Raw genomic sequence first — 223,482 nt, forward strand, 5'->3', positions numbered from 1 at the left:
TGACGACGGCGAGACGATGGTTTCCACCGGCACGCCGATCTCGATGATGATCGAGAACACCGACCAGCGCTCGAAGGATTATTCCGAGATTGCCCAGCGCTACCGTCCCGGCCATGCCGACTACACCTACGACCTGAAATACGGCATCCGCGACTATCGCGGCGGCGGACGTTCCTCGGCGCGCGAGACGGCGGCACGCGTGGCCGCCGGCGGGATCGCGCGAAAGGTCGTGCCCGGCCTGACCGTGCGCGCCGCCCTCGTGCAGATCGGCAAGCACCGGATCAACCGCGCCAACTGGGATTGGAGCGTCGTCGACACCAACCCGTTCTTCGCGCCCGACCCGGAAATCGTGCCGGTGTGGGAAGAGTATCTCGACGGCATCCGCAAGGCCGGCTCCTCGGTGGGCGCGGTCGTCGAAGTGGTTGCCGAAGGTGTCCCGGCGGGCATCGGCGCGCCGATCTACGGCAAGCTCGACCAGGACATCGCCGCCAATCTGATGTCGATCAACGCGGTGAAGGGCGTTGAGATCGGCAACGGCTTCGGTGCCGCCGAGATCACTGGCGAAGAGAACGCCGACGAGATGCGCATCGGTCCCGATGGCAAGCCAATGTTCCTGTCGAACCATGCCGGCGGCATCCTCGGCGGTATCGCGACGGGCCAGCCGGTCATTGCCCGCTTCGCCATCAAGCCCACTTCGTCGATCCTGACCGAGCGCCGTTCGATCGACAGCCACGGTAACGAGGTGGACGTGCGCACCAAGGGTCGGCACGACCCGTGCGTCGGGATCCGGGCCGTGCCGATCGGCGAGGCCATGGTTGCCTGCGCGATCGCCGACCACTATCTGCGGGACCGCGGCCAGACCGGCCGGCTGGCTTAACCGCGACACGACCAGGAGTTACGAAATGTCCTTTGACCAGAAGCGCGTTGTCGATGCGATCCGGGCGTTCGAGGCCGGCGAGATCGTCGTCGTCACCGACGACGACGGGCGCGAGAACGAGGGCGACCTGATCGTCGCCGCGGTTCACTGCACGCCGGAAAAGATGGCCTTCATCGTCCGGCATACCTCCGGCATCGTCTGCACGCCCATGCCGCGCGAGGAGGCCAAGCGCCTGAACCTCAGCGCGATGGTGGCGGACAACGATTCGGCGCACACCACCGCTTTTACGGTTTCGGTCGACTTCAAGCACGGCACGACCACCGGCATTTCCGCCGAGGACCGGACGCTGACCGTCCGCAACCTCGCCAATCCGAATATCGGCCCGGCCGACTTCGTCCGTCCCGGCCACATCTTCCCGCTGGTTGCCCGCGAGGGCGGCGTGCTGATGCGCTCGGGCCATACCGAGGCGGCGGTCGACCTCTGCAAGCTTGCGAGCCTGCCACCGGTCGGCGTCATCTGCGAGCTCGTCAACGACGACGGCACCGTGACGCGCGGACCGCAGGTGGCGCAGTTCGCCGAGACGCACGGCCTCAAGCAGGTTTCGGTGGCCGACCTGATCGCCTACCGCCAGCGCAAGGAAACCCTGATCGAACAGGGCGCGACCTTTGACGTCGACACGCCGTTCGGCAAGGCGAAGGCGACAACCTACTCCCTGCCTTGGGACCCGATGCACCATATGGCCGTCGTCTTCGGCGACATCCGCGACGGGGTCGACATCCCCGTCCGGTTGCACCTGGAAAACGTCGGCGAGGACGTATTCGGCAAAAATCGGCAGCTCGAGGCGATCATGAAGCGCATCGCCGAACACGGCCGCGGCGTGATCGTCTATTTGCGCGAAGGCTCCGTCGGCGTCGGCGTCTCGAAGACGGCGCGCAAGGGCAGCCACGAGCGCGAGGGACACAGCGAGGCGATGGCGCGCGAGAACGAGTGGCTGGAGATCGGCCTCGGCGCACAGATCCTCAAAGACCTTGGCATAACCTCCATCAGGCTCATGGCCTCCCGCGAACGTCACTATGTCGGGCTTGAAGGCTTCGGCATCAACATCGCGGCGACGGACATCTGCTGAAGCATGTCTCCCGAAAGTGGGAACCGGTTTCGGGACAAGGACATGCGAAAGAACAAGGACCTAAAGCGTGGCAAGCGAATCCGAAAGATCGCGACGCGCTTTAGGCGGGACGAAAGCGGCCAGGGAGATCGTGAGCTCCCGTCGTGGAACGTGAAATCTGCATGAAGCAAGACAAACCCCTGCGCCTGGTAATGCATATTGGTCCGCACAAGACCGCGACCACCTATATGCAGGCCAATTTCCATCACAACGCCGATCGGCTGCGGGAGCGGGGCTGGCTTTACCCGGTGATCGGCGAACGTGTCGGCATCGCCCATCACGACCTCTCCGACCATGAGGACCAGTTTCTGCAGCGCGAAGGCGCGGCCTATTCCGATTTTCTCAAGGTGCTCCAGAAGGCCGACCGGGAAGGTCTCGACATCCTTCTCTCGTCCGAGGGTTTCAGGCGCTGGAAAAAGCAGCATTTCCAGGCTGTTGCGGAGATCATCGGCAACCGCTCCCTGCAGCTCGTCTATACCCTGCGTGATCCGCTCGACACGATCTATTCGCTGTGGGCGCAGAAAGCCGGCATGGGGTCTGCGCCAAGCCTGCCCCAGTGGATGGAAAGACCGCTGCGAAACCCGTTGCGGGCAATCTACCTGAACCCGCTCAGGGAGATCCGGCCGGTGCTGGCGCTGCCGGGCGTGGATTACAGGGTGCTGCTCTACGAGGAGATCCGCAGGCAGAAGCTCGACATCTTCACCTACTTCCTTGAAACGATGCTCGATATCCATGACCTCAAGGCGACGAAGCCTTCGGTCAACGAGCGGCTGCCGATCGAGATGACGGAGTTCATCCGATTGCTGGCCAAGGAGAGCAGGTTTCCAACCGGAAAACCGAACAGCCGCAAGGCACTCCACATCGGCCAGGTCATGCGCTACCTGTTCACGCCCGAGGAAAAGGCGCGGATCGTCGATACAATGGCAAGCGAAGGTGCTTCCGCGCGCCGCACGCTCGCTGTGCCGCGTCAATCCGAGGATTTCCGCACCGTCGAAACGCGCCTGCTGAACACGTTGCGAAAGCATATGCATCCGCAACCGGCCGGCGATCGGATCTTTGGCGACCATACGGCGGAGTTCGTCCATTACGACGACGAAGAACTGCGCAGGATTCCGGCCGTGCAGGAACTGCTGCAAACCGCCCTCAAAAAGACCCGCAAGACCTATCCACCCCTTACCGCCATGAATATCGGCAAGCGTGCGCTGGTCGAATGGCGCAAGCTTCGGAAACGGGTTCGCTTCTGAGTGCGGTGCCCATCGCGTGAAGGATGACGCGGAGGGTGTGACGCAACGTCAGCCCTGCCGCCATCCGTCGAGGTAGCGGACCTCCTCGACGCCGGTGAAGCGGGCCAACCGGGCCAATTCCGCATCGAGGCGCTCCATTCGCCCCGCCGAGGATCTTACACCGGGTTCGAGCCAGAGCTTTCTGACCACGAGCTCGCCAGCCTTGCGGTCCGCCTTCATGTCGATGCGCCCGATCAGGCGATCGCCCTCAAGCAGCGGGAAGACGTAGTAGCCGTATTGCCGCTTCGGCTCCGGCACGAAGACCTCGATGCGATAGAAGAAGCCGAACAGCCGCTCCGTGCGGTTGCGATCACGGATGAGCGGGTCGAACGGCGAGAGCACCCGCAGCCGGGCCGGCGGTTCCGGCACGTCGCCGAGTGCTTCGGGGAAGTCGGCGAAGGCGTGGCAGGCGCGCGGTTTGCTGCCGTCGGCCAGCTCGACGCGGACTGGCCGAAGTTCGTCACGGTGAGCTTCGACCCAGCACCGCGCTTCGTCCGGTGAAACCAGGTCCCAGAACGCGGCAATCTCGCCATGGGTGGCAAAGCCGAGCCGCGACAGCGCGCTCCGGCACGCCCAGTCGACAAATGCATCATGATCGACCTCTGGTTCATGATGGTGCTGCGGCACCACCCGTTCGGCGAGATCGTAGACTTTCTGGAAGTTCTCCCGCCTGGCGATCGCGATCTTGCCCGTGCGCCAGAGGTATTCCAGCGCGGTCTTGTTCGGATGCCAGTTCCACCAGCCGCCGGATTCGTGGTCGGCAGACTTCAGTTCGCGCGACAGCACCGCACCATTCTCTTCGATCCTGCCGTAGGTCTCCTCGAAGCTCGTATCGAACCCCTCCCCCTGCCAGCGGCGCCAGCGTTCGAGAATGGCGCCATTCTCCCGCCGGAACTTGTGCTTCCAGTAGCGGTAGAAGGCGCTCGGAATGATCGAGGCGTCGTGCGTCCAGTTCTCGAACAGGTCGCCGTCCTTCTCCAGAAGGTCGGCCAGGTGCTCGCGGCGATAGGTCTGGTTGCGGGAAAAGAGAATCTGGTGGTGGGCGCGCTCGACCGTGGAGATGCTGTCGACCTGCACGAAACCGATGTCATGGATCAGCCGCAGCAGGCCATCCTTGCCGAGCAGGCGACCGGGCGGCGTGCAAAGCCCCTGCCTTGCCAGGAAGACGCGGCGGGCGTCAGCGTTTGTGACCAGATTCGTCATGTGTCATGATAGGCATATATTCCCACCTCTTCCAACCCGAATTCCTTTGCATGACGACCGGACAAGCGTTTCGGGTAACGCGTTCAGCCGGAGCAGGATTGGATCAGGCCCGATCCCCACGAAAGCATGCCCGGCCGAACGCTTCAAATCGACCCGGAAAGGCACTATAGCTCGCGCCACGTCACCGGCCCGGGAGTTCCCATTGGACATCGTTTTCAGCGACGCTTCGGCCAGCTTCGCCGGACAGACCGCGCTGCATTCCCTCTCGCTGAAGCTCAGCGAGCGCCGCATCGGCATCATCGGTCTGAACGGCTCCGGCAAGACGACCTTTGCGCGCTTGATCAACGGGCTGATCCGCCCGGCGTCCGGACGGGTGACGATCGGTGGCCTGGACACGGTGAAGGACGAGGAAGCGGCGCGCGGACGGGTGGGCTTCATTTTCCAGAACCCGCAGCATCAGATGATCCTGCCGGTTCTGGCCGAGGATATCGCCTTTGGCCTGAAGAACCGCGGACTGGCAAAGGACGAAATTTCCAGGCGCACGGAGGCCGTGCTGGAGCGCTTCGGCATCGCGCATCTGGCGAAGCGGCGCGTGCATGAGCTTTCCGGTGGAGAGAACCAGCTTGCCGCAATCGCCAGCGTTCTGGTGACGGGACCGGACGTGCTGATCCTCGACGAGCCGACGAACCAGTTGGACCTGAAGAACCGCGACATGATCGAACGCACCATCGCCACGCTCCCCGAACAGGCGATCGTGATCACCCACGACCTGCCGCTGCTCGACGGCTTCGACCGTGTGCTGCTCTTCCATCGGGGCCGGCTTGCGGCCGACACGACGCCAGCCGAAGCTGTCCGCACCTATCGGGAAATCGCCGCATGCTGACCGGCCTCGACATCGAGGGCGATACGCCGCTTCACCGTCTGTCTGGTCGGGCCAAGCTGATCCTGCTGTTCGCCGCGGCAATCGGATTGTTTCTTCTGGACGGCCCTTGGGTGTTGGCGGGCGGCGCCATTGTCGCTGCCGGATTATACGGCTCGACCGGCATTCCTCCTCGCGAGGCCTTTCGCCGGGTTCGCTTCGTGCTGTTCACCGTGATGCTCGTGGCATTGGCAAACTACCTCTTCCATTCGCTCGCAGACGCGCTTTCCGTGTTGTTCCGGCTCACCGCCCTGGTGCTGCTCGCCGCTGCGGTCACCGCCACCACGACGATCTCTGCGTTCATGGACGAGATCACGCGGCTGTTGCGCCCGCTCGAGCGCTTCGGCTTCGTTCGCGCCGCCGACGTCAGCCTGGCTGTCGGGCTGGTGCTGCGGTTTACGCCGGAAATCCTGGCGCGCTACACCGACATCCGCGACGCGCACCGGGCGCGTGGCCTGCGCGTGCGTCCGCTGGGAATTCTGCTGCCGCTGATCATCCTGACGCTGAAGGACGCGGATACGGTCGCCATGGCGATTGACGCCCGCGGGTTTCGCCGTCAATAACCCATATTAGCGGCTTGCAATTCTCGACATGCTGCCGAATTCGAAGCCCACGCCCTGCCGAACCGATCTTCGGCACGCCGCGCCTTTAGCCGGGAAGCCCTGCATGACCACCAGAGACATCGTCCTCGTCGCCCTCTTTGCTGCCATCATCGTCGTGCTCGGCATGCTGCCACCGATCACGCTCGGCTTCATTCCAGTTCCCATCACCGCACAATCGCTCGGCGTCATGCTGGCCGGCTGCATCCTTGGTGCCAAGCGTGGTGCGGCCGCCGTTCTGCTGGTCGTGCTTCTGGTGGCGATCGGCCTGCCGGTGCTGTCGGGCGGGCGCGGCGGACTTGCCGTCTTCGCCGGCCCCACTGCCGGCTATCTCGTCGGCTGGGTTGCGGGGGCCTATGTGACCGGACTGATCGCCGAGCGGCTTGTGCGCGAGGGACAGCCCGAGTTCCAGCAGTTCCTCGGCTTCCTCGTCGCTGCGGTCGTTGGCGGCATCGGCATCGTCTATCTGTTCGGCATCGCCTGGCTCTCCTACATGAGCGGCAAGGCATTCGTCGCAACGACGCTCGCCTCGCTCGTCTTCATCCCCGGCGATCTGATCAAGGCCTTCGTGGCGATGCTGGCCGGCCGTGCCGTGCTGGCCGGTTATCCGCTGCTGCCGGTCCGCACCTGATCCGCACTAATGGCGGGTGCCATTGGGGCCCGCCTACTGCAATTTGCACGGCTGTTGAAAAGCACGCCGCGTGCCCCCATTTCCCGTGGACCATATTCTACGCAGCGGATAGCCTCGGATCATGACGACGCTCCTCTTCGAAAGCCCGATTTTTCTCGAGCACAAGACACCCGAGGGGCATCCCGAGCGGCCCGACCGGCTGCGGGCGCTGAACCTTGCCCTTGAGCACGAGCGCTTCCAGTCGCTCGTTCGCAAGACGGCCGAGCAGGCAAACGAGGACTTCGTCCTCCTTGCCCATCCCGAGGCCCACCTGCGCGCCGTGATGAAGGAGATCCCCGAAGAGGGTATCAACCAGTTCGAGTCCGACACCTATGCCAGCCCTGCCAGTCTCCAGGCGGCGCTGACCGCGATCGGCGGCGCGATCTCGGCTGTCGACGCGGTGTTCTCCGGCGAGGCGGACAACGCCTTCATTGCCGCCCGGCCACCCGGCCATCACGCCGAGAAATCCAAGGCGATGGGCTTCTGCTTGTTCAACTCCGCGGCCATCGCTGCGCGTCACGCCCAAAGAGCGCATGGCGCCGAGCGCATCGCCATAGTCGACTGGGACGTTCACCACGGCAACGGCACGCAGGACATCTTCTGGGACGATCCGTCGGTGCTCTTCTGCTCCACCCATCAGATGCCGCTCTACCCCGGCACCGGTGCAAAGGACGAAATCGGCGCCGGCAACGTCGTCAACGCGCCGCTTTCGCCCGAGACCGGCAGCGACCATTTTCGCGAAGCCTTCAAGAGCCGCGTGCTGCCGCGGGTCGCCGAGTTCCGGCCCGACCTGATCGTCATCTCCGCAGGCTTCGACGCCCACCACCGCGACCCGCTGGCGCAACTCCACCTCGTCGCCGACGACTTCGACTGGGCGACGGCGAAGTTGATGGACGTTGCCGAACGGTCCGCATCGCACAGGGTGGTCAGCCTGCTTGAAGGCGGCTACGACCTCCAGGGGCTGGCCGAATCGGCCGCCTTGCATATCCACCGGCTGATGAGAGGCTGATCATGACCACATCGACCCCCATTGCGGACGTCTCTGCGCTTTCCTTCGAGCAGGCCGTGGAAGAGCTCGAGAGGATCGTGGCCGCGCTGGAACGCGGCGACGTCGCCCTCGACAAGTCGATCGAGATCTATGAACGCGGCGAAGCGCTCAAGAAGCACTGCGAGAAACTCCTCAACGCTGCCGAGAATCGAATCGAGAAGATCAGGCTCGACCGCGCTGGTAACCCACAGGGTGTCGAACCGCTCGATAACGGCTAACACCCCAAATGCCATCGGGTCACACAATCGTGACCCTGTGTCATCGCTTACCCCAGATACCTGGCCTGCATCCAACCCCGGCTGTCCGCAACAGCTGGGGTTTGACGTTTTGGCGTCTTTTCACACTTGTGATCAGAGCTCCCCGCTGGCCAATTTTGCCTCGGCGTTTTTGCATAGCCCAACATTTGGGGGTTGCCAAAATTGATGAGACAGACCAAGTAGGACCCACATAAGGAGCCACCTCATTAAATGGGGTCGCCTTATGCGCGTGCCGACGAAATGCTCGACGCACGCTCCAATAGAAATGCGACAGGCGAGACGTGACGAAGGGAAATGACGAGCATTATCAAGCGTTCATGGGTCTCCTCCCAACCCTGACATAGCGCGAAACACAGTTCTCTCCCTTCAAGCACTTGCCCCAATTCATTGCAGGCCTCTCATGCTGAACTATCCCTCCCCATCCGAACGCCGCCACACCGCTCGTGGCGGGAGCCGCGAAATCCTTGACCGGGTCGGCGACAAGTGGTCGCTGTCAGTCATCGAGACCCTCTGCGACGGCCCCTTGCGCTTCAACGAACTCAAGAAGCAGGTCGAGGGAATCTCCCAGCGCATGCTGACGCTGACGCTCCGGCACCTTGAGCGTGACGGCCTGGTGACGCGCACGATGTTCGCGACGATCCCGCCGCGCGTCGACTATGAGCTGACCCCTCTCGGCTTCAAGCTCCTCAAGCCGGTGACGGAACTGGTCGACTGGCTGCGGGAAAACAACGAGGAAATCGAGGCAGCGCAAAAATCCTTCGACCGGCAGACGGTCGCCGCCCCCCTGCCCTGAACACTGTGTTCACGCGGCAATCCCGCGTGACCACTTGCCACGACCGGCCGCCTCTTGTTCACTGTTCCCACATGTTTTGAAACGGAGTGCGCGACATGAGCTTCTTCCCCGGACCGGACCCTGTCGCAGGTGACGCTGCCGCCTGCGACGCCTTGGAACACCTGATCATTCCGCGCACCAGCGACCTCGGCGGCTTTGAAGTGCGCCGGGCGCTGCCAACGGCAAAACGCCGCCTTGTCGGACCCTTCATCTTTTTCGACCGGATGGGACCGGCCCTGTTCAGGGCCGGACAGGCGATCGACGTGCGGCCGCATCCGCATATCGGCCTTTCGACCGTCACCTATCTGTTCGACGGCGAAATCAAGCACCGCGATAGCTTGGGGACCGAAATGGTCATCCGCCCCGGCGACCTCAACCTGATGACGGCGGGCCGCGGCATCGTCCATTCGGAGCGCTCGCCAGAAAACGTCCGCGGCCATCCGCACAGCCTTTCGGGCCTCCAGACCTGGCTCGCCCTTCCCGACGGTCAAGAGGAAATCGACCCGGCCTTCATCCACACGACGCATGAGGAACTGCCGGTCTTTGCGTCCGACGGCGTTCAGGGCCGCGTGATCATCGGCCACTACGAAGGCCATCGTTCGCCGGTCAAGGCTCCCACCGACACGCTCTACACCGACCTGATGCTGGCGCCCGGTGCCAGCGCGCCACTGGCCGCCGACTGGGAAGAGCGCGCTATCTATGTGCTGTCCGGCGAACTCGACGTGGCCGGCGATCGGTTCGAGGCCGACCGGCTGCTGGTGTTTCGTCCCGGTGATGCCATCACGCTGAAGGCCGGCGCCGAAGGCTGTCACGTGGCACTGTTCGGCGGTGCGGCGCTCGGCTCGAAACGCCACATCTGGTGGAATTTCGTCTCCTCCTCGAAGGAACGAATCGAACAGGCCAAGCAGGAGTGGCGGACGGGGCGCTTCGATATCGTGCCGGGCGATGAGGAGGAATTCATCCCATTGCCAGAAGGCTGACGCTATGCGTGCCCCGACAAAGCCTTCTTGTCGTTCCACAAGCGCGTAATCCGGCGCTCGGCCGGTTTCCTTGTCGGCAAATAGCGCATAAGTTGGCGTGAAGGTTGCAAAGCGCCGCCGCATCGGCAATGACAGGCAGAACAGGACCATCGGCGCGGCCCGGCGAAGGCTCGGCCAGCCGGCGGTCGGCAAAAGGGCATCAAGAGTGAGACAATTGCCAGCGACCCCCCTGCTCGATCAGGTGAACACCCCGGCAGATCTGAAGAAGGTGGACGATCGCGACCTGCCGCAACTCGCCGCCGAACTGCGCGACGAGATGATCGATGCCGTATCCGTGACCGGCGGCCATCTCGGCGCTGGCCTCGGCGTGGTCGAGCTCACCATCGCCATCCATAAGGTTTTCGACACCCCGAAGGACCGGCTGATCTTCGACGTCGGCCATCAGTGCTACCCACACAAGATCCTGACTGGCCGGCGCGACCGGATCCGCACGCTGCGGCAGGAAGACGGCCTTTCCGGCTTCACCCGCCGCGCGGAGAGCGAGTACGACCCCTTCGGCGCAGCGCATTCTTCCACCTCGATCTCGGCCGGTCTCGGCATGGCGGTGGCGTCCGAGCTTTCGGGCGCAGACCGCAACGTGATCGCCATCATCGGCGACGGCGCCATGTCGGCCGGCATGGCCTATGAGGCGATGAACAATGCCGGGGCGCTCGACGCGCGCCTCATCGTCATCCTCAACGACAACGACATGTCGATCGCCCCGCCGACCGGCGCGATGAGCGCCTATCTGGCACGCCTGGCTTCCGGCCGCACCTACATGGGCATGCGCGAGCTCGGCAAGAAGATGACTGCCTATCTCGGCAAGTCGGTCGACCGCGCGATCACCCGCGCCGTGGAACACGCACGCGGCTACGTCACAGGCGGCACGTTGTTCGAGGAGATGGGCTTCTACCATATCGGCCCGATCGACGGCCATTCGTTCGAGCACCTGCTGCCGGTCCTGCGCAACGTCCGCGACAACGGCAAGGGCCCGGTGCTCATCCATGTGGTGACGCAGAAGGGCAAGGGCTATCCGCCGGCGGAAGCCGCCGCCGACAAGTACCACGGCGTCAACAAGTTTGACGTCATCACCGGCGCGCAGGCCAAGACCAAGCCGAACGCCCCCTCCTATACTTCCGTCTTTGCCGACGCGCTGATCCAGGAGGCCGGTTTCGACGACAAGATCGTCGGCATCACCGCCGCCATGCCGAACGGCACGGGTCTCGACAAGTTCGGCGGGATCTATCCGGCTCGCCTCTTCGACGTCGGGATCGCCGAGCAGCACGCGGTGACGTTCGCCGCCGGCCTTGCCGCTGAAGGCTACAAGCCGTTCGCGGCCCTCTATTCGACGTTCCTGCAGCGCGCCTACGACCAGGTCGTTCACGACGTAGCGATCCAGGGCCTGCCGGTTCGCTTCCCGATCGACCGCGCCGGCTTCGTCGGCGCCGACGGCCCGACCCACGCGGGATCGTTCGACACCACCTATCTCTCTTCGCTTCCAGGCTTCGTGGTCATGGCAGCCGCCGACGAGGCGGAACTGAAACACATGGTGCGAACAGCCGCCGCCTATGACGAGGGTCCGATCTCGTTCCGCTATCCGCGCGGCGAGGGCGTGGGCGTAGAAATGCCGGAGCGCGGCGAAATCCTGGAGATCGGCAAGGGCCGTCTCATCAAGCAGGGAACGAAGGTTGCGCTGCTTTCCTTCGGCACCCGCCTTGCGGACTGTCTGCTTGCGGCCGAAGACCTCGATGCCGCAGGCCTTTCCACCACCGTGGCCGACGCGCGTTTCGCAAAGCCGCTCGATCACGACCTGATCCGCCAGCTTGCCCGCCATCACGAGGTACTGGTGACGATCGAGGAAGGCGCGGTCGGCGGTTTCGGCAGCCATGTTCTGCAGTTCCTTGCCGTCGAAGGCCTGCTGGAAACCGGGCTGAAGGTGCGGCCGCTGGTGCTGCCCGACATCTGGATGGAGCAGGCGAAGCCGGAAAGCATGTATGCGAAGGCGGGGCTTGACCGCGCCGGCATCGTCACCACCGTCTTCAAGGCGCTCGGCCAGAAGGATATCGGCGTCGGCGTCGCCGGCTGATTTTCCTCTTCCGCTAGCCTCCACCGACTCAACGGACTTGCCTCCATGGCCGCAACACGCCATGAGAGGCGATGACCGACAAACCCGCCACATCCCAACGCCTCGACCAGCTTCTGGTGGCGCGCGGCCTGTTCGACAGCCGCTCGCGCGCCCGTGACGCGATCGACCGCGGCACCGTCCGTGTCGACGGCAAGGTCGCGACCAAGGCGGGCGCGACCGTCGGCCCTGATGCCTCGATCGAACTCGATGATCCGGCGCGCGCCTATGTATCGCGCGCAGCACTCAAGCTTGCTGCTGCCCTCGACCAATTCGGGCTCGATCCGACGGGGCTCGACTGTCTCGACATCGGCGCCTCCACCGGCGGCTTCACGGAAGTGCTGTTGCAACGGGGTGCGCATCATGTCGTGGCCGTCGATGTCGGCCACGGTCAGATGCATCCCCGCATCGCGCAGGACACGCGCGTGACCAACCTCGAGGGGCTGAACGCTCGCGTGCTGTCGGCAGCGGAGGTCGGCGAACGCGTGATCGGCTGCGTCGTCTCGGACGTCTCCTTCATCTCGCTGAAACTGGCGCTGCCGCCGGCGCTTTCGCTGGCACGGCCCGGCGCCTTCTGCGTGCTGCTCGTCAAGCCGCAATTCGAGGCAGGACGCGAGGCGATCGGCAAGGGCGGCCTTCTCAAGGATCCCGCAACGGGGCCGGAGGTTGCCGCAACGCTCGAGCGTTGGCTTATTGAGGAGATGGGCTGGAGCAGCCTTGGCATCATCCCCTCCCCGATTGCCGGCGGCGACGGCAACCAGGAATATCTTCTCGCAGGACGCAAACCATGAGCACCGAAACGGTCACGATCAACAGGCTCGGCAGCGGCGGCGACGGCATTACCGCCGGTCCGGATGGCCCCGTCTACGTCCCCTTCACGCTTCCCGGTGAAACCGTGGCGATCGCCCGGGTAAAGAACCACGGGACGGTTATGTCGACCTCCGTCGCCTCGCCCGACCGGATCGCCCCGGCCTGCCACCATTTCGGCCCTGACGGCAAGAACGGCGCCTGCGGCGGCTGTTCGCTGCAGCACGCCGGCGACGGGCTCTATCACGCCTACAAGCGCGGCCTCGTGGTGGACGCGCTCAAGTCCAAGGGACTGACGCCCGACGTGGCGCCGCTCGTCATCGCCCGCCCCGGTGAGCGGAGGCGGATGGTCTTCACCACCCGCAAGACCGAGAAAGGCATGCTGCTCGGCTTCAACCAGGCATCCAGCCACCACATCGTCGACATCGACGAGTGCCCGATCAGCAGCCCGGGCATTGTTTCGAGGCTGGATGCGATCCGCACGGTCGCCGACGCATTGGCGACCGACAGCCAGGGCTTCCGGCTGACCGTGCTCGAAACGCTCAGCGGTCTCGATCTCGCCTTCGAGGGGATCCGCAAGATCGGCGACAAGCAGCGCCGCGCCGTCACCGAATGCGTGCTCGCCCTGCGTGGCATCGCCCGCGTGTCCAACGACGGTGAGATCCTGATCGAGCCGCAGAAGCCACAGATCGACTTTAATGGGGTGCCAGTCATCCCACCGGCCGGTGGCTTCACCCAGGCAACAATCCAGGCCGAAGAGGCAATGGCCGCCCTCGTGCTTGACCACATCGGCAAGGCAAAGCGCGTCGCCGACCTCTTCTCCGGGTCAGGAACCTTTGCCCTTCGGATCGCCCGGACGGCTCGCGTTCACGCCGTCGAAGGCGACGAGAAGGCCTTGAAGGCGCTGGATCATGCCGCTCGCCACGCGCAGGGGCTGAAACCGGTGACGATCGAGAAGCGCGACCTGTTCCGCCGTCCGCTGATGGCCTCGGAACTGAAGGTGTTCGACGCCGTCGTCTTCGATCCGCCACGGGCGGGTGCCGAAGACCAATGTCGGGAACTTGCCCGTTCGGGCGTGAAGAAGGTCGCCGCTGTCTCCTGCAATCCGGTGACGCTCGCCCGCGATCTCTCCATCCTCGTTGCCGCCGGCTACCGGATCACCGGCGTGACGCCGATCGACCAGTTCCTCTGGTCGTCGCATGTGGAGGCGGTAGCGACGCTGGAGAAGTAGGCGGGAGAGGATTGCCGCCGGGTATTGCGAGGCGGTGACGAGATCGCCTTCCACGCGATGGCGGAGCATCGAATGCAGGTTCCTTTCGGCCCCGGGGATGATATGGATTCGCGACACCTGAACGGAGCCTGCGAATGCGTGTCCTTGCCCTATGCTCGCTCCTGCTGCTGTCGTCCTGCATGACCCGGATCCCGGAGGAAGTCCTTGACGCCGACTGGTGCCGGGAGATGGCTGCGGCAAAGGCCCAGGCGACCGGTACCGGGCGAGAGAACCTGGCCGCGGCAATGATCAAGCATGATTGCAAGGAAAAGCTCGCCGCCGGGTGACAGGCCGGGGACGCGCTTCTGATGCCAAATCAACACGGATGGTTGGACGCCTTACGCGATGGCGGTGATCTCGAGTTCTTGCTCGCCGACGCTGGCGGCATCGCCGATCGCCTTGCCGATGAGAACCCTGGCCACGGGAGACACATAGGAGATCGAACCGGCTTTCGGATCGGCTTCGTCCTCGCCGACGATCCGGTACGTCTGGACGCGGCCGTCGTCACGGGCAAACGTCACCGTGCTCCCGAACGCGACGATCTCGGACGACGTCGGGTCGGGAACGAGTTCAGCCGTCCGGACCCTTTCGGTGAAGTAGCGCAGATCGCGCAATGGGCCGGCCGTTTGCCGGCGCCGTTCGTTCACGTCTTCGATCGTGTTGGCCGCATGGTAGGCTTCGCGTGCCTGTTGAAGCTGCAATTCCAGGGCTTTCAGCCCCGCTTCCGTGACGAGATTCGGGTGCGGCGAAACCGGGCGGTCGGGCAACAGGGTTTCCGCAGCCGTTTCGGCACTCTCTTCCTTGACGAAGGCAACGCTCAATTTCTCGAACTCCATTTCAACGCGATGCACTTTGCAGCGCGCGTGACCACCGATCCGACGTTTGTCTGAACCGTGGATCGGATGACAATAGACGAACTGGCCAACTTGTTCCAACGGGCGGTGAACGCCCAGCCTGCTACTTCTTCGCCATGAAGGCCTCGAAGGCAGCGCGGGCCTCGGCGCTGCGCAGCCGCACCGCGAAATGATGCGCCTCCTCGTCGATCCGGCCGGCGATCTCCTCGCGATTGCCGCGAAGCAGTTCGCGTGCGGCCCGCAAGGCCTCCGGCGGCTTGGCTGTCAGGCGCCTCGCAATCTCCATCGCTTCGGCTTCGACCGCGTCCATGACTTTCCAGATCAAGCCGGCGGCATGGGCCTCCTCGGCGGAAAAACTCTCACCGGCGACGAGCAGGGCGAAGGCACGCTGGTGGCCCATCAGCCGCGGCGCGATCAGGCTGGAGGCGGCCTCCGGCACGAGCGCGAGATCGACGAACGGGGCCTTGAACAGCGACCGCGGCGAGGCAACGGTCATGTCGCAATGCAGGTGGATAGTCGTGCCGATGCCGATCGCAAGACCGTCCACACCGGAGATCAGCGGCTTGGTGTGGGCGGCAAGCGCGTGCAGGAAATCGACGACCTCCCGCCCCATCGTGCCCCCCACGGCAAAGGCCAGGAATTCGGCCATGTCGTTGCCGGCGGAAAAGCAGCCCTCCGACCCGAGCAGCAGCGTGACCCGGATCGACGGGTCGACGTCGGCGGCGCGCAACGCATCCGTCATCGTGTGGTACATCGCGCGGGTGATCGCGTTCTTCTTCTCCGGGCGGTTCAGGCGGATCACCTGTACGCCGGGCAGCGTCTCGGGACGATCGATCAGGATGTGGTCGCTCATCTCTCTTCTCTCCTCAGCCGAAAACCGCGCGCGCCGCCGCAAGGCTTGCAGCGCCGTTCACCACCCGATCCCTCAACGCCGCGGTCTCGGCAATGAGATTCTCCGCAGCGAAGCGGCACAGCGCGGTGCGCTCCTTCCCGCGGCCGTCGCCGGCGTCGGCCAACGCCCCCTTGGCCAGGTAGACACCTGTCAGGACAAGGCCGAAGAGACGCTGATAAGGCGTTGCGCCCGCGAGTGCCTCCGCCTGGCGGCCATCCGCCAGCGCCTCGCCGAGCCAGGCGGTAGCGGCCTCGAGATCGGTGAGACTCGACGCAAGCCGGGAGGCGGTTTCGCCGAAGGCCGGGTCGTCGGAAGCGGCCACGGCGCGCGCGATCGCCTTCAGTTCCTCGATGAAACCCTTGATCTGTGTGCCGTCCGAGAGCGGCAGCTTGCGGGTGACGAGGTCGATCGCCTGGATGCCGTTCGTGCCCTCGTAGATCGGCGCGATGCGGGCATCGCGATAAAGACGGGCAGCCCCCGTCTCCTCGATGAAGCCCATCCCGCCGTGAACCTGGATGCCGAGGGAGGCGACGTCGACGCCGGCATCGGTGGCGCAGCTCTTGGCGATCGGCGTCAGCAGGCTCGCCCGCTCGGCCCAGTGCCGCGCCTCCTCGCCTGAAGTGACATGCGACATGTCGACCGCGTAGGCGCAGGCATAGGCGATGGCGCGCGCTCCCTGCGTCAGCGCCTTCATGGTCAAAAGCATGCGGGCGACGTCCGGGTGCTCGATGATCGGGCTCATCCCCTCTCCCTGCCAGCCCGGCGCCCTGCCCTGGGTGCGCTCCCTGGCATAGGCGATCGCCTTTTGCGTCGCGGCTTCGGCGATCGCCACCCCCTGCATGCCGACGGCAAGGCGCGCATTGTTCATCATGGTGAACATGCAGGCGAGGCCCTTGTTCTCCTCGCCGACGAGCCAGCCGATCGCCCCAGGCTCCTCGCTGAACCGGCCGTCGCCATAGATCATCGTGCAGGTCGGCGAGGCGTGGATGCCGAGCTTGTGCTCGATCGAGTGGCAGAACACGTCGTTGCGGCCGCCAAGCGATCCATCGGCATTGACCAGGAATTTCGGAACGAGGAACAGCGAGATGCCGCGCGTTCCCGCCGGCGCATCCGGCAGGCGCGCCAGCACGAGATGGACGATGTTGTCGGTGAAATCGTGCTCGCCGTAGGTGATGAAGATCTTCTGGCCGAAGATGCGGTAGGTGCCGTCGTCACGCCGCTCGGCGCGCGTCTTCATCACGCCGAGATCCGAGCCGGCCTGCGGCTCGGTGAGGTTCATCGATCCCATCCATTCGCCGGAAACCATTTTGGGCAGATAGGTCTGCTTCAACGCGTCCGATCCATGTGCGGAGAGGGCTTCGATTGCGCCGATCGTCAGCGTCGGGCCGATGGCAAAGGCCATCGAGCCGCTGTTCCACATCTCCATCGTCGCGACATGAAGCATGTGCGGCAGTCCCTGCCCACCGAACTCGCGCTGTGCCGTCAGGGAGTTCCAGCCACCTTCCGCCCAGGCCCGGTAGAGCGCGGGCCAGCCTTCTGGCGTGGCGACGTGGCCATCCCGCAGGACGGCACCTTGGCGATCACCGGTTTCAGCCCGCGGCGCGATCTCGTCGCTGGCGAAACGCGCCGCTTCCAGGAGGATCGCGTCGACCAGGTCGCCAGACAATTCGCCGAACCGGCCTTCGTCCAATGCGGCCTCGAGGCCGGCCACGTGGCGAAGCGTGAACGCGATCTGATCGACCGGTGCCTTGTACATGGTGACCTCCACTAATTCGTCATGCGGACGCTTCGACCGGAAACATGGCGGTCGAACGGGGCCGGCGCAATGCGCGGCAGAGTATTTCTTTTTACGTAAACGTCAACGCAAAGCCCCGCTCAATGGCCGTGTCGATCTCGCCCTCTAGCAGAAAAGACCCATTCGCACTTTTCAACGGATCTCACGTGTGTAGATTAGAAACACCTTTCGGAAATGTAAGGCAGGGGGAATTTTTCATCTCGCGCACAACAAGGACCGGCATGGACGCCGCGGCTCCCGTCGTTCCGGGAATCAACCGCAGCACCGGGCGGTAAAGCCAGGCCCTGTTAACGTCTTGCTAACCATGTCGACGGCACCATCCGGGGCGGAGGGGCAGAAGCGGGGATCGAAGCATGACGACGATGAAGAGACTGGCCGCCGCCGGTGCGCTCCTCTTGGCCATGCCCGGCGCACTCTCAGCGACCGACCTGGAGCCCTGGAGAAAGCCGGAAAACGCTATCGTCGTCGATGCCTACGAGCTGAACGAGATCGATTGGCCGCTGATGCTGACCGACAAACGCATCGTCGGCTTCATCTCCAAGGCATCCGACGGTCTGCCGGAGAGCTTTAATTGCAAGGGCGATCACGACGGCGACACGGTCGCGCACTGCAAGACGATGTGGCGCAAGTACGCGGTCAGCCGGGAACTCTACGAGACGCGGAGACTGCTGGCCAAGGCCCAGGGCCTTTTGTGGGGCGCCTATCATCTCGCGCGTCCCGGAAATCCCGTCGACCAGGCCAACCACTTCCTCGACTACGCCAAGCCTCAACCGGGCGAGATGATGGTGCTCGATATCGAAGGCGTCGACCCGGAGCAGTACATGTCGCTCGCCGACGCGCAGGTCTTCGCCGGCCACATCCGCGCGCGCACCGGACGTTACCCCGTTCTCTACACCAACCACTCGACGGCAAGATACATCGCCGCGAACCGCGACAAGTACCGCATCCTTTCGCGTCTGCCGCTGTGGTACGCGCGTTACAAACCAGGCATCCAAGCCGTCTTCCCACTCGGCAACTGGGACAATTATGCGCTCTGGCAGTTTTCCGCCGCCGCCAACTGCAACAAGCGGCGCTGTCCCTATCGCGTGAAGGGCACGCTGAACGACATCGACGTCAATGTTGCGCCGGTGAGCCGTTCGGAGTTGGTGAAGATCTGGGCCTTTGGCGATCTTTTGCCGGAAAAGCCGTTCGATGCTACCGACGAAATCCGGGTCGACGAGATCGTGACGGCCTCGATCAACCGCGGCGCGGCAGACGAAGAGCCCAAATCGATGCCGGTAAAAATTGCGGCAGAAACGATTGCGGGCGTTGTTGCGGCTGCCAGCGCGAGTGTGCAGAACAAGGATGGCGACGCCATCTCCGGAACGATTGCATCATCGGCGAACGGCGAACCCACGGCCGCGGAAGGCGCGGTTACACCCGCCGCGGCGCATCCAGGCACGGATCCGGTAACGCCGCTGAACTATCAGAACTATTAAGCAAATTCCGATCAGAAACGACGGCAAGGTTGTCGCGGCCCGCCCGGGCGGTCGAGCACACGGCCTGACCGGCCTTGCGCAGTCCGTCCGTCGATTGTGTTCCGCGTAAGGGTGGTGTTAACCATAACAACGCATGATCCTCCTCCAAAAGCGTCGCCTCCCGGAGTACCCTCGTGCAGCCTACGCCGAAATTTAAGTATTACGACGCCACCGCCCTCAAGCGCGCGCAAGGCAGGCAGTCACTCGCCCATACCGAGTTTCTTCGAACCGGAAAGCTGGAAACGCGTGGCGACTGGAAGCGGACCGACAAGCGGTACATGAGCTACCCGGAGGTTGCCGAGCAGACCGGCCGGAAACTGGAGAAGGCAGGCACCCTCACCCATGAGCGCATCAATGGCTTCCACCGAGCGATCCGCTTTCCAAAGCTGATCTTCCACCGCACTCTCGCCTCGATGCCTCATCTCGGCTATTGCCACGTCACTGTTTCCAAGACGAGGCTTGCCAAGCAAGAAGACGTCCAGTGGTCGTTCTACATGGCCAACTTCTATGCGGAGATTGGCGACGGCGAACGGTTCTTCGAGGCGATCAGCCCAAAATTCTCGCGCATGTACTTCGCCGTGGCGACATGCCCGGCGAAGAGCGGCGACCGGCTGGAGATCAACCGAACGGTCGGCGACGACGGAGTGCTGTTCCACACCCATGACGCGAAGCTGGCGATGAAGAGCGTGCTGATGCTCGGTGCCCGCAACGAGGAACTGCGCAAGGTCATCCGCGCGATCTGAGCGTCGGCCTGCGCAACCATCTGAAGACGCGCTAGCGGACGACCGGACCGTTTGCCTTCTTCCAGGCGGCCATCCCGCCCTCGATGTGGCAGGCGTTGGTCAGCCCGGCATCCTGGGCGGCCTCGACCGCCATGGCCGAGCGTTCGCCGAAGGCGCAGTAAAAGACGATTCGCCGACCGGTCGTGGCGGCGAGTTCATGCAGCATCCCGCCAGCGCCGACGTTCTCCTGCAGATCCGGATAAGGCGCGTGGAGCGAGCCAGGGATGGTTCCGTGCTTTTGACGCTCGGCCGTCTCGCGCAGGTCGACGATCACGACTTCCCTGCTGTTGCGCAACGCCAATGCCTCTGCCGCCGTTACCGCCCAGCCCTTCCGGGCGATCTCTTCCTGATGGAGGCCGACCCGCATGTTGGCCGGAACGGCCACGTCCATCATCTTCGGATTGGGCAGGTGCAAATTGTTCATCACGTCGACGTATTCGTCGACGGAGCCGACCCTCAGCCTGGGATTGAACCGCTTCTCCTCACCGATGGTCGAGACCGTGTCGCCCTTGTAGTCGTGCGCCGGATAGACCAGCGTTTCCTCCGGCAGCTTGAGCAGCTTGTTGAAGATGGAGTCGTATTGCTGCCGCGGATCGCCGTTCTGGAAATCGGTCCGCCCGGTGCCGCGGATCAGCAGCGTGTCGCCGGTGAACACACGCCCGCCCATCAGGAAGGAGTAGGAATCGTCGGTGTGGCCGGGCGTGTAGAGTACGTCGAGGCTCAGGCCCTCGATAGCGATCCGGTCGCCTTCGGAAACACGCATGGAGACGACATCGGCTGCCGTCTGCTCGCCCATCACCGTTATGCAATGGGTGCGGTCGCGCAACGCGCCGAGGCCGGTCACGTGATCGGCATGGAGGTGAGTGTCAACCGCCTTGACGAGCTTGAGATCCAGTTCCTCCACCAGAAGCAGGTATCGTTCGACCTTTTCAAGCACCGGGTCGATGATAAGCGCCTCGCCTCCCGACCGGCTGGCGATGAGATAGGTGTAGGTGCCGGAGACACTGTCGAAGAGTTGGCGGAAAATCATCGGCACCCTCCATCAACCGTTCACCGTACCGGGACGCCGGGACGGCGCCTGCCTCACGTCCCCGGCTGCGGCACGATCCGGATGTACGGCTTGGGCGCACGCCAGCCATCGGGATATTGTTTCCGCGCGTCATCGTCGGATACGGAGCCGGCAATGATCACGTCCTCGCCCTGCTTCCAGTTGACCGGGGTCGCAACCTTGTGCTGCGCCGTCAGTTGCAACGAGTCGATCACCCGCAGCACCTCGTCGAAATTGCGACCCGTGGTCATCGGATAGACCAGGATCAGCTTGACCTTCTTGTCGGGGCCGATGACGAAGACGTTGCGCACGGTCTGGTTGTCGGCAGGTGTCCGTGTGGTGGGGTCGCCCGACACCGAGGCCGGCAACATGCCATAGAGCTTCGAGACGCTGAAATCGACGTCGGCGATCATCGGGAAATTGGGCGCATGCCCCTGCGTTTCCTCGATATCGCTCGCCCACCCGGCGTGACGATCGAGCGGATCGACGGAAAGGCCGATGATCTTGACCCCGCGCCGGTCGAATTCCGGCTTTATCTTCGCCATGTAGCCGAGTTCCGTGGTGCAAACCGGTGTGAAGTCCTTCGGGTGCGAGAACAGCACAGCCCAGGAATCACCGAGCCAGTCATGGAACCGGATCTCGCCTTCGGTCGTCTGCGCCTGGAAGTCCGGCGCCACATCGTTGATAGCAAGCGTCACCACACACCTCCCCGTCTTTCAAAGACGATGATCAGGGAACGAAGGCGCACAAGTTTGCACCAATCGCCACATTAGGCAACGCTAATGTTGGTTATCCGATACTACCAGAGCAAGAAGGCAATCAACGCGATCGATCGCGCAAAAGATGCACAAGGATCCGGAAGCGACCTAGCCGTTCTTGTATAGCATCCAATCCTTGCCGTCGGGCCCGCCGTCGTTGCCGCCGCGATGGACGACGAGGCGATTGCCGCCCGCCGCCTGTGCCTGCTGCAGCGCCTTATCGGCGAAGGTGACCAGATCGAAGGCATTTCCAATCCCGTCCACCATGCAGACACCGGCCGAGAATGTGAGGCAGCCGAGGTTGCGCGTCGTCTCGGGGTGTCGCAGTGGTGCTGCCGCAAAGGCCGAACGCAGCATCGCCAATAACCGGACGATCTCGTTTTCGTCGGACGTATAGAACAGGAAGCCGAAACGCAGCCCGTCGAAACGGCTGACGACGTCGGTCGCCGGCGTCGCTCGCTTCACCAGGGCGCCATAGTGGCGGATGAGGTAGTCGTTCAGCGCCTCGGCCTGAGCGGGCGAAAAGCGCTTTGAGACATCAACGTCGACGATGGCCAGGCCGCAGGACACCGGCAGTTCGGGATGGGCGTAGACCTTGGCGACCGCCTTGTTGAAGGCGCGGCGATTGCCCAGACCCGTCGCCGCATCGGCGAACTTGGTTGCCTCGAACGAAGCCAGGTCGCGCTGGATCGCGTCCATGTTTTCCGATTGCGCCGCGACGCTCGCCGCCATCGCGGCATTGCGGGTGGCCTGTTGTTCGGTCGCCTGGCGCAGCCGCTCGATTGACAGGCCAAGCGCGGAGGACGACTCCGGGCTATCGGCGGAGATCGCCTGCGATGCCTCTCCGATCAAACGGCCATAGTCGCTGAGCGAGATCTCCTCCTGCTGCAGCAACGCCATGAAGTTGGCCATCTCGTCGCGGACGGCGCCAGCCGAGCGTTGCAGCACGCCTTCTTCGTGATGGTGGGGGAGATACTTGCGGCCAAGCTCGTCCAGAGACGCTTGCGTCTTGAATTTGCCAAGAGCGACAAACTCGCGGACCAGATCAGGATTGGCGCCCGCATAGGCCTCGTAGACCAGTTCATAATTTCGCGGCAGCGCGTCGATGCCCATCTGGTGCATCGCTGTGGCGATACGCAAGGCAATGTCGTTCGTCGAGGATTTCCTCTGGTTCATGTTCATGCACCCACTCCCCTGTTCTGTCTGCATTACCAGCGATCGGTTACGAAGCATCTAACGCCGCGACGCCATTGGATGCGATTTTCCGCAAGCTCGTTCACCGTGTCCTTAAAACTTGGCATCCGGCCGTCAAAGGCTGTAAAGCGAGTGCCATCAAACGCAAAGAAGGGGCGAGATGGCAAAGGTCATCGACACGAGGACGGATCCCGAAGCAACCCTTGAGGAAGCAGTCGCGGTACTTGCGAGAGGCTTGCCGATCGCGATACCGACGGAAACGGTCTACGGCCTGGCGGCGGACGCGACCAATCCTGAGGCCATCGCCCGCATCTACGAAACCAAGGGACGGCCACGCTTCAATCCGCTGATATGCCACATGGCCGATCTTGAGATGGCCGAACGGTATGCCTGTTTTGATCCGCTGTCCCGCCAGATCGCCGAAGCGTTCTGGCCGGGTCCGCTGACGCTGGTCCTGCCGGTAAGGGCGAATACGTCCATTCATCCGCTCGTCTGTGCCGGGCTCGACACGGTGGGCATCCGCGTGCCCTCCGGCTTTGCCAATCGGTTGATTGCCGCGTTCGGACGGCCGCTCGCGGCACCGAGTGCGAACACGTCGGGGCGGATCAGCCCGACGAGCGCCGGGCACGTCAATGCCGATCTCGGCGACAGGATCGAACTGATCCTCGACGGCGGCGCGGCCAAAGTGGGACTGGAATCCACCATCCTGAAGGTGGTCGACGGTGCCGTCCACCTTCTTCGGCCCGGAGGGCTCGACGTCTCCGACGTCGAAAGGCTGACCGGCAGCAAGGTGATCCGGCAGAAGAGCGCCGGAGCGACGATCGAGGCGCCGGGCATGCTTGCCTCACACTATGCGCCGGCGGCGGGCGTGCGACTTAATGCCAGCCGCGTCGCTCCGGGCGAAGCGCTGATCCGCTTTGGAGGAACGGCACTGCCGGGCGAGGAAAGTGCGGCCATCGTGCTCGACCTGAGCCCGACCGGCGACCTGCGCGAGGCGGCCGCCAACCTTTTCGGCCATATGCAGAAGGCGGACGCGACCGGCGCCCGCTCGATCGCATTCTCGCCAATTCCCGCCACGGGCCTGGGTGAGGCAATCAATGACCGGCTCGAACGCGCAGCCGCCCCCAGGAGTTGAACGAGGACCGCCATGACTGCACTCCCGGCTGATCTGATTTCCCGCTTTTCCGCCATCACCGGCGAGAAATTTGCACTCACCGATGCGAGCGCAGTCGCCCCCTATCTGGTCGAGACGCGGGGAATCTTCCGCGGAACGACCCCGCTGGTGTTGCGACCGGGGAGCGTCGGCGAGATCTCCGAGATCCTCAAGCTCGCATCCGCGACCGGCACCGCAATCGTGCCGCAGGGCGGCAACACCGGACACGTGGCGGGGCAGATCCCGCGGGAGGGTGCTGCCGATGTCGTGCTCTCGCTTTCCCGCCTGAACCGCATCCGCGATGTCGACCCCGTCGGCAATGTCATCGTCGTCGACGCCGGATGCGTGCTGGCCGACATCCAGAAGGCGGCCGAGGCGGCCGGCCGGCTCTTTCCTCTCTCGCTGGGATCGGAAGGCACGTGCCAGATCGGCGGCAATCTCTCGAGCAATGCGGGCGGCACCGCGGTGCTCGCCTACGGCAACGCCCGCCAGCTCTGCCTCGGGCTGGAGGTGGTGCTGCCGACCGGCGAAGTATGGGACGGGCTGCGGCGCCTGAAGAAGGACAATACCGGCTACGACCTGCGCGACCTCTTCATCGGCGCCGAAGGCACGCTCGGCGTCATCACGGGAGCGGTCATGAAGCTTGTTCCCCGTCCCGCTGGGCACGAGGTGGCCTTTGCCGGATTGCGCTCCGTGGCCGATACGCTGGCGCTGTTCGAATTGGCTTCGCAGCGCTGCGGTGAGGCGCTGACCGGCTTCGAACTGATGCCCCGGATCGGAATCGACTTCGCGTCGCGGCACATCCCCGGCGTCCGCGACCCGCTGCAAACGCGCCACGACTGGTATGCCCTGATCGACGTCTCGACCTCGGTCTCGGGCGAGGCCGCTCGCGAGATGATCGAGGCGCTGCTCGCAGACGCCATTGAGAAGGAACTGGTCCAGGATGCCGTCATCGCTGCAAGCGGCGAGCAGCGGCGCGCGCTGTGGCACATGCGTGAAAGCCTGTCGCTGGCGCAACGGCCCGAAGGCGGATCGATCAAGCACGACGTCTCCGTCCCCGTCTCCAGCATTCCGGCCTTCATGGCGGAAGCGGACGATGCCGTAACTGCGATGATCCCGGGAGCGCGCATCTGCGCCTTCGGCCACATGGGCGACGGCAACATCCACTACAACATTTCCCAACCCGTCGGCGCAGACAAGCAGGCCTTTCTCGACCGGTGGAAGGACGTCAGCGCGGTCGTGCACGGCATCGTGCTGAAGCTTGGCGGCTCGATTTCCGCCGAGCACGGCATCGGCCAGTTGAAGCGCGACGAACTGGCCGAGATCCGCGCACCGATCGAAATCGACCTGATGCGCCGCATCAAGCACGCCTTCGATCCGGCCGGAATCATGAACCCGGACAAGGTGCTGCGGACAGGCCTCTGACCGGACGCAAGCCGTGGCGCCCAGTCGGCCTGGCTACCTCCCGCCGCTTCGCAATTGGGCCACACTCCACAGCGTGTCGGCGCTGATGTTTCCGCCACCACTGAGAACGGCAACGGCACCGGACGTCTCGCTGTAGTTCTCCAGGTCGTAGAGGACGGCGAACTTGGTGATCATCTTCGACACCTTTTCCGGATCTTGCAGATCCTTCAGGTCCATATAGCGCTTGATCAGTTCGGCCTGAGCATCGATGTCGGCGCCGCCGATCTCGTCGGGGAGACCATGGAGGGTCTTGAAGACCTGATACAGGGCGTCATCGGCGAGAATGTCGTAGGCGCTGGAGATCGAATTCACGCTGCGCTCGAAATAGAGTGCCAGACGAACACCCGCATTGTCTTCGCCCGCCTCGACCTCCATGGCCTGGCGGACGTAATAGTCGAGGGTCTGATAGATGCCGCGACGTGTCTGGATCGCTGTGTCATGCGGACGCTCCACCTGACCCGACGCACCGAAATTGAACGAGGCGGCGATGGTGCGGTAGCTGCGGTTGGGCTGCTGGTTGGCGAAGCTGTCCGGATCGTCGAGGTCGGAGGCAAAGATCTGCGCCATGAACCCTTCCGGGACAGTCTTCGGATCGATGTTGTTTGCCTCCAGGACGAAGTCGACGAGCCGCGAATTGGCAAGAAACTCCTTGAGCGATCCGATTGTCTGGATCTGCTCGGCGTAATATTTCGCCTCAGACTCCGCCTTCTTCTTGTCGTCTGCCGTGCCGAACCGGGACTTTTCGATCACATAGGCCTTGGAGACGATCTGGATCTCCGCCCCGGTCTGGGCCATGACGGGCACGTCGATGGCGCCCTTGTCGTCAAAATTGAAGGCCTTGGCCAATTCGAGATAGCGGCTGTCCTTCAGGCGGTACACATAACTCTTGGGATCGTTGAGGTCGCTCAACATGACCTGCTTGATCTTGTAGGCACTCTCGCTGCTCGGATTGAGACCGAAGGCATTGAGCGCGAGCTTGTAGATGCTCGGCGTCGTGAGGAATTCGTCGACGTTGGTGAGGAGCCCGGCCTTCACCTTGTATTCCCTGATGAGTTTCTCGTCGGCTGCATCGTCCGCGTCGTTGTAGCGGGTCATGTAGAGACGACCGGCCTCGGCGGTCTTTTCGGCGCTCTGCGCCTGATCGCCGGCCGCGAGCGTGCCGTCCGGCTGGAAGTTGAATGCCTTGGCCAGGGCGACATATCTCTCGTCGCCTTTGCCGACCGTATGGACATAGCTGCCCGGATCGTCCGGATCGCTGGTCAGGATGTTCTTGATCGTCGACGGCATGATGGTGACGCCGTTCAGATCGTAGGCAACCTTGATGTAATTCAGGACACGGGTGTCCTTAAGAAGCTCATCGACCGTGGTGGCGGTGGCAACGGCCTCCTCGAAGTGCGCCTTGGTCAAGAGGGCCGCGGCGGAGGTCACGCGCGGGGTGGAGAGCACATAGGCCTTGTTGGTGGCTGTCTTCTGCACCTCCGTCTGCGCCAGCGTGCCGGCCGGCAGGGTTCCGTCAATATTGAAATTGTAGGCAGCCGCCAGCGCCAGAAATTTCTCCGCCGAGGAGATCTGGGCATTCCAACCGGATATTTTCGACTTCAGCGCCGCCTTTGTCTGGGCGGACAGGTCGGGATCGGCAAGCTGCGCATTCGCAGCGGCGATCTTCGCCGTGTAGTCGACAATCGCTGCACCGAACGTCTGGTTCACATAGCTGTCGGGATCGTCGAGATCGCTCGTCAGCGCCCCGCGCACGGCCTGGTAGGAAAACGTGGCCGGGTCGATGCCGAAGGCCGTGAAGACGTAGGCCCTCATCCGCTCGTTCTGAAGCAACTGGTCGACCGTCGTGACCTTGTCGACGACGATGTTGTAGTAGCGCGTCTCTTCCTGCTGCACCTTGCCGGCGTTGTTTACCGTCGCCGTATAGAGCCCGATCACCTCATCCAACTGGGCATCCGACTGGGCAATCGCGGTTTCGCTCTGAAACGAAAAGGACTGCGCAAAGGTACGGTATTTGGTATCGGTCAGACGATTGACGAAGCTGTTGGAGTCGGCCAGATCGCTTTCCAGGACCTTGCGCATGAAAGCCTTGGCATAGGCCATCTCCTCCAGCCCATACGCCTTCACCGCATAATTGTAGAGCCGGTAATCATCCAGGAATTCGTCGATCGAGCCGACCTTGCCGATGTTCGCCTTATAGTACTCGGCCTCGCGCGCATTGATTGTCTGCTGCGAAACACGGTTCAGCGACGTCAGCAGATCCTTGGCGAAGAGATTATAGCTCGTATAGGTCGAAAGCATTGCAAGACTATCCCTTTTGCACCTTGCTGCAGCAGGCGGCGCACGCGTGCACCATTGCTTTTCCGAGCCTAGCCGGATTGCCTTGTCCGTGGCTGTCGAACCGACGCATTGACGAAACGGAAACCCTGACCAAGCGGCATTTTGCTAACCATCTGCCCGGGCAAAGTTTTCTTAACCGCGATTTTTAAGCGGAGCGGAAGATACGGCGCCTAATCTTCCCGTCACACACAGAGGGACGAAAAAGTCCCCGGAGAAGACCGGTCACCGGCTCTCAAGGAAGACAAGGGCGAAAGACATGTTGAACACCGTTTCCAAGCCGGCCTGGGCCGGAAGCACACTTCGGCTCGACCCCAAGCGGTTCCCCCAGCAGATCACCTATGCCCTGCGCAGCGATATGAGCGACGTGACGATCACGCTCGACGAGCGCGGCGCCGTACTGCGCAAGATCCTGCCCTCCAGCGGCCTGCCGCTTTCGTTTGCCCTGCCCGCCCGCGCCTTCAAGGGCGTGGCCGCTCGCGCGATCGACCACGGCAATGGCGAAGTCACGGTGACGCTCGAATTGCACCACGACGATCCGGACCTGTGCATTCCGCTGCTCGTCGCGCACGACCTCTGCGATATCGCCGCGGACTGGCGCAGTTGGGCCGACGCCTATCGCATCCCGATGCTGATGGTTGAGGCCGACGGGGTCGCCCGGCCGCTGGAGATGCACCTCGGCTCGCTTCCCGCCCGCCCGGCACGCAAGCGTCGCCACCACACCTACTTCGCCGATCGCCGGCCGCGCTTTCTCGTCCGCCGCTCGACCGGCGATCTCGGCCTGAAGATGATGATCGACGGCCGCGAGATCATCGCGCGCCGTTGAACATGCAATGACGACATGACCCCATAGGGCGTTTGCGCTTCCTCCAGTCGCGACGACGACCTATCCTTTTGGCAAATCCGCTCGCGATCGCGCGCCGGAATTGCCCCAGCCGGCCGCCCCCTGCGGTCGGCTTTTTCGTTCGCTGCTCTCCCAGAACCACTTCTGACACCCCGGCGAGGGAACCGCGCGGCGAACGCTTATCAGCAAAGCTCTCCCCCTCGTCGTGCATATCCGGAAAGCCGATGCGGCGCTCCTCCAGCCGATCGCCCGGCGCGCCACCGTTTCGAACCACCCTGACGCACCAGACTCCCCCGTCGGCGCGCACTTGCTGCGTTACGGCAAGGCAATCAGAGGTTGACAACCGGCCATGAAGCCGCACATTGCAGTGCGTTTTTCTTCAACGTCAGGAAGTCACTATATGTCGCGTGAACTTGGTACTGATCGTGAATTGCAAGCAGCCAAAGCCGTCATCGGCGAATTGGCGAAACATCTCGACGTCAATATCTGCCTGGAGCTTTGGGACGGCACGATCATCCCGCTCGGTGAAGGCGCCCAGGAAGAGATCCGCTTCGTCATCGCTTCCGCCAACGTGCTGCGCCGCCTGCTGCGCCAGCCGTCGCTGATCAGCGTTGCCGAACTCTACGCGACGGGCGACCTCGACGTCGTCGGCGCCAACCCGATCGATGCGATGCGCCAGGTCGACCACTTGCAGTTCCTCTCACTGCCGCGCAAGGTCAACAAGGCGCGCATGCTGAAGATGGCCCTGCCCATCCTTCTGAAGAGCTATTCCGTCTCCTCCTTCGTCAAGCGCTTCACGAAAAAGGCCGGCGTCACGCCGACCAGCGGCCGGAACGACAAGGAGATGATCGGCTTCCACTACGACCTCTCCAACGCGTTCTACGAACTCTTCCTCGACAAGGAGATGGTGTATTCTTCCGCTTACTTCCCGACACCGGACTCCTCGCTCGACGAAGCACAGCTGAACAAGCTCGACCTCATCTGCCGCAAGCTCCGCCTGGCACCTGGCGACAAGCTGTTCGACCCCGGCTGCGGCTGGGGTGGCCTGCTGTGCTATGCCGCTCGGCACTATGGCGTTGAGGCCTATGGCACGACGCTGTCGGAGGAGCAGTTCGCCCACGTGAAGACCAAGGTCGCGAACATGGGCCTCGGCGACCGGGTCAAGGTGGAACTGCGTGACTGCCGCAGCCTCGCAGACGACCAGATCTTCGACAAGATCGCCCAGGTCGAGATGATCGAGCATGTCGGCATCGCCAACCACCAGGACTTCTACAAGTACCTGCGCAAGCACATGCGCCCGCGCGGCGTCTATTTCGGTCAGGCCAGCTTCCGCCGCAACACGGCGCGGCTGGAAGACTTCCCGCGGCTGACGCCCTACATGCAGTTCATCATCAAGTACATTTTCCCGGGCGGCGAGCTGGATCATATCGGCATGACCACCGGCGCGCTGGAGCAGGCCGGCTTCGAAGTGCACGAAGTCGAGGCCGTGCGCGAACATTTCGGCTACACGACGGAACACTGGGTACGCCGTCTCTACGACCGCAAGGAAGAGGGCGCTGCCCTCGTCGGCATGCCGCAGACGCGCATCTGGCTGCTCTATCTCTCGCTCTGCGCCCTCTCGTTCCACCGTGGCGCGCTCAACGCATTCCAGGTCGTCGCCACCAACCGCCGTTCCGGCGCTTCAGGCATCGGCTTCGATCGCACGACGATCTATGGCGGCGCACGCCGGGTGGATCCGGACGACGCGCGGGCGAATATCCTGAAATCCGCCTGAAAACCTCAGGCGAAAGGCAATGCGGCGAGAAGGCCGATAAACACGATCAGACCGACGACCCCGTTGAACTTGAACAGTGCCAGGCACTGTTCGGGGTCGTCGATATCGATCGTGACGATCTGCCAGACCAGCATCCCGGTGGCTACGGCGAGCCCGAGATAGGCGAGGACGCCGACACCGGCGAGAGCGAACGACGCGAGGATCAGCAGCACAGACAGTCCATAAAGGGTGACGAGCCACTGGCGGGTTCGCTCCGCAAACAGCCGCGCGGTCGAACGAACGCCGATCAAGGCATCATCTTCCTTGTCCTGGTGGGCGTAGATCGTGTCGTAGCCGATCGTCCAGACAACGGCGCCTCCATAGAGCGCGATGGCGGCGAGCGACAGCGTGCCGAACTGCGCCGACCAGCCCATCAGCGCGCCCCAGGAGAAGGCCAGCCCGAGAAAGAACTGCGGCCAGTCGGTGAAGCGCTTGGCGAAGGGATAGATCGCCACGATCGCAAGCGAAGCTACGCCGAGCATGACCGAGAAGAGGTTGAACTGCAGGAGAACCAGCAATCCGACCAGCGCCTGCAGGGCGATGAACAGCTTCGCCTGGCCACGCGTGACGCGGCCCGACGGCAACGGCCGCGAGCGCGTGCGCGCCACCGCCTTGTCGATCTCGTGGTCGACCAGATCGTTATAGGTGCAGCCGGCACCGCGCATGGCGATCGAGCCGATGACGAACAGCAGCAGGTGCCAGACAAACTGCGACAGTGAGTAGGAGGAAGCTGCCCGCGCCACGTTGGCGGCGAGTGCGGCCGACCACAGGCAGGGCCACATCAGCAGTTGCCAGCCGATCGGCCGGTCCCAGCGGGCGAGTTGCGCATAGGGCCAGAGCGAGCGGGGAAGAACGCGATAGACCCAGTTGTCGGAGGGCGCGTCGGCAACGCGTCCGGAATCGGGATTGATGCTCATGCACCTAGTTCGCAGTCCGGCTGGCTCGGGTCAAGGTCGATGTGCGGGATTGCCGATCCGGGCAACAGGACGCCGAACCTGGCGTGCAGAGGCGTGTCATCGCAAAGTGAACCGCACCTTCCATTGTCACACCGCGATTCCCGCAAACGCAGCACTTGACGTTTAGCCCCCACCCGCTTAACCGGCGGGCACACTCAGATTGCAGGGGATTGGCCATGAAGGTTTTGTTGATCGGTTCGGGCGGGCGCGAGCACGCACTGGCCTGGAAGATTGCCCAGTCGCCACGCCTGACCACGCTCTTTGCCGCTCCCGGCAATCCCGGCATGGCCGAATACGCGACGCTTGCAGCGCTCGACGTCGACAACCATGCGGCCGTCTCTGCCTTCTGCCGCGACAATAGCATCACCTTCGTCGTCGTCGGCCCCGAGGCGCCGCTGGTGGCGGGCTTGGCCGACCGGCTGCGCGCCGATGGCATCGACGTCTTCGGCCCCTCGGCCGCGGCCGCGCAACTGGAGGGCTCCAAGGGCTTCACGAAGGATCTCTGCGCCAAGTACGCGATCCCAACCGGCGCCTACGAGCGCTTCTCGGATGCAGCTTCGGCAAAGGCCTATGTGATGGAACAGGGCGCTCCAATCGTCATCAAGGCGGACGGGCTTGCCGCCGGCAAGGGTGTGACGGTGGCGATGACAGTCGACGAGGCGCTTTCGGCCATCGCCGACTGCTTCGACGGCGCTTTCGGTGCGGCGGGAGCGGAAGTGGTGGTCGAGGCCTTCCTCGACGGCGAGGAGGCGAGCTTCTTCTGCCTCTGCGACGGCAAGAACGCCCTGCCGCTCGCCTCGGCCCAGGACCACAAGCGCGTCGGCGACGGCGATACCGGCCCGAACACGGGCGGCATGGGCGCCTACTCGCCTGCTCCCGTAATGACGGCGGAAATGGTCGAGCGGACGATGCAGGAGATCATCGAGCCCACCATTCGCGGCATGGCGGCGGACGGCCATCCCTTCACCGGCGTGCTCTTCGCCGGCCTGATGATCACGAAGAACGGGCCGGAACTGATCGAGTACAACGTCCGCTTCGGCGATCCGGAGTGCCAGGTGCTGATGATGCGGCTTGAGAGCGACCTGCTCGAGCTGCTTCACGCTGCGGCAACCGGTTCGCTCGACAAGGTCTCCGCCACCTGGCGTGATGAGACGGCGCTGACCGTCGTGCTCGCGTCGAAGGGCTATCCGGGCGCTTACGACAAGAGCACGCCGATCGGATTCATTCCGGCGGACGGCGACACGACCAAGGTGTTTCATGCCGGCACAGCGCTGAAGGACGGCGAACTGGTCGCGACCGGCGGCCGGGTGCTGAACGCAACCGCGGTGGCGCCCACCGTCGCCGAGGCGCAGGCCCGCGCCTACGCCCTGGCAGATCAGGTGAAATGGCAAAACGGCTTTTGCCGCCGGGATATCGGCTGGCGCGCGGTGGAACGCGAAAAGGCCTGAAGCGGCCGACTTCGGCAAGCGGCACAAAACGACGCATCATTCAATGTTTACCAATTCTCCTGACCGGAATGTAACGGAAAACGCATAGTCTTTCCGTCGACCTTACGGGAGAACCAGTGATGCGTAGCCTCTTGCCAACCGTTGCATTTGCGCTTCTTGGCGCCCCTGCCCTTGCCTCTTCGATCGAACCGATCGCCTCCGGCGGCAAGGGCCAAGGTAGCATCCAGACGATTTCCTGCGCCGACTGCCCGGCACTGAAGGAAACGAAGCGGAGCAAGACCTACATCGTGCCCGACATCGAACCCGGCACGCAAAAGGTCGAGATCCGCGAAGTCGGCGGTGAAAGAAAGGTCTTCCGCAGCGAGGCCTGGCTCGGCGGCTCGCCGGTGATTTTCGTCAGCAAGGCACCCGAAGAGGGCACGGGGAACACCGAGGCCACAAATTCGGCCGAAACCGGCAACATCATCGACCCCGAAGCCAAGACGGGCGCACTCGAAACCGGTTCGGCCGCAGTTTCCGCTACTGCCGCGGCGGGCTCTCAAGAGGCCGGTTCACGAGAGCTTGATCCGTCAGGATTTGAACTTCGGGTCAATTGACCCCATAGTAATAGGGTTCCCTGCCCCATCGGCCCCTCCAGGCTGATAGGGTATCTGCCGGCAAAGGCAGATATCTTGCGCCCCTGAAGAGAAGCAGGGGCGCAAGCTTTATCAGCCGTCGGCATCGTCTTCCGCCAGGCGCGCGATGAGACCGTCGATCTCGGTATCGGCATAGACGGCAATGCCGTGCCGCTTGAGACAGGCCGCCGTGACACCCGCGCCGGCCAGGCGCTTTCCAGAAAAACTACCGTCATAGACGAAGCCAGAGCCGCAGGACGGACTGCCGTCGATCAGAAGCGCATATCGACAATCGTTCTCACGCGCGATCTCAAGCGCGCGCAAGGCGCCCTCGACAAAACCCTCCGTCACGTCGCCACCGGTCGACTCCAGGACACGCGCGATACCGTCGAGGACTTCGTTTCCGGTCATCGCCGCTTCGATCTCGGCCGGCGGTCGCGGAACGGCAAAGCCGCCCGCCAGCTCGGGACAGACCGTTACCAGCCGCCCCTCTACCTGCCAGCGCGCTATCGCCTCGTGCAGCAACGGCTTGGACGCGCCGTTATAGCGAACCGGCAGGCCCATGAGACAGGCGCTGATGAGGATTTTTCCGGGCATCAGCACCGCTCCTTTTACCGGGAACAACTTCCCGACTCGCGGTTCAGCGTTATCCCGCGATCTTCGAGAAATCCGCAACCGTGCCGGTGGCCGAGCGGATCGCGGCGAGCAGCGCCAGGCGGTTGGCCCGGATCGCCGCATCCTCGTCGTTGACGAGTACGTCATCGAAGAACGTGTCTACCGGGGCGCGCAGCTTCGACAGCGCCGTCATGGCGGACTGGAAGTCCTCCTTGGCGACGGCGTCGGCTGCCTCGCCCGTGGCAACGACGATGGCATCGTGCAGGTCCTTCTCCGCGGCAATCCGGAACAGGTCGGAGGCAATGCCGTCGGCGACCACGGTGCCCTTCTTCTCCTCGGCGGCGAGAAGCTGCGTGGCGCGCTTGGTGCCAGCGAGCAGGTTCTGGCCGTCCTCGGAGGTGATGAAGGCCGTCAACGCCTCGACGCGGCGGGCGACCATCAACAGGTCGTCGGCATCCGGCGTCAGCACCGCGTCGATCAGGTCGTGGCGGGCGCCGAGATCGCGCAAATAGACCTTCAGGCGGTCGTGGAAGAAGGAGAGCAGGTCGCGCTCGTGGCTTAATCCGTCACCAACGATCGCGCGAGCGTGCATGAAGTCTCCACCCTGTTGCCGCTTCTTGGCAATTTCGAGTTCATCAATCGCGTTGTCTGCAAGCTTAAAGTGGGAATTGAGGGAGTTAAACAAACCCAGCCTTGTCCCCTTCTCCAGCAGGATGCGGATGACGCCGAGCGCCGCCCTTCGCAGCGCGTAAGGATCCTTCGAGCCGGTCGGCTTTTCGTCGATCGCCCAGAAGCCGATCAGCGTATCGAGCTTGTCGGCCAGCGCGACAGTGATGGCGACGGGATCGGAGGGCACGCGGTCGGACGGGCCTTGCGGCTTGTAGTGATCCTCGATGGCGTCGGCGACGGCCTGGGACTCGCCCTGCAGCAGCGCGTACTTGTGGCCCATGATGCCCTGGAGTTCCGGGAATTCGCCGACGGCCTCGGTGCGCAGATCCGCCTTGGCGAGCACGACGGCCCGATCGACGAGCTTCGGATCTGCACCGGTGACCTTCGCCAGTTCGGCGGCGAGATGACGGATGCGCTGCACGCGCTCACCCTGCGTGCCGAGCTTGGCGTGGAAGGTGACGTTCAGGGCGTCGAGCTTGGCCATGCGCTGGTCGAGCGGCTTTTTCAGGTCGAGGCCGAACTTTTCCGCCGACGCGGCAAGCGTTTCGAGATCCGGCAGGTCGTGCTGGTCGCGGGTCCAGAAGTGGCGGGCGTCGGACAGGCGGGCGCGCACGACCTTGCCGTTGCCGTGGACGATCTCCTTGCCACCGTCCTTCGCCTCGATGTTGGCGACGAGAATGAAATGGTTGGACAGCCCCTCCCCGCCGGCCGGGCGGGTGACGAAGCATTTCTGGTTCGTCTTGATCGTCAGGCGGATGATTTCCGCCGGGATTGTCAAAAATTCCTCCTCGAAGGTGCCCATCAGCACCTGCGGCCATTCGACGAGGCCGGAGACCTCTTCGAGCAGCCCTTCGTCCTCGACCAGTTCAAGGCCGTTGGCAAAGGCGACATTGGCGGCATCCGCCGCGATGATCTGCTTGCGGCGTTCAGCGTCGAGGATGACGTTGGCCTTTTCCAGGCCGACAACATAATCGGCGAAGCGGCGGACCGTGAAGGCCTCCGGGGCATGGAAGCGGTGGCCGTAGGTGACGTTGGACGCGACGATGCCGTCGATCTCGAACGGAATGACCCGCGTCTCCTCGGTTTCCGAGCCGAACACGCAGACGATCGACTGCAGCGGGCGGACCCAGCGCATCGCGCCCGGCCTGGCAGATGCCGCACCCGAACGCATCGACTTCGGCCAGGGGAAATTGCGGATGATGCCGGGCATCACCTCGGCGATGATCTCGTCGGCTGGCCGGCCCGGCTTGACGATGTGAGCGACGTAGAAATCGCCCTTCTTCGGATCCGAATGAACATGGGCTTCGGAGATCGAGGCCAGGCCTGCCTTGCGCAGAAAGCCCTGGATCGCCTGCTCGGGAGCCGACGTGGCCGGTCCCTTGATATCCTCGCGCACGTCGCTCGAGCGCGTATTGAGGCCGCGGATGTCGAGTGTCAGCCGCCGCGGTGTCCAGTATTCCCGGGCACCCTCGTAGGTGAGACCGGCATCGACCAGCGCGTCGGTGACGAGCTTCTTCAGGTCGCCAGCCGCCTTGCGCTGCATGCGGGCGGGAATTTCCTCGGAACGGAGCTCAAGCAGAAGATCGGGCATTGTGGTGCTTTTCGTGGAGATCGTTGGACTGCGGCGGACTTAGCAAGCCCGGCGGCAAATGTCATCCGTTCGATGGCGGAAAAGTCTCAGGCCACGCCACTGCGCTCACCATCCGCCGCCGCCACCGCCGCCGCCACCGCCGCCGGAGAAGCCGCCGCCGGAACTGCCCGAAAAGCCGGACGACGAACTCTTGGGCGGGGGCGGTAGTGAGGCGGTGATGGTGTCGGCCATCGAGCCGGCGAAGCCGCCCATGCGATCGGCGAAATTGCCGGAGCCGAAGCCGTCGCCGCTGTACCAGCTCGGATGGTACGCCGCTGCTGCTGCTGCCCCGGCTGCGGCAGCGGCAAGCCAGCGCTGGAAGGTCGCCGACCACGGCTTTTCGACGCCGAGCGCCACCGCATAGGGCAACAGCGTCTCGTAGTGCTGCGGCGACATCTCCGGCACGCCCGCGAGATTCATCCGCTCCTTTTCGGCAAGCGTCAGGTACTGCCGCAGCCCGTCGATGCCGTCCATCATCTTTCGGCCGATCGGCGTCGGCGCACCCATCAGGAAATAGAACAGCAGGTTCAGCAGGATGATGCCGCCGACGGCGGCAAGGATCGCGAGGTTGCCGCTTTCGACGCCGCTTGCGACAAGACCGGCAAGAACGGCACCGAAGATGCTCAGGAACACGAAACCGAAGAAGGCGACGATCACGACCGACATGATGCGCTGGCCGAGGCTTCTGGCGCCCCTTAGCGACTTGCCGAAGGATACAGCGAAGACGGAGAGAAAGAAGGCCGCCGCCGCCGGGAAGACGACCAGCGCGATTCCGTCCTCGGACAGGTTGCCGAAAACGAGCAGCGCCAGCAGGCAGAGCGCCGACAGCACGACGCCACCGACGATATAGCCCCAGTTGGCGTGGTAGTACTTGCCGCGATGCTCCGCTTCCATCGACTGGCGGAAGCGGGAACCGAGCGTCTGGACGCGGGTTCCGTTGGCCTTGTCGATGGTCAGACTGTCGCCTTCGCCGTTCACCGATTTCAGCAGGACGCCCTCGCCGGTCGGAAGCTTGCCGTCCACCGGCTTTGCCGTGCGCATGACGACGATCGATTGCTTCAGGTCGTTGAGCGTGACGTACCCCTTCACGGCGAGGTTCAGCAGGGCGGCCGACAGCGCCGTCCAGCCCTCGCCGCCGAAGCCCCGGTTGTCGATGTAGTTCACGAGCCCCGGCGAGGTGCCGTCCGGCGGATGCCACTGCGGGACGATGACGCCGCCGGCCGGGTCGCGTCCGGCGATGGTCCAGGCGCGCAGATAGTAGAGCGCGACCAGCGCCAGCCCGCCGATGCCGATCAGCGCTCCGGCATTGTCCTTGAGGAACCACAGCCGCTCCTGAGCAGCGCTCGGCCGGTCGATGCTGCCGGCTGGAAGCTTGACGCCGATCGTCAGCCCCTCGTGCGCGCCGAGCCCACGGGTCGTGACGAATTCGGCCTGGCTGCCGGCGGAACTCGCCCGGGCGTCGTTGCCAGTATCGCCATAGGCGCCGGTGAAAAACGTCAGGTCCTGCGGCTCGACATCGTCGGGCAGCGTGACCGTCGCCGAGGCCTGCCGGATCGGAAACGCCCATTCCGTTCCCGTGACGTTCCAGAACAGTTCGTCGTGGGTGTCGAAGTAGCGAATCTGGCGATCGGTCCGGTATGTCAGCTCATAGGTGTGCGGCCCCGGATCGAGCAGCACGTCGGAGGCGCCGAAATAGATGCGGATCGCCCCGCTCTCCTGTTCGGTGTGATAGGGTTCGGTATCGCCGTCCCGCAGCACGTCCAGGATCTCGAAGCCGACCTGCCGCCGCCGTCCCTGATCATCGACGAAGGTCAGCGGAAAGTCACGGTAGATGCCGCGGCGAATGAGATTGCCCTCGGCATTGACCTTGATGGTCTCGGTGACGGTCAACTCCCCATCCTTGGCCACGTCGATATCGGCATGGAAGGAGGAGATGAACTCCGCCGCCTGACCGACACCGGCCGTTAGAAGCGCAAACAGGAACAGGAGGCAGGTTGCGATCCGCGACATGGCCCGCTCCGGTTCCTAGAATTTCACCGTAGGGACGGCGCGGTCGGCGGCGTTCTCGATCTCGAAGAAGGGCGCCTTGACGAAGGAAAACGCGGTCGCCAGCAGATTGGACGGAAAACTCTCGACCTTGACGTTCAGGTCGCGGGCGGCGCCGTTGTAGTAGCGGCGCGACATCTGGATCTCGTTCTCAATGGTTTCGAGCGATTGCTGCAACTCGCTGAAGTTCTGGTTGGCCTTCAGGTCGGGATAGGCCTCGGCGAGCGCCAACAGCTTGCCGAGCGCCTGGCCGAGCATACCTTCGGCGACCGCGCGCCCGGCAACATCGCCCGAAGGCACCGCCTGCGCCTTGTTGCGCAGTTCCACCACCTGCTCCAGCGTTTCCCGCTCGTGTTTCGCATAGCCCTTCACCGTCTCGATCAGGTTCGGGATCAGATCGGCGCGGCGCTTCAATTGTACGTCGATGCCCGACCAGGCCTCTTCCTTGACCTGCCGGGCCTTCACCAGGCCGTTGTAAAGAAGGATCGCGTAGAACGCGACCACCGCTGCGATTGCCAGACCGATCATGGTGTCCTCCGTTGAAAGGGCGAAGCGTCGCGAAGGTATCATTCACGCAGACAGAGGGAAGCCCTTCAAGCGACTTCATCCGGCAGTTGCGACAAGAAAATGCAAATCTTGCGAGCGGTAAGCCGACGCCGCCCTTGCGGCATCGGTTTCGCGCAGCCCGTCCATGTCAGCGAAGATAAATCCAGCCTGTTCCCCCGGGAACCGCGAGGCTGGGCAGTCGGCGTCATAGTAGGCCATCAGATCGCATCAACCCCGCAAGGCCAACGGCGATGAAAACGCTCGCAACCGCCCTCAATATCCTCGGCTTCACCGCTCTCTTCATCGCCTATACGGAAGGCATGCCAGCGGAACGGCCGACCGGCGTGCGCCGGGCGCTGCAGACCTACGACTGCCAGTCGCAACCCATCGCCTCTCCTGCACCGAAGGCGCAAGAGATGGGCGTGAAAATTCGTGCAGAAGCGTGAGCGGAGAGAGGCGTCCATGAACCCCACCCATTCGATGTGCGAACGGTCGACCGTCTACTACGCCGCCTTCTCGACCCAGTTCACGCCGCCAGCGTCGATCAGCAGGAAGGCTTCGCCTACGTGCCGTTTATGTACTTTGCCGCCGTCGCCCTCAATCGCTCAGAGTGATCGTATATCTGGTCCAGCGAATTGATGATGATGCGATCTTCGCTTTCACCGTCGAACAGTCCGATATATTTTACGGAGCGATTGAACCAAAGCCGCGACAGTGGCTTTCGATTGTTGTCATCAATCAATATGCCACAGTATGTCTTCTGGTCGCGCATCGTCACGCGCCTGGGACTGATGGTATCTCGCACGATCGCCTTCACGATCATGTAGCCCTCGCGCTCTTCGTCCGTGGTGATGATTTCTGGTTCATCCGCCGCCGGGTCATCGATCTTCTCGATTACTTCCTGTGTGTCCGCAAGCGCGCTCGACAGCCGACTTTTCACGGAGTCCATGATGACTTCCCTGAATGCGGCTCGCACAACCCCTGTCAACATCTCGCGCGCTGAAGCGGTCAAGCGCCCCTCGTACACGTCCCCCGCCACCATGCGCACAAAATCGTCAGTTGGATCCTCGATCAGCTTGGAGATAACCTGTTTGATCCCGGACGTGTATTTGAGCCTTTCAGCCGTTGCCAAAATGGCCGAAACATCAAACGTCGCCTTCTCGAACTTACGCAGCTCCGCGACCGTGCCTGCATTGAAGTCTGCCACATCGAACACAAAAAACGGCCTGGCGTCGAGTTTATTCGGCGCTTCGAGATCGGTATAGAAATTGAAAGTTCGTCCGTTGGTCAGGATTGCAAACTTCGCATTCGTGACGCTGAAGTACCGGTACAACTGATCAAGATGTTTCTTATCCAACGCGACGGATATCGGTTTGCATTCGGCTAGTATTCGAATGTCGCCATCAATTTTTATCGCGTAGTCGACCTTTTCGCCCTTCTTTCCCATTACATCGGCGGTGAATTCAGGGATGACCTCAGAGGGGTCAAAGACGTCGTAACCCAACGTCCTCAGAAATGGCAAAACGACGGCAGTCTTAACTGCCTCCTCGGTTGCCATCGTACTAGAATGCGATTTCACGCGTTCGGAGATCGCACGCAAACTCTCATCGATTGTGCTCATAGTTTCCCCCACCCGTTATTCGAGCAAGGTTACCTACGCCTGCAGCATCGTCAAGTTGCACGCGACAATTGGCTGAAAGCGTCTACTACGCCGCCTTCTCGACCCAGTTCACGCCGCCGGCGTCGGTCAGCAGGAAGGCTTCGCCGCAGGCTTTCGCCAGAGTGCGCACCCGCAAAATGTAGCTCTGGCGCTCGGTGACGGAGATGACGCCGCGGGCGTCGAGCAGGTTGAAGACGTGGCTGGCCTTGATGCACTGGTCGTAGGCCGGCAGCACGCACTTGTGGTAGCCGTTGGCCGTGTCGCCGGGGGCACCGGCGGCGAGCAGCGCCAGGCATTCCTTTTCCGCATCGATGAAATGGCGGTGCAGCATCGCCGTGTCGGCGAATTCGAAGTTGTGGCGGGAATACTCCTGCTCGGCCTGCAGGAAGACGTCGCCATAGGTGATCTTGTCCTCGCCTTCGCGACCGTTGAAGTTGAGGTCATAGACGTTGTCGACGCCCTGCACGTACATGGCGAGGCGCTCGAGGCCGTAGGTGAGCTCACCGGCGACGGGCGCGCACTCGATGCCGCAGACCTGCTGGAAATAGGTGAACTGCGAGACTTCCATGCCGTCGCACCAGCATTCCCAGCCGAGGCCCCAGGCGCCGAGCGTCGGGCTTTCCCAGTCGTCTTCGACGAAGCGGACGTCGTGCAGCAGCGGATCGAGGCCGATCGCGGCGAGCGAGCCGAGGTAGAGCTCCTGCAGGTTCGACGGGTTCGGCTTCAGGATCACCTGGTACTGGTAGTAGTGCTGCAGGCGGTTCGGATTCTCGCCGTAGCGGCCGTCGGAGGGGCGGCGGGACGGCTGGACGTAGGCGGCCTTCCACGGACGGGGGCCGAGGGCGCGCAGCGTCGTTGCCGGATGGAACGTGCCGGCACCGACCTCCATGTCATAGGGTTGCAGGACCGCACACCCCTTGTCCGCCCAGTAATTGTGGAGCGTCAGGATCAGCCCCTGGAAGGAGCGCGTCGGGTGCATGTGGTCAGGCAGGGCGGCAGAGGTCATCGGTCCGGTCCGGATGGGTCTTTGGGATGCGCGGACAGGTGCCACGGCACGCAGGCAGGGTCAAGGGTGCAGCGGCCGCTTTCGCCCCCCGCCGCGTCAATGCCGCTCGAGCGAACGGAAGAGACCGGAGCCGGCCGGCTGCGTCGCGACCGTCGAGTCGCCGGGTGCCAGATCGGGAGCGTTGCGGAAGACCGTGCGCGACAGCGGCGTCAACCTTGAGCGATACCAACCGGCGAGCGCCTTCAGTTCCCCGCGCAGCGAAGCCTCTGCGCGCCAGCCGAGACCGGCGATGGCCTCCGTCAAGACCGGCGCACGGCTGTAGTCGGCGGGACGGCCGTTGTTGAAGGTCAAGCCGGAAACCGGGTCAGGAGCCGATTCCAGCACCATGCGGGCAACTTCCAGCACCGAGTAGGTCTCCGGTCCGGACATGTTGTAGACGCCGTTCCTTTCACCCCGATTGGCGACGGCGCGCAAGCCTGAGCAAAAGTCGGAGATCGCAAGGAACGAACGGCGCTGGCCGCCGTCGCCATGGATCGTCAGCGGCTTGCCGACGGCGGCAAGCTCGAGAAACCGCGGCAACAGTTTCTCTGCGTTCTGGCGGGAACCGACGATATTGACCGGGCGCAACACGCGGATGTCGAGATCGTAGACCACGGACAGGCCGGAAAGCAGCATTTCGGCTGCGGCCTTCGAGGCGCCGAGCGGGTTGTCCGGTTGCATGGCCGCCGTTTCGGCTAGCGGCGCACTCGACGAACCATAGACCTCCGCCGTGCTCACATGGATCATCAGCGGCACTTGGCGCCTGGCCATTGCCTCGGCGAGGATCTGGGTGCCGATGGCATTGGAGACGCTGAAGCGCTCGGGCGAAAGGAAGGATCGGTCGACATGGCTTTCGCCGGCCGCGTGCACGACCAGGTCGGCGCCGCGAAGCAGTTCGGTGACGAGATCGAGATTGCCGACATCGCCCTGGCGCAGGGTCACCCGGCCGGAGCGCATGGCGCGGTCGAGGTTGGTCATGTTGGCGGCATAGGTGAAGGCATCAAGGACACGGATCTGCGCGACCGGGCAGGTCTCAAGGAGATCGTCAACCACATGCGAGCCGATAAAGCCGGCGCCACCGGTGACGACGATGGTGCGGATGCTGGCGAGGTCGAGCGAAGCCATGGTGTCTGCCTTCCCGTTCAATGCAATCTGGAATGGCAGGTTTTCATAATTTTCACGGGCCAACGCAATGCGCGCCGGCGGATCGGCAGGCCTTTATACGGCGTTAACCTTACGCGATCTGGTTAACGATCCGAACCGGCACGGAAGGTGGTGGCAACGTCCCGAAACGGTACAAGCGTCAGCTGGGGGCTCGCCTATTCGTCGTCCCTGCGGAGCCGGTATTCGCCGGTCTCGGGGTCCTTCACGAGCGTGCCGATTGCCCCGGTTTCGTGCTCTTTCTCTGCGGCACGGCGCTTGCGCGAAAGCCGTTCGGCATCGGCAACGAACTTGCGATAGCCGAGCCAGGCCACCGCCACGACGATCAGCAGGAATATGAGTTGCGGCATCTCCCCTCCCCGACCTATCGGCCGTAGCGCGACCAGAGCGCCTTCTCTTCGGCGATCTCGGCGAGCGCACTGATTCCGGCAACCACGACCTGCTCGGCGGATCCCGCCAGCAGTTCGGCACCCACTCCTGGTATCTTGCGGCCGAAAAGTCCGCGCGCCGGCGAAATCAACTGGAGCCTTGCATCGTCGCCATACCGACGGCGAATTTCGGCGCGCATGTCGGCAATGCCATCGATCAACCCCAGCGCCAGACCGCGCTGCCCGGTCCAGAACAAACCGGAAAAGAGGTCCGGATCACTGGACAGACGCGGGCCGCGCCGCTCCTTGACCATGCCGATGAAAACGTCGTGAATCTCCACCTGCAGCGACTTGAGGTAGTCGATGTCGGATTCCCGCTCCGGCTTGAACGGGTCGAGGATCACCTTGTTCTCGCCGGCGGTATAGACGCGCCGCTCGACGCCGATCTTCTTCAGGAGATCGGGAAAACCGAAGCCGCCGGAAACCACGCCGATCGAACCGACGATCGAGGTCGGATCGGCAAAGATCTCGTCGCCGGCAAGCGCGATCATGTAACCGCCCGACGCGGCGACATCCTCGACGAAGACGAGAACGCGCTTGTTCTTTTCGCTGGAAAGATCGCGGATGCGCTGGAAGATCAGGCGCGACTGCACCGGGGAGCCGCCAGGTGAATTGATCGCGATGGCAACGGCGGGCGCATCCTTTATCGCGAAGGCCTTTTCAAGGATGGGGGCAACAGCCGCCAGATTGAGCGTGGTACGGAACGGGCCTCCGCCTGCCATGATCGCGCCATGCAGTCGCACGACCGGGATTGTGACGCCTTCCTTGCGGAACCGCTTCGGCATCAACTTCCTGAAAAAGCCGGCCATGTCGTTATCGTGTCTCCAATGCGCGTTTCATCGCCAGATGTATGCACGCAGCGGAAAAACGCAATGGTTTTGCAACAAAATCCGGCCGATTGCGCCAGCGCGCCGCACGTCAGACGCGTGCAACCGTCATCGCGCCCGCTGCCGGCCGGTCGTCAGCCGCGCATAACCCGTCCGTCCGTTGTTGAGATCGTCGACAACGGCTGAGAAACGGTGACTGTCGTCCTCGTGCATGACGAGCGGCGCACGCAGGGTCAGGCGCGCCCGCGAGCCCTTGATCGCCGTCACGAGAATGCGCACGGCGCTTTCGCCGGGACGCGGATGCAAGGCGGTGATTTCGATGCCACCGAACCGCCTGCCGCAGGCATCGATGATCGCCGCAACCGATTCCGGCCGGGCGATCAGGGAGAGCTGGCCACCCGGCTTCATGATGGCGCCGGCGGTGCGGATCCATTGTTCGAACAGGCCGTCCTGCATCGCATGCGCCTCGGCCTTGAGCGCGTCCGGCGTGGGGCGGTCGCTGGCATCGTTGAACGGAGGGTTCATGACGACGTGGTCCTGCACCTCGTCCTCCAACCCCGCGGCAAGCCGCGCTCGGCCCGTCAGAGTCACGTCCGCCTCGACAACCTCGATACGACCGGCAATCCGGCGGTTTTCCGGTAGTGCAAGGCTTTTGCGGGCGTAGTCGGCCATGATCGGCGAGCGCTCGACCAAGAGCACATGCGCGCCCTCGATCCGCGACGCGACGGCAAGGCCCGCCGCCCCGGCTCCGGCACCGAGATCGGCGACACGCATCGCCCCCTCCCCAACCACGAGCGAGGCGAGCAGCATTGCGTCCATGCCGGACCGATGCCCGCCACCCTTCGGCTGCACGATGTGAAACCGGCCGCGATGAAAGGCATCGATGGTCTGGGCGACAGCAACCTCGTCTTGCAGCCTCGTCACGGCCGCAACTCCGCGCCGAGCCCGGCATCCCGCAGGATCCGCCATGCCTCGTCCTCGCGCTCCGCATCCACCAGCAGCCGTCGCGGCAGCATGCCGAGCGAGCCCTCAAGGATACTCATGCCCTGGTCTGCGATCAGACAATGGATGCCGGCATCCCGCAACAGGCTGTCGGCAAAGGAGAGCAGGACTGCATCGTTGGCGCGGATCAGTTCAATCATTCGTTTTTCCAGCTATATTTGAGCTTCCGGGACAATTCGCCTCTTGCTCAGACAGCCCCCCCTTTCTATTGTCCCGCAACGGAATTGAACAGGAGTCCAGGCATTTGGGCGTCGTGATACCGCTTGACGAGGGCAAAAACAAACTGGCGTCGGTCAAACCCCTGGTGGACCTGACGAAAGCCGACATGGAGCGGGTCAACCAACTGATCCTGTCGAAGGCCGGTTCCGACGTCCAGATGATACCGGAAGTGGCCAACCACCTGATATCTTCCGGTGGCAAGCGCCTGCGGCCGATGCTGACGCTCGCGGCAGCCTCGATGTTCGGCTATGAGGGCGACCATCACATCAAGCTCGCGACCAGCGTCGAGTTCATGCACACGGCAACGCTCCTGCACGACGACGTCGTGGACGAAAGCAACCTGCGCCGCGGAAAATCGACGGCCCGGATGATCTGGGGCAACCAGGCGAGCGTCCTCGTCGGCGACTTCCTGCTCGGCCAGGCCTTCAAGATGATGGTCGAGGTCGGCTCGCTGGAGGCGCTCGATGTACTGTCCTCCGCGGCGACCGTGATCGCCGAGGGCGAGGTGATGCAGCTCTCCGTCGCCAAGAACATGGAGACGACCGAGGACGATTATCTCGAAGTGATCCGCGCCAAGACGGCGGCCCTTTTTGCCGCCGCCGCCGAAGTCGGTCCGATCGTCGCGAACACCAGCCGGGCCGAACGCAATGCACTCCGGTCCTACGGCATGAACCTCGGGCTTGCCTTCCAGCTCGTCGACGATGCGCTCGACTATGGCGGCAAGGCCGCCGATCTGGGCAAGAATGTCGGCGATGACTTTCGCGAAGGAAAGATCACCCTTCCGGTCATCCTTTCCTGGCGGCGTGGAACCGCCGAGGACCGCGCGTTCTGGCGCAAGGCGATCGAGGGCGGCGAGAGCAACGACGCCAACCTTGAGCATGCCCTCGGGCTGATCACCCGCTACGGCGGCCTGTCGGACACCATCGCTCGGGCGCAGCACTATGGCACGATCGCCCGGGACGCTCTGGCACCGCTGCCGGCAAGTCCATGGAAATCCGCGCTCCTGGAAGTGATCGATTTCTGCATTTCCCGCGTCAGCTGATCGCAAAGACTTGCTTTCCGCTGTGCAGGAAATTCTTGCCGCACCGCGCCAAAAAAGCCATTCTCTCAAGCCATGAGTCCAGTTGATTTGGACAGGATCGCGATGTGCCGGCGGCCGCAGCTGCCGGCACCGCAGTTGTGAAAGGCATCTTTATGCGGCACTCCCTGATTATCAGGCTTCTTTCGGGCGTTGCCATCGTGGCCGGCGTTGCCTTTGCGGGCCTCCCGGCCGCCACGGCCCAAGATGCTCCTGCCGCCGCCACCGAGGAGACCCCCTTCGATCCGCAGAGCGTCAACAGCTTCTCCGGCGCTTTCCTTGCCGCCCGCACCGCCGATGTCGACAAGGACTTCGATAACGCCATCGCGCTCTATCGGATTGCGCTGCAATACGACCCGACCAACGTCGAGGTCAAAGAGCGCCTGATGATCACGCTCCTGATGGACGGTCAGTTCGACGAGGGTGTGAAGTTTGCCGAGGCGCTGAAGGGTGATGCAGCCGTCGAGCGGATCACGACCATCGTGCGCGGCATGGACGCAATCCGCAAGCGCGAGTACCGCACCGCGGATAAGATCCTGCGCTACAGCGGCCCGAACGATCTGGACCGCATGATGAACGGCCTGCTGGCCGCCTGGGCGAAGTTCGGCGACGGCAAGACGAAGGAAGCGCTTGCCACCATTTCGGACATGAAGGGTCCCGATTGGTTCGCGATCTTCAAGAACTACCATGCGGGCGCCATTGCCGCCGCTGCCGGTGACAAGGCCACGGCCCGCAAGCGGCTGAACGACGCCATACTCGATCGCGACGGCGGCAGTGCGGCACCCGACACCTTCATGCGGGCCGTGATGACGCTTGCCCGGCTTGAGGCGCGCGAGGGCAACACACAGAAGGCGCTTGACGCGATCTCGGTGGGTGACAACCTGATCTCCAACTACGCGCCGCTGAAGGCCCTGCGCGAGGGGGTCACAAAGGGCGAGAAGCAGGAACAGCAGGTTCGCACGGCAGCCCAGGGCGCTTCCGCCGTGCTCTTTTCGATCGGCGGCGCGCTGAACCGCGAAGGCGCGGAAGACATCGTGTCGCTCTATCTGCAGATCGCGCGCGCGCTCGATCCCGACAGCCCCGACACGCTGGTTCTGCTCGGTGGCATTGCGGAAAACCAGAAGAAGCCGGAACTGGCGATCGAGTACTACCAGAAGGTACCGAAGGATTCGCCGATGCGCCGCATCTCCGAGCTACAGCTCGGTCTGCAGCTCGCCGACCTCGGCAAGGTGGACGACGCCAAGAAGCACCTGAAGGCGTTGATCGAAGCGGATCCGCAGGACCTGCGCAGCTATCTCGCCTATGGCAGCGTCCTTTCCGATGCCAAGGAATACAAGGAGATGGGCGAGGTCTACGACCGCGCGGTCGAGGTGATCGGCAACGTACCCAACCGCTCGCACTGGACGATCTTCTTCCAGCGCGGCATCGCCTACGAACGCCAGAAGAAATGGGAACTCGCCGAGCCGAACTTCCGCAAGGCGCTGGAGCTGAACCCGGACCAGCCGCAGGTGCTGAACTATCTCGGCTATTCCTGGGTGGATATGAACATCAATCTGGCGGAAGGGCTGGAGATGATCCGCAAGGCCGTCAGCGTCAAGCCCGACGACGGCTATATCGTCGATTCGCTCGGCTGGGCCTACTTCCGCCTCGGCCAGTTCGACGACGCGGTGGCGGAACTGGAGCGCGCCGCCGAATTGCGGGCGGGCGATGCGACGATCAACGACCATCTCGGCGACGCCTACTGGCGCGTTGGCCGCAAGCTGGAGGCGACCTTCCAGTGGAACCGCGCACTCGGTCTCAAGCCCGAAGAAGCCGAGATCCCCAAGATCAAGGCGAAAATCGAATCCGGACTGCCTGAGCCCACCGATGCACCGCCGGCCGCTGCCCAGGCGACCGACGGCAAGGAGCCGATCAAGACCCCATCGCTGAAGGTCACGGAAAGCGACAAGAAATCCTGATCCGGCAATGGCTTTCGATGAAGGCATGACGGGTTTCGTGCTGGCAGAGGCGGCACCAGCCAAGATCAATCTGGCGCTGCATGTCGTCGGCCGACGGGCCGATGGCTACCACCTCCTCGACATGCTCGTCACCTTCACCCGGTTCGGCGACCGCGTCGGCGTGGCGCCAGCGGAGGCGGACCGGTTCAGGCTATCGGGTCGGTTTGCGCCCCAGCTGCGGGACGCACCGGCGACCAGCAATCTCGTGCTCGCGGCACGCGACCTGCTCCGGGCGGCGCTGCAGCACAGGGGCAAGGCCGCCCCGCCCGTTCACTTGCACCTGGAAAAGAACCTGCCTGTCGCCTCCGGCATCGGCGGCGGCTCTGCCGACGCGGCCGCTACCCTACGCGCGCTCTTGCGGCACTGGGGCGCCTCGTTTACGGCAGCCGATCTGGCGGACCTGGCGCTGCAACTGGGCGCCGACGTCCCGATGTGCCTTTCTTCGCGGCCGCTCGTCGCCCGTGGCATTGGCGAACAGCTGACCATGCTTGACGCACTGCCCTCTTTTCCGATCGTTCTCGTCAATCCCCTTGTCGGCGTTTCGACGCCGGACATCTTCCGGCGGCTTGCCACGAAGGAAAACCCGCGCCTCGCTCCACCGGCGGCCCTCACCGACGCGGCGGCATGGCTTGCAGCGATGCAATCAATGCGCAACGATCTGGAAGAACCGGCGCGCGCCATCTGTCCGGAAATCGACGCGGTACGAACAGAGTTGATCAGAACTGGCGCCCGTCTGATACGCATGTCCGGCTCTGGTGCCACCTGCTTTGGCCTGTACGATACCGCGGATGCGGCGCACCGGGCCGCCGCCGTGCTGGAATCGGCGCGGCCAGACTGGTTCGTTGTTGCGACCGAAAGTTATGACGGAGGGGAACCACATGGCACGGCTTGACGAGACGAGACCCTTCATTCCTCTTTCGATCGCCATTCTGACCGTGTCCGACACGCGCACGCCCGCAGACGACCGCTCGGGCGACACGCTGGTGGAGCGGCTGGAGAAGGCCGGGCACCGGCTCGCCGCGCGCGCGATCGTTGCGGACGACAAGGCGGCGATCCGCGCGCAGGTCGAAGGTTGGACGAAGGATGCCGGCGTCGACGTCGTGATCACCACCGGTGGGACCGGTTTCACCGGCCGCGACGTGACGCCCGAAGCGCTGGAGCCGTTGTTCGAGAAGAAGATGGACGGGTTTTCGGAGGTGTTCCACCGCATCTCCTACGACAAGATCGGCACCTCGACCATACAGTCCCGCGCCACCGGCGGCGTCGCAAACGCGACCTTCATCTTCGTGCTGCCCGGCTCGCCCGGCGCCTGCCGCGATGCCTGGGACGGCATCCTTGCCGCGCAACTGGACTACCGCCACCTGCCCTGCAACTTCGTCGAGATCATGCCGCGCCTCGACGAGCACCTTAAGCGCAAATAAGCAGCCGGCCACCTTCTCTTGGGCTATGCCCCGACTTTCTGCCGCATCGCGCGAACCGCCCAGGCGGGTACGATCTCGGCGACCAGTTGCCGGGCCGCGACGCCGGTTGCAATCCCCGCGAGGCTGGCGTTTGGCGCGGCAAGCGCGATTGCCTGTCGTTTCGAAAGGAGCAGTCCTTGCTCCAGCGCGGTTCGCCGACCGAGCAGCCGCCGAAGAAACGGCCGGCGATGATTGTGCGAGCCGACAAAGCGCGCGGGCGCCTGGCTCGTGCCAATATATTCGCCGACGGCATCGGTCCAACCGCTTAATGGCCGGGCTCCCGGCTCCAGCAGCAGCAGCCACTCGCCCCGTGCGGAGCTTACCACCTCATGCAGGTCCCAATGCGTCAGAAAAATGCAGCCCGCAGCGTCTGCCACCTTGGCCGAGCCATCGGACGAACCATGATCGAGCACGATGACATCCCGCACCAATCCCTCGACGGCGCCGGGAACAAGCGCGGACAGGGTCTGCGCCAGCTCGGGCTCGTCATTGTGGCATTCCATCAAGACCGTCAGCATTTGCGACCAATACCGCATTGCAGCAAACAAAGCCACTGAAGGCATTGGCGAATCCGCCTGGAGCTTCTGATGCCCGCACGGACGGCGCCAACCGGTCGGGCGGAGCTTTGGGGCAATTGCGCGGAAAACAAGATTTGTTCTTGTCTTGTTCTCTTTTCACTGTTAGGAATAAAGTCATTGGAGGGGAGAGATCCCCTCAATGGAGAACCCCGATGACCGAACTGCAAAGCCTCAGGGAGGGCGCGCTCGCGCCCGCCAATACGGTCGATATTGCCGATGCGCTGATGGCGCAGACGGGTCTGCGCATCGATATTGATCGGCGTCGCGGACGCGGGGCCGGCTTGAACTTTTCCGGCCGCTTCGAGCCGCAGACACGAGAGAGCTTTGATGACGGTTGGGAATCCTTGGAGGACCTGCCGCCGTTCAAGACCGAAGTGCAGGTGGAGAAGCCGCGCAGCATTATCACCCGCAACGAGTCACCCGACATCCCGTTCGATCGCTCGGTCAACCCCTATCGCGGCTGTGAGCACGGCTGCATCTATTGCTTTGCCCGCCCGTCACACGCCTTCATGGGGCTTTCCGCCGGGCTGGACTTCGAAGCGAAGCTGTTTGCCAAGCCCGACGCACCGCGACTGCTGGAACGCGAACTTTCCAAGCCCGGTTACCGGCCTCGGGTGATCGCGATCGGCACGAACACGGATCCCTATCAGCCGATCGAAAAGGAGTGGCGCATCATGCGCCAGATTCTCGAAGTCCTGGAAGCCGCCGACCATCCCGTCTCGATCGTCACCAAGTCGGCCCTCGTCATGCGCGATATCGATATCCTTTCGCGCATGGCTGCAAAAGGGCTTGCCTGGGTCGGCCTGTCGGTGACGACGCTCGACCGCAAGCTGGCCCGCACGATGGAGCCGCGCGCGGCAACGCCTACGCGGCGGCTCGAAGCAATGCGTGCATTGTCGGAGGCCGGCGTTCCGGTCAGCGTGATGGCGGCGCCGCTTATCCCCGGCCTGAACGACCACGAGTTGGAACGGATCCTTGAGTCCGGCAAGGCTGCCGGTGCCCAGGAGGCGAGCTATGTGCTCCTGCGTCTGCCGCTCGAAGTCAGCCCGTTGTTTCGGGACTGGCTGCTGCGGGAATATCCGGATCGCTATCGACACGTGATGTCGCTGGTGCGCTCGATGCGGGGCGGCAAGGACTATGACGCCGAGTTCGGCAAGCGGATGAAGGGCGCCGGCCCATACGCCTGGCAGATCGCGCGGCGGTTCGAGCTGGCGGCCAAGCGGCTCAAGCTGAACCGGATCCGACGGAGCCTTTCAACCGATCTGTTCGTTCCACCGTCCGGCAGCGGCGTCCAGCTCTCGTTGCTCTGACATCACTCCTGGCGGTTGAGACCGGTCGCAAGCCAAAGGCTTGCAAGGACAACGGCCACATGATCCGACTGCCAAACGAAATCGACATTGCACCGTCCCCAGCAATGTCGTGGTTCCCTCGGTGCCGCCTCGCCGAGGGACTTGCAGGGAATCGGTCGGTCGTGCGAGGGTCGCCGCATGCCACGCCGCGCGACCACCGATTCCCCCCTCCTCTTCGACCTTCCCGAAGGCCCGGACTTCCTGATGGAACTGGCCGCCCGCAAGGCCGGCCAATGGCCGGTCGCCGGTGCGGACGAGGCCGGGCGCGGGCCGCTCGCCGGGCCGGTGGTGGCGGCGGCCGTCATCCTCGACCCGGAGAGAATTCCGGATGGCCTGCACGACTCCAAGCAATTGACGGCGGCAAAGCGCGAGGCGCTGTTTACCGAGATCCTGGCGACCGCGATGGTATCAGTCGCCTCTTCGAGCGCGCGCCGGATCGACCGCACGGATATTCGCAAAGCCAGTCTGGACGCGATGCGCAGAGCGGTGTTCGGCCTTCCCGCGCGGCCCGGCCTGGTCCTGACCGACGGACTGGACGTCCCGCCCGGACTTGCCTGCGCGGGCAAGGCGGTCGTCAAAGGGGACGCCCGCGTGCTTTCAATTGCCGCGGCGTCCATCATTGCCAAGGTCGTTCGCGACCGGATGATGACCTGTGCCGAAAGCACCTATCCGGGCTATGGCTTCGACGCCCATGCCGGCTATGCGACAGAGCGCCATCGCGCGGCGATCGGTGAGTTCGGCCCCTGTACTCTGCATCGCATGAGTTTTCGACCATTCAGGGTGGACGCCCAAGACTGACGCTGTCCGACCCGTACGCCGGTTGATGTCCGCGTCGAAGGAGATGGCTTCGGTTTAGGAAATGGACGAGGACAGTGCCCCTTCCCGACGAAGATAGACCCATTGCAACGCTTGCCGAAAAGCATGCAAGCCAAGTGTTTTTCGGCGCGTGAACCGTTTCTGCCGCTGCTCAGCCCGTCACCCATCAAACGATCAGCCAGCGTCCCGAAACTCAAGGGCCCTTGCCAAACTCCGGCTTACCTACGCAGGAGAAGTCGCCGCACGACCTCAAACGACAAAAGGCCGGATCGCTCCGGCCTTTCAATTCTCTTGGGAATGTCACCGACCCTTAGTTCAAGCGGGTCTTCACTTCCGCGACGGCCTTGTCGAACAGCGACTTGCTGGTGGCAGCATCGGACTTGCTCGAAAGCACGTTCTCGGCGGCGCTGATGGCGAGATCGACGGCGGCCGAACGAACGGCGTTGATCGCGTCGGCCTCGGCCTGCTTGATCTTCTGCTCCGACAGTGCGGTGCGACGGGTTACATACTCTTCCGTCTTCTGCTTGGCTTCAGCCGTCAGCGCCTCTGCCTCGCGCTGCGCGGTCGCCACGATGGCGGCTGCCTCTGCCTCGGCTTCCTTGCGCTTGCGCTGGTATTCGGCCAGCAGGCTCTGGGCCTCTTCGCGCAGGCGCTTGGCCTCCATGAGCTCGTTCGAGATCTTGTCGGCCCGCTGGTCGAGGGCCTTGCCCATCGCGCCGGGGACCTTCAGGTAAACGATCAGCGCCAGAAAGAGGACGAGACCAACGAAGGCGTAGAAAGTTGCGTCAAATGCCATGGTCCGCTTCCTTACTTCGCTGCCGCCGACTTCACCGCGGCCGCGATCTCGGTCTTGGTGGTCTTGCCGCCGATGAGCTGCTCGATCACAGCCGCAGCGGTTTCTTCGGCGATTGCGCCGACGTCGGCGAGGGCCTTGTCCTTGATCCCGGCGATGCGGGTCTCGGCGGCGGCGATCTTGCCGTTGAGGCTTTCTTCGATCTTCAGGCGCTCGGCGTCAGCCTTGGCCTTGGCGGCATCGCGAGCCTCGGCGGCGATGGCGTGGCCCTTGGTGCGGGCATCGGCCAGTTCCTGCTCATAGGTCGAAATTGCGGTGTCCGCTTCGGTCTTCAGGCGAGCGGCCTCGTCAAGATCCTGGGCGATGCGGTCGTGGCGCGTCTCGAGGATCGAGCCGACGCGCGGCACGATGATCTTGGACATGATCAGGTAGAAAATGCCGAAGGTGATCGCCAGCCACAGGACCTGGGAGGGAAAGGTGGATGCGTCGAACGGCGGGAATATACCGCTCTCTTCGCCGTGGGCGACACCCGTCTCGGTGTGCAGTTCGCCAGTGGGAGCGGCAGCGCCTTGGGCATCGGTCGCCGGAGCAGCCTGATGCGCGTCGCCCGCCGGAGCAGCGTCGTGCGTTTCCGTCGTGGTCTCGGCCTGAGCGATCGTGAATGGGATGGACTCGGCCTTGGCCGCGGTCGCAGACATGCTCACCTCCAGGTGCACTCAAACAGTAAGCGGACCACGGCCGCAGCCGGCCGTGGTCCGGTCTTCCAGCCGTTATTAGACGGCGAAGAGCAGCAGCAGGGCGACGAGCAGCGAGAAGATGCCCAGAGCTTCCGTAACGGCGAAGCCGAATACGAGGCGGCCGAACTGGCCGTCAGCAGCAGACGGGTTGCGCAGAGCGCCGGACAGGTAGCTGCCGAAGATGTTGCCGAGGCCGAGAGCCGTGCCGGCCATGCCAAAGCAAGCGAGACCTGCGCCGATGAACTTTGCTGCTTCCGCTTCCATGATGAACTCCTTCGAATGGGTTGTTGCGGCTTAGATAGCGCTTCCGGCGGCAAAACCGGCCGGAAGCAAACGACTGTTATTCCTTAGTGCCCACCCGGATGCACAGCGTCGTTGAGGTACATGCAGGTCAGTACCGCAAAGACATAGGCCTGGAGGAAGCAGACGAGGAATTCAAGACCGGTGATTGCGACGGTCATGATGAGCGGCAGGATCGCACCACCGATGCCGAGCGCGCCGAGCGCGCTCAACGACGTAACGAAGCCTGCGAAAACCTTCAGCGTGATGTGGCCGGCCAGCATGTTTGCAAACAGACGAACCGAGAGGCTGATGGGACGGGAAAGGAACGAAATGATTTCGATCGCGACGACCAAGGGCAAAAGCACGCCGGGAACGCCCTGCGGCACGAAAATCTTCAGGAAGCTGAAACCGTGCTTGAAGAAGCCGTAGAAAATCACGGTACCGATGACCAGAAGGGCAAGGGCAAGGGTGACGATGATCTGGCTGGTGACCGTGAAGAAGTACGGCATCATGCCGAGAAGGTTCGCGGTCAGGATGAACATGAACAGCGAGAACACCATCGGGAAAAACTTCATGCCGCTGCTGCCGGCGCCTTCGCGCAGCATCGAGGCGATGAACTCATAGGACATTTCCGAGACGGACTGCATGCGGCTCGGAATGATGCCGCGCTGTGACGTCGTCATGTAGAGGAAGCCCGCGGCGACGGCGGCGGACGCCACCATGAACAGCGAAGCGTTGGTGAAGGAGAAATCGATTCCGCCAATTTCGATCGGAACAATCTTGTTGACCAGAAACTGATGGGTCGGATCGTTGGACACCGCTAATCTCTCTCGTTTGCCGCCCGCCGGACGGTTATTCCTCTAACCCAGACAGCGCTCAGGCGCCGTCCCCGTTCTTCTTGTGCCCGGCATCTCTGCCGGCCATCCTGTCGACCGGATGCGGCGAAGCCACCATTCCCGCCGACCGCATCACGTTCAATACGCCCGCACCGAAACCGAGCAACAGGAGCACGATCATGCCCCACGGCGCAGTCCCGGCAAAGCGATCCACCAGGTAGCCAAGAAGCGCGCCCACAATGACCGCGGCGACGAACTCGCTGGAGAGCTTCATCGCAACCGCATAGCCCTTTCGGCTTTCGGCTGCCTTCTCCTCGGCTGCGTCGACTGCGCTATCATCCTTACGCCTTTGTGCGAGTTCCGCGTCAAGGCGCTGCCTGCGTTCTTCCAGACTTTCCTTCCGGCCGTCGCTCATGGCGTTTCCTTCCGTTTCCGCGGCGCGCTGCGCCCTATTGCGGACATATTCACGGTTAGGTTTTAAGCCAGCTTCAGGCCCGTTTGAAGTCGGGCGCAACATAGTTTTAGGGACTTGCATAGTCAAGGCGGGGCGGAGCTTTGACGGGCCCTAAATTTAATCAGCAAAATCAAAATATTAGAACGGAATCTGGGAATCACCCCCGGTTGAGCGACAGGGAATCGCCGGCGGCGCGGCCACTTGCCACGCCACCGGCAGCAGACTCAGATCCAGCCTCCACCATAGGTGCGGTAAAAGATGTGCTTGCCGATCTTGGCGACCCGCTGCATCGTCGGGCCCCAGTTCGGCTTGACATAGGTGGCGTGGTAATGGGTGGCCGAGCCCACTTCCGGCAGCCAGATCTTGCCGGCGGTGACCGCCAGGGCGATCTCCTGGGCTGTCTTCCAGTGCCAGGGCGCCAGCACGAGGTCTGGGATTCGGTCGCAGGTGAAGGAGAACTGGCAGCCGGTGCGCAGTTCCTGCCCCTGGTAGACCACACTGCAGATCGTTTTCGGATAGGCCGGGTTGCGGACGCGGTTCAGGATCACCTGGGCCACGGCCGCCTGGCCCTTCAGCGTTTCCCCGCGCGCCTCGAAGTAGATCCCGTTCGTCAGGCACTTCTGCTCGGCCGCGGAAAAAACGGTCGCGGGAAGCACGGTGGCGGCCCAGGCATGGTCTTCCGGCGCAATCTCCGGGATGAACCGGCCGCCGGCCGTATCCTTCTTCGTCAGGATCGAATCGAACGGCGAGACGCGGGCATAGTCAGCCTCAGGCGGGGCATAGGCGGTGGCAAGAACGTCGGCGCTGTCATTGGTAACCAGATCCGCCAGCATGGCCGGCACGCCGGGATCCTTCACCACCGGCTTCTTCCGGTAGAAGGCCGTGGCAATCTCGATTTCTTTGCCCTTGATCTTCGGCGCTATGAAGCGCATGCGCTCCGCATTGTCGAAATCGGGTCTCATCAGCGATGCCTGCCGGTCGAGCACCGACCCGGCGGAAAAGGCCTTCGGCGGCGCCACCGGCGTCACGGCGACGATGCGCTTCTTCTTTTCACGGCGATTGACGCGGTCCTCATCCGGCACTCCGCCCTGCCCTTTGCGGGCGGCGATCATCGAAGCCTCCGCCCCGCCGGGCAGTTCCAGCCCGGCGCCGCTGGAAAGCGCACTCGTCGTGATCGGGTCGTTGAAGGCGACATCGACCATGTGAATTGAACCGGCGGGCGAAGGTGTCATGACCACCTGCTGGCTCCCGCCCTTCCGGTTGACGCCGGAGATGAAGGTCGCCAGGTCGGAATGGCCGGCTTCGGCGGGCAACGCTGCGTAGAGGGAAAGTCCCAAGGCCACCGGGGCAAGCCAATCGCGCCGCCACAGGGCCGACCCCTTCACACGAACGATACGCATACGCACCGGCACACTCCGACAACACACGGCCAAGCGGCATCGCCACCCGACAAGCCGGGAGGTGAACCTGCTGGCGATCACTCTTGCTGAAGCCGACCCCGAGAAAGCGGGGCGAACCGGCTCGTTTCATTGACGGAGAATGAAGAATTAACCTTGATGGACGGTTAACGCCGGCAGCTCCAGAATGTCCGAAGCTGATTGGACGGCGATCGCCGCAATGGCACCGGCGTTCGCCTTGGCGGTGCGCCTCAGATGATGACCTGGGAGCCGAGCTCGACGACGCGGTTCGTCGGCAGGCGGAAGTAGTCCGAGGGGTCGACCGCCGCATTTGCCATGGCGATGTAGAGGCGATCCTGCCAGTAAGGCATGCCCGAATGGCGATCGGGCACCAGCTTGCGCCGGCCGAGGTAGAAGGAGGTCGACATGATGTCGAACTTCACGCCCGACTTGCGGAAAAGCCCGAGCGCCTGTGACACGTTCTGTGTCTCCATGAAGCCGAAGCGGATCTGGATGCGGGCGAAGCGGTCTGAGATGCGCTCCATGCTGCAGCGGTCGGCCGGCAAGACCTTCGGCGTGTTGGTCGAGGTTACCGTCAGGATGAAGTTCTGCTCGTGCAGCACGTGATTGTGCTTGATGTTGTGCAGCAGGGCTGCGGGCGTGAAATCCGGATCGCTCGTCAGGAAGATCGCAGTCCCGCTGACAGAGACGGGAGCATGGGCGCTCTTCTTTTCGATCGACTTGACAAAGACATCCAGCGGCACCTCGATATGCCGTGTCTTGTCGCGAAGGAGCGCCGTTCCGCGGACCCAGGTCCACATGAGCAGCGTGCAAGCGGCCGCGATCAGGATCGGCACATAGCCACCGTCGTGGACCTTCAGCAGATTGGCGCCGAGGAAGACCAGTTCCAGCAGGAACAGCGGCAGCAGCACGAGCACGGCCACGGCGGGCCTCCAGCGCCAGCGCATGCGCAGGAACTCGAAGGCGAGTGCGGTCGTGACCACCATCGCCCCGGTGACGGAGATGCCGTACGCGGTTGCCAACCCCTCGGAGGAGCCGAACATGAACACAAGGGACATCACCCCGAAAAGCAGGACGGCATTGACGGCCGGCAGGTAAATCTGCCCGGTCTGGGTTGCCGAGGTATGGAAGATTTCCATGCGCGGCAGAAAGCCCAGGTGGATTGCCTGGCGTGCGATCGAGAAGGCGCCGGTGATGACGGACTGGCTGGCGATGATCGTGGCCGCGGTGGCCAGGATCACGGCGGGAAGCAGCGCCCATTTCGGGAATAGCAGGAAGAAGGGGTTCTCGATCGCCTCAGGGTGCTTCAGGACAAGGGCCCCCTGCCCCAGGTAGTTCAGCGTCAGCGCCGGAAAGACCAGGCAGAACCAGGCCCACTGGATCGGCTTGCGACCGAAATGTCCGAGGTCTGCATAGAGCGCTTCCGCCCCGGTTACCGTCAGGAAGACCGCGCCGAGCACGACCAAGCCGAGATAGCCGTGATTGTAGAGGAAGGTCACGGCGTAGACGGGGTTGAAGGCCGCAAGGATGCCTGGGTCGTCGCCCAGGTGCGCAGCGCCGGCAGCAGCCATGACGATGAACCAGAGCGACATGATCGGGCCGAAAAACCGCGAGACGGCATCCGTACCCCAGGATTGCACCGCAAAGAGAACGACGAGGATCAAGACCGAGATCGGCACGATATAGTCGGAAAGGTCGGGGGTGACGAGCTTCACGCCTTCGACAGCGGAAAGCACGGAAAGCGCCGGCGTGATCATGGCGTCGCCGATGAAGAGCGCTGCACCGGCGAGCCCCATGAAGAAGAGAACGGCCTTGTGCCCGTTCGCCGTCTTCCGCAACAGGGCAAGGAGCGACAGCGTGCCGCCCTCGCCACCATTGTCGGCGCGCAGCAGGAAGAGCACGTATTTCAGGGTCACGATGATGGTCAGCGTCCAGATCACCAGCGAGATCAGCCCCACGACTTCATCCCGGGTGACGCCATCGTAGGAAATCGGGCGCAGCGCCTCGCGGAAGGCATAGAGTGGGCTGGTGCCGATGTCCCCATAGACGACGCCGATCGAGCCGAGCGCGAGGAGAAACAGCGTGCGCGCCCGGCCACCGCCGGTTGCTGCGTGTGCTTCGGTGTGCGACATCGTTTTTGAACAGGCCCTAGAGCCAGCCTTTCCAGCGAAAGAAGAAAAAAGGTACCACAGCTGAAACAACCATCGCAGTCAGCGACAGCGGATAGGCGTAGTCAACGTGCAGTTCCGGCATGAATTCGAAATTCATGCCGTAGATCGAAGCGATCAGTGTCGGCGGTAGCAACACGACCGATGCGATGGAAAAAATCTTGATGATCTGGTTCTGCTCGAGATTGATCAAGCCCAGCGAGGCGTCGAGCAGGAACGAGATGTTGCTCGCGATGAAGTTCGCGTGCTCGGAAAGCGACTGGATGTCGCGCGAAACGGTGCGGCACAGTTCCCGACTGTCCAGGTCCGCCTGCAGCGGAGGCACCGTGTAGAGGAATATCGTTAGCCGCGAAAGCGACATCAGGCTGTCACGTGTCTTCGCCACGAGCCGATGCAAGGCGGAGACCGCCACCAGCCGCTCCTCGAGATAGCGCGGCGCCCTTCGATGGATGTGGCGCTTGTCGCCGAACACTTCGAGCGAGAGCTGGTCTGCCCTTGCCACGGACAGTTCGAGGATCTCGGCCGTCCGATCGACAATCGTCTCCAAGAGACGCGTGATTATTGCCGTGCCTGTGCCGCAGCCCCCGGCCAAACGCGGCATGGCCGCCCGGAAGAGCTCAAACGAGCGAGGTTCGGCATAGCGGATCGTCAGGAGGCAGCGATCCGTCAGGATGAAGGCGATGTCGGTCAGTTCCGGCTGATCGCTATCGGCCTTCCAGACAACCGAGGCCGTCATGTAGACGGTGCCGTTCTCAGTGTAGAGCCGGCTCGACGGCTCGATATCCTTCAGCTCGTCGCGTGTCGGCACGTCGATATCGAGGATCTTCTCGACGAAAGCATCTTCTTCATGGGTTGGCGAGAGGAGGTCGACCCAAACGACATCCGCCGGAACCGAAACGGAATCCGCTAGCATTTCGGGCGACAGAAGCACTGCTTCCCCGCTGGAACGATAGACCGTTATCACCTGCGGGCGGCTCCGAAGAAGACCAAACGCGCACCTTTACGCTATTTTCCGCCAAGCGGGTCGGCGAGGCGGATGCGCATATTGCGCAGCGCCGCTCCGAAATCAAGCCCCGCCCTAACGCTCACCGCCGGGACTGCCCGGCGTCAGTCGAAAACGATGCTCGGCGCGGCGTGGGCGCCAGTCGCCTGCTTTGCCTTCAGTTCGCTCCACACGCGCGCGGCGATGTCGCGATAGGTCTTCGCCGCCGCCCCTTCCGGGTTGGAGACCACGACCGGAGTCCCGGCGTCGGAGGTCTCGCGGATATCCATCGTCAACGGCACCTCGCCAAGGAAGGGAACGCCGATCTTCTCGGCCTCCCGGCGCGCGCCGCCGTGGCCGAAGATGTCGTAGCGGTTGCCGGTGTCCGGCGCGATGAAGTAGCTCATGTTCTCGACCAGTCCGAGCACCGGCACTTCGACCTTGTTGAACATGTTCAGACCCTTGCGGGCATCGATGAGCGCCAGATCCTGCGGCGTCGAGACGATGACAGCGCCGGCAAGCGGTACCTGTTGCGCCATCGTCAGCTGGGCGTCGCCCGTGCCCGGCGGCATATCGACGACCAGCACGTCGAGTTCGCCCCATGCCACCTCCCGCAGCATCTGCATCAGCGCCGACTGGATCATCGGGCCGCGCCAGATCATTGCCACGTCCTCGTCGACGAGGAAGCCCATCGACATCACCTTGATGCCGTAGTTTTCCATCGGCTTGATGATGCGGTTTTCGATCTGTTGCGGACGGCCGGAAATCCCGAGGAGGCGTGGCATGGATGGACCGTAGATGTCGGCGTCGAGAATACCGACGCGAAGACCGTTCGCCTTAAGCGCCAGCGCCAGGTTGACCGAGGTGGTCGACTTGCCGACGCCGCCCTTGCCCGAGGCAACCGCGATGATGGCTCCCACGCCAGGAACGCCGCTCTTGGCTCGTTGCGGCTGCTGGCCGTGTGCACCGTGCGCATGTCCTGCCTGCGCCTGCGGTGCCGGTCGCGACACCGGCGCCGAACCCGCGCCCGCCTTCTTGTCGGCGGTCAACGCCACCATCGCGGCCTTCACGCCAGGGATGTCGCGCACCACACGTTCCGCCGCGGCGCGCATGGGATCAAGCTCCTTGGCCCGCTCTGCCGGAACCGTGATCGAAAAATAGACCTTGCCGTCGGAAATGAACACGTCGGAGACCATGCCGAGGTCGACGATATTGCCATCCATGTCCGGTCCGCGAACCGACTTGAGCTTTTCCAGTACCTGGTCTTTCGAAACGTCCGTCATGCCAACCTCGCCGATATTCGTTGGCGCTTTGATAGCGCATTCCCGGTCGAAGCGGAACGGTATTCAGCACGGCTCCCCTCTCCATGCCCGCCGGTGCGGCAAGATGCCCGGGTCATTGCCGGCGTCGCATGGATAGCACCGCACTGCAGCACTTCAGGTGATGAACCCGCGACGGATCGCCTTCACCACGGCCTGGGTGCGGTTCACCGCCTCGAGCTTGCGCGTCACCTGATTGAGGTAGTGATTGATCGTGTGTTCGGAGAGGCCGAGGATCTCGGCGATCTCCAGGCTCGTCTTGCCGGCGGCGGTCCAGCTCAGGCACTCGATCTCGCGCTCCGTCAACACCACCTGCCCGGTCTTCCAGGCGGCCCCGATCTCCGCCAGGCGGTTGAACACCTGTATCGAGATCATCTGCAGCAACAGCCGCTGCTCAAAGCTCAGCGTACGCTTCTCGCCAGTCCAGACGATCGCGCCACGATTGCCGAGCGCGTCATGGACCGGGAAGACATGCGCCGCCTGCATGCCATGACCCTGCAGGAACTCTGCCAGGTTGGCCAGATCATCTTCTTGCGAGGCGCCTTCGACCCAACCCGCCAAGTCGAGGGAGAAAGGGATCGTCGTCGCCCGCAGCTTGCGGATGCCAGGGCTGCGGCGAACCATCTTGAGGGCATCGTATTTTGCGATGACCTCCGCGGGCCAATTGCTGACGATGGAATGAGCGCCCAGCTTCTCCGCCTCGAACCCGGGCAGCAGGAAGGCGATGAAGTGCTTCAAGGAAAAGGATTCACCCGTTCGCCGCAGAAAACGAACCACGTCGAACTGCGTCTCAAGGCTCGCAATCTCGGCGCTGGCATCAGACCCGTTCGGTTCCTCGCGACCTATTTCTTCCGCCGTCATGTCGTTCTGCATCCATGCTCTGCGCGATCTGCAAGCTTCCGCTTGGATCTGCGTAAGTCGCGACCGACCTGTGCCTCGACCACGGTCAATTCAGGAGCCCGGCGCGAATTGCCTTGGCGACCGCCTGAACGCGATTGACGGCGTCCAGTTTGCGCGTTGCCCGGTTCAGGTAGTGATTGACCGTGTATTCGGACAGGCCAAGGATCTCCGACATCTCGGCGCTCGTCTTGCCGGCGGACGCCCAGGACAGGCATTCGATTTCGCGGCGGGACAACGATGCACGCACCCGCGCCCCACTCCGAAACTCGAGTACCCTGGTAAAGGCGAGGTTGGCGATGGCGTTCAGTTCCGCCATCTCCATGTGCGTCAGCACGGAGCGATTGCCGCCAAATGCGAGGGCGCCACGCTGCCCGAGGGGATTGTGGGCCGGGAAATAAGCACCGCGCGGCAGACCGTATTGCGCAAACAGGCGAATGGCGATCTGCGCCTTGCCATCATGCCGGTCGCTGTTGGTGCTGATCATGTCATAGGTGAATGGATTCGTGCTGCGCCGCAGGTGGTGAATGACCGGACTACCCAGGATCAATTCTGCCTGGTCGTAGCCCCGCAGCATCTCGGCAGGCCAGGTCGTCATCAGGACATGGGGGGAAATTTCGGTCGATGCGCTGTCGGGAACGTTGATCAGGAGGTAGCGGGACAGGCCATACCCCTTCGTCACTTCGGACAGCAGCGTCGAGACCTCGCGTTCCGAACCGACCTCGGCAAAGCGACGCGCCCAGTGAGGCGGTGTCTGTGGTGCCATCCCAACAAGCTGTTCGGTCATTCCAAGTCTTTCTGGAGCCAACCGCGGCTTGCGAGCGTTAGCACGCCCATCCCGGCATCCTCCCCATTCTCTCCCCGAAAACATGCCTTGGCGCGCCATCTTCCTCGCAAGGCTACGACGAAGCACCCAGAAATGTTCACTCAGAAGTGGAAGCTAAACACGCCCCCCAAGTCCGTCCAGCGCATTTTGCTAATTTACCGTAAAATGGCTTCGGATTTTTGCCTCCGCACGTTCCCGGACTCGGTTCAGGATCAGCGCGATGGGCCAAGCCGGGCGGCGACTTCCTCCGTGATCGCTGCCGCCACCCTCTGCACCAGCGGCGCCCAGGCCTGCAGCACCTCTTCGCCGACCCGGTATGCAGGTCCAGTCACCGACACGCCTCCCACAAAGCTCAGTCCTGAATCGGATATTGCGGCGGCAACGCAGCGAATTCCCGGCTCGTGCTCCTCCCGATCGAAGGCGTAGCCCGCCATGCGGATCGCCTCGAGTTCCACCCTCAGCGCCCCGAAGCTGGTGATCGTCTGCGCCGTGAAGCGCCGAAACGGGACATCACGCAGGAGATCGAGCAGATGCGGCTCCGGCAAGACTGAAAGGGCGGCCTTGCCTACCCCGGTACAGTAAGCGGGCGAGGCCTTGCCGATCTGCGAGGCCATGCGCACGGCCTGGCGGCTTTCGACCTTGTCGAGATAGATGATCTCCGAGCCTTTCAGTACGCCAAGGTGGACCGTCTCGCCGGTCAGTTCGTGCAGCGTCTGCAAATGCGGGGCTGCCAATCGGCGCAGGTCACTGCGCGTCCAGGCGCTGGAGGCAAGCTTCAGCAGGCGAAGGCCGGGCTCGTAGCAATGGTCGGCGTTCAGGTCGAGCAGCCCCTCCTCGAGCAGATGGCTCAATTGGCGGTGCAGCGTGCCGCGCGGCTGCCCCGCCAGTTCCAGGATCTCCGTAAAGCGCATCGGCCGGTCCGAAAGCGCGACGAGTTCGAGAACGGCGACCGCCTTGCCGAGTGTCCCCGTGCTCGAAGCCCCCGATTCCACCCCGTTCCGCCTAACCATGTTCCTCTCCGCGCGACTGCTTGACAACCTCGAACCGGTGAACATAATTCCATATATTCAAACTGAATTCCATATATTGGAACTCAAATCGCGTTCATTCCGAAGTCGGCAAGGAGACGTCATGTCCGCGACCGCCGCAAGCTATCCGGAGCTACGAGGTCGCGGTGTGCTGATCTCTGGCGGCGGTTCCGGCATCGGCGCAGCCCTGGTCGAAGCGTTCGCCCGCCAGGGCGCCCGCGTCGCCTTCGTCGATATCGCAGAAGACGAAAGCATGGCGCTCGTCGACCGCCTCGCCGCGGCGGTGCCGCACCGGCCCTTGTTCCTCAAGGCGGACATTCGCGACATCGAAGCCTACCGGTCGGCAATTGCAGCTGCCAGCGCGGCGATCGGTCCGGTTCGCGTGCTGGTCAACAACGCGGCACGCGACAGCCGGCATGACCTTGCCGAGGTCACGCCAGACTATTGGGACGAGAACCAGGCGGTCAACCTGCGCCACGTGTTCTTCGCGATCCAGGCGGTGGCACCGGCGATGCGCCAGGCCGGCGGCGGCTCTATCATCAACGTCTCCTCGATCGCGTTCATGCTGAACATGGGCGAGGTGCCGGCCTACGCCGCGGCGAAAGCCGGCATCATCGGCCTGACGAAATCGCTCGCCGGCAAGCTCGGCCCGGACAATATCCGGGTCAACGCCATCCTGCCCGGCATGGTACTGACCGACCGGCAGCTGCGCCTGTGGCTCGACGAAGAGGCGATTGCAGCCATGCTGAAGGAGCAATGCCTGAAACGGTCGCTGACGCCCGACGACATCAGTGGCCCTTGCCTGTTTCTCGCATCCGACGCATCGAGCGCGATGACTGCGCAATCCATGATCATCGACGGAGGAGTATTTTGATGGTGAAGCCAGCCTACGTCGCAGTCGACTGGGGCACCTCCAGTTTTCGGCTGTGGTTGATCGGCAACGACGGCAGCGTCCTTGATGAACGGCGCAGCAACGAAGGCATGGTGGCGGCGGCGACGGCCGGCTTCGGCGCGGTGCTGGCGAACCATCGCGACGCCGTCTTGGCCCCGGCAGATCTGCCCGTTATCATCTGCGGCATGGCCGGCGCCCGGCAGGGCTGGGTCGAGGCCGGCTACATCGATGTTCCAGCAGCGCTTTCCACCATCCCCTTCGCCGCCGCGCGCGTGCCCGATGCCACCGCCGACATCCGCATCCTGCCGGGACTTGCGCAGCGCGAGAGGGCGCATCCCGACGTCATACGCGGAGAAGAGACGCAGCTTCTCGGCGCGCTCGCCGATCTCCCCGACGGGCATAGCCTCGTCTGCATGCCCGGCACGCACAGCAAATGGGTGCATGTTTCGGACGGGATGGTGACCCGGTTCCACACCTTCATGACGGGGGAGCTTTTCGACGCCGTTGCAAGCCACACCATCCTGAAGCACTCGATCGCCGATGCAGACGCGGTCGACGGTGGCAGCGACGCCTTCCGGCGGGCGGTGGAGGAGGTCATACGCAACCCGGCCGCCGCAACCAGTCTTCTCTTCGCTGCCCGGTCGGGGACGCTCCTTCACGGTTTTGCCCCGGCGGACGCGAAAGCGTTGATTTCCGGCACCCTGATCGGCCTCGAAATCGCCGGCGCGCTTGACGCTGCGGAGCCGGGGGCGCCCGTGGTGCTCGTTGCCTCCGGCGCGCTTGGCGCGCTTTATGAAAGCGCACTGGATTGCGCCGGGGTCGAGCCTGTGATCGTCGACGCGGATATTGCCGTGCGCGCCGGGCTTGCCGTGGCGGCCCGCAGCCTCTGGGCTCTTTGAATAGTCTTGCGAAGGAAGGTCACCCTATGAGCCGCATTCCCTTTCCCGCGATGAAGCGGCCGCTCATCGCCATCCTGCGCGGGTTGAAGCCCGCCGAGACCGAAGGCGTCGTCGGCGCCCTGATCGAAGCCGGCTTCACGGCGATCGAGATCCCGCTCAACTCGCCCGATCCGTTCTGTTCGATCGAGACCGCCGCGAAAATGGCACCAAACGACTGCCTGATCGGGGCCGGGACCGTATTGACGACGGATCAGGTCGAACAACTCGACGCCGTCGGCGGACGCCTGATGGTGAGCCCGAACGTCGAACCGGCGGTGATCTCGCTCGCTGCGGCCAAAGGCATGGTGACGATGCCGGGTGTCTTCACACCCACCGAAGCGCTCGCCGCGGCCCGTGCCGGTGCGACCGGGCTGAAATTCTTCCCGGCCAGCGTGCTCGGACCCTCCGGCATAAACGCGATCCGCGCCGTTCTACCCGCCGATCTCGAGATTGCAGCGGTGGGCGGCGTTTCCGAGGCGAACTTCGCCGACTATGCAAAGGCCGGCATCAGGAGCTTCGGCCTCGGATCGAGCCTCTACAAGCCGGACATGGCCGCTGCGGACGTTGCCGCGCGCGCCCGTACGACGATCGCAGCCTATGACCGCGTCTATGGAGCCTGACATGACGGACATTGTACCCTTCACCGGCCGGACCTTGTGCCAGGTTAAGAGCGAGCTCGGCGAAGGGCCGAGCTACGATCCCGCGACCGATACCGCCTGGTGGTTCGACATCACGGGTCGCAAGCTGCACGAACTGCACCTGTCATCCTCGACGAAGCGAGTCCATGACCTGCCCTTCATGGGCAGCGCCATCGCGACAATCGATCCGTCGCGCCAGCTGATCGCCTCCGACGACGGACTTTTTGTTCGTGACACAAATTCGGGAAAGCTCGAACACTTTGCTGCGATCGAGGACAAACCCGGCAACCGGTCCAACGACGGTCGCGTACACGCGAGCGGGGCGCTCTGGATCGGAACGATGGGATATGACGCCGAGAAGGATGCCGGTGCCATCTACCATGTCGCCGGCAGCACTGTGACGCCGCTCTTTTCCAACATCACCATTCCGAACGGCATCTGCTTTTCGCCGGACGGCGCCACCGCCTATTTCACCGATACCACCGTCAACGATCTGATGCGCGTCGCGGTCGATCCCGCTACCGGTCTGCCAACCGGTGCGCCCGAGGTGCTGAGCAAGCAGAAAGGGCACCCCGGCGGTATCGATGGTTCGGTCTGCGATGCGGACGGGCTGATCTGGAACGCGCGCTGGGGTGCCGGGACCATCGACGTGTACCAGCCGGATGGCATGAAGGTCCGGCGCTACGCCGTGCCGGCGACACAGGCGAGCTGCCCGGCCTTTATTGGCGCAAAAGCGGACCGGCTGCTTGTCACCTCGGCCTGGCAGGGGATGGACGAAAAGGCGCGTGCATCGGACCCGGGAGCAGGCCGGACGTTCGAACTCGGCATCGCCGTAAGGGGACGGTTCGAGCCGGCCTTCCGGCTCTGAACCCGGCACAATCGCCGCTTTTCGTTGCAGCTTCGGCTTGGCATCCGAAGCTGTTTTCATTTGGGAAACGGCCTGGAGATACCAATTTCCGCGGGAACCATTCCTCAGCAAGCGAGTTTTTCAAACATCAGCTGGTGCGGACGGAGGCAGCAAGCGTCCTCCGCCCTTGATACCCAACGCAGAAGAAAGGCAGGCTCACAATGACCAAGAAGCTTCTTACTTCCGTTGCTGCTGGTGCGATTTTCCTCGGAGCGGCCGTCGCCCCGGCAGCGTTCGCGCAGGATACGACGCAACCAGCGCAGCCTGAGACACAGACGCAGACGATGGGTCAGCCCGCCACGCCTGACGCCAGTGCGGATCCCGCCAAACCGATGGACAATGCAGCTACCACGACCGCTCCATCCGCCGATCCGGCGATGACCACTGTGATGGACAAAACCTATCTGACCGAGCAGTCGGCGGATCAGGTCAGCGCCAATACCTATATCGGCCAGTCCGTCTATAACGCAGCGGACGAGAGCATCGGTTCGATCAACGACCTGATCATGGAGAAGGACGGCGGCATCACCGCTGCAGTCATCGGTGTCGGCGGTTTCCTGGGGATCGGCGAGAAGTGGGTCGCCGTGCCGTTCGGCAACATTGCCATCAGTCAGGCGCCCGATAGCGGCGACGTCAAGCTGACCACGACCGAAACGGCGGAAAGCCTGCAGGCAGCGCCGGAATTCAAGACGCTGTCGCAGAAGGTTGCCGAGCGCTCCACGGTCGATACGACCGCAACGGGCTCCACGACGATGACGCCGGCTCCGGCGACATCAGCACCAGCTCCGACGACGGAACCCGCAAAGTAAGCGGGCAACAGGAGTGAAAAGCCCGGCAACACGATGTGTTGCCGGGCTTTTCTTTTGGATTGGCCGACTGTTCGCAGGGTGCGATCAGTACCACGCATCGGCCATGTCGGCCTTGCGCCGCTCGACATAATCGCAGAGCGCCTCGTCGACGGCTACATCCAGGGGCGGTGCTTCATACTCCGCAAGCGTCTTCTTCCACTGGCGATTGGCGCGCGTGGCGATATCCGTGGAACCACCTTCCTCGCTCCACTTCTCGAAGGGCTCATTGTCCGACAGCGCCGAATCCCAGAAGGCGGTCTGGTAGTTGCGCATCGTGTGATCGCAGCCAAGGAAATGACTGCCGGGCCCCACCTGCAGGAAGGCGTCCATCGCGAGCGTGTTGTCGTCGACGGTGACACCGGCGAGATAGGAATGCAGCGCCCCGCACAGGTCCGCGTCCATCACGAACTTCTCGTAGGACATGGCGAGCAGACCGTCGAGGAAGCCGGCGGAATGCAGGATGAAGTTGGCCCCGCAATGGATCGCCGACAGCATCGACATCAGGCCTTCCTGCATCGCCTGGCCGTCCGGCAGCTTCGAGTTGGAGAAGTTGCCGGCGCATCGCAACGGCAGCTTCAGCCGGCGGGCGAGCTGGCCGATCACCATCGAGCCGATCGCCGGTTCGGGCGTTCCGAAGGTCGGCGAGCCCGATCGGAGCGACATGGAAGAGAGGAAGTTTCCGAAGATCACCGGGGCGCCCTTGCGCTCCAGCTGCGTCAGCGCACATCCGGCAAGCGTCTCGGCGAAGGACTGCGCGATCGCGCCAGCATTCGTCACCGGCCCCATGGCGCCGCCGAGGATGAAGGGGACGATCACCGCGGCCTGGTTCGCACGGGCATAGGCCCGTAGCGACCGCGTCATCGTGCCGTCCCAGACGAGCGGCGAGTTTACGTTGACGTTGCCGAGAATGACGCAGTTCTGGTCGACGAAATCGGCGCCGAACAGGATGCGCGCCATGTCGATGGAATCCTCGGCCCGCTCCTCCGCCGTGATCGACCCCATGAAGGCACGGTCGGAGTACTTGATATGGCTGTAGACCATGTCGAGATGGCGCTTGTTGACCGGTACGTCGACCGGCTCGCAGATCGTGCCGCCGGAATGGTGCAGCCACGGGCTGGACTGGGCCAGCTTGATGAAGTTGCGGAAATCCTCGATCGTGCCGTAGCGCCGCCCCTTGTCGAGATCCATGACGAAGGGTGAACCGTAAGCCGGAGAAAAGACGACGTTCTTGCCGCCGATCTCGACATTGTTGGCCGGATTGCGTGCAAACTGGGTGAATTGCGCGGGCGCGGTGGAGACGATCTCGTTGAGCATGCCCGGCTCGAAGCGCACCAGCAAGCCATCGACCTTCGCACCCGCCCGCTTCCAGTGGTCGATCGCAGCCGGATCGTCGCGGAACTCGATCCCGACCTCGGCGAGGATGCGGTCGGCAGTTCGCTCGATCTTCTGCAGATTCTCCTCGGACAGGATGTCGTAGGTCGGGATGTTGCGCTGAATGTAGGGAACACCCTTCACATTTGCGGAACCCTCCCGGCGCTGCGGCCGTCCCCCCCTTCCGCGCCGTGTCGCGTTTTCAACTGTCGCCGTCGCCACCATGTCTTCCTCCATAACTGCAAAAGAGGCTAGACGGGAAAAAGGCCCATGTAACGCTGGAAAAAACTTGGGGCAGATATAAGCTGGATTTATGGAAACACTTCGTCGCCTTCTGCCCTCGGCCGCCAGCCTGATCGTCTTCGAGGCTGCCGGGCGGCACCAGAACTTCACCCATGCGGCCAAGGAACTCGGCATGACCCAGGCCGCGGTCTCCTACGCAATCCGCGGGCTGGAGGAGCAGCTCGGCGTGCCGCTTTTCCATCGCGTCCATCGTGCCGTTGCACTGACCGACGCGGGCGAACGCTTCCACACGGAGGTCTCGGTCGGTCTCTGGCGTATCCAGAAGTCGGCTGAGGACATCCGCGCAAAGGGGCGCGAGGTCAATGTGACGCTCGCCGCCTCCACGGCCTTTGCTTCCATGTGGATGTTGCCACGGCTGGCAAAGCTGCGCGAGGACCTGCCGGAAATCGATCTCAGGATCCAGACGAGCGTGCGCGACCTCGATCTGGAGGAGGAGCCGATTCCGCTCGGCATCCGCGGTGGCGATCCCGCCAAATGGCCGCGCTACCATGCCGCCCTGCTCGCACCGGAGGTCATCACCGCCGTCGCCAGTTCCGCCTTTATCGACGCGCATGGCATGCCGAGGACGCCGCAGGACCTGTTGCGCCAACCACTGATTCATCTGGAGGAACCGGTGCGGCAGGCCTGCGACTGGCCGGAGTGGTTCGCAAGCGCGGGGTTGCGCTATCCTGCACAGTCCCGGCGCCTCGCCATCAACGACTATGTGCTCGTGATCCAGGCCGTGCTGGCGGGCGAAGGTATCGCGCTCGGCTGGCAGCACCTGATCGCGCAGCAGATCGGATCCGGCGCGCTGGTGCCAGTCGGCGGCCACGTATTGGAGACAGGGCTGGCCTTCTATGTCGTCTGGCCGCGTTCGCGGGAACTCAACAGCCAGGCGCGGCGCGTGCGCGACTGGCTGCTGGAGGAAGGCAGGCGTTAGCGTTTGCCGGCAGAAGCCGCCTTCAGCGGCTCATGACGGGTTTCACTTCCTCGTGGAAGAAGCGGAAATAGGAGGAGATCTGCGCCAGCGCGTTGGTGTTGAGCTTGTATTGAAGACCGAGCCGGCCGTTGTTGTACCAGCGAACCGTCCCCGTCAACTGGCCCAGTTCCTCGCTTTCGATGGTGACGATCTGACCTGGCATGATCCGGATCGGCTTCTCGATGTCGAGTGCCATGCCGGTCGGGGAAAGGTCGACGACCCTTGCACGGCTTTTCTCGTGCATCACCTTGACCGTCACGAAAATGCGGACCTTAGAGCGGTCGTTGGTCCTGACCGGCATATCCTTGATGTTCTGCAGCATCCCGTTACCCCGTTTTCTTATTTGGATGCCGTTACGTTAGGTCAGGCGAATTTATTTCCGGCTAAGGGGAATGGCAAACAAATGATTAAGCGCTCCCCCCGGAACGGGGCCTCAGCCGTGGGCCACTTCGGGCTCGACGCGCATGTAGCGTTCGGCCAGGAATCGCATTGTCGCGACCGCATCGGCAGGTTTGCCGTAGAAATAGCCCTGCCCCATGCCGCAGCCGAGTGCCTTCAGTTTCAGCGCCTCGGAAAAATCCTCGATTCCTTCCGCCACGACCTCCAGGTCGAGCCCCTCGCACATGGCGACGATCGCCTTGATGATGTGTTCGGACACCCGGTCGTCGGAAATGCGTGAAACGAAGGCGCGGTCGATCTTCACCTTGTCGAAGGTGAAATCGCGCAGGCGGCCGAGACTGGACTGACCGGTGCCGAAATCATCGAGCGAGACTCGCACGCCGGCACCGCGCAGCTCCGCAACGATCTTCTGCGCGGTCGCGGCATCCGTCATGACCGCCGTCTCGGTGATTTCGAGCTCCAGCCGCCGCGGGTCGAGCCCGACTCGGTTGAGTATCGCCAGCGTCGTCAGGCTCGTCTTCGGGTCCATCAGTTGCGCCGAGGAGAGGTTGAACGACAGGAACAGTTCCTTCGGCCAGGACAGGGCCGCTTCCGCCGCCTTGCGAAGCAGCGTTTCGGACAGTGAATCGATGAAGCCGCGCTCTTCCGCAAGCGGCACGAAAACGGCCGGGGAAACGTAGCCGAGATCGGCATCACACCAGCGCGCAAGCGCCTCGAAGCCGACCACCATGTCGTTGCGGAGGCTGACGATCGGCTGGAAATGCACATCGACCTCGTTGGCCATGATCGCGTTGCGCAGCGCCTGCTCCAGATGGGTCGCGCGCTTCATCTCCTGGGCAATTTCCTGCGAATAGACCGTCACTTGCCCACGGCCACGACGCTTCGAACGATAGAGGGCGGTGTCGGCGCTCTTCAGGAGGTCCGTGAATTCCTCGCCGGCAAACGGGTAGATGGCAAGTCCGAAGGACGCGGACAGCCGGACATTGCGGTCGCCGAGGTCGAACGGCGCCGAAAGCACTTCACGCAGCATGTGGGCCAGCTTTTCAGCGCCCTTGCGCTCGAACACGAGCGGGAACAGGAAGGCGAACTCGTCGCCGCCATGGCGGGTAACCGTCGCTCCGTCCGGAATGCAGGCTTTCAGGCGATGGGCGACCTGGCACAGGATCTCGTCGCCGGCCTCGGGTCCGAACAGATCATTGATCGGCTTGAACCCGTCGAGATTGGCAATCCCCACGGCAAAGGGGGCAGGATCTTCCGCGCGTTCCGCGGCCAGCTGGCGCACCTTGTCGCGCAGGCGGTAGGTATTGCCCAGACCCGTCAGCGGGTCTGTGTAGGCCATGGCATGCAGATCGCTTGGAGAAACGTCCGTATCCGAATACTCACCCGATTTCATTTACCGACTTCCCGACACGTACTGTCTCCGAAAGACAGAATGAGGCACGAGAATTAACAAAGGCATAGCAAGCGGTTACACTATCGCCCCACGTCACCCCCTGAAAAATGGGGGTTGACAGGGATACGCGCCCTCAGGCGGCATTCTGGGCGCGTTTCTGCGTCACGAACCGTTTGTAGATGCTTTCGATCATGTCTGGGCTGACCGGTTTGGTGATGTAGTCGTCCATGCCGGCATCGAGGCAGTTCTGCATGTCCACGTTCAACGCCTGGGCGGTGACCGCAACGATGGGCGTACGGGTCTGGAGCGGCTTTTCCGCCTCGCGGATCTCGAGGGTTGCATCCAGCCCGTTCATGACAGGCATGGCAATGTCCATGAGCACCAGTCGGGGCTGGTGCTTGCGCCACAGGGCGACCGCCTCCTCGCCGTTCTCGGCGATCCGGTGCGATACGCCCATGCCCTCCAGGATCTGCGAAAAGACGAACTGATTGATCTGGTTGTCCTCGGCGACCAGCACCTCGATATCTCCCTCCACGATCGGGGACATCGAGTCGGCGTCTGTCGCAATATACCAGTCATCGAACAGCGCCGAGGGGGCGAGGACATCGATCGGCATGGCCTCCGCCACCACCGCATGCGGTTCCACCAGCGCCCGAAAGAAGTCGACCCCGATCCGGTCTGGCGTGATAACCCGCACCGGCACGCCGCCGGCCTCGGCGATGGCCTCGAACCCATCCATGGTGTCGTCGAGCAGTATGAGGTCCAGGCCGACGCCACAACTGTTTGCGACGTCGAGAAAGGTGTTGAACTCTGCAAGCGAGCGGACCGCACAGCTGTCGGCACCGCGCGCCTGCAACTCGCCGATCAGCAACTCTTCGGTCCGGCGCGTCGGCGTCACCAGCAGGATCCGTTTGCCGGCAATATCTGCCTCGTCATCCTGACACCACTGCTGCAGCAACAGCCGCGTTTCTGCCTCACGAGCCGGATCGAAGCAGTTTTCGGCTTTCACGAATTGGGTCGTCACCCGCAAGGTGAAGCGATGTGCCGCCAACTCTTCCTTCGGATCGACGATATGGGTGACGTCGTCCATAAGCGTGACGAGGAAGGAGTTGTCCGGCGTGCCGATCCTGTACTTGCGCGTGACCACGTAGAGGTGGCTGCCGTCCGTTCCGACGATATGCTCTTCGCTTCGGGACGGTATGCCGGTTTCGAGAACGCCGCGGTCGCTTGCGTCGATGCGCATCGCATTTTCGGCATCGACAAGATCCCAAGCCGTGTGGCCGAGGATTGCCTCACTCTCCACTCCGTGGATGGCGCAGAACGCCTTGTTGACGGCGAGATAGACGAGGTTTCGGTCCTTGATGATGAGCGGATGCGGCAGCGTGTCGAGAACGTGCTCGGTCAGCGCGACCCGTTTCAGATCGGCGCGCCATTGCTCTTCCTGTTTGCGCTGTTCCGAGACATCCGTCAGGGTCGAGATATTGTAGCCGTTCGGCAGACGGCGTTTGCGAAAACGTACCCAGCGGTCCTTGCCGAGCCGCTCCACCATCTCGTGCTGTTCGCGCCAATGGGCGGAAATGCGCGCCGAGATCCATTCCTCGCGATTGACCACCCTGTGTCGCTGTTCGGCGGGAATACCGTAGCGGATGCCCGCGTCGAAGACGGCGCCCAGCACATCGCGCAGGCGCGCGCCGGGCCGCAGGACATCGAGGCCGATCGGCAGGAAGCGGTGGATCTGACGGCTGGCGAAGACGAGGCAGTCGTTCCTGTCATAGATGAACGCACCGACGCCCAGGAGGTCGCAGGCCGCGTCGAACATTCCGGATTGGATGTCTGCGTCGATGGACGTACCATCGTTCATTCTCTGCAGTCCCCGCCGTCCATGCGATTATTCAACCATGCTGATCAGGCAGAATGCCCTTGGACGCGAGGAAATTCAGCGGCCAGCAGCGCTGAAATGGTCCGCCGGTCGATCCGGCCGGCTTGTGCTCATACAAGCGAGAGCGACAGATTCGCAGCATTTTATTAAAGTCGACTTAAGCGACGCAACGACAGGACTATCGGCTGTCAGCTGAAAAGCCGGGAGAAGCAGGGCCCGGGAACTTTGGCCCTTTTCACACGAGCGCGAATCCCGGAAAATACGACCATGACGATACGCCAGCTCTCCGAAACCCTGATCAACCAGATTGCCGCCGGCGAGGTCATCGAGCGGCCGGCGAGCGCGACCAAGGAACTGATCGAAAATGCCATCGACGCAGGCGCGTCCCGCATCGAAATCGCCACGGCCGGCGGCGGCAAGACGCTCCTGCGGGTCAGCGACAACGGCTCGGGGATGTCGCCCGGCGATCTGGCGCTTGCCGTCCGGCGCCATTGCACCTCGAAGATCGACCACAGTCTCGACGACGTGCGCACGCTCGGCTTTCGCGGCGAGGCGCTGCCCTCGATCGGCTCGGTGGCGAAGCTGTCGATCCAGAGCCGGACGGCCGATGCCCCGGAAGGCTCGGAGATTGCGGTGGTCGGCGGCCGCGTGGAGCCGGTGCGGCCGACGCCGGCCAACCGCGGGACGGTGGTCGAGGTGCGCGACCTGTTCTTCGCCACACCCGCGCGGCTGAAATTCATGAAGAGCGAGAAGGCGGAGGCCGCCGCCATCACCGAGGTGGTGCGCCGCATGGCGATCGCCTTCCCGGCGGTCCGCTTCGTGCTCTCCGGACCGGACCGCTCGACGCTGGAACTGCCGGCCACCGGAAGCGACCGGCTGGCCCGCATTGCCCAGGTGCTGGGCAAGGATTTTCGCGACAATGCGATCGAGATCGACGCCGAACGCGAAGGCGTGCGGCTGACCGGCTTTGCCGGCGTGCCGACCTTCAACCGCGGCAACAGCCTGCAGCAATTTGCCTTCGTCAACGGGCGGCCGGTGCAGGACAAGCTGATCTGGTCGGCGCTGCGCGGTGCCTATGCCGAGACGGTGCCGAGCGGCCGCTATCCCGTCGCCGTCCTCGAAATCGCCATCGACCCGGAACTGGTCGACGTCAACGTGCATCCGGCGAAATCGGACGTTCGCTTCCGCGATCCCGGACTGGTGCGTGGTCTGATCATCGGCGCGATCCGCCAGGCGTTGACGCGCGAGGGCGACCGCGCCGCGACGTCGGGCGCCGCCGGATTGATGCGGGCGTTCCGGCCGGAGACAGCTCGCCCTTCCCAGCCCTGGAGCCCGTCGACGTCCCCCTATCGGCCGCTCGCGGAACAGCCTGCCTTGAACGGTTTCTCGGAGATCCGGCAAGCCGGCTTCGACCAGGCCGGCTTCGACATGGGTATCCAGCCCTCCGCGCGCGCCGAGCCAATCCCGACCATGGTCCCGACCGCCGCTGAGACGGAACCGCAGCGCCATCCGCTCGGCGCAGCGCGGGCGCAACTGCACGAGAACTATATCGTCGCGCAAACCGAGGACGGTCTCGTCATCGTCGACCAGCACGCCGCGCATGAGAGGCTTGTCTTCGAGGCGATGCGCACCGCGCTGCACGCACGCCCCATCCCGGCGCAGGCGCTTCTCATTCCGGAAATCGTCGATCTGCCGGAGGACGACTGCGACCGCCTCGTCGCCCATGCGGAGGCTTTCGCGCGACTGGGGCTCGGCATCGAGCGTTTCGGGCCCGGTGCAGTCGCCGTGCGGGAGACGCCGGCGATGCTCGGCGAGATGGATGCGGCCGGCCTTGTCCGGCAGCTCGCCGACGAGCTTGCGGAATGGGACACGGCGAACGGGCTTGCCAGCCGGCTTGACTATCTTGCCGCGACCATGGCCTGCCACGGTTCGGTGCGCTCGGGGCGGCGGATGCGGCCGGAGGAGATGAACGCTCTTTTGCGACAGATGGAAACAACCCCAGGCTCCGGCCAATGCAACCATGGCCGGCCGACCTACATCGAACTCAAGCTTGCCGATATCGAGCGACTGTTCGGCAGAAGCTGAAACTGCTGGCGTTCGGCGACCCGCCGCGATATGGCACTGGAATGACGGCCATGCCCGAGCACGGGGCGAGACGGCAACCAGGAACCTGCCACCATGAGCGCCTCGCGACGCCCCTTCCCGGCCAGCAGGCGCAGGCAACAGGAGACGCGGACGATGAACCGAATTGAAGGAAGCCGTGAGGCCAAGATCCGTTACCTCGACGGCGATTTCCAGATCCTCATGCCCGGCGCTTACGTCGTCTGCGCCGTGACCGGAGAACAGATCCCCATCGATGAGCTGCGCTATTGGAGCGTCGCCCGCCAGGAGGCCTATGTCGATGCGACCGCCTCCCTCGAAGCGGAAAAGCGAGCCGGCGCGCTGCCAAATCAGCCCCACTGATCCCGGTCAGCCTGCTGCGTGCCGCGCCAACGTGCAGCGTCACGGGCTTCGTGGAGTCCCGAGCCTGCGCTTGCGGGCGGACACCAGGGCCGCCTCGATGATCTTGTCCGGTGCGCGCGGGTCGTCGAAGCGGATCTCCACCTCGATCACGCGGCTCTTGAGCCTCAGTTCCTCCGATCGCCCGTGCCCACCCGCCAGGCGTACGCTGTCCTTGGCCGTCGTCACGATGCCGTAGCCGTGCGCCTCGGCATGGTCGAGGATGTCGGCGACCTCGTCGTCGGAGAGGTGGTGGTGATCCGGAAAGCTGCGGGTGACGTAGAGCGACGCGCCGGTGCTCTCGGCGGTGCGAAAGAACTTCTCGTTATCCGCAAGCCCCGACCATGCAAGCACCGGCCTGTCGACGAGGTCCGCCACGTCGACGGTCGCAAGCGTTGCCGTATGGACCGCCTTGCCGGCCCGCGCCCCCTGCCGGATCAGCGCGTCCGCTGCATTTCCATCGCCGATGACCAGAAGGGCCGATGCCTGGTGCATCTGTTCGGACAGCGGCGCCCGCACGGGGCCGCTCGGTATCATGTAGCCGTTGCCGATGCCGCGCCGCGAGTCGACGACGAGCAGCGCGTGGTCGAAGACAAGCCGGGCACTCTGGAACCCGTCGTCCATGATGATTAGGTCGACGCCCTCATCCACCAGCCGCCGCGCCCCGCCGACGCGGCGACGCGAGATCACCGTCAGTGCCTCACGCGCCAGGAGCAGCGGCTCGTCGCCGACGTCGCGAGCCCGGTGGCGACCCGGATCGACCACGGTGATGACATCCAGCGATCCGCCGTATCCGCGGCTGAGAAATCCGGGCCGCAGGCCGCGCGCCTTGGCGGCCCGGGCAAGCGCAATCGACGTCGGCGTCTTGCCGGCGCCGCCGACGGTGAAATTGCCGACGCAGATGACCGGAACGGGGATGGCAGTGCGGCGCGCACGCCGCATGCGGGCCCCGGCAATCAAGCCGTAGAGCCGCGACACCGGCCACAGCGCGTAGGCGCGCCAATCCGGCTTCGTCCACCAGAACGGCGGAGCCTCAGAAACCATTCCACCCCCCGATCCGATCGCTTTGCGACGGCAAGCCCCAGAAGTCATGGCTGCGTAAGTCTCGCTTGCGGCGCATTTCGGTGCGCATGCCCGCCGCAATCGCACTAACAATGCCCGGAAAATGAAGGAATGCAATGGTTTCAGGCGACTGCCCGGCGCGGTGCACCGTCATCGGGCAACAGGGCGGGAAGCTCGGTGATGTCGTTGAGGCAATAATCAGAAGCCGCCGACAGGGATTCCCGCGAACCGGTCCCGGTGAGGACCGCGACCGTCAAGCCGGCACCGGCACTGCGTCCCATGTGCAGGTCGTGATTGTTGTCGCCGACGACGGCGACCTCATGCGGGTCCAGACCGGTCGCGGCACAGAACCCCATCACCATGCCCGGCTCGGGCTTGATTCCAAAGCCGCTGTCGTAGCCGGCGACGTAGTGGAGATACTGGTCGAACCCGAAGCGGCGCGCCGTCTGCCGGATGGACTGCTCGTTGTCACTCGAGGCAACGCCGAGGCGATAGCCCTTGGCGTGCAGCGCGGCGAAGAACCCGGCAAGATCGGTGACGGCCACGGCCATCGATGCCGATTGCGCGAAAAGGCCGTCGAACAGTGTCGAAAGCTCCGCCACCGTCATCGGCGAACCGGCGGCAACCATGCCTTCGGCAATCTCGACCGTATTGCCCGCGGCAAGCAGCGTATCGGGGGCGACATGACCGGTATCCGGGTTCATGCCTCCGGCCACCAGCAATCGGCGGGCCAGATCCTCGTCGCCTTTGGCCGCGAGGCGCGCAAGCTCGTAGTTCACCGGAACCCAGCTCTTCGCGTAATCGAGCAGCGTCCCGTCCTTGTCGAACAGGATACCGGAAATCGTGTGTGTCTTTTCCATGGAGTTGCCGCTCATCAGGCCTCGCGCGGATGAAGCCGCGCCTTTACCGTCAAGGGGTTGAGATAGGGTTCGAGGCCACGGACGGTTTCCGTCAGCGCCCCACGCATTTCCTGTAGTGAATCCTGCCCGGCTGCGATCATCTTGTGGCGCATGTCATCGTTGACGAGGAGATAGCCGACGCCCTTAGCCAGCATCTCGACATCACGCACCATCCTGGCGCAGCCACTTTTGGCAAGCTGTTGATAGCTGTCGCGGAAATTCTGAACATTCGGGCCGGAAAGAACGGCGCAGCCAAGCATCGCCGGCTCGAGCGGGTTCTGCCCTCCCTCGCCGAAGAGCGAGCGGCCGACGAAAGCGATTTCCGTCATGCGCAGGTAGAGTCCCATTTCGCCGATCGTGTCCCCCAGGAAGATATCGGTGTCCGCCGTCAGCGGATCATTGCGCGTCCGACGCGCCACCTTCAGCCCCTTGGCGACAAGCGCTTCCTCAATTGCGTCGGCACGCTCAGGATGGCGCGGCACGATGATGGTGAGAAGCTCGATGTGCTGCTTGAGCGCGGCGTGAACATTTCCGGCCGCCAGTTCCTCGCCCTCGAAGGTGGAGATCGCCGCCCAGGTCTTCCTGGTGCCTAGCTGGCTGCGGTAGGCGGCGAGAACGGCGGGATCATGCGGCGGTGCGTCCGTATCGACCTTCAGATTGCCGGACACGAGCACCGGCAGGGCGCCGAGCGTGCGGAAACGTTCCGCGTCCGCGTCCGACTGGGCGATGACAAGGGCGAACTTCTCGAACAACGCGTCCGCGATCGCCGGGCGCTTCTGCCACCGCGCAAAGGAGCGGTCGGACATCCGCCCGTTGACGAGCACCTGCGGGATGTGCCGCGCGCCAAGCTCGAGAATGGTCATCGGCCAGATCTCCGACTCCACCATGATCGCGAGATCCGGGCGCCAATGGTCGAGAAAGCGATTCAGGACGGGTTTCAGGTCGAGCGGCACATACTGATGAATGACGCTGTCGCCCAGCCGCTCGCGGGCCACACGCGCCGAAGTCACGGTGCCGGTGGTCAGGACCACGCTGATCCCCCGCCGGCGCACTTCCCGGATCAGCGGCGACACCGCGTTGGTCTCGCCGACGCTTGCCGCGTGGATCCAGACAAGCGGTCCGGCCGGTCGCTCGACGCTTGCGCGACCGAAGCGCTCGCCCCGGCGGCCTCGCTCCTCCTTGCCCTTCGCGGCCCGGAAGGCCAGGTAGGGGCGCATGACCGGGTAGAGGCCAAGGCCGACCCAGCGATAGGCGGACAGAGCCAGGCGCGCGAGAGCATTGCTCATCGGCACCTGCCGGCTGCGTTGATCCGTCCGAAAGCGTTCATGGGGGTCTCGGTCATTGGTTGCCCCGCGGCATCAAGAGCAGCCGCGAGGCAAAATGAAGGCGTCAAGCGTTCTCTGGGTCGAGCAGCTTGTGCATGTGCACGATAAAATACCGCATGTGCGCGTTGTCGACGGTTTGCTGCGCCTTCGACTTCCACGCCACCAGGGCGCTCGCATAGTCGGGATAGATCCCGACAATATCCAGGTTTTCGAGGTCGCGGAACTGCACGTCCGTCAGCGTCGTCAATTCGCCGCCGAAAACGAGATGCAGGCGCTGCTTGTTGTCGCCGGTCTCTGTCATGATGTTCTCTTCAATTGTGATATAATTTCACATCGGATTTGGGCTATCCGCGCAAAAAGGTCAATGGTCGGCAAGGTCGCATGAGGCGCTTATCAACCTTCCGAGCCACGCATTTCCGGCCGCGCACAGGACGTCGTGGCGGACTTCGGGCCGGTTGTAGGTGAGCGCGGCACCATCGAGCGTTACCAGTCCACCGCCCGCGTTGGCAAGAATGAGGTCGGCGGCGGCAAGGTCCCAGTCGTGTGAATTGACCTTGACCAGCGTGCCATCGATCCTACCGTCCGCCACCATCGCCAGACGATAGGCAAGCGAGGGCACGTGCGCAATGCGCTGGATCGTGCCGAGGGCGCCGAGCACGCCGCGATCCAACCGCGACACCATGTCCTCCCCCCCCGCCAGTCGCAAGGGGCGCTCTCCATTCGGTTCGGACACGCGAACCGGCGATCCGTTTCTCAGGGATGGTCCGCCGATCCGTGACGCAAAGACCTCGTTTAGCGCCGGCGCCACCAGCACGCCGGCAACGGGCCGGCCGCGATGCACCACAGCAGCGCTGACACACCACTGATCCTTGCCGGCGATGAAGGCGCGCGTGCCGTCGATCGGATCGACGACGAAGAGCGTGTCGCGGGACAGACGCTCGGGATCATCGTCCGTTTCCTCCGACAGCCAGCCATAGTCTGGTCGCGCCGAAAGCAGGGCTGACTTGAGGATATCGTTGGCGGCGATGTCGGCGGCACTGACGGGCGAACGCCCCTCATTCTTCCACCAGACGTCCGGCTTGTTGCAAAAATATTCCATTGCGCGGGCGCCGGCAGCCCGCGCCGCTTCGAGCAGCAGCGCCAGATCGTCTTCCCACCGGGCGTGATCTTCGCCGTCCGGCATGTGTGCTCCAGTTTCCATTCGACCCCGGCTAGCTAGCGGCCATGTTCACTTGCCTGCGAGAGTCATGCCCTCGATGGCAAGCGTCGGCGCGGCCACGCCGAACTTCCTGTCGATGTCGTTGGCCGGCGTCATGCGCATGAACATGTCCGTCAGGGTGGATGCGATCGTTACTTCCGAGACCGGGTAGGCCAGTTCACCGTTCTCGATCCAGAAGCCGGAGGCGCCGCGGCTGTATTCGCCTGTCACCATGTTCACGCCGTGCCCAATGAGCTCCGTCACGTAAAAGCCCGTGCCGATCGAGCGGATGAGATCCTCGGGCAGGATATCGCCCGGTTCAAGCGCGAAGTTGGTGGAGGCCGGGCTGACGGCGGTGCCGCCGCGCACGCCGCGGCCGTTGGTGTGCAGGCCCAGTTCGTGCGCCGTCGAGGTCGACAGGAACCAGTGGTTCAACACGCCATCCTCGATCATGACCAGGCGCTCGCCTGTGACGCCCTCGCCGTCGAACGGGCGCGAGGACGAGCCGCGGACGACCAGCGGATCATCGGTCACCGAAAGCCCGGCCTTCAGCACCTGCTTGCCCATCTTGTCGCGCAGGAAACTCGTCTTGCGCGCGACCGAGGCGCCATTGATGGCGCTGGCGATGTGACCGGCCATGCCGCGCGCCATGCGCGGGTCGAACACGACGGTAACATCCTTGGCCGTCGGCACCTGCCGGGGATTGAGACGCTTGACCACGCGCTCGCCCGCCATACGGCCAATGTCGTCGGCGTCGCGCAGATCGGCAAAATAGAGCCGGCTGTCGAAATCGTAGTCGCGCTCCATCTTGGTGCCCTCGCCCGCGATCACACTGACGGAGCGGCCGAAGCGGCTGGCGGAATAGGCGCCGGAAAACCCGTGCGAGGTGGCCAGCACCAGCCCGCCCATGCCGGCTGAGGCGCCTGCGCCGCTGGAGTTCGTCACGCCGGCAACCGCCAGCGCGGCTTCCTCCATGGCAAGGGCTGCTCCCGCCAGATCGTCGGAAGAGACCTCGGCCGGGTCGAACAATTCGAGGTCCGGCCAGGTCTTCGCCAGATCCGCCGGGTCGGCCAAGGCGGCGAAGGGATCCTCAGGTGACGCCTTGGCCATCGCAACGGCACGCTCCGCCAGAAGCTTAAGGTCGAAACCGGGATTAGCCGAAACGCTCGCCACACGCTTGCCGATGAAGACGCGAAGCGAGAAGTCGTCGCTCTCGGAAGCTTCCGTTCCCTCCACCTTGCCGAGGCGGACCGTGACGGAGCGGGAGCGGCCGCGGACGACGACCGCGTCGGCCGCTTCGGCGCCCGCTCTGACCGCATGGTCGATGAGTTCTCCGGCGCGGGCGAGAAGGCTTTCGGAATCGATGGTCTCGGACATGATTTGGCCTTTCATTCCTGCCCCATTTATTGTGCACTGGCAGAGGCATCAAGGGTCGAACCCGTGATTCTTGGCCTCACCGATCTAACATACCGAAGGACGCGCACCCGCATGGCAAATACGCATGCCCTGTTTGCCGAAGCATTGCTCCTGCTCGGAGGCGCGGTTCTGGCTGCGCCCATCTTCAAGAAGCTCGGGCTCGGCACCATTCTCGGCTACCTCGCGGCGGGCGTCGTGATCGGTCCGATCCTGCACTATATCCATGACGGTGAGGAGATCCTGGGAGTAGCCGAACTCGGCATCGTCTTCCTGCTCTTCCTTATCGGGCTGGAGTTGCAACCCTCGCGGCTGTGGCAGATGCGCAGGGAGATCTTCGGCCTCGGCACCGCACAGGTCGTGGCGACCGGAGTGGTGTTGACCGGCCTCGTTCTCTTGATGGGCGTGGAGGAGTGGCAGGCGGCGCTGATCATCGGCTTTGGCCTTGCCCTTTCCTCAACCGCGTTCGCGCTGCAGATCCTGGACGAAAAAGGTGACACGAACACGCGCTACGGGCAGCGGTCCTTTTCGCTGCTGCTGTTTCAGGATCTTGCCATCGTTCCGCTGCTGGCGCTAATCCCGCTGCTGGCAAAGCAGACACCCGAGGACACGACCACCGCATTGCAAGACTTCATCGTCGCCATCACGGCCATCGCCGCGATGCTGATGATCGGGCGCTATGTGCTCAATCCATTGTTCCAGGTCATCGCCCGCACCGGCGCGCGCGAGGCGATGATAGCAGCGGCCCTGTTCGTGGTCCTCGGCTCTGCCACGCTGTTGCAGTTCGCTGGGCTGTCGATGGCCATGGGCGCCTTTCTCGCCGGCGTGCTGCTTTCGGAATCATCCTACCGACACGAGCTCGAGGCCGACATCGAACCGTTCCGCGGGATTCTGCTCGCGCTCTTCTTCATGGCCGTCGGGCTTTCACTCGACATCGACGTGGTGTTCCGGAACTACCAGGTCATCCTCATCGCCGTGCCGGTGCTGATGCTGGCCAAGGCCGTCGTGATCTATCTGATCTGCCGCATGGGACGCTCGCCGCACAACGATGCGGTGCGGGTCGCGCTGCTCTTGTTGCAGGGCGGGGAATTCGGCTTCGTGCTGTTCACCGCCGCTGCGGCTGCCGGCGTCTTCTCGTCAGCCGTCGCTTCGCTGCTGGTGGTGATCGTCACCGTCTCGATGGCGCTTACTCCGATCGCCTCGCTTCTGGTCGGCGTGCTCATCCGCGAGGACGGCCGCGAGGAGATCGAGGAGGACTTCGAAGGCGCCGGGTCGGACGTGCTGATGATCGGTTTCTCCCGCTTCGGCCAGATCGCCTCGCAGATCCTTCTGGCAGGTGGGCGCGACGTCACCGTCATCGATTTCTCCGCCGACCGCGTCCGGCAGGCGGCGAGCTTCGGCTTTCGCATCTACTTCGGCGACGGGACCCGCAAGGAGGTGCTGCGGGCTGCCGGCATCGAGAAGGCAAAGATCGTCGCCGTCTGCACCCACAAGGCCGACATCACCGACCGGATCGTCGATCTGGTGCAATCCGACTACCCGAACGCGCGGGTCTACGTCCGCTCCTACGACCGCATCCACACGTTGTCCCTCCGGGCCCGCGGCGTGGACGTCGAGGTGCGTGAAACCTTCGAGTCGGGTCTGCTGTTCGGTCGCAAAACCCTGGAGGCACTTGGTGTCCACGACGACGAGGCGCTGGCGATCAGCGACGATATCCGCCACCGCGACGAAGAGCGCCTCATCCTGCAGGCGGCGGAAGGCCTGACGGCGGGCAGGCACATGCTTCATTCGCGCCCCGTACGGCCGGAGCCGCTGATCAAGCCGAAGCACACCGAGCAGGTGGCAGACGACGACGAGGAAGACGAAGACATCGCCGTCATGGCACGGACGGCCGCCGACTGACGCTGCCTGCTACTCCTGACCGCTGACTTTTGAGGAAAGCCGCATTTCAAGCGCCCGTTTGAGATCGTCGCGCACGCCGGCGGACTGAACGAGGATGTCCTTCGCGCGCATGAAATCGAGAACCCTGAACCGGCCGACCTCGGGCTGGAGGAAAATGTCGGGCCGGCATTGCTTCAGCTTGAGCGCGATCATCGAGCGCATCGTCAACTGGCTTGCTCCGTAGAGACTGTCGATGCTGTTGGGGATTGCGCCTTCGTCGCCGGTCGGCCTGCCGACAACATCGACACCAATGGTAACGTCCGCCGCTCCCATGAGATGATCGAACGGTATCGGGTTCCACAAGCCGCCATCGATGAGAATGCGCCCGCCGATGCGCACGGGAAGAAATACCGCCGGAAGCGAGGCGGAGGCCGCAAGCGCCGGGTACAGGGGGCCGCGCTCCAAGACACGCTCGCACTGCTCGTAGAAATCGGCCGTGATGACCTTCAGTGGAATCTGCAGGTCCTCGAACCGATCGGGTATTTGCGGGTGCAGGAAGGCCCGCAGGACACGCTCCAGATTGAACTGACCGATGCGAAACTTGCTTGTCCAGGCTTCGGCGAGAGTGGCTGGCCGCAAGCCCCAGATACGGCCAAGCGCTTCGCTGGGGCGACCGACGGCTGCAAGCGTATGCTCGCGGATTTCCTTGCCGCTGAGGCCCGCCGCCATTGCCGCTCCCATGATTGCGCCGATCGACGACCCGGCGATGAGTTTCGGCCGAATGCCGAGTTCGTCCAGGACCTCGATCACATGGATATGCGCAAGCCCGCGCGCACCACCGCCACCAAGGGCGATGGCAACCGTCGGCGTCGCTTGCCGCGCATTGCTTCTTGAGGCGTCCGGTTTGGGGGCATCGTTCAGCATCGAACCTCCTCCGCCCGTAAGTCGTCAGGCGGGCGTATACCGGTAGAAATGCATCCGCGTGTCGCCGAACGTGCGGACCTCCAGCGGCTCATAGCCGTCGACGGCGGCGGGCGTCACATCCGCCCGCTCTTCCAGGATGGCAAGCGCACCGGGCACAAGCCAACCGCCTTTTGCCGCGACGTCAAGGGCCTTCTCGCCCAGACCGAGAGCGTAGGGCGGATCGGCGAACAGAAAGTCGAAAGGCTCCATCGTCCCGACCCCACCCAGTGACGTCGCATCGCGCCGGAAGATCTTGGCCTTGCCCTGCAGGCCAAATGCCTCGATGTTGGTATGGATCAGGCCGCGCCCCTCGACGCCCTGCTCGACGAACAGCACGGCGCGAGCGCCGCGCGAGATCGCCTCGAGACCGACGGCGCCGGTTCCGGCAAACAGGTCGAGGACGCGGGCGCCGTCGACATGCTCGGGATAGGCGTGCGCAAGGATGTTGAAGAGGCTCTCGCGCGTGCGGTCCGCGGTCGGCCGGATGTCAGCACCCTTCGGCGTGGCGAGCGCGCGGCCGCGCAATGTTCCACCGACAATCCGCACGACGCGTCAGTTCCCCCGGCCGCGCGGTTTGCCGCCGGTCGGGCGACCGCCACCAGGCTTGCCTGCCGGTCTGCCACCACCGGGCTTGCCGCCCGGACGGCCACCCGCCGGCTTGCCGAAGGACGGTTTGCCGCCAAAGGATTTGCCACCCGGCTTGCCGCCGAACGACCGCTCACCGCCGCGACCGCCGGAAGGCTTGTCGCCGAAGGAACGCTCGCCGCCTCGGTTGCCGGAAGGCCTGTCGCCGAAGGAACGCTCGCCGCCTCGGCCACCGGAAGGCCTGTCGCCGAAGGAGCGTTCACCCCTGTCGTTTTCACGCCCGCGGAAGGGCCTGTCCTCGCGCTTGCCGAACGGCTTGTCCCCACCGCGATCGCCGAAGGGTTTGCCGCGTGGCTTGCGGTCGTCGCGTCCAGCGCGATCACCAAAATCACGCGGAGCACGCGCGTCGCCGGCCCCGGAGCGCGGGCGGCCGAATCCACCGCCGCGATCGTCACGCGACTGCGCTTCCGGTTCGCTGGCGCGGATCCATTCGCCGCCTTCATCCCCGGCGCCGAGAACACGCGGACCGCGCCCGCCACTGTCGCGGTTGCGGTCCCGATCGCCGCGTTCCTCGAAACGGCCGCCGGGCTTTTTCCGGTCAGGATCGAATTTGTGCTTCGTCTTCGTCGCCTCGCCATCACGGGTCCGGCCGTAGCGCTTGGTCTTTGGAGCGCCTTCCGGCCGGTCACGCGGCGTGCGCTTGACGGCTTCCTCGCCCTCGGCCGCCTGCGGCTTCTTCTCCGCTACGGGACGGGCGCCGGGTGCCATCCAGACGTTCGACTTGCGGGCACGATTGCCCGGTTCGTGCTTGGGCCGGGTGGAAAAGCGATCATCGTCGCGGTCGCGATGGTGCTTATCGTCCCGCTTGTCGCCAAACCGGTCGTCTCGCTTCGTGTCCAGGCGCGCCCGCGCCTTCTCCCGACGGTCGCCGTCCTTTTCGCGGAACGGCTGACGCTCCTCGCGGTCACCCTTCTGGGCGTGCGCGGGGGCTTCTTCCCTGTCGTCGTGCTGGTGCTCGAAGAGCGGCGCCTCGAAATTCGCCTTCGCGTCCTCGATCAACCGCGGGCCGAGCTGATCACGCAGCGTGCGGCCGCGAACTTCCAGCGCCTGGCCCTCCGGCAAGTCGCCAAGTTGGAACGGTCCGAAGGAAATGCGGATCAGGCGGTTCACCTCCAGGCCGAGCGCGCCGAGCACGTTCTTGACCTCTCGGTTCTTGCCCTCGCGAAGCCCCATCGTGATCCAGACGTTCGAGCCCTGAACCTTGTCCAGCGTCGCCTCGATGCCGCCGTAGAGCACGCCGTCGACGGCGATGCCGTCCTTCAACCGGTCCAGCGCTTCCTGGTCGATCTTGCCGTGGGCGCGCACGCGGTAGCGGCGCAGCCAACCCGTGGTCGGCAGTTCCAGGACGCGTGCGAGGCCGCCGTCATTGGTCAGAAGAAGCAGGCCTTCGGTGTTGATATCGAGACGGCCGACCGACATCACGCGCGGCAGGTCCTCCGGCAGGTGCTCGAACACGGTCGGGCGCCCTTCGGGATCGGCATTGGTCGTCACCAGCCCCCCGGGCTTGTGATAGAGCCACAGGCGCGTCCGCTCGATGCCGCGGATGGGAACGCCATCCACCTCGATTTGATCTGAGAAGGTGACATTGACGACCGGCGTGTCGAGCACGACACCGTTCACGCTAACCCGTCCGTCCATGATCATGCGCTCGATGTCGCGGCGCGAAGCCACGCCTGCGCGCGCGAGCAGCTTGGAGATGCGTTCGGGTTCCTGCCCGGTGGACGGGCTGGCGGCAGCAGCCGGCGCGCTCTTTCCGGCTTTCTTGCCGAAGTCGCGCTTTTCGTCCTTCCACGATCCCTGCGGCTTGGAAGAACCACGTTCGGACTTGGCGAAGCCGGCCGCCTTTGCGCCCGCGCCGAACGGCTTCCTGCCATCGGGCTTGCCGGCGCCGTCACGCGGCTTGCGATCGCGGTCGAAGGGCTTTGCGCCCGGCCGTTTTGGCTTGTCTCTGGATGTCATATGTTGTTTGCCTACCGTTTCGGCGTGTCGTATCAGGTCAGGCGACCGGGGTTAAGAGAAATTGTGAGCGGGCATGACGAATAGCTTCATGGACCAGGCATTGGCAGAGGCGCGTCGGGCTGCCGAACGCGGCGAAGTGCCGATCGGCGCCGTTCTCGTCCACGAAGGAAAGGTCGTCGCGCGCGCCGGTAACCGCACGCGCGCGGATCACGACGTCACCGCGCATGCGGAAATCCTGGTCATCCGCGCCGCGGCCGAAATCCTCGGCAACGAACGCCTCAACGAGGCGGACCTCTATGTCACGCTTGAACCCTGCACCATGTGCGCCGCCGCCATCTCCTTTGCCCGGCTGCGGCGGCTGTATTATGGCGCCGAGGACCCCAAGGGCGGCGGCGTCGACAGTGGCGTGCGCTTTTATCACCAACCCACCTGCCACCATGCGCCCGAAGTCTATTCAGGCCTGCAGGAGATCGAGGCGGCAGAGATACTCAGGCAGTTTTTCCGGGAGCGTCGCGAGGGCGACTGATCTCAAGCAGCCATGCTGGATGCGGATACCTCGCATCCGTCCATCACGATGCAATTTCTACCCGCGGATTTCGCGCGATAAAGGTCTGCATCCGCCTGACGAAACAACTCCGTTGGATCGAACGGGCCGTCGCCGCACACAATTCCGATGCTGACACTCAACGGGACCGGCTGCCCGTCGGCCGAGAGGCCGCTTGCCAGAACGGAGCGGCGGATGCGCTCGGCCACCTGAATGGCGCGCGTGCGATCCGCCCCCTGCAGGAAGGCGACGAATTCTTCCCCACCAATCCTGGCCCACGGAACGCCTTCTCCGACGGTTCGGGCCATGACGGCACCGATCATTCGCAACGCCTCGTCACCGACGAGATGACCGAAGGCATCGTTAACCTTCTTGAAGTGATCCGCGTCGGCGATCAACAGCGCAACAGGCCCCGCGTTGCTGGCCCCTTCCGCTTCAAAGCCGGCGAAGAACGCCTCACGGTTGAGGCCGCCAGTCAGAGAATCGGTTCTGGCCCTGCGCTCAAGGTCAGCATGAAGTTTTTTCAACGCCAGATGTGCGTCTTCCAACTCGACATGCATACGCGCCAGGGCGTCGCGTTGACGTGCGGTTATTTCTTTCTGGTGGAATTGGTAGGTGCTGGCCGGGCCGCCGATAAGCAACGGACAAAGGACACTCATCCAAAAGCCCGGACCATCCGGGTGGCCGCCCAGCATCGGCACCAGCAACAGAACGATGCAAACGGAAACAACGACGGAGGCTCCCGTCGTAACCGCAGCCTTCATGGCCGTTTTTCTGCTGATACCCAACATGCGGCGGAAGCTAACCCTGCCGGGTTAAGAAGATATGAGATGTGAAATGAAATTTGCGGCTTTCACCACACGGACTCAATCAACCGGCTGCAAATGCCTTCAGCTTGTCGCCCGCCAGGCGGTAGCGAATCCATTCGGTCTGCGGTTCGGCGTCGATCGCGTCGTAGGCGCGGATCGCCGGCTCGTTCCAGTCGAGCACGCTCCATTCGAAGCGACCGCAGCCTTCGGCCACGGCGACCTGCGCGAGATGCCGCAGGAGCTTGCGTCCCACGCCCGCACCGCGATGCTCTGGCGTCACGTAGAGGTCTTCGAGATAGAGCCCGTTGCGGGCCTGCCAGGTGGAATAGTTGTAGAACCACACGGCGAATCCGACCGGTTCGCCCGTTTCGGTTTCGCAGATCACCGCGCGTGTCACCGCCCCGGGGCCGAACAACGAAGCCGTCAGCGTTTCGACGGTCGCCTCGACCTCATGACCCGCCTTTTCGTAGACGGCCAGTTCGGTGATGAAACGCAGGATGATCGCCGCATCGGCGGCGGTCGCGTTGCGAATGCGGTAGCTCATCGGATCAGAAAGGCCACCAGGTCGAGCCGCCGCTGGCCATCTTGGCCTCCTTCAGGCGCCGGCGCTCCTTCTTCTTCTCCGGCTCGCCGAGGTCGGCGGCAGCCTCTTCGGGCATCTTGCGGTAGTCGAGCGGCGGATCACTGAGGTAGCGGCGCTTGTCGGAATAGATGCCCTGCTGCACCCGGCGCGCCTCGCGATACTGCTCCGTCTGTTCCTTCGTCGAGAGCTGGCGCATCGTGTTGTGCTGCGTCTGCAGCGGCGAATTGTAGCCGATCTTGCGCTCGTTCTCGGTCGCCTCGGCCTTGAGGCGATCGCGCATGTCTTCGGGGTTTTCCACCCATTGCGGATTGTCGGTGGTGGAGGCGAGCGACTTCTGCGGCGCCACGAGCTGGCCCTGATCCTTGGGGACCACGAGGCCGCCGCGCGGCTGATAGGCGATCTTCTTGTCGCCGCTGTTCGGCGTCCTGAGCATCACGGAATTGCCGAGGTCGTCCATCAGCTGCTCGCCGCTTGTCTTGTCGGTTCCGTAGGTCGGGCCGCCGATGCAGCCGGAAAGAATGGCGCATGCGCCAAGCAGTGCCGCCACGCTGGCGCCCAGTCGAATTCCTCGCGTCATTCTCATGCAAACCCTTCCCAGCAAAGCCGGTGAATCGCTTCGATCACGTCCGTCGAATGCCGTGCGTTGGCGTAAAAATCCGACGATTTTCAGGCAGCAATACCGGATGAAGCGCAAAAGCGCAATTCATCCGGTATCTTGCGTGTCTTGTGCACAACCTTTCGTCGGGTTGAGCCCTCAGGCCGCAGCGCGGAAGCCGATCTCGCGCAGCGCCGCCGCGTCCCGCGCGGAGACGTCCGGATAGTCCGCATCCGAGCCGACATCGGTGGTGATGCGCCAGGACCGCGCGCACTTCTTGCCCTCGGCCAGCTTCGGCTCGACGGCAACGCCCGCAACCTCCGGCAGACGGAAGGCTTCGGCTGGCCCCTCGCCGGCAACGAGCGTGATCGCCGAGGTGATGCAGATCTCGGCGAAGTCTTCGCCCTCAAGCGCCGCCAGCAAAGCCGGGTCGGCGATGTGGACCGTTGGAGCGGCCTCCAGCGACGAGCCGATGCGCTTCTCGCGGCGCTCGATCTCGAGCGCGCCGGTGACGACGGTGCGGACAGTGCGGATCTTCTCCCACTTCTCTTCCAGCGCGTCGTTCTTCCACTCGGCCGGAATTTCCGGGAACTGTTCGAGGTGAACCGAGACGGCATCGGCCTTGCGCGAAAGCCAGGCCTCTTCCGTCGTGAACGGCAGCATCGGCGCCAGCCACAGCACCAGGCAATCGAACACCTTGCGGATCACCGCCAGCGCCGAACGGCGACGCAGGCTCGATGGCGCGTCGCAGTAGAGCGCATCCTTGCGGACGTCGAAGTAAAAGGCCGAAAGCTCGACGTTGGAAAAGTCGATCAGCGCGCGGGCGATCTTCTTGAAGTCGAAGGCGTCGTAACCCTCGCGCACGAGCTTATCCAGTTCGGCAAGCCGGTGCAGCATCAGCTTTTCCAGCTCCGGCATGTCGGCATAGGCGATCTCCTCGCCCTTGTCGTGCGCGAGCGTGCCGAGCATCCAGCGGATGGTGTTGCGGAGCTTGCGGTAGGCGTCGATGTTGGTCTGGATGATCGTCTTGCCGAGGCGCTGGTCTTCCCAGTAGTCGGTGGTCATCACCCACAGGCGCAGAATGTCGGCGCCGGCGTCCTTCATGACATCCTGCGGCGAGACGACGTTGCCCTTCGACTTCGACATCTTCTCGCCCTTCTCGTCCATCGTGAACCCGTGGGTGACGACGGCGTCATAGGGCGCGCGGCCGCGCGTGGCGCAGCTTTCGAGCAGCGACGAGTGGAACCAGCCGCGATGCTGGTCGGAGCCTTCCAGGTAGACGTCGGCCGGCCACTTCAGGTCGGGGCGGTCTTCGAGCGTGAAGGTGTGGGTCGACCCTGAGTCGAACCAGACGTCGAGAATGTCCATGACCTGCGTCCAGCGGACGTGGTCGTGGTCGTTGCCGAGGAAGCGCTCCTTGGCGCCGTCGGCGAACCAGGCGTCGGCGCCCTCCTTCTCGAAGGCTTCGAGAATGCGGGCGTTGACGGCCTCATCGACGAGGATTTCACCCTGCTCGTCGGCGAAGATTGCGATCGGCACGCCCCAGGCGCGCTGGCGGGAAAGCACCCAATCCGGACGGCCTTCGATCATCGCGCGCAGGCGGTTCTGACCGGCCGCAGGGACGAAGCGGGTGTCGTCGATCGCCGACAGCGAGCGCGAGCGCAGCGTCGTGCCGTCGCCGAGTTCCTTGTCCATGTAGACGAACCATTGCGGCGTGTTGCGGAAGATCACCGGCTTCTTCGAGCGCCAGGAATGCGGGTAGGAATGCTTCAGGCGGCCGCGCGCGAACAGCGCATGACGGGCGATCAGCGCCTTGATGACACGCTCGTTGGCATCGCCCTTCTTGCCCTTGTCGTCGATGACGCGGCCGGCACCGCCTTCCGCATCCGGACCGAAGCCGGGCGCGTCGGACGTGAAGTAGCCTGCGTCGTCGACGGTGAACGGGATCGCCGACGAGATGCCGCGGGCTTCCAGCGCACGCGCGCTATCCATCCAGGCGTCGAAGTCCTCGCGGCCGTGGCCGGGGGCGGTGTGGACAAAGCCGGTGCCGGCGTCGTCGGTGACGTGGTCGCCGTCGAGCAGCGGTACCTTGAAGTCGTAGCCGCCGCCGAGACCGTGCAGCGGATGGGCGCAGGTGATCCCACCCAGTTCATCGGCCTCGATGTCGCGGACGAAGTTGAAGGTCAGCTTCGCCTTGGCGGCGGATTCGTCGGCCAGGCGCTTGGCGAAGATCAGCTTCTCGCCCGGCTGCGGACCGAAATCGTTCTCGGCGGTCGCGACCTCATAAAGGCCGTAGGCGTAGCGCGAGGAAAACGCGATGGCGCGGTTGCCGGGGATCGTCCAGGGCGTCGTGGTCCAGATGACGACGAAGGTTCCCGCCAGTGCGTCCGGGCCTTCCTTGACCGGGAATTTTACCCAGATCATGTCGCTCTCGACATCGGCGTACTCGACCTCGGCCTCGGCGAGCGCGGTGCGCTCGACCACCGACCACATGATCGGCTTGGAGCCGCGATAGAGCTGGCCACTCCTGGCGATCTTCATCAGTTCGCCGGCGATGCGGGCTTCCGCGTGGAAGTTCATCGTCGTGTAGGGGGTTTCGAAGTCGCCCTCGATGCCGAGGCGCTTGAACTCCTCGGTCTGCACCTTGATCCAGCCGGTGGCGAAGTCACGGCATTCCTGGCGGAATTCGTTGACCGGAACCTCGTCCTTGTTCTGGCCCTTCTCGCGGTACTTCTCCTCGATCTTCCACTCGATCGGAAGACCGTGGCAGTCCCAGCCGGGAACGTAGTTGGCGTCATAGCCGCGCATCTGGAACGAGCGGTTGATGACGTCCTTGAGGATCTTGTTCAGCGCGTGGCCGATGTGGATGTTGCCATTGGCATAGGGCGGTCCGTCGTGCAGGACGAACTTCTCGCGGCCGGCGGCGGAAGCGCGCAGCTTCTTGTAAAGGTCCATCTTCTGCCAGCGGGCCACCGTTTCCGGCTCCTTCTGCGGCAGGCCGGCGCGCATCGGAAAATCCGTCTGCGGCAGGTAGAGGGTGGAGGAATAGTCGATCTTCTCGGGCGTGTCGGTCATGGCTTGGCTATCGCTTCATCGCGCGAATTGTCGCGCTGCAAGAGGGGATCTGTCTGTCGGTGACGGCGGGGGCGTGGTTCGCAACGCCCGAAATCCCGGACCTTCCGGCCTCGCTCAGAGCGCGCGGAAGGCCGGGCCACTAATTCGCAGGTCGATGGTCAGCCGGTAGAACATCATGACGCGCGGTATTACGGCGTTTTCGGCCAGTTGAAAAGGTGCGGTGGCGCGGCCGCGCGCGTTTTCTTCTTTAGCAACAGAGCAGCCGGTCGATTTCGCCGAGGGGGCGCACGCCGGAAAGGAGCGCCCTTGCCTCCTCCTCGTCGCGCTTCATCTGCACGACCAGCGCGTCGAGACCGTCGAACTTCAGCTCGTCGCGCAGGTGTTCGAAGAAGGAAACCGTACAGGTCTCGCCATAGAGGTCGCCGGAAAACTCGAAGACGAAGGTCTCGAGCAGCGGCGCGCCGTTGCTGTCCACGGTCGGGCGGCGGCCGAAGCTGGCAACGCCGTCGAACAGCGTGCCATCGCCGCGGCGAAAACGAACCGCATAGATGCCGGTGCGCAGTTCCACCTCGGGGGGAAGCTGCATGTTGGCGGTCGGAAAGCCGAGCGTCCGGCCGAGTTGCTTACCACCAATCACCTCGGTTTCGACGGTGTAGTGGTAGCCGAACAGGCCCGCCGCCTCGGCCACGTCGCCCTTGGCAAGCAGTTCGCGGATACGGCTCGACGAAATCACCTCGGCATTTTCGTCGCGATAAGCGTCCACCAGGGTCACGCCGAAGCCGTTTTCCTCACCGGCCGCCATCAGGAAGGCCGGACCGCCCTCCCGGCCCCTGCCGAAATGGAAGTCGAAGCCGGTGACGATATGGCTGGCGTGCAGCCACTCCATCAGCACCTGGCGGACGAAGTCTGCTGCCGCTGTCTGCGAAAACTGTCGATTGAAGGGATATTCGATCACTGCCGAGAACCCCATCCCCTCCAGGATCCGCGCCTTCAGGTGCGCCGGCGTCAGGCGGAAGACGGGCTGATCGGGGCGAAAGACCGTGCGCGGGTGCGGCTCGAAGGTGAGGACCAGCGCCGGCACGCCACGCGCGTTCGCAATGTCCAGCGCCCGCTGCAAGACGGACTGATGACCGCGATGAACGCCATCGAAGTTGCCGATTGCAATCACACCCGCGCGCAGATGCTCGGGCAGCGGCTCCCTGGTTTCGTTGCGATGAAATACGGTCATGCGGCCTCGCCGTCCAATCACTGCAATCGTGGCATCCACCATTTCGGCGCCGCCTTTTCGCGCGCCAGGAACGCGTTCAGCCTCGCTTCGTCGGTCACGCCGTCCTTGACGTATTCCTTGGCGTGGATGCCGCCGGAAATATAGAGCACATCGAGGCCGAAGGCTTCAGCGCCGCGCACGTCGGTCGGCATGCCGTCGCCGATCGCAATCACGCGGGAAAGGTCGAACCCGTCCCGCACGTCACGCGCCTCCTCCAGCGACTTCTCGTAAATCGGTCGATGCGGCTTGCCGGCGATCAGCGTGCTTCCACCCATCTCTTCATAGAGCTTGGCGAGCGCACCGGCGCAGGGGATCAGCCGATGACCGCGCTCCACGACCAGATCGGGGTTGGCGCAGATGAAGGGCAGATGACGGGTGGCGAGCTTCTCCAGCTCTCCGCGATAATCGTCCGCCGTTTCCTTCTCGTCGTTACGCAGGCCCGCGCAGACGACAATGCCCGCCTCTTCTGCCGAGACGGCCTGCACACCAAGCCCCTCGAGCAGCGCCTCGTCCTTGCGCGCACCGATGAAATAGATCTTTTCCGGGCCGGCGGTGATCAGCGACCGGGTCACGTCGCCGGAGGTGACGATGCGGTCATAGGCCTGGTCCAGGACGCCAAGGCCGCGGATCTGCACTTGCACGCCGGGCCGGGGGCGCGGCGAGTTGGTGATCAGCACGACGGTCAGTCCGGCCGCGCGGGCCTCCACCAATGCCTCAGAGGCCTGAGCGAAGGCTTCCACGCCGTTGTGCAGCACGCCCCAGACGTCACAGAGGACGACGTCGTACTGACCCGTGATCTCGCGGAAGGACTGAATGCGCTTGGCCATGCTGTTTCCCGATCCTGATAAGCCCGGCTGACATCGCAAAGCCGGATCGAGAAAACAAGGGCCTGCCGACAATTTTGCCGCTGCCGCGGCTAAATGAGCGCGTTGAGCGCAAACCCCGCGACTGCGCAGACGAGCAGCGTGTAGACGATGCCGAGGCGCAGGCGGAACAGCATCACGGCTGCTGCGATCGTCAACAGGAGCGAGAGCACATCGATCGAGGCCGGTTCCGGCAGAGCCATCGAGATCGGGCCAAGCCGCAATGCGCCGACTTCGCGGAAGAGCACGTGCAGGCCGAACCAGACGGCAAGATTGAGGATGACACCGACGACGGCGGCCGAGATCGCCGCCAGCGCGCCGGACAGGGCAGCGTTGGCACGCAGGCGCTCGACATAGGGCGCGCCAAGGAAGATCCAGAGAAAGCAGGGAACGAAGGTGACCCAGGTGGTGAGGAATGCGCCCAGCAGGCCGGCTGCGAGCGGATCGAGCCCCGCCGTATCCCGGAAGGCGGCGAGAAAGCCGACAAAGGAGAGAACGAGAACCAGCGGCCCCGGCGTCGTCTCCGCCAGCGCCAATCCATCCAGCATCTCGCCCGGCTTCAGCCAGTGATAGGTCTCGACCGCCTGCTGCGCGACATATGCGAGCACCGCATAGGCGCCGCCGAAGGTGACGACCGCCATCTTGGAGAAGAAGACACCGATGGTGGCAAACGCACCCGGCCCAGCGGGAAGCAGCGGCAGAAGAGCAAAGGGTGCGGCCCAAAGAACGGCGCCGGCAACGACGATACCGAGCGTTGCGCCGATGCCGCGCTGCCGGTCGGGGAACGCATCGCCAATCACGGAAGGCTTGTCGACGGCGTGCGCCTTATGACCGGCCGGCGGCTGCAGGAGACCCGGCGCGGTTCGCGCGACAAGGTAGCCGCAAATGCCTGCCGCAGCGATGACCAGCGGAAAGGGCAGCGCAAGGACGAACAGGCAGATGAAGGCAAGCGCTGCCAGCAGGCGCATGAACGGGGTTTTCAGTGCGCGGCTCGCGACCCGCACCAGCGCCTCGAGCACGATCGCCAGCACCGCTGCCTTAAGGCCGAAGAAAAGGTTCTGCAGCCAGTCGGTTCGCTGAAAGACCGCATAGGCGGCCGACAGCGCGCAGATGACGAGAAAGCCCGGCAGCACGAACAGCGTTCCCGCCACGATACCGCCGCGCGTGCCGTGCAGCAGCCAGCCGACATAGGTGGCAAGCTGCTGCGCCTCCGGACCCGGCAGCAGCATGCAGTAGTTCAGGGCATGCAGGAACCGGCTTTCCGAGATCCAGCGGCGCTCGTCGACCAGTTCCTTGTGCATCAGCGCGATCTGGCCGGCCGGACCGCCGAAACTCAGCAGACCGATCTTCGTCCAGACGCCGAGCGCTTCGCGGAAGGAGGGATGCGGCGGCGGCGACAGATCGGCACCGCCAGACAGAATGGGCTTATTCACGGCCGTCCCTCTTGCGGGGCGTGTGCGAGACCCAGTCATGCATCTCGTCGGCGGCATCGCGCGCCCACCGATAGAGCGCGTCATAGATCAGCATGCCGGCTTCCAACTGTTCGAGATCGTCGGCATACATGCGCGACAGGCCGAGCGAAATCGCAAGCAGGCCCGATGCCTGCGGCTCGAGATCCGGTCGGTTGGTATCGGCGCCCCGCACGATCCGCGCCACGTGTTTCAGGGCGGGGAAGGCAAGCCCGAACTCCTCCACAAACACGTCGAAACTGCAAAGCTCGCCGCGATGGCTCCAGAACACACCCTCGATATCGAAGGGCGTTGCCCCGAAGCGCGCGGCCACCGCCTCCACCTCCGACGGCGAGACGAAAAGGAATTTTGCCGCGGGGTCGACGAACCGCCGGATCAGCCAAGGGCAAGCGATCCGGTCGATCTTCGGGCGGGATCGCGTGACCCAGAGCGTGCCGCCGGCCGTCCTGTCCTGTGGCAGGCTCCTGACCGGAACAAGCGGCAGGGCAGCCGCTTGCCATGCGGCGAAACCGCCTTCGAGGATTTCCGCCTGCGCGCCGGCAAGGCGCAGCAAGGCGGCAACGCCTTCGCTGAGCTTCAGCCCCTTCTGGCAGGCAACGACCACCCCGCGGTCGCGGTAGGCCGGCGTCGCGGCCCAGGCCTCGGCATCGGAATGGCCCTGGCGTATCGCCGTCGGCAGCAGGTAGGGAGCGGCGGCGAAATCGTCGTCATCGCGAACATCAATGATGACCGGCGCTTTCGGCGTGCCGATCAGCCTGACGAGTTTTTCGGGAGAGATTGCATTGTAGGAAGCCATGATACGTCCCTCGATAGTGCTATAAAGGACGCGAAATTTGGCATGGCGCCTCGTGGGGCATTCGCAAACCCCATGGCACCGTTAAACATAATCCCGGCAATTAAGTCAATCGAATCCACGGGGGCCAACTTTTTTGGTGGCCAATTCTTGACTCGATCCGGACCCGAGCCTATCTCGGTCAGGCTAGCACTCATCTATGGCGAGTGCTAACACAAATCCACCGGATCGGTTCCCGATCCGGGACATGTCATTTGATCGAGGGATTAGACAATGGCAAGCACCAACTTCCGTCCGCTCCACGACCGCGTCGTCGTACGTCGCGTCGAGTCCGAGGAAAAGACCAAGGGCGGCATCATCATTCCGGATACCGCCAAGGAAAAGCCGCAGGAAGGCGAAATCGTCGCCGTCGGCTCGGGCGCCCGTGACGAAAGCGGCAAGATCGTCGCTCTTGACGTCAAGGTCGGCGACCGCGTCCTGTTCGGCAAGTGGTCGGGCACCGAAGTCAAGCTCAACGGCGAAGACCTTCTGATCATGAAGGAAGCCGACATCATGGGCATCATCGGCTGATCGCCGGTTCCCCACGAACGTTTCTGTAAATTCAAGCCGGGACCACCGGCATTTCGAAACCAGGAGTTTTGAAAATGGCAGCCAAAGAAATCAAGTTCGGCCGCACCGCGCGCGAAAAGATGCTGCGTGGCGTCGACATTCTCGCTGACGCAGTGAAGGTCACGCTCGGCCCGAAGGGTCGCAACGTCATCATCGACAAGTCGTTCGGCGCTCCGCGCATCACCAAGGACGGCGTTTCCGTTGCCAAGGAAATCGAACTGGAAGACAAGTTCGAGAACATGGGCGCCCAGATGGTCCGCGAAGTCGCTTCGAAGACCAACGACATCGCCGGTGACGGCACCACCACCGCAACCGTTCTGGCCCAGGCCATCGTCCGCGAAGGCGCCAAGGCCGTTGCTGCCGGCATGAACCCGATGGACCTGAAGCGCGGCATCGACCTCGCAGTCAAGGAAGTCGTCAAGGACCTCCAGGCCAAGGCCAAGAAGATCAACACTTCGGAAGAAGTTGCACAGGTCGGCACGATCTCGGCAAACGGCGAAAAGCAGATCGGTCTCGATATCGCTGAAGCCATGCAGAAGGTCGGCAACGAAGGCGTCATCACGGTTGAAGAAGCCAAGACCGCCGAAACCGAACTCGAAGTCGTCGAAGGCATGCAGTTCGACCGCGGCTACCTGTCGCCCTACTTCGTCACCAACCCGGAAAAGATGGTCGCCGACCTGGAAGACGCCTACGTTCTCCTGCACGAGAAGAAGCTGTCGAACCTGCAGGCGATGCTCCCGGTTCTCGAAGCCGTCGTCCAGACCGGCAAGCCGCTCGTCATCATCGCTGAAGACGTCGAAGGCGAAGCTCTTGCGACGCTCGTCGTCAACAAGCTGCGTGGCGGCCTGAAGATCGCTGCCGTCAAGGCTCCTGGCTTCGGCGACCGCCGCAAGGCCATGCTCGAAGACATCGCCATCCTCACGGGCGGCACGGTGATCTCCGAAGACCTCGGCATCAAGCTCGAAAACGTCACGCTCGAAATGCTCGGCCGTGCGAAGAAGGTCTCGATCTCCAAGGAAAACACCACGATCGTCGACGGTGCCGGCCAGAAGGCTGAAATCGAAGGCCGCGTCGCTCAGATCAAGGCCCAGATCGAAGAAACCACTTCGGACTACGACCGCGAGAAGCTGCAGGAACGCCTTGCAAAGCTCGCCGGCGGCGTTGCCGTGATCCGCGTCGGCGGTTCGACGGAAATCGAAGTGAAGGAAAAGAAGGACCGCATCGACGACGCGCTCAACGCGACCCGCGCTGCCGTTCAGGAAGGCATCGTACCGGGCGGCGGCGTCGCTCTGCTGCGCGCCTCCGCCCAGCTGAAGGTCAAGGGCGAGAACGCCGACCAGGAAGCCGGTGTCAACATCGTTCGCCGCGCCCTGCAGGCTCCGGCCCGTCAGATCGCCGAGAACGCTGGTGACGAAGCTTCGATCGTCGTCGGCAAGATCCTCGACGAAAAGAGCGACAACTTCGGCTACAACGCCCAGACCGGCGAGTTCGGCGACATGATCGCCATGGGCATCGTCGACCCGGTCAAGGTCGTCCGCACCGCTCTGCAGGACGCAGCTTCGGTTGCCGGCCTGCTCGTCACCACCGAAGCCATGATCGCCGAGCTCCCGAAGAAGGAAGCTGCCGGCGGCATGCCGGGCGGCATGGGCGGCATGGGCATGGACGGAATGATGTAATTAGACGAAAGTCTAATGACATACAGGAGGGCGGTCTGCGGGCCGCCCTTTTTGTTGACATTTGTCAGTCACGAACCGAATTAACTTGCGGATACTGGACTATTTGAGTTTCCAGTTCTTGCCGATTGCAAAATTAGCAGTATAGACGCACCTGAAGCGAGCGATAGACTGGCGAGGGGGCAATCGGCACAATGACACGGAACCATGGCACGTTAACCGTGCAACCAAACTGCCCGTTGAAATCATAGAACGACCAATCATAGTGGAATTGCCGGCCGGATCGTGGTCCACCGGCGGCCAACCGTTCACAGGCCTCTTTCCGCGAACCGGAAAGGCGTCGCGGAGTATATTTCAATCGGCTGAAGCCCGTACCTTCACCGAGACAATCAGTTTGCTTGCGCCGCAGCTAACAGGCGGCATCGTGGTCGAGCCGGGCCTGCCGGCTGGGGTTAGATGTGTTCAAGATTGCCAAGTCCGCCTTCGTCTCGCCATTCGTGCCCGGCTCCGTCTCTTTCGATGCCTCGGACAATGAGCTCCTGACACAATACTGTATCACCGAGCGCTGGACGGGCGACCTGTCGAATGGCCTCTTTCGCCTGGGTGACAAAGCTGCGCGCATGCACGGGCTGGATCAACGCAATTGCGGCCTTCTCAACCTCGTGCGCTGCTATGAGCCGCAGGATCGCAACCGCGTTCTCGAACTGTTCGAGCAAGCGGCGACGGCATCCTCGAGCTTCTGTTTTTCAACGACGATCAACACGACGGGCGCGCCACGCCAGCCGGTCTTCTGCATCGGCGAATCGACTGGCCTCGAGCAGCGCTATGCGGGCACGATCATCGGCGTCTTCTTTTTTCCCCGCTTCCAGCTCGATCGCACCGGCCACTGCTTCATGTCGCAGTGAAAGAAGACAGCCTAGCAACCCGTGGCCTGAGACCGCAGGGTCGCCGCGGTCTCAGGCGGCCCTTGTTTCACTCGTGCCGGTCATCGGCTGCGGCCGACCGAGATAGTACCCTTGCGCTTCCGCGCATCCTTCGGAGCGGAGGATATCGAGTTGGTCCCTGGTCTCGACGCCTTCGGCGAGCACAGGCACCTCCAAGGTCTGCCCGAGCGCCACGATCGCGCGGAGGATCGCCTTTGCCTGCGGGCTTTCCTCCACCTCGTTCATGAAGCTGCGGTCCAGCTTGATCTTGTCGAACGGAAAAGAACGGAGCGTTTCCAGGGACGAATAGCCGGTTCCGAAATCGTCGATCGCGATGGTGACGCCGAGCGCCTTGATCTGGCGCAGCGTGTGGAGGGCGCGCTGCTTGTCGCCGATGATGGTCGATTCCGTGATTTCCAGCTCGAGCCGCTGGGGTGAAAGACCCGTCTCGATCAGAACGCGATGCACCAGAGCTGCCACGTCGGCATGGCCGAGCTGAACGGGGGAAAGGTTGACGGCGATCTTGTGCGGCTTCTCCCAGCTCGCGGCCTCCTTGCAAGCCTCGCGTAGCACCCACTCGCCGAGTGGGATGATCGCTCCACACTCTTCGGCAATTGGAATGAAATCCGATGGCGCAATCGTGCCTCTCTCGGCGCTGTGCCAACGCAGCAGCACTTCGTAACCGGTGATGGATCCGGAATCGACCGCCTTCTGGACCTGATAGTGCAGTTGAAGCTCGTTGCGCTCGATCGCAAGCCAGAGATCCTTGGCGATAAGGCGGCGGCTTCGCGCGGCCTCGTCCATGGAGACCTCATAGAAGCAAACGGTCTCCATCAGCGCGTCCTTGGCCCGGTACATGGCCAGGTCTGCGTTGTTGAGAAGCGCTTCAAGGTCGCTGGCGTCCTGCGGATAAATGGCAACGCCGAGGCTCGCGGCCGGCTTGATTTCGTACCCGTCGATAACGATGTCCTCCTGGAAGCAAACCTCCAGGCGCGCAATGAAGTCGTTGAGATCGGCAATGTCGTCGAAGCGTTTGGAGGCGGCGAACTCGTCACCACCGAAGCGGGCGATCGTTTCGTCGGGCTCGAGGCAGGCCTGCATGCGCTGCGACAGCGTGATCAGCACCTGATCGCCTGCGGAATGGCCGCGAGTGTCGTTGATTTCCTTGAACTTGTCGAGGTCGATGCCGATTGCGGCGACCTTGCCGGAGTAGCGGTCGGCGTGGTCGACGGCAGCGGCGAGACTGTCGTTGAAATTCGCGCGGTTCGGCAACCCCGTCAGGCCGTCATGCCGCGCCATGAAGGCGATCTGTTCCTCGTTGCGCAAGCGCTCTGAAATGTCCTCATAGGTCACCACCCAGCCACCATCGGGAAGGACCCGGTATCGGATCTGGACGGACACGCCATTCGGAAGCTTCTCCACGACGGCGCCGCTCTGCTGGATGATTGCACGATGCCGCGCATAGAGTTCCGAGGCCTTCGGCAGCCAGATTTCCGGCATCCGATAGGTGTCCGCCAGCGCACGGTCGATCAGTTCCCGGAAGGTGAGACCGGCTCTTACGCGCTCGCCGGGAAAATCGAACAGCTCGGCGAAACGCTTGTTGGAGAACACGAGCCGCTCGTCGCGATCGTAAAGGCACAGGCCCTGTGACATGTTTTCCAGAGCCAGGTCGAGGTTCTTGCTGACCTCGGCGATGCGGTCGGCATCCGCCTTTTCCTTGGTAACGTCCTTGGTGATCTTGGCGTAGCCGATAAGCGTGCCGTCATTGTCGTGGATCGCATCGATGACGATATGTGCCCAGAAATGGGTTCCATCCTTTCGATAACGGCGTCCCTCGGCTTCGTGCTTGCCTTCCGCGCGAGCGATCCTCAGCGCCTCTTCCGGAAGGCCTGCCTCGCGATCGGCCTCGTCATAGAAGCGCGAAAAATGCTGACCGACGATTTCGTGGGCCTTGTATCCCTTGTTGCGTTCCGCACCCGCGTTCCAATTGGTGACGACGCCCTTCGGATCGAGCATGTAGATCGCATAGTCGGAAACGCCCTGAACCAGCAGCGCGAACTGGCGCAGACCATCGTTGAGCGCCGTCTCGGTCTGTCGTGCGAAGATCGCAGCCGTCAAGCCGGTGAAAAGCAAGGAGAATGCAACGACCGCGATCAAAGGCGCCATCAGTGCAGGAGACAGCACCGCGCTGTCGTTGACATGCATCGGCCCGGGCATCACGGTGACGGCCGCCATCGCGACGAAATGCAGCGACACGACGCCAAGCGCCATGAAGAGGGTCGCGCCAAGGCGCGATGCCGTCGCCCCTCCGCGGCGCATGCAGAGCACCAGGGACAACCCGCAGAACAAGGCACCGCCGGCAAGAGATGCGGCAACCAGCGCGTGGTCCCAGACGATCTCTCCGGGCAGTTCGAGCGCTGACATGCCGAGATAGTGCATGCTGGCGACGCCGGCGGCAACGATGAGCCCGCCAGAGGCTGCGGCGACCGGGCCGGCGACATAGGTCGCAAGAGCGGCGCCGATCGTCGTCACGGCGATGGCGACGATCAGCGAGGCGAGCGTCAGCTCCAGACCGTAGCCGATGACGACGCCGGGATCGTAGGCAAGCATGGCGATGAAGTGCGTTGCCCAGATGCCGAACCCGCTCGCGACACCCGCCGCGCCGAGCCACAGCAGCCGTGCCTTTGCCGAGGCGGATCTCGCCCGCTGGATCAGCGACACCGCGACATAGCAGGACAAGAAGCAAATCAAGGCAGCGAGTAGAACCAACCGCAGATCGTGCTCTACGGTGAGGCAGGTGAGGATGCGGAGCATGACAAATCCGGTAGAATGGGCACGGAGCCGCACTCAGCCGCAGAATGCTGAAGATTGGATGAACCCGGCCGCGAAGGGCGGATCTGTGCAGCCCTATGCCGCGTGATGCTTAACGAACGCAAAACGGTACGCCCGGCCAGGGCTGCTTTATCTTCAGATGCAAGCCCGCCGGCCGGTCAAAGTGTCAGTGTCTTCAGATCCAAGGCGGGATCTTCGAGCTGCGCCCGATCCGGGCTGCGTCCGAGTTCAAGAAGCTTCTTGCCGACCACATAGGCCTTGGCGTCGTTGACCGCATCGACGGCGATGAACCGGCCTTCGCGGAAATACCAGACGGACACGCTGCCCTCGCGCTGGCCCAGCCGGACGAGCGTGTCGTCATAGCCCATGCAAAAGCCGGCAATCTGCAGCTTCACGTCGTACTGATCCGACCAGAACCAGGGCCTCGGCAGGTAGGGTTCATCGCCACCGGCGATGACGGCGGCGGCGGCCTCGGCCTGATCGACAGCGTTCTGCACGGATTCCAACCGTACCATCCTGTCCTCGAAGGGTAGGACCGCGCAGTCGCCCATCGCGAAGATCGCCGGGTCGGAGGTGCGGGCAAACGCGTCGACGACAATGCCGTTCGAGACCTCCAGGCCAGCGTCGCGCGCCAGTCGGTCGTTCGGCGTGATGCCGATCCCGACGACGACGATGTCGGCGGGAAGAACCGTCCCATCCGAGAGTTCCGCCCCGGTGACGCGGCCGTCCTCGCCAAGGAGCCGGGCAAGACCCGTCTTCTCGCGGACATCGACGCCGCGGGCGGTGTGGATTGCCTTGAGGATCGTCGCGGTCGCCGGCGAGGCGACGCGCTGGAGGATGCGGTCGGCCATCTCGATGACGGTGACGTCGAGCCCCCTGCCCCGGGCGACCGCGGCCGCCTCCAGCCCGATATAGCCGCCGCCGACGACCAGCGCCTTGCGCCCCTCGGTCATCTCCAGCCCGAGCCGGTCGGCATCGAGATAATCGCGCACCGTGTAGACGCCCTTCAGGTCGCCGCCGATCTCAGCAGGAAGACGGCGGGGGGTCGCACCCGTCGCAAGGGCCAGGTACTCGTAATCGAGCCTGGATCCGTCGGAAAGCGTGACGGTTTTTGCGGCCCGGTCGATCGAGATCGCTTCCGTCGAAAGCCTGATCTCGACATCGTTTTCAGGGTACCAGGCTTCGGGGCGGAACTGCAGGCGACTGAGGTCGGCCTCGCCGAGGAGGTATTTCTTCGAAAGCGGCGGGCGCTGGTAAGGCAGGCTTGCTTCGGCGCCGACGATCGTGATCGGGCGCATGTCCTTCAGCGCGCGCAGTTTTGCGACCAAGGCAAACGCGGCCTGACCGCCGCCCACGACTACCAATCTTCCGGTCACGATGCTGTTCCTGCGTCCTTGCGTTTCGTCAGAGGTAGCGCGCAGAGACCGGCGGCGTCAACGCGTGGCCGCGCCGCCCGGTCGCGCCTTTGCGTCACTCCTTGGTGGGGACGTCGATGCCCCTGCCCGACGCCGGACGGGCAAGGCAGCGCTCCAACCAGTCCATCACGGCGGGAAAATCGTCGTAGCCGATCACGTTTCGGCCGCCGTAGAACACATCCGCGCCACGCACCCACGGGAACAGCGCGATGTCGGCGATCGTGTAGGTGTCGCCCATGATCCACTGCCGGTTCTTCAACCGGCCTTCCATGACGCCGAGCAGGCGCTTGGCCTCATCGCGATAGCGCTCCATCGGATAGGAATTGTTGGCGACCTTCTCGGCGGCGAATTTGTAGAAATGGCCGAACTGGCCGAACATCGGCCCGACGCCGCCCATCTGGAACATCACCCAGCACAGCGTCTCGTAACGGCCCGCTGCGTCGGCGGGGACCAGTTTGCCGGTCTTTTCGGCGAGGTAGTAGAGAATCGCTCCGGACTCGAAGAGACCGATCGGCTTGCCGTCGGGACCGTTCGGATCGATCAGCGCAGGAATGCGGCCGTTCGGATTGAGGGACTCGAACTCCGGAGATTTCTGCTCGTTGGCGCCGAAATCGACGCGATGTGCCTCATAGGGCAGGCCAAGCTCCTCCAGCGCAATCGAAACCTTCACGCCGTTCGGTGTCGGCAGCGAATAGAGCTGGATGATGTCGGGGTTCTTTGCAGGCCACTTCTTGGTGATCGGGAAGGCGGATAGGTCGGCCACGGACAACTCCTCGTTTTAGTCGGAGCACCCTACATAGGATGGCCGACTTGCCGCCACCAGCCCTTCCAATCAAAGGACCTTGCCGACTGCCTGGATGATCTCCGCCACCACCGGATTTGTCTCATGCTCCTGCTTGCGGGCGCGCACGAGACACGCCTCGGACTTCAGGATCACGCCATCGGACAGGATCTTCAGGTGGTTGGCCGTGAGCGTTGAGCCGGTGGATGTGATGTCGACGATGATGTCGGCCGAGCCGGAGGCCGGCGCGCCTTCAGTGGCGCCGAGGCTCTCGACGATGCGATAGAGCTGGATGCCGTGGTTGCCGGAAAAGAACTGCTGCGTGAGCCGCCAGTATTTCGTCGCGATCGTCAGGCGGCGGCCATGACGGGCGCGGAAATCAGCGGCCACATCGCCGAGATCAGCCATGGTGTCGACGTCGAGCCAGATTTCCGGCACCGCGACGACGACGTCCGCATGGCCGAAGCCGAGGCGGGAACAGAACTCGACGCGGGCGTCCGCCTCAGCCAGCCCCTCGCGCACCAGATCCTCGCCGGTGACGCCGAAATCGATCGAGCCGTTGCCGATCTCGCGGGAGATTTCCGAGGCCGAGAGGAAGGCGATCTCGATGTCGTCGCGGCCCTCGACGCGCCCGCGATACGAGCGGTCGTTGCCGACCGAGGCGATCGTGAAGCCCGCCCTGGCAAATATCTCCGAGGCATCCTCCTTCATCCGGCCCTTGGAAGGCAGCGCGATGGTGATGGTCATGCGGAGACACCTTCCGAAATCGCCTGTTCGATGCGGTCGAGCCAAAGCGAAAAGCCGACGGCCGGGATGCGCGTCGTCGCCCCGAGCAGCGTCATCAGCCGGTCGAAACGCCCCCCGCCGGCCAGCACTGCCGGGTTGCCGTTGGCGGTGATCTCAAAGACGAGGCCGGTGTAGTAATCAAGCGGACGGCCGAACGCGCTGCGGTAGGTGATCGAAGCGGGATCGACGCCCGCGTCCACCAGCGCCTTTGCACGAGCGTCAAAACGCGACAGCGCCTCGTCGATGGCAAGGCCGGCCGTACGGGCAAAATCGAAAAGGGCCTTGGGCGCGTCCGCAAACGGTGTCTCGATGGCGAGAAATGCACGCAGGGTGTCCAGCGTGCCGGCGTCGAGACGGGTGCTTGCCAGCGTCATCTTCTCGCGAAGCCGCCGGGCAATATCGACCGGGCTGCGGCTGGCGTTGGTCGAGTAGCCGGTCGCCTGCATCGTCTCGTCGATGTGGCGGGCGAGCGTCGCCTCCTCCTCCAGCAGGCCAAGGCTCGCCAGACGTTCCACCTCCGGGCCGAACACTCCCTTGGCGGCGGGCTGTGACAGCTCCGCCAAGAGCTTGCGCAACCGATCCTGATTGCCGAAGGCATGGATCAGGCGCTTCTGCCAGCCGGACGGCAGCCCGCACGCGGCCACGACCCCCTCGAAGACGCTCTGGTCGCCGAGCACGATTTTGAGCGTGCGGCCAGGTAGCCGGTTGCCGAGCACGATCAGCGCGTCATGGACGGCACGCGCGTCGGCGCGGGCAACGTCGCCCTCGCCGAGATCCTCAATGCCGGCCTGATAAAACTCGTTCGCACCCTCGCGCCGCTGGCGGAACACCTCGCCGAGATAGGCATAACGTCTCGGCGTCCCGGTCGCGGTCTCGATATGGCGCAGACAGACGGGGATCGTGAATTCCGGTCGCAGGCAAAGGCTCTGCCCGGTCTCGCTCTCGGTCATGAAGATGCGCCGGCGCAAATCCTCGCCGGCCATGTCGAGAAACGGTTCGGCCGGCTGGATCACCGGCGTGTCGACGCGCTCCGTGCCAAGGCTTGCGAATTCGGCGAGCAGGTCGGGGGCGAAGGCAGGAAGATTGATCAGCGGCATAGCACGCCTTCCCTCAGCCCCTGCCCGCCCGGCTCCGATCGTCGGCCTGATGGGCCAGGATCTCGCGCACGCGCTGGATCATGTCTTCTTCCGAAACCACGACCTGCGCCACGCGCGCCTCGCGCCAGGTGACGTTGTCCTCGATATCGCCGGCAAGCCGCTTGCCTTCGATCAAGTCCTTGATCTGCACGACGCCGAGCGCGCGCTCGTCACCGCCCTGGATGATGGCGATCGGGCAGCCGCGGCGGTCGGCATACTTCAGCTGGTTGCCGAACTTCTTCCAGTTGCCCTGGTACATCTCGGCGCGGATGCCGGCAGCCCGCAGCGCCTGGGTGAAGCGCTGGTAGCGGCCCATGCTCTCGGTGTCGCCGTCCATGACGGTGACGAGCACCGGCGCCACCACCTCGTCGGTGCCGAGCTTGCCGAGGTTCTTCAGCGCCGTCATCAGGCGCGAGACGCCGATCGAAAAGCCCGTCGCCGGCACCGGCTGGCCCATGAAGCGCGAGACGAGCCCGTCATAGCGGCCACCGCCGCCGACCGAGCCGAACACGACCTTCTCGCCCTTGTCGTTGGTGACCGCGAACTGCAGTTCTGCCTCGAAGACCGGGCCGGTGTAGTACTCAAGGCCGCGCACGACCGAGGGATCGATCTTGATGCGGTCAGGCTCGTAGCCGGCGGACGTCACCAGGTGGCCGATCTGATTGAGTTCTTCGACACCTTCCGGCCCCTTGGCGGTTCCAGCGACGATTGCAGCCAGATCGTCCGCACTCTCGGCATAGTCCTTGATGCCGACGAAGAAGAGAACCTTCTCGATCTGCTCGGCACCGAGCCCGGCACCCTTGGTGAAATCGCCGCTCTCGTCCTTGCGCCCCTCGCCGAGCAGCAGGCGCACGCCCTCGGGGCCGAACTTGTCGAGCTTGTCGATGGCGCGCAGCACGGTCAGGCGGGCATTGGCCTTGTCGTCGCCACCGAGGCCGATCGCTTCCATCACCCCATCGAGGACCTTGCGGTTGTTGACGCGGATGACGTAGTCGCCGCGCTTGATGCCGAGCGCCTCCATCGTGTCGGCCATCATCATGCACATCTCGGCGTCGGCCTGGACGCCGGCGGTGCCGACGGTATCGGCATCGAACTGCATGAACTGGCGGAAACGCCCCGGTCCCGGCTTCTCGTTGCGGAAAACGTAGCCGGCGCGGTAGGTGCGATAGGGCAGCTGGATCTCGTTGAAATTCTCCGCCACATGACGGGCGAGCGGCGCGGTCAGGTCATAACGCAGCGACATCCACTGGTCGTCATCGTCCTGCAGCGAGAACACGCCCTCGTTCGGGCGGTCGCTGTCGGGCAAAAACTTGCCGAGCGCATCGGTGTACTCGAACAGAGGCGTCTCGACCGGGTCGAAGCCGTAGCGCTCGTAGACCTCGCGGATCTTCGCCGTCATCTCTTCGACGGCGCGAATATCGGCGGCGGAACGGTCGACGAAGCCGCGCGGCAGGCGCGCCTTCAGTTTCTGCGGTTTCTTCTGCTTTTCGCTCATCGGGGCGCCCAAAAATGCTGATATCGCTTTTGGAGGCTTCCCTAGCGGATTGGGCCGGGTGCGGCAAGGGCGACCGCAGTTGCGGGAGCCCCAAACGGCGTGATGAAAGTGGCCGGTGGCCGCACGCGAAACCTGCAGAAGCAAAAAAGGCCGATCGGGGACTTTTCACGTCCAGATTGCCGTCCTACATCAGCGACGTGAGAAGATTGTTCGTGATCCTGACCTTTGTTGCCGCCCTCCTGGCCGGCTGGACGCCCGCGATGGCTGCGTCGCTGCATGCGGCCGCGGTGGCAACCGAACACGCCGATCATCGGACCGGCTCCAAGCACGAGCATCAAGGTGACCAGAAGCACCAGGCGGTCCACCCGCTGCTGTGCTCGGCCTGTTTCGCCGTTGTGGCCGAGGCGGAGCAGATCGCGCCGCCGCTCACTCCCCACGCCCGCCCCGTCGCGATCAGCGACACGCTGGCTGGCGGATACGTCCTGCCACTGGAACCGCCACCCCGAAGCCGAGCCTTCTGAAGACCTTGCCACACGGGCCGCTGCCCCGCAGACATACAATTCAGATAGGACACTTTCAAAATGAACATCAGACACTTCGCGTCGGGCGTCGCCCTGGCGCTGCTTCTCGCGTCCCCCGCTGTTGCGCAGGACCATTCCACCCATCAGATGATGGACGGCAGCACCATGCAGATGGGCGAGCCGAAGGGGGACAACGGGCCCTCAAGCCAAGCCTTCGCCGAGGCCAATGCCAAGATGCACGCCGGAATGGATATCGAGTTCAGCGGCAATGCCGACGTCGACTTCGCCCGCGGCATGATCGCCCACCACCAGGGCGCAATCGACATGGCCAGGATCGAGCTCGAATACGGCAAGGATCCGGCCATGCGTCAATTGGCCGAAGAGGTGATCAAGGCCCAGGAAGGCGAAATCGCAATGATGAAGGCCTGGCTGGAAAAGAACGCCAAGTAACCGTTAGGCGACGGGCCCGGCGCGACTACCGCCGGGCTCGATCCCAGCGCAGCCGGCTATTCACCCGCGGACGTATACTGCTTTTCGGTCGCAGCCGAAGCTTCGAGCAGCGAAGCGGCGATTGCCTTGGCCAGCGTCAGGCTGTGCTGCCGGATTTCAATGCTGCTGCCGGTTCTTGCCGAGCGGATCAGGTCGAACCCCTCGCGCAGAACGATTTCCTGGGCCTTGTTACAGGCCCAAACTTCAAGTGTGTTTCCGTTTTGCGCCATGACTTCCCCGCTGGCCAAATCATTCAGCCCTGAACGGTGCACCCAGGCTGGAAACGCAAAAACTTCCCGGTTGATCTGATCGCCCCGCAACCGGAACGATACATGATTCGCCAGAAAATACACGTGATCCGACAAACTCGGTTGAATCGACAACATTCTCCCCACAGGATTATCCGGAACTGCCATCGGCCGCGCGGTTTCCTAGCTCAAGGCAGCGGCCCCGGCTGGCCTGTTCATTTCCTGGCGGAGGCGCTCGACCTCCGGTTGGCAGAAGCAACCCGGGAGATGATCGTTGACCAGCCCCATCGCCTGCATGAATGCATACACGGTGGTCGGTCCGACGAAGGTCCAGCCGCGCTTCTTCAGATCCTTCGAGATCCTCACGGAGGTCGGCGTGCTCGGATTGGCGATCAGCGTCTCATAGTCCATGACGGCCGGGCGTTCCCCCGCCGGAGGCTCGTGGCTCCAGAAATAGCCCGCCAGCGAGCCGAATTCCGCACGCATGTCCTGCGCCCGGCGGGCGTTGTTGATGGTGGAGACGATCTTGCCGCGGTGGCGCACGATGCCCGTATCGGCAAGGCAGCGGGCGACGTCCTCGTCATCGAAGGCGGCCACCCGGTCGAAGTCGAAGCCGGCGAAGGCGGCACGGAAATTCTCGCGCTTGCGCAGGATCGTCAGCCAGGAGAGGCCGGACTGGAAGCCTTCGAGACAGATCTTCTCGAACAGGCGGACGTCATCGGTGACGGGACGCCCCCATTCCGCATCGTGATAGCGGCGGTAGTCGTCCAGGTTGCCGTGCCAGGCGCAACGCTGCCGGCCATCCTCGCCCGTGACAATCCCCTTCTCGGTCATATTCGCTCTCCGCGTTTCTGCTTTGTTCCGCTTTACCATTCATCAACCAGATTCGGAAAGGCGGCAATAACCCTACCCGAAGGTTTCATGGTTCCGGTGCCATTTAACGAACGGGAATTTACCTTTCGCTTCCAGCCCGGTGCGACCATCGCGGACGATGCGCCAAGACGGCGCCCATTTGCGTTCGACATGCCGCCGCCCATTCGGGTGACGGCACCATCATGTCCGGCGAAAGGTTGAGAGTACGCCCGATGTTGAAAAAATCCCTTCTGCTTTCCGCAAGCCTTCTTTGCGCCATTCCGGTGGCTGAGGCGAGCGACCGCTACGCCACCCGGCCGCCGGTGGTCGTCAGCCCCGACCTGACCGCTCCCTGGGTGATGCAACTGACCGGACAGGGTATCCGGCCGGCCGTAACGACGCGCAGGACCGACACGCGCCCGTCGGCACAGCAGAAACGGTTCGTGCATCCGAACACAGCCGGCGTGCAGCTTGCCGCGGTGAACGGCGGGCAGCCGGCCACGCGCCAGATCGATCCGATGTACCTGCCGCAGATCGTCGACTACGAAAGCACCCACAAGGCCGGTACGATCGTCATCGACACCAACAATCGCTTCCTCTACCTGGTTCTCGATGGCGGCAAGGCCCGGCGCTACGGCGTCGGCGTCGGCAAGCCCGGCTTCGAATGGGCCGGCACGCACAAGGTTACCTCCAAGAGGGAATGGCCGAGCTGGACGCCGCCAAAGGAAATGATCGCGCGCGAGGCCGCCAAGGGCCACTACCTGCCCGACTTCATGGAGGGTGGCCCTGCCAACCCGCTCGGTTCGCGCGCCATGTATCTCGGCTCGACGCTCTACCGCATCCACGGAACCAATGCCCCCTGGACGATCGGCTACGGGGTCTCCTCCGGCTGCATCCGCATGCGCAACGAGGACGTGGTCGACCTCTACGAGCGCGTCAATGTCGGCACCAAGGTCATCGTGATCTGAGCGCATCCGCGCAAGCATCAAGGGTTGAAAGCTCGGCGGCGGCAGCAATCATGCCGCCGTTTTGCTGTGTGCCGTGCGCAACAGTGACGGCGTTACTGACACCCCATTGGCTTAACAGGCTCTTTACCATACGCTTGACCGCTTGAAATGCGACGAAACTTCGCTAGCTTCCGCGGCACTTCGGGAGCGAGAGGGAATCCACATGACGAAACTCGTGCACATGCTGCTGGCGGCGGGCGTCGCGCTCGCATCCGTCCTGCCGGCCGCATCCGCGAACGCCTTCACCGCTGGATCGGCCGGTATGCCGAATGTGGCGTCCACCGACATCGTCAGGGTGGCGCAACAAAAACCGGTCGCGCAAAAGTACCATCGACGCATGGTGCGCCTGGTGACGGACGAACCCCCGGGCACGATCATCGTCGATACCAACAACAAGTTCCTCTATCTCGTCGAAAGCAAGAACCGGGCGATCCGCTACGGCATCGGCGTCGGCCGCGAGGGATTCGGCTGGTCGGGCGTCGTCAAGGTCGGCCGCAAGGCCGAGTGGCCGGGCTGGACGCCGCCGCCGGAGATGGTCATCCGCGAGCGCAAGAAGGGCCGGATCCTGCCCCCCTACATGGAGGGCGGCATCAACAACCCGCTCGGCGCCCGCGCGCTCTATCTCTACAGCAAGGCCGGCAACGACACGGCGTTCCGCATCCATGGCACCAACGAGCCCTGGTCGATCGGCCTCAACATGTCGTCCGGCTGCATCCGCATGATGAACAAGGACGTCGAGCATCTTTACGAGCGCGCTAACCTGGGCGCAAAGGTGGTCGTCGTCGGCCCCGGCAACAAGCAGGGCAAGGTCAGCTACGACGACCGCGGCGTCGACGTGCTGCGGACGATCTTCGGCACCTTCGGCGGGTAAGCAAACTCCTCCGTCATGCCGGCCCCTGAGCCGGCATCCAGCGCGCTCAAGTCCTTGAGCGCCAAAAGAGTCTTTGGCGCCGCAGACGCGGCGCTGCTGGACCCCGGATCAAGTCCGGGGAGACGGGAAGAGAGTTGAGCCGAGAAGCGAAACCGCCCGTCAAACTGACGACGCGTGACCTGACGATCCCGCGCCCCCTTCATTCGGACTTTGCGACGCCCCTGGCGGGGCGCCTCCTTACGCCAGCATCGCCGGCTTTACCCCGCCATAGGCCCAGTCCAGCAGCTCGACCGTGTGCAGGATCGGCACGTCGGTGCCCGTGGCGATCTGGGTGATGCAGCCGATGTTGCCGGTGGCGATCACGTCCGGCTTCGTCGCCTCCAGGTTCTTCACCTTGCGCGCCTTCAATTTCTCGGAGATTTCCGGCTGCAGGATGTTGTAGGTGCCGGCGGAGCCGCAGCACAGGTGCCCTTCGGCCGGTTCGCGCACGGTGAAGCCCGCGTTCTTCAGGAGCGTCTTCGGCAGCGTGGTGATCTTCTGGCCGTGCTGCATCGAACAGGCGGAGTGATAGGTCACGGTGACACGCTTCGTCTCCTGATGCGGCAGGTCGAGGGTGGCGAGATACTCCGTCACGTCCTTGGCGAGCGCGGAGACATGCGCAGCCTTCTCCGCGTAAGCCGGGTCGAGCCTGAGCATGAAGCCGTAGTCCTTGATGGTCGTGCCGCAGCCGGACGCGGTGATGACGATCGCGTCGAGCCCACCGCGTTCGATCTCGCGAAGCCAGATGTCGACGTTGCGGCGTGCCGCCTCGAGCGCCTGCTCCTCGCGGCCCATGTGGTGAACGAGCGAGCCGCAGCAAACCTCGCCGGCCGGCGCCACGACCTCGACGCCGAGGCGGGTCAGGAGCCGGATCGTCGCTTCGTTGATCTCCGGCTTCAGCACCGGCTGCGCGCAGCCGGACAGGATCGCGATCCGACCGCGTTTCGTTCCTGTGGCCGGATGCGTGCCGGGCCGGGCGCTCGGCGACGGCTTCGGCACATGCCGGGGCGCCAGGGCCAGCATGGCAGCGAAGGGCTCCAGCCCCTTCACCCGCTTGAAGACGCCGGCGAACGGTCGGCCGAGAGCGGCGGCGCGCAGCGCCAGCCGAAAGCGCCGCGGATAGGGCAGCACGGCCGCGAGCAGGTTGCGGGTCACCCGATCCCAGAACGGGCGCCGATAGGTGTTTTCGATGTGCATGCGGGCGTGGTCGACCAGATGCATGTAGTCGACGCCGGAGGGGCAGGTGGTCATGCAGGAGAGACACGACAGGCAGCGGTCGATGTGGGTCACGACCTGCTCGTCAGCCGGCCGGCCGTTCTCCAGCATGTCCTTGATCAGGTAAATGCGACCGCGCGGGCTGTCGAGCTCGTTGCCGAGCGTCACGTAGGTCGGACAGGTGGCGGTGCAGAATCCGCAATGGACGCACTTGCGCAAGATCGTCTCGGATGCCGCGACATGCGGATCGGCAAGCTGCTCGGCGGTGAAATTGGTCTGCATCGTCTACGCCTCGCCTGCAGATGCGCCGGAGAATATCCCCGCCGGATCGAACTTTTCCTTGATCCGCGCGCTCAAGAGCTCGATCGCTTCGGCTTGCGGCTGCAAGACAGGCGTCGCTGCCAGCACGGTCGGCGCGGCGCGCATCAGCGTGGCGTGCCCGCCGCCGAGCGCCTTGATGTAGCGGCGCACCAGTTCCGCCTCGGGATCGGCCTCCATGCGCAACCACACCAAGCCGCCCTGCCAGTCGAAATAGGCATCGACGCCCGTCTCGAGGCGAAGCGCTGCGACAAGCTGGTGGCCTGCCGTCGGCGCGACGGAGACGCGCCACAGCGGGCGGGCGGTGCCGTCGGCATAGGGGTGGACGTCACGGATCTCACGCCAGAGCAGAGCTGTGTCTTCGGCGCTAAGGGACGAGATCGCGCCGAACGACGCCAACGCCGCCTGCAGCTTTTCGGCGCGCACCGCGACGGAGGCGGCCAGGCCCTCGAGCCGCAGCACCGTCGCCGCCCCGTCCGGCAGACGGCCGCCAACGAACCGTCCGCAGACGCTTTCGGGAAGGTGTGCCGCGCCGGAGACTTCCACCGACATCGACATCGCCGTTGCCATTGCGGCTGCGGCCTCCGCGTCGTTCAGGCCGGAGACGACGATCGTGGCCGCCGTTTCCGGAACAGGCAGCAGCCGGAACGTCACCTCCGTCAGGAAGGCGAGCGTGCCACGCGAGCCCGCGAGCAGCTTCGTCAGGTCCAGGCCGGTGACGTTCTTCATCACACGCCCGCCCGCCTTGACGACCTCGCCGGTGCCATTGACGAAGCGGACGCCGAGAAGGCTGTCGCGCGCCGCACCGGCGACGAAGCGGCGCGGACCGGAGGCATTGGTCGCAAAAACCCCGCCGATCGTCGGAATTCCACCCGTGCCGAGCACCGGCCGCAGGTCGAGCGGCTCGAAGGACAGCATCTGCCGCCTTTCGGCAAGGGCCGCGGCGACCTCGTCGAGCGGCGTGCCGGATTTCGCGGTCATGGTCATCTCGGCCGGATTGTAGGCGACGATGCCGGAGAGACCGGCCGACGACAGCACGTCCCGGCCCGCCGGGCCGGGCAAAAGCGTGCGAGTGCCGCCACCACGGATTTCGAGTGTCGAGGACGAAGCCTTGGCAGCGCGGATGATCCGGGAGGCGGCCTCCTCGGACAGGGGATCATGAATCATGGTCATGCGGCCGGTCGCCCCTCCAGCGGGAAGACTTTCGAGGGATTGAGGATCCACTGCGGATCGAAGGCTGCACGCACGCCCATCTGCTGGACCAGGTCGGCCTCGCTGTACTGGTGGCGCATCAGGTCGCGCTTCTCGATGCCGACACCGTGCTCGCCGGTGAGGCAGCCGCCGGCGTCGACGCAAAGCTTGAGGATCTCGTTGCCGGCTGCCTCCGCGCGGGCCGCATCCTCGGGGTCGTTGGCATTGAAAAGGATGAGCGGATGCATGTTGCCGTCGCCGGCGTGGAAGACGTTGGCGACGCGCAGCCCGTGGTGGGCGACGATCTCGGCGGTGCCGCGCAGGACGTTCGACAACTGGCTGAGCGGCACGGTTCCGTCCATGCAGATGTAGTCGGCGATCCGCCCCGTCGCGCCGAATGCGGACTTGCGGCCTTTCCAGATCAGTGCCGCCTGCGTGGCCGACTGGCTTTCCTTGACGACCTTGACGCCATGGCGGCGGGCGATCGTGATGATGCTCTCCAGCATGCCGTCCATCTCGGCCTCGGAGCCCTCGACCTCGACGATCAAAAGCGCCTCGACGTCCATCGGATATCCGGCCTGGGCAAAGGCCTCGCAGATCTCGATCGCCGGCTTGTCCATGAATTCGATTGCGACCGGGATGATGCCCGCGCCGATAATGTCGGCGACACAGGCACCGGCCTCCTCGGAACTGTCGAAGCCGAACAGGACCGGCCGGGCCCCCTCGGGCTTGGCGATCAGCCGCACCGTCGCCTCGGTGACGACGCCAAGCTGGCCCTCGGAGCCGCAGACGAGGCCGAGCAGGTCAAGGCCCGGCGCGTCCAGCGCCTTGCCGCCGAGCTCGATCACCGTGCCGTCGACCAGCACCATCTTCACGCCGAGCAGATTGTTGGTCGTGACGCCGTATTTCAGGCAATGCGCGCCGCCGGAGTTCATGCCGATGTTGCCGCCAATCGTGCAGGCGAGTTGCGAGCTCGGGTCAGGGGCATAGAAATAGCCGTCGGCGGAGACGGCGTCGGAAATGGCAAGGTTGGTCACCCCGGCCTGGACGGTGGCGGTGCGGTTCGCATAGTCGACCTCCAGGATGCGCGACATCTTGGAAAGCCCCAGGACGACGGCGTCCTCCTGCGGGATCGCGCCGCCCGACAACGATGTCCCCGCGCCGCGCGGAACGACGGGAATGCCGTAGCGATGGCAGTATTTCAGGACGGCGGCGACCTGAGCGGTCGTCTCCGGCAGCGCCACGGCCAGCGGCACGCGACGATAGGAGACGAAGGCGTCGGTCTCGAAGGGCACGAGCGCACGCGGCTCATGCACCAGGCACCCCTCCGGCAACAGATCCAGAAGGTCTTCGACGATCTCGCTCCGCCGCGACAACACCGCGGGCTTCGGCGGCAGAAAGCCGATCTGCTCCATATTTGAGATCTCCAAATCGGGCAAAATGGTATTTTTTGTTTACCACTTTGCCGGAGGGCAGGCAAATGCTAAGCATTTTTTCCGCTAGGACGAAAATGGATAACATTTATGACGAACCTGGGCGATCTGGAAATTTTCTCGCGCGTGGTCACGACCGGCAGCATGTCCGCCGCCGGCCGGGCGCTCGGGCTCTCGCCCGCCGTCGTTTCAAAGCGTATCAAGCGCCTGGAGGAACGGCTCGGCACGCGGCTCTTGCAGCGCACGACCCGGCAGATCTCGCTGACGGAAGCCGGGCAAGGCTTCCACGCGCGCATCCTCGGCATCCTCGCCGGCATCGAGGAGGCGGAAGCCTTTGTGTCCGGCCGCGCCGGTGCCATGCGCGGCGTCTTGCGGATCTCCGCCCCGACCTCCTTCGGGCGGCTGCACATCGCGCCGCATCTGATGCCCTTCATGGAGGCCAATCCGGAACTGACCGTCAATCTCGTGCTGACGGATGACTTCTCCGACATCGTCGGCGAGGCGTTCGACCTAGCGATCCGCATCGGCGAATTGGAGGACTCTTCGCTGGTGGCCCGCCGTCTCGCCCCGGTGCGGCGCGTGCTCACCGCTTCGCCTGGCTATCTCAAACGCCGCGGCGCGCCAGTTACAATCGCCGACCTGGCGCAACACACCTGCCTGCCGCCGCACAACCAGGATGTCTGGCGGCTAGAGGGTCCGGAGGGTGCAGTGGCCTATCGGCCGCAGGGCACGCTGATCACCAACTCGAGTGAGGTCGTGCGTGAGGCGGTGATCGCCGGCATGGGAATCGCGCTGCGCTCGACCTGGGACATCGGCCCGGAACTACGGGACGGCCGGCTGGTACAGGTGCTGTCGCAGTACGAAGGTTCGCGCAACGTCGTGCTTTCGGCGATCTACGCCAGTCGCCAGTTCCTTCCGGCCAAGGTCCGCGTCTTCATCGACTACCTCGCCGACCTCTATGGACCGACACCGTACTGGGAGCATGACCAGGCACCCGGCTGATGCTCAGTGCGCGTCCTCTTCGGCGTGCCGACGCCGGATCGCCCGCACCAGCAGCCACATGCCAAGGACGACGACCGGTACGGAGAGGCCCGTCAGTGTTTCCGGCTTGACCGGCAGCCCGAGGCCGTTCGCGGCCTTGGCGAGATAGCCGAACAGGCCGACAACATAGTAGGAGATCGCCGCGACCGACAATCCTTCAACGGTCTGCTGCAGGCGGAGTTGCAGCTTGGCGCGCCGGTCCATCGAATTGAGCAGGCCGCTGTTCAATTGCTCCAGTTCCACGTCGATCCAGCTGCGCAGGAGCGCTGTCGCGCGCGCGAGCTTGCGTGACAGGTTCGCCTGCCGCTCCTCGACGGACTGGCAGGTGCGCATGGCCGGCGCCAGCCGCCGTTCCAGGAAGAAACCGAGCGTCTCGTAGCCGGGAATCGCCGTTTCCGCCAGCGTCCGGATGCGCTCCTGCACGATGCCGTAGTAGGCACGGCTGGCGCCGAAGCGATAGAGGCTAAGCGCGGCGTTGGCCTCGAGTTCGGCGGCAAGGCGCGTGATCTCGGACAGCATCTGATCGGCCTCGTCGCGGGCATGCTGTTTCATGCGCTGCGTCACAGCCGTCAAACCGTCCTCGATGCGGCGGATCTCCGGCGACAATGACTGGGCGAGCGGCAGCCCCATCATCGCCAGCGTCCGGTAGGTCTCGATATCGAGCAGGCGCTGCACCAGTGCGCCGCGCCCGGCTTCGGTCATGCCGCGGTCGATCACGAGGATCTGCGTCAGCCCGTCGCCGTTCTGTCGGAAGTCGGTGAGGATGACCGCCTGCCCGTCCTTGACCTCGCTGTAGCAAAGGCTTGTCGGGTCGAAATTGCCGATCGCGTCCCGCGTCTGCGGCGTGTCCGGGCGGATCTCCAGGCGGACGCCGGAGATCAGCGTACCCGGCGGCGAAAAACTATCGCCGAACGGGTGGACGGGAACGACGTCGCCAAACTTCTCCGGCACCGGGCAGTCCCAGAAATAGGTCGAGAACTCGGTATGACGCTCCCAACGCAGCGTCCCCTGCCCCCAACTCATCGCATGGTGGCTGGCGTCGCGCGCCGGCGGCGAAACCCCGCGCGTACGGGAGAGGTCGGAAAGCACCGCGTGATCGACGCCGGTGCCACCCTCGGTCAGGAACGCGAGCTGAAAAATGACGCGCGGCGACGGCACCAGCGCGTAGGGCCTGGCGTGTATCTCCCCGAGCGCCTGCGCCCGGGCCGCAGCGGTCGGAAAGGCAAAGCTTCCATTGGTCATGCCTGCATCGTCCCCCTCGTGATGCATTTATCTTGGCTTGTTTAGCAAAAGACAATTGCCGGAAAAAACGGCGCATTGACGCAGGCAGTTGAAAATCTGCCCCATCCACAAGTCTCTATCGGTCGCGCCCCGTCCTTGCTCGCAATCGCATCGATCATCGGGCAGGGTCGCCCGCCCGCCTACCCTCGTGGACAAGTTTATTGACCAGTGATGGCGGACTGTTATCCTTCGGCCATGGAAAGCCTGCCTGCCGACACGCCCTTCGACCTGTTCGCCCGCGTCAGCCACAGCCGTACGGCAGACGAGGTCGTCCGCCAGATCGAACTGCTTCTGCTCGAAGGAGTCCTGCGCGACGGCGACCGGCTGCCGGGCGAGCGAGAGCTTTCGAAGCGGCTCGACGTGTCGCGACCGATCCTGCGCGAGGCCCTGAAGGAACTGGAGGCCCGCGGCCTTCTCGTCAGCCATCATGGCGGCGGCACCTATGTCGCCGATATCATCGGCCAGGTCTTCTCCAGGCCGGTGGTCGACCTGATCGCCCGCCACCGGCGCGCCACGATCGATTTTCTCGAATACCGCCGCGCGCTCGAGGGGATCACCGCCGAACTCGCCGCCCAGCGGGCAACGGCCTATGACAGGCAGGCGTTGAAAACCATTCTGGAGGACATGCGGAAAGCCCACGCAAGTGGTCGCTTCGAGGACGAGCTTGCCGCCGACGTGAACCTGCACAACGCGATCGGCGAGGCTGCACACAACATCATCCTGCTGCATACGCTGCGGGCCTGCTACCGGTTGCTCGAGCAGGGGATTTTCTTCCACCGGCATCTGGTGTTCGCTTCGGACAAAGCCCGTGGCGACCTGCTCGATCAGCATGAGGCGATCTGCGTCGCCATCCTTAACGCCGATCCCGTCATGGCAAAAGCGGCTGCACAGGCCCATATAGACTATATCGACAGCGCCATCCGCGAGGCGGAACGCACAGGCGAGTGGCAGCGCATTTCACAACTGCGGATGCAGCACCGCTCCGCTGTCAAGAGCGATTAGGGTCCAGGTTCCACCGCGTAATTGCCGCTTTTCACGGCTATCGGCAGGATCAGCGATGGCGCAGCCGTTTACAGTGGTACAAATGCGCCCATACTCCACAGACACCTGTCCAAAACGAATCAGCCTCGGAACCGGCTGGAAGGAATGAAGAAGAGATTGAATATCCTCACCCGAATTGCCAGCGACGTGCGACTGATGCTCCGGCGGCCGGCCCGGATTCAGTACGCCGCGCTGTGCTTCCGATTCAGGAAGAAGCGGGGCGAGATTGAGGTCCTCCTCATCACCAGCCGTGATACCGGACGCTGGGTTATACCGAAAGGCTGGCCGATGGAGGGGCGGCCGTCCTATGCCGTCGCCGAGCGCGAGGCCTATGAGGAGGCCGGCGTCAAGGGCAAGGTGCACAAGGAACCGATCGGCCACTATATGTATCAGAAAGGCCTTCCCCAGGGGCTGAAGGTTCGTTGCAAGGTCCAGGTCTATTCGCTGGAAGTGCACGAACTTTCCAAGAACTTTCCCGAAAAGGGAGAACGCCGCCTGGAATGGGTCAGTTGCTCCGAGGCCGCCGCACGCGTTGCCGAACCCGGCTTGAGGAAACTGTTCCTGGCCTTCGAACAAAGCTGGCTAGCCCCGCACCAGCCTGTTCAGGCAAAAAATGCGCACGCCTGAAGATCCCGCCATATTGCTCTCGTTGTGCTGAGGCAGTAGTGCCACGGTAACCCCTGGAGCAACCGGATGGACAATACCCCCACGCGGCTGGGCAAGCCGACGCTTGACAAGGATCTCGACAAGCTGACACGCCTCGAGGAGGCGACGAATTTCATTTCCCGAGGCCTGCTCGCCCCCGGCATCGGTCTGATCTTCCTCGCGCTTGCCATGATCGTCGCCGGCGCCTTCGTGATCGACCGTCCTGGTGCTGCCGTCATCGTCGCCGCCGCAGCACTTGCCGCCTACATGGCCATGAACATCGGCGCCAACGACGTCACCAACAACGTCAGCCCGGCGGTCGGCTCGCGCGCCCTGTCGATGGCCGCGGCCCTCGCCATCGCTGCCGTCTTCGAGACGCTGGGCGCCATGCTTGCGGGCGGCGACGTGGTCTCGACGATTTCGGAGGGAATTGTCGCTCCGTCGTCGATGCCGCCGGATACGCTGATCCGCGCCATGCTGGCCGCGCTGCTTTCCGCCGCGGTGTGGATCAACGCCGCCACCTGGCTCGGCGCGCCGGTCTCGACGACACATGCGATCGTCGGCGCTGTGATGGGCGCCGGTATCGCCGCCGCCGGCACAGATTCGGTCGACTGGAAACTCATGTCGGGTATCGCCACGAGCTGGGTCGCCTCCCCCCTGCTCGGCGGCATGATTGCGGCCCTGCTCCTCTTCTTCATCAAGGAGACGATCGTCTATCGCGACGACAAGATCGCCGCGGCGCGCCGCTGGGTGCCGGTGTTGATCGGGCTGATGAGCGGCAGCTTCACGGCCTATCTCCTGATCAGCCCGCTGGAACATCTGCTCGATATCGGCTTCGGCACGAGCGTCCTGCTCGGCTTGATAGCAGGCGCCTTGACCTATGCGGCAAGCCTTCCCTTCATCGCGCGGCAATCGATCGGCCTTGAAAACCGCAACCAGTCGCTGCGCAGGCTCTTCCGGATTCCGCTGATCATTTCGGCAGCCCTGCTCTCCTTCGCCCATGGTGCGAACGACGTGGCCAACGCAGTCGGCCCACTTGCCGCGATCGTCCATGCGGCGCAGACGGCACAGGGCGGCTTTGATGCCATCGTGCCGCAGTGGGTGATGCTGATCGGTGCGCTTGGCATCTCGATCGGGCTGCTGCTGTTCGGGCCGAAGCTCATCGAGCTCGTCGGCAAGGACATCACCAAGCTCAACCCGATGCGGGCCTATTGCGTAGCGCTGTCGGCGGCGGTGACGGTCCTCGTCGCCTCGGCGTTCGGCATGCCGGTCAGCTCGACCCACATTGCCGTCGGCTCCGTCTTCGGCGTCGGGTTCTTCCGCGAATGGTACACGCGCAATTCGAGACGCCGCCTGGAGTACATCCGCAAGCGTGGCGGCATCATCGACCTTGAGGAACTGGAGGATCGCAACCCCGACGAGATTCGCCGGCGCCGCCTGGTGCGACGCTCGCATTTCATGACCATCGTCGCGGCGTGGATCATCACCGTACCGCTCACCGCGATGGCCGCCGCCATCCTCTTCAGTCTTCTCAACGGCTTGTTCGGCTGACAGGGATCACAATGCGCGCCAACTACCGCATGCAACGCCTCTTCGTCGAAGCTGACCTGTCCGCAGGGGCGGCGTTCGAGGCCGCGAAAGATCAGTTTCACTATCTTGCCAACGTGCTGCGGGCGGAAGATGGCTCGGAGGTCCTCGCCTTCAACGGTCGCGACGGCGAGTGGCGGGCCCAGCTCTCCTACCCGACCCGCAAGCGTCTGCTTCTTACCCCGGTGGAACAGACGCGGCCGCAGCCCGCACCGAGCGATCTGCACTATCTCTTCGCGCCGTTGAAGGTCGGCCGTCTTGACTATCTCGTGCAGAAGGCCGTGGAGATGGGCGCGGGCCTGCTGCAGCCGGTCATGACGCAGCACGTGCAAGGCAAGATTTCCAGCCTGGACCGGATCGAGGCGAACGTGATCGAGGCCGCGGAGCAGTGCGGCATTCTCGCCATCCCGCAGGTCTCGGCACCCCGGCGGCTGGATGAACTGCTGCAGGACTGGCCGCAGGATAGACGCATCCTATTTTGCGATGAGGGACATGGCAGCCAAAATCCGCTGCCCGCGCTCAATGCGGTACGGGAGAACAAGCTGGCGCTTCTGGTCGGTCCGGAAGGCGGCTTTTCCGACGGCGAGCGGACAATCTTGCGCAACCTGCCATTCGTAACGCCGATCCCGCTCGGCCCCCGCATCCTCAGGGCGGACACCGCTGCGGTCGCGGCCCTGGCCATCATCCAGGCCACGATTGGTGACTGGAAATAGCCAGTTCGAGCTGCTGCGACATTGCCTGCGCCAAGGACGACCTTTCCGTTTTTTTGATGGCATCTTGAAAGAAATTCGCTTGCGCCGCACATAAATACGGTCCAAGCACCCTCCACTTGCCCGGCCACTCGGCCGGTGCCCACCTGACAAGAAGATGCCCATGGCCCGTGATACCACCGACCAGACGCCGGTCCGCTCGACAGCGGACATGACCGAATACCTCGCCTCCGGCTGCAAGCCGAAGGACGCGTTTCGCATCGGCACGGAGCATGAGAAGTTTGCATTCTTCACCGCCGACAACGGCCCGGTTCCCTATTTCGGCGAGCGCAGCATCTCCGCGCTGCTGACCGGCATGCAGGCCAAGAGCGGCTGGGACCCGATCATGGACGGCGACAACATCATCGGGCTTGCCGGCCCGGCCGGCGCCGGCGCGATCTCCCTGGAACCGGGCGGCCAGTTCGAGCTGTCCGGCGCGCCGCTGGAGAACATCCACGAGACCTGCAAGGAATCGAACCAGCATCTTTCGACGTTGCGCGAAGTCGCCGAACCGCTCGGTATCCGGTTCCTCGGCATGGGCGGCAGCCCAAAGTGGTCGCTCGCCGAGACCCCCCGCATGCCGAAGTCGCGCTATGAGATTATGACGCGCTACATGCCAAAAGTCGGTTCGCACGGCCTCGACATGATGTACCGCACCTGCACGATCCAGGTGAACCTCGACTTCTCCTCCGAAGCCGACATGCGCCGCAAGATGCAGGTGTCGCTGAAGCTCCAGTCGCTCGCGACCGCCTTCTTCGCCTCCTCCCCCTTCACCGAGGGCAAGCCGAACGGCCTTCTTTCGTGGCGCGGCGATATCTGGCGCGATACGGACAACAATCGTGCCGGTCTGATCCCCTTTGCCTTCGACGCCGACTTCGGTTTCGAGCGCTATGTCGAATGGGCACTGGACGTGCCAATGTACTTCGTCGTGCGCGACGGCAAGTACCACGACTGTACGCACATCACCTTCCGCCAGTTCATGGCCGGGGCGCTCAGGGGCGAGATCGCTGACTGGGAGCCCAACATCGGCGACTGGACCAACCATCTTTCGACGCTCTTCCCGGACGTGCGCCTCAAGCGCTTCCTGGAGATGCGCGGCGCCGACGGCGGCCCCTGGCGCCGCATCTGCGCGCTGCCGGCCTTCTGGGTGGGGCTGCTCTACGATGACACAGCCCTTTCGGCCGCCGAAGACCTGACGCGCGACTGGACGGTCGAGGAGGTCGCCACTCTCCGCGACGCAGTCCCCTCGCAGGGCCTCGATGCAAGACACCGCGGCGCGACGCTCTGGGACGTCGGCCGCGAGGTGCTGTCGATCGCTCGTTCCGGACTTGTCGCGCGCGGCAGGGTCAACGGCGATGGTGTGGACGAGTCGGTGTTCCTTGCACCGCTGGAAGAGGTCCTGGCCAAGAAGTCGACGCTCGCAGAGGACATGCTGGCGCTCTACAATGGCCGCTGGAACCGGTCCGTCGAACCGGTCTTCACCGACTACCAGTACTGATCGCCCGCAGCCGTCTCGGCAAGAAAGCGGTTTTCGTCCCGCATATTCCCGTTATAGTGCGAGAGACATGCTCCCGCGCAAGCCACGGTGCACAACGCCGGGTGGGTGCGTGCCGCATGGGAATGCCCGCACCAATGACGAAAGGACCGGCGATGATCCCGCTTTACGACTTGATGCTGCAGGCACAGAACGGCGGCGCGCTGGATGTGATGGCAAAGCAGTTCGGACTGGCGCAGAAACAGGCGAACGACGCCATCACGGCGCTGATGCCGGCCTTCTCGGAAGGGCTGAAGCGCAGCGCCGCCAATCCCTATGATTTCGGTTCGTTTCTCAAGGCCCTCTATTCGGGTGACTATGCCAAATATTTCGATGACATGACCAAGGCCTTCACGCCGAGCGGCATCGCGGAAGGCAACGACCTGCTCGGCCAGTTTTTCGGCTCGAAGGATGTGTCGCGCGCAGTCGCCGCGCAAGCGGCGCAAATGACCGGTATCGGCCAGGAGATCTACAAGCAGATGTTGCCGGTGGTCGCCAGCACGCTGATGGGTGGCTTGTTCAAGCAGTCGGTCGCGCCCTTCTTCGCTGCCACCCAACAGGACTCGGACAACCCCTTCGCCGCTGCCACGCGGCAGTGGATGGAGGCGACCGGCATGGCAAAGAAGCCGGAGCCGCAGACCAATCCCTTCAACAATCCCTTCACCCAGGCCTTCTTCGGCACCGGTTCCGACAAGAAGCCGGCCGAAAATCCCTTCCTCGACAATCCTTTCGCCAAAGCCTTTACCGACATGATGACGGGCATGAGCGGAACATCGGCCGAAGCGCCCGCCGCGGACAAGGCGGGGACACCGGCCGCTTCGCTGACGCAACTGGTGACGACCATGTTCGACGCCGGGATCGAGATGCAGAAGGATTACCAGAAGAGCATCGAAAGCATCTTCGACACGATGAGCAAGGCATCGTCGATGGGGTCGCCAGCGGAACCGGGCAAAAAGCCGGATTGACTTGCTGAGCACATCGCAAAGAAAAAGCCCGGCGGGACCTGGGAGGGTCGCGCGCCGGGCAAGCGGCAGGGTTATTGGCTCTCACCCTGCGGGGAAGCTGGGAGCGCCCTAGTCGGGACGGCCGCTCCGCAAATGTCTACGGGCGCGGTCACGCGCCGTGATCGTCAGGTGCATGTCGGGATCGGCCCAGTAATAGGAGGAGATAAGCGCATTGCGCACGTCCTCCCGCCGCAGCCCGATATCGAGCAACATGTGATCGTCGAGATCATGAAGTCGATTGAGCGCCGAACGGTTTCGCCAGGTGCGCACGATCCGGGTCGCGGACATACGAAGGCCGGCAAGAACGGACGCAACGGGCGAGCGATAGCTGGCAACCCCGTGACCAAATTGGCTTTCAATCATGCGCATGGCATTTCTCCTTTCCGGCAAGGCGCATCGCCTCACTCGGCGGAAAACTGCGCGCACAGCCATATTCGTTTCGCCAATCGGGACGACTGGCGGTCAAAATCTCTTCAGTACTTCAAAATAATCTCGCCGCCCCACAGGACTACGTGAGACAGAAGGTCAAAATGAAAGGCCGGCAGCGCGACAATTCACTTTGTGGCTCTTTGTCGCAGATAGACATTGATCAGTCCAACGAATGTTTTTAATAGTATCAATCAAACCCTCTTATGGAATGTCGCCATGTCCGCCCCGCTAGACATCGATCAGCTCCAGACTTTCGTCGCAATCGCCGACACCGGCTCCTTCACCAGGGCTGCTGAGAGGGTTTTCAAGACCCAGTCCGCGGTTTCGATGCAGATGCGACGCCTCGAAGAACGCATCGGCAAGCAGTTGTTCATGAAGGACGGGCGCGGCAACCGGCTGACGGCGGAAGGCGAGCGGCTCTTGAACTTCGCCCGGCGGATGATCCGCCTGAACAACGAGGCGATCGCCGCCTTCGACGACAACCGCCTCGAGGGCACGCTGCGGATCGGAACACCCGACGACTATGCCGACCGCTACATGCCCGAGATCATCATGCGGTTCGCCAAGACGCATCCGAACGTGGAGCTCTATATCGTCTGCGAACCCTCGGTCGATCTCGCCGAGAAGATGGGCAAGGGCGAGCTCGACATCGCGCTCGTCACCCACAACCCGCGCCAGCGCCAGTCCGACGTCGTCCGGACCGAGCCGCTCTGCTGGGTCATGTCGGCCAACCATCCGCTGCCGGAAAACGCGCCGGTGCCGCTTGCGGTCGGCCGGCGGGACTGCCAGTGGCGGCAGGTCGCCTGTGCCGCGCTCGACTCCGTCGGCCGGGACTACCAGGTGCTGTTCACGAGTTGGTCCTCGACCGTCGTCGCCGCCGCCGTGATGGCCGGCATGGCGGTTTCGGTCCTGCCGGAGTCGGCGCTGAGACCGGGCATGAAGGTACTGACCCAGGCGGACGGCTTCCCGCCGCTCGCGCCCGTACAGATCGGCATCATGAAACGGCCGGGACTGTCGCCGTCACTGATGAATGCGATCACCAGCCACATCACCGCCTGCCTCGACAACATCTCGCCGCTCGCCGTCAACGACGACCTGCCGGAGGCCGACGTCAAGCAGTTCCCGCGGCTGCAGCGGCTGCGGCCCGGGCACCTGATGCCGGGGTGGTGAGGACGGGGCCAGTAATGCGTCTGCCCCCTGCCGCCAAGAAAGACCTGTCCAACTTGTCCTCGGCTGCGCAGAAAAGCGCGGTACGTCTGCTCGTCAGGCCAGGTTCTTCTTGAGAAATTCGACCGTCCGCTTCCATGCAAGCTCCGCGGCCGCCTTATCGTAGCGGGCGGCGGAGGTATCGTTGTTGAAGGCATGGTTGACGCCGTCGTAGATGAAGATCTCGAAGGTCTTGCCGTTGTCCTCGAGCGCCTTCCTGTAGGCATCGAGACCGGCATTGATCCGCTGGTCAAGCCCGGCGTAGTGCAGCATTACTGCCGCCTTGATGTTCGGCACGGCTTCGGCCGGCGGTTGCGCGCCGTAGTAGGCGACGACGGCGTTCAAGTTCGGGTCGGCGACCGCCAGCTGGTTGACCAGTCCGCCGCCCCAGCAGAAGCCGACGGAGCCGACCTTGCCATTCACCCGGTCGAGCTTGGAAAGATAGGAGACCGTCGCCACGGCATTGTCGACGGTAGCCTCGCGATCGAGATTGCCGATCATCTCGCGCGCCTTGTCCTCGTCGGCCGGCGTGCCGCCATCGGGCGACAGGAAATCGGGGGCCAGCGCCACGAACCCCTCCAGCGCCATGCGGCGCGCCACGTCGCGGATATGCGGGTTGAGGCCGCGGTTCTCGTGGATGACGACGACACCGCCAAGCTGACCCTGCGCGTCCTTCGGCCAGGCGATATACCCCTTCATCTGGCCCTTCGGCGCGGCGAAGGACACCTCCTCCGTCGTCAGCCGGCGGTCGCCTTCCGCGACCATCTGGGCGCTGGCACTGTTGGCGGCAAGCAGCGGCGCGATGGCGGCAGCTCCCGCGGCAGACCCGGCAAGCGCCGTCAGCCGCGCCATGAAGCGGCGGCGGTCAAGAGACAGGTGGGTGTACTCGTCATAGGCGTCGATCATCGCCTGCGTAATCTTCGGCGTCCGCTCCATGATGTCTTCTCCCGCGTTTCCTTGCGCCCCTCGGTTGGGCGCTCGCGCGAAAGAATATGCCAACGCGGAACAATGTCCGAGCAACACCTCCTCACGGTGGCGTGATCCACGGCGCGCGCCGGCCCCACCGGCGCGGTCAACCGTTCAAATCGAGCACGATGCGGCCGTCGATCTTGCCGGCTTCCATGCGCTTGAAGATGTCGTTGATGTTTTCGATCTTGTCCCAGGAGAAATGCGCGGCGACCTTGCCGTCGCCGGCAAATTCAAGCGATTCCTCCAAATCCTGCCGGGTGCCGACGATGGAGCCGCGCACGGTGATGCGCTTCAAGACGGTGTCGAACACGGGAAGCGAGATGAAGCCCGGCGGCAGACCGACGAGCGACATCGTCCCCTTGGAGCGCAGGAAGCCGTAGGCCTGTTCCATGGCCTTAGGCGACACCGCCGTGACCAGTGCACCGTGCGCGCCGCCGATCTCTTTCTGGACCTTCTCGATCGCATCTGCCTTGCGCGCATCGACAATCATGTCGGCACCGAGCTTTTCGGCCAGCGCCAGCTTGTCCTCGAAGATGTCGGAGGCCACGACATTCATGCCCATGGCCTTTGCATACTGCACGGCCATGTGACCGAGCCCGCCGATCCCGGAGACGACCACCCACTCTCCGGGCTTGACCTCGGTTTCCTTCAGTCCCTTGTACACGGTGACGCCGGCGCAGAGGACGGGGGCAGCAGGACCGAATTCGAGATTGTCAGGCAAGCGGCCGACAAAGGCCGGGTCGGCGAGCCCGTACTGCGCAAAGGTGCCATTGACGGAATAGCCGGTGTTCTGCTGCTCGGCGCACAGCGTCTCCCAGCCGGTGTTGCAATAGCTACAGCTGCGGCAGGCCGTATGCAGCCAGGGCACGCCGACGCGGTCGCCTTCCTTGATGCGCTTGACCTTTGAGCCGAGCTTGGCGACGAAACCCACGCCCTCGTGACCGGGTATGAACGGCGGCTTCGGCTTGACGGGCCAATCGCCGTTGGCCGCATGCAGGTCGGTGTGGCAAACGCCGGTCGCCTCATACTTGACGAGGATCTGATCGGGACCCGGTTCGGGAATGTCCGTCTCTTCGATCGTCAGCGGCTTGCCGAACTCCCGCACGATCGCGGCCTTCATCGTCTTTGCCATTGCAGGTCTCCTTGGGCTTGCACGCTTGTCCCGGCAATCGGTAGAAGCGCAGGCAGGTTCCAATAGTGACGACGTGTTTCTGGTGCGGGCGGGTGGCATGAGCCGCCACACCGGGCGCGCGTGAAAGATTATGAGCAATGCGGACGAATTGGAAGTTGACCGAGGTCAACCGACTTACGCCGGTCGCACAAATTGATACGGCGGCCGCCGATGTGATCGACGACCGCCGCTTTGCGTTTAAATCAACCGTGTAGCCGCTCAGCCCATGGCGCCCGGATAGTTCGGGCTTTCGCGGGTGATCGTGACGTCGTGGGCGTGGCTTTCGCGCAGGCCCGCCCCGGAAATGCGCACGAACGTCGCCTTCTCCTGGAAGTCCTTGATGTCGCGGCCGCCGACATAGCCCATCGACGCCTTCAGGCCGCCGGCGAGCTGGTGCAGGACGCCCGAGACCGGGCCCTTGTAGGGCACCTGGCCTTCGACGCCTTCCGGCACGAGCTTCAGCGTGTCGCGAACCTCGGCCTGGAAGTAGCGGTCGGCCGAGCCGCGCGCCATCGCGCCGACCGAACCCATGCCGCGATAGGCCTTGAAGGAGCGGCCCTGGTAGAGGAACACCTCGCCCGGGCTTTCATCCGTGCCGGCGAGAAGCGAGCCGACCATGCAGGCCGAGGCGCCGGCGGCGATCGCCTTGGCAAGGTCGCCGGAAAACTTGATGCCGCCGTCGGCGATGACCGGAACATCGGCATCGCGCGCGGCAGCGACCGCCGCCATGATCGCGGCGAGCTGCGGAACGCCGACGCCGGCGACAATGCGGGTCGTGCAGATCGAGCCCGGGCCGATGCCGACCTTGACCGCGTCCGCCCCCGCGTCGATCAGCGCCTTCGTGCCGTCGACGGTCGCGACGTTGCCGGCCATGATGCGGACGGCGTTGGAGAGCTTCTTCACCTGCGCCACGGCATCGAGAACACGCTGCGAATGGCCGTGCGCCGTATCGACCACCAAAAGGTCGACGCCGGCGTCGATCAGGCGCTCTGCCCGTTCGAGGCCATCGTCGCCGACCGAGATCGCCGCGGCGGCGCGAAGGCGGCCCTGCGCGTCCTTCGAGGCGTTCGGATTGAGCTGCGACTTCTCCATGTCCTTGACCGTGATCAGGCCGACGCAGCGCCCGTCGGCATCGACGACAAGAAGCTTTTCAATGCGATGCTTGTGGAGGAGACGCTTGGCTTCCTGCTGCTCGACATTCTCCTTGACCGTGACGAGGTTCTCCCGCGTCATCAGTTCGTAGATCTTCTGCTTCTGATCCGAGGCGAAGCGGACATCGCGGTTCGTCAGGATGCCGACGAGGCGGCCGGCGACACCCTTAGTGCCGTTCTCGACCACCGGGATGCCGGAAATGCCGTGCGCCTTCATCAGCGACAGCGCATCGGCGAGCGTGGCGTCCGGACCGATCGTCACGGGATTGACCACCATGCCGCTTTCGAACTTCTTGACCTGCCGGACCTCCTCCGCCTGCTCGATCGGAGTGAGATTGCGGTGGATCACGCCGAGGCCGCCCGCCTGGGCCATGGCGATCGCCAGCCGCGCCTCGGTGACCGTGTCCATCGCCGACGAGAGGATCGGCAGGTTGAGGTCGAAATCCCTGGCGATGCGGGTGGCGATGTTCGTCTGACCCGGCATGACCTCCGAGTGACCCGGCTGCAGCAGCACGTCGTCGAAGGTGAGTGCTTCCAGTCCCGTTGCGGTTTCTACGATGCGTGCCATGGCCAATCCCTTCGGTGTAATAGGCTGCGGGCCAAGGGAACGCTTGGGAACGGTCCACCTGGTCGCTTGCAAGATAAGTCTTGGAAGTTGGCGAGGGCTCGTAACACGTTCATGACGGATTGGAAATAGCAAAATGGCCGGATTGAGTTTGACAGAGGCTCGAAGCAGGCGCAAAAGGCTGACGACTGACGGGCGGCGATGTACCGAGGCCCTTTTGACCGCACCTTCTCCCCATATCGATCCGCGGCGTATCGCATGAACCGTATCGTCCCTCTCATCCTTGCCGTCGCGCTTTTCATGGAGCAGATGGATTCGACGGTCATCGCCACCTCGCTTCCGGCAATTGCGCATGATCTCGGTGTCGGGCCGATCACGCTTAAGCTGGCGTTGACGGCCTACATGGTGTCGCTGGCGATCTTCATCCCCCTTTCCGGCTGGATGGCGGATCGCTTCGGCGCCAAACGCATCTTCCGGCTGGCGATTCTCGTCTTTATTTTCGGTTCCATCCTCTGCGCGGTGTCGAACAGCCTGGTGGCCTTTGTCGTCTCGCGCTTCATCCAGGGCATGGGCGGGGCAATGATGACGCCGGTGGCGCGGCTGGTGCTCGTGCGCAGCACATCGCGCAGCGAACTCGTCTCGGCCATGGCGATGCTGACGATCCCGGCCCTCGTCGGCCCGCTCGCCGGACCGCCGCTCGGTGGCTTCATCACCACCTATTTCGCCTGGCACTGGATCTTTCTCATCAACGTGCCGGTCGGCATCGTCGGATACGTGTTGTCCGGCATTTACCTGCCGGACATCCAGTCAGCCCCGCCTGCGCCACTGGACATCAAGGGCTTTTTGCTTGGCGCCGTCGCCGCGGGCGGGACGATGTTCGGTCTCTCGGTCATCAGCCTGCCGGCGCTTCCGCCGGAGATCGGTCTCGCCGCGACGACAGTCGGGCTCCTCTCCGGCTGGCTCTATGTGCGCCATGCCAGGCGTCACCCGGCGCCGCTCCTGGATTTGGCCCTCTTCCGGGACGGCGCGTTTCGGGCTGCTGCGATCGGCGGGACGCTGTTTCGGCTCTCGGTCGGCGCGATCCCCTTCCTGATGCCGCTGATGCTGCAGGTCGGTTTCGGCCTTTCGCCATTCCAGTCCGGGCTTATCACCTTCACCGGCGCGGTCGGCGCCATTACGACGAAATTCCTCGCCAAGCGGGTGCTGACCTTCGCCGGTTTCCGCACGACGCTGATCGTCGCCACCGTCGCCGGCGCCGTGCTCACCGCCGTCAACAGCCTCTTTACGCCGGACACATCGGTGGCGCTGATCTCCTTCGTGCTGCTCCTGGCCGGCTTCGCGCGCTCGTTCTTCTTCACCAGCGTCAACGCCCTGTCGTTTGCAGACATTGCCGACAAGGACGCCAGCAAGGCGACCTCGATGAGCGCGGTGCTGCAGCAGATGAGCCTGGCGCTCGGTGTTGCGATCGCCGGTACGATCCTGGAGGTCGAGACGATGCTGACGGGCACGCAGCTCCAACTGCGCGACTTCCATATCGCTTTCATGATCATCGCAGTGCTGACACTCATCGCCCTCGTGCCGTTCCTGACCATGGCACGCAATGCCGGCGCCTCGGTCTCGGGCCACCGGATCGCGACGAAGGAAGAGACCGTGGCGATTAAGTAGACGACATTACTCGGGGCGCTCGCAAACGATCGACAGCTTGTTTCCGTCGAGATCGCGCACGAAGGCGGCATAAAAATCGGCATGGTACGGCCGGATGCCCGGCGCACCCTCGTCCGTTCCACCGTTTGCCAGTGCGGCGGCGTGGAATGCGTCCACCGCAGCCCGGCTTGGCGCGTCGAGGGCGACCGTCACCCCATTGCCGAACGTCGCCGGTTCGCGGTTGAACGGCTCGACCACCCAGAAACGGCAGCGCACGTCCTCGTCCGCACCGTAGCCGATCTCGCCCCCGGCCTGTTTCTGGCGTCGATAGCCGAGCAGCGGCAGGATCGCGTCATAGAACCTGCCGGCCCGTTCGAGGTCGTTCGTGCCGACGGTCACATAGAGCAGCATCAGGCTTCCTCGTCCGCCTCGGCTTCCGCCCCCGCCCCCGATTTGCCGCGTCCCTTGAAGCCCTTGGCAAGCAGGAACATCTCGACCGATTCGGCGCGCGAGGCCGCCGGCTTGACATGAATGACCTGCCGGAAATTCTGCTTGAGCATGTTCAGCAGGTCGCGCTCGGTGCCGCCCTGGAACGTCTTCGCCAGGAAGTGGCCGCCCTCGGCCAGCACCTCGACGGCGAAGTACGCGGCGACCTCGCACAGGTGCATGGTGCGCAGATGGTCGGTCTGGCGATGGCCGGTGGTCGGTGCTGCCATGTCGGAGAGGACGAGGTCGGGCGTGCCGCCGATCGCCTCCATCAGCTTCTCGGGCGCCTCCGGATCAAGGAAATCCATCTGCAGGATCTTCACGCCCGGCAGCGGGTCCACCTCGAGAAAATCGATGGCCGCGACGCGGGGATCCGCGTCGGTCGAGTTCGTCACCTTGGCGGCGATCTGCGACCAGCTTCCCGGCGCGGCCCCCAGGTCGATGATGCGCCTGGCGCCTTCGAGGATCTTGTGTTTCTCGTCGATCTCCAGAAGCTTGAAGGCGGCGCGCGCGCGATAGCCCTCGAGCCGCGCGCGCTGTACGTACGGGTCGTTGATGTGACGCTCGATCCAGCGCCGCGACGACGCCTTGAGCTTGCCCTTCTTCACCTTCTGGCCGAGCTTGCGGCCGGAGCGATTGCCGCCGACAGGGGGCTTGGTCATTTTTCTCGTCCTTCCGATCGGCCGGATTGGCTGCGGTTCGGCCGGCGGTGGCGGCCGCGTCGCCAGACCCCGTCATCGGCCATCATGTCGGTCAAAAGGCCCTCGCGCAGGCCGCGGTCGGCGACGCGCATGCGGGTCGAGGGCCAGCGGTTGCGGATGGCCTCGAGAATGGCGCAGCCGGCCAGAACCAGATCGGCCCGGTCCGGACCGATGCACGGATTGGCGGCCCGCGCGGAGAAATCCCACGACAGCAGCCGCGCCTGCATGGCGGTCACCTCCGCATCGGAGAGCCACACGCCGTCCACCTGGCGCCGGTCGTAGCGCGGTAGGTCGAGATGCACGCCTGCGAGCGTGGTGACGGTCCCGGACGTTCCGATCAGATGGAAGTCCTCAGGTGCATGGGCGCCGTGCGCCGCGCAGTCGAAATCGGCAAGCATCGCCTCGACTTCCCTGACCATGGCCGCGAAGCTCTCGGGCGTGACGTCGCGGCCGCCATGGCGTTCCGACAGCGTCACGACGCCGACCGGAAGCGATGTCCAGTGGGTGATGTGATTGGCAAGCCGGCTGGAACGATTTTCGCCTATGCGGATCACGGCGATTTCTGACGAGCCGCCGCCGATATCGAACAGGACGACCGATTTCGCCTCACGCCCGACCAGCGAGGAGCAGCCGGAAACGGCAAGCCGCGCTTCCGTCTCCCGGTTGATGATCTCGAGCTCCAGGCCGGTTTCCGACCGGACGCGATTGAGAAAGGCCTCGCCGTTCTCCGCCCGCCGGCAGGCCTCGGTGGCGATCAACCGGCTGCGGCGGATGTTGCGGCTCTTCAGCTTGCCCGCGCAGATCTTCAGCGCCTCGACCGATCGGTCCATCGCCTCGTCCGACAGCCGGCCACTTGCGGCGAGCCCCTCGCCGAGCCGCACGATTCGCGAGAAGGCGTCGACGACGCGGAACTGCCCGGGACGGGTGGGCTGCGCGATCAGCAGCCGGCAATTGTTCGTGCCGAGATCAAGCGCGGCATAGAGCGACGTGTCGTTCGGCTCACCGCGCGTTCCGCTGACCGTCGAAGGCTGGCCTCCGTTGCGACCGGCTGTTGGCGGCACCGGCTGGCGCGCAATCGACGTCGGTACGGACTTCAGCGACGACCCGACAACCTCGGGCGGCCGTTCCGAACTCTTCAACGGGCGGCCCTGCAGGCCGCGCTGGTGATGGGGCTGGCGGCTCGAATGGCCCTGCCCGGACCGCTCCGAAACGGCTTGCGCGGGAGACCCGGCCTCGGCCGCTGCCGGCGTGTTGGCTTGGCCGCCACCCTTGCCGCGGCGCCGACGTTTGCGCCTGCGGACGGCATCGCCGTCTTTGGTGACGGATTGGGGGCGAGTTTCCAGGCCGCTGTGGCTGGAATCGTGGCCCGGGGAAAGGGAACCGCCAGACGGACCTTGGGCCCGTTTTGCCTTTCCCTTGCGGCGGCGCGACCGCTTCGGTCTTGCCGGTCCACCCGTGGCCTGCCCCCCGGAAACGGACGGCCGTTGGCCGTGGTCGGGGTCGTTCACGTGTCTGCCTATCGCGCCGCGCAAAGCCCTGTCGAGCTGCAGCAGGCGCTCTCTCGATTTTTCGTTGCCGTGACCTTACCAGCGCGGACCGTTTTGGACAATTGCTTTTGTGCGCCGGCAAAATCCCATGCTTTCGTGGCCACAACGGCCGATCCATCGAGCGCGGTGGAACCAATCGCACGCAGGTCAAGAATGACGGGCTTGGATGTCCCACAAAAAAAATCGAGAACCCTATTTGCATCTTCGAGGCTTTTGGTTATAAGCCCGCCTCACAGGCGCCGGCCACCTTGGTCGAAGCCAGCTGGTGGGGAATAGGTTAACGGTAGACCCACGGACTCTGACTCCGTTAGTCCTGGTTCGAATCCAGGTTCCCCAGCCAATCTCCTCCTAACTCACTGAAATCGTTCAAATGCCTCACGCCAACGTCGGCGGATGCAGGCTTTTTGCTACAATCCGCTGCTACAAAACCACCATACGGTGGCTGGCGGCATCCATGGCAATATCGAACGTCGTCCGCCGTGGCGGAACCTATCATTTCCGGCGAGCCGTTCCTGTCGAGCTTCGGGAGCGTATCGGCAGGCGCGAACTGGTCCGCAGCCTCGGAAGCTGCAACGCGAAGACTGCACGGCTGCTTTCTAATCGGCTATACGGAGAGTCGGAAAACCTCTTCGAACTGGCCCGCCAAAACCCGATGCTCTCAGACGATCAGCTCGCCCGCCTCGTGCAGGACTTCTATACCCTCGTGCTTCGACAGGAAAAATCCCATCGAGCCAAAGGCCGATTTGTTTCCGAAGAGCAACGCGTCGCCCGCGCCGAATATTGGCATAGAATGGCGGAAGAAATTCGCAAGGCCCTTGGTGCGAACAGGCTGCACGATGGAAGCTGGACCGCCATCGGAGCCGCCAAACTCCAAGGTTTGAAGTGGGCCGACCTCGATATCGAGGAAAGGCACCAATGCGCCGAGGCCGTCCATCGCGCCGGTATCGACCTCGCGAAAGCCTTGGCGGCACGGTACGAAGGCGACTTCAATTTCGAGCCGAAAGACAAGCTGCTGACCCGCGCTCTTCGCGAAGATGTCGCCGCTTCGCCCGTACCGACATCGGTATCACCATCGCCCAGAACCGAACCGCCAACGCCGTCGGGGCCGATATTTTCCAAGGTCTATCCAGATTTCGCTCAAACGCAGGTGGCCCGTGGCGACTGGCGTCAGCAAATGGCCAGCCAGGCGGACGCCACCTATCGACTGTTCATGGCCATCTGCGGCGACCGCCCTCTTTCCGACTACAGCCGCGCCGATGCCCTGACGTTCCGCAAGACTGCCGAAAGGATGCCCTTCGACTACGGTAAGGCGGCGATCTATCGCGATCTTGGCCCCGCCGAGATCGTTGCGCGATACGAAGCCCTGCCGCAGGAAAAACGCTCGCCGTTGCTGACGCAAAAAACGATCAAGCGTCATTTCTCGGCATTGTCCAAGCTCTGGTCGGAAGCGATTTCCGGCGGCGAAGTGACCGCCAACATCTTTTCCGGCTTCAAGTTCGCGAATGCGAAGCGGGCCAGCGACCAACGCGATATGTGGGAGGCGGACGATCTCAAAGCGCTGTTTTCCTCGCCCATCTGGACCGGCTGCACAAGCGAACGCCAACGCAGCACGAAAGGCGGCCAAATCATTCGGGATGAGAAATTCTGGGTTCCGCTCATCACACTGTTCAGCGGAATGCGGCTTGAAGAAATCTGCCAGCTCCAGACCGACGACATTCGCGAGGAAGACGGCATTGCCTATTTCGACCTGAACGACCGCCCGCCTCGCCAACTGAAAAACAAGAACGCGGTGCGAAAGGTACCGATCCACTCCGAATTGATCCGTCTGGGATTCCTCCGTTATGCCGAGAGCTTCGGCAAGCGCTCTTACGCACTGTTTCCACAACTCAAGCCGGGCGGCGCGGACAACAAGTTCGGTCATGCGTTCTCGAAATGGTTCACTCGCTATCGCCAGCAGATCGGCGTCTACCGAAAGAGCCTCGATTTCCATTCTCTCCGGCATACGGCGACGACACTCATGCACCAAGCGGGCGTGAATCCGATGGTTATCGATCACCTCACCGGCCATAGCACAGCGGGCGAAACCGCTCGTTACACGAAAGGATCGGCCTTGAGCCAGTTGACGGCGGCCGTCGAAACGATACGGCCACCGCTGGATTTGCGCCATCTGCATTGCTAACGGAACAGAGCTTCGTTGGCCCTAGAAACCCGAATTCAGGAGCCAGGTTGACGCGGTGGCGCCCCTCTGAAAATCCAGAGCCCAAGCGCAAGCATAACCGCTTGGGCTCATTCACTATTTTCGGGTCAACCGTTCACTCTTCATGCCTTAACGTTCCAAAATCAAATCTGGAGCGTTTCCAGCAGCGTATCATGTCGCCTCCGCGCCTCCCGCCGCTCGCACTCTCCAATCTCCCAACCGCTATACATTTCCTCGAAACGACCGTCGTCACACCGTGACATAAAGCCGGCAAGCTCCTGCTCAGCTTCGCTTAGACGGTGCGTGATCCTGCAAAGTTGTCCGGCCTCGATTTGTACCGGTGTGCAGTCATTGGGATAGGGTTTAAAAATTTCACGTGCCGTATAGATCGGTTCTTTCTGGCCACGCACAATCGCGTTTTCATCCGTAGTTTTGACGATGTACCGGAAAAGCTCGACCTGCCGCTCATACCGTCTTTCGGCAATCGCAGGATGCCTGGTTCGAAATGCAATTCCATTCGCTTGAACCATACCGGGCGACTTCATTCGCCACCATGACCAAGTTTTCTCCTCGAATGCCTTCACCGCATATCCCGGGACAACGCAGAGAACATGCACATGGACGCCTTGATCACGAGCATATTCCACAACCCCCATCCAATAGTGCGGATGGTCCACCCTCACCAAATCACGGCGGCTGACACGGCGTGCTCTCCCATCGTGCCGGTCTCGCCCGGCTGCCTTGTGAGAACCGTCAAAGAGGCATCGGTTCATTTCCTTATGCCAATGCGGCATAAGTACCAGAAACCTTCTGTAGTCAGCAAAACCGAGGCTAGAAGCGGTTAACGTCACATGCACATTGAAGTAAAGGCCGGTCTGCCAAGTCAGAAAGGACATGGCGTTGTAAAGCCGTCGCGGTTCGTCCACGAGCAAAGTCCAACGATATCTGGGATGCTTCTCCGTCGCGTCCAGCGTATTGCAATAGGGTTCCAGTGCGAAGCCAGGCTCGAAAGAATCGAAGTCCACCTCGATAACGGAGCCATAATCTGCACTTGAAACTGATGGGAAATCCTGCGAGCGATCTTGATATGCCATCGGACATATATCTCCATATTGATCGCAATCACACTTGGAGCGTTTTCGCTGCAAGCGATTGCTTGCAGATATAGTTTCCAGGCATCGTTTCACGCATGAGTGCAGCCGAAAATGTGACGCTGTTGCCGGGACGCAACACCTCGGGAGGCCGACATCCCGGAGAGATCTTCCGAGTTTCCGGCTATCTGAAACAAATTTCCTATGCGCGCCCTCTGGGATCGAAACGCTATGCCAGATGCCCTTCGACGCCCTGTGAACATGCTGTTCGGCCAGCGATATTCACTTATACCCTCTCCGAGAATAGGGATAGAACTCCCGGAGTGCGCTCCTGCACTCCTCTTCCCCCTTCCCCCTTCCTTCTCTCTTCTCTCTTCTCTCTTCACTCCGCACTCACAGCCTCTTCACTCCGGCCCCTTCACGCTGGCAACTTCTCGCACTCATCCGGGAAGCTATCCGGGACCGCACTCCGGCGGTCGCCAACCGGAACACTTGGATGACATTGACAGCACATTCCCCCATCACCGACGCCCGCACCTCGCAGGGCTCCACCCTCGACCCCTCCGGCCTGGGCTCCATTCCCGCCTTGCCCTTCGTCCCGGAAACGATCCTGCGCCAGAACCGGGCCTTCATTTCGACCGATAACCGTTTCCGCGCCGCCGCCCGGCTCCTCCAAGCCCTCTGGCGCGAAGATCGCAACCTGCCCATCGGCGTTCATCCCGGCAGGGAAGGCAAGACCCGCCGCCTTGGGTCCTCCATCGCCGTCTCGGCAGGCATGACCGGGGCGAACTTCATTCATCCCGCCATCGCCCGGCTCGCCAAACGTGAAATGATCTATCGCGAGGCAGGCGCGGCCTATGACGACGTTCGTCTTCTGACCAACCTGCTTTCGTCCCAGCCGCTGGTCTTCAACCTCTTCGGCCCCCTGAAACTCGACCTCGCCACGGCAACGGCGGTTTTCGACGCGCTCGCGCCGGGCTTCATGCCGGAAGTCACCGAAATCCTCTTTGAACACTCGCCCGGCCGGGGCGACCTTCGTTTCAGCGGTGACGGAACGGCCTTCGATCTTCTCGTTGGGGGCTTTGGCCCGGCCGGGCAGCGACGCTTCATTGCCATTGAAGTGAAATATAGCGAGAGCGGGCACGAGCCCCTACCGCGCTTCTCCGGCCGTTATGACGAGATCGCGCCCGGTTCCGGCCTTTTCATCGACGCCGCGAACCCCGCCCTTCGAGCAAATCCGGCACAGCAGCTTTTCCGGCAAATGTGCCTTGCCCATACGATGATCGAAGCCGGGCTCTATGACGAGGGCTTGCACCTCTTCATCGCTCCAGCCCTCAATACGCCCGCACAGAACGTCGCGACGAGCTTCGTCCGGCACCTCGCATCACCGCAGGGCGGAAAGCTACCGTTCATGGCCGTGACGCTGGAACGGTTCATCGAAATCCTCGCGGATGTCGGTCCGGCGGGCCATGCGCGGGCGCTTCATCGCCGCTATTGCGACTGGTGGCTGATTGACGGGGAGCTGCAACTGGAAGAACCCTCCGGCTGCGATGGCGAGGGTTTCATGAAACCGGAAATCCCGAAGGCTGTAGAGGCTGGGCCGATGGTCGGACAGGCGGCATAGGGCACCCCTGCCGCGCAGTACCGTTTCCATATCGTAAGCCATTGTATAAGCTTACGATATGGCCCTTACCTTACCAAATTGGAGGCTTCCGCTTCCAATATTCATTCGTTCCATCATCAAACAAGTCCTTCACGCATACATTTTCTTTGCGGACCGAGGCCTGCGCTGGCAGGATGTTCCAAAGGACTCATACCGAATGGGTGAGCGTGATGTGACTAATCACACACAGGGGAGCCATGCTGAATTATTTTCCACTCGTATCGGGATCGGGTTGACCCACGACTCCAGCGAATCCTATAGAACCACCTCTACACGGGTGGCTGCTAGGCCACCCGTGTAGCCGCGCACCTGTACGTTTCGGACAAGGAACCGCCGCTATTCTCAGAAATGACGTTCCCAAGGCGAGTCGAGTAATAAAATGAATTTTATGGAAAATGAGAGCGCGCAAAAGCTTCGGGGTGGGTACTATACGCCCTCGGACCTCGCTGCGTTCATTGCTCGATGGGTCAAGGAAATCTCTCCGAAACGAGTCCTTGAGCCGAGCTGCGGTGACGGCGCTTTCCTTGGCGCGCTTGCCGCGGTGGAAGGATTCGAGAAGGCCAAGATCACGGCATTCGAGCTGGACGAAGATGAGGCGAGGAAAGCCAAGGCCCGTGCCTCCGACGTAGGGATTCATGCCGATATCCACGCCGAAGATTTCCTTGGCTGGGCTATCGACCACAGAAAAAACGCCCTCGACAAGTTCGATGCCGTCGTCGGAAATCCGCCGTTCGTTCGCTACCAGTATCTACCTGAAATCTTCCAGCACCGGTCTGAGCAGATTTTCCGTGAACTGGACTTGCCGTTCACGAAGCATACCAACGCGTGGGTCCCCTTCATCCTCGCATCGATGTCGATGCTACGCGCCGGTGGCCGTCTGGCGATGGTGGTGCCGGCTGAAATCATCCACGTAACCCATGCGCAGTCGCTCCGGTCGTACCTCGGCCGCGAATGCCGCCGCCTTGTTATCATTGACCCCGAAGAGCTATGGTTTGCCAACACGTTGCAGGGTGCCGTCATCCTGCTGGCGGAAAAGCGTGCCAGCGAGGCGGAAAAGGCCGAAGGGCTGGGCATGTACGCTGTCAAGGGCCGTGAGTTCATCGAACTCAACCCGACGGACGTATTCGAGGCTCCCAAGGCCATCAACGGCAAGACCGTCCAGGGCAAGTGGACGCGCGCGCTCCTCGGCGTCGAAACGCGTTCCCTGTTCGACCAGTTGGGCGAGCATGAAGACGTGCACCGCTTCAAGGATATCGCCAAGGTCGATGTCGGTATCGTCACCGGCGCCAACAAATTCTTTCTCGTGCCTGACCAGACCGTGAAGGATTACAAGCTCGGCAAGTGGGCGCACCCCATGTTCGGTCGTAGCGAGCATTGCCCGGGCGTCATTTATGACGAGCGGCAGCACCGCGCGAACTCAGCCAAAGGAAATCCTACCAATTTCCTTTGGCTTAATGACCAGCAGGAAGCCCTGCACGCCACCGCAAGGAGTTACATCGCGAAGGGTGAGGCGGAAAACCTTCACACCCGCTACAAATGCCGCATCAGAAAACCTTGGTATACGGTGCCTTCGGTCTATTCGACCGAGATTGGCATGCTCAAGCGCTCGCATGACACACCAAGGCTTATCCTCAACACCATCGGCGCCTACACCACCGATACCGCCTACCGCATCCGCACCAGCAAGGTTGTCGCTGAAAAGCTTGTCAGCTCGTTCATCAACCCACTGACTGCCCTGAGCGCAGAGCTGGAAGGTCGCCACTACGGCGGTGGCGTGCTTGAGCTGATTCCGTCTGAGATTGAGAAGCTGATCATTCCGCTTACAGAACAGGCTGACATCGACCTTGCGGATTTGGATAAGGCTATCCGGACTTACTCCACCCATCGAGTGCTTGAGCGGCAGGGCCGTATCATTCTCGGCGCCCTAGGGCTGTCGCGTGACGACCAGCATCGAGTATTGGAAGGGTGGCGGAGCCTTCGTGACCGCCGCCACCGTACTTCAAGCGAGCCGCTGGCCAAAGAGGGTTAGTCGATCTCGATTGCGAAGTGGTTAGGGTCGCCAAGGTCGATAAGTAGAGTCATCGTGCGCTCAAGCAAGTCGGTTCTAGCGATGAAGGGCAGTGCATCGTTCCAGCTCAACTCGGTCGGGAGGTTGTGGTCATCAGCTGCGGCCGCCGCCCGTGTAAAGCTATGCCGGAGAGTTAGGGTGAACCGTCCGACGTTCGTGCCCTTGATGAACAGGTCGAATTCCGCATCCACTGATTCCGCATCGTTGCCGGCGCGGTTGGTGTAGATTGTCCAGTTGAGATGGCCGAAGATATCGTCGCGGAAATAAGTCACGGGGTCGATATCGACCATGACGCCCTTACCCAACGTGGTTGAGCCGGTGGGATTCGTCTTCGAAAGCGGGTTTTTCTTGAGATTCAGTGACCGGTGGGAGAGCGGCTTGCTCTGCCAGACGGACTTATATGAGATACCGCCTGCAACCGGTGCTGCTATGGCCGGAACGATGATAGGTGCCACAGCAGCGGGCGCCGCTGGCACAGGAATGGCGACGGCAGCAGGTTTCGCCGCAGGTGCCGGCTTCTTCTTTGTGGGTTTGCGTAACGGCGGAAGCCGGAGCTGAATATGGGGTACAGTGTCCGTTGCAGAGGCTGGGCCAGTACCACGTGCCGGAGGCCTCGGCGGTCGCACCACATCCTCATCCACAAGCCGGTTCTGCCGTAGCATCTCCTCTAGCATCGGCTGGCCGGTTATCTCAATAACGTGGTCGGGGAACCCAATAATCGAATCGGTGAATGTCTGCTCGATAGAGTTGACGGCCTGCAGGTCGTTGGGGTCGCCAAGGTCAAAACGGAAGGACATGCCGCCTTCGATGTTATTGTTGATGCCCCCGAGCGTCAGGTTTGCGCTGCCGATCACGGCGCGAGCGTGGGTAGCACCCTTCACCATGTAGATTTTCGGGTGGAACAGGACGCCACGCGATCCTGTATCGACCGCATAGATAGTAGCATTCGGCAGGCTCTTGAGCTTGAGCATGCCCTGGTAGCTTGTGATGTCATTTCGGATACCGGCAAAGACCAAGACGTGGGCAGAATTGGCCAGCAGGAGGTCTTCAATATGCTTCACGCCGTATTCGGTAACAAACGCAGCGCTGACCAGCACGCGGTTGACGCCCGCGACCCCGAAGAGCGAGCGTATGACATCCTTATGCGAGCGGTTGGTAAAGCCCTGTAATATAAATTCCTTGGTCGCCATCTTCGCCCCGAATCGCGTTGAAATCCGTTTATAATCGGCGATTCGAAGTAGTGGGGAAATGCATGGCATAGATTGCGCACCGGATTCTTCGCACTGGATAGAAAGCAGAGCGCGCGCCCGATACTCCTGTCTCTTGGCGAACAGCGGGCGAAGCTATGTGAGCGATTGCCTTTTTGGAAACGATGGTTAGACCACCTTCCGCCCGCTTTTCAGCGGCTTCGGCGGTAGCGCCCCTTCGTCAGGCACGACGAACAATTCCGACACGCTGAGTGACAACGCATCCGCGATCTTATCGAGGAGATCGACGGTGGGATTTTCCGTCTGTCGTTCTAGACCGCCGAGGTAGGCACGGTCAACGCTAGCGTCGGCGGCCAGCTTCTCTTGCGAGATGCCCCGCTCCACCCTCAACCGGCGTAAATTCCACGCGACAAGCGCTCGACCCTTCATAGGTCGAGGTCAACAGTTCCGCCGCCTTAAAAACCACTGGCTATAGCCACAGGAAAGTGTCTATGCTGCCCGTCAAGGTTGATGCTTCGGCATCCATGGAGGGGCGATGCGGGTCAGAATACACCGAGGAACCAAGGAGATCGGCGGAAGCTGCATCGAATTGGAGGCACAGGGCGCGCGCATCCTGCTCGATCTTGGCTTGCCGCTCGATGGCGATCCTGATGATGCCGCAATTCATCCGTCGGTCGAAGGCTTACAAGGCGGACGCGAGCTCTTGGCCTTGGTTCTCTCCCACGGCCATCTTGATCATTGGGGGTTGGCGCATCTGGCAGGCCCGGATTTGCCGGTCGCACTCGGGGCGGCGACCCACCGGATCCTGAAGGCCGCGCAGCCTTTCCTGCCGAGACCCTACGTTCCTCATCAGGTAATAGAGTTTTCCAGCAGAACGCCGCTGACCTTCGGCCCCTTCACCGTGACGCCTCATCTGGTGGACCATTCCGCCTATGACGCATATGCACTGGAAGTCGAGGCGGAGGGAAAGCGGCTGTTCTATTCCGGCGATTTCCGTGCTCACGGACGCAAGGGCGCACTATTTGAGCGTCTTGTTGCCAACCCGCCCCGCAATATCGACGTGTTGCTGATGGAAGGATCGACGCTGGGACGGCTCGATGCGGACCGGCAGTTCCCGACCGAACCCGAGATCGAAGCCAAGTTGCTTGATATTTTCCAGCGCACGGGCGGCATCGCGCTGGTCGCAGCATCGGCGCAGAACATCGACAGGATGGTCAGCCTCTATCGGGCGAGCAAGCGCAGCGGGCGAACCATGGTTATCGACCTCTACGCCGCCGAAATCCTGCGTGCGACCGGCAATGCCAACATCCCGCAATCGGACTGGCCGCATGTCGCCGTCTATGTGCCGCATTACCAGCGCGTTCGTATCAAGCAGGATGAGCGCTTCGACCTCTTGGAACCACACAAGGCGAACCGCATCTTCCCCGAAGACCTGAAAGCCTTGGCGGGCAAAGCCGCGCTGCTTTTCCGGCCCGCCATGCTTGCCGACCTCGACCGGGCCGAATGCCTAGAAGGCGCGGTGGCCGTCTGGTCGCAATGGGAAGGCTATCTGCAGCAGGACAAGGGCAGCAAGGTCGCTGAGGCATTCGCCGCGCGCGGTATTCCGCTGGAACACGCCCACACTTCAGGACACGCCAGCATCGGAGATTTGAAGCGACTGGCGGATGCCATCGCCCCGAAGATGCTGGTTCCCATTCACACATTCGAACCTGGCCGTTTCCCGGACTATTTCGGGCCTTCTGTTACCCGGAAGGAAGACGGCGACTGGTGGGAGATCGCCGCATGATGGATGCCGTCACCGCTCATCGAAAGCTCGACGCCAACTTTCTCGACGCCCTGGCGGTGCTGGCCGCATCGCCAGCCCCGAATTGGTGGCGGGACGTCCTGTCACAGGACGACCTTTTCATTGCCGTCCGCCGAAACTCGCTCAACGTCTATTATCGTGGCGCGTCTATCTTCAAGGTCGATTGGAACGGCGGACGCATTATACCTTCCACTCACGCCAGCTATCTCGTTCGGCAGGCCCAGACCTATGTGCCGCTGATCGACGGTCGGTTTCAGCAGCCGGCTACGGCATTGACGTGGGAGCTCTATGAAGGAGGCGAAACCCTTCGCCAAATGATGCGGGCAGCAACCCTCTTCGCCGGCGCTGAGAAAACCGGGCTTCATCCGCTCCTCGTGGGCGATCCGGCCATCATCGACGCCGAAATCGCGCTAACCAGAACGGCGCCGGAAGAAGCGGTTACGCAGCAGCAGGACCGGCTTGACGCCGCCGTTATCCGCAACACCTCGGCTGGGCCGGAAGTCGCCTTCTGCGAGGCTAAGCACTTTGACAATGCCGCGCTTCGCGCCAGTGGCGACAACCTGCCCGCCGTCGTAGGCCAGATCGAGGACTACGAGAAGGCATTGATGAAATATGCGCCGTCGCTAGCGGAAGGCTATGTCGAGGTCGCCAAGGCCCTCGTTCGCATCAACGCGATGAAGGGAGTCGTCCGCAACGGTGACGCTCCCGCGCTTCATCAGGCCATTCGCCAGATCGCCGAGAACGATGTCCGCCCCATCATCGACACCAAACCCCATCTTCTCATTTTCGGCTTCGACAAGGCCCAGCGCGACGACTTCGCATGGAGAAAACACCTCGAAAAGTTGGAAAGCCGGCTTGGCGGGCGGGTCCGCGCCATCGGCAACCCCACGCGCCAATCCGTGGCACTCCGGTAACAGGGCAGATTTCTTCGCGGAAAACCGCAATTTTCGAGGAGCTGAAATGAATACAAGGGGCGACCGGCTTTTAGCGAAGGCCGCAGTCTGACACAGCAAGATGGAAGCCCATGAAAGCCAACGTGCAACTACGCAAACAGCAAGACACATCGAAGCGTTCGTCGCAATCGGACGGACCAGTGCTACAACCGAGCTCGCGAAACCGGCAGATCGAAAAATATGGATGGCCGGAAACGATCACTCTAGATGCTCCACCAGCTGACGTTGCGCTCTTCTTCGGAGCGCAACAGACCGACGGAGCGATTCCGATTTATCTGACTAATGCGACAGGAACTCCGTTGAGTACCGCTTTCGCATCGGATGCCGGTTTCATTGAATTCGACGAGACCCACAAAGACACACTGCCGCATGTTCGGGCACTAGGCACTGTGGAGAATGGCACGGGTATTTTTCTGGACTCCTACATTCTCGAACTCGCCGAAGATTTCCTCATTTCCTACACCGTGCTCGCTACGACGGAACAGGGCACCCGATATTGCGGGTCAGCACCTATTTTAAGTCCGCCTCGCGATGGCTGGATCCCGATCGAAGACTGGGCACCAATCACCGCCTGAATCTCAGTCTACTCTTTTCCCCGGCAACTACTCGCAGCGGCGAGGGATGTCGTATGGAGCTTTCAATATGGACGCTGAATATTTCAAATCGTGGAAGTTTGCCTTCACTTTCGCCGCCGGCTTTACCGTTCTTATGATCGGATACAAGATTGCGACCCGGCCAGACCTGCCGACGCAGATCGCGGAACGCCTAGCAGCATCGGCTTTTCCGGACGGCCAGCCCTCCCAAGCGCTGCGAAGTAAAGTGCTGACCGAGGGCATGACATCGCTCAATCTTCACTTCACCCTTGACGAATTTGAGCGCTACATGCGGACCAACAACAACGACATAGTATGGGAACCCGAGAACGATCGGTCCTTCGTCGTCCGGACGACGCGTCGCGATCCAATGACCAACATGACAAACGAAGTCGCTTTCCAGATGAAAGTGCGCGAGCCGGCCGAATTGCCGCCGAATGACAGTGCTTTTGCGTCGGGCGCGATTGCAGTCACGGCAGTCGCCTTCAATTCGCAATTGGTCGATCCGCGTGTCACGCAGAACTTCCTGTTTCAGATAGAAACGGACATCAACCTGAGACGCCAAAACGGGGCGCTGTAAGCGCTTCAACGCATACAAAACGCTGCTACAATTCTCAGCACAATTTCAATAGTGAGGCATTGATTTCATTGCGTTATCGGCTGCGGAACTTGGATCGTGCAGGGTCCAGGTTCCCCAGCCAATTCTCTTTCCACCTCATTGAATCGTCGAAATGCCCCACGCCAACGTCGGCGGATGAAGGCATTTTGCTGCAATCCGCCGCTACAAGACCACCGTCCGGTGGCTGGCGGAAACCTTGGCAATCTCGAGCGTGTCGCGACGGTTGAGCTTCGAGAGCGGATCGGCAGGCACTGGTTTGCAACCTCACAAGCTGCAACGATGACTGCGCGGCCGCTTTCCGGATCGGCTAAACGGGATGAAACAGCTCTTCTAGCTGGACCGCCGAGCCCGATGCTCTTGGACGATCAAGTCGCCGACGCAGGCAGAGTTTTACCGTCCTGCGGCAGCAGACCGGTTGCTGTCGACAAGGCTCGGCGATGACGATGGCATCCGCCTGCGGCAGGTTATGGCCGCGGAGGTGCGGTTCCGGCGGCGCCGCCGCCCGATGGCATCGCAGAGCGAGCCTTTTCCAACAGCGTCGCGGTCAGGTCCACACAGTCTCTCATCGTTTCCCGCGGGTCGCAGCGGACCGCCACCGTCGCATCGCCGCTGCGAAGCACAAAGGCGGCGCCGCGCCGCGGGCCGCCCCCGCCGGAAACCTCGTCCGTGATGCTGCGCAAGAGGTCTTCGATTTCACGATCCTGGCTCGCGCCTCGGTCGCCGGAGCTGGACCCAGACGCGGTCTGCCCCAAGGCTGGGAACGACAACAGCAGGAGGCCTGCCGCTATGAGAAGAATCCTGTTCATGTCACCTCTCCTGGCTTCGTGTTCTCCTGGCTTCGTGTTCGGTTGGCGGGCAGGGATACCCCAGCCGGCCTCGTGCATCCCGGTGTGCATCCGTTGCGAAGGCGAAGTGGAACCAAAAAGACCTTCATTTGCGGGCACGTTCGCCGGCGGGAATCGCATGCTAGCCGTGCTCATCCCTAAGCTTGATCATACACGCAGTCGAAGCGGCATCCGGCCTTGTCTCCCGAACGTGGGAACCGGTCTCGGGACAAAGACATGCGCAAGGACCTACGGCGTGCCAGCGAAAAGTCGCGACGCGCTTTAGTCCCGGCAGACCCGCCTGCGAACGAAGGCCAGCCAGTCGCCGTTTTCGGCCCGCAAGCTGCGCGAAATGAAGACGCAGTTTTCGTCGTCGCCTGCCGCAAGACGCTCCAGCAGGCGTTGCCGCAGATCGCCGCGGTCTCCTCCAAGCCGGCCGCGCTGTCCGATCATATCCATGAGCTCATCCCGGCGGTCCTGCCGTGCGGAGATGAGGTCCATGAGCCGTTCGCGCCGGTCGCCACGGTCCCCCATCAGATCCATCAGATCATCCCGGCGGTCCCGTCGGTCGGCGAGGAGATCGCGAAGCCGCTCACGTTGATCGCCGCGGTCTCCCATCATGTCGCCGCCGTCTCCCATCAGGTCCATGAGCTCATCACGACGGTCACGCCGTTCGGCGAGCAAATCTCGGAGCACGTCGCGCCGATCCTGGCGGGCGCGAAGCGCATCCCTCAAAAACTCACGTACGTCGCTGGCGCTGATATCGCCGCCGTCGTCGCCCCCGCTCAATGATTGTGCGGCGGCTGGGGCAGTCGTTGCGCAGATAAGGGGAAGTGAAGTGGCAAGCGAAAGCGCTGCCACTGCTATGAGACCTAGCCGTGCCATGAGATTCTCCCATCAGCTAGACCGGAGCGCATAGGTCCGCTGTCGCCGCTGAATCGTTAACATCGGCAACACTGACCGAAAGAACTCCGATCTATCCATGCGTTACTCAACAGGAGGAAACAGTATCTACCCGATACCGGATTTATACTGGCCGTTTTTTTAGGCGAATATGTGGCGACCGTGGCTGCTGACCGTCCTTGTGACACGTAGGAGGACGTTCCCCAAATCGGGCCCGGCCAATGTGCTAACGCCCTCCCGCGTTTGTCGCCGAGCAGCGAGGAACATTCGATCGAAAGCACAGTTCGTGCCGGCAGGAGGAACGGCAATGGACACCTTGGCCTTCAAAGTGGCAGTCCGAATGGCAATCGGCTTCGCAATCGGCGCGGCCACACAACTCGCCCTGATATATCTTGACCCAGTTGGCTTCGGTCACGGTCGCGGCATCAATACCGTCGGTCTCTGCCTGCAACTGCGGAGTTTCGGGATACCCTTTGCGATCGGGTATCTGACCACGAGCATCACACTCGAAAGAAGCGACCACCTGTTTTGACGCACTAGAAGCAAACACTCGGCAGGCGTGTCGCGCCGGTGCTAGAATGCGTCATGGACAAGTCCGGCCTTTCCTTCGTGGTCCTGTTGTGCGTCTTGGCCGCCATCGTGCTCAGCGTGGTACTGTTCCATAACCGTCGACCGGAAATGTCGCCGGGCGATGAAACGCTGGTACCGCCCCATAGACAGGAGCAACCACAATAGTATGCTCGTAAATTAGATCTGGACGGCCTGCGCTGGCTTCGAGCGGTCTTCCGGGGACTGTGCCTGCAATCCCCGACGCTTGGATAGCATGGAACACTGCTCGTCCTGGCCCGTTTCTTTCCCCAGGAGGGATCGGAGGAGTGCCACAATGGATCCAATGTACTGGACAAAATCCGTGGAATTGGAGTTGAACGGTCCCGGTCGGCTCCAAAAGGTGCGAAGCACTCTTGAAGCGTCGGAATGCCTGAAGCTGTGGCCCAACAAACAAGGGTCTGCCTACGGCGAAGCCAAGCGGGTCTTCCGCGCCGTGCTGAGGAGCGGGGCTCCGAGGCAGATAGCCCGAGCAGCCTTCATCAGGGCGGCCGAGGAAGCGGGTATTTACGTCAAGAAGCGGTAGCCGCGCCTGAGGTCATGCCGCTCGGATCTGCCGGCGCGTGCGTGCCAGCATCGGACCGTATTCGATAAGAAACAGCCCGAACGCCATCAACCACAGGCCACCGGACAGGCCGTAGACCGCCGATGCATGATCGGGAAGAAAGCCTGCCACCGGGCGCGCCAGCGCGCACAGCACGATCGCCGCATAGGAAAGCGTCGTCATGCGCGAGGCCGCGGGGTTCCGGCCGGTATGACTGCGGGTCGCGCGCGTCGTTACGGCGAGCATCATCAAGGCGACCGTGCCGATCGTCACCACATGCAGAGCGGACTTCGGGTCGATGATGCCGATCGCCGCAATGCTGATCGCGATGAAGCCGAGCGGCACGAACAAATAGGCGACGTGCAGGATCGCGACCAGCATTTCCGAGAATGTCGTCCAGCCACGCCAGCGATAAAGCCGGACAAAGTGGAAGGCGGCCGCTATCACAGCGCCCGCCGCAGTCAGGGTGCTTTCGGGCAGCGCCACCCACAAACCCAGCCCGACGACGCCGGCGATGATCGCAGCGGTGTCGAAGCTACTGTAGGGCGCCGGGAAATCCTTCCGGCCGAGCCGATTGATCCAGTTGCGCGTAAAACTCGGGACGATCCGTCCGCCGACGATCATGATCAGACTGACATAAGCCGCGATCGCAAGCCGATAGGCCCGCTCAGGCTGACCGCCGGCGAGCACCTCATAGTGAAAACCGGCATTGGCGAGAGAGAGCGCCAGCAGCACGGCAATCACCTTCAGATCGTTCCACTTGCGGCCTGCGACAACTTCGCGCAGGCAGATGAGAAGCATGGCGGGCAGGAAGAGCAGGTCGGCTGCGACCGCGACGCGGACGCCGATCGTGTCCGAGGCAACAAGCGCCAGCCGCCCCGCCAACCAGAGCAGAAACAGCAACAACAGCGGCCACCCCGAAACCGGCAGGCGGCCCGTCCAGTTCGGCACGGACGTCAGCAGAAATCCGGTGAGGATGGCCGAGGCGTAGCCGAACAACATTTCGTGCGCGTGCCAGTGAGAAACGCCGTATTTCCAGGCAAAATCGAGCCCGGAAAGGGCCGCGATCCAAAGCGCCATCGCAGCGAAGGCCCACAGCGCCCCGCCGAGAAAGAACGGCCGGAAGCCATAGGAAAAAAGCACCGGGCCCGTTTGCGAGAGCCCCCGGGGAATGCCTCCGGCCCTCTTCGATTGCGACGTCACCGTCATTGGATCGCTCCTCTTGTTCGGCCCAAACTTAAGCAAAGGGTTTCGCGGCTCGTTGACAACTCGCAAGGAAAGGAACTGCGAAAGTTTGTGATGGATCAAAGACCACCATGGCGAGTGGCGTAAATTCCTCTCCAACAGATCGGGGATAGCTCCGGTCTTGTCCAAGGAGAAGACAAATGACCGACCAATTCCAGGTAACCAGACGCACAATGCTGGCTGGAGCCGCGATTGCAAGCGCTGTGGCACCGATTGTGACCGCGACTTTCGCGCAGGCCGAAGAGGCGCCCGCCAAGATGAACCCGACCGATCTCTCGCACCTCCCACGCGTAAAGGTTGAACTCGTCAAGCCTCCGTTTGTCCACGAGCACACCCAGAAGGCCGAGGGTGGTCCGAAGATCGTCGAGTTCACCATGACGATCGAAGAGAAGAAGTTGATCCTCGACGACGCCGGCACCGAAGTGCATGCGATGACCTTCGACGGATCGGTACCCGGTCCGATGATGGTCGTGCACCAGAACGACTATGTCGAACTGACGCTGATCAATCCGGAGACCAACACTCTGCAGCACAACATCGACTTCCACTCGGCAACGGGTGCCCTTGGCGGTGGTGCGCTGACGATCGTCAACCCAGGCGAGAAGGCCATCCTGCGCTTCAAGGCCACTAAGGCCGGCGTCTTCGTCTACCACTGCGCACCTCCCGGCATGGTTCCCTGGCACGTTACCTCGGGCATGAACGGCGCGATCATGGTCCTGCCGCGCGAAGGCCTGACCGACGGCCACGGCAAGGAACTGGTCTACGACAAGGTCTACTATGTCGGCGAACAGGACTTCTACGTGCCGAAGGACGAGAAGGGTAACTACAAGAAGTACGAAACCGCTGGCGACGCATATGCCGACACGCTCGCAGTGATGCGCACGCTGACCCCGAGCCACGTGGTCTTCAACGGTGCCGTCGGTGCCTTGACGGGCGAGAATGCGCTCAAGGCGGCAGTGGGCGAGAAGGTCCTGATCGTCCATTCGCAGGCCAACCGCGACACCCGCCCGCACCTGATCGGCGGACACGGTGACTACGTCTGGCAGACCGGCAAGTTCAACAACGTGCCGGACCGCGACCAGGAAACCTGGTTCATCCCCGGCGGGACTGCAGGCGCTGCCTTCTACACCTTCGAGCAGCCCGGCATCTACGCCTACGTGAACCACAACCTGATCGAGGCGTTCGAGCTCGGCGCGGCCGGCCACTTCGCCGTCACCGGGGACTGGAACGACGACCTGATGACCGCCGTCCTGGCACCGTCGCAGGTATAACGACGACAACAGATACAGGCCCGCCAAGCGGGCCTGTATCGCCATTGCCGACAGTCCGGCCGACCGCGGCCGGCTCTCGCCTCTGGGGGGCGACGATGTCAACATTCCACGCAGCATTATCGAACCCGTTTCTTCAAACGCTTGTTCCCGTTGCCATCTTGGCCGGCCTGACCGCCGGCATCGCGCACCAGACGGGCTTTTTGACACCCCAACCGTCGACTGCCGCCCTGTTCGCGCCGCAGACGGTCACTATTCCACCGCGCACGTTCACCTACCGCAGCGACGGCGAATTTATCCGCGGCACCTATGCGACCGATGCGCCGATGCAGACCGTCATCGAAAGCCGGCCGCTGACCATCATGAAGCACCAGGTCTCGCTGGCCGAGTACGGCGTCTGCGTTGCCGACGGTGTCTGCAAATCGCCGGAAGCCGTCTCCTACTCGCTCGGCAACGTGCCGGTGACGGGCGTCAACTACGACGACGCGCAGACCTATGCGAAGTGGCTGTCGGAGAGGACCGGCGAACTCTGGAGCCTGCCGACCGACCAGCAGCTGGCGTTTGCGGCGGGAACTGGCTTTCCCGACGATGCCTTCGGGCTCGAGGACGATGGCACCAACCCCGCCATCCGCTGGCTTGCGGACTACCGCCGCGAGGCGGCCGAACGCTCGAAACGGGATCCCGTGCCGCGCATCCTCGGCAGCTACGGCGAGAACGAATACGGCCTGTCCGACTTCGGCGGCAACGTCTGGGAATGGACCAACACCTGCCATCGCCGCGTCCAGCTCGACAAGGCCGGCTCGGTCATCCGCAGCGAGGACATCTGCGGCGTCTATGTCACGGTGGGCAACCATCGCGCCCCGATGACTTCGTTCGTCCGCGATCCGAAGGGTGGTGGCTGCGCCGTCGGTACGCCGCCGGACAACCTCGGCTTTCGGCTGGTCAAATCGACCGAATGGTATGCGCCGCTGCTGGGAGCACTGCGCAACAGGGGCATCAACCTGTAATGCCCCAGGTCGACGGGCTGACCCGACCGGAAATCGGGGCAGCCCCCTCTCCATCTGATCCAGATCAATGCGGGGCCAATCCAACTGCTATTGCCCTTGCAAGGTAGTCCGTTCTGACCGTAGAACGGTACGGGTCAGCGATGGAGTGGAAACCGTGAAGATCGATAAGAGCCTGGTCAGATCCATTGCGCTGTTCGACAGGATGAGCGACGCGGATCTGGACAAGTTCCTGGGTCACGCAGTGCCCCGCCGAGTCCCCACGGGCGAGGCGGTGTTCGAGCAGGGTGCTGCGGCAACGCATTTCTTCCTTCTCCTGCACGGCCGGCTCAAAGTTACCCAGGTGACCGAGGACGGCCAGCAGATCATCGTGCGCGTCGTCCATCCCGGAGACCTGTTCGGCTTCGCAAAGGCGCTGCAGCGATCGGACTACCCCGGAACGGCGCTGGCGGTTTCTGAAAGCATCGCGCTTTGCTGGCCAACCGAATTGTGGCCGCAGTTCATCGACCGAAATCCGCGCCTTGCCGTCACGGCCATGCAGACGATCGGGCAGCGACTGGAGGAAGCACACACGCGCATCCGCGAAATGTCGACCCAGGAAGTCGAGCGCCGCGTCGCTCACGCCGTCCTGCGCCTTGCCGAACAGGCGGGCAAGAAGGAGGGCCCGGGCGTCAGGATCGACTTTCCCATTTCCCGGCAGGATATCGCCGAGATGACCGGGACCACGCTTCACACCGTGTCGCGCATCCTCAGCGCCTGGGAAGGCAAGGGGCTTGTGGAAGGCGGCCGCCAGAAGCTGATCGTCCTCGACATCAACGGCCTGACGGCCCTGGCTGACCATGCGAAGGATTGACGCAGCCTTTCCTGCGGTTGTGCGCGTTAATGTTTGCGCTATGTCAAAGATTACCTTTCGCACTGCGGTAATCTGCTCCTGACGAAGCCGGTTGGGCTTCCGACCCAGGAGTATAAAAAATGCGCATGATCCTTCGTTCTTTGGCGGGCGCTGCTTTTTTGACCGCTGCCCTCGGTGGCTATGCTGTCGCCGCAGACCATGAGATCCACATGTTGAACAAGGGCACGGATGGGGCAATGGTCTTCGAACCGGCCTCCATCAAGATTGCCAAGGGAGACACGGTCACCTTCATTCCGACCGACAAGTCCCACAACGCCGAATCCATCAAGGACATGATCCCGGAGGGTGCGACGCCGTTCAAGGGCAAGGTCAATGAAGCCATCAAGGTGACGTTCGACACGTCCGGCGCCTATGCGGTCAAGTGCACGCCGCACGTCGGCATGGGCATGGTGGCGCTCGTCGTCGTCGATGACGCTCCGGCAAATATCGACGCGGTCAAGACCGGCAAGCTTCCGAAGAAGGCTCGCGAGCGCCTCGACGCTGCCATTGCTGCTGCCGGCCTCTGAGGCAAGGGATGCAAGAACGGATTGCCCATCTCGATGGGCAATCCGGCAAGAGAATGCAGACCATCGATGCATCCGCCCCGGGGGCAGGCATGAAGGAACCGCAACTTACGCTGCATGCCGGAGAGGGTGACGGAGCTCGCCCGCGCGACGATGTTCTGGGCGCCATAAGACGGGTGCGGACGGTTGTTTTGGACAGTGCCCTGGATTGCCGCTGCCGCGATCGGGTGGCCGACGCCATCCGGGGATTTGAGCACTTCGAGCAGCGCCGGGAGAAGAAGCGTCTTTCCGAAGCCGTACGGGCCCAGAAGCGCAAGGTCACAGCGCTGCTCGATCTGCTTGGCGATTTCGACCCTGCAGCCGCCGACGAAGGCGAGCTCTCCGAAGCCAGCCTGCTGCTCCACGACATCGCATCCGAAGCCGCACTCGGCTCGACCCTGCTCCGGGAGATGCTGCGCCTCGAAGGCGACACGGAAAATGAAAGCGCCGGCTGAACAGACCGCAGGCGCAAAGCCTACGAAGAGGACCGCCCGATGAGACAGCAGCCGCGATGCACCGATAGGGACAGCTTGCTGGACATCTTGATGGCGCCGACAACCGCCTCCGGCGAAATGGGTCATTTCATCGACCTGCTGGAACGCGAAATCCGCGCCGATGAGTGGGCGGGGAACGGATCCGACGCGTCAGGTCGGCCGGTTGAGGGTGGCGCTGGCTCTGAGCCGCACTGACCGCCGCGGTTGGACGAGCAAACGCATCACCATAATCTGACGAGCATCGCAGTCCGATGCGCCGCGTTTCCCAGAAAGCGGTTCGCAAGTCATTTCAGGCGACGTGCGTGCCGCGAGCGTCGACGTTCAGCCGTGCCCCAGTGCGGCGTCACGGCCTCTTGCCACCCATGCTGCCCCTTCCCGCTGGTGATAGAAACCGTTGGAGAAGTCTGCACCTGGATAGACCTCCATCAGCCTGGCGATCGCTTCCTCGCCATCCATGCTTCCGTCGAGCACGGCGTGGTAAAGCCGGGCCACCGCGACCATGTCGCAGTCCTGTGGTGAAAGACGCACCCGCGCGATCCCCGCCGCCGCAAGGGCCGGCAGCTCGTCGAGCAGGACCACGCAGGTGTTCGACATGGTCTGCACGCCGTTGAGCACCAGGAACGACTGGCGGTCCAGGGTCCGCAGCGGCAGGCCGTCCGGCTCCTCGCCGCAGATGAACTGGCAGTTGTCTTTTGTCAGCCCTTTGGAACGGGCGTGCGCGCAGCGCGCGGAAATCGCGAGCGGCATCCGCCCGAAGGCGAAGATCTCGAAGGAAAAGCCGGGCATGGACTGCAATATGTTCTCGATCGAGCTCATCGGCAGTTCCGGCGGCAGGCAGATGTTGTCGGCACCGCGAGCGGCGAGCACCCTCGCTGTCGCCGCGCTGTAGACGTTCACCAGCGGGCCGATCGAATGCGGCCTTCCCTTGATGAGGCCAAGGGCTGCGAGGTCGTTGGCCTCGATGGCATGAACGCTGTCGCGGATCAGGTCGCGCACATGCCGGCTCTCACGCTCCAGCGTGACCATGGCAAGTGTCGAGAGCGTGACCGTCTTGCCGGCGGCCTCGAGCCGCTCGACAACCTCAGAAATATGCGGCTCGGTGAAATGCTGGCGCTTTGAACAGACGGTCTCGCCGAGGATCACGTGCTCCACGGGCGCCTCGTCGGCGATCCGGAAATAGAAGTCGCGCCACTTCGGGCCGTCCCAAAGATAGTAGACCGGCCCCAGGCTCAATGCCGGCTTCAACGCAGTCATTATGATGTCCCCTATCGCCAACGTTTTTCGTAGGCACCCGAGGTGGTGCGCTGGCCCTCGCTCATCGTGCGAAGACGCGAAACAAGCGCGGATCGCTCCGCCGGCTGCGCCGTCAGGGCGCGCTTCAGGCTCGAGACCACTTCGGCGACATAGGCCTTGCCGCGCTGGCGTCCCTCGATCTTCAGAGCAGCCACCCCGGCATCCTTCAGCGCGTCGATATGGTCCACGACATCCAGCGAAACCGGATCCTCGAAGGCATAGCCGTGCGTGTCCCCGATCTCGAAGCGCCCCTTGCAGAGCGTCGGATAGCCGGAGGCCTCGTTGGGAGCGAAGCGGTTGATCGTATATTCGCCGAGCTCGGAGACCAGCGTCTTGCCGTCCTGCCGGTATTTCACATGGCTGGCGGGCGAGCAGACGCCGTTCATGTTCGGCGACTTGCCAGTAGCATAGGACGAGAGCGAACAGCGCCCTTCCGCCATGACGCACAGCCCGCCGAAGGCGAAGACTTCCACCTCACAGTTGATCTGCCGCGTCAGTCGGGCGATGTCCTGGACCGTCAAAACGCGCGGCAACACCACGCGCTTGGCGCCGAAGGCGTCAATGAGAAATTGAATGGCGTCCCGGTTCGAGGCGGAAGCCTGTACGGAGACATGCAGGCGCTGCTCGGGGTATTTTTCCGCCACATAGGCCATCAGCCCGAAGTCGGCGAGGATCAGCGCGTCGACGCCCATTGCGGCGGCATCGTCGGCCGCCCGGTACCAGAGCGCCTCGTCGCCGGCCCGCATGAAGGTGTTGAGGGCGACGAAGGTCTGGACGTTCTTCTTTCGCGCATAGCCGATCGACTCGCGCAGTTCCTGACGGCTGAAGTTCAGTCCGGGGAAGTTGCGGGCATTGGTCTCATCACGGAAGCCGCAATAGACGGCATCGGCGCCGGCATCGACGGCTTCGCGGAAGGCCGACGGCGTGCCTGCGGGACAGATCAGTTCCATGACGCGGCCTTTCCTTCGAGCGCCTGCTTGCGGATGTAACGGGCCGTGCCCGTTACGAACGGCGCCAATGGTCCGGCCAGCGCACCGAGTTCGTCCGGCAGGTCGATAGCGCTGTCGTCGAGCGCGTTGCGAAGCGCCAGCATCGCCTCCATGTCACCGGTGACGGAAAGGTCACGCGAGAAGAACAGGGCGTCGGCATCGCATCGCCCCTCGAGCAGGCCCAGCAGCAACACGAGCGGCCCTTCGATGCAGGCGTCCGAAGCCGGCTTCTGCGACTTGCGCGAAACGTTGAGCGTCCTCGTCGCCGGAACGACGAGAAAATTCCACGGCAGGTCGGAAGGCGAAAAGCAGTAGCGCATCTGCCGATAGTCGCCGAGGCGCTCGAACAGGTCGGGGTGAGCCCTGAGGACCCCGGCAAAGATGGTCCTTGCGACACGCTCGACCAGCCACAGCGGGGCGACGGCGATCGGCGTGACCAAGGCGGGCGGAAGTGTCATGCGGCGAACCTTCGGCAATGAACGTACGGCGCCGAACCTACGGAACGGCACGCCGATCCAGTTTGCGCAAACGCAAAGACGGTCGAATATTTCCCCGGCAAGACTTCAATGATGAAAGCCGATGTCCCGATCCCGCGCAGCTTTTCCGGCCTCCAGGAGTTCGTCGCCATGCTCGAAAGCCGAGCACGGTTGAAGCGCATCTCCCGTCCCGTCTCGCTGGTGCATGAAATTACCGAGATCCATCGGCGCGTTCTCGCCGACGAGGGCCCGGCGCTCCTGTTTGAAAAGCCGGTCGACGCCGCCGGCAACGTGCAGCCGATCCCGCTGCTCGCCAATCTTTTCGGCACCCGGGAGCGGATCGAGTGGGGACTTGGCCTGGACAGCGGCGGCCTGCCGCAACTGGCCGCCCTCCTCGCCGACCTGCGCGATCCGAAGCCGCCGCGTTCGATGCGCGACGCCTGGCAGAAGCTGCCGCACCTGAAGGCGGCGTTGTCGATGCACCCGCGTTCCGTAGCGCGCGCGCCCTGCCAGCAGGTGATCTGGCGCGACGGCGAACTCGATCTCGACCGCCTGCCGATCCAGAGCTGCTGGCCCGGCGAACCCGCGCCGCTCGTCACGTGGCCGCTGGTGATCACCCAGGCGCCGGATGACCCGAGCGACGTCAATGTCGGCATCTACCGCATGCAGAAGCTCGGACGGAACCGCCTGATCATGCGCTGGCTCGCCCACCGCGGCGGCGCGCGCCACCATCGCCTCTGGCAGGCGCTCGGCCGCGACATGCCGGTGGCGGTCGCGATCGGCGCGGACCCGGCAACCATCCTTTCGGCCGTCATGCCCCTGCCGGACGGGATGAGCGAACTGAATTTTGCCGGACTGCTCAAGGGCAAGCGGCAGGAGATCGCACAAGGGGCTACGGTTCCGCTGCCGGTGCCTGCAAACGCTGAAATCGTGCTGGAAGGCACCGTTTCGGCGAGCGAGACGGCCGACGAAGGTCCCTACGGTGATCACACCGGCTACTACAATTCCGTCGAGAGCTTTCCGGTGATGACGCTTTCGGCGATAACCATGCGCAAGAACCCGATCTATCTGTCCACCTACACCGGCCGCCCGCCGGACGAGCCTTCCCGATTGGGCGAGGCGATGACGGAACTGTTCGTACCGCTGGTCAAGCGGCAGTTTCCCGAGATCCGCGACCTGTGGCTGCCGCCGGAAGGCTGCTCCTACCGCGTGATGGTGGTCTCGATCGACAAGCGCTATCCGGGGCAGGCCCGGCGGATCATGATGGGCCTGTGGTCGATCCTGCCGCAGTTCAACTACACCAAGCTGATCATCGCGGTGGATAGCGACATCGACGTAAAGAACTGGCAGGACGTGATCTGGGCGCTTTCCACCCGCTTCGATGCAAGCCGTGATCTGATGGTCGTCGAGAACACGCCGATCGACTATCTCGATTTCGCCTCCCCGCGGTCGGGGCTCGGCGGCAAGCTTGGCCTCGACGCCACCACCAAGATCGGCACAGAAACCGACCGCGAGTGGGGCCAGGTCTTGAAGATGTCACCGGACGTCGCCTCGAAGGTTGACCAGATCTGGTCTTCGCTCGGGCTTGGAGATGTCGCACCGTGAGCATCGAACGCGTCGTCGTCGGCATTTCCGGCGCCTCGGGTGCGGCGATTGCGGTGCGCATCGTCGAACGGCTGGCCGAGATCGCCAATGTCGAGACCCACCTCGTCGTCTCCGATGCCGCCAGACGTACGCTGGATCTCGAACACGGGCCGGGTGCACTGGACTATCTCCTGCCGCGCGTTCATCGCCATCATCCCATTGCCGACGTCGGGGCCTCGATCGCCAGCGGCTCCTTTCCGGTCCGCGGCATGATCGTCGCTCCCTGCTCGATGCAGACCCTGTCGGCGATCGCCACGGGGCGGGCCGACACGCTGCTGACCCGCGCAGCCGACGTGCAGTTGAAGGAACGGCGCCGGCTGGTGCTGCTGGCCCGCGAAACGCCGCTGCATCTCGGCCATCTGCGCAGCATGTGCGCGGTGACGGAAATGGGCGCGATCGTCATGCCGCCGGTGCCGGCCTTCTACCACCTCCCCAAGACGGTCGAGGAGATCGTCGATCACCTTGCCGCCCGCGCCATCGATCTCCTGGCATTGCCCTCGGGGCCGATCGCCCTGCCCTGGCAAGGCTGATCCAACGATGAAGGTGCCGGCCATGGAAACCGAAAAGACCGTCAGAATTGCCATCGTCACCGTTTCCGATCGCGCAAGCCGCGGCGAATACCCCGATCTGGGCGGTCCGGAGATCGAGGCGTGGCTGCGCGCCGTCATCACCACGCCCTTCGAGACCGTTTCGCGGCTCATTCCGGATGGCCGCGACAGTGTGAGTGCGACGCTTGCCGCGCTTTGCGACGAGGAGGATGTCGACCTGGTACTGACGACCGGCGGCACCGGCCCCTCGCCGCGCGACGAGACGCCAGAGGGAACCGTTGCGATCCTCCACAAGGAGTTGCCGGGCTTTGGCGAGCAACTGCGCCGCGCCAGCCTCCAGCAGACGCCGACGGCCATCCTGTCGCGGCAGACCGCCGGGATCAGAGGCAAAACCCTGATCGTCAATCTTCCCGGCAATCCTGCCTCGATCCGGCTCAGCCTCAATACCGTGTTCGCCGCAATTCCCTATTGCCTGGACCTGATCGGCGCCGGCCGCATCGAAACCGATCCGACCCGGATCACGAGCTTCCGCCCCGCCCGCTGACCGCGGGTTCAAGGGCACCGACAACAGCCAAATCACTCTGTGAAGGAGACAACCCGATGATCGACATTTCCCTGGACAAGACCGTGAGCGCCATCGCAGCGGAACTGCCCGGTGCAGCCGAACTGTTTCGCCGCGCCGGCATCAATTTCTGTTGCGGCGGCAATGTCTCGCTCGCCGATGCCGCAAGCAAAGCCGGGCTCGTGCCCGAAGCGCTGGTGGCCGAGCTTGAAGCTCTGGCGACAGCGGCGGGCCGGGATGCGCCGGAGGAAACCGGAGCGCTAATCGACCACCTCATCAGCCGCTACCACCAGGTCCACCGGGAGGAGCTCGAATGGCTGATCCCGCTGGCGCAGAAGGTGGAGCGCGTGCATGGCGATCATCCGAACGCGCCGCTGGGTCTCGCCGACGCCTTGATCGCGATGCGCGAGGATCTCGATGGCCATATGCACCGGGAGGAACAATTGCTGTTTCCGATGATGCGGCGCGGCGGCAGCCCGATGATCGATCACCCACTGGCCCAGATGCGCGACGAGCATGACGATACGGCAAAATTGCTGGCCGAAATCGAACATGCCACGCACGGGCTGGCACTGCCGGCGGGCGCATGCGGGTCCTGGACCGCGCTCTACACCGGCGTGCGCAAGTTCTGCGACGATCTCGTGACCCACATGCATCTGGAAGACGGCGTGCTGTTCCCGCGCTTCGAGCGCAGCGGCATTCCAGCCTGACAGCATCCTTGACGCGCTGGGCGGCCTATCCGTTCTGGCAGGCGCCGCATCGCTCATTGTTCCTGTTTGCAGGACTGTGGGCGCTGGCGGCACCGTCTGTCTGGCTGCTTCCTGGCGGGATCGGAGGTGATCCCGTCCTCTGGCATCTGCACGAGCTGCTGTTCGGCATGGGCGGCGCGGCGGTCGGCGGCTATCTGCTGACGGCTCTGCCGGCCTGGACTGGACGGAAGGTCTCCTGCAGGACAACGATGGCGCTCACGGCGCTGTGGCTGCTTTCCCGCCTGGGTTTCGCTGCAGCGGGATCGCTGCCCTTTGGCCTGCAGATAATCGCCGTCCTCGCCTACTTCCTCTTCCTCGCGGCGTTTCTCGCCTGCACACTGCTCTCTGCCCGTCTCTGGTCAAAGGCATGGCTTCTCGTACCGGTCATCGGCCTCACCGCGACTGATTGCGCATTGCTGGTCGAACCGAATCGCTTGCGCACCGGGGAAACTGCGCTCGTGGCCGTCTTGGTCTTTGCGTTTCTGATCAGTGGCGTCGGCGGGCGCGCCGTGCCTGCCTTCACCCGCCACTGGCTGGAACGCACGCAAATCCGGGCGCGTGTACGAGACAGCCAGGGGCTGTCGGCGGCTGCAATCGGGGCACTTTTGGCGGGCGCTTGCCTAGCACTTTTGGAAACGGACATTGTCGCCGGCATCTGTCTTATCGCTTCGGCCGTCCTGCAACTCGTCCGGATGACCAGATGGCGGTTCATGGCCACGATCCGCTATCCGGCGCTCCTCGTGCTGCACCTCGCCTGGTTCTGGCTCCCGGCGGGACTGCTGCTGGTCGGGCTTGCCCTGCTCCGGCCCGACATCATCGGTGTCGCCACGGCCTTGCACGGCCTGACCATGGGCGCGATGGGCACGATGATGTTTGCGATCATGGGGCGTGCAGCGATGCAGCGACGGGGCGAGTATCTCGTTCTTTCACCCACCCTTGCCTTCGCCTTCATGCTCGTGTGGCTGTCAGCTCCTGCGCGGATCGCAGCCGGTTTGTTTCCAGCAGAAGCGATTGATCTCATGCCCGTTGCCGCGCTGCTCTGGATGGCCGGCTGGGCGCTATTCCTCAAGGCCCACCTGGCGTCCCTGCTCCGCCCGATCCCGCGCCCGGTGCTAAGCGCCCGGACACGAACCTGATCTGCAGACGCCTGCACGGCCAAACTGCGTCCTACCACAGCCAGAAGAACAACACCCAGCCCGAGACCGCAATTGTCCACGCGCTCGAGAGGCACAGCATGGCGCCGAAACGGGCGACGGACGACCGGGTGTAGAGCCCGCCCACGCGCCAGCCGAGGTAGGCGCTCCACGCCGCAGCGAGGCAGAGGAGAAGCGCGCGGAGTTGCGCAACGAACGGAATGACGACGCCGTCTGACCGCAGTTGGGTCACCGTCATCGCCGAAAGCCCGAGAAACAGACCGGCTCCGGCCAGCGGAATCAGTGTCTGGGCCAGATGATGAAAGCGGCGGACATCCCACTGGCCGAGGCAACGGACAGCAAGTGCCAGCGCGGCGGAAAGCAGGACAGCCGCCGCGGCGGCCGTGCCCAGGACATAGCCGACAAGCAAGCCGCCATCGGCGAGCGTCAGCACGTCGTTGCGCTCCGGATAGTTCGTCAGGATCCACCAAGGCAGGGTGATCTCCAGCGGTGCGCCCCATCCCGCTTCGATGAGGAATTCCGCCAGTCTCTGATTGGCGGCGATGAACCAGGGGCTGGCGCTCCAGTGGAACGCGCCAACCGCAAGCCCCATCAACCCGGCGAGGATGAGGACGGTCTCGGCCGGCTTCGGCGTCACGCCGGCCACATGGATAATTTCATGGCTGGGCGAGCGGCGCGCCAGCGTGATGGCACCACGAAAGCCGCTGCAACGACCGCACATGTGGCAATCGCTGGCGCCGCGCATCGTCTTGATGGCCACCAGCGGCGCGCAGTCGATCGCACCCGGCTTCTCCCCCCGCTCCTGCGACAGGCGCCATAAGACGGGTTCGACACGGAAATGCAGCGGGGCCAGCTTGGAAAGCAGAGCGAAAACGCCGCCGACCGGGCAGAGATAGCGGCACCAGACGCGCTTGTTGCGACCATAGGCATAGCCGACCGCAATCGCCGCCGCCGTCGAACCGCCAAGGATGAGCGCGGCCGGCTTCGGATACTGGTAGACGCTCGTCATCTGCCCATACAGCGTGGTGAGCGCGAAAGCCGCCGTCGGCCAGCCGGACCACTGGATCCACTTGGGGATCGCTCCACCGCGGCCATGGCGGCTGGCAAATTCAGAGAGCGACCCTTCCGGGCACAACAGCCCGCACCACATGCGCCCCACAAGGGCCGTGCCGAGGATGACGAACGGCCACCAGATGCCCCAGAACATGAACTGGGCGAAGCGGATGGTATTGTTCCAAATAGTGGCCGTGCGATCGGGAAGCGGCAAAAGGAGCGGCACGATCAACAGTGCCAGGTAGAATCCCACCACGATCCATTGCAAAACCTGGATGTGCGTGCGGTGGCGAAACAGCCAGTCGCCGACCCGCTGCCACGGATCGGCCTTTTTGGGGACGGCATAGGTCGCGGGAACGGCATTGAAGATGTTCATGACGCAGCCGCCGCTCTCCACCGTTTCCCGCCACCGAGCAGGATGACCGCGGCCAGCCAATAGCTTGCGAAGACCAGCAGGGGCAGCAGCTCCGGCCGGGCGCGATAACCGGTCAGCGACGCAATCAGGCCGCCGATCCCTTGTCCGTCATCGATGAGCCAGGACGTATCCCACAAGGGTGCGGAGAGCGGCGACACGAGATCCAGCGAGATCAGCCTGTCCAGCCCGCTCATCAACAGCGAACCGGCAAGGATCAGCAGCATCGCTTCGCTCACCCGAAAGAAGACGCGCCAGGTCACGGCACGGGCACCGGCCTGCAGGATCAGGTAGCAGCTGAGCGCGGCGCCGAAGCCCAGTGCAATGGCCACGATCGCGTCGAAGTCCAGGCTGCCACCGGAGGATGCCAGGATCCCATAGAGAAAGATCGCCGTCTCGCTGCCCTCACGGGCAATCGCGAGTGCCGCAAGCAGCAGCAGCCCCCAGCCATTCGCGGCCGCCAAGGCGCTGCCCGCGCTGGTTTCGAGCGCCTGTTGCATCTGCCGCCCGTGACTGCGCATCCAGAACACCATCTGAACGATCAGTGCGACAGCGACAAACACCATCGTCGCCTGAAAATAGTCCTGGCGATCGCCGTCCAGCCATTCGCCGACGAAGAGGATGATGCCGGCGATCACCATCGCGAGCAGCAGGCCCGCGACGATACCGGCGCGAAGATAGGCCTGGCCCTTTCGACGCGCCGCTTCCGGCTGCCTCATCAGGAAGGCACTGAGAATCCCCACCACCAGCAGCGCCTCGATGCTCTCGCGCCACACGACGAGGACGATCTGGATCATATTCCCGGACATGCGCCTGGGCTCCTATCTTGCAATCAGCCTGGCTGGCGGCATGTCGAGGTGAAAATCGTCGAAGAATTCATATTCACCCGGATCGAGCCGCCGGATGACGATGAAGCTGGAGGCGCCCGGTCCGAGCACCTTCTCCTTGCGCAGCACCAGGCTCTCGAACTCGACCGGGCTGGCGCCGGTGTTGTGAAGCTCCAGCTTGAAGCGCACACCTGTGGGCACGACCAGTTCGGCTGGTTCGATTGCGCCGTCCTTGAACTCGATGACGAAGACCGGATCGCCGTCTGCATGGGCAACGCCGGTCGACGTCAAAAGCGAAGCTGCGAAGAGAAGCGCCGCTACCGGCCGCATTCTAGTAGCCGCCCTTCTTGCCTGTCCCGGCGAAGACGAACTCGTAGGATACCGTGACCGGCTGCGGCCATGGTGCCACGCCCGTTTCCTTGTCGACGTGGCGCCCAAAATGGCCATGGCCTTCGCCGCCCGTGTTGACCACGAATTCAAGCCGGTACTTGCCCGGTCCCATCAGCTTGACGTTGTCGCCGTAGTGCGGGCCGTCGCTTGCCACCATCGGCATGAGAACACCGTTGGCTTGCCGCCCGTCGTCCAGCCTGGTCAACCGGTAATCGACTGCGAGGTTCGGCAGCCAGTCGCCCTCGGCGAATCCGTTCGTATTGTCGGCGGTCGCATGAATATCGGCCTCGAGATGGATATCGGTCTCGCTCGCGGGCGCCATCATGCCCGCCGGTTCCATTTCGATCGGCTGGAGATAGACCGCGGCAATCTCCATGCCGCTGACGAGCTGCGGCTCGCCGATCGGATACTCCGCGCCGTAGGCGGGAAGATGGAAAAAGGCCAGAAGACCAACGCCTGCGATGGCCAGGGAGCGAGATGCGTGCATGTGATTGTCCACCCTTTAACATGACTATTTAAGTCATGTTTATGCACGCGCCGGTTGGGTCATCTTTGCGCTGGAACAAACAACGGCGGAATTTTCCGGATCCAGCAGTCCAGTTTTTACTGCTGCAGAAACAGCACCGCGGCAATCGCGACGGAAAACAGAACCGCCGCGACAGCACTGTAACGCTGCAGCACACCCATCCGGTGAAGGGCGATCGCGAAGGCGACGATGACGGGGGTGGCCACGAGCAGGCCGGCCTGGGCGTCGGACATATCAGGAACCTCTTGATTTTTGCCAATGCTAACGCCCTGCCTGCTTCCGTCTTTGCGAAAAGGCAAAGAGCGGGCCGTCGGAATGCGTCAAGCAAGGCGCAAACAGAGCGGGAGATTCACATGACGATGGTGCCGTTGTCACAGGCCGACTCCACCGACGAAGGCGGCGATCTGCTGCTCTGGGTGCTCGTCTGGAGCGAACTGGCCGCCTTCGGCATCCTCCTGTTCGGCTACCTCGTCATGTCGATCCTTCATGCCGAGACCTTCGATGCGGCGCAGTTGCACCTGTCGTCACGCATTGCCAGCATCAACACGATCGTCCTGCTCACAAGCGGATGGCAGGCAGCGCTTGCGGCGCGGAAAGGCGCGAGCCTGTTGCAACAGCGCGTCTGCCTGCTGTTGGCCGCTGCACTGGGCTTTCTGTTCGTCGCCCTCAAATTCGTCGAATACAGCTCGGAATGGAAATATGCCGGCGACGAAACCTTCAGCACCTTCTTCGAGCTGTACTTCATGATCACGGGCTTCCATCTGGCGCACGTTGCCTTCGTCGCCGGCCTGTTCGTGCTTGTCGCCCGGAGGCCCGAGCGCGGCAACGTCCTGATTCTGACGACCGTCTGGCATGTCATCGATCTTGTCTGGCTCGTCATGTTTCCTCTGATCTACTTCGGGTGATGACGATGAAAGCCAGATCCTCCGCTTCGCTGTTTGCCAGCACCAACTGGATCCTGATGATGGGCATCGTTTCCGGGCTGATCGCCGCGCAATGGAAACACGAGGCGATGCCGTTTGCCGCCGTCGTTACTGTCCTAGTCTTGACCGTCTTCAAGGCGCGTCTGATCATCCTCGACTTCATGCACCTACGCGAACGCCCAAGGCTCGCCGTGGCACTTCTTGCCTGGCCGGTGTTTTTCACGGTCGCAATCCTGGCGAAGTCACTGGCGGCAGGCCTTCTCGACACGCTTTGAGCGATCACTTTGCATGAATACGGCGGCCCCCTCTGAAAGGCCGCGCCACACTCCACGGCATACCCGCAAGTCGCGTTTCGGCCTCTCGCCGGAGCGCGAAACACGTCTCCAACTCTCCTGTAGACACGCCTCCCCCCACTGCTTTCTTGTTTGCCAAATCGCAAAGAAGCGACTTGGGAAAAATCCGAAGGAACTGATGGTCGTTTGCGTCCGGTCGTACCCGGGGTTGCGGCGGGCATGACTGCTCGACGCATCGGGGCGATGCGGCCGCTCAAATCAAGGGGACCTCGGAATGGCGGAACGCCTTACAAAGACAGGAGCCCGAAACGTCTTCTACGGCGGCTCGGCCTTCTTTTTCGCAATATTCATCGGGCTCACTGCCCATAGCCACTACTACGTGCGCACGACCTCCACCGATGAGTCGACGCTCACCGACTCGGTCGCACGCGGCAAACATATCTGGGAGAAGAACTCCTGCATCAACTGCCATACGCTGCTTGGCGAAGGCGCCTATTACGCGCCCGAAATCGGCAACGTCTGGAAGCGCTGGGGCGGCGACACCGACCCGGAGGCCGCCCGCGAAACCCTGAAGGGCTGGATGGCAGCACAGCCGTCTGGCATCGAAGGCCGTCGCCAGATGCCGCAATTCAATCTCACCGAGCAGGAACTGAACGATCTGGCGGACTTCCTGGAATGGACGAGCCGCATCAACACGCAGAAGTGGCCGCCGAACGACGCCGGCTGACCGGGAAAGGAACCTTCACATGAAATATCAAACCCAGAAGGTCGCGATGCTGTATTTCTACGGCGCGCTCGGCCTGTTTCTCGCCCAGGTCCTGTTCGGGGTGCTCGCCGGTACGATATACGTACTGCCGAACACGCTCGCCGAGCTCCTGCCGTTCAACATCGTCCGCATGGTCCACACCAACGCCCTGATCGTCTGGCTCCTGATGGGCTTCATGGGCGCGACCTACTACCTGCTTCCCGAGGAAGCGGAGACCGAGCTCTACAGCACCAAGATCGCCATCGTGCAGTTCTGGCTCTTCCTGGTCGCCGCTGCGATTGCCGTCGTCGGCTATCTTTTCCACATTCACGAGGGACGCGAGTTTCTCGAACAGCCCTTTGCCATCAAGATCGGCATTGTCGTCGTCTGCCTGATGTTCCTCTACAACATCACGCTGACCGTCCTGAAGGGTCGCAAGACGGTGGTCACCAACATCCTGATCTTCGGGCTGTGGGGCGTGGCGATCTTCTTCCTGTTCGCCTTCTACAACCCGATCAATCTCGCCCTCGACAAGCTTTACTGGTGGTACGTCGTGCATCTCTGGGTCGAAGGCGTGTGGGAGCTGATCATGGCCTCGGTCCTGGCCTTCCTGATGATCAAGCTCACCGGCGTCGACCGCGAGGTCGTCGAGAAGTGGCTCTACGTCATCGTCGGCCTGGCGCTCTTCTCGGGTATCCTCGGTACCGGCCACCACTACTACTGGATCGGCGCTCCGGGTTACTGGCAGTGGATCGGTTCGCTCTTCTCCACCCTTGAAGTCGCACCGTTCTTCACCATGGTCATGTTCACCTTCGTCATGACCTGGAAGGCAGGCCGCAAACACCCGAACCGTGCCGCCCTCCTCTGGTCGATCGGCTGCTCGGTCATGGCCTTCTTCGGTGCCGGCGTCTGGGGCTTCCTGCACACACTGTCGTCGGTGAACTACTACACCCACGGCACGCAGCTCACCGCGGCTCACGGCCACCTCGCCTTCTTCGGCGCCTACGTGATGCTCAACCTCGCCATCATGGCCTATGCGATTCCCGAGATCCGGGGCCGCGCGCCGTATAACCAGTGGCTGTCGATGGCAAGCTTCTGGATCATGTGCACCGCCATGTCGGTGATGACCTTCGCGCTGACCTTTGCCGGCGTGATCCAGGTCCACCTGCAGCGTGTCCTCGGCGAAAGCTACATGGACGTGCAGGACCAGCTCGCCGTGTTCTACTGGATCCGGCTCGGCTCGGGGGTTGTCGTCCTGATCTCCGCGCTGATGTTCCTCTGGGCCTTGTTCGTGCCGGGCAAGGAGCGCAATCCCCGCGTCTCCTCGGCAATCCAGCCGGCCGAATGAGGGAATGCGGCTCCGTACCCGACGGAGCCGCATTCACCCCCCTCTCTTTCAAGGAAATCCGCCATGAACCTTCTGAAGACTCCCCAATCGCTTTCGCAGGAAAACATCCCGCACTACGTACCCAAGGGCAACGAATGCGCCCTGTTCGAGACTGCGCTGGTGCGGCAGCTGCCGCTGCTGCTGAAGGGGCCGACGGGATGCGGCAAGACCCGCTTCGTCAGCCATATGGCCGCCCGCCTCGGCCTGTCGCTGACGACCGTTTCCTGCCATGACGACCTCGCCGCAGCCGACCTGACCGGCCGCTACCTGTTGAAGGGCGGCGACACGGTCTGGGTCGACGGTCCGCTGACGACCGCCGTGCGCCATGGCGGCGTCTGCTACCTCGACGAGATCGTCGAAGCGCGCAAGGACGTCGCCGTCGTTCTGCATCCCCTCACCGACGACCGCCGGATCCTGCCGCTGGAGCGCACCGGCGAGACGCTCGAGGCGCCGAGCAGCTTCATGCTCGTCGTGTCCTACAATCCCGGCTACCAGAACATCCTGAAGGCGCTGAAGCCCTCGACGAAGCAGCGCTTCGTCGCCATCGAGTTCGACTTCCTGCCGCGCGAACAGGAGATTGCCGTCGTTGCGATCGAAAGCGGGCTGGATGCCGCCAAGGTCGCGCCGCTTGTCGATCTTGCCCATCGGCTGCGTGCAATGAAGGGCCATGATCTCGAGGAGGGCGTCTCGACGCGCCTGCTCGTCTACTGCGCAGCCCTCATCGACAGCGGGATGCCGGTGAAAGAAGCGGTCCTGGCCGCACTGATCGAACCGCTCACCGACGAACCGGACATCCGCTCCGCGTTGGTCGAAGTCGCCAACGCCGTCATCAACTGAGGGCTTGGCTATGCTCGATTTTCTCGAACTGGAGGAAACGGTCGGCAAGTTCTGGCATCGGCTCGTCGGAACGACGGCGAGCATGCCACGCTATCCCGAGCATGCGGTTTCCTTCGACGAGTTGAAGCCGATTCTCCCGACCTGCTTCAGAGGCTTCGGCGGAGAGTCGGCGGTACAGCTGACGCCGGCGCATGGGCGAACCTCGCGCCACCGCCTGCGGATAAGACAACTGGTGGGGCTCGGCGAGGAGAAGGTCGCCGGCGCCACCCGCGACCGCTCCACGGCCATGCTGCCGCCGGTGATCGACCACTTTCCCGACAAACAACTGAACCGGGATCTCTACATCTGGCTCGCCGCGGCGATGGCGGCGATGGAACTGGACGAACCCGACGGCACGGATCCACTGCGCCGCGACCTGCAACGCATCGAAGCAGCGCAGCGGATGGTCGCAAACATTCTCGACGCCTTGCCCGGACTGCGCCAAACCTATGCGCGGCTGTGCAGCGCGATCCTGAAGGAACGAACCCGCGGCATTCTTCCCGCCGTGGAGCAACTGGTGGAAAACCGCATCCTCGGCCTGCTGCGGAAAGGCGCCGGGATTGCCGATGCCACCCCGCCGGCGATCTTTCCCCATCACGCGCCGGCCGGCTACCAGCCGATGATGGGCGTGCCGCTGTGGCCTGAGTTCCACGTCCGCGCGGAAACGGCAACGAAGACCGAAGACACCGGCCGGAACGGTCCGGAAGGGCCGGCAATGGCCGGAAACGCGCGCTATCTGGCGACGCGACAGAGCGACGAAGAGCGAAATTCCGACCGCAGCCCCTTCATCCTCAACCGCTTCGAGAAGATCCTGGCGATGGCCGAGATGGTCAATGTCGATCGCCCGACGGACGACAGCGAGGAGAACGACAGCAAGGCGGCCGACGACCTCGACGAGATGAAGCTCGGCCAGCGCAAGGAACGGCCGTCGTCGAAGTTCCGCTTCGATCTCGATCTGCCGCCAGAGATGGTCGATCTATCCACCATCGCCGCCGAGATCAGCTATCCGGAGTGGGACTACCGCAAGGGCCGCTACCTCGACAATTACACGAACGTTCTTGCCGTGCCGGCGACGACCCTTGGGGAGAGAAGCGCCCCCAACGATGAGACGCGGGCACTTATGCGCAAGGTCCGGCGGCAATTCGAGGTGCTGCGTCCCCGCCATGAACTCCTCAAGGCGCAACTGGACGGAGCCGAGCTGGATCTCGATGCCGTGATCCGTTCGCGCGCTGACCTTGCCGCGGGCGGCCAGGGCAGCGACCGCATCCACCTGGCGAGCCGGCCGGTAGCGCCGGACCTGGCGACGACGATCCTTGTGGACGTCTCGCTGTCGACGGACGCATGGGTGGACGACCGCCGCGTGCTCGACGTGGAAAAGGAAGCCCTGCTCGTGCTGGCGCATGGGCTTGCCGCTTGCGGCAGCACGCACTCCATCCTCACCTTCACGTCGCGGCGCCGCTCCTGGGTGCGCATCGAGACGATCAAGGGGTTCGGGGAGACGATCAACGGCACGATCGAGGACCGCATCGCCGGTCTGAAGCCGGGTTACTACACCCGCATGGGAACGGCGATCCGGCATGCCACCGCAGAACTGCAAAAGCAGCCGAGCCGGAAGAAGCTGCTGCTCGTGCTGACCGACGGCAAGCCGAACGACATCGACCACTATGAGGGTCGTTTCGCGCTGGAGGACACTCGTCGAGCCGTGCAGGAGGCGCGTCGCGCCGGCACCAGCGTGTTCGCGGTCACCGTCGACCGCGATGCCAACAACTACCTTCCGACCCTCTTCGGCCGGAACGGCTTTGCGCTCGTCAGCGACATCTCGAAGCTGCCGGTGGCGTTGCCCACGATCTATCGCGGACTGACGGTTTAGGGGGACCAAGGATCCGCGATGTGAGCGCGAGGAAGTCCAGAATGGCTCCACTTGGACTTCCTCGCACTGAAGGCCCAGCATCGGCGGATTGCTGGGCCTTCTTCTTTTCGGTTCGTAATGGGATGAAAGCGGATCAGGCGGCCTTGCTGAAGGTGCGCGCGCTCTTGCCGAGGTAGGCGTCGAAGGCAGATGCAACCGAGCGAACGATGAAGCGATAGCGCTCCTCCACCCGAACGACATCGTTGTCGATCGCGATCAGGCCGTCCTGCTTGAGTTCATCGAGCACGGCGTTGCCTTCGAGCACGGCCTGCGGTTCGAAACCGTGCCTAGAGGCGATCGCCGCGATGTCGACGGAAAAATCACACATCACCCGTTCGATCAGCTCGGCCCGGAACCGGTCCTCAGCCGTCAGGCTGTACCCCTTGGCCGCGGCGAGCTCGCCGCTGGCGACGCGACCGGCGTAGAGGCCGGGCGGCACTTCATTCTGAATGTAGCCCTGCGCATACTTGCCGATCGACGAGGCGCCAAGACCGATCAGGGTCGAGCAATCGTCGGTGGTGTAACCCTGGAAATTGCGGTGGAGGCGGCCATCCCTCTGGGCGAGCGCGAGTTCGTCACCCGGCAGGGCAAAGTGATCCAGGCCGATGCGCTCATAGCCTGCGGCAACCAGGGCGTCGGCGATCGCTTCGGCCTGCGCGCTTCGCTGGGCGGCATCGGGAAGCGCTGCCTCGTCGATCATGCGCTGGTGCTTCTTGAACGTCGGGATATGCGCATAACCGAAGACGGCAAGGCGATCCGGGCGCAGGCCGACCGCAGCCTCGACGGTCGCCACGCAGGACTCGACTGTCTGGAACGGCAGGCCGTAGATCAGGTCGAAGTTCAGGGCCGAAACGCCGGCTTTTCTCAGGTTGTCGACCGCGAGGCTGGTCGTCTCGACGCTCTGGATCCGGTTGATCGCCTTCTGCACGACCGGATCGAAGCTCTGTACGCCGAGACTTGCGCGCGTCACGCCGGATTGGCCGAGTGCTGCGGCCATGTCTTCGGTCAGGGTACGCGGATCGATCTCCACGGCCGTGTTCACCTGATCGGCAAAGCCGAGCCGGCTTCGCAGCGCATCCATCAGCGAGACGAACTCCCCCGGCTTGATGATGGTCGGCGTACCGCCACCGAAGTGGATCTCGCCGACCGAGAAGGACCTGCCCCTCGTCTTCGCCACCAGTTCGATCTCCTGGTGCAGCACGTCGAGATAGTCCAGGATCGGACGATCGCGTTCGGTAATCGTCGTATGGCAGCCGCAGTACCAGCACATCGACCGGCAGAAGGGAATGTGCAGATAGACCGAGGTCCGCTCGCCGCCCGGAATGGCGCAGAGCCAGTCGGAATAGACCGATTTGTCCTCCAGCGGGGCAAAATGCGGGGCGGTCGGATAGCTCGTGTAGCGGGGCAATCTCGCCTCGCCGTATTTTTCCATGATGGCTTGGGACATCGGATTTCTCTACTCGTTGGCTCTGCGGGCGACCCTAGGGGCGCGACCACCCTCCGTCTTTGATGAATCGCAAATGCCGCGAGGCGGTTTTTGACTATTGTTTGCCCGGCGACAAATTGAAGCGGGCAGCGCATCGCTAGGTTTTCGAGGTGGGGTGATGCTGGTCCAGTCGCCCAACGAACGCGACAGGGGCCAATGGAAAGCAACATGTCAAATTCCGAAAACATACCGCTGATCGATGTCCGGACGATCGCCCCGCCGGATCGCCACCCGACGATCTTCGGTGTGCTGACCGCCCTCGCGCCGGGCGGCATCATGCATGTCACGAGCGATCACGACCCCCGTCCGTTGCACTACCTGATCGAGACGCGTTATCCTGAACAGTTCCAGTGGGAATATCTCGAGCAGGGTCCGCAGGTCTGGCGGGTAGAAATCCAGCGCAACCACAGCGCGGGTTGCGGCTGTAGTTGCGGACACTGAGCCAATAACCGACCTTGTGTCGACGAGGTGACGAAATGCCCGGTGCCACGCTGTCCCGATGGACGATGTCCTATTTCGCTGTCGCACTGGTCTTCCTGCTCGCCGGGGAGGTCATGCTGACAGCAGGCTTCGGTTATCCCGTGCTGCCTGTCGAGGCGCCGGAGACGCTGGTTATCGTTCATACCATCGCGATTGGCTGGCTGGGACTGCTGTTTTCCGGCGCTCTTTTGCAGTTCGTTCCGGTGCTCGTTGCCAAACCGCTGAAGGCGCCTTCTCTGGCGCTGCCCGCGCTGGTGCTGATCGTTGCCGGCCTGCTGACATTGCTTGTAGGGTTTCTCGGCCTGAACGGCCGCGTGTCAGTCGACCCGCTTGTCCTGCCGGCCGGCGGCGTCCTACTGGCCTCCGGTTTTTCGGCACTCGCGGCAAGTCTCGTTGCGACGATCTGGTCGGCGCGGCCGTTGGAGCTTCCTGCACGCTTCGTCGTCATCGGGCTAGTTGCCATGGGTGTGACGGTGTTGCTGGGCCTGTGCTTCACCGCCGGCCTGTCCGGACTTGTCGATGATGCGCACGTGCTCAACCTTCTCATAGGGGGCATCGGGTTGCACGCGACCTTCGGGCTGGTGGGGTGGATGACGATCATGGCCATGGGTGTATCCTATCGCCTGCTCTCCATGTTCCTGCTCTCTCCGGAACGTGACCGCAGGACGACCCACCTGGTCTTTGCCGCCGGCGTCATTTCACTGCTGCTCGCCACGATCGCGACTGTGCTGACGGGAATCGAGTCGCCAAGGCCCTTGGCGCTCTATGCAGCAGCAGCCGTCTCCTTTATCGGGCTTGGCTTTTACGTGTACGATATCGTCAGCATCTTCCGGCAACGGCGGCGCAAGACGGCAGAGCTCAACACGCTGATAAGCTTGGCCGCCGTGGCCCTTCTCCTGTTGTCGGCCATGCTCTTTGCGGCCTTCGCCCTTGACGGCACACTCGCCGAGAACGCCTCCGTGCTGGTCTACGTCCTGGCCATGGGCTGGCTCACCACCCTCGGTCTCGGGCAGCTCTACAAGATCGTTCCCTTCCTGACCTGGATGGAATGCTACGGTCCTGTTCTCGGCAAGACGGCGGTGCCGCGGGTCCAGGATCTCGTCAACGAGAAAAGAGCGGCATGGTGGTTCGGCCTCTACATCATCACGGTGGGCGTCGCGGCGCTGGCGCTGTTCGTCCAGGAACTTCAGGTTTTCATGGCCGCGGGGGTGCTGCAGATCCTTGCAACCCTCGGCCTTATCGTCGAATTTATGCGCGCGCGTCGGCTCTCCTGCGCGCCGCCCGAAATACGCCTGCCGCCGGGCGTGCCGCGGCCCCGCCTCTTTCTTCCTATTGGAGATGACAATGACCGAAAACTTCGCGGAACTTGACGTCAGGCCCATCCTGCAGAATGGCGGCGAGCCGTTTCAGGCGATCATGAGCGCCGTCAGCGCTCTCCAACCAGGACAGGGGTTGAGGCTTCTGGCCCCCTTCCGACCTCAGCCGCTTTACGCCGTCATGGACGGTCGCGGTTTCGACCATGAGGTGAACGAGATCGAAGGCGGCTTCGAGATCCGTTTCGTTCCCAGGGCGTTGCCCGACGTGCAGCTATCCCAGGAGGCCGACGCGCCGGAACTCTGGCCCGATCCTGTCGTCGAGCTGGACCTGACCGACCTGCCGCCGCCCGAACCGTTGGTGCAGATCCTGTCCGAAGCGGAATCCCGGCAGGCCGGCGAGGTCATCTTCGCGCTGCTGTCGCGCGAGCCACTGCTGCTTTATCCGGAACTTGCCAAGCGCGGGCACCAGTGGTTCGGCAATTTCGACGAAAATGGCGATACCTATCGCATCATGATCCGCTTGGGAAAGGCGTCATAGATGTCACAGATCGAACGGGTAGACCTGGACCAGCGCATTCGCGAAGCCCTGACGATCGTCATGGATCCCGAACTGGGGAAAAACGTCGTTGACCTCGGCCTGATCTACGACGTTTCCAGCGACCGGGACGGCAACGTGTCAATCTCGATGACGACGACGACGCCGGGCTGTCCGGCCGCGGCCTTCCTGCAGGAGGCGGTGCGCACCTGTGCTGCCGGCGTCGACGGCGTGCGCGATGTGGCCGTCACCCTCACCTACGATCCGCGATGGTCGCCGGACAGAATATTAAACTGACCCCCGCCCTCGTCCGCTTACAGGTCGGCTGCATGTCGTCAGCCGGACCGGACACGTGGCATTGTCGATCGCCATCGCTTTCGCGGCACTCTTTCCCCTTGCCTCCCGGGGCGGGAGCGATGTCGCGCGTTACCAAAAAGGTCTCGCGATACAGCAACTTGCCGTGGCGCGACGCCGAGTCCCAACGCCGCATTGCGACCATGCTGTCACCGCTTGAGCCTCGATTTGCGGTGCTCCGGCTGGATTTTGAGCTTTGATGGTGGCATATTGTGCCCTGTTCTGCCCACCATGAAGCGCTGCGGACAGCCCGAGCAACGTGGGAGTGAAGGCAGGAGACAACTCAAACCTCATCCAGACCTGCTTGTCCCAATAGGGATAGGGATGCATTCGTTTGCGAGCGGCCGAGCGCCGCCGAACTACGTTGACCAGCGTGCTCCGCACGTCGCGGTGGGTTTATCTCGGGCTATGCGGAACGAAGCGGGAGAATGACGACAGTGAAAATCGACACCGGCCGGTCGCGCACGGTGTCCCGCTGAACTGAGGTCTTTTGTGCGCTTCGGCTCGGGACGAGCCGAACAGAAAGGAGCCTGTCATGAGAAGCGAGATCATCGTGGGAATGGCCCTGGCCTTCTCGGCCCTGGCTGCAACGGGGGCAATCGCCCAGAAGAAATACGGTTCGGAAGCCGGCTGGGAGATCCTCGTGAAAGACGAGATGGGCCCCGGATGCCTGATCAAGAAGGCCAACGCCGACGGGACGCAGATCCAGATGGGCATCGACGCGAAGGGTAAGATGCGCGGCTACATGGCGCTCTACACAAAGGCCGATGCCAATGTCGCCTCCGGCAAGAAAATTCCGGTTCTCTTTGACGTCGACGGGCAAAAATTCAGCGGTGAAGCCGAAGGCCAGGTGATCGGAGGCTATCGGGGAGCATACGTGTGGGTGAACAATGCTGACTTCATATACGACCTTGCCAAGAAGAACGCCGTCACGATTACCCCGGAAGGGGGCAAGGCGATTGTCGTCAAGCTTGCCGGAACCGATGCAGCCTTCAAGGCGCTGAAGGCCTGTCAGCAAGCCCAGTAGGCCTCCCAAGGATGGGGTGAACAGGGGCGGATGCCCGCCCTGCGTCGCCCTCGCGCTGTAGTGCTGCAGGCGGGCCCCACAAGACCGGGGCCCACCCTGGCTGTCAGAATGCCTCGGCGTGAAGTTCGGCCATCGCACGGCTCAGATCGCCGATCGGCGTCGCATTGGCCGCGCTCTTCCCCTCCACTTCAGGCGGCATCCTCCAGCCGGGATCGATACCTTCCATGTTGGGCAGTTCATGGGCGATACCCTTGTGGCAGTCGATGCAAGTGGCCTTGCCGGGGAGTAGATAGCGCGTGTGAATCTCCGCGGCCCGTTCCGTCTGCTTCTGCAGGTCCATTGCCGTCGAGGAATGGCAGTTGCGGCATTCGAGGCTGTCGTTCGCCTTCAGGCGCGCCCACTCGTGCTGGGCAAGTTCGAGGCGTTTTTCAAGAAACTTCGGCCGCGTGTTGATGGTGCCGAAAATCTTGCCCCACACCTCCTTCGAGGCCTGCATCTTGCGGGCGATCTTGTCCGTCCATTGATGCGGTACGTGGCAGTCCGGGCAGGAAGCCCGCACACCGGATCGGTTCGAGAAGTGAATGGTGTGGGTCAGTTCCTGATAGACGTTGTCGCGCATTTCGTGACAGGAGGTGCAGAACTGCTCGGTGTTGGTCAATTCCAGCGCGGTGTTGAAGGCGCCCCAGAACATCACGCCGCCAACGAAGCCGCCGAGCGTCAGGAAGCCGAGGCCGAGCGTGCCCGCCGGCGTCGCGATGATATTCCAAGCCCAGAGAACGACCTTCTTGATCCATGTGATCATGGCGTCACTCGCTCCCAGCGGGCTTGACGCCCATTTCGCTCATGTCCTTGAAGACGTTGTTCACCAGCGGCTGAGTGTCGGCCTGCGGCACGTGGCAGGCCGTGCAGAAGTAGCGCCGCGGCGAGACGTCGGCGAGCATCTGGCCGTCGCGTGTCATGTAGTGCGTGACGCTGATCATCGGCGCACCGGAGTTCTGGGTGAACTCTCGCTTGTGGCAGGACAGGCACCGGTTCGCGTTGACCGACAGCTCGTAGCCCTCGATCGAATGCGGGATGACCGGCGGCTGGTCGGGATAGGCGCGCATCCGGCGTTTATCGTCGATGATCCATTTCGGCAACGGCGCCGCAGGGCCGGTCTCCATTGAGGGCGTGCGCCCTACCAGCTGCGGTGCCGTTTGCGGCACCACCTGGGCGATTGCGGCCGTCGCGACAAACAGCAGGACACCTGCCGCGACCACCATCCAATCAGGCCGCCTCAGGCGATGGGGACAATTTTGACCGCGCATTTTTTGAAATCCGTCTGTTTGGAGATGGGATCGGTGGCGTCGAGCGTGACCTTGTTGATCAGCTGGCTGGCATCGAACCACGGGACGAAGATGACGCCGGGCGGCATCCGGTTGCGGCCGCGCGTCTCGACGCGCGAGCGGATTTCGCCGCGCCGCGAAACGATGCGCACCTCCGCACCCTGATTGATGCCGCGCTTGCGCGCGTCGTCGGCGTTCATGAACACGCGCGCACCGGGGAACGCCTTGAAGAGCTCGGGCACGCGCATCGTCATCGATCCCGAGTGCCAATGTTCCAGGACGCGGCCGGTCACGAGCCAGACGTCATACTCTTCGTCCGGAGATTCCGCCGGCGGCTCGTAAGGCACGGCCAGGATCACCGCCTTGCCGTCCGGCTGGCCGTAGAAGTTCACGCCTTCGCCGGGCTTCACGAAGGGATCGAAGCCCTCGCGGTAGCGCCACAGCGTCTCCTTGCCGTCGACCACCGGCCAGCGCAGCCCGCGCACCTCGTGCAGCATGTCGAAGGGTGCCAGATCATGGCCGTGTCCACGCCCGAAGGTGGCATACTCCTCGAACAAGCCCTTCTGGATGTAGAAGCCGAAGTCCTTGGCCTCCTGGTTGTCGTAGTCGGCATCGAGGTCGCTGAGCGGAAAGCGGTCAACCTCGCCGTTACGGAAGATCACGTCGTACAGGGTCTTGCCGCGATATTGCGGGTTGGCGTCGAGAATGTCGGCGGGCCAGACCTCGTCGGTCGTGAAACGCTTGGAGAACTCCACGAGCTGCCAAAGGTCCGACCGGCCCTCGCCGGGGGCCTGGACAAGCTGGCGCCAGACCTGGGTGCGGCGCTCGGCATTGCCGTAGGCGCCCTCCTTCTCCACCCACATGGCGGCCGGCAGGATCAGGTCGGCGCTCATGGCGGTGATCGTCGGATAGGCGTCGGAGACGACGATGAAGTTGTCCGGGTTGCGATAGCCCTGCCAGGTCTCGTTGCTGGTGTTGGGGGCGGCCTGGACGTTGTTGTTGACCTGCACCCAGTAGAAGTTGAGCTTGCCGTCCTTGAGCATGCGGTCCTGCAGCACGGCATGGTAGCCCGGCTTGTCGGGGATGATGCCGTCGGGGATGCGCCAGATCTCCTCCGCCCGCTTGCGATGCTCGGCATTGGTGACGGTCATGTCAGCCGGAAGGCGATGGGCGAAGGTGCCAACCTCGCGGGCGGTCCCACAGGCGGACGGCTGCCCGGTCAGCGAGAACGGACTGTTGCCGGGCTCGGAGATCTTACCCGTCAGCAAGTGGATGTTATAGACCATCTGGTTGGCCCAGACGCCGCGCACATGCTGGTTGAAGCCCATCGTCCAGAGCGACATGACCTTGGTCTTCGGATCGGCGTAGAGCTCGGCCAATTGCTCCAGGAACTCCGGATCGACGCCGCTCAGCTCGGCCGCCTTTTCCAGCGTGTATTCGGATACGAGCTCCTTGAAGGCCTCGAAGTCGATCGGCTCCATCTTCCCAGGTTCGGCGGCATTGGCAGCGGCTTTCTCCAGCGGGTCGTCCGGACGCAGGCCGTAGCCGATGTCGGTAACGCCGCGCGCAAACCGCGTGTGCCGCTGGACGAAGTCCTGGTTCACACGCCCGGTCTGGATGATGTGGTTGGCGATATAGTTGAGGATCGCCAGATCCGTTCCCGGCTTGAAGACGATGGGAATGTCGGCGAGATCCATGCTGCGGTGGGTGAAAGTCGAGAGTACCGACACTCGGACATGCGGCTGGCCGAGGCGACGGTCGGCGACCCGCGTCCACAGGATCGGGTGCATCTCCGCCATGTTGGAGCCCCACAGCACGAAGGCGTCCGCATGCTCGAAATCGTCGTAGACCCCCATCGGCTCATCCATGCCGAAGGTGCGCATGAAGGCGTAAGCTGCCGACGCCATGCAATGGCGGGCATTCGGATCGAGATTGTTGGAGCGGAACCCGGCGCGCATCAGCTTGGTTGCGGCATAGCCCTCGAAGATGGTCCACTGGCCGGAGCCGAACATGCCGATGGCCGTCGGGCCCTTCTCCTTCAGCACCTTCTTGCACTGCTCGGCCATCACGTCGAAGGCCTCGTCCCAACTCACCGGCTCAAACTCGCCGTCCTTGGCATAGACACCGCCGCGCTTGCGCAGCAGCGGGGTGGTCAGCCGGTCCTCGCCGTACATGATCTTGGAGAGGAAATAGCCCTTGATGCAGTTGAGGCCGCGGTTGACCTCAGCCTGGCTGTCACCGTGGGTGGCGACGACCTGGCCGTTCTTGACGCCGACCATCACGCCGCAACCGGTGCCGCAAAAGCGGCAGGGCGCCTTCGACCACTTGATCTGAAGCGCCTCGACGCCGCCCGGGACGGGCTGGGCGGCGGCAGGAAGCGCGACACCGGCCGTGGCCGCGGCGATGCCGGCGGCATGGGCCTTCAAAATGTCACGCCGTGTCAGTGTTCCGGTCATCGCTTTCACTCTCCCTCTGTCTCGACATGCTCGAAGACCATGTTCGCGGCGATCACTCCGTCCAGGAGCGACATGCGCGTCAGACATTCGCCAAGCATGCCCGTGCTCGTACCTTCGATCACGACGACGATCTTGCCGCCGCCGTGTCCGTGGATTTCGACATTTTCCATCTTCGCGATTTCCGCCAGGACGGCCTCGGTGTGCGCCGGCATCGTCGCAACCACGGCGCTGGAAATATGGTAGCGCTGCGCCCGCTCAGACATCGGCCGTCTCCATGTCGCGCGCCTGCAATTCGATCGCGCCGACCGGGCAGATAGTCAGACAGGCGCCGCAGCCGCTGCAAATCGCTTCATTCAACTCGGGAAGGAAAGGTCCGCCGATGCGCGGGCGAAAACGGATCGCCTGTTCGGGACAGCATTCACCGCAGGACTGGCAGGCAACGTCGTTTCGCGCCAGGCAGGCATCGCCGACCACTGCCACATGTGCAAACCGCGTGACATTGTTCAAAACGAAGACCGGCTCGGGACAGGCGGCGCTGCATTCGCCGCAAAACGTGCATTCGCCCCGCGCAAAATCGATGGATGGCACCCCGTCACTGAGACGGATGATGCCGCTGGGACATCGCTCGGCACAGCGGCCGCAACCGGTACAGGCGTCAAGGCTTTCCAGGGTTGCCCCGGGGGGACAAATGCCCGGCGTTCTGGCGACCGAACGGCCAACGAAAAGCTCTCGGCGTGATATCGGTTCTGTCCGCATCACACCCTCAATGCCCCGGGGGGCCGGGCGGGCCGTAAATGATCTGGAACATCCACACAAGGAAGCCATATCCGCCCACCACGCCAACGGCGACCAACGGCCATATTCCGAAAGCCAGCACGAAGAAGGCGATCAGTTCGACACGCCGCTTGGCACGTCTTTCCTGCGAAGCGGGCTGGCTGGAAGATAGCTGAGACAATTCGACACCTCACCTTGTCAGGGACATAGTAGCGTCGGTTCGTTGGAAATAAAGACCCAATCGCAATATTTAGTTGGCGCTATATTTAACAATCGTCATATAAATCAGCAGCTTCTGCAGCAATCGCTGACAGCATGCGATGTGGAGGAGGCTGCCAGGACGTGCCCCGGCAGCCTCCCATCGACCTGCCCCGCAGAGACAAAGCTGCGGGCAGTCTCGTCTACCGCCGCCTCAAATCAGGATGAAGTCCGTCGCGGAGAGCGACGTCACCTTGTCGAGGGTGGCCATCAGAACCGCGTCGTGCTCGTTGCCGCTGCCATCGCGGTCGTACCACAGACGCCCGTTGTCCTTTTCGAAGAAGAACTGGGCGGCCTTGCCCGTTGCCTTCAGATCGTTGCCTGAATAGAGCACGAGCTTGGAAAAACCGAAGACACCCTTGTCGATGACGAGCTTGTCCTCGCCGCGCTTGAAGTCGGTGATCCGGTCGCCGGAGCCGATCGCATTTCCCGAGGCATAGATGAACTGGTCGGCACCGGACCCGCCGGTCAACGTATCGCCTTCGCCACCCCCTTCGAGCTTGTCGTTTCCGGCGCGTCCATCGAGCTTGTCGTCACCGAAGCTGCCCTTCAGCGTGTTGGCGGACGCGTTGCCAAGGATGGTGTCATCCCCGTTCCCGCCGATCACGTTCTCGATGCTGACCAAGCTCAGGCCGGAGGCAACGCCGCCGTTCTTCGCGTTGTTTTCAAGATCTATGATGACGGAACGGTCTGAGACGACGTTGATTTCAAGCGTGTCGATGCCGGATCCACCGTTGAAATAGTCGGTGCCGTCTTCATCGGCGTAGCGGATGAACTTGTCGTTGCCCGCATCACCGTAGAGCTTGTCATTACCCTTGCCGTCGATAAGGACGTCGTTGCCACTGCCGCCCCTGAGCGTGTCGTTGCCGGCACCACCTTCGAGGAAGTCGCTGTTCACACTACCGGTGACCGTATCCCGGCCGGACCCGCCGGTGTATTCCATCACTTCCATGCCGGCGAAGGAGGTGTTGGCATTCACCTTGACCGTGCCGGTGCTGAAGACAAAGGAGACGTCGGACGAAACTTCGCTGCAATTGATGATGACGCGGTCGGTGCCGCTGCCTCCCGATGCATAGTCGCCGGCGTCCATGTGGAGGATATCGTTGCCGTTTTCGCCGTAGAGCTTGTCAGCGCCGGTATCCGGAAGACCGCCGGAACCCCAGAGGATGTCGTTGCCATCGCCGCCGTAAAGCTTGTCGGCGCCGATCCAACCCGTCAGGTAGTCGTTGCCGGCGAGCCCCTTGAGCGTGTCGTTGCCGGCCATGCCATTCAGGTCGTCGTCCAGCTTGCCGCCTGTCAGCGAATCGTGGCCCTGGCCCGCAGAGAGGTTGACACGCTCGAAGTTCTTCGCCGTGACGCCGCCGTTGACGAGCGTTGCGTTGGCGGACAGCACGAAGGACAGGTTCGCCTTGCTGTCGTAGCGATTGATCCAGAGCGTGTCGGTGTTCGCTCCCCCATCAACGGTGAAGCGTCCGGCCGTCGAGCCACTGGCGTTGTTGACCGTTATCGTGTCGTTGCCGGCGCCACCGAGCATCGTCGTCAGCGCGGTGCCCGCCTGCGTATCGGCAGACAGATAGTCATTGCCATTGCCGCCATCCATCAGGTTGGTACCGCCGCCATAATCGATGATCCGGTCGTTCCCGTCGCCGCCCCTGACGGTGTCGCTGCCACTCGTGCTGTAGAAATTGTCGTTCCCTTTGCCACCCGTCATTCTGTTGTTGCCGCTGCCGGCATCGAAATCGACGAAGCTGGCGGTCCCGGCGGAAAGCACGTCGTTGCCGCTGCCCGTTGTGACCGTGAAACTCTCGCCATCTGTCACGACGGTGCCGTCGGAAAGCGTGGCCTTTGCTCCCGAGACGCTGAAGGTCAGGTTGCTCTTGCTGTCGTATCGTTCGATCCAGACGCTGTCGTAGCCCTTGCCGGCCTTAATGGTGTCCTTGCCGCCGCTCCCGGCGATCAGTAGGTCGTTGCCGTCGCCGCCATCGAGAACATCGACGCCGAGGCCGCTACTGAGGTGATCGTTTCCGCCGAGGCCGATAAGCGTATCGTTTCCCGAGTTGCCGATAAGGGTGTCAGCGCCGGACCAGCCGGTGAGCTTGTCTGCGCCTTCCGAGCCATAGATGTCGTAAGTCTCGAAATTGACGATGGTCGTGCCGTTGTATAGCGTCTGCTTCACAGTCGACGCCTTGGCGGTGAAGGTGCCGGAAAATCCGTGCAGGACGAGGGTGTCGACGTCTGCGCCGCCGTCCAATATGTCCTTACCGTCGCTGGCCCAGTCTTCCATGTTGTGGCGGATCGAGTCGTTGCCCGCGCCGCCGAGGACCGTGTCGTTGTCGGCGTCGCCGGCGAGCGTGTCGTTGCCGGTGCCGCCTTCGATATAGTCGCGTCCAGAGCCGCCAGAAATCGTGTCGTTGCCGCTGTCACCCTTGATGGTGTCGTTGCCGGAGTGACCGTACATGTAGTCGTAGCCGGCACCGCCCGACATGGTGTCGTTGCCCTCGTCGCCGGCAACGTAGTCCTCGCCGTAGCCGCCGAAAATGGAGTCGTCGCCGTCGCCGCCCATCAGTGAATCGTCGCCGTTGCCGCCGGAAATCTTGTCGTTGTCGTCACCGCCGTCGAGCCAGTCCCGGCCGATCCCTCCACTGAGGATGTCGTTGCCAGAACGGCCGGCGAACCAGTCGTCCCACCGGCCACCGGTGAAACTGTCGGCATAGCTGCTGCCGTAGAGTTCGAACTGCTCAACATTGACGATGCTGGCGCCGAAGACGGTCTTCGCAATGATTGGATCGAATGCGGCAAAGGTAACGCCCGTGGCCGAATTGCTGAAATCGACTTCGAGTTCATCGAAGCCCAGTCCACCGTCGATCTTGTCGCCGGAAAGCTCTGCCGGCGAGGCGTATTTGATTTCGTCGTCTCCCGTGCCGGCGATGACCGTATCGGCGCCGAGGCCCGCGCTGATCCGGTCACGGCCGGAACCAGTGTTGATTACATTGTTGCCGTCGTCACCATACTCGCTCTGATCGCCGACGCCGGGGATGGTGTAGCCGACTGCCAGCGGATCTAGCGCAAGCGACGCCCGGAGCGCCGCGATAGAATTCACTTTCTTGCTCATGGCTTCCTCGAGAATTAGAGTTGCAACGCCGGTCTGGCGTGAGCCGATTGCTAATTGGCGCGGAAGCCGGGTGTTGTTCCTTCGGTAACAAGCTTACAACTGCAAGGCGATTGCGGCCGGTGTCGCCACGTGCCGCCGTCCACCATCTCGGGCACTTCAGCGATACGGCGCCTCCAGTTCTCTTCCGCTGACGTAAAGAGTTGGCGAATCTTATCAAGAAGATCGATACTGACGGCCGGCGGCGGCGTAAGACCGATCGAGATCGACGCACAACTGCCGCGGCAGAGGCTCATGGAGCGGAGGATGTAAGGCATGACGAAGGAGGTTGCGTCGGTGCCTGCGAAAAGGCCCTGGCATGGGTCGCTTCGCACCCTGCTCGGCGTCGTGATGGTGGCGCTTCTGCTCGCCGTGTCGGGGTTGCTGATCGCACTCGATTACTATCGTGCCCGTAATGCCGCGATCGAAGCGGCTGAAATCCATATGGACAACTTTGAGGACCGGCTGATCTCACGGATGCAGGTCCTCTCCGGCGACACGTCGGCCGTGGTCAACCTGATCGTTTCCATCGCCAATTCCTTCCTTGCGCCGCCAACGGAGCGCATCGGCGACAAGGTCACGATCCTGCGGGCCGCACTCTCGCGATCGCCGCAGATCGACGGGGTCTATGCCGGCTATCCGGATGGCAGCTTCTTTCATGCCGTCAATCTGTCATCGACGGACTGGCGCAAAGCCCTCAATCCCCCCGCCTTTGCGACGATGGCCGTCCGCATTTTGGAGCCCGGCGCGGAAGAGCCGCGTGCGCGGGTCATCTTCTACGACAGCACCGGAAAACAACTCTCGGAGCGTCCGATCAGCGGCTGGAAATATGATCCCCGGCAGCGCCCCTGGTATCGCGCCGCGGTTGGAGGAACGGGACCGATCGCGACCGGTCCCTACAGCATGGCGACGACCAGGTCGCTCGGCATGACCATCTCCCAGGCCCATAAAGGCAACCCCGACATCGTCGTCGGTGCCGATGTCGTGCTTGATCGGGTTACCCATTTCATTGCCAGCGAAAGACTGACACCCAGCGCTGTCGCCTTCGTCGTTGATCCCGACAAGAAGCTGTTGATGCATTCCGACCCCGCAATCATGCGGGCAATCGCCGCCTCGAAAGACGAACGCGATTTCGATCCGGCGAACCTGCACGATCCGCTGCTGGCAGCAATCAAGGAGAACCCGCCGGGTCTGAACAAGATGGGCACCGTCGACGTCGCCGGTCGCAAGTGGGTGGTCATGGGGTCAGAGGTCGACTCGGCGATCCTCTTTGCCGGGCACATCGCCGTCGTTGCCGCACCTATCGACGAACTGATGGCCCCCGCACGCAGAGGCCTCTACCAGGGCCTGACCTTGTCCGCCGGGATCGTCGTTCTCTCCGTGCTCGGTGCGCTTCTTCTGGCCCATCTGGTCACCAAGTCGCTGAACCAACTGACCAACAGCGCAAATCGGCTGCAGGATCTGGACTTCAGTACCCCAATCGAAGTGCCAACGCGCGTAAACGAGATCGCAACGCTCGGCAGTGCGATGAACAAGGCGCGGGACGCAATCTTCACCTTCGGCCTCTATGTGCCAAAGGAACTGGTACGCAAGGGGATGGAATCGGGTGAGTTTTCCGGACGGAACGCGCGCCGTCAGGAGGTGACGGCCATCTTCACCGATATTTACGACTTCACCACGATCAGCGAGCAGCATTCGCCCGAGAAAGTCGTCAGCATGCTGTCGGAGTATTTCGACATTCTCAACGACACCGTGAACGAACACGGCGGCACGATCATCCAGTTCCTGGGCGATTCCATTTTCGCCATGTGGAACGCCCCGGCACCCGATCCAAACCACGCCGAGAATGCCTGCCGGGCCGCGCTGGCGATGAAGGATCGACTCGAAGTCTTCAACGACAGGCAGCGCAGCCGCGGGTTGCCGGAATTCCGCACACGCTTTGGCATTCATTCCGGTACCGCAGTTGTCGGCAGCGTCGGCGCAAACGACCGCCTGCAGTACACTGCCATGGGCGACAGCATCAATGTCGCTTCGCGGCTGGAGGGCATGAACAAGACCTACAGCACCTGGATCCTGGCGAGCGGCGCGGTCGTTTCTCAATGTGAAGACGCGATCCAGTTCCGGCCTCTCGGCCAGGCACAGGCCAAGGGTCGGTCCACCGCGCTTGACGTCTTTGAAGTGATCGGTGTGCGCCGACCGGCCGCGGTGGCGGCGAAAAATGGCGCTGCCGCTCCGGCAGCGCAGTCTTGACCGAGCGGCAAATGGCTCAGAAGGTCGGCGGCGTGCACGCGCTGATCAACTCGCACGGTACCGGTCCGACACAGCGGAAACGATGCGGCCGGCGGCTCTCGAAGTAATAGGCGTCGCCGGGCCCGAGGATTCGTCGCTCGTCATCGACCGTCACTTCGAGACGTCCGGAGAGGATGATGCCGCCCTCCTCGCCATCATGCACCAGCGGCACTTTGCCCGTGTCGGCACCGGGTTGGTAGCACTCCTTCAGGATCTGCAGGCTGCGACCGAACAGGTTTTCGCCGATCTGGCGGTAGGAAATCGGCCCCTTGCCGATCTCGACCAGTTCGTCGGCACGGTAGAAGGCCTTGCGCGATCGCTCCGGCTCGAAGGCGAAGAACTCGGCGAGCCCGATCGGAATGCCGTCCAAGATCCGCTTGAGGGCGCCGACCGAAGGATTTGACGCGTTCGACTCGATCAGCGAGATGGTGGAATTGGTGACGCCTGCACGTTTGGCCAGTTCCCGTTGCGACAGATTGTGGGCCATGCGCAGGCTGCGCAATCTGCTCCCGATATCGACCGACATGCCGCCCCTCCCGATGCTGCACCGCGCGCCTGTTTCCATTGTTCGATATATCGAAACATCTGCGAGCAGGCCTAATAAATATCAATAACTTCATATCAGGCAGAAAAGGACTTGTTCAATCTGCCAATTCATGGCGTCAATGCCTCGACCAGAGGAGACTCCCATGAACGTTCACAACAAGCCCAACGCTCCGGTGCTCGACAGCTACTGGATGCCGTTTACCGCCAACCGGCAGTTCAAGGCGGCGCCGCGCCTGCTCGCGTCGGCCGAAGGCATGCACTACACGAGCCAGGACGGCCGCACCATTCTGGACGGCACGGCCGGCCTCTGGTGCTGCAATGCCGGCCACGGCCGCCGCCAGATCGCCGCCGCCGTCGAGCGCCAACTGACCACCATGGACTTTGCGCCGTCCTTCCAGATGGGCCATCCGATCGCGTTCGACTTCGCCGAGCGGCTGGCCGAGATCGCCCCCGGTCCGGAAGGCGCGAAACTCGACCGCATCTTCTACACCGGCTCCGGCTCGGAATCGGTCGACACCGCGCTGAAGATGGCGATCGCCTACCAGCGCGCGATCGGCCAGGGCACCCGCACGCGCCTGATCGGCCGCGAGCGCGGCTACCACGGCGTCGGCTTCGGTGGCATCTCCGTTGGCGGCATCCTCAACAACCGCCGCGTCTTCCCGCAGCTCCCCGGCTCCGACCACCTGCGCCACACGCACGACCTTGCCAAGAACGCCTACGTGAAGGGCCAGCCGGAACATGGCGCGGAGTTGGCCGACGACCTCGAGCGTCTGGTCGCGCTGCACGGCGCCGAGACGATCGCCGCCTGCATCGTCGAGCCGGTCGCCGGCTCCACCGGCGTGCTGATCCCACCGAAGGGCTATCTCGAACGCCTGCGCGCCATCTGCGACAAGCACGGCATCCTGCTGATCTTCGACGAGGTCATCACCGGCTTCGGCCGCCTGGGTGCTGCCTTTGCGACGGACTATTTCGGCGTGACGCCGGACCTTGTGACGACCGCCAAGGGACTGACCAACGGCGCGATCCCGATGGGTGCGGTCTTCGCCAGCCGCAAGGTGCATGACGCACTGATGCACGGACCGGAAGGTGCGATCGAACTGTTCCATGGCTACACCTATTCCGGCCACCCGGCTGCCTGCGCCGCCGGTATCGCCACGCTCGACATCTACCGCGACGAGGGCCTTTTCACCCGCGGCGCCGAGCTGCAGGACGACTGGCACGAAGCGATGCACTCGCTGAAGGGCCTGCCGCACGTCATCGACGTCCGCACGATCGGCCTGATCGCCGGCATCGAGCTTGCCTCGCGCGACGGCGCTGTCGGCGCGCGCGCCTATGACGTCTTCGTCGACTGCTTCGAGAAGGGCCTGCTGATCCGCGTCACCGGCGACATCATTGCCTTCTCCCCGCCGCTGATCGCCGAGAAGAAGCATTTCGAGGAGATCGTTTCGGTGCTCGGCGATGCCCTGAAGCGCGCGAAGTAAGCAGCACTGCATGAAATACAGAAGGGCCGGTCAGCGATGACCGGCCTTTCTGCATAGTGCCTCAAGGTTATGTTTGGTGCGCGATGCTTAGAACTTGATCGCGAGGCCGATGATGGGGCCCTGCTCGACGACGTCGAACTTGAAGCCGTCATTGCTGTAGTCGACGCCCAGTGCGCGGTAGCCGGCCACTGCCGAGAACGTCTCGTTGAACTTGTAGCCCGCCGTCGCGGCGACATCCCAGTCGATGTCTGCGCCGCCACCGCCGACCAGGCCCCAGCCGGTGAGGAAGAAGTTCGGTGTAAGGAAGTAAGTCCCTTTCAGACCGCCGATCGCATCGACCCAAGTGTCGCCATCGCTTCGCGACACGGTCCGGTCGCGGAAGGTGATCGAGATCGTATTGTCGACCGACCACACCCGGACGCCGCCGACGATATCGAGGTTACCGGTGCTGTCCTGGAGCAGCGAGTAGCCGACGCCCGCAAAGCCCGCGAAAGTCTCGGAATCGACTTCACCGGAGATGAAGCCTCTGGGGGTCGCCGCGCTGCCGGAAATCTTTGAGTACATGAGATCGGTGACGACGCTGTAGCGTCCGTAACGGGCCTCGCCGATCGCCATCGCCCCGAAGTCGAGATGGTCCCAGATTTCGCTGAAGGACGTGTTCACATGGATAGTGCGCAGGCCGAAGTTCTGCAGGTCACCGGAAAGGCCCGTCGCCCAGAAATAAGGCGCGAACGTGAAGGTCCAGCCGCTTTCGGTTTGCACCTGCTGCGCCTCCGGGGTCATCGCGGTCGGCGTGAGGTCAGCGGCCAAGGCATTGTGGCCCAGCATGGTGGTCGCGACAAAGATAACACTGAATGCGATGCGCTGCGTCATGTGTCCCCTCCAAGGGCTTGACCCTGACAACTTTCGCCGCAGTTGTTTAGCGAGCCCCTCAATCCCCCAGGAGCACGCTTTCAGTCGATGCTGCCGAATCGACACTGCCGCCAATTTGACAATAACAACAAGAGATCGCGCGCTTTGACAAGCGCTTCTGTTTCCGCAAACCTTTTGCGGGCGCGTGCTCATGTGCTGCCTTGCATCGCCCGATGGCCTGCAGGGCCGCATGGCACCATTGCTGCGCCATTGGTCGCCGGGTCCGAATTTTTGTCGGCGTTTGCCCACGCCAAACGTCCCTTGTCTACCTGCCAGGAAATAGGAGAGCGAAAATGCGCAAGATCATCGTTGGAGCATTCGTCAGTCTCGACGGCGTCATGCAGGCACCGGGCGGCCCACAGGAAGACCCTATCGGCGGCTTCAGGTACGGCGGCTGGGCGGCCCCCTATTTCGACGAAGCGATGGGGACGGCCGTTGACGAGATGTTCGCGAAGCCCTTTGACCTGCTGCTCGGCCGCAAGACCTACGACATCTTCGCGGCGCATTGGCCCTACGCCGGCCCGGATGATCCGATCGGCTCCCTGTTCGATCGCATCACCAAGTTCGTGGCGACGCGCAATCCGGACCTGAAGCTGACGTGGCAGAACAGTCAAACGCTGGGGTCGGACGCGGTCGCCGCGCTCACGAAGCTGAAAGCCGAAGATGGGCCCGATCTCCTGACGCAAGGCTCGACGGATTTCCTGCAGACGCTGTTCCGGCATGACCTGGTCGACGAGCTCTACATCTCGTTGTTCCCGGTCGTGCTCGGCGGCGGAAAGAAGCTGTTCAGCGAAGGCGCGGCACCGCATGCGCTGAAGCTCGTCAGCTCCAAGGTGACGCCAGCCGGTGTCACCGTCAACAAATACAGCCGTGCGGGCGAAGTCCAGACAGGCTCGTTCGAATTCGATCAGCCGACGGACGCCGAACTGGAGCGGCGGAAGAATTTGACCTGACCTTCAAGGCAGAGCGCCAGTCGGGGAATAGCGGGCGAGCCCCGACCGCGCCGTCCTCCGCGTCGGCGCACACTGGTTGCGGAATGCAATCAGAGACGCTAGGCTATGTGTACACGCGGTGATCGGCACGGGAGGACGATATGAAACCGATCCTTTATGCGCATCCGTTTTCGTCATACTGCCAGAAGGCGCTGACTGCGCTCTACGAGAACGAAACCTCTTTCGAGTTTCGGATGCTCAGCCCGGAACATCCCGAGATCCTCCAGGAATTCGAAGCACTTTGGCCGATCAAGCGCTTCCCGGTTCTCGTCGACGGTGGCCGGACGTTGCTGGAGGCGACGGTGGTCATCGAATACCTGGCGCTCGCCCATCCCGGTCCGTTCAAGCCGCTTCCGGACGATCCGCAGGCGGCGATCGATGTGCGGATGCTCGACCGGATCTTCGACAATTACATCAGTTCCCCGCAGCAGAAGATTGTCTTCAATGCCATCCGGTCGGAGGCGGATCGCGATCCTTATGGCGTCGGCGAAGCGCGAACGATGCTGGAGCGGACTTACCAATGGCTGGATCGCCACATGGCGGGGCGGGAATGGGCGGCGGGCGACGCTTTCAGCCTGGCCGACTGCGCCGCCGCTCCTGCGCTGTTCTACGCCGACTGGACGCATGCGATCGACCCGGCGCTCACCAACCTCAAAGCCTATCGCGGCCGGCTGCTTGCCCGCCCCTCCTTCGCCCGCGCGGTGGACGAGGCGCGGCCTTATCGCAAGTTTTTCCCGCTCGGCGCGCCGGACCGGGATTGAGCGGGCGCAACGGGCTCAGATCAGGCCGCGGCCGGCGAGGTTGCGCATCAGCGCGGCAACGCCAAAAGTCCAGGGCGGGCACTCGGTCGAGAGGCGAACGGTGTTCGAGAGCGCCCCGAGTTCGGCATTCGAGATCGTCACCCGATCACCGATCCTGTGGGTGAAGCCTTCGCCTTTGACATCGCGATCCTTGACCGGGGCAAACAGCGTGCCCATGAACAGCATGAGGCCGTCCGGATATTGGTGGTGGAGGCCGATCGTCTGGGCGACGAGATCGAGCGGGTCGCGGCTGATCTCGCGCATCGTGCTCGTGCCCTGGAGTTCGAAACCGTCCTCGCCTTCAATCAGGAGGTCGAGGTCCGCCTTGCGGACATCGTCGATGGAATAGGTCTCGTCGAAGAGCCGGATGAAGGGGCCGATGGCGGCGGACGCATTGTTGTCCTTGGCCTTACCGAGGAGAAGCGCCGAACGGCCCTCGACGTCGCGGAGGTTGACATCGTTGCCGAGGCTCGCGCCTTTCACCTCGCCCCGGCTGTTCACGGCCAACACGATTTCCGGCTCGGGATTGTTCCACCGCGAGATCGGATGCAGGCCGACCGAGGCGCCCCAGCCGACGGCCGACAGCACCGGCGCCTTGGTGAAGACTTCCGCGTCCGGCCCGATGCCGACCTCGAGATACTGCGACCAGATGCCCTCTTCGATCAGCGCCGCCTTGACCTTCGCCGCCGCCTCGGAACCGGCCTTGAGGTTGCGCAGGCTGTCGCCGATGATGGCGGTGACGCGTGCACGGACCGTCTGCGCGAGCGCCGGGTTGCCGGCCGCCTTTTCCTCGATCACCCGCTCGATCATCGAGCGCGCAAAGGTGACGCCACAGGCCTTGACCGCCTGCAGGTCGCAAGGGGCAAGGAGATGTGGGCGCGAAAGGTCGCCCTCGCCTTCAATCGAATGGTCGAGCACGGTTGCAAGCGGCGCCACCGGATCGCCGGCCTGTGCGCGCACAAAGCCGACCGGGTCACCCATTTCGAGAAGGTCCCGCATTGTCGGCGCCGCCTTGCTGGAGATGTCGACCACGGCGCCGTTGTGCACAACCACCAGCGATGGTCCGCTGCGCTCGGGACGCCAGATGCGCCCGACGAACGTGCCGCGATCAAAGTTGCCAGCCTGCGATGTCATGCTGTTTTCCTCCGTCTTGCGCTGTCCTTTGTGCCCGAAAACGCGCCTATCGGACAGGGGGAATGCGGCTTGCCGCCGTTCCTGGCGTGCGCCAATATTCCCGCGCACTGGCACCCGGCTGGGGCAAGGCCCGAGCCTCCTTCGGCGGCGAAGAACCCGATTGCATTCCGACGAGGTCATCGCTAGTCAAAAACGCAGACGTTGCGGCGCATACAGGAAGCCACCATGACCATCATCGAAGAGTTGAAGCGTGCCCTTGGTTCGGAGGCTGTCCTTACTGGCACCGAGATAGGCGATCGCTACGTCAGCGACGCCAGCCAGACGGGGCGCATTCCGCCGATGGCAGTCATCCGTCCGCGAAGCGTGGACGCCGTTTCCGCCGCCCTCCGCATCTGCAACGAGCACGGCCAGCCCGTGATCCCCCAGGGCGGCATGACCGGTCTGGCCGGCGGCGCAAACCCGCGTGGCGGCGAGGTGGCGATTTCGCTGGAGCAACTGGCAGGGGTGGAGGAGATCGACCCGGCGGCGGCCACGATCACGCTCAAGGCCGGAACGATCCTGGAAACGGCGCAGGCGGCGGCGGCAGATGCGGGCTTCCTGCTGCCGATCGACCTCGGGGCACGCGGCAGTTGCCAGATCGGCGGCAACCTTTCGACAAATGCCGGCGGCATCCGGGTCATCCGCCACGGGGTCACGCGTGACAACGTGCTGGGGCTGGAAGTGGTGCTTGCCGACGGCACGGTGCTGTCGATGCTGAACAAGATGACGAAGAACAACACCGGCTATGACCTGCGCCAGTTCTTCATCGGCGCCGAAGGAACGCTCGGCATCATCACCCGCGCCGTCCTGAAGCTGAAGCCGCTGCCGACTGGGCGCAGCACGGCGCTTGTAGCTCTGGAAAGCTACGAGGCCGTGATCGCCTTTCTTCAGAAAGCCCAGCGCGAGTTGCTCGCGCTCTCCGCCTACGAGGCGATGTGGCAGAGTTTTGTCCGCTTCAGCAGCAAGGCCGAGGGTATCAAGCTATTCGAAGCCGAATATCCCTTTCTCGTGATTATCGAAGAAGACAACGACGGTTCGGACGTTGCGCGCGAGCGGTTTGAAGGTTTCCTCGGCGGCGCGCTGGAAGAGGGCCTCATCGTCGATGCGCTCATCGCCCAATCCGAGAAGGACGCCCGCCATTTCTGGACCGTGCGCGAGGCCGTTACGATGGATCGGTTGCTGCCGTCTCTGGTAAACCTCGACGTCAGCATGCCGAGCGGCGAAATCGGTCGTTTCACCGAGGCCTGCGAGGCGGATCTGCTGTCGCGCTTCCCCGACGCCCATGTCTCCTTCTACGGCCATATCGGCGACAGCAACCTGCATATTGCGTTTTCCGTGGCCAACGCATCCGACAGCGAACTGCATGCCGTGGACGAAATCGTCTATGCGCTCGTGCAACAATTCAAGGGCTCCGTCTCGGCAGAACATGGGATCGGCACGTTGAAACGTCCCTATCTCGGCTGCTCCCGGAGCCCCGAGGAACTGGAAGCCATGCGCCGGATCAAGCACACGCTCGATCCGAAAGGCATCCTGAACCCCGGCAAGGTTATCTGAGGACAGGCCGACGCCACGCCAAGGATTGAGCTGCGAGGATGCAGATGACCGACAGCAAACGACGCGTGCTCGTTACCGGTGCAACCCGCGGACTGGGCCTCGAGATCGCCAAGGCATTTGCCCACGAAGGGGCTCGGGTCGCACTCAACGGTCGCGACGCTTCCGCGCTGGAGGCTCATTGCGCTTCATTGCGCCAGCAGGGCTTCCTGGCCGAAGCGCTGCCGGCTGACCTTGCGGACAGTCCGGAGACGATTGCACATCGGGCCGCCGAACGACTTGGCGGGCTGGACGTGGTCGTCCACGCGGCCGGCATCCGTGACCGTCGGACGACCGAGCACCTCGATGGTGCGGCCTTTGCCGCGCTTCTTGACGTCAACCTGACCGCAGCCTATCGGCTGGCGCGCGCGGCCATTCCGCTTCTTCAGACATCCAGTGCCGGGCGGCTGATCTTCGTGACGTCGATCGCTGCGCGGATCGCCCGCAAGCCCGACCCCGCCTACACGGCCTCGAAGGGCGGACTGGAAGCATTGACGCGGTCGCTTGCGGTCGAGTTCGGCGCCGACAACCTCACCGTGAATGCGATCGCGCCCGGCTGGTTCGTCACCGAACCGAACAAGGCGCTGTCGGAGGATGCCGGCGTGCAAGCCTTCGTCGACGCGCGCATTCCCTTGCGGCGCTGGGGCCGACCGCAGGAACTGGCTCCAGCGGCCCTGTTCCTGGCCTCGCCGGCCGCAAGCTTCGTCAACGGCATCACGCTCACCGTCGACGGCGGAATGTCCGCGCAGATGTAGCCAAGCCGCGGCTCAGGCTTTCTGGCAGTTCGGCGCTGTTTCCGTCGCACCGGTCTCGAAATCTCCGGGCTGGGGCGGCGCGATCGGCTTGAACAGCGAACGGTCCGGTTTCAGGTCGAGCAGCGGCGTGCCGTTCAGGCAGTCGAGCCCGCGCACGTACAGGGCGTTGCCCTCGACCCGATCCAGCATAACGATCGATGTCCCGATCGGGTTCGGCCGCACCGGCGAGCGTAGCGAAAAGGTGCCGTGCACCTTGCCGCTGCTGGCCGGGCTCTGCAGGATGAGATCGCGCCGGGACCTGTCGAGCCAATAGAGGACCTCTAGCCGCTCGAACGCTTCGATGCCTTCCAGCGCCGGGATCCACGGGTCAAAGATCTCGATCCGGCACACCGGCCCATCCGGGCGACCTTGCCGCGGGCAGAGCAGGCGCGATTCCCACGGTGTGTGGATGCGTCCGATGAAGACGAGCCCCGCATCGGTCGGCTCGGGCGGCGCGACGGCGACCTCGTTCTCGCGGATTTCGTTTTCCCGAACCATGCGTTTCCTCCTTCGGTCATGCGTTCATGCGTAGCGTTCAAGCGATGCGCTCGTCGGCGACCGAAAACTGCGTCCCCTCGCCTGCGAGACTTTGACGCGATCGCGAAATCCTGCAAGCGATATATTTCACAAAATATAGCACTAGCCATTTGGTGCGCGCCGTTATATCCAAGGAAATATCTCGCACAGCATGGAGGGGACTATGAAATTCAACCGTCGTCATTGGATGAGGTTTACCGCGGCCTCGGTTGCCGCGACCTGGCTCGGAGTCGCGGCCATTGCCGCGCCGGCGTCAGCCGACGACAAGATCACGGTCTTTGCGGCGGCCAGCCTTAAGAACGCGCTCGACGCGGCCAACGCGGCCTGGACGAAGGAAACGTCCAAGGAAACGACGGTCTCCTATGCCGCCTCCTCGGCGCTCGCAAAGCAGATCGAGGCTGGCGCGCCGGCCGACATCTTCATCTCCGCCGACCTTGCCTGGATGGACTATGTGGCGGAGAAGAAGCTGATCAAGGAGGATTCGCGCTCCAACCTGCTCGGCAACCGCATCGTGCTCGTGGCGCCGAAGGATGCAGCCAAGCCGGTCGAGATCAAGGACAGCTTCGACCTTGCCGGCCTCGTGGGCGACGGCAAGCTCGCCATGGGTGCGGTCGACTCCGTCCCCGCCGGCAAATACGGCAAGGCCGCACTGGAGAAACTCGGCGTCTGGCCATCTGTCGAGGCCAAGGTCGCAGGGGTCGAAAGCGTCCGCGCGGCGCTCGCGCTCGTTTCCCGCGGCGAGACGCCCTACGGCATCGTCTACGAGACGGATGCCGCCGCCGACCCGGGCGTCGCAGTCGTCGGAACGTTCCCCGAAGATAGCCATCCGCCGATCATCTATCCGATCGCCGTCCTGTCGGAATCCAGGAGTGCCGACGCCAAAGCCTATCTCGACTTCCTGAAGTCCGACGTGGCATCACGGTTCTTCACCGAGCAGGGCTTCACCATCCTGAAGTGAGTTCCTCCCCGCGCGCCCGCGCCGCGAATGGCGCGGGGCGTTGTATTCCTTTGAAACGTTGCACTAATTTGATTGCATATGAATTCGACCGACGGGTGTCGGCCTTCGCCGGATGGCATGCGCCGACGGACCAATCGTGGAAATGTGAGCTCTGACTTGGACTGGTTGACCCTCAGCGACGCGGAATGGACGGCAATTCGGTTGAGCCTGCTGGTCTCGACGGTGGCGGTGGCGGCAAGCCTCCCCTTCGGCGTCCTGGCTGCGCTGGCACTGTCGCGCGGCAGCTTCTGGGGCAAGTCGCTGCTGAACGGCATCGTGCACCTGCCGCTGATCCTGCCGCCGGTCGTCACCGGCTTCCTGCTGCTCATCCTGTTTGGACGAAAGGGTCCGATCGGCTCGTTTCTCGATGAGTATCTCGGCATTGTCCTCGCCTTCCGCTGGACGGGTGCGGCACTCGCCTGCGCGGTCATGGGCTTTCCACTGCTGGTGCGCTCCATCCGCCTGTCGCTCGACGCGGTGGATCGCAAGCTCGAGGATGCGGCGGGTACATTGGGTGCCAACCGGGCCTGGGTGTTTGTCACGGTCACGCTTCCGCTGATCCTGCCGGGCGTCATCGCCGGCATGATCCTCTCCTTTGCCAAGGCGATGGGCGAGTTCGGCGCGACGATCACCTTCGTCTCCAACATCCCCGGCGAAACACAGACGCTGTCAGCGGCGATCTACACGTTCACCCAGGTCCCCGGCGGCGATGCGGGCGCAATGCGCCTGACGATCGTCGCGATCATCATCTCGATGGCGGCGCTGCTTGCATCGGAATACATGGCAAGCGCGGTCGGAAAGCGGGTGCATTTCGAATGACGCTGTCGGTCGAAATCCGCCACCAGCTCGGCAATTTCCGCCTCGACGCAAGCTTTATGTCCGAAGGCGGCGTCACCGCCCTCTTCGGTCGGTCCGGGTCGGGCAAGACGTCGCTGCTGGGCGCGATCGCCGGCCTCGTCCGCCCTGACGAAGGCCGGATCGTGCTCGGCGGAGACATCCTGGTCGACACGAAGCGCAAGATCTTCGTGCCCAAGCACAAGCGGCGCTTCGGCTACGTCTTTCAGGAGGCGCGACTTTTTCCGCATCTTTCCGTTAGGGGCAACCTGACCTATGGCCGCTGGTTCGCGCCGCGCGGCATCGAGCCGGCAAGCTTTGAGCATGTCGTCGGCCTCCTCGGCATCGGCGCCCTGCTCGACCGGCGGCCGGCGAACCTTTCCGGCGGGGAAAAGCAGCGCGTGGCGATCGGCCGTGCGCTGCTGTCGGCGCCACGGATGCTGCTCATGGATGAGCCGCTTGCGGCGCTCGACGACGAGCGCAAGGCGGAGATACTGCCCTATCTGGAGCGGCTGCGCGACGAAACGAAGATCCCGATCGTCTATGTCAGCCACGCCGTGCACGAGGTGGCGCGGCTGGCTGACCGCGTCGTCCTGCTGAATGACGGCAGGGTGGAAGCCATCGGCACCGTATCGGAGGTGCTGAGCAGCCCATTGCTCGCCGCAACGGTGGACCGCCGGGAGGCCGGAAGCGTGCTGACGGGTACCGTCGCCGCCGTCGATCGGCCGCATCGTATCGCGACGGTGCGGCTGAATGCGCGGGAACTCCACGTGCCCAATACCGATATCGAAGCCGGCAAGTCGGTGCGCGTCCATATTCCCGCCCGCGACGTCATCCTTTCGACCGGCAAGCCCGAAGGCCTGAGCGCGCTCAACATCCTCGAGGGCACGATCGCGGCGATCACTCCCGATGGCGAGGGAATGATCACGGTGGAGGTCGATTGCGGCGGCGATGCCGTCCATGCCCGGATCACCGCACTGTCCGGCGAACGGCTGCAGTTGCACCCCGGCAAGACGGTCTTTGCCATCATCAAGACGGTGGCGCTCGACACGCGGTAAGATCAGCGACCGTCTTCCGGCGCACTCTTCGCGCGGTTGGCCTCCAGCCAGTCCAGATCCCCGGACAGCGCCGCTCTTGCTTTCTCCTCCATCCCCCGGAAGCGTGCCAGGAGTTCCTCGCCGAACGGGGTCACGGCCGCGCCGCCGCCCTGCTTGCCGCCACGCTGCGATTCCACCACCTGCGAAGAAAACATGCGGTTCATCGCATCGACCAGCAGCCAGGCACGCCGGTAGGACATGTCCATCGCGCGGCCTGCCGCCGAGATCGATCCGGTCTCGCGAATCTTTTCCAGCAGCAGCATCTTGCCACGCCCGAGCCGTTCGGCATGCGGAAAATCGATCCGGAGGATCACGCGCAAATCACCGGACGCGTCGTTCTTCATCGGGCCCCAGTCCTTCTTGATTGTCCGGTTAACCTACCGAATGTCGAACGCCAGTGCCAATGCAACGGACACCTGTCAACAACGCCGCACCGGTCAGGTATCCCTTGCGCTCTGCCGCCGTCCGCGCAAAAGGTGCGGCGAACGAATTGAGGGACGGGCCGACGGATGCAGCGGGACGAGATAGCGATCATTGGCGGCGGCCCGGCAGGGCTGATGGCCGCCGAGGTGCTGACCGGCGCCGGACGGGCAGTAACGGTGTACGAGGCGATGCCGACGGTGGCCCGAAAGTTCCTGCTTGCCGGCAAATCCGGTCTCAACATCACCCACTCCGAGCCCTACGCCCGCTTTGCCGGGCGCTTCGGCACGGCATCGGAGCGACTGCGCCCGGCGCTCGACGCGTTTTCCCCGGATGCCGTGCGCGCATGGGCAACCGGGCTTGGAATCGAGACGTTTGTCGGCAGTTCCGGCCGCGTGTTTCCGACGGCGATGAAGGCTTCGCCGCTGCTGCGGGCATGGTTGCGTCGGCTGGAGGCACAAGGGGCAACGATCAGGACCCGTCATCGCTGGATCGGCTTCGCCGACGATGGCCTCGTCTTCGAGACGCCGGAGGGGCCAACGACGATCAAGAGCAAGGCGACGCTGCTTGCGCTCGGCGGCGCCAGCTGGCCGCGGCTCGGTTCCGACGCATCCTGGGTCGGCCCGCTTCGGGAGAAAGGCGTGACCGTCGCCGCGCTGCGGCCGGCAAACTGCGGCTTCGACGTTGCCTGGAACGAAACTTTCCTGACACGTTTTGCTGGCGAACCGATCAAGTCGGTGACGGCGACGTCGGATGCCGGCGCCATTCCCGGCGAATTCGTCATCTCCCGGCACGGCATCGAAGGCAGCCTCATCTATGCGCACGCGGCCGCCCTGCGCGATGGGCTGGAACGCGACGGCGAGGCGGTCCTTGTCCTCGATCTTGTGCCGGGTCGAGCCACCGAGCGCCTCGCACGCGACCTCGGCCGCCAGAGCGACAAGGCGAGCCTTAGCAATCGCTTGCGCAAAGGTGCCGGCCTGGCGGGCGTGAAGACGGCCTTGCTGCGCGAGCTCGCACCGGACCTCGCGCAGTATTCTGCGGAGCGCCTTGCAACGACGATCAAGGCACTACCGCTGCGCGTCCAGCGACCGCGCCCCATCGCCGAAGCGATCTCCTCGGCCGGCGGCATCCGGTGGAGTGGCATCGATGCCGGCTACATGCTGGAGGCCCTACCCGGCGTTTTCGTCGCCGGCGAAATGCTTGACTGGGAGGCGCCAACCGGCGGGTATCTGCTGACTGCCTGCATGGCGACCGGCCGGGCGGCCGCTCACGGGCTCGATAGCTGGCTTCGACGATAGCCGCTGTGATCAGTCGGCACGCGCAGCGAGGTACGTCGGCAGCGCGTCGCGGGCAAGGGGTTCGGAGATGAGGAAGCCCTGACCGAAATCGCAGTTCATGCCCTGCAGAATCTCCAGCTGTTCTTCGGTTTCGATTCCCTCGGCGACGACCTGCATCCCCAGGCTGTGGGCCAAGCCGACGGTGGCTCGCACGATACGGAAAGCATCCGCACTCGTAGACATGTCACGAACGAACGACCGGTCGATCTTGATCCGGTTGACCGGGAAGCGCCGCAAATGTGCCAGCGAGGCATATCCCGTGCCGAAGTCGTCGAGCGCAATCGAAAAGCCCAGTCCGTCCAATTCGGTCAGTGTCTGCGCAATCTGGTCATGGGCGGCATCGAGAAGGATGTTTTCGGTCAGCTCCACCTCCACGCATTGCGGCTCCAGCCCGCTTTCTGCGACCATCGCCCGCAACATCGACGGAAAGTCCGGGCGACGGATCTGCGCCGCGGCAACGTTGATTGCCACCTGCCCGATGTCCAGCCCCTGGGATCGCAAAGTGCGCATGGCGTTGAAGGTCTTGCGCAAGATCTGATGACCCAATTCCACGATCAGGCCGTGCGTCTCGGCGACCGCAATGAACTCGGCGGGGCAGACCGGCTGGCCGGCGCGGTTCCAGCGCGCCAGCACCTCAAATCCGGCATGCGATCCATCGCTGACGCGGAACTGCGGCTGCAACGCGATGTCGATCTGGTTCGTGGACACGGCAGCCGCCAACGCGTTTGCCATCCTGTGCCTGCGCTCACTCTCCACAGACATAGCCCGCGAATATAGCTTGTGCCGACCGCGGCCTTCGGCCTTTGCCTCATAGAGGGCGAGATCGGCTTTCTTGAGCAGACTTTCCGGCCGCCGTCCGTCACGAGGAAACAGACAGCCTCCGATGCTCATGCGCGGCGTGATCTGATGCCTCTGGAAAGGAACCGGCTGTTGAACCTTCGTAAGCAGCCTCTCGAGGGTTTTGTCGATGTTCGCTCGTGTCGCATTCGACAGAATGATCGCGAATTCGTCTCCCCCGAGCCGCACGATGGTATCGGTCTTTCGGATTGCTTCCTGCATCCGTTTTGCCACCGCAATGAGCAGCGCATCGCCGGCGGCATGGCCGAGAGTGTCATTCGTCTGCTTGAAGCCATCAAGGTCCGCCACGACCAGGGCGCCGCTCACCCCAGTCTTGCGACTGTTTGCAATGGCCTGCTCCAGCCGTCTCTCCAGCACAGACCGGTTGAACAATTTCGTCAGCGGATCGTGCTCCGCGTGAAACTTGATCGCCGCTTCGGATCGTTTCAGCTCCGTGATGTCGGTTCGCGTTCCGACGATATGACCGGAGGCGGATCGCTGCTCTTGCACCTGCAGCCAACGTCCCCCGGCGATCGCCACGACCGCCTTGCGCCCCGGATTTGCGTGTTCGCGCAAGCGCGCCTGGAGCCAGGCTTCGCGCCCCTCCGGCGTGTTGCGCGGCAGAAGGTATTGCCCATTCTCCAATCCGCATTGCACGATCGCGGCGTAGGTGCTGCCGGGCACTATCGCCTCACGCGCCTTGCTGTAAATTTCCTCGAAGGCACGGTTGTGAAGGACGAGACGGTCTTCGGCGTCAAAGGCTGCGATGCCGTCCGGGATCGTTTCGATGACGTCCACAAGCAACGCCTCTGCCTTGCGGCGCCTGGCGACCTCTTCTTTCAGCGTCCGCTCGGCGAGCTTCCGATCGGTGATGTCATACCGGATCGACACATAGGCATTCGTCCGACCCGCGCGGTCCGGCACCGGGACGATCGTTGTGTCGACCCAGTAGAGGGTGCCGCACTTGGCCCGGTTGCACACTTCACCATGCCAGATTTCACCACCGGCGATCTTGCGCCACATCTCCTCGAAAAAATCCTTCGAGTGATGTCCCGAGTTGACGAGACGATGGTTCTGTCCGATCAGTTCGTCCGACCCATAGCCGCTGATGGTGCAGAACTTGCCGTTGACAAAGACGATCTTTCCACGCCGGTCGGTCACCGCAACGATCGCGTGCTGGTCCAACGCCGCCTGGTAGGCCCTGAACAGCCCCTGTAAACCGCCATTTTCCTCATCGACCTCGTCCCGGTCTGCGGATTTGCTCGTTGCTCGCTTCGAATTCGCCAGGATTCGAACAATCGCGGTTCGCCGCGAGCGTTTGCGGGAACGAAGTCGGCCGGCGTCTTCTTCGACAACCGGCGCAGCCTCTTCAGTAATTTGTAATCCATTCATTCTAAAATAGACTCCGTCCGGAATGGATAAACTGTTGTGCAGTATAACAAATTTAACAAGTTGTTACTGTCGATTTGACATTTCACAATTTCTGTTATGAATTGGCACCAAAATGATGCGGAGCGCGCCTTGGCTGAAAGTGGCAATTCCACAACATTTCTGAGCAACCACGTCCTCGCCGCGCTGAAAGCGGATGCCCGTGATTTCATCGTTGACCGCGCCGAGATGCGCGAGATGAACACCGGCGATGTCATCTTCACGAATGGCGCCCAGGTCACGCATCTTGTGTTTCCGTTGGAGGGCGTCGTGTCCTTCATCGCCGAACTTGCAGGCGATAAGAGCGTCGAAAAAGTGTCCATCGGGCGTGAAGGGTTTCTCGGTTTTGCTCTTGTTATGGAGAGCGAGACGTCGTTGGGGACGTCCGTCGTTCAGGTGCCGGGTCGCGCGCTGTGGCTTCCCACGACCGATTTCGACCAGGCTCTCACGCGCTTCAGGGGCGTGCGCGCGGCCATGTTGCGCTATGCCAAATCGCTGATGATGCAACTGATGGAGTCGGTCGCCTGCAGCAGCCTGCATACAGCCGAACAGCGGGTTTCCCGCTGGCTGCTGCAGGCGCATGACCGCGTCTCGGGCGACGAGTTCCACGTCACTCAGGAGGCGATATCGCGACTGCTGGCGCTTCGGAGGGCAACCGTCAATGCCGCCTGCAGCGACCTGATGAACGCTGGCGCGATCACCTACGTTCGCGGCCGGGTAACCGTGCAGAATCGCGCGGCCCTGCATGCGCGCTCCTGCCCCTGCTATGATCGGATCCGGTCGGCCTCGGTTTGCTGATATCGGTGCGGTGCGCAGCCGATCATATCCATGGATGTCCGAACCGCTCCGATCACGCTGCATGACGCGACCTGTTTGCGTTGCCGCCTGCCCTGCTTTCTGCTCCGGGTCGTCGTAGCGAGTCCTCGGTGCCGTCCCGAAACCCGGCGATGGCACGCGAGAGCGCCTCTGCTTCGGCGGCAAGCGACCGGCTAGCCGCCGCATTTTCCTCAATCGCGGCAGCGTTGCGTTGCGTTGCGTCGTCAATCTGACCGGTTGCTGCGGAAATTTCAGCGATGCTTGCCGCTTGCGTGCGGGCCGACTGGGCGATGCCATGAACGAGATTACCCGTGTGTCGGATCGCCTCGGCAATGCTCGACAGTTGGGACTGCGTTTCACCAACCAGGCCGACACCGGTCGAGATGCTGTTCGAGTTTGCTTGAATCAGGCCGGCGATTTCCCTCGCCGCATCCGCCGATCGTTGCGCCAGCGACCGAATTTCACTTGCGACCACCGCGAAGCCCTTCCCGGCGTCACCGGCGCGTGCGGCTTCCACGCTTGCGTTGAGCGCAAGCAGATTGGTCTGGGAGGCAATCTTGTCGATGACGGAAATGATGTTCGTGACCTTTGCGGACGAGGCATCGACCTCGCGGATGGCATCCGCCGTCCTTTGTGCAATCACGACACCCTGTTCGGCCGCATTCATCACGCCTGATACCGTGCGGCTTGCATCCTGCGCCGTATCCGCCGTGCTCTCGATTGCGCCAGCCAATTCCCGGATCGCCGTGACGGTCTCCTCAAGAGCCGTGGCCTGCCGCTCGCACTGGCGGTTGGCGTTCTCCGCCGCACTGGCGATCTCCACCGAGCCGGCGCGCACATTTCCCGCTGCGTCCCGCACCGAAGCAATCACTCGCGACAGGCTCGCGACCGCCTCGTTGAAGCCTTGTGCCAGCCGCTCCGATTTCTCCGACACATTGGGATCGACGGAAACTCCTAGGTCGCCATCGGCGAGCCGCAACAATGCCGCGGCGACTTGATCCAGAGACTCGATCTGCTGCAGTTCCGCCTTCCGGCGCCGCTCCTCCAGATTGTCGAGATAGACGGAGATCGCCAGCTCCATGTCGAGCATCGCCGCCTTGACGAGAACGACCACCTCCTTCGCCAGATTGTCTTGCGGTGGCTGCGTCCTGTTCCTGGCGATCGCAAAGCTTGATTTTGGCTTTTGCGGCTGGCGGGCCGCAAACAGCCCCTCCAGCAACCGCTCCATCACGAGAGCATAGCCGCCAATGTACCAGCGGGGTTCCAGCCCGATCCTGGCGTGCACGGAACCGACGGTGCGGACGGCCTCCATGTAGTCGCGGCCGTATTGTCCGCTGAGGATCATCGCCCAATGCTGCTTCTGCCTGCCTCCGGCACGCGCCACCGCGGCATCGCCGTCAAAAAACCCGCGCGTCTGGGGCGTGGCGCGGATCGTCTGGTAGAATGTGGCGAGCGCCGCATCCATGTTCGCCATGACCACCGCTGCAGTTTGCCGCAGGATATCGCTTTCGTCGGGCCCCAGCCCGACAAAAGTCAATCGTTCACTGATCTCGTCCTCGTCCCTACGCGCATCCATATATTCACCCCTCAAGCATATATGCACGCTACCGTTCCGAACGATAACGTGCATATAAGTATATTAAGGTTCTGTTACCGATGTACGACGAAAGGACTATTTACAAAGAAACTTATTCAAAAACAGCGCCATGAGATCCGTTCGACCAAGTATGCGGGTCAGAGCTGCCAACTCGACAAACCCGGCTCCGCCCTCAGTACCCGGTGATCAGCTCGATCTTCGAGCCGTCCGTAAAACGGGAAAGGCGAAAATCCTTCGAGTCGACCACCGGAGTTCGACCGGTGACGATATCGGCCATGAGCCGGCCGGCGCCCGGACCGATGCCGAACCCATGCCCCGAAAAGCCGGTGGCGATATGGAAGCCGGGAATGCGATCGACGGCGGAGATCACCGGGATCGCGTCCGGCGTCACGTCCATATATCCGCCCCAGCGTTGCGCGATCTGCGCCCTCTCGAAAATCGGAAAGGCGCGCCGCAGATTGGCAAGGGCGTTGTCCGACATCCTCGTCGAAGGCTTGGGATCGAGGACGCGGCAATATTCGAACGGGCTCGGCTCGTCCAGGGTCCAACGATCGGGAATGCGCACTTCGTCCCAGAAGCGCCATCCGGCACGGAATTTCAGTGCGCGCCACTCCTTGCGCAGCGCCGGCATGAAATCCAGCGCGAAGCGGAAGGACTTGGGCACTATATCGACGACGTTTTCGCTGCCCGATGCGATCGTATAACCGCCGTCCTGCCGCTTGCGGAAGGCGAAATCGCTGGCCCACATCGCCTGTTCCGGTCCGCCCTCCAGCGGTTTAGTGCGCAGGACCGAGTTCAGGACCTTCAACTGCGGAAGGTGGATGCCGAGCGTGCCGGCGAAAAGGCTGGACCAGGCCCCGCCGGCGAGAACGACCGCCTTGCAGGCAATCGACCCGCGCTCCGTGACGACGCCGGACACGGCACCGGCGGCCGTCTCGATGCCACGCACGGCGCATTCGGTCAGGATCGCCGCGCCATTGGCGCGGGCCGCTTCGGCGATCGCAGGAGCAGCCTTCTGCGGTTCGGCGCGCGCATCGGCCGGTGTAAAGAGCGCGCCCTTCAGGTTCATCGTCGTCCCAGGATACATGGACCGGAATTCCTGCCCGCTCAGCATCCGCGCCTCGATCTCATAGTCCTCGAGGTTCTTGATCCAATTTCTGTGGTGGGAGAATTCCTGGTCGGTCGAGGAGGTGAAGATGATGCCGGCGCGCTTGAAGCCGGTGTCGCGGCCGGTGCGCTGGTCGAGCGTGTCCCAGATCCGCAGCGATTCCGCCATCAGCGGCACTTCACGCGGGTCGCGGCAGGCAATCCGCACCCATCCCCAGTTCCGACTCGACTGCTCCTGGCCGATGCCGCCCTTTTCGCACAGCGCCACCCGCAGACCGCGCTCCGCGAGCTCCAGCGCCGTCGAGGCGCCGATGATGCCGCCGCCGATGACCACGACATCGACTTCCTTGGGCAATTCGACATCGCCATGAACGGGAACGACATAGGGACCGGGCATGCGGCGAAATCCTTCAACGGTGGATGAAAACGTCAGCACTTTTCGTCCGGCACCGCGCGCGCGATGTCAAGCCTGCACTTGCGGCGCGGAATTGGCAGGAACCGTTGCGTCCCGTCGAGGTTGCGTTCTCAGCGCCTCCGCGTACCCGGTCTCTCCGGCACCAGTGACGTGGAACACAACGACACGCTGCCCCAGCGTTAGATGCGGCTGGGACGCGAACCCACCCACGCGGGGGAACCATGGCGTCGGGATGACGTTTCTGATCCAGAGTTCATGGAAGGAGCAAGACCATGCAAGTTGTCGGAGTACAGGTTCACCCGGAGATGGGTGGAAAGGCCGGCTTCACCGTCGAATTCGTCGGCGAAGCCGGCGAGGTGGTCAGCGTCCTCCTGCGGGCTGGCGACGACAGTGACCTCAATCGTCTCAACGCCACGGACCGAGCCAAGGCTGTGTTGCTGGAGGTTGCCACGTTCGATGGCAGTCTGTTGACCGGCGATGATGAGGTGAATTGCCTGCGTAGCGCCCGTGCCACGGGCGACACGCAAACCATGGAAGAGGAGTTGGACGAAGGGCTGGAGGCATCGTTTCCCGCAAGCGACCCCGTGTCGATCACGGTGAGCACCATTCCAGCCGGCAGGACCGATCATCCGGACGCGAAAAAGTCCGAGTAGCGCCAACGAGCCCGCGTGACAGGGCCGCCAAGGCCCTGTCAGCCAACGCCACTGGCTGATGGTCCATTAACCGGCCTGCTACCACCAATTTTCCAGCATCGATGATGGAACTACTTTCGCGCGCAGCGGGCTCAAATCGCCTCGAAGCGTCCGCCAGACCCTTGATGCCCGCGGCCAGTCATCGATCACGTAAATTGCAAACAATGCCGATTATGTGAAGGGAACATTGGTCCAAGGATTCCGTTTTCCTGTATAATGATTCTACAGGCAGCGATTCCGATCCGACTTCAACGGCTTGTCGTGGGAGACGACCATGCAAAGGGGTGAATCCGACGTCTTCAATCTTTTCTCGGAGATCTACTCCAGCACCGCGCGGGAGGAGATGAGTCTTCAAGAATACCTGCTCGCGTGCCGTGATGATAAAAGCATGTACGCCACCGCGCAGGAGCGCATGGTTGATGCGATCGGCGAACCCACCCTTGTCGATACGAGCACCGACGAACGGCTCGGGCGCATCTACTCGAACCGCACAATCAAGATCTACCCGACCTTCTCCGATTTCTACGGCATGGAAGACACGATCGAGCGGATCGTGGGCTATTTCCGCTATGCCGCTCAGGGTCTCGAAGAACGCAAGCAGATCCTCTATCTCCTCGGTCCGGTCGGCGGCGGCAAGTCCTCTTTGGCCGAGCGTCTGAAGAAACTGATGGAACTGCGGCCGATCTATACACTGATGGTCAACGGCAAGGTGAGCCCGATCTTTGAATCGCCGCTGGGCCTGTTCCATCCCGAACGGATGGCCGACCTGCTCGAGGACAAGTACGGCATCGCCCGCCGCCGCCTCACCGGATTGATCTCCCCATGGGCCGCCAAGCGGCTGGACGAGGTTGGCGGCGACATCTCCAAGTTCAGCGTCGTCAAGATGATGCCGTCGCGACTGCGGCAGATCGCCATCGCCAAGACCGAGCCTGGCGACGAGAACAACCAGGATGTCTCCGCGCTGGTCGGCAAGGTCGACATCCGCCAGCTCGAAAACTACAGCCAGGCCGACCCGGACGCCTATTCCTACAGCGGCGGCCTCAACCGGACGACCCAAGGGCTGCTGGAATTCGTCGAGATGTTCAAGGCGCCGATCAAGGTGCTGCATCCGCTGCTGACGGCAACCCAGGAAGGCAACTACAACGGCACCGAGAACTTTGGCGGCTTCCCCTTCCAGGGCATGGTGCTCGCCCACTCGAACGAATCCGAGTGGTTGCAGTTCAAGAACAACCGGAACAACGAGGCCTTCCTCGACCGCATCCTCGTGGTGAAGGTTCCCTATTGCCTACGGGTCACAGAGGAACGGCAAATCTACGAAAAACTCTTGCGGGAGAGCGAACTCGCCAACAATCCCTGCGCGCCGGAAGTGCTGGAAAACCTCAGCCGCTTCACCGTCTCGACCCGATTGGCACCCCACGAGAACTCACCGCTCTACACCAAGATGCGGGTCTATGACGGCGAGAACCTGAAGGATATCGACCCCAAGGCGAAATCCGTCCAGGAATACCGGGACGTGGCCGGTGTCGACGAAGGCATGACCGGTGTCAGCACCCGCTTCGCTTTCAAGGTGCTGTCGGAAACCTTCAACTACGATACCAAGGAAGTAGCGGCCGACCCCGTACATCTGATGTACATCCTGGAACAGGCGATCAAGCGCGAGCAGTTCCCCAAGGAAACCGAAGCCGCCTATCTCGACTTCATCCGCTCGGAACTGGCCACCCGCTACGCCGAGTTCATCGGCCACGAGATCCAGAAGGCGTATCTGGAATCCTACAGCGAATACGGACAGAACCTGTTCGACCGCTACATCGCCTATGCCGATGCCTGGCTCGAGGACCAGGACTTCAAGGATCCCGATACGGGCCAGATCCTCAACCGGCAGATCCTCGACAGCGAGCTGTCGCAGATCGAAAAGCCGGCCGGCATCGCCAATCCGAAGGACTTCCGCAACGAGGTGGTGAAGTTCACCCTGCGCGCCCGCGCCAAGAACCACGGACGCAATCCCTCCTGGACCAGTTACGAAAAGCTGCGCGAGGTGATCGAAAAGAGGATGTTCGGCCAGGTCGAGGATCTTCTTCCGGTGATCAGCTTCGGCTCCAAGAAGGACAGTTCGACCGAAAAGCAGCACGCCGAGTTCATCCAGCGCATGATCGAACGCGGCTACACCAAGCGCCAGGTCCGGCGTCTGGTCGACTGGTACATGCGGGTCAACAAAGCGGGCTGATGCCCACCGAGGGGTCGTGGGCATGCCGAATTTCATCGACCGGCGTCTGAACCCGAAGGACAAGAGCATCGGCAACCGGCAACGCTTCTTGCGGCGGGCCCGCGAAGAACTCAAGCGTGCCGTCAAGGAGCAGATAAAGTCGATCGGCATCGCCGATGTCGGTACCACCCACAGTGTATCCATGCCCACGCGCGGTGTCGGCGAGCCGACGTTCCAGCCCGCCGGAGACACCGGCGATCGGGAACGCGTGTTGCCGGGCAACAAGGAATTTTCTCCCGGCGATCGCTTGCGCAAGCAACAAAGCGGCGGAGGCGGCAAGGGCGGTGCCGGCACCGGGGAGGACGAAGACGACTTCCAGTTCGTCCTTTCACGCAACGAGGTGCTCGACCTGTTCTTCGAGGACCTCGAACTGCCGGACATGGTCAAGCTGTCGCTGAAGGAAACCCCCACCTTCAAGCCCCGACGCGCCGGTTTCTCGGTGACCGGCAATCCCACCAACATCAATGTCGGGCGAACGATGCGAAACAGCTTCGGCCGGCGCATTGCGTTGCGACGGCCCAAGCAGGCGGAGATCGATGCGCTGCTGGTGGAGATCGCCGAACTGGAAACAAAGGGCGGCCGTCAAGCGCATGAACGGCTGGCCATGCTGCAAGCCGAACTGGACTGGCTGGAGCGGCGGCGCCGGCGCGTTCCGTTCATCGATACGGTCGACATCCGCTTCAACCGCTTCGAGCAGCAGCCGTTGCCGAATGCCAGCGCGGTGATGTTCTGCCTGATGGACGTATCGGCCTCGATGGGCGAGCGGGAGAAGGACCTCGCCAAGCGGTTTTTCGTGCTGCTGCACCTCTTCCTCAAGCGCCGCTACGAGCGCATCGAGATCGTCTTCATCCGACACACGGACGAGGCGCGGGAGGTTGACGAGGAGACGTTCTTCTACAGCACGCAGAGCGGTGGCACGATGGTTTCCACCGCTCTCGCGGAAATGCTGCGCGTCATCGAGGCACGCTATCCCGCCAGCGAGTGGAACATCTACGCCGCCCAGGCCTCGGACGGCGACAATATCTCCGGCGATTCCGACCGCTGCATCACGCTGCTCAGCGCGGTCATGCGGCTCTGCCAATACTACGCCTATGTCGAGATCATCGACGAACGCGAAAGCGAGATTTTTGCCCGCACCGACAACGGCACGTCGCTGTGGCGGGCCTACAGGACCATCGACGGCGAGTTTCCCAATTTCCAGATGACCCGGATTTCCAAGCCGGCCGACATCTATCCGGTCTTCCGCAAGCTCTTTGCCAGGCAGCCCGCCACCCGCAAGCCGCGCAAATGAAAAGGCATCGTGATGATGAAAAGCGCCGGAAAGCTGCTGTTTCACAGCTCCGACTGGAATTTCGATACGCTTGCGCGCACGTATGAGGCGATCGAGACGATCGCGCTCGACGAACTCAAGCTCGACGTCTATCCCAATCAGATGGAGATCATCTCCTCCGAGCAGATGCTGGACGCCTATTCCTCGGTCGGCATGCCGCTGATGTATCAGCACTGGTCGTTCGGAAAGCGCTTCGTCTTCGAGGACCATCTCTACCGCAAGGGGCGTCGCGGCCTCGCCTACGAGCTGGTGATCAACTCCAATCCCTGCATCGTCTACCTGATGGAAGAAAACACGATGGCGATGCAGGCGCTCGTCACCGCGCACGCCGCCTTCGGCCACAATCACTTCTTCAAGAACAACTATCTCTTCCGGCAATGGACCGAAGCCAGCGCGATCCTGAGCTACATGGAATTCGCCAAGAAATACGTCATCAAGTGCGAGGAGCGGTACGGAACGGTCGCGGTGGAAGCCATTCTCGATTCGGCCCATGCGATCATGGACCAGGGCGTCTTCCGCTATCGCCGCCCGCCAAGGCTGTCATCGGAAAAGGAGCGCGAGCGCGCGCGGGAACGGCTGGAATACGAGGAGCAGACCTTCAACGATCTCTGGCGGACCTTGCCGCCTTCGGCCGCCACCCACGACCGGGCCGCCGCCGAGCGCGACGCATCGGAACGAAAGAAGGCGCTGAACCTCCCGGAGGAGAACCTGCTCTACTTCCTGGAAAAGACGAGCCTGATCCTGGAGCCCTGGCAGCGGGAGCTGTTGCGGATCGTTCGTGTGATCGCCCAGTATTTCTACCCGCAGCGGCAGACGAAGGTGATGAACGAGGGGTGCGCCACGTTCGTGCACTACACGATCGTGAACCGGCTGTTCGAAAAGGACCAGATCTCGGAAGGAGCGATGCTGGAAATCCTGCAAAGCCATTCCAACGTCGTCTTCCAGCCGGGTTTTGACGACCCCCGCCATTCCGGGATGAACCCCTATGCGCTCGGCTTTGCCATGATGCAGGACATCCAGCGCATCTGCATCGAACCCACCGAGGAGGATCGCGACTGGTTCCCGGAGATCGCGGGAAACGGAGACTGGCGCTCGACGCTGCTCGACGCCTGGGCGAACCACCGCGACGAGTCCTTCATCCTGCAATATCTGAGCCCGGCCTTGATCCGAAAGTTCAGGCTGTTCCTGCTGACCGACAGCGCGAGCGACAACTATCTCGAAGTCGCTTCCATCCACAACGAGCGCGGCTACCAGGCCATCCGCGCTGCGCTCGCCCGAAGCTACGACATCGGCGTCAACCAGCAGGACATCCAGGTGGTGGACGTCGATCTTCTGGGCGACCGCCAGCTGCGGCTGCAGCACAATGTCAAGAACGGCATCCTGCTCGAGGAGGACAGCCGCGACGCCACCCTGCGCCACATCCGCCACCTCTGGGGCTACGACGTCAGCCTTGTGGGGGTCGACGCCGACACGGGCGAAGAACTCTATGAATGCTCGACCGATGAGGACAGCCTGTAGGGCATGTCCGAATTGCAGCATCTTGCAACGGTTCTATCGCGGACAGTTTACTCTGCAGCGCTGCGGGTCTCGGTCTCGATCTCGACCTCGTACGAGTAACCGTCGAGCATGCCGTAGGCCTGTTCGATGTCCTTGATCTGCGCCTCCGCCTTTTCGATCGCCTCGGCAATCGCCTCGCTGCGGGCGCGCAGCATGCTGCCGAACACATCCGTATTCGGCCGCTTGCCGACGCGATCCATATGGTTGCGGATGCGGGCGCGGTGCCGCTCCATCTCCATGATGTGGAAGCGCGCATTGACGATCTCGTTCGTCAGCTTGCGGCGGATCGTCGCGATCGGATCGAAACTGCCGGGTTCGCGTTCGTCGAGGATGACCTCGTTGATCAGCTTTTCGAGCACCATGAGGCCCTTGAGGTCCTTGGTATCCGCAAGCTCCGGATCATAGCCGGTGTCGTCGTAAACCTTCCGCCGCACGGGATCGAGCAGCAGTTCGTAGGCTACCTTGAGCCGGCCGAATGTATCGACGTCGCCGCCGGAATCCGGATGGGCCGTCTTGGCGCGGCGCCGATACGCGGCCTTGATCGCCGCGGTGTTGGCATCGCGCGGGACGCCGATGATGTCATAGGGATCGATCACAGTTTCACCCGTCTCCGGCAAAGTTCGACTTTGGCCCCGTCTCCTCCTAATGGCTGAGGCGGTCCGCCTCAACCCCGGAGCACACGTCGTGCCCAATTCCTTGCCCTGCCTTGTTTTGGTCGGCGAGAATCACCGCTCAAATCCGGCATTCCTATGTTCTCATGTCCCACGCACGGCGACAACTCGGGCGAAATCCACGAGATTCTGCATGCCCACGCGATGTACTGACCGCCGATCGCCAACTGTACTTTCTGTACTCGGCAACCGGAGAGAGAGACTGCGCAGACTCAAAATTGCTGCCTCTTACGCTTGATTGATAGATGCCGGTTGCAGGATCAGCGCGCCGATGAACTCTGGGCGTGCCCTTTCCCTCGGGTCCCTTCGGTCAAGTGTGTCAAAACCGCCGTCAGGATTTCGGCCGCCGCGAGCGTCGCAATCACCGCCGGGCGCTTGTCCTTTACCGCCGCGCCACCGATCGGGCAGGCAAGGCGCTCACAGAGTTCGGGACGACCGACCTCGCGCGACAACCAGTTCCTGAACGTCGTCCGCTTCGTCTTCGAGCCGATCATGCCGACATAGGCCGCATCGCCGCGGGACAGCGCCTCGGCGGCGATCAGAAAGTCAAGCGCATGATCGTGCGTGAGGATGACGAAAGCGCTGCCGGCCGGGGCATCACGCACCATGGCCTCCGGCACCGGGGTCAGGCAGGTTTCGACACCGGCGATCCGACAGTCGCGGAGTTCCTGTTCGCGGGTGTCGATCAGGACGGTGCGGACCGGCACAGGCGCCAGCGCCATGGCCAGTGCACGGCCGACATGGCCGGCACCGAAAATGCAGACATGCGGCCGGCGCGCCATCTCGGCATCGCTGCGCGCAATCAGATCCTCTGAAAGCTGCTCGGTCATTGTCGTGAAGGCGAGCTTGACGCGCCCGCCGCAGCACTGACCGATTTCGGGCCCCAGCGGAACCGTCATCGGCGCAATGGATTGGCGCTGTCGCAACGCACGGCGCGCATGGTCGATCGCCAGGTATTCGAGTTGACCGCCGCCGATTGTGGCGAAGATGCCGTTTCGTGAAACCAGCATCCAGGCATCCGTGTCGCGCGGCGTCGAGCCGTCAGCGTCCGTCACCTCGACGAGGACGCAGTCTCTTTCATCCCGCAGAAACTCGCGCAAACTCTCTCGGGCGGCAGCCATGCTTTCACTCCTTGCCCGCTCTGCGCAGTGGAACGGGCGCCTCAGGCACAACGGTGCGCGAAACAGGCACGATAGTCCGCAATGCTCGCCACCGCCATAGAGATCGCTTTCAGAACGGATCAATTCCGTGCACGAAGGACGGTTCCGCGGCGTCAACGCAAAAGGCTTTCATCGTGATTTTCCGACGACTTTTCAGACAGACTGCGCTATCGATCCGCATACGTGATCTGTCGGATCGCAAAAACACACCGGGAGACTGAGTTGACTGAACGGACCTATTTCTCACCAAAGGGCGGCGCTCCAGCGCAGACGCAACTGCTCACCGGACGGGCGGTCTTTACCGAGGCCTACGCGGTCATCCCCAAGGGCGTGATGATGGATATCGTCACGAGCTACCTGCCGTTCTGGGACGATACTCGCCTCTGGGTTCTCTCGCGCCCGCTTTCCGGCTTCGCCGAGACCTTCTCCCAGTACATCATGGAAGTCGCCCCCGGCGGCGGCAGCGACCGGCCGGAACCGGACCCGGGCGCCGAAGGCGCGCTCTTCGTCATGGAGGGTGAGGTGACGGTCGAACTCGGCGGGCAACTGCATGTGCTCCGTCCGGGCGGATTTGCCTTCCTGCCGCCGTCGAGCGGATGGCGCCTGCGCAACCATGGGGCTGAAGCCGCCCGCTTCCACTGGATCCGCAAAGCTTATGAGAAGGTCGACGGCCTGGACGTCCCGGAGCCGATCTTCACCAACGAGCAGGACATCGTGCCGTCGCCGATGGCCCATACCGACGGCAAATGGGCGACGACGCGTTTCGTCGATCCGACGGACCTGCGCCACGACATGCACGTGACGATCGTGACGTTCGAGCCTGGTGCCGTCATCCCCTTCGCCGAGACCCATGTGATGGAGCACGGCTTGTACGTGCTGGAAGGCAAGGCCGTCTACCGGCTGAACCAGGATTGGGTCGAGGTCGAGGCCGGCGATTTCATGTGGCTGCGTGCCTTCTGCCCGCAGGCCTGCTATGCCGGCGGTCCCGGCAAGTTCCGCTACCTTCTCTACAAGGACGTCAACCGGCACATGAAGCTGCGCTGACGCTCCAGCCGCCTACCAGTGTCCGGCGGGCGCTTTGATCCCGGCACGACGCCGCTTTCGCGGCGTTCGTGCGCACAGGCAATTGCAACGGACGTCTTGATAGGTAACAATAATTTTATGATTGTCTATGCGCGGCCGGCCCCGGTCTGCGCTAGACATCGAATCCCAATGTGACAAAGAGGTTCCGATTCGAAGCGATATGTTAGCTGATGCCTGAAAGATTGTTGTTTTTTCTGTTAGTTCTTCCTTTCGCCGGTAGCATCGCCACCGCCCTGCTGTTGCGCACAGCCTCCCGGTCCCTGCCTGCCTGGCTGGCGGGCAGCGTCGCGCTCATCGCGACGATCACGACGGCGCTCTATTATCCTTCCGTCACGGCCGGCAAAGTGGTCCGTCAGGAAATTTCCTGGCTTCCGGAACTGGGCCTGAATTTCACACTGCGAATGGACGGCTTCGCCTGGCTGTTCTCGATGCTGGTCACTGGCATCGGTTTCCTCGTCGTCGTCTACGCCCGCTACTACATGTCGGCGGAAGATCCGATCCCGCGCTTCTTTTCGTTCCTGCTCGCCTTCATGGGGGCGATGCTCGGCGTCGTGCTCTCGGGCAACCTGATCGTGCTGTCGATCTTCTGGGAACTGACAAGCATCTTCTCTTTCCTGCTGATCGGCTACTGGTACCACAACGCCAATGCCCGCGACGGCGCGCGCATGGCGCTGACGATCACCGGCACCGGCGGCTTCTGTCTTCTGGTCGGGGTGATCCTGCTCGGCCATATCGTCGGCAGCTACGATCTGGACGCGGTGCTGGCCGCGGGCGACGTGGTGCGCGCCCATCCGCTCTACGTGCCGACGCTGATCCTGATCCTCATCGGCGCGCTGACGAAGAGCGCGCAGTTTCCGTTTCATTTCTGGCTTCCCAACGCCATGGCGGCGCCTACACCCGTATCGGCCTACCTGCACTCTGCCACCATGGTGAAGGCCGGCGTGTTTTTGCTGGCACGACTCTGGCCCACCCTGTCTGGAACCTTCGAGTGGTTCTGGTTGCTTGGACTTGCCGGCATCACCTCTCTGGTGCTCGGCGCCTATTTCGCGATCTTCCAGCGCGACCTGAAGGGATTGCTCGCCTATTCGACGATCAGCCACCTCGGGCTGATCGCGACGCTCCTCAGCCTCGGCAGCCCGCTTGCAGCGGTCGCCGCGATCTTCCACATGGTCAACCACGCGACCTTCAAGGCATCGCTGTTCATGGCCGCCGGCATCATCGACCATGAGACCGGCACGCGCGACATGCAAAAGCTGAGCGGGCTCTACCGCTTCATGCCCCATACGGCGACGCTGGCGATGGTCGCCTGCGCCGCAATGGCCGGCGTGCCGTTGTTGAACGGCTTCCTGTCCAAGGAAATGTTCTTCGCCGAAGCCGTCGAGACCCATGCGGACTCGATTCTCGATCGCGCCCTGCCCTACATCGCGACCATCTACGGCGCCTTCAGCGTCGCCTATTCGATCCGCTTCATCCACACGGTCTTCTTTGGCCCGCCACCGACCGACATTCCCAATCCGCACCCGCACGAACCGCCACGCTGGATGCGTTTTCCCGTCGAGTCCCTGGTGTTCGCCTGCTTGATCGTCGGCATCGTGCCGAGCATGTCGATCGGCCCGTTCCTCAGCACCGCCGTGCTCTCGGTCCTCGGCACCGAGACGCCGCACTACAGTCTCGCCGTCTGGCACGGCATCACCCTGCCGCTGATGATGAGCGTGGTCGCGATGGTCGGCGGCACGATTCTCTATTCTCTCCTGCAGAAGTACCTCGCGCATTGCGAGGACGGCCCGCCGATCTTTCGTCATCTTCGCGGACAGCGCATCTTCGAGCGCATCCTGGTCACCGTGTCCTGGAAATGGGCGCGGTGGGTAGAAGCCAATCTCGGCACCCGGCGGCTGCAGCCGCAACTGCGCCTCGTCGCCGGGTTCAGTTTTGCTGCGGCAGCCGTCCCGCTCTATCTCTCCGGTTTTGAACCGAAGCTGCCGCCGCTTGCCCAGGTCGACCCGGCATTCGCGATGATCTGGATCATCGGCATGCTTTCCGCGGTCAGCGCCGCGCTGCTGGCCAAGTACCACCGCGTCGCCGCGCTGGTGCTCCTCGGAGGGTCCGGCGTCGTCACCTGCATCACCTTCGCCTGGCTGTCGGCACCGGATCTCGCCATTACCCAGCTGGTTGTCGAGATCGTCACGACGGTGTTGCTGCTTCTTGGGCTGCGGTGGCTGCCGAAGCGTGTCGGCAAGATCGACGAAAGCACCATGCTCTCCGCACGACTGCGCCGCCTCCGCGATTTTGGGCTCGCCGTCGCTTGCGGAGCCGGCATGTCGATCCTTGCCTATGCGGTGATGATGCAGCCGGTGCCAGATACCATCGCCAACTATTTCCTCGACAATGCCTACACGCAGGGTGGCGGTAAGAACGTCGTCAACGTCATCCTCGTGGATTTCCGCGGTTTCGACACGATGGGCGAAATCACCGTGCTCGGGATCGTCGCGCTCACCGTCTTTGCGCTGCTCCGTCGTTTCCGGCCGGCGTCGGAAAGCATCGGCACCACCGAACAGCAGCAGATCCAGAACGCCTTCGACGATGCGCAGCCCGATCGCAAGCCGGGCGACACGGTCAGGGACTACCTGCTGGTTCCCTCGGTGGTCATGCAGTGGATGTTCCCGGTGATCATTACCTTTGCGATCTACCTGTTCCTGCGCGGTCACGACCTGCCGGGCGGTGGTTTTGCGGGAGGCATCACCATGGCGATCGCCTTCCTGCTGCAGTATCTCGGCGGCGGCACCCGCTGGGCTGAGGACCGCCTGCGAATCTTGCCGCTGCGCTGGATCGCGCTGGGCCTGCTCATCGCCGTCGCGACCGGCGTCGGATCCTGGTTCGTGGGCTACCCGTTCCTCTCCTCGCACTCGCAATATGTGGCGCTGCCGTTCATCGGAAAGGTTCCGGCCGCATCCGCCCTGCTGTTCGACCTCGGCGTGTTCAGCCTCGTCGTCGGCGCAACCGTGCTGATCCTGATCGCCATTGCCCACCAGTCCATCCGCACCTACCGGATCAGGACCGAGTCGAAGCCGGAGGACACATAATGGAACTCGTTCTTTCGCTCGGGATCGGAATCATGACGGGATCGGGCGTGTGGCTCATCCTGCGGCCGCGCACCTATCAGGTCATCATCGGGCTCTCGCTGCTGTCCTATGCGGTCAACCTGTTCATCTTTGGCGTCGGGGGACTGAAGGTCAATGGACCCGCCATCCTTGCGGACGGGACGGAAGCAGCCGCCCTGAGCGACCCGGTGCCGCAGGCGCTCGTGCTGACCGCAATCGTGATCGGCTTCGCCACGACCGCACTCTTCCTCGTGGTGCTGCTAGCAGCGCGCGGTTTGACCGGGACGGACCACGTCGACGGCCGGGAGCAGTCGCAATGAACCTTGGGCAGCATCTCATCATTGCCCCGATCCTGGTCCCGCTGGTCACCGGAGCGCTGCTGCTGCTGATCGACGAGCGCCGGCGCCTGCAGAAGGCAATGATCGGCGTCGCCTCCACCATCATCCTTTTCGCCGTTGCCGTTGCGCTCTTCCGCTTTGCCGACAGCATCGACGGACCGGAAGCGGCGCGGCAGGGCGTCTATCTTCTCGGCAACTGGGCCGCCCCGTTCGGCATCGTTCTGGTGGTCGACAGGCTTTCGGCACTGATGCTGGTGCTGACGGCGACGCTCGCGCTGCCGTCCCTGATCTTCGCCCTTGCCCGCTGGCACACGGCGGGTGCGCATTTCCACAGCCTGTTCCAGTTCCTGCTGATGGGACTCAACGGGGCCTTCCTGACCGGCGACCTGTTCAATCTCTTCGTCTTCTTCGAGGTGTTGCTGGCGGCCTCCTACGGCCTGCTCCTGCACGGTTCGGGGCTCCTGCGCGTCAAGGCCGGCCTGCACTACATCGCCATCAACCTCGCCGCCGCCCTGCTGTTTTTGATCGGCGTCAGCATGATCTATGGCGTCACCGGCACCCTGAACATGGCCGACCTCGCCGTTCGGGTGGCAAGCGTCGAACCGCAGAAGCGGATGCTTCTTGAAGCCGGTGCCGGCATTCTCGGGATCGCCTTCCTGATCAAGGCCGGCATGTGGCCGCTGAACTTCTGGCTACCGCCGGCCTACACCGCAGCGGCCGCGCCGGTCGCCGGCATCTTCGCGATCCTCACCAAGGTCGGGGTCTATGTCGTCCTCAGGCTGTCGCTGCTGGTGTTTGGCGAAGGCACGTCGTCCTCGTCCGGCTTCGGCCTGCAGGTGCTTCTGTTCGGCGGGATGGCGACCATCACCTTCGGCGCCATCGGCGTGCTCGCCTCCCAGGCACTCGGCCGTCTCGCCGGCTTCTCGGTGCTCGTCTCCTCCGGAACGCTGCTGACGGCGATCGGCCTCGGCAGCGGCGCCATTACCACCGGCGCGCTGTTCTACCTTGCGAGCTCGACGCTGACGATCAGCGCCTTCTTCATGCTGATCGAACTCGTCGAACGCGGCCAGGACGCCGGCGCGAGCATGCTGGCGGTGACGATGGAAGTCTACGGCGATGCGGATGAAGACGAACCGGAAGAAGGCGGAGAGGGCGTGGCCCTGCCCGGCACCATGGCGGTGCTCGGCATCTGCTTTGCCGCCTGCGGCATTCTGCTTGCGGGGCTTCCGCCGCTTTCCGGCTTCGTGGCGAAGTTCGCCATGTTGTCGGCCATGCTGGAGCCGGCCGGCAGCGGCAGCGCTGCCCTTGTGCCGGCCGTCATGTGGCTCGTCGTTTTCCTCATCATTCTTTCCGGCCTTTCGGCGCTGATCGCGATGACCCGCTCCGGCATCCGCACGTTCTGGGCCTCGATGGAGGGCACGAAACCGCGGGTGCTCGTGCTCGAAGTGGCGCCTGTCCTGCTGCTTCTGCTCGCAACCCTG

At 63.2% G+C, this 223,482-nt stretch carries 210 protein-coding genes, 1 tRNA gene and 1 pseudogene (2 of these 212 only partly in view); 107 read left to right on the forward strand and 105 right to left on the reverse strand.

Translation table 11 applies throughout. From position 1 onward, the window contains the following. The 3 genes from aroC to AC1DDS_RS02720 form a co-directional block, all read left to right on the forward strand. A protein-coding gene (gene aroC, locus AC1DDS_RS02710) for a chorismate synthase (protein WP_477477471.1) crosses the window boundary here: on the forward strand, positions 1 to 877 show its 3' portion. 221 nt of this gene lie to the left of the window's left edge; the window shows 877 of its 1,098 coding nt (coding positions 222–1,098); its start codon lies off the left edge, out of view; its stop codon occupies positions 875 to 877. Positions 878 to 902: 25 nt separating this feature from the next. Further along, a complete protein-coding gene (ribB, locus tag AC1DDS_RS02715; RefSeq protein WP_477477472.1) occupies positions 903 to 2,003 on the forward strand; it encodes a 3,4-dihydroxy-2-butanone-4-phosphate synthase in 1,101 nt (366 codons plus the stop codon). 161 nt (positions 2,004 to 2,164) lie between these two features. After that, positions 2,165 to 3,286, forward strand: coding sequence for a hypothetical protein (locus AC1DDS_RS02720; RefSeq protein ID WP_477477473.1), 1,122 nt, complete (start codon positions 2,165 to 2,167; stop codon positions 3,284 to 3,286). Between the two features lie 48 nt (positions 3,287 to 3,334). Here AC1DDS_RS02720 and AC1DDS_RS02725 read toward each other — a convergent pair whose 3' ends face one another. Continuing rightward, positions 3,335 to 4,528 carry a winged helix-turn-helix domain-containing protein gene (locus AC1DDS_RS02725; RefSeq protein ID WP_477477474.1) on the reverse strand — a complete coding sequence of 398 codons (1,194 nt, stop codon included), beginning with the start codon at positions 4,526 to 4,528 and terminating at the stop codon, positions 3,335 to 3,337. Positions 4,529 to 4,730: 202 nt separating this feature from the next. Here AC1DDS_RS02725 and AC1DDS_RS02730 point away from each other — a divergent pair, with 202 nt between their 5' ends. The 11 genes from AC1DDS_RS02730 to AC1DDS_RS02780 all read left to right on the forward strand — a co-directional run bounded on the left by AC1DDS_RS02730 (position 4,731) and on the right by AC1DDS_RS02780 (position 14,358). Continuing rightward, on the forward strand, positions 4,731 to 5,411 hold the full coding sequence (locus tag AC1DDS_RS02730) for an energy-coupling factor ABC transporter ATP-binding protein (RefSeq protein WP_477477475.1): 681 nt from the start codon (positions 4,731 to 4,733) through the stop codon (positions 5,409 to 5,411). Continuing rightward, entirely contained in the window at positions 5,405 to 6,010 is a 606-nt protein-coding gene (locus AC1DDS_RS02735) for an energy-coupling factor transporter transmembrane component T family protein (protein WP_477477476.1), read from the forward strand. Before AC1DDS_RS02730 ends, AC1DDS_RS02735 begins: the two co-directional genes overlap by 7 nt. 103 nt (positions 6,011 to 6,113) lie before the next feature. Further along, a complete protein-coding gene (locus AC1DDS_RS02740; protein ID WP_477477477.1) occupies positions 6,114 to 6,677 on the forward strand; it encodes a biotin transporter BioY in 564 nt (187 codons plus the stop codon). 121 nt (positions 6,678 to 6,798) lie between these two features. Then, the gene (locus AC1DDS_RS02745) at positions 6,799 to 7,725 is read left to right on the forward strand and encodes a histone deacetylase family protein (protein WP_477477478.1); all 927 of its coding nucleotides are present in this window, start codon (positions 6,799 to 6,801) and stop codon (positions 7,723 to 7,725) included. A 2-nt stretch (positions 7,726 to 7,727) separates the two neighbouring features. Then, positions 7,728 to 7,982 carry an exodeoxyribonuclease VII small subunit gene (locus AC1DDS_RS02750; RefSeq protein WP_310414923.1) on the forward strand — a complete coding sequence of 85 codons (255 nt, stop codon included), beginning with the start codon at positions 7,728 to 7,730 and terminating at the stop codon, positions 7,980 to 7,982. 439 nt (positions 7,983 to 8,421) lie between these two features. After that, a complete protein-coding gene (locus tag AC1DDS_RS02755) occupies positions 8,422 to 8,814 on the forward strand; it encodes a winged helix-turn-helix transcriptional regulator (RefSeq protein ID WP_477477479.1) in 393 nt (130 codons plus the stop codon). Between the two features lie 95 nt (positions 8,815 to 8,909). After that, positions 8,910 to 9,833: a pirin family protein gene (locus AC1DDS_RS02760; protein ID WP_477477480.1), complete on the forward strand. Its 924-nt coding sequence runs from the start codon at positions 8,910 to 8,912 to the stop codon at positions 9,831 to 9,833. A 205-nt stretch (positions 9,834 to 10,038) separates the two neighbouring features. Then, a complete protein-coding gene (gene dxs, locus AC1DDS_RS02765) occupies positions 10,039 to 11,958 on the forward strand; it encodes a 1-deoxy-D-xylulose-5-phosphate synthase (RefSeq protein ID WP_477477481.1) in 1,920 nt (639 codons plus the stop codon). Positions 11,959 to 12,029: 71 nt separating this feature from the next. Next, entirely contained in the window at positions 12,030 to 12,785 is a 756-nt protein-coding gene (locus AC1DDS_RS02770; protein WP_477477482.1) for a TlyA family RNA methyltransferase, read from the forward strand. Then, a complete protein-coding gene (locus AC1DDS_RS02775; protein WP_477477483.1) occupies positions 12,782 to 14,032 on the forward strand; it encodes a class I SAM-dependent RNA methyltransferase in 1,251 nt (416 codons plus the stop codon). The genes AC1DDS_RS02770 and AC1DDS_RS02775 overlap by 4 nt, the downstream gene beginning before the upstream one ends. Before the next feature lie 134 nt (positions 14,033 to 14,166). Then, the gene (locus AC1DDS_RS02780) at positions 14,167 to 14,358 is read left to right on the forward strand and encodes a hypothetical protein (protein ID WP_310414940.1); all 192 of its coding nucleotides are present in this window, start codon (positions 14,167 to 14,169) and stop codon (positions 14,356 to 14,358) included. Positions 14,359 to 14,409: 51 nt separating this feature from the next. On the opposite strand, the gene greA is transcribed toward AC1DDS_RS02780, so the two are convergent. The 3 genes from greA to AC1DDS_RS02795 all read right to left on the reverse strand — a co-directional run bounded on the left by greA (position 14,410) and on the right by AC1DDS_RS02795 (position 17,573). Next, positions 14,410 to 14,892, reverse strand: coding sequence for a transcription elongation factor GreA (gene greA, locus AC1DDS_RS02785; RefSeq protein ID WP_477477484.1), 483 nt, complete (start codon positions 14,890 to 14,892; stop codon positions 14,410 to 14,412). A 136-nt stretch (positions 14,893 to 15,028) separates the two neighbouring features. Next, entirely contained in the window at positions 15,029 to 15,778 is a 750-nt protein-coding gene (locus AC1DDS_RS02790) for a crotonase/enoyl-CoA hydratase family protein (RefSeq protein WP_477477485.1), read from the reverse strand. Positions 15,779 to 15,791: 13 nt separating this feature from the next. Then, on the reverse strand, positions 15,792 to 17,573 hold the full coding sequence (locus AC1DDS_RS02795; protein WP_477477486.1) for an acyl-CoA dehydrogenase: 1,782 nt from the start codon (positions 17,571 to 17,573) through the stop codon (positions 15,792 to 15,794). 440 nt (positions 17,574 to 18,013) lie between these two features. Here AC1DDS_RS02795 and AC1DDS_RS02800 point away from each other — a divergent pair, with 440 nt between their 5' ends. Both AC1DDS_RS02800 and AC1DDS_RS02805 read left to right on the forward strand, forming a co-directional pair. Next, complete coding sequence (locus AC1DDS_RS02800) at positions 18,014 to 19,090, forward strand: glycoside hydrolase family 25 protein (protein WP_477477752.1); 1,077 nt, start codon at positions 18,014 to 18,016, stop codon at positions 19,088 to 19,090. 173 nt (positions 19,091 to 19,263) lie between these two features. After that, positions 19,264 to 19,872, forward strand: coding sequence for a DUF6656 family protein (locus AC1DDS_RS02805; protein WP_310414952.1), 609 nt, complete (start codon positions 19,264 to 19,266; stop codon positions 19,870 to 19,872). A gap of 31 nt (positions 19,873 to 19,903) precedes the next feature. Here the strand turns inward: AC1DDS_RS02805 and AC1DDS_RS02810 are convergent, their stop codons facing one another. The 3 genes from AC1DDS_RS02810 to AC1DDS_RS02820 form a co-directional block, all read right to left on the reverse strand. Beyond that, positions 19,904 to 20,941: an MBL fold metallo-hydrolase gene (locus AC1DDS_RS02810; RefSeq protein ID WP_477477487.1), complete on the reverse strand. Its 1,038-nt coding sequence runs from the start codon at positions 20,939 to 20,941 to the stop codon at positions 19,904 to 19,906. A gap of 53 nt (positions 20,942 to 20,994) precedes the next feature. Then, positions 20,995 to 21,657, reverse strand: a complete 663-nt coding sequence (locus tag AC1DDS_RS02815) for a peroxiredoxin (RefSeq protein ID WP_477477488.1) — start codon at positions 21,655 to 21,657, stop codon at positions 20,995 to 20,997. Positions 21,658 to 21,825: 168 nt separating this feature from the next. After that, positions 21,826 to 22,899: a diguanylate cyclase domain-containing protein gene (locus AC1DDS_RS02820; protein WP_477477489.1), complete on the reverse strand. Its 1,074-nt coding sequence runs from the start codon at positions 22,897 to 22,899 to the stop codon at positions 21,826 to 21,828. Positions 22,900 to 23,071: 172 nt separating this feature from the next. Between AC1DDS_RS02820 and AC1DDS_RS02825 the strand changes: the two genes are divergently transcribed. Both AC1DDS_RS02825 and AC1DDS_RS02830 read left to right on the forward strand, forming a co-directional pair. Next, positions 23,072 to 24,046: an L-threonylcarbamoyladenylate synthase gene (locus AC1DDS_RS02825; RefSeq protein WP_477477490.1), complete on the forward strand. Its 975-nt coding sequence runs from the start codon at positions 23,072 to 23,074 to the stop codon at positions 24,044 to 24,046. Positions 24,047 to 24,058: 12 nt separating this feature from the next. After that, entirely contained in the window at positions 24,059 to 25,489 is a 1,431-nt protein-coding gene (locus AC1DDS_RS02830) for an FAD-binding oxidoreductase (RefSeq protein WP_477477491.1), read from the forward strand. A gap of 33 nt (positions 25,490 to 25,522) precedes the next feature. On the opposite strand, the gene AC1DDS_RS02835 is transcribed toward AC1DDS_RS02830, so the two are convergent. Then, the gene (locus tag AC1DDS_RS02835) at positions 25,523 to 27,826 is read right to left on the reverse strand and encodes a DUF1217 domain-containing protein (protein ID WP_477477492.1); all 2,304 of its coding nucleotides are present in this window, start codon (positions 27,824 to 27,826) and stop codon (positions 25,523 to 25,525) included. Between the two features lie 295 nt (positions 27,827 to 28,121). Here AC1DDS_RS02835 and AC1DDS_RS02840 point away from each other — a divergent pair, with 295 nt between their 5' ends. Further along, positions 28,122 to 28,688, forward strand: coding sequence for a DUF6101 family protein (locus tag AC1DDS_RS02840; RefSeq protein WP_310414973.1), 567 nt, complete (start codon positions 28,122 to 28,124; stop codon positions 28,686 to 28,688). A gap of 418 nt (positions 28,689 to 29,106) precedes the next feature. Beyond that, the gene (locus AC1DDS_RS02845; RefSeq protein ID WP_477477493.1) at positions 29,107 to 30,480 is read left to right on the forward strand and encodes a class I SAM-dependent methyltransferase; all 1,374 of its coding nucleotides are present in this window, start codon (positions 29,107 to 29,109) and stop codon (positions 30,478 to 30,480) included. 5 nt (positions 30,481 to 30,485) lie between these two features. On the opposite strand, the gene ubiA is transcribed toward AC1DDS_RS02845, so the two are convergent. Continuing rightward, entirely contained in the window at positions 30,486 to 31,436 is a 951-nt protein-coding gene (ubiA, locus tag AC1DDS_RS02850) for a 4-hydroxybenzoate octaprenyltransferase (RefSeq protein ID WP_477477494.1), read from the reverse strand. A gap of 215 nt (positions 31,437 to 31,651) precedes the next feature. Here ubiA and purD point away from each other — a divergent pair, with 215 nt between their 5' ends. Then, complete coding sequence (gene purD, locus AC1DDS_RS02855; protein WP_477477495.1) at positions 31,652 to 32,923, forward strand: phosphoribosylamine--glycine ligase; 1,272 nt, start codon at positions 31,652 to 31,654, stop codon at positions 32,921 to 32,923. Between the two features lie 119 nt (positions 32,924 to 33,042). Beyond that, positions 33,043 to 33,519, forward strand: a complete 477-nt coding sequence (locus tag AC1DDS_RS02860; RefSeq protein WP_477477496.1) for a plant virulence effector HPE1-like domain-containing protein — start codon at positions 33,043 to 33,045, stop codon at positions 33,517 to 33,519. 111 nt (positions 33,520 to 33,630) lie between these two features. Here the strand turns inward: AC1DDS_RS02860 and AC1DDS_RS02865 are convergent, their stop codons facing one another. The 4 genes from AC1DDS_RS02865 to AC1DDS_RS02880 form a co-directional block, all read right to left on the reverse strand. Further along, entirely contained in the window at positions 33,631 to 34,134 is a 504-nt protein-coding gene (locus AC1DDS_RS02865) for a 2-thiouracil desulfurase family protein (protein WP_477477497.1), read from the reverse strand. Positions 34,135 to 34,183: 49 nt separating this feature from the next. Beyond that, complete coding sequence (gene glyS, locus AC1DDS_RS02870; protein ID WP_477477498.1) at positions 34,184 to 36,412, reverse strand: glycine--tRNA ligase subunit beta; 2,229 nt, start codon at positions 36,410 to 36,412, stop codon at positions 34,184 to 34,186. 105 nt (positions 36,413 to 36,517) lie between these two features. Continuing rightward, positions 36,518 to 38,461 carry a DUF2207 domain-containing protein gene (locus AC1DDS_RS02875; RefSeq protein WP_477477499.1) on the reverse strand — a complete coding sequence of 648 codons (1,944 nt, stop codon included), beginning with the start codon at positions 38,459 to 38,461 and terminating at the stop codon, positions 36,518 to 36,520. Positions 38,462 to 38,476: 15 nt separating this feature from the next. After that, positions 38,477 to 39,025 (reverse strand): LemA family protein, encoded by a 549-nt coding sequence (locus AC1DDS_RS02880; RefSeq protein WP_310414995.1) that lies wholly within the window; start codon positions 39,023 to 39,025, stop codon positions 38,477 to 38,479. Between the two features lie 269 nt (positions 39,026 to 39,294). On the opposite strand from AC1DDS_RS02880, the gene AC1DDS_RS02885 reads away from it, so the two are divergent. Continuing rightward, positions 39,295 to 39,489, forward strand: coding sequence for a hypothetical protein (locus tag AC1DDS_RS02885; protein ID WP_477477500.1), 195 nt, complete (start codon positions 39,295 to 39,297; stop codon positions 39,487 to 39,489). A 116-nt stretch (positions 39,490 to 39,605) separates the two neighbouring features. Here the strand turns inward: AC1DDS_RS02885 and AC1DDS_RS02890 are convergent, their stop codons facing one another. From AC1DDS_RS02890 to AC1DDS_RS02920, 7 genes are all read right to left on the reverse strand, one after another. Next, the gene (locus tag AC1DDS_RS02890; RefSeq protein WP_477477501.1) at positions 39,606 to 40,664 is read right to left on the reverse strand and encodes a type I restriction endonuclease; all 1,059 of its coding nucleotides are present in this window, start codon (positions 40,662 to 40,664) and stop codon (positions 39,606 to 39,608) included. Positions 40,665 to 40,749: 85 nt separating this feature from the next. Further along, positions 40,750 to 41,709: a glycine--tRNA ligase subunit alpha gene (locus AC1DDS_RS02895; RefSeq protein WP_477477502.1), complete on the reverse strand. Its 960-nt coding sequence runs from the start codon at positions 41,707 to 41,709 to the stop codon at positions 40,750 to 40,752. Between the two features lie 96 nt (positions 41,710 to 41,805). Next, the gene (locus AC1DDS_RS02900; RefSeq protein ID WP_477477503.1) at positions 41,806 to 42,873 is read right to left on the reverse strand and encodes a dTDP-glucose 4,6-dehydratase; all 1,068 of its coding nucleotides are present in this window, start codon (positions 42,871 to 42,873) and stop codon (positions 41,806 to 41,808) included. Positions 42,874 to 43,067: 194 nt separating this feature from the next. Next, a complete protein-coding gene (locus tag AC1DDS_RS02905) occupies positions 43,068 to 43,259 on the reverse strand; it encodes a hypothetical protein (protein ID WP_192242639.1) in 192 nt (63 codons plus the stop codon). A 14-nt stretch (positions 43,260 to 43,273) separates the two neighbouring features. Beyond that, a complete protein-coding gene (locus tag AC1DDS_RS02910) occupies positions 43,274 to 44,146 on the reverse strand; it encodes a S49 family peptidase (protein ID WP_477477504.1) in 873 nt (290 codons plus the stop codon). Between the two features lie 126 nt (positions 44,147 to 44,272). Then, entirely contained in the window at positions 44,273 to 45,088 is an 816-nt protein-coding gene (locus AC1DDS_RS02915) for a tRNA1(Val) (adenine(37)-N6)-methyltransferase (protein ID WP_477477505.1), read from the reverse strand. Beyond that, positions 45,085 to 45,306 carry a putative signal transducing protein gene (locus tag AC1DDS_RS02920; RefSeq protein ID WP_477477506.1) on the reverse strand — a complete coding sequence of 74 codons (222 nt, stop codon included), beginning with the start codon at positions 45,304 to 45,306 and terminating at the stop codon, positions 45,085 to 45,087. The genes AC1DDS_RS02915 and AC1DDS_RS02920 overlap by 4 nt, the downstream gene beginning before the upstream one ends. A 104-nt stretch (positions 45,307 to 45,410) precedes the next feature. Between AC1DDS_RS02920 and AC1DDS_RS02925 the strand changes: the two genes are divergently transcribed. The 4 genes from AC1DDS_RS02925 to moaB all read left to right on the forward strand — a co-directional run bounded on the left by AC1DDS_RS02925 (position 45,411) and on the right by moaB (position 49,881). Then, positions 45,411 to 46,427: a polyprenyl synthetase family protein gene (locus AC1DDS_RS02925; RefSeq protein WP_310415016.1), complete on the forward strand. Its 1,017-nt coding sequence runs from the start codon at positions 45,411 to 45,413 to the stop codon at positions 46,425 to 46,427. A 152-nt stretch (positions 46,428 to 46,579) separates the two neighbouring features. Next, the gene (locus tag AC1DDS_RS02930) at positions 46,580 to 48,421 is read left to right on the forward strand and encodes a tetratricopeptide repeat protein (protein WP_477477507.1); all 1,842 of its coding nucleotides are present in this window, start codon (positions 46,580 to 46,582) and stop codon (positions 48,419 to 48,421) included. Between the two features lie 7 nt (positions 48,422 to 48,428). After that, positions 48,429 to 49,352: a 4-(cytidine 5'-diphospho)-2-C-methyl-D-erythritol kinase gene (locus AC1DDS_RS02935; RefSeq protein WP_477477508.1), complete on the forward strand. Its 924-nt coding sequence runs from the start codon at positions 48,429 to 48,431 to the stop codon at positions 49,350 to 49,352. Beyond that, positions 49,339 to 49,881: a molybdenum cofactor biosynthesis protein B gene (moaB, locus tag AC1DDS_RS02940; protein ID WP_477477509.1), complete on the forward strand. Its 543-nt coding sequence runs from the start codon at positions 49,339 to 49,341 to the stop codon at positions 49,879 to 49,881. Before AC1DDS_RS02935 ends, moaB begins: the two co-directional genes overlap by 14 nt. A 23-nt stretch (positions 49,882 to 49,904) precedes the next feature. On the opposite strand, the gene AC1DDS_RS02945 is transcribed toward moaB, so the two are convergent. Further along, a complete protein-coding gene (locus AC1DDS_RS02945) occupies positions 49,905 to 50,438 on the reverse strand; it encodes a glycosyltransferase family protein (protein WP_477477510.1) in 534 nt (177 codons plus the stop codon). Between the two features lie 212 nt (positions 50,439 to 50,650). Between AC1DDS_RS02945 and AC1DDS_RS02950 the strand changes: the two genes are divergently transcribed. After that, positions 50,651 to 51,808 carry a PA0069 family radical SAM protein gene (locus AC1DDS_RS02950; protein WP_477477511.1) on the forward strand — a complete coding sequence of 386 codons (1,158 nt, stop codon included), beginning with the start codon at positions 50,651 to 50,653 and terminating at the stop codon, positions 51,806 to 51,808. A 177-nt stretch (positions 51,809 to 51,985) separates the two neighbouring features. Then, complete coding sequence (locus AC1DDS_RS02955) at positions 51,986 to 52,645, forward strand: ribonuclease HII (RefSeq protein ID WP_477477512.1); 660 nt, start codon at positions 51,986 to 51,988, stop codon at positions 52,643 to 52,645. A gap of 328 nt (positions 52,646 to 52,973) precedes the next feature. Here the strand turns inward: AC1DDS_RS02955 and AC1DDS_RS02960 are convergent, their stop codons facing one another. The 12 genes from AC1DDS_RS02960 to AC1DDS_RS03015 form a co-directional block, all read right to left on the reverse strand. After that, positions 52,974 to 53,459, reverse strand: a complete 486-nt coding sequence (locus AC1DDS_RS02960) for a F0F1 ATP synthase subunit B (RefSeq protein WP_310415037.1) — start codon at positions 53,457 to 53,459, stop codon at positions 52,974 to 52,976. 11 nt (positions 53,460 to 53,470) lie between these two features. After that, complete coding sequence (locus tag AC1DDS_RS02965) at positions 53,471 to 54,154, reverse strand: F0F1 ATP synthase subunit B (RefSeq protein WP_477477513.1); 684 nt, start codon at positions 54,152 to 54,154, stop codon at positions 53,471 to 53,473. A 75-nt stretch (positions 54,155 to 54,229) separates the two neighbouring features. Then, positions 54,230 to 54,457, reverse strand: a complete 228-nt coding sequence (locus tag AC1DDS_RS02970; protein WP_310415044.1) for a F0F1 ATP synthase subunit C — start codon at positions 54,455 to 54,457, stop codon at positions 54,230 to 54,232. Between the two features lie 83 nt (positions 54,458 to 54,540). Continuing rightward, positions 54,541 to 55,293 (reverse strand): F0F1 ATP synthase subunit A, encoded by a 753-nt coding sequence (locus AC1DDS_RS02975; RefSeq protein WP_310415047.1) that lies wholly within the window; start codon positions 55,291 to 55,293, stop codon positions 54,541 to 54,543. Positions 55,294 to 55,351: 58 nt separating this feature from the next. Continuing rightward, positions 55,352 to 55,726, reverse strand: a complete 375-nt coding sequence (locus AC1DDS_RS02980; protein ID WP_310415050.1) for an AtpZ/AtpI family protein — start codon at positions 55,724 to 55,726, stop codon at positions 55,352 to 55,354. 263 nt (positions 55,727 to 55,989) lie between these two features. Then, on the reverse strand, positions 55,990 to 57,165 hold the full coding sequence (locus AC1DDS_RS02985; RefSeq protein ID WP_477477753.1) for a cell wall hydrolase: 1,176 nt from the start codon (positions 57,163 to 57,165) through the stop codon (positions 55,990 to 55,992). A gap of 248 nt (positions 57,166 to 57,413) precedes the next feature. After that, positions 57,414 to 59,315, reverse strand: coding sequence for a potassium transporter Kup (locus AC1DDS_RS02990; RefSeq protein WP_477477514.1), 1,902 nt, complete (start codon positions 59,313 to 59,315; stop codon positions 57,414 to 57,416). Between the two features lie 16 nt (positions 59,316 to 59,331). Then, a complete protein-coding gene (locus AC1DDS_RS02995; RefSeq protein WP_477477515.1) occupies positions 59,332 to 60,315 on the reverse strand; it encodes a magnesium transporter CorA family protein in 984 nt (327 codons plus the stop codon). 143 nt (positions 60,316 to 60,458) lie between these two features. Next, positions 60,459 to 61,616, reverse strand: coding sequence for an iron-sulfur cluster carrier protein ApbC (gene apbC / locus AC1DDS_RS03000; protein ID WP_310415056.1), 1,158 nt, complete (start codon positions 61,614 to 61,616; stop codon positions 60,459 to 60,461). Between the two features lie 153 nt (positions 61,617 to 61,769). Continuing rightward, entirely contained in the window at positions 61,770 to 62,513 is a 744-nt protein-coding gene (locus AC1DDS_RS03005; RefSeq protein WP_477477516.1) for a helix-turn-helix transcriptional regulator, read from the reverse strand. Positions 62,514 to 62,598: 85 nt separating this feature from the next. Continuing rightward, on the reverse strand, positions 62,599 to 63,336 hold the full coding sequence (locus AC1DDS_RS03010; RefSeq protein WP_477477517.1) for a LuxR family transcriptional regulator: 738 nt from the start codon (positions 63,334 to 63,336) through the stop codon (positions 62,599 to 62,601). A gap of 251 nt (positions 63,337 to 63,587) precedes the next feature. Next, on the reverse strand, positions 63,588 to 64,385 hold the full coding sequence (locus AC1DDS_RS03015; RefSeq protein ID WP_477477518.1) for an IclR family transcriptional regulator: 798 nt from the start codon (positions 64,383 to 64,385) through the stop codon (positions 63,588 to 63,590). 121 nt (positions 64,386 to 64,506) lie between these two features. Here AC1DDS_RS03015 and AC1DDS_RS03020 point away from each other — a divergent pair, with 121 nt between their 5' ends. The 5 genes from AC1DDS_RS03020 to AC1DDS_RS03040 all read left to right on the forward strand — a co-directional run bounded on the left by AC1DDS_RS03020 (position 64,507) and on the right by AC1DDS_RS03040 (position 68,587). Beyond that, complete coding sequence (locus tag AC1DDS_RS03020; protein ID WP_477477519.1) at positions 64,507 to 65,277, forward strand: SDR family NAD(P)-dependent oxidoreductase; 771 nt, start codon at positions 64,507 to 64,509, stop codon at positions 65,275 to 65,277. After that, complete coding sequence (locus AC1DDS_RS03025; RefSeq protein ID WP_477477520.1) at positions 65,277 to 66,194, forward strand: 2-dehydro-3-deoxygalactonokinase; 918 nt, start codon at positions 65,277 to 65,279, stop codon at positions 66,192 to 66,194. The genes AC1DDS_RS03020 and AC1DDS_RS03025 overlap by 1 nt, the downstream gene beginning before the upstream one ends. A 26-nt stretch (positions 66,195 to 66,220) precedes the next feature. Next, positions 66,221 to 66,853 (forward strand): 2-dehydro-3-deoxy-6-phosphogalactonate aldolase, encoded by a 633-nt coding sequence (locus AC1DDS_RS03030; RefSeq protein WP_477477521.1) that lies wholly within the window; start codon positions 66,221 to 66,223, stop codon positions 66,851 to 66,853. 1 nt (position 66,854) lies between these two features. Further along, positions 66,855 to 67,739 carry an SMP-30/gluconolactonase/LRE family protein gene (locus AC1DDS_RS03035; protein ID WP_477477522.1) on the forward strand — a complete coding sequence of 295 codons (885 nt, stop codon included), beginning with the start codon at positions 66,855 to 66,857 and terminating at the stop codon, positions 67,737 to 67,739. Positions 67,740 to 67,939: 200 nt separating this feature from the next. Next, entirely contained in the window at positions 67,940 to 68,587 is a 648-nt protein-coding gene (locus AC1DDS_RS03040; RefSeq protein ID WP_477477523.1) for a PRC-barrel domain-containing protein, read from the forward strand. Positions 68,588 to 68,671: 84 nt separating this feature from the next. On the opposite strand, the gene AC1DDS_RS03045 is transcribed toward AC1DDS_RS03040, so the two are convergent. Next, positions 68,672 to 70,222, reverse strand: coding sequence for a trimethylamine methyltransferase family protein (locus AC1DDS_RS03045; protein ID WP_477477524.1), 1,551 nt, complete (start codon positions 70,220 to 70,222; stop codon positions 68,672 to 68,674). Positions 70,223 to 70,310: 88 nt separating this feature from the next. On the opposite strand from AC1DDS_RS03045, the gene AC1DDS_RS03050 reads away from it, so the two are divergent. Next, entirely contained in the window at positions 70,311 to 71,219 is a 909-nt protein-coding gene (locus AC1DDS_RS03050; protein ID WP_310415088.1) for a LysR substrate-binding domain-containing protein, read from the forward strand. Between the two features lie 22 nt (positions 71,220 to 71,241). On the opposite strand, the gene AC1DDS_RS03055 is transcribed toward AC1DDS_RS03050, so the two are convergent. The 3 genes from AC1DDS_RS03055 to AC1DDS_RS03065 form a co-directional block, all read right to left on the reverse strand. Beyond that, complete coding sequence (locus AC1DDS_RS03055; RefSeq protein ID WP_477477525.1) at positions 71,242 to 71,580, reverse strand: PilZ domain-containing protein; 339 nt, start codon at positions 71,578 to 71,580, stop codon at positions 71,242 to 71,244. A 111-nt stretch (positions 71,581 to 71,691) separates the two neighbouring features. Further along, positions 71,692 to 73,050, reverse strand: a complete 1,359-nt coding sequence (locus AC1DDS_RS03060; protein ID WP_310415094.1) for a putative bifunctional diguanylate cyclase/phosphodiesterase — start codon at positions 73,048 to 73,050, stop codon at positions 71,692 to 71,694. 133 nt (positions 73,051 to 73,183) lie between these two features. Next, positions 73,184 to 74,911: a response regulator gene (locus AC1DDS_RS03065; protein ID WP_477477526.1), complete on the reverse strand. Its 1,728-nt coding sequence runs from the start codon at positions 74,909 to 74,911 to the stop codon at positions 73,184 to 73,186. A 285-nt stretch (positions 74,912 to 75,196) separates the two neighbouring features. Here AC1DDS_RS03065 and mutL point away from each other — a divergent pair, with 285 nt between their 5' ends. Then, positions 75,197 to 77,014 (forward strand): DNA mismatch repair endonuclease MutL, encoded by a 1,818-nt coding sequence (gene mutL, locus AC1DDS_RS03070; RefSeq protein WP_477477527.1) that lies wholly within the window; start codon positions 75,197 to 75,199, stop codon positions 77,012 to 77,014. 153 nt (positions 77,015 to 77,167) lie between these two features. Beyond that, positions 77,168 to 77,392, forward strand: coding sequence for a DUF2093 domain-containing protein (locus AC1DDS_RS03075; protein WP_477477528.1), 225 nt, complete (start codon positions 77,168 to 77,170; stop codon positions 77,390 to 77,392). A gap of 39 nt (positions 77,393 to 77,431) precedes the next feature. Here the strand turns inward: AC1DDS_RS03075 and lpxK are convergent, their stop codons facing one another. From lpxK to AC1DDS_RS03105, 6 genes are all read right to left on the reverse strand, one after another. Continuing rightward, a complete protein-coding gene (gene lpxK, locus AC1DDS_RS03080; protein WP_477477529.1) occupies positions 77,432 to 78,472 on the reverse strand; it encodes a tetraacyldisaccharide 4'-kinase in 1,041 nt (346 codons plus the stop codon). Positions 78,473 to 78,612: 140 nt separating this feature from the next. Further along, positions 78,613 to 79,350, reverse strand: coding sequence for an HAD family hydrolase (locus tag AC1DDS_RS03085; protein ID WP_405030179.1), 738 nt, complete (start codon positions 79,348 to 79,350; stop codon positions 78,613 to 78,615). Between the two features lie 14 nt (positions 79,351 to 79,364). Then, entirely contained in the window at positions 79,365 to 80,675 is a 1,311-nt protein-coding gene (gene waaA / locus AC1DDS_RS03090; RefSeq protein ID WP_310415110.1) for a lipid IV(A) 3-deoxy-D-manno-octulosonic acid transferase, read from the reverse strand. A 103-nt stretch (positions 80,676 to 80,778) separates the two neighbouring features. Beyond that, on the reverse strand, positions 80,779 to 81,015 hold the full coding sequence (locus AC1DDS_RS03095) for a DUF4170 domain-containing protein (RefSeq protein WP_477477530.1): 237 nt from the start codon (positions 81,013 to 81,015) through the stop codon (positions 80,779 to 80,781). A 60-nt stretch (positions 81,016 to 81,075) separates the two neighbouring features. Beyond that, positions 81,076 to 81,897: a 3'(2'),5'-bisphosphate nucleotidase CysQ gene (locus tag AC1DDS_RS03100; protein WP_477477531.1), complete on the reverse strand. Its 822-nt coding sequence runs from the start codon at positions 81,895 to 81,897 to the stop codon at positions 81,076 to 81,078. A 45-nt stretch (positions 81,898 to 81,942) separates the two neighbouring features. Continuing rightward, complete coding sequence (locus tag AC1DDS_RS03105; RefSeq protein ID WP_477477532.1) at positions 81,943 to 83,289, reverse strand: TldD/PmbA family protein; 1,347 nt, start codon at positions 83,287 to 83,289, stop codon at positions 81,943 to 81,945. A 111-nt stretch (positions 83,290 to 83,400) separates the two neighbouring features. Here AC1DDS_RS03105 and AC1DDS_RS03110 point away from each other — a divergent pair, with 111 nt between their 5' ends. Then, positions 83,401 to 85,227, forward strand: a complete 1,827-nt coding sequence (locus tag AC1DDS_RS03110) for a monovalent cation:proton antiporter-2 (CPA2) family protein (RefSeq protein WP_477477533.1) — start codon at positions 83,401 to 83,403, stop codon at positions 85,225 to 85,227. A 9-nt stretch (positions 85,228 to 85,236) separates the two neighbouring features. On the opposite strand, the gene AC1DDS_RS03115 is transcribed toward AC1DDS_RS03110, so the two are convergent. The 3 genes from AC1DDS_RS03115 to AC1DDS_RS03125 are packed head-to-tail and all read right to left on the reverse strand — an operon-like array spanning position 85,237 to position 88,773. Then, positions 85,237 to 86,130, reverse strand: coding sequence for a patatin-like phospholipase family protein (locus tag AC1DDS_RS03115; protein ID WP_477477534.1), 894 nt, complete (start codon positions 86,128 to 86,130; stop codon positions 85,237 to 85,239). Positions 86,131 to 86,154: 24 nt separating this feature from the next. Beyond that, positions 86,155 to 86,715 (reverse strand): 16S rRNA (guanine(966)-N(2))-methyltransferase RsmD, encoded by a 561-nt coding sequence (gene rsmD / locus AC1DDS_RS03120; RefSeq protein WP_477477535.1) that lies wholly within the window; start codon positions 86,713 to 86,715, stop codon positions 86,155 to 86,157. 6 nt (positions 86,716 to 86,721) lie between these two features. After that, positions 86,722 to 88,773: a pseudouridine synthase gene (locus tag AC1DDS_RS03125; protein ID WP_477477536.1), complete on the reverse strand. Its 2,052-nt coding sequence runs from the start codon at positions 88,771 to 88,773 to the stop codon at positions 86,722 to 86,724. A 73-nt stretch (positions 88,774 to 88,846) separates the two neighbouring features. Here AC1DDS_RS03125 and AC1DDS_RS03130 point away from each other — a divergent pair, with 73 nt between their 5' ends. Beyond that, a complete protein-coding gene (locus AC1DDS_RS03130) occupies positions 88,847 to 89,299 on the forward strand; it encodes a nucleoside deaminase (RefSeq protein WP_477477537.1) in 453 nt (150 codons plus the stop codon). Between the two features lie 2 nt (positions 89,300 to 89,301). Here AC1DDS_RS03130 and AC1DDS_RS03135 read toward each other — a convergent pair whose 3' ends face one another. The 8 genes from AC1DDS_RS03135 to AC1DDS_RS03170 form a co-directional block, all read right to left on the reverse strand. Next, entirely contained in the window at positions 89,302 to 90,081 is a 780-nt protein-coding gene (locus AC1DDS_RS03135; RefSeq protein WP_477477538.1) for a GGDEF domain-containing protein, read from the reverse strand. Positions 90,082 to 90,187: 106 nt separating this feature from the next. After that, positions 90,188 to 90,670, reverse strand: coding sequence for an N-acetyltransferase family protein (locus AC1DDS_RS03140; protein ID WP_477477539.1), 483 nt, complete (start codon positions 90,668 to 90,670; stop codon positions 90,188 to 90,190). Positions 90,671 to 90,674: 4 nt separating this feature from the next. Further along, complete coding sequence (locus tag AC1DDS_RS03145; RefSeq protein WP_477477540.1) at positions 90,675 to 91,292, reverse strand: hypothetical protein; 618 nt, start codon at positions 91,290 to 91,292, stop codon at positions 90,675 to 90,677. Between the two features lie 171 nt (positions 91,293 to 91,463). Continuing rightward, the gene (ileS, locus tag AC1DDS_RS03150) at positions 91,464 to 94,379 is read right to left on the reverse strand and encodes an isoleucine--tRNA ligase (RefSeq protein ID WP_477477541.1); all 2,916 of its coding nucleotides are present in this window, start codon (positions 94,377 to 94,379) and stop codon (positions 91,464 to 91,466) included. Between the two features lie 247 nt (positions 94,380 to 94,626). After that, positions 94,627 to 95,607 (reverse strand): bifunctional riboflavin kinase/FAD synthetase, encoded by a 981-nt coding sequence (locus AC1DDS_RS03155; protein ID WP_477477542.1) that lies wholly within the window; start codon positions 95,605 to 95,607, stop codon positions 94,627 to 94,629. A 17-nt stretch (positions 95,608 to 95,624) separates the two neighbouring features. Continuing rightward, positions 95,625 to 96,473, reverse strand: a complete 849-nt coding sequence (locus AC1DDS_RS03160) for a TIGR01459 family HAD-type hydrolase (RefSeq protein WP_477477543.1) — start codon at positions 96,471 to 96,473, stop codon at positions 95,625 to 95,627. Positions 96,474 to 96,562: 89 nt separating this feature from the next. Next, complete coding sequence (gene chrA, locus AC1DDS_RS03165; protein ID WP_477477544.1) at positions 96,563 to 97,942, reverse strand: chromate efflux transporter; 1,380 nt, start codon at positions 97,940 to 97,942, stop codon at positions 96,563 to 96,565. Beyond that, positions 97,935 to 98,774 carry a chromate resistance protein ChrB domain-containing protein gene (locus AC1DDS_RS03170; protein ID WP_477477545.1) on the reverse strand — a complete coding sequence of 280 codons (840 nt, stop codon included), beginning with the start codon at positions 98,772 to 98,774 and terminating at the stop codon, positions 97,935 to 97,937. Before AC1DDS_RS03170 ends, chrA begins: the two co-directional genes overlap by 8 nt. Before the next feature lie 270 nt (positions 98,775 to 99,044). On the opposite strand from AC1DDS_RS03170, the gene groES reads away from it, so the two are divergent. The 3 genes from groES (at position 99,045) to AC1DDS_RS03185 (ending at position 101,958) form a co-directional block, all read left to right on the forward strand. Continuing rightward, positions 99,045 to 99,341, forward strand: coding sequence for a co-chaperone GroES (gene groES, locus AC1DDS_RS03175; protein ID WP_097135412.1), 297 nt, complete (start codon positions 99,045 to 99,047; stop codon positions 99,339 to 99,341). A gap of 74 nt (positions 99,342 to 99,415) precedes the next feature. Further along, on the forward strand, positions 99,416 to 101,056 hold the full coding sequence (groL, locus tag AC1DDS_RS03180) for a chaperonin GroEL (RefSeq protein ID WP_310415167.1): 1,641 nt from the start codon (positions 99,416 to 99,418) through the stop codon (positions 101,054 to 101,056). Positions 101,057 to 101,511: 455 nt separating this feature from the next. Beyond that, a complete protein-coding gene (locus AC1DDS_RS03185) occupies positions 101,512 to 101,958 on the forward strand; it encodes a hypothetical protein (RefSeq protein ID WP_477477546.1) in 447 nt (148 codons plus the stop codon). A 51-nt stretch (positions 101,959 to 102,009) separates the two neighbouring features. Here the strand turns inward: AC1DDS_RS03185 and AC1DDS_RS03190 are convergent, their stop codons facing one another. From AC1DDS_RS03190 to hisS, 6 genes are all read right to left on the reverse strand, one after another. Further along, entirely contained in the window at positions 102,010 to 104,790 is a 2,781-nt protein-coding gene (locus AC1DDS_RS03190; protein ID WP_477477547.1) for a bifunctional diguanylate cyclase/phosphodiesterase, read from the reverse strand. A gap of 176 nt (positions 104,791 to 104,966) precedes the next feature. Further along, positions 104,967 to 106,184: an NAD(P)/FAD-dependent oxidoreductase gene (locus tag AC1DDS_RS03195; RefSeq protein WP_477477548.1), complete on the reverse strand. Its 1,218-nt coding sequence runs from the start codon at positions 106,182 to 106,184 to the stop codon at positions 104,967 to 104,969. 94 nt (positions 106,185 to 106,278) lie between these two features. Beyond that, positions 106,279 to 106,986, reverse strand: coding sequence for a glutathione binding-like protein (locus AC1DDS_RS03200; RefSeq protein ID WP_477477549.1), 708 nt, complete (start codon positions 106,984 to 106,986; stop codon positions 106,279 to 106,281). Positions 106,987 to 107,055: 69 nt separating this feature from the next. After that, a complete protein-coding gene (gene hisG / locus AC1DDS_RS03205) occupies positions 107,056 to 107,751 on the reverse strand; it encodes an ATP phosphoribosyltransferase (RefSeq protein ID WP_477477550.1) in 696 nt (231 codons plus the stop codon). Continuing rightward, on the reverse strand, positions 107,748 to 108,887 hold the full coding sequence (locus AC1DDS_RS03210) for an ATP phosphoribosyltransferase regulatory subunit (RefSeq protein WP_477477551.1): 1,140 nt from the start codon (positions 108,885 to 108,887) through the stop codon (positions 107,748 to 107,750). The genes hisG and AC1DDS_RS03210 overlap by 4 nt, the downstream gene beginning before the upstream one ends. 13 nt (positions 108,888 to 108,900) lie before the next feature. Next, positions 108,901 to 110,421, reverse strand: coding sequence for a histidine--tRNA ligase (gene hisS, locus AC1DDS_RS03215; protein WP_477477552.1), 1,521 nt, complete (start codon positions 110,419 to 110,421; stop codon positions 108,901 to 108,903). Positions 110,422 to 110,633: 212 nt separating this feature from the next. Here hisS and AC1DDS_RS03220 point away from each other — a divergent pair, with 212 nt between their 5' ends. Then, the gene (locus AC1DDS_RS03220; RefSeq protein WP_477477553.1) at positions 110,634 to 110,942 is read left to right on the forward strand and encodes a hypothetical protein; all 309 of its coding nucleotides are present in this window, start codon (positions 110,634 to 110,636) and stop codon (positions 110,940 to 110,942) included. Between the two features lie 60 nt (positions 110,943 to 111,002). Continuing rightward, positions 111,003 to 111,392 carry a CopM family metallochaperone gene (gene copM, locus AC1DDS_RS03225; protein ID WP_477477554.1) on the forward strand — a complete coding sequence of 130 codons (390 nt, stop codon included), beginning with the start codon at positions 111,003 to 111,005 and terminating at the stop codon, positions 111,390 to 111,392. A 56-nt stretch (positions 111,393 to 111,448) separates the two neighbouring features. On the opposite strand, the gene AC1DDS_RS03230 is transcribed toward copM, so the two are convergent. After that, a complete protein-coding gene (locus AC1DDS_RS03230) occupies positions 111,449 to 111,847 on the reverse strand; it encodes a hypothetical protein (protein ID WP_477477555.1) in 399 nt (132 codons plus the stop codon). A gap of 15 nt (positions 111,848 to 111,862) precedes the next feature. Then, the gene (locus AC1DDS_RS03235) at positions 111,863 to 112,513 is read right to left on the reverse strand and encodes a DNA-3-methyladenine glycosylase I (protein WP_477477556.1); all 651 of its coding nucleotides are present in this window, start codon (positions 112,511 to 112,513) and stop codon (positions 111,863 to 111,865) included. Between the two features lie 251 nt (positions 112,514 to 112,764). Between AC1DDS_RS03235 and AC1DDS_RS03240 the strand changes: the two genes are divergently transcribed. Both AC1DDS_RS03240 and AC1DDS_RS03245 read left to right on the forward strand, forming a co-directional pair. Further along, positions 112,765 to 113,499 (forward strand): L,D-transpeptidase, encoded by a 735-nt coding sequence (locus AC1DDS_RS03240; protein WP_477477557.1) that lies wholly within the window; start codon positions 112,765 to 112,767, stop codon positions 113,497 to 113,499. A 202-nt stretch (positions 113,500 to 113,701) separates the two neighbouring features. Next, on the forward strand, positions 113,702 to 114,409 hold the full coding sequence (locus AC1DDS_RS03245) for a L,D-transpeptidase (protein ID WP_477477558.1): 708 nt from the start codon (positions 113,702 to 113,704) through the stop codon (positions 114,407 to 114,409). Positions 114,410 to 114,646: 237 nt separating this feature from the next. On the opposite strand, the gene glcF is transcribed toward AC1DDS_RS03245, so the two are convergent. From glcF to AC1DDS_RS03260, 3 genes are read right to left on the reverse strand one after another with little or no spacing between them, the layout of a single operon-like run. Further along, entirely contained in the window at positions 114,647 to 115,945 is a 1,299-nt protein-coding gene (gene glcF / locus AC1DDS_RS03250) for a glycolate oxidase subunit GlcF (RefSeq protein WP_477477559.1), read from the reverse strand. Positions 115,946 to 115,948: 3 nt separating this feature from the next. Continuing rightward, the gene (locus tag AC1DDS_RS03255; protein WP_477477560.1) at positions 115,949 to 117,154 is read right to left on the reverse strand and encodes an FAD-binding protein; all 1,206 of its coding nucleotides are present in this window, start codon (positions 117,152 to 117,154) and stop codon (positions 115,949 to 115,951) included. Next, the gene (locus AC1DDS_RS03260; protein ID WP_477477561.1) at positions 117,151 to 118,587 is read right to left on the reverse strand and encodes an FAD-linked oxidase C-terminal domain-containing protein; all 1,437 of its coding nucleotides are present in this window, start codon (positions 118,585 to 118,587) and stop codon (positions 117,151 to 117,153) included. Before AC1DDS_RS03260 ends, AC1DDS_RS03255 begins: the two co-directional genes overlap by 4 nt. Before the next feature lie 108 nt (positions 118,588 to 118,695). Between AC1DDS_RS03260 and AC1DDS_RS03265 the strand changes: the two genes are divergently transcribed. Further along, positions 118,696 to 119,607: a LysR family transcriptional regulator gene (locus AC1DDS_RS03265; RefSeq protein WP_477477562.1), complete on the forward strand. Its 912-nt coding sequence runs from the start codon at positions 118,696 to 118,698 to the stop codon at positions 119,605 to 119,607. Positions 119,608 to 119,610: 3 nt separating this feature from the next. Here AC1DDS_RS03265 and AC1DDS_RS03270 read toward each other — a convergent pair whose 3' ends face one another. Next, positions 119,611 to 120,888, reverse strand: coding sequence for a DUF3422 family protein (locus AC1DDS_RS03270; RefSeq protein ID WP_477477563.1), 1,278 nt, complete (start codon positions 120,886 to 120,888; stop codon positions 119,611 to 119,613). A 210-nt stretch (positions 120,889 to 121,098) separates the two neighbouring features. Between AC1DDS_RS03270 and AC1DDS_RS03275 the strand changes: the two genes are divergently transcribed. The 6 genes from AC1DDS_RS03275 (at position 121,099) to AC1DDS_RS03300 (ending at position 127,448) form a co-directional block, all read left to right on the forward strand. Further along, positions 121,099 to 121,929: a FadR/GntR family transcriptional regulator gene (locus AC1DDS_RS03275; protein WP_477477564.1), complete on the forward strand. Its 831-nt coding sequence runs from the start codon at positions 121,099 to 121,101 to the stop codon at positions 121,927 to 121,929. Positions 121,930 to 122,085: 156 nt separating this feature from the next. Further along, entirely contained in the window at positions 122,086 to 122,595 is a 510-nt protein-coding gene (locus AC1DDS_RS03280) for an NUDIX hydrolase (RefSeq protein WP_477477754.1), read from the forward strand. Positions 122,596 to 122,661: 66 nt separating this feature from the next. Further along, complete coding sequence (locus tag AC1DDS_RS03285) at positions 122,662 to 124,164, forward strand: inorganic phosphate transporter (RefSeq protein WP_477477565.1); 1,503 nt, start codon at positions 122,662 to 122,664, stop codon at positions 124,162 to 124,164. Between the two features lie 11 nt (positions 124,165 to 124,175). Beyond that, the gene (locus tag AC1DDS_RS03290) at positions 124,176 to 124,913 is read left to right on the forward strand and encodes a 16S rRNA (uracil(1498)-N(3))-methyltransferase (protein WP_477477566.1); all 738 of its coding nucleotides are present in this window, start codon (positions 124,176 to 124,178) and stop codon (positions 124,911 to 124,913) included. Between the two features lie 160 nt (positions 124,914 to 125,073). Next, the gene (locus AC1DDS_RS03295; protein ID WP_477477567.1) at positions 125,074 to 126,447 is read left to right on the forward strand and encodes a glutamate--cysteine ligase; all 1,374 of its coding nucleotides are present in this window, start codon (positions 125,074 to 125,076) and stop codon (positions 126,445 to 126,447) included. 152 nt (positions 126,448 to 126,599) lie between these two features. After that, on the forward strand, positions 126,600 to 127,448 hold the full coding sequence (locus tag AC1DDS_RS03300; protein ID WP_477477755.1) for a DUF937 domain-containing protein: 849 nt from the start codon (positions 126,600 to 126,602) through the stop codon (positions 127,446 to 127,448). A 108-nt stretch (positions 127,449 to 127,556) separates the two neighbouring features. Here the strand turns inward: AC1DDS_RS03300 and AC1DDS_RS03305 are convergent, their stop codons facing one another. Continuing rightward, a complete protein-coding gene (locus tag AC1DDS_RS03305) occupies positions 127,557 to 127,856 on the reverse strand; it encodes a YjiS-like domain-containing protein (RefSeq protein WP_310415245.1) in 300 nt (99 codons plus the stop codon). A 276-nt stretch (positions 127,857 to 128,132) separates the two neighbouring features. Between AC1DDS_RS03305 and AC1DDS_RS03310 the strand changes: the two genes are divergently transcribed. Continuing rightward, positions 128,133 to 129,086 (forward strand): LysR substrate-binding domain-containing protein, encoded by a 954-nt coding sequence (locus tag AC1DDS_RS03310; RefSeq protein WP_310415248.1) that lies wholly within the window; start codon positions 128,133 to 128,135, stop codon positions 129,084 to 129,086. A 93-nt stretch (positions 129,087 to 129,179) separates the two neighbouring features. On the opposite strand, the gene AC1DDS_RS03315 is transcribed toward AC1DDS_RS03310, so the two are convergent. From AC1DDS_RS03315 to guaB, 3 genes are all read right to left on the reverse strand, one after another. After that, positions 129,180 to 130,058, reverse strand: coding sequence for a dienelactone hydrolase family protein (locus AC1DDS_RS03315; protein ID WP_477477568.1), 879 nt, complete (start codon positions 130,056 to 130,058; stop codon positions 129,180 to 129,182). A 136-nt stretch (positions 130,059 to 130,194) separates the two neighbouring features. Beyond that, the gene (gene adhP / locus AC1DDS_RS03320; RefSeq protein WP_477477569.1) at positions 130,195 to 131,223 is read right to left on the reverse strand and encodes an alcohol dehydrogenase AdhP; all 1,029 of its coding nucleotides are present in this window, start codon (positions 131,221 to 131,223) and stop codon (positions 130,195 to 130,197) included. Between the two features lie 258 nt (positions 131,224 to 131,481). Next, positions 131,482 to 132,981, reverse strand: coding sequence for an IMP dehydrogenase (guaB, locus tag AC1DDS_RS03325; protein WP_477477570.1), 1,500 nt, complete (start codon positions 132,979 to 132,981; stop codon positions 131,482 to 131,484). Positions 132,982 to 133,236: 255 nt separating this feature from the next. Between guaB and AC1DDS_RS03330 the strand changes: the two genes are divergently transcribed. Then, the gene (locus AC1DDS_RS03330) at positions 133,237 to 134,643 is read left to right on the forward strand and encodes a DHA2 family efflux MFS transporter permease subunit (RefSeq protein WP_477477571.1); all 1,407 of its coding nucleotides are present in this window, start codon (positions 133,237 to 133,239) and stop codon (positions 134,641 to 134,643) included. A 6-nt stretch (positions 134,644 to 134,649) separates the two neighbouring features. Here AC1DDS_RS03330 and AC1DDS_RS03335 read toward each other — a convergent pair whose 3' ends face one another. Genes AC1DDS_RS03335 through AC1DDS_RS03345 form a run of 3 tightly spaced genes read right to left on the reverse strand, consistent with a single transcriptional unit; the run spans position 134,650 to position 137,317 of the window. Then, positions 134,650 to 135,033 (reverse strand): VOC family protein, encoded by a 384-nt coding sequence (locus tag AC1DDS_RS03335; RefSeq protein ID WP_310415263.1) that lies wholly within the window; start codon positions 135,031 to 135,033, stop codon positions 134,650 to 134,652. Continuing rightward, positions 135,033 to 135,770: an RlmE family RNA methyltransferase gene (locus AC1DDS_RS03340; protein ID WP_477477572.1), complete on the reverse strand. Its 738-nt coding sequence runs from the start codon at positions 135,768 to 135,770 to the stop codon at positions 135,033 to 135,035. The genes AC1DDS_RS03335 and AC1DDS_RS03340 overlap by 1 nt, the downstream gene beginning before the upstream one ends. Then, entirely contained in the window at positions 135,767 to 137,317 is a 1,551-nt protein-coding gene (locus tag AC1DDS_RS03345; RefSeq protein ID WP_477477573.1) for a Ppx/GppA phosphatase family protein, read from the reverse strand. The genes AC1DDS_RS03340 and AC1DDS_RS03345 overlap by 4 nt, the downstream gene beginning before the upstream one ends. Positions 137,318 to 137,622: 305 nt before the next feature. Between AC1DDS_RS03345 and AC1DDS_RS03350 the strand changes: the two genes are divergently transcribed. Continuing rightward, a tRNA-Gln gene (locus tag AC1DDS_RS03350) sits at positions 137,623 to 137,696 on the forward strand. A gap of 114 nt (positions 137,697 to 137,810) precedes the next feature. Then, positions 137,811 to 139,535 carry a tyrosine-type recombinase/integrase gene (locus tag AC1DDS_RS03355; protein WP_477477574.1) on the forward strand — a complete coding sequence of 575 codons (1,725 nt, stop codon included), beginning with the start codon at positions 137,811 to 137,813 and terminating at the stop codon, positions 139,533 to 139,535. Between the two features lie 161 nt (positions 139,536 to 139,696). Here AC1DDS_RS03355 and AC1DDS_RS03360 read toward each other — a convergent pair whose 3' ends face one another. Continuing rightward, on the reverse strand, positions 139,697 to 140,647 hold the full coding sequence (locus AC1DDS_RS03360) for a hypothetical protein (RefSeq protein ID WP_477477575.1): 951 nt from the start codon (positions 140,645 to 140,647) through the stop codon (positions 139,697 to 139,699). Positions 140,648 to 141,140: 493 nt separating this feature from the next. On the opposite strand from AC1DDS_RS03360, the gene AC1DDS_RS03365 reads away from it, so the two are divergent. After that, positions 141,141 to 142,268, forward strand: coding sequence for a PGN_0703 family putative restriction endonuclease (locus AC1DDS_RS03365; protein WP_477477576.1), 1,128 nt, complete (start codon positions 141,141 to 141,143; stop codon positions 142,266 to 142,268). Between the two features lie 418 nt (positions 142,269 to 142,686). After that, a complete protein-coding gene (locus AC1DDS_RS03370; RefSeq protein WP_477477577.1) occupies positions 142,687 to 144,336 on the forward strand; it encodes an N-6 DNA methylase in 1,650 nt (549 codons plus the stop codon). Here AC1DDS_RS03370 and AC1DDS_RS03375 read toward each other — a convergent pair. Together AC1DDS_RS03375 and AC1DDS_RS03380 are read right to left on the reverse strand one after the other, a co-directional pair. After that, positions 144,333 to 145,565, reverse strand: a complete 1,233-nt coding sequence (locus AC1DDS_RS03375; RefSeq protein WP_477477578.1) for a hypothetical protein — start codon at positions 145,563 to 145,565, stop codon at positions 144,333 to 144,335. The two genes, AC1DDS_RS03370 and AC1DDS_RS03375, sit on opposite strands and share 4 nt — an antisense overlap. Before the next feature lie 186 nt (positions 145,566 to 145,751). Then, positions 145,752 to 146,012, reverse strand: coding sequence for a helix-turn-helix domain-containing protein (locus AC1DDS_RS03380; protein ID WP_477477579.1), 261 nt, complete (start codon positions 146,010 to 146,012; stop codon positions 145,752 to 145,754). Between the two features lie 106 nt (positions 146,013 to 146,118). On the opposite strand from AC1DDS_RS03380, the gene AC1DDS_RS03385 reads away from it, so the two are divergent. The 4 genes from AC1DDS_RS03385 to AC1DDS_RS03400 all read left to right on the forward strand — a co-directional run bounded on the left by AC1DDS_RS03385 (position 146,119) and on the right by AC1DDS_RS03400 (position 149,513). Next, positions 146,119 to 147,369 carry an MBL fold metallo-hydrolase gene (locus tag AC1DDS_RS03385; RefSeq protein WP_477477580.1) on the forward strand — a complete coding sequence of 417 codons (1,251 nt, stop codon included), beginning with the start codon at positions 146,119 to 146,121 and terminating at the stop codon, positions 147,367 to 147,369. Beyond that, on the forward strand, positions 147,366 to 148,301 hold the full coding sequence (locus AC1DDS_RS03390; protein WP_477477581.1) for a hypothetical protein: 936 nt from the start codon (positions 147,366 to 147,368) through the stop codon (positions 148,299 to 148,301). The genes AC1DDS_RS03385 and AC1DDS_RS03390 overlap by 4 nt, the downstream gene beginning before the upstream one ends. A 110-nt stretch (positions 148,302 to 148,411) precedes the next feature. Further along, a complete protein-coding gene (locus AC1DDS_RS03395; RefSeq protein WP_477477582.1) occupies positions 148,412 to 148,915 on the forward strand; it encodes a hypothetical protein in 504 nt (167 codons plus the stop codon). A gap of 67 nt (positions 148,916 to 148,982) precedes the next feature. Then, a complete protein-coding gene (locus AC1DDS_RS03400) occupies positions 148,983 to 149,513 on the forward strand; it encodes a hypothetical protein (RefSeq protein WP_477477583.1) in 531 nt (176 codons plus the stop codon). A 503-nt stretch (positions 149,514 to 150,016) separates the two neighbouring features. Here the strand turns inward: AC1DDS_RS03400 and AC1DDS_RS03405 are convergent. Next, a complete protein-coding gene (locus AC1DDS_RS03405) occupies positions 150,017 to 150,358 on the reverse strand; it encodes a hypothetical protein (protein WP_477477584.1) in 342 nt (113 codons plus the stop codon). A 255-nt stretch (positions 150,359 to 150,613) separates the two neighbouring features. On the opposite strand from AC1DDS_RS03405, the gene AC1DDS_RS03410 reads away from it, so the two are divergent. The 3 genes from AC1DDS_RS03410 to AC1DDS_RS03420 all read left to right on the forward strand — a co-directional run bounded on the left by AC1DDS_RS03410 (position 150,614) and on the right by AC1DDS_RS03420 (position 152,411). Next, positions 150,614 to 151,168 (forward strand): hypothetical protein, encoded by a 555-nt coding sequence (locus AC1DDS_RS03410; protein WP_477477585.1) that lies wholly within the window; start codon positions 150,614 to 150,616, stop codon positions 151,166 to 151,168. Between the two features lie 418 nt (positions 151,169 to 151,586). Beyond that, complete coding sequence (locus AC1DDS_RS03415; RefSeq protein ID WP_477477586.1) at positions 151,587 to 151,811, forward strand: hypothetical protein; 225 nt, start codon at positions 151,587 to 151,589, stop codon at positions 151,809 to 151,811. 360 nt (positions 151,812 to 152,171) lie between these two features. Beyond that, positions 152,172 to 152,411: a DUF982 domain-containing protein gene (locus AC1DDS_RS03420; protein WP_477477756.1), complete on the forward strand. Its 240-nt coding sequence runs from the start codon at positions 152,172 to 152,174 to the stop codon at positions 152,409 to 152,411. A gap of 12 nt (positions 152,412 to 152,423) precedes the next feature. On the opposite strand, the gene AC1DDS_RS03425 is transcribed toward AC1DDS_RS03420, so the two are convergent. Beyond that, positions 152,424 to 153,638, reverse strand: coding sequence for an NnrS family protein (locus tag AC1DDS_RS03425; protein WP_477477587.1), 1,215 nt, complete (start codon positions 153,636 to 153,638; stop codon positions 152,424 to 152,426). A 176-nt stretch (positions 153,639 to 153,814) separates the two neighbouring features. On the opposite strand from AC1DDS_RS03425, the gene nirK reads away from it, so the two are divergent. From nirK to AC1DDS_RS03455, 6 genes are all read left to right on the forward strand, one after another. Then, positions 153,815 to 154,945, forward strand: a complete 1,131-nt coding sequence (gene nirK / locus AC1DDS_RS03430) for a copper-containing nitrite reductase (protein WP_477477588.1) — start codon at positions 153,815 to 153,817, stop codon at positions 154,943 to 154,945. Positions 154,946 to 155,040: 95 nt separating this feature from the next. Continuing rightward, the gene (locus tag AC1DDS_RS03435; protein ID WP_310415292.1) at positions 155,041 to 155,949 is read left to right on the forward strand and encodes an SUMF1/EgtB/PvdO family nonheme iron enzyme; all 909 of its coding nucleotides are present in this window, start codon (positions 155,041 to 155,043) and stop codon (positions 155,947 to 155,949) included. A 154-nt stretch (positions 155,950 to 156,103) separates the two neighbouring features. After that, on the forward strand, positions 156,104 to 156,799 hold the full coding sequence (locus AC1DDS_RS03440) for a Crp/Fnr family transcriptional regulator (protein ID WP_310415294.1): 696 nt from the start codon (positions 156,104 to 156,106) through the stop codon (positions 156,797 to 156,799). 119 nt (positions 156,800 to 156,918) lie between these two features. Beyond that, positions 156,919 to 157,365 carry a pseudoazurin gene (locus AC1DDS_RS03445; RefSeq protein ID WP_477477589.1) on the forward strand — a complete coding sequence of 149 codons (447 nt, stop codon included), beginning with the start codon at positions 156,919 to 156,921 and terminating at the stop codon, positions 157,363 to 157,365. Between the two features lie 53 nt (positions 157,366 to 157,418). Next, complete coding sequence (locus AC1DDS_RS03450; protein WP_477477590.1) at positions 157,419 to 157,856, forward strand: hypothetical protein; 438 nt, start codon at positions 157,419 to 157,421, stop codon at positions 157,854 to 157,856. Between the two features lie 90 nt (positions 157,857 to 157,946). Continuing rightward, on the forward strand, positions 157,947 to 158,090 hold the full coding sequence (locus tag AC1DDS_RS03455; protein WP_477477591.1) for a hypothetical protein: 144 nt from the start codon (positions 157,947 to 157,949) through the stop codon (positions 158,088 to 158,090). Between the two features lie 126 nt (positions 158,091 to 158,216). Here AC1DDS_RS03455 and ubiV read toward each other — a convergent pair whose 3' ends face one another. From ubiV to ubiT, 3 genes are read right to left on the reverse strand one after another with little or no spacing between them, the layout of a single operon-like run. Further along, on the reverse strand, positions 158,217 to 159,152 hold the full coding sequence (ubiV, locus tag AC1DDS_RS03460) for a ubiquinone anaerobic biosynthesis protein UbiV (RefSeq protein WP_477477757.1): 936 nt from the start codon (positions 159,150 to 159,152) through the stop codon (positions 158,217 to 158,219). Positions 159,153 to 159,160: 8 nt separating this feature from the next. Beyond that, positions 159,161 to 160,138 (reverse strand): ubiquinone anaerobic biosynthesis protein UbiU, encoded by a 978-nt coding sequence (gene ubiU / locus AC1DDS_RS03465; RefSeq protein ID WP_477477592.1) that lies wholly within the window; start codon positions 160,136 to 160,138, stop codon positions 159,161 to 159,163. Further along, on the reverse strand, positions 160,129 to 160,635 hold the full coding sequence (ubiT, locus tag AC1DDS_RS03470) for a ubiquinone anaerobic biosynthesis accessory factor UbiT (RefSeq protein ID WP_477477593.1): 507 nt from the start codon (positions 160,633 to 160,635) through the stop codon (positions 160,129 to 160,131). The genes ubiU and ubiT overlap by 10 nt, the downstream gene beginning before the upstream one ends. 108 nt (positions 160,636 to 160,743) lie before the next feature. Between ubiT and AC1DDS_RS03475 the strand changes: the two genes are divergently transcribed. The 5 genes from AC1DDS_RS03475 to AC1DDS_RS03495 are packed head-to-tail and all read left to right on the forward strand — an operon-like array spanning position 160,744 to position 165,292. Next, complete coding sequence (locus AC1DDS_RS03475; protein ID WP_477477594.1) at positions 160,744 to 162,258, forward strand: UbiD family decarboxylase; 1,515 nt, start codon at positions 160,744 to 160,746, stop codon at positions 162,256 to 162,258. Beyond that, positions 162,255 to 162,827, forward strand: coding sequence for a UbiX family flavin prenyltransferase (locus tag AC1DDS_RS03480; RefSeq protein ID WP_477477595.1), 573 nt, complete (start codon positions 162,255 to 162,257; stop codon positions 162,825 to 162,827). Before AC1DDS_RS03475 ends, AC1DDS_RS03480 begins: the two co-directional genes overlap by 4 nt. 22 nt (positions 162,828 to 162,849) lie before the next feature. Then, entirely contained in the window at positions 162,850 to 163,389 is a 540-nt protein-coding gene (gene mog, locus AC1DDS_RS03485; protein ID WP_477477596.1) for a molybdopterin adenylyltransferase, read from the forward strand. Between the two features lie 56 nt (positions 163,390 to 163,445). Beyond that, the gene (ric, locus tag AC1DDS_RS03490) at positions 163,446 to 164,117 is read left to right on the forward strand and encodes an iron-sulfur cluster repair di-iron protein (protein WP_477477597.1); all 672 of its coding nucleotides are present in this window, start codon (positions 163,446 to 163,448) and stop codon (positions 164,115 to 164,117) included. Positions 164,118 to 164,125: 8 nt separating this feature from the next. After that, entirely contained in the window at positions 164,126 to 165,292 is a 1,167-nt protein-coding gene (locus AC1DDS_RS03495; RefSeq protein WP_477477598.1) for an NnrS family protein, read from the forward strand. A 31-nt stretch (positions 165,293 to 165,323) separates the two neighbouring features. Here AC1DDS_RS03495 and AC1DDS_RS03500 read toward each other — a convergent pair whose 3' ends face one another. The 5 genes from AC1DDS_RS03500 to AC1DDS_RS03520 all read right to left on the reverse strand — a co-directional run bounded on the left by AC1DDS_RS03500 (position 165,324) and on the right by AC1DDS_RS03520 (position 168,751). Continuing rightward, a complete protein-coding gene (locus tag AC1DDS_RS03500) occupies positions 165,324 to 166,739 on the reverse strand; it encodes a 4Fe-4S binding protein (protein ID WP_477477599.1) in 1,416 nt (471 codons plus the stop codon). Then, positions 166,736 to 167,584: an FTR1 family iron permease gene (locus AC1DDS_RS03505; RefSeq protein WP_477477600.1), complete on the reverse strand. Its 849-nt coding sequence runs from the start codon at positions 167,582 to 167,584 to the stop codon at positions 166,736 to 166,738. Before AC1DDS_RS03505 ends, AC1DDS_RS03500 begins: the two co-directional genes overlap by 4 nt. Before the next feature lie 12 nt (positions 167,585 to 167,596). Next, positions 167,597 to 167,932, reverse strand: coding sequence for a cupredoxin domain-containing protein (locus AC1DDS_RS03510; RefSeq protein WP_477477601.1), 336 nt, complete (start codon positions 167,930 to 167,932; stop codon positions 167,597 to 167,599). A 1-nt stretch (position 167,933) separates the two neighbouring features. Then, the gene (locus AC1DDS_RS03515) at positions 167,934 to 168,479 is read right to left on the reverse strand and encodes an iron transporter (RefSeq protein ID WP_477477602.1); all 546 of its coding nucleotides are present in this window, start codon (positions 168,477 to 168,479) and stop codon (positions 167,934 to 167,936) included. 116 nt (positions 168,480 to 168,595) lie between these two features. Then, entirely contained in the window at positions 168,596 to 168,751 is a 156-nt protein-coding gene (locus tag AC1DDS_RS03520) for a hypothetical protein (protein ID WP_310415337.1), read from the reverse strand. Positions 168,752 to 168,871: 120 nt separating this feature from the next. Between AC1DDS_RS03520 and AC1DDS_RS03525 the strand changes: the two genes are divergently transcribed. The 6 genes from AC1DDS_RS03525 (at position 168,872) to AC1DDS_RS03550 (ending at position 174,612) form a co-directional block, all read left to right on the forward strand. Beyond that, the gene (locus tag AC1DDS_RS03525) at positions 168,872 to 169,423 is read left to right on the forward strand and encodes a cytochrome c oxidase subunit 3 family protein (RefSeq protein WP_477477603.1); all 552 of its coding nucleotides are present in this window, start codon (positions 168,872 to 168,874) and stop codon (positions 169,421 to 169,423) included. Between the two features lie 5 nt (positions 169,424 to 169,428). After that, a complete protein-coding gene (locus tag AC1DDS_RS03530) occupies positions 169,429 to 169,716 on the forward strand; it encodes a cytochrome C oxidase subunit IV family protein (RefSeq protein ID WP_477477604.1) in 288 nt (95 codons plus the stop codon). 292 nt (positions 169,717 to 170,008) lie between these two features. Then, entirely contained in the window at positions 170,009 to 170,461 is a 453-nt protein-coding gene (locus tag AC1DDS_RS03535) for a c-type cytochrome (protein WP_477477605.1), read from the forward strand. A 19-nt stretch (positions 170,462 to 170,480) separates the two neighbouring features. Next, positions 170,481 to 171,827 (forward strand): cbb3-type cytochrome c oxidase subunit I, encoded by a 1,347-nt coding sequence (locus AC1DDS_RS03540; protein ID WP_477477606.1) that lies wholly within the window; start codon positions 170,481 to 170,483, stop codon positions 171,825 to 171,827. Between the two features lie 63 nt (positions 171,828 to 171,890). Then, positions 171,891 to 172,703 carry an AAA family ATPase gene (locus AC1DDS_RS03545; RefSeq protein ID WP_477477607.1) on the forward strand — a complete coding sequence of 271 codons (813 nt, stop codon included), beginning with the start codon at positions 171,891 to 171,893 and terminating at the stop codon, positions 172,701 to 172,703. Between the two features lie 10 nt (positions 172,704 to 172,713). Beyond that, positions 172,714 to 174,612 (forward strand): nitric oxide reductase activation protein NorD, encoded by a 1,899-nt coding sequence (locus tag AC1DDS_RS03550; RefSeq protein ID WP_477477608.1) that lies wholly within the window; start codon positions 172,714 to 172,716, stop codon positions 174,610 to 174,612. Between the two features lie 133 nt (positions 174,613 to 174,745). Here the strand turns inward: AC1DDS_RS03550 and hemN are convergent, their stop codons facing one another. Further along, a complete protein-coding gene (gene hemN, locus AC1DDS_RS03555; RefSeq protein WP_477477609.1) occupies positions 174,746 to 176,098 on the reverse strand; it encodes an oxygen-independent coproporphyrinogen III oxidase in 1,353 nt (450 codons plus the stop codon). Positions 176,099 to 176,305: 207 nt separating this feature from the next. Between hemN and AC1DDS_RS03560 the strand changes: the two genes are divergently transcribed. The 5 genes from AC1DDS_RS03560 (at position 176,306) to AC1DDS_RS03580 (ending at position 179,849) form a co-directional block, all read left to right on the forward strand. Beyond that, positions 176,306 to 176,578: a DUF2249 domain-containing protein gene (locus tag AC1DDS_RS03560; RefSeq protein WP_310415360.1), complete on the forward strand. Its 273-nt coding sequence runs from the start codon at positions 176,306 to 176,308 to the stop codon at positions 176,576 to 176,578. 35 nt (positions 176,579 to 176,613) lie between these two features. Beyond that, complete coding sequence (locus tag AC1DDS_RS03565; RefSeq protein WP_477477610.1) at positions 176,614 to 177,987, forward strand: hypothetical protein; 1,374 nt, start codon at positions 176,614 to 176,616, stop codon at positions 177,985 to 177,987. After that, positions 177,956 to 178,471, forward strand: coding sequence for a DUF2249 domain-containing protein (locus AC1DDS_RS03570; RefSeq protein ID WP_477477611.1), 516 nt, complete (start codon positions 177,956 to 177,958; stop codon positions 178,469 to 178,471). The genes AC1DDS_RS03565 and AC1DDS_RS03570 overlap by 32 nt, the downstream gene beginning before the upstream one ends. Beyond that, entirely contained in the window at positions 178,472 to 178,765 is a 294-nt protein-coding gene (locus AC1DDS_RS03575) for a metal-sulfur cluster assembly factor (protein WP_477477612.1), read from the forward strand. It begins immediately after the preceding gene. A gap of 592 nt (positions 178,766 to 179,357) precedes the next feature. After that, on the forward strand, positions 179,358 to 179,849 hold the full coding sequence (locus AC1DDS_RS03580; protein WP_405030171.1) for a hypothetical protein: 492 nt from the start codon (positions 179,358 to 179,360) through the stop codon (positions 179,847 to 179,849). A gap of 103 nt (positions 179,850 to 179,952) precedes the next feature. Here AC1DDS_RS03580 and AC1DDS_RS03585 read toward each other — a convergent pair whose 3' ends face one another. The 7 genes and pseudogenes from AC1DDS_RS03585 to AC1DDS_RS03615 form a co-directional block, all read right to left on the reverse strand. Next, on the reverse strand, positions 179,953 to 180,651 hold the full coding sequence (locus tag AC1DDS_RS03585; RefSeq protein WP_405030172.1) for a NapC/NirT family cytochrome c: 699 nt from the start codon (positions 180,649 to 180,651) through the stop codon (positions 179,953 to 179,955). Between the two features lie 4 nt (positions 180,652 to 180,655). Next, on the reverse strand, positions 180,656 to 181,111 hold the full coding sequence (locus AC1DDS_RS03590) for a nitrate reductase cytochrome c-type subunit (protein WP_477477613.1): 456 nt from the start codon (positions 181,109 to 181,111) through the stop codon (positions 180,656 to 180,658). 14 nt (positions 181,112 to 181,125) lie between these two features. Continuing rightward, positions 181,126 to 183,630 carry a periplasmic nitrate reductase subunit alpha gene (gene napA / locus AC1DDS_RS03595; RefSeq protein WP_477477614.1) on the reverse strand — a complete coding sequence of 835 codons (2,505 nt, stop codon included), beginning with the start codon at positions 183,628 to 183,630 and terminating at the stop codon, positions 181,126 to 181,128. Next, positions 183,605 to 183,893: pseudogene (locus AC1DDS_RS03600) on the reverse strand (chaperone NapD). Before AC1DDS_RS03600 ends, napA begins: the two are co-directional and overlap by 26 nt. After that, on the reverse strand, positions 183,886 to 184,386 hold the full coding sequence (locus AC1DDS_RS03605; RefSeq protein WP_477477615.1) for a ferredoxin-type protein NapF: 501 nt from the start codon (positions 184,384 to 184,386) through the stop codon (positions 183,886 to 183,888). Before AC1DDS_RS03605 ends, AC1DDS_RS03600 begins: the two are co-directional and overlap by 8 nt. Before the next feature lie 7 nt (positions 184,387 to 184,393). Then, complete coding sequence (gene napE / locus AC1DDS_RS03610; protein WP_477477616.1) at positions 184,394 to 184,585, reverse strand: periplasmic nitrate reductase, NapE protein; 192 nt, start codon at positions 184,583 to 184,585, stop codon at positions 184,394 to 184,396. A gap of 231 nt (positions 184,586 to 184,816) precedes the next feature. Continuing rightward, positions 184,817 to 187,774, reverse strand: a complete 2,958-nt coding sequence (locus AC1DDS_RS03615) for a calcium-binding protein (protein WP_477477617.1) — start codon at positions 187,772 to 187,774, stop codon at positions 184,817 to 184,819. A 312-nt stretch (positions 187,775 to 188,086) separates the two neighbouring features. Between AC1DDS_RS03615 and AC1DDS_RS03620 the strand changes: the two genes are divergently transcribed. Continuing rightward, complete coding sequence (locus AC1DDS_RS03620) at positions 188,087 to 190,060, forward strand: adenylate/guanylate cyclase domain-containing protein (RefSeq protein WP_477477618.1); 1,974 nt, start codon at positions 188,087 to 188,089, stop codon at positions 190,058 to 190,060. Between the two features lie 16 nt (positions 190,061 to 190,076). On the opposite strand, the gene AC1DDS_RS03625 is transcribed toward AC1DDS_RS03620, so the two are convergent. Then, positions 190,077 to 190,625 (reverse strand): cupin domain-containing protein, encoded by a 549-nt coding sequence (locus AC1DDS_RS03625; protein ID WP_310415391.1) that lies wholly within the window; start codon positions 190,623 to 190,625, stop codon positions 190,077 to 190,079. A 163-nt stretch (positions 190,626 to 190,788) separates the two neighbouring features. Here AC1DDS_RS03625 and aptA point away from each other — a divergent pair, with 163 nt between their 5' ends. Continuing rightward, the gene (gene aptA / locus AC1DDS_RS03630; protein WP_310415394.1) at positions 190,789 to 192,126 is read left to right on the forward strand and encodes an omega-aminotransferase AptA; all 1,338 of its coding nucleotides are present in this window, start codon (positions 190,789 to 190,791) and stop codon (positions 192,124 to 192,126) included. Between the two features lie 87 nt (positions 192,127 to 192,213). Here aptA and AC1DDS_RS03635 read toward each other — a convergent pair whose 3' ends face one another. After that, on the reverse strand, positions 192,214 to 192,999 hold the full coding sequence (locus AC1DDS_RS03635) for a hypothetical protein (protein WP_477477619.1): 786 nt from the start codon (positions 192,997 to 192,999) through the stop codon (positions 192,214 to 192,216). Between the two features lie 332 nt (positions 193,000 to 193,331). Here AC1DDS_RS03635 and AC1DDS_RS03640 point away from each other — a divergent pair, with 332 nt between their 5' ends. Together AC1DDS_RS03640 and AC1DDS_RS03645 are read left to right on the forward strand one after the other, a co-directional pair. Further along, complete coding sequence (locus AC1DDS_RS03640; protein ID WP_477477620.1) at positions 193,332 to 193,991, forward strand: dihydrofolate reductase family protein; 660 nt, start codon at positions 193,332 to 193,334, stop codon at positions 193,989 to 193,991. Between the two features lie 140 nt (positions 193,992 to 194,131). Next, entirely contained in the window at positions 194,132 to 194,791 is a 660-nt protein-coding gene (locus AC1DDS_RS03645) for a glutathione S-transferase family protein (protein WP_477477621.1), read from the forward strand. A 15-nt stretch (positions 194,792 to 194,806) separates the two neighbouring features. Here the strand turns inward: AC1DDS_RS03645 and AC1DDS_RS03650 are convergent, their stop codons facing one another. Further along, positions 194,807 to 195,964, reverse strand: a complete 1,158-nt coding sequence (locus AC1DDS_RS03650; protein ID WP_477477622.1) for a fumarylacetoacetate hydrolase family protein — start codon at positions 195,962 to 195,964, stop codon at positions 194,807 to 194,809. A gap of 225 nt (positions 195,965 to 196,189) precedes the next feature. Here AC1DDS_RS03650 and AC1DDS_RS03655 point away from each other — a divergent pair, with 225 nt between their 5' ends. Further along, positions 196,190 to 197,557: an FAD-binding oxidoreductase gene (locus tag AC1DDS_RS03655; RefSeq protein ID WP_477477623.1), complete on the forward strand. Its 1,368-nt coding sequence runs from the start codon at positions 196,190 to 196,192 to the stop codon at positions 197,555 to 197,557. 44 nt (positions 197,558 to 197,601) lie between these two features. Further along, positions 197,602 to 198,348: an SDR family NAD(P)-dependent oxidoreductase gene (locus AC1DDS_RS03660; protein ID WP_477477624.1), complete on the forward strand. Its 747-nt coding sequence runs from the start codon at positions 197,602 to 197,604 to the stop codon at positions 198,346 to 198,348. A gap of 12 nt (positions 198,349 to 198,360) precedes the next feature. Here AC1DDS_RS03660 and tsaA read toward each other — a convergent pair whose 3' ends face one another. Beyond that, the gene (gene tsaA / locus AC1DDS_RS03665; protein WP_477477625.1) at positions 198,361 to 198,885 is read right to left on the reverse strand and encodes a tRNA (N6-threonylcarbamoyladenosine(37)-N6)-methyltransferase TrmO; all 525 of its coding nucleotides are present in this window, start codon (positions 198,883 to 198,885) and stop codon (positions 198,361 to 198,363) included. Positions 198,886 to 199,087: 202 nt separating this feature from the next. Here tsaA and modA point away from each other — a divergent pair, with 202 nt between their 5' ends. The 3 genes from modA (at position 199,088) to modC (ending at position 201,813) form a co-directional block, all read left to right on the forward strand. Next, positions 199,088 to 199,882 carry a molybdate ABC transporter substrate-binding protein gene (modA, locus tag AC1DDS_RS03670; protein ID WP_477477626.1) on the forward strand — a complete coding sequence of 265 codons (795 nt, stop codon included), beginning with the start codon at positions 199,088 to 199,090 and terminating at the stop codon, positions 199,880 to 199,882. Positions 199,883 to 199,999: 117 nt separating this feature from the next. Further along, positions 200,000 to 200,740, forward strand: coding sequence for a molybdate ABC transporter permease subunit (modB, locus tag AC1DDS_RS03675; protein WP_477477627.1), 741 nt, complete (start codon positions 200,000 to 200,002; stop codon positions 200,738 to 200,740). Further along, positions 200,737 to 201,813, forward strand: a complete 1,077-nt coding sequence (modC, locus tag AC1DDS_RS03680; protein WP_477477628.1) for a molybdenum ABC transporter ATP-binding protein — start codon at positions 200,737 to 200,739, stop codon at positions 201,811 to 201,813. Before modB ends, modC begins: the two co-directional genes overlap by 4 nt. Before the next feature lie 2 nt (positions 201,814 to 201,815). On the opposite strand, the gene AC1DDS_RS03685 is transcribed toward modC, so the two are convergent. Next, positions 201,816 to 202,196 carry a winged helix-turn-helix domain-containing protein gene (locus tag AC1DDS_RS03685; RefSeq protein ID WP_477477629.1) on the reverse strand — a complete coding sequence of 127 codons (381 nt, stop codon included), beginning with the start codon at positions 202,194 to 202,196 and terminating at the stop codon, positions 201,816 to 201,818. A 165-nt stretch (positions 202,197 to 202,361) separates the two neighbouring features. Here AC1DDS_RS03685 and AC1DDS_RS03690 point away from each other — a divergent pair, with 165 nt between their 5' ends. Further along, positions 202,362 to 203,570 carry a TIGR03862 family flavoprotein gene (locus tag AC1DDS_RS03690; RefSeq protein WP_477477630.1) on the forward strand — a complete coding sequence of 403 codons (1,209 nt, stop codon included), beginning with the start codon at positions 202,362 to 202,364 and terminating at the stop codon, positions 203,568 to 203,570. A 9-nt stretch (positions 203,571 to 203,579) separates the two neighbouring features. On the opposite strand, the gene AC1DDS_RS03695 is transcribed toward AC1DDS_RS03690, so the two are convergent. Beyond that, the gene (locus AC1DDS_RS03695) at positions 203,580 to 205,838 is read right to left on the reverse strand and encodes a sensor domain-containing protein (protein WP_477477631.1); all 2,259 of its coding nucleotides are present in this window, start codon (positions 205,836 to 205,838) and stop codon (positions 203,580 to 203,582) included. Between the two features lie 63 nt (positions 205,839 to 205,901). Continuing rightward, positions 205,902 to 206,120: a hypothetical protein gene (locus tag AC1DDS_RS03700; RefSeq protein WP_477477632.1), complete on the reverse strand. Its 219-nt coding sequence runs from the start codon at positions 206,118 to 206,120 to the stop codon at positions 205,902 to 205,904. Positions 206,121 to 206,144: 24 nt separating this feature from the next. Between AC1DDS_RS03700 and AC1DDS_RS03705 the strand changes: the two genes are divergently transcribed. Then, positions 206,145 to 206,672 carry a Crp/Fnr family transcriptional regulator gene (locus tag AC1DDS_RS03705; RefSeq protein ID WP_477477633.1) on the forward strand — a complete coding sequence of 176 codons (528 nt, stop codon included), beginning with the start codon at positions 206,145 to 206,147 and terminating at the stop codon, positions 206,670 to 206,672. Between the two features lie 52 nt (positions 206,673 to 206,724). On the opposite strand, the gene AC1DDS_RS03710 is transcribed toward AC1DDS_RS03705, so the two are convergent. Next, entirely contained in the window at positions 206,725 to 208,266 is a 1,542-nt protein-coding gene (locus AC1DDS_RS03710; protein ID WP_477477634.1) for a methyl-accepting chemotaxis protein, read from the reverse strand. A 193-nt stretch (positions 208,267 to 208,459) separates the two neighbouring features. Then, positions 208,460 to 209,791, reverse strand: coding sequence for an NAD(P)/FAD-dependent oxidoreductase (locus AC1DDS_RS03715; protein ID WP_477477635.1), 1,332 nt, complete (start codon positions 209,789 to 209,791; stop codon positions 208,460 to 208,462). 290 nt (positions 209,792 to 210,081) lie between these two features. On the opposite strand from AC1DDS_RS03715, the gene AC1DDS_RS03720 reads away from it, so the two are divergent. The 4 genes from AC1DDS_RS03720 (at position 210,082) to AC1DDS_RS03735 (ending at position 215,612) form a co-directional block, all read left to right on the forward strand. Next, the gene (locus AC1DDS_RS03720) at positions 210,082 to 210,462 is read left to right on the forward strand and encodes a hypothetical protein (RefSeq protein ID WP_310415446.1); all 381 of its coding nucleotides are present in this window, start codon (positions 210,082 to 210,084) and stop codon (positions 210,460 to 210,462) included. A 313-nt stretch (positions 210,463 to 210,775) separates the two neighbouring features. Further along, positions 210,776 to 212,725, forward strand: a complete 1,950-nt coding sequence (locus tag AC1DDS_RS03725) for a PrkA family serine protein kinase (RefSeq protein ID WP_310415449.1) — start codon at positions 210,776 to 210,778, stop codon at positions 212,723 to 212,725. A 22-nt stretch (positions 212,726 to 212,747) separates the two neighbouring features. Then, positions 212,748 to 214,055: a YeaH/YhbH family protein gene (locus AC1DDS_RS03730; RefSeq protein WP_477477636.1), complete on the forward strand. Its 1,308-nt coding sequence runs from the start codon at positions 212,748 to 212,750 to the stop codon at positions 214,053 to 214,055. A gap of 15 nt (positions 214,056 to 214,070) precedes the next feature. Then, complete coding sequence (locus AC1DDS_RS03735) at positions 214,071 to 215,612, forward strand: SpoVR family protein (RefSeq protein WP_405030173.1); 1,542 nt, start codon at positions 214,071 to 214,073, stop codon at positions 215,610 to 215,612. 47 nt (positions 215,613 to 215,659) lie between these two features. Here the strand turns inward: AC1DDS_RS03735 and AC1DDS_RS03740 are convergent, their stop codons facing one another. Both AC1DDS_RS03740 and xdhC read right to left on the reverse strand, forming a co-directional pair. Then, on the reverse strand, positions 215,660 to 216,247 hold the full coding sequence (locus AC1DDS_RS03740; RefSeq protein ID WP_310415456.1) for a J domain-containing protein: 588 nt from the start codon (positions 216,245 to 216,247) through the stop codon (positions 215,660 to 215,662). 335 nt (positions 216,248 to 216,582) lie between these two features. Next, complete coding sequence (gene xdhC, locus AC1DDS_RS03745; RefSeq protein ID WP_477477637.1) at positions 216,583 to 217,443, reverse strand: xanthine dehydrogenase accessory protein XdhC; 861 nt, start codon at positions 217,441 to 217,443, stop codon at positions 216,583 to 216,585. Positions 217,444 to 217,704: 261 nt separating this feature from the next. On the opposite strand from xdhC, the gene AC1DDS_RS03750 reads away from it, so the two are divergent. The 4 genes from AC1DDS_RS03750 to AC1DDS_RS03765 all read left to right on the forward strand — a co-directional run. Continuing rightward, positions 217,705 to 218,526 carry a bifunctional allantoicase/(S)-ureidoglycine aminohydrolase gene (locus AC1DDS_RS03750; RefSeq protein WP_477477638.1) on the forward strand — a complete coding sequence of 274 codons (822 nt, stop codon included), beginning with the start codon at positions 217,705 to 217,707 and terminating at the stop codon, positions 218,524 to 218,526. Positions 218,527 to 218,735: 209 nt separating this feature from the next. After that, a complete protein-coding gene (locus AC1DDS_RS03755) occupies positions 218,736 to 221,645 on the forward strand; it encodes a monovalent cation/H+ antiporter subunit A (RefSeq protein ID WP_477477639.1) in 2,910 nt (969 codons plus the stop codon). After that, on the forward strand, positions 221,645 to 221,983 hold the full coding sequence (locus AC1DDS_RS03760) for a Na+/H+ antiporter subunit C (RefSeq protein ID WP_310415468.1): 339 nt from the start codon (positions 221,645 to 221,647) through the stop codon (positions 221,981 to 221,983). The genes AC1DDS_RS03755 and AC1DDS_RS03760 overlap by 1 nt, the downstream gene beginning before the upstream one ends. After that, positions 221,980 to 223,482: the 5' portion of a monovalent cation/H+ antiporter subunit D gene (locus tag AC1DDS_RS03765; RefSeq protein WP_477477640.1), read on the forward strand. Its footprint extends 138 nt past the window's final position; only the first 1,503 of its 1,641 coding nucleotides appear in the window; it begins with the start codon at positions 221,980 to 221,982; the stop codon falls past the right edge of the window. Before AC1DDS_RS03760 ends, AC1DDS_RS03765 begins: the two co-directional genes overlap by 4 nt.

This window comes from Mycoplana sp. 10N416, assembly GCF_056394765.1.

Excerpts from the sequence above, each read along its gene's own strand:
- ribB (WP_477477472.1), top strand. The coding sequence starts at position 903 with ATGTCCTTTGACCAGAAGCGCGTTGTCGATGCGATCCGGGCGTTCGAG.
- AC1DDS_RS02720 (WP_477477473.1), top strand. The coding sequence starts at position 2,165 with ATGAAGCAAGACAAACCCCTGCGCCTGGTAATGCATATTGGTCCGCAC.
- AC1DDS_RS02725 (WP_477477474.1), bottom strand. The coding sequence starts at position 4,528 with ATGACGAATCTGGTCACAAACGCTGACGCCCGCCGCGTCTTCCTGGCA.
- AC1DDS_RS02735 (WP_477477476.1), top strand. The coding sequence starts at position 5,405 with ATGCTGACCGGCCTCGACATCGAGGGCGATACGCCGCTTCACCGTCTG.
- AC1DDS_RS02740 (WP_477477477.1), top strand. The coding sequence starts at position 6,114 with ATGACCACCAGAGACATCGTCCTCGTCGCCCTCTTTGCTGCCATCATC.
- AC1DDS_RS02745 (WP_477477478.1), top strand. The coding sequence starts at position 6,799 with ATGACGACGCTCCTCTTCGAAAGCCCGATTTTTCTCGAGCACAAGACA.
- AC1DDS_RS02750 (WP_310414923.1), top strand. The coding sequence starts at position 7,728 with ATGACCACATCGACCCCCATTGCGGACGTCTCTGCGCTTTCCTTCGAG.
- AC1DDS_RS02755 (WP_477477479.1), top strand. The coding sequence starts at position 8,422 with ATGCTGAACTATCCCTCCCCATCCGAACGCCGCCACACCGCTCGTGGC.
- AC1DDS_RS02760 (WP_477477480.1), top strand. The coding sequence starts at position 8,910 with ATGAGCTTCTTCCCCGGACCGGACCCTGTCGCAGGTGACGCTGCCGCC.
- AC1DDS_RS02770 (WP_477477482.1), top strand. The coding sequence starts at position 12,030 with ATGACCGACAAACCCGCCACATCCCAACGCCTCGACCAGCTTCTGGTG.
- AC1DDS_RS02775 (WP_477477483.1), top strand. The coding sequence starts at position 12,782 with ATGAGCACCGAAACGGTCACGATCAACAGGCTCGGCAGCGGCGGCGAC.
- AC1DDS_RS02780 (WP_310414940.1), top strand. The coding sequence starts at position 14,167 with ATGCGTGTCCTTGCCCTATGCTCGCTCCTGCTGCTGTCGTCCTGCATG.
- AC1DDS_RS02790 (WP_477477485.1), bottom strand. The coding sequence starts at position 15,778 with ATGAGCGACCACATCCTGATCGATCGTCCCGAGACGCTGCCCGGCGTA.
- AC1DDS_RS02795 (WP_477477486.1), bottom strand. The coding sequence starts at position 17,573 with ATGTACAAGGCACCGGTCGATCAGATCGCGTTCACGCTTCGCCACGTG.
- AC1DDS_RS02800 (WP_477477752.1), top strand. The coding sequence starts at position 18,014 with ATGCCCGGCGCACTCTCAGCGACCGACCTGGAGCCCTGGAGAAAGCCG.
- AC1DDS_RS02810 (WP_477477487.1), bottom strand. The coding sequence starts at position 20,941 with ATGATTTTCCGCCAACTCTTCGACAGTGTCTCCGGCACCTACACCTAT.
- AC1DDS_RS02820 (WP_477477489.1), bottom strand. The coding sequence starts at position 22,899 with ATGAACATGAACCAGAGGAAATCCTCGACGAACGACATTGCCTTGCGT.
- AC1DDS_RS02825 (WP_477477490.1), top strand. The coding sequence starts at position 23,072 with ATGGCAAAGGTCATCGACACGAGGACGGATCCCGAAGCAACCCTTGAG.
- AC1DDS_RS02830 (WP_477477491.1), top strand. The coding sequence starts at position 24,059 with ATGACTGCACTCCCGGCTGATCTGATTTCCCGCTTTTCCGCCATCACC.
- AC1DDS_RS02835 (WP_477477492.1), bottom strand. The coding sequence starts at position 27,826 with ATGCTTTCGACCTATACGAGCTATAATCTCTTCGCCAAGGATCTGCTG.
- AC1DDS_RS02840 (WP_310414973.1), top strand. The coding sequence starts at position 28,122 with ATGTTGAACACCGTTTCCAAGCCGGCCTGGGCCGGAAGCACACTTCGG.
- AC1DDS_RS02845 (WP_477477493.1), top strand. The coding sequence starts at position 29,107 with ATGTCGCGTGAACTTGGTACTGATCGTGAATTGCAAGCAGCCAAAGCC.
- ubiA (WP_477477494.1), bottom strand. The coding sequence starts at position 31,436 with ATGAGCATCAATCCCGATTCCGGACGCGTTGCCGACGCGCCCTCCGAC.
- purD (WP_477477495.1), top strand. The coding sequence starts at position 31,652 with ATGAAGGTTTTGTTGATCGGTTCGGGCGGGCGCGAGCACGCACTGGCC.
- AC1DDS_RS02860 (WP_477477496.1), top strand. The coding sequence starts at position 33,043 with ATGCGTAGCCTCTTGCCAACCGTTGCATTTGCGCTTCTTGGCGCCCCT.
- AC1DDS_RS02865 (WP_477477497.1), bottom strand. The coding sequence starts at position 34,134 with ATGCCCGGAAAAATCCTCATCAGCGCCTGTCTCATGGGCCTGCCGGTT.
- glyS (WP_477477498.1), bottom strand. The coding sequence starts at position 36,412 with ATGCCCGATCTTCTGCTTGAGCTCCGTTCCGAGGAAATTCCCGCCCGC.
- AC1DDS_RS02875 (WP_477477499.1), bottom strand. The coding sequence starts at position 38,461 with ATGTCGCGGATCGCAACCTGCCTCCTGTTCCTGTTTGCGCTTCTAACG.
- AC1DDS_RS02880 (WP_310414995.1), bottom strand. The coding sequence starts at position 39,025 with ATGATCGGTCTGGCAATCGCAGCGGTGGTCGCGTTCTACGCGATCCTT.
- AC1DDS_RS02885 (WP_477477500.1), top strand. The coding sequence starts at position 39,295 with ATGAAAACGCTCGCAACCGCCCTCAATATCCTCGGCTTCACCGCTCTC.
- AC1DDS_RS02890 (WP_477477501.1), bottom strand. The coding sequence starts at position 40,664 with ATGAGCACAATCGATGAGAGTTTGCGTGCGATCTCCGAACGCGTGAAA.
- AC1DDS_RS02895 (WP_477477502.1), bottom strand. The coding sequence starts at position 41,709 with ATGACCTCTGCCGCCCTGCCTGACCACATGCACCCGACGCGCTCCTTC.
- AC1DDS_RS02900 (WP_477477503.1), bottom strand. The coding sequence starts at position 42,873 with ATGGCTTCGCTCGACCTCGCCAGCATCCGCACCATCGTCGTCACCGGT.
- AC1DDS_RS02905 (WP_192242639.1), bottom strand. The coding sequence starts at position 43,259 with ATGCCGCAACTCATATTCCTGCTGATCGTCGTGGCGGTGGCCTGGCTC.
- AC1DDS_RS02910 (WP_477477504.1), bottom strand. The coding sequence starts at position 44,146 with ATGGCCGGCTTTTTCAGGAAGTTGATGCCGAAGCGGTTCCGCAAGGAA.
- AC1DDS_RS02920 (WP_477477506.1), bottom strand. The coding sequence starts at position 45,306 with ATGATTGAACTGATCCGCGCCAACGATGCAGTCCTGCTCTCCTTTGCC.
- AC1DDS_RS02930 (WP_477477507.1), top strand. The coding sequence starts at position 46,580 with ATGCGGCACTCCCTGATTATCAGGCTTCTTTCGGGCGTTGCCATCGTG.
- AC1DDS_RS02935 (WP_477477508.1), top strand. The coding sequence starts at position 48,429 with ATGGCTTTCGATGAAGGCATGACGGGTTTCGTGCTGGCAGAGGCGGCA.
- moaB (WP_477477509.1), top strand. The coding sequence starts at position 49,339 with ATGGCACGGCTTGACGAGACGAGACCCTTCATTCCTCTTTCGATCGCC.
- AC1DDS_RS02945 (WP_477477510.1), bottom strand. The coding sequence starts at position 50,438 with ATGCTGACGGTCTTGATGGAATGCCACAATGACGAGCCCGAGCTGGCG.
- AC1DDS_RS02950 (WP_477477511.1), top strand. The coding sequence starts at position 50,651 with ATGACCGAACTGCAAAGCCTCAGGGAGGGCGCGCTCGCGCCCGCCAAT.
- AC1DDS_RS02955 (WP_477477512.1), top strand. The coding sequence starts at position 51,986 with ATGCCACGCCGCGCGACCACCGATTCCCCCCTCCTCTTCGACCTTCCC.
- AC1DDS_RS02960 (WP_310415037.1), bottom strand. The coding sequence starts at position 53,459 with ATGGCATTTGACGCAACTTTCTACGCCTTCGTTGGTCTCGTCCTCTTT.
- AC1DDS_RS02965 (WP_477477513.1), bottom strand. The coding sequence starts at position 54,154 with ATGTCTGCGACCGCGGCCAAGGCCGAGTCCATCCCATTCACGATCGCT.
- AC1DDS_RS02970 (WP_310415044.1), bottom strand. The coding sequence starts at position 54,457 with ATGGAAGCGGAAGCAGCAAAGTTCATCGGCGCAGGTCTCGCTTGCTTT.
- AC1DDS_RS02980 (WP_310415050.1), bottom strand. The coding sequence starts at position 55,726 with ATGAGCGACGGCCGGAAGGAAAGTCTGGAAGAACGCAGGCAGCGCCTT.
- AC1DDS_RS02985 (WP_477477753.1), bottom strand. The coding sequence starts at position 57,165 with ATGCGTATCGTTCGTGTGAAGGGGTCGGCCCTGTGGCGGCGCGATTGG.
- AC1DDS_RS02990 (WP_477477514.1), bottom strand. The coding sequence starts at position 59,315 with ATGTCGCACACCGAAGCACACGCAGCAACCGGCGGTGGCCGGGCGCGC.
- apbC (WP_310415056.1), bottom strand. The coding sequence starts at position 61,616 with ATGACGGACGTTTCGAAAGACCAGGTACTGGAAAAGCTCAAGTCGGTT.
- AC1DDS_RS03005 (WP_477477516.1), bottom strand. The coding sequence starts at position 62,513 with ATGACGGCGGAAGAAATAGGTCGCGAGGAACCGAACGGGTCTGATGCC.
- AC1DDS_RS03010 (WP_477477517.1), bottom strand. The coding sequence starts at position 63,336 with ATGACCGAACAGCTTGTTGGGATGGCACCACAGACACCGCCTCACTGG.
- AC1DDS_RS03015 (WP_477477518.1), bottom strand. The coding sequence starts at position 64,385 with ATGGTTAGGCGGAACGGGGTGGAATCGGGGGCTTCGAGCACGGGGACA.
- AC1DDS_RS03020 (WP_477477519.1), top strand. The coding sequence starts at position 64,507 with ATGTCCGCGACCGCCGCAAGCTATCCGGAGCTACGAGGTCGCGGTGTG.
- AC1DDS_RS03025 (WP_477477520.1), top strand. The coding sequence starts at position 65,277 with ATGGTGAAGCCAGCCTACGTCGCAGTCGACTGGGGCACCTCCAGTTTT.
- AC1DDS_RS03030 (WP_477477521.1), top strand. The coding sequence starts at position 66,221 with ATGAGCCGCATTCCCTTTCCCGCGATGAAGCGGCCGCTCATCGCCATC.
- AC1DDS_RS03035 (WP_477477522.1), top strand. The coding sequence starts at position 66,855 with ATGACGGACATTGTACCCTTCACCGGCCGGACCTTGTGCCAGGTTAAG.
- AC1DDS_RS03040 (WP_477477523.1), top strand. The coding sequence starts at position 67,940 with ATGACCAAGAAGCTTCTTACTTCCGTTGCTGCTGGTGCGATTTTCCTC.
- AC1DDS_RS03045 (WP_477477524.1), bottom strand. The coding sequence starts at position 70,222 with ATGGTGGCGACGGCGACAGTTGAAAACGCGACACGGCGCGGAAGGGGG.
- AC1DDS_RS03050 (WP_310415088.1), top strand. The coding sequence starts at position 70,311 with ATGGAAACACTTCGTCGCCTTCTGCCCTCGGCCGCCAGCCTGATCGTC.
- AC1DDS_RS03055 (WP_477477525.1), bottom strand. The coding sequence starts at position 71,580 with ATGCTGCAGAACATCAAGGATATGCCGGTCAGGACCAACGACCGCTCT.
- AC1DDS_RS03060 (WP_310415094.1), bottom strand. The coding sequence starts at position 73,050 with ATGAAATCGGGTGAGTATTCGGATACGGACGTTTCTCCAAGCGATCTG.
- AC1DDS_RS03065 (WP_477477526.1), bottom strand. The coding sequence starts at position 74,911 with ATGAACGATGGTACGTCCATCGACGCAGACATCCAATCCGGAATGTTC.
- mutL (WP_477477527.1), top strand. The coding sequence starts at position 75,197 with ATGACGATACGCCAGCTCTCCGAAACCCTGATCAACCAGATTGCCGCC.
- AC1DDS_RS03075 (WP_477477528.1), top strand. The coding sequence starts at position 77,168 with ATGAACCGAATTGAAGGAAGCCGTGAGGCCAAGATCCGTTACCTCGAC.
- lpxK (WP_477477529.1), bottom strand. The coding sequence starts at position 78,472 with ATGGTTTCTGAGGCTCCGCCGTTCTGGTGGACGAAGCCGGATTGGCGC.
- AC1DDS_RS03085 (WP_405030179.1), bottom strand. The coding sequence starts at position 79,350 with ATGGAAAAGACACACACGATTTCCGGTATCCTGTTCGACAAGGACGGG.
- waaA (WP_310415110.1), bottom strand. The coding sequence starts at position 80,675 with ATGAGCAATGCTCTCGCGCGCCTGGCTCTGTCCGCCTATCGCTGGGTC.
- AC1DDS_RS03095 (WP_477477530.1), bottom strand. The coding sequence starts at position 81,015 with ATGACAGAGACCGGCGACAACAAGCAGCGCCTGCATCTCGTTTTCGGC.
- AC1DDS_RS03100 (WP_477477531.1), bottom strand. The coding sequence starts at position 81,897 with ATGCCGGACGGCGAAGATCACGCCCGGTGGGAAGACGATCTGGCGCTG.
- AC1DDS_RS03105 (WP_477477532.1), bottom strand. The coding sequence starts at position 83,289 with ATGTCCGAGACCATCGATTCCGAAAGCCTTCTCGCCCGCGCCGGAGAA.
- AC1DDS_RS03110 (WP_477477533.1), top strand. The coding sequence starts at position 83,401 with ATGGCAAATACGCATGCCCTGTTTGCCGAAGCATTGCTCCTGCTCGGA.
- AC1DDS_RS03115 (WP_477477534.1), bottom strand. The coding sequence starts at position 86,130 with ATGCTGAACGATGCCCCCAAACCGGACGCCTCAAGAAGCAATGCGCGG.
- AC1DDS_RS03125 (WP_477477536.1), bottom strand. The coding sequence starts at position 88,773 with ATGACATCCAGAGACAAGCCAAAACGGCCGGGCGCAAAGCCCTTCGAC.
- AC1DDS_RS03130 (WP_477477537.1), top strand. The coding sequence starts at position 88,847 with ATGACGAATAGCTTCATGGACCAGGCATTGGCAGAGGCGCGTCGGGCT.
- AC1DDS_RS03135 (WP_477477538.1), bottom strand. The coding sequence starts at position 90,081 with ATGAAGGCTGCGGTTACGACGGGAGCCTCCGTCGTTGTTTCCGTTTGC.
- AC1DDS_RS03140 (WP_477477539.1), bottom strand. The coding sequence starts at position 90,670 with ATGAGCTACCGCATTCGCAACGCGACCGCCGCCGATGCGGCGATCATC.
- AC1DDS_RS03145 (WP_477477540.1), bottom strand. The coding sequence starts at position 91,292 with ATGAGAATGACGCGAGGAATTCGACTGGGCGCCAGCGTGGCGGCACTG.
- ileS (WP_477477541.1), bottom strand. The coding sequence starts at position 94,379 with ATGACCGACACGCCCGAGAAGATCGACTATTCCTCCACCCTCTACCTG.
- AC1DDS_RS03155 (WP_477477542.1), bottom strand. The coding sequence starts at position 95,607 with ATGACCGTATTTCATCGCAACGAAACCAGGGAGCCGCTGCCCGAGCAT.
- AC1DDS_RS03160 (WP_477477543.1), bottom strand. The coding sequence starts at position 96,473 with ATGGCCAAGCGCATTCAGTCCTTCCGCGAGATCACGGGTCAGTACGAC.
- AC1DDS_RS03170 (WP_477477545.1), bottom strand. The coding sequence starts at position 98,774 with ATGGCTTCCTACAATGCAATCTCTCCCGAAAAACTCGTCAGGCTGATC.
- groES (WP_097135412.1), top strand. The coding sequence starts at position 99,045 with ATGGCAAGCACCAACTTCCGTCCGCTCCACGACCGCGTCGTCGTACGT.
- groL (WP_310415167.1), top strand. The coding sequence starts at position 99,416 with ATGGCAGCCAAAGAAATCAAGTTCGGCCGCACCGCGCGCGAAAAGATG.
- AC1DDS_RS03190 (WP_477477547.1), bottom strand. The coding sequence starts at position 104,790 with ATGCTCCGCATCCTCACCTGCCTCACCGTAGAGCACGATCTGCGGTTG.
- hisG (WP_477477550.1), bottom strand. The coding sequence starts at position 107,751 with ATGACCATCACCATCGCGCTGCCTTCCAAGGGCCGGATGAAGGAGGAT.
- AC1DDS_RS03210 (WP_477477551.1), bottom strand. The coding sequence starts at position 108,887 with ATGCCGCTGATCAATCTTCCTGCCTTCGCCCCCGACCTGCTCGCCGAA.
- hisS (WP_477477552.1), bottom strand. The coding sequence starts at position 110,421 with ATGAGCGAAAAGCAGAAGAAACCGCAGAAACTGAAGGCGCGCCTGCCG.
- copM (WP_477477554.1), top strand. The coding sequence starts at position 111,003 with ATGAACATCAGACACTTCGCGTCGGGCGTCGCCCTGGCGCTGCTTCTC.
- AC1DDS_RS03230 (WP_477477555.1), bottom strand. The coding sequence starts at position 111,847 with ATGGCAGTTCCGGATAATCCTGTGGGGAGAATGTTGTCGATTCAACCG.
- AC1DDS_RS03235 (WP_477477556.1), bottom strand. The coding sequence starts at position 112,513 with ATGACCGAGAAGGGGATTGTCACGGGCGAGGATGGCCGGCAGCGTTGC.
- AC1DDS_RS03240 (WP_477477557.1), top strand. The coding sequence starts at position 112,765 with ATGTTGAAAAAATCCCTTCTGCTTTCCGCAAGCCTTCTTTGCGCCATT.
- AC1DDS_RS03245 (WP_477477558.1), top strand. The coding sequence starts at position 113,702 with ATGACGAAACTCGTGCACATGCTGCTGGCGGCGGGCGTCGCGCTCGCA.
- glcF (WP_477477559.1), bottom strand. The coding sequence starts at position 115,945 with ATGCAGACCAATTTCACCGCCGAGCAGCTTGCCGATCCGCATGTCGCG.
- AC1DDS_RS03255 (WP_477477560.1), bottom strand. The coding sequence starts at position 117,154 with ATGACCATGATTCATGATCCCCTGTCCGAGGAGGCCGCCTCCCGGATC.
- AC1DDS_RS03260 (WP_477477561.1), bottom strand. The coding sequence starts at position 118,587 with ATGGAGCAGATCGGCTTTCTGCCGCCGAAGCCCGCGGTGTTGTCGCGG.
- AC1DDS_RS03265 (WP_477477562.1), top strand. The coding sequence starts at position 118,696 with ATGACGAACCTGGGCGATCTGGAAATTTTCTCGCGCGTGGTCACGACC.
- AC1DDS_RS03270 (WP_477477563.1), bottom strand. The coding sequence starts at position 120,888 with ATGACCAATGGAAGCTTTGCCTTTCCGACCGCTGCGGCCCGGGCGCAG.
- AC1DDS_RS03275 (WP_477477564.1), top strand. The coding sequence starts at position 121,099 with ATGGCGGACTGTTATCCTTCGGCCATGGAAAGCCTGCCTGCCGACACG.
- AC1DDS_RS03285 (WP_477477565.1), top strand. The coding sequence starts at position 122,662 with ATGGACAATACCCCCACGCGGCTGGGCAAGCCGACGCTTGACAAGGAT.
- AC1DDS_RS03290 (WP_477477566.1), top strand. The coding sequence starts at position 124,176 with ATGCGCGCCAACTACCGCATGCAACGCCTCTTCGTCGAAGCTGACCTG.
- AC1DDS_RS03295 (WP_477477567.1), top strand. The coding sequence starts at position 125,074 with ATGGCCCGTGATACCACCGACCAGACGCCGGTCCGCTCGACAGCGGAC.
- AC1DDS_RS03300 (WP_477477755.1), top strand. The coding sequence starts at position 126,600 with ATGATCCCGCTTTACGACTTGATGCTGCAGGCACAGAACGGCGGCGCG.
- AC1DDS_RS03305 (WP_310415245.1), bottom strand. The coding sequence starts at position 127,856 with ATGCGCATGATTGAAAGCCAATTTGGTCACGGGGTTGCCAGCTATCGC.
- AC1DDS_RS03310 (WP_310415248.1), top strand. The coding sequence starts at position 128,133 with ATGTCCGCCCCGCTAGACATCGATCAGCTCCAGACTTTCGTCGCAATC.
- AC1DDS_RS03315 (WP_477477568.1), bottom strand. The coding sequence starts at position 130,058 with ATGGAGCGGACGCCGAAGATTACGCAGGCGATGATCGACGCCTATGAC.
- adhP (WP_477477569.1), bottom strand. The coding sequence starts at position 131,223 with ATGGCAAAGACGATGAAGGCCGCGATCGTGCGGGAGTTCGGCAAGCCG.
- guaB (WP_477477570.1), bottom strand. The coding sequence starts at position 132,981 with ATGGCACGCATCGTAGAAACCGCAACGGGACTGGAAGCACTCACCTTC.
- AC1DDS_RS03330 (WP_477477571.1), top strand. The coding sequence starts at position 133,237 with ATGAACCGTATCGTCCCTCTCATCCTTGCCGTCGCGCTTTTCATGGAG.
- AC1DDS_RS03335 (WP_310415263.1), bottom strand. The coding sequence starts at position 135,033 with ATGCTGCTCTATGTGACCGTCGGCACGAACGACCTCGAACGGGCCGGC.
- AC1DDS_RS03340 (WP_477477572.1), bottom strand. The coding sequence starts at position 135,770 with ATGACCAAGCCCCCTGTCGGCGGCAATCGCTCCGGCCGCAAGCTCGGC.
- AC1DDS_RS03355 (WP_477477574.1), top strand. The coding sequence starts at position 137,811 with ATGGCAATATCGAACGTCGTCCGCCGTGGCGGAACCTATCATTTCCGG.
- AC1DDS_RS03360 (WP_477477575.1), bottom strand. The coding sequence starts at position 140,647 with ATGGCATATCAAGATCGCTCGCAGGATTTCCCATCAGTTTCAAGTGCA.
- AC1DDS_RS03365 (WP_477477576.1), top strand. The coding sequence starts at position 141,141 with ATGACATTGACAGCACATTCCCCCATCACCGACGCCCGCACCTCGCAG.
- AC1DDS_RS03370 (WP_477477577.1), top strand. The coding sequence starts at position 142,687 with ATGAATTTTATGGAAAATGAGAGCGCGCAAAAGCTTCGGGGTGGGTAC.
- AC1DDS_RS03375 (WP_477477578.1), bottom strand. The coding sequence starts at position 145,565 with ATGGCGACCAAGGAATTTATATTACAGGGCTTTACCAACCGCTCGCAT.
- AC1DDS_RS03380 (WP_477477579.1), bottom strand. The coding sequence starts at position 146,012 with ATGAAGGGTCGAGCGCTTGTCGCGTGGAATTTACGCCGGTTGAGGGTG.
- AC1DDS_RS03385 (WP_477477580.1), top strand. The coding sequence starts at position 146,119 with ATGCGGGTCAGAATACACCGAGGAACCAAGGAGATCGGCGGAAGCTGC.
- AC1DDS_RS03390 (WP_477477581.1), top strand. The coding sequence starts at position 147,366 with ATGATGGATGCCGTCACCGCTCATCGAAAGCTCGACGCCAACTTTCTC.
- AC1DDS_RS03395 (WP_477477582.1), top strand. The coding sequence starts at position 148,412 with ATGAAAGCCAACGTGCAACTACGCAAACAGCAAGACACATCGAAGCGT.
- AC1DDS_RS03400 (WP_477477583.1), top strand. The coding sequence starts at position 148,983 with ATGGACGCTGAATATTTCAAATCGTGGAAGTTTGCCTTCACTTTCGCC.
- AC1DDS_RS03405 (WP_477477584.1), bottom strand. The coding sequence starts at position 150,358 with ATGAACAGGATTCTTCTCATAGCGGCAGGCCTCCTGCTGTTGTCGTTC.
- AC1DDS_RS03410 (WP_477477585.1), top strand. The coding sequence starts at position 150,614 with ATGCGCAAGGACCTACGGCGTGCCAGCGAAAAGTCGCGACGCGCTTTA.
- AC1DDS_RS03415 (WP_477477586.1), top strand. The coding sequence starts at position 151,587 with ATGGACACCTTGGCCTTCAAAGTGGCAGTCCGAATGGCAATCGGCTTC.
- AC1DDS_RS03420 (WP_477477756.1), top strand. The coding sequence starts at position 152,172 with ATGTACTGGACAAAATCCGTGGAATTGGAGTTGAACGGTCCCGGTCGG.
- AC1DDS_RS03425 (WP_477477587.1), bottom strand. The coding sequence starts at position 153,638 with ATGACGGTGACGTCGCAATCGAAGAGGGCCGGAGGCATTCCCCGGGGG.
- nirK (WP_477477588.1), top strand. The coding sequence starts at position 153,815 with ATGACCGACCAATTCCAGGTAACCAGACGCACAATGCTGGCTGGAGCC.
- AC1DDS_RS03435 (WP_310415292.1), top strand. The coding sequence starts at position 155,041 with ATGTCAACATTCCACGCAGCATTATCGAACCCGTTTCTTCAAACGCTT.
- AC1DDS_RS03445 (WP_477477589.1), top strand. The coding sequence starts at position 156,919 with ATGCGCATGATCCTTCGTTCTTTGGCGGGCGCTGCTTTTTTGACCGCT.
- AC1DDS_RS03450 (WP_477477590.1), top strand. The coding sequence starts at position 157,419 with ATGCAGACCATCGATGCATCCGCCCCGGGGGCAGGCATGAAGGAACCG.
- AC1DDS_RS03455 (WP_477477591.1), top strand. The coding sequence starts at position 157,947 with ATGGCGCCGACAACCGCCTCCGGCGAAATGGGTCATTTCATCGACCTG.
- ubiU (WP_477477592.1), bottom strand. The coding sequence starts at position 160,138 with ATGGAACTGATCTGTCCCGCAGGCACGCCGTCGGCCTTCCGCGAAGCC.
- ubiT (WP_477477593.1), bottom strand. The coding sequence starts at position 160,635 with ATGACACTTCCGCCCGCCTTGGTCACGCCGATCGCCGTCGCCCCGCTG.
- AC1DDS_RS03475 (WP_477477594.1), top strand. The coding sequence starts at position 160,744 with ATGATGAAAGCCGATGTCCCGATCCCGCGCAGCTTTTCCGGCCTCCAG.
- mog (WP_477477596.1), top strand. The coding sequence starts at position 162,850 with ATGGAAACCGAAAAGACCGTCAGAATTGCCATCGTCACCGTTTCCGAT.
- ric (WP_477477597.1), top strand. The coding sequence starts at position 163,446 with ATGATCGACATTTCCCTGGACAAGACCGTGAGCGCCATCGCAGCGGAA.
- AC1DDS_RS03500 (WP_477477599.1), bottom strand. The coding sequence starts at position 166,739 with ATGAACATCTTCAATGCCGTTCCCGCGACCTATGCCGTCCCCAAAAAG.
- AC1DDS_RS03505 (WP_477477600.1), bottom strand. The coding sequence starts at position 167,584 with ATGTCCGGGAATATGATCCAGATCGTCCTCGTCGTGTGGCGCGAGAGC.
- AC1DDS_RS03510 (WP_477477601.1), bottom strand. The coding sequence starts at position 167,932 with ATGCGGCCGGTAGCGGCGCTTCTCTTCGCAGCTTCGCTTTTGACGTCG.
- AC1DDS_RS03515 (WP_477477602.1), bottom strand. The coding sequence starts at position 168,479 with ATGCACGCATCTCGCTCCCTGGCCATCGCAGGCGTTGGTCTTCTGGCC.
- AC1DDS_RS03520 (WP_310415337.1), bottom strand. The coding sequence starts at position 168,751 with ATGTCCGACGCCCAGGCCGGCCTGCTCGTGGCCACCCCCGTCATCGTC.
- AC1DDS_RS03525 (WP_477477603.1), top strand. The coding sequence starts at position 168,872 with ATGACGATGGTGCCGTTGTCACAGGCCGACTCCACCGACGAAGGCGGC.
- AC1DDS_RS03530 (WP_477477604.1), top strand. The coding sequence starts at position 169,429 with ATGAAAGCCAGATCCTCCGCTTCGCTGTTTGCCAGCACCAACTGGATC.
- AC1DDS_RS03535 (WP_477477605.1), top strand. The coding sequence starts at position 170,009 with ATGGCGGAACGCCTTACAAAGACAGGAGCCCGAAACGTCTTCTACGGC.
- AC1DDS_RS03540 (WP_477477606.1), top strand. The coding sequence starts at position 170,481 with ATGAAATATCAAACCCAGAAGGTCGCGATGCTGTATTTCTACGGCGCG.
- AC1DDS_RS03545 (WP_477477607.1), top strand. The coding sequence starts at position 171,891 with ATGAACCTTCTGAAGACTCCCCAATCGCTTTCGCAGGAAAACATCCCG.
- AC1DDS_RS03550 (WP_477477608.1), top strand. The coding sequence starts at position 172,714 with ATGCTCGATTTTCTCGAACTGGAGGAAACGGTCGGCAAGTTCTGGCAT.
- hemN (WP_477477609.1), bottom strand. The coding sequence starts at position 176,098 with ATGTCCCAAGCCATCATGGAAAAATACGGCGAGGCGAGATTGCCCCGC.
- AC1DDS_RS03560 (WP_310415360.1), top strand. The coding sequence starts at position 176,306 with ATGTCAAATTCCGAAAACATACCGCTGATCGATGTCCGGACGATCGCC.
- AC1DDS_RS03565 (WP_477477610.1), top strand. The coding sequence starts at position 176,614 with ATGCCCGGTGCCACGCTGTCCCGATGGACGATGTCCTATTTCGCTGTC.
- AC1DDS_RS03570 (WP_477477611.1), top strand. The coding sequence starts at position 177,956 with ATGACAATGACCGAAAACTTCGCGGAACTTGACGTCAGGCCCATCCTG.
- AC1DDS_RS03575 (WP_477477612.1), top strand. The coding sequence starts at position 178,472 with ATGTCACAGATCGAACGGGTAGACCTGGACCAGCGCATTCGCGAAGCC.
- AC1DDS_RS03580 (WP_405030171.1), top strand. The coding sequence starts at position 179,358 with ATGAGAAGCGAGATCATCGTGGGAATGGCCCTGGCCTTCTCGGCCCTG.
- AC1DDS_RS03585 (WP_405030172.1), bottom strand. The coding sequence starts at position 180,651 with ATGATCACATGGATCAAGAAGGTCGTTCTCTGGGCTTGGAATATCATC.
- AC1DDS_RS03590 (WP_477477613.1), bottom strand. The coding sequence starts at position 181,111 with ATGGTGGTCGCGGCAGGTGTCCTGCTGTTTGTCGCGACGGCCGCAATC.
- napA (WP_477477614.1), bottom strand. The coding sequence starts at position 183,630 with ATGACCGGAACACTGACACGGCGTGACATTTTGAAGGCCCATGCCGCC.
- AC1DDS_RS03605 (WP_477477615.1), bottom strand. The coding sequence starts at position 184,386 with ATGCGGACAGAACCGATATCACGCCGAGAGCTTTTCGTTGGCCGTTCG.
- AC1DDS_RS03615 (WP_477477617.1), bottom strand. The coding sequence starts at position 187,774 with ATGAGCAAGAAAGTGAATTCTATCGCGGCGCTCCGGGCGTCGCTTGCG.
- AC1DDS_RS03620 (WP_477477618.1), top strand. The coding sequence starts at position 188,087 with ATGACGAAGGAGGTTGCGTCGGTGCCTGCGAAAAGGCCCTGGCATGGG.
- AC1DDS_RS03625 (WP_310415391.1), bottom strand. The coding sequence starts at position 190,625 with ATGTCGGTCGATATCGGGAGCAGATTGCGCAGCCTGCGCATGGCCCAC.
- aptA (WP_310415394.1), top strand. The coding sequence starts at position 190,789 with ATGAACGTTCACAACAAGCCCAACGCTCCGGTGCTCGACAGCTACTGG.
- AC1DDS_RS03635 (WP_477477619.1), bottom strand. The coding sequence starts at position 192,999 with ATGACGCAGCGCATCGCATTCAGTGTTATCTTTGTCGCGACCACCATG.
- AC1DDS_RS03640 (WP_477477620.1), top strand. The coding sequence starts at position 193,332 with ATGCGCAAGATCATCGTTGGAGCATTCGTCAGTCTCGACGGCGTCATG.
- AC1DDS_RS03645 (WP_477477621.1), top strand. The coding sequence starts at position 194,132 with ATGAAACCGATCCTTTATGCGCATCCGTTTTCGTCATACTGCCAGAAG.
- AC1DDS_RS03650 (WP_477477622.1), bottom strand. The coding sequence starts at position 195,964 with ATGACATCGCAGGCTGGCAACTTTGATCGCGGCACGTTCGTCGGGCGC.
- AC1DDS_RS03655 (WP_477477623.1), top strand. The coding sequence starts at position 196,190 with ATGACCATCATCGAAGAGTTGAAGCGTGCCCTTGGTTCGGAGGCTGTC.
- AC1DDS_RS03660 (WP_477477624.1), top strand. The coding sequence starts at position 197,602 with ATGACCGACAGCAAACGACGCGTGCTCGTTACCGGTGCAACCCGCGGA.
- tsaA (WP_477477625.1), bottom strand. The coding sequence starts at position 198,885 with ATGGTTCGGGAAAACGAAATCCGCGAGAACGAGGTCGCCGTCGCGCCG.
- modA (WP_477477626.1), top strand. The coding sequence starts at position 199,088 with ATGAAATTCAACCGTCGTCATTGGATGAGGTTTACCGCGGCCTCGGTT.
- modB (WP_477477627.1), top strand. The coding sequence starts at position 200,000 with ATGCGCCGACGGACCAATCGTGGAAATGTGAGCTCTGACTTGGACTGG.
- modC (WP_477477628.1), top strand. The coding sequence starts at position 200,737 with ATGACGCTGTCGGTCGAAATCCGCCACCAGCTCGGCAATTTCCGCCTC.
- AC1DDS_RS03685 (WP_477477629.1), bottom strand. The coding sequence starts at position 202,196 with ATGAAGAACGACGCGTCCGGTGATTTGCGCGTGATCCTCCGGATCGAT.
- AC1DDS_RS03690 (WP_477477630.1), top strand. The coding sequence starts at position 202,362 with ATGCAGCGGGACGAGATAGCGATCATTGGCGGCGGCCCGGCAGGGCTG.
- AC1DDS_RS03695 (WP_477477631.1), bottom strand. The coding sequence starts at position 205,838 with ATGAATGGATTACAAATTACTGAAGAGGCTGCGCCGGTTGTCGAAGAA.
- AC1DDS_RS03700 (WP_477477632.1), bottom strand. The coding sequence starts at position 206,120 with ATGCGTGACCTGGGCGCCATTCGTGAAGATGACATCGCCGGTGTTCAT.
- AC1DDS_RS03710 (WP_477477634.1), bottom strand. The coding sequence starts at position 208,266 with ATGGATGCGCGTAGGGACGAGGACGAGATCAGTGAACGATTGACTTTT.
- AC1DDS_RS03715 (WP_477477635.1), bottom strand. The coding sequence starts at position 209,791 with ATGCCCGGTCCCTATGTCGTTCCCGTTCATGGCGATGTCGAATTGCCC.
- AC1DDS_RS03720 (WP_310415446.1), top strand. The coding sequence starts at position 210,082 with ATGCAAGTTGTCGGAGTACAGGTTCACCCGGAGATGGGTGGAAAGGCC.
- AC1DDS_RS03725 (WP_310415449.1), top strand. The coding sequence starts at position 210,776 with ATGCAAAGGGGTGAATCCGACGTCTTCAATCTTTTCTCGGAGATCTAC.
- AC1DDS_RS03730 (WP_477477636.1), top strand. The coding sequence starts at position 212,748 with ATGCCGAATTTCATCGACCGGCGTCTGAACCCGAAGGACAAGAGCATC.
- AC1DDS_RS03735 (WP_405030173.1), top strand. The coding sequence starts at position 214,071 with ATGAAAAGCGCCGGAAAGCTGCTGTTTCACAGCTCCGACTGGAATTTC.
- xdhC (WP_477477637.1), bottom strand. The coding sequence starts at position 217,443 with ATGGCTGCCGCCCGAGAGAGTTTGCGCGAGTTTCTGCGGGATGAAAGA.
- AC1DDS_RS03755 (WP_477477639.1), top strand. The coding sequence starts at position 218,736 with ATGCCTGAAAGATTGTTGTTTTTTCTGTTAGTTCTTCCTTTCGCCGGT.
- AC1DDS_RS03760 (WP_310415468.1), top strand. The coding sequence starts at position 221,645 with ATGGAACTCGTTCTTTCGCTCGGGATCGGAATCATGACGGGATCGGGC.